General features: G+C 65.5%; 198 protein-coding genes and 4 pseudogenes (2 of these 202 running past the window's edge). 108 read left to right on the top strand and 94 right to left on the bottom strand.

Features of this window, described 5'->3' with window-relative positions:
• Positions 1 to 1,571, top strand: the 3' portion of a protein-coding gene (gene betT, locus ABE464_RS05640) for a choline BCCT transporter BetT (RefSeq protein WP_346471103.1). It extends 433 nt beyond the left edge of the window; the window shows 1,571 of its 2,004 coding nt (coding positions 434-2,004); its start codon lies off the left edge, out of view; it ends in the stop codon at positions 1,569 to 1,571.
• A 72-nt stretch (positions 1,572 to 1,643) separates the two neighbouring features.
• On the opposite strand, the gene nhaA is transcribed toward betT, so the two are convergent.
• Positions 1,644 to 2,816 (bottom strand): Na+/H+ antiporter NhaA, encoded by a 1,173-nt coding sequence (gene nhaA / locus ABE464_RS05635; RefSeq protein ID WP_346471102.1) that lies wholly within the window; start codon positions 2,814 to 2,816, stop codon positions 1,644 to 1,646.
• A gap of 635 nt (positions 2,817 to 3,451) precedes the next feature.
• Here nhaA and ABE464_RS05630 point away from each other — a divergent pair.
• The 10 genes from ABE464_RS05630 (at position 3,452) to ABE464_RS05585 (ending at position 13,639) form a co-directional block, all read left to right on the top strand.
• Complete coding sequence (locus tag ABE464_RS05630) at positions 3,452 to 4,132, top strand: thermostable hemolysin (protein WP_101101541.1); 681 nt, start codon at positions 3,452 to 3,454, stop codon at positions 4,130 to 4,132.
• On the top strand, positions 4,129 to 5,625 hold the full coding sequence (locus ABE464_RS05625) for an AMP-binding protein (protein WP_101101544.1): 1,497 nt from the start codon (positions 4,129 to 4,131) through the stop codon (positions 5,623 to 5,625). Before ABE464_RS05630 ends, ABE464_RS05625 begins: the two co-directional genes overlap by 4 nt.
• Positions 5,622 to 6,296 (top strand): iron-containing redox enzyme family protein, encoded by a 675-nt coding sequence (locus ABE464_RS05620; RefSeq protein WP_101101546.1) that lies wholly within the window; start codon positions 5,622 to 5,624, stop codon positions 6,294 to 6,296. Before ABE464_RS05625 ends, ABE464_RS05620 begins: the two co-directional genes overlap by 4 nt.
• Positions 6,296 to 7,132 (top strand): SDR family oxidoreductase, encoded by an 837-nt coding sequence (locus ABE464_RS05615; protein WP_346471101.1) that lies wholly within the window; start codon positions 6,296 to 6,298, stop codon positions 7,130 to 7,132. Before ABE464_RS05620 ends, ABE464_RS05615 begins: the two co-directional genes overlap by 1 nt.
• Positions 7,133 to 7,166: 34 nt before the next feature.
• Positions 7,167 to 7,781 carry a hypothetical protein gene (locus ABE464_RS05610; RefSeq protein WP_232767893.1) on the top strand — a complete coding sequence of 205 codons (615 nt, stop codon included), beginning with the start codon at positions 7,167 to 7,169 and terminating at the stop codon, positions 7,779 to 7,781.
• Between the two features lie 24 nt (positions 7,782 to 7,805).
• A complete protein-coding gene (locus ABE464_RS05605; RefSeq protein ID WP_101101552.1) occupies positions 7,806 to 8,480 on the top strand; it encodes a response regulator transcription factor in 675 nt (224 codons plus the stop codon).
• Between the two features lie 17 nt (positions 8,481 to 8,497).
• A complete protein-coding gene (locus ABE464_RS05600) occupies positions 8,498 to 9,865 on the top strand; it encodes an ATP-binding protein (protein ID WP_346471139.1) in 1,368 nt (455 codons plus the stop codon).
• A 268-nt stretch (positions 9,866 to 10,133) separates the two neighbouring features.
• On the top strand, positions 10,134 to 10,829 hold the full coding sequence (locus ABE464_RS05595; RefSeq protein ID WP_346471100.1) for a VIT family protein: 696 nt from the start codon (positions 10,134 to 10,136) through the stop codon (positions 10,827 to 10,829).
• A 114-nt stretch (positions 10,830 to 10,943) separates the two neighbouring features.
• Positions 10,944 to 11,663: a response regulator transcription factor gene (locus ABE464_RS05590; RefSeq protein WP_101101555.1), complete on the top strand. Its 720-nt coding sequence runs from the start codon at positions 10,944 to 10,946 to the stop codon at positions 11,661 to 11,663.
• Positions 11,660 to 13,639 carry a PAS domain S-box protein gene (locus ABE464_RS05585; protein WP_346471099.1) on the top strand — a complete coding sequence of 660 codons (1,980 nt, stop codon included), beginning with the start codon at positions 11,660 to 11,662 and terminating at the stop codon, positions 13,637 to 13,639. The genes ABE464_RS05590 and ABE464_RS05585 overlap by 4 nt, the downstream gene beginning before the upstream one ends.
• A 37-nt stretch (positions 13,640 to 13,676) precedes the next feature.
• Here the strand turns inward: ABE464_RS05585 and ABE464_RS05580 are convergent, their stop codons facing one another.
• Positions 13,677 to 14,396 carry a helix-turn-helix domain-containing protein gene (locus ABE464_RS05580; protein WP_101101558.1) on the bottom strand — a complete coding sequence of 240 codons (720 nt, stop codon included), beginning with the start codon at positions 14,394 to 14,396 and terminating at the stop codon, positions 13,677 to 13,679.
• Between the two features lie 200 nt (positions 14,397 to 14,596).
• Here ABE464_RS05580 and ABE464_RS05575 point away from each other — a divergent pair, with 200 nt between their 5' ends.
• Positions 14,597 to 15,370, top strand: a complete 774-nt coding sequence (locus tag ABE464_RS05575; RefSeq protein ID WP_346471098.1) for a glucose 1-dehydrogenase — start codon at positions 14,597 to 14,599, stop codon at positions 15,368 to 15,370.
• 93 nt (positions 15,371 to 15,463) lie between these two features.
• Positions 15,464 to 16,027 carry a GNAT family N-acetyltransferase gene (locus tag ABE464_RS05570; protein WP_346471097.1) on the top strand — a complete coding sequence of 188 codons (564 nt, stop codon included), beginning with the start codon at positions 15,464 to 15,466 and terminating at the stop codon, positions 16,025 to 16,027.
• A 47-nt stretch (positions 16,028 to 16,074) separates the two neighbouring features.
• Here ABE464_RS05570 and ABE464_RS05565 read toward each other — a convergent pair whose 3' ends face one another.
• Together ABE464_RS05565 and ABE464_RS05560 are read right to left on the bottom strand one after the other, a co-directional pair.
• Positions 16,075 to 16,773, bottom strand: coding sequence for a phosphoribosyltransferase family protein (locus ABE464_RS05565; RefSeq protein WP_101115981.1), 699 nt, complete (start codon positions 16,771 to 16,773; stop codon positions 16,075 to 16,077).
• A 193-nt stretch (positions 16,774 to 16,966) separates the two neighbouring features.
• Entirely contained in the window at positions 16,967 to 17,794 is an 828-nt protein-coding gene (locus ABE464_RS05560; protein ID WP_346471096.1) for a universal stress protein, read from the bottom strand.
• Between the two features lie 51 nt (positions 17,795 to 17,845).
• Here ABE464_RS05560 and ABE464_RS05555 point away from each other — a divergent pair, with 51 nt between their 5' ends.
• The 4 genes from ABE464_RS05555 to ABE464_RS05540 all read left to right on the top strand — a co-directional run bounded on the left by ABE464_RS05555 (position 17,846) and on the right by ABE464_RS05540 (position 21,644).
• Positions 17,846 to 19,225, top strand: a complete 1,380-nt coding sequence (locus tag ABE464_RS05555; protein ID WP_346471095.1) for a DUF4010 domain-containing protein — start codon at positions 17,846 to 17,848, stop codon at positions 19,223 to 19,225.
• An 88-nt stretch (positions 19,226 to 19,313) separates the two neighbouring features.
• Entirely contained in the window at positions 19,314 to 20,084 is a 771-nt protein-coding gene (locus ABE464_RS05550; RefSeq protein ID WP_101101568.1) for a universal stress protein, read from the top strand.
• Positions 20,085 to 20,104: 20 nt separating this feature from the next.
• Positions 20,105 to 20,944: a universal stress protein gene (locus tag ABE464_RS05545; protein ID WP_198551349.1), complete on the top strand. Its 840-nt coding sequence runs from the start codon at positions 20,105 to 20,107 to the stop codon at positions 20,942 to 20,944.
• On the top strand, positions 20,934 to 21,644 hold the full coding sequence (locus tag ABE464_RS05540) for a DUF2238 domain-containing protein (RefSeq protein ID WP_101101572.1): 711 nt from the start codon (positions 20,934 to 20,936) through the stop codon (positions 21,642 to 21,644). The genes ABE464_RS05545 and ABE464_RS05540 overlap by 11 nt, the downstream gene beginning before the upstream one ends.
• Here ABE464_RS05540 and ABE464_RS05535 read toward each other — a convergent pair.
• Positions 21,623 to 21,922 (bottom strand): metalloregulator ArsR/SmtB family transcription factor, encoded by a 300-nt coding sequence (locus tag ABE464_RS05535; RefSeq protein ID WP_101101781.1) that lies wholly within the window; start codon positions 21,920 to 21,922, stop codon positions 21,623 to 21,625. The genes ABE464_RS05540 and ABE464_RS05535 overlap by 22 nt on opposite strands.
• 228 nt (positions 21,923 to 22,150) lie before the next feature.
• On the opposite strand from ABE464_RS05535, the gene ABE464_RS05530 reads away from it, so the two are divergent.
• The 5 genes and pseudogenes from ABE464_RS05530 to ABE464_RS05510 form a co-directional block, all read left to right on the top strand.
• Positions 22,151 to 23,041, top strand: coding sequence for an MBL fold metallo-hydrolase (locus ABE464_RS05530; protein ID WP_179459617.1), 891 nt, complete (start codon positions 22,151 to 22,153; stop codon positions 23,039 to 23,041).
• The gene (locus tag ABE464_RS05525) at positions 23,038 to 23,478 is read left to right on the top strand and encodes a YeeE/YedE family protein (protein ID WP_101101574.1); all 441 of its coding nucleotides are present in this window, start codon (positions 23,038 to 23,040) and stop codon (positions 23,476 to 23,478) included. The genes ABE464_RS05530 and ABE464_RS05525 overlap by 4 nt, the downstream gene beginning before the upstream one ends.
• A complete protein-coding gene (locus tag ABE464_RS05520; protein ID WP_101101576.1) occupies positions 23,475 to 23,906 on the top strand; it encodes a YeeE/YedE family protein in 432 nt (143 codons plus the stop codon). The genes ABE464_RS05525 and ABE464_RS05520 overlap by 4 nt, the downstream gene beginning before the upstream one ends.
• Complete coding sequence (locus tag ABE464_RS05515) at positions 23,903 to 24,340, top strand: TIGR01244 family sulfur transferase (RefSeq protein ID WP_101101578.1); 438 nt, start codon at positions 23,903 to 23,905, stop codon at positions 24,338 to 24,340. Before ABE464_RS05520 ends, ABE464_RS05515 begins: the two co-directional genes overlap by 4 nt.
• A 12-nt stretch (positions 24,341 to 24,352) precedes the next feature.
• Positions 24,353 to 24,546, top strand: a pseudogene (locus ABE464_RS05510) (TSUP family transporter); the annotation flags it as partial.
• A 383-nt stretch (positions 24,547 to 24,929) separates the two neighbouring features.
• On the opposite strand, the gene ABE464_RS05505 reads toward ABE464_RS05510, so the two are convergent.
• Entirely contained in the window at positions 24,930 to 25,901 is a 972-nt protein-coding gene (locus tag ABE464_RS05505) for a DNA-binding protein (protein WP_346471094.1), read from the bottom strand.
• Positions 25,902 to 26,009: 108 nt separating this feature from the next.
• On the opposite strand from ABE464_RS05505, the gene ABE464_RS05500 reads away from it, so the two are divergent.
• The gene (locus ABE464_RS05500) at positions 26,010 to 27,089 is read left to right on the top strand and encodes a site-specific integrase (RefSeq protein WP_346471093.1); all 1,080 of its coding nucleotides are present in this window, start codon (positions 26,010 to 26,012) and stop codon (positions 27,087 to 27,089) included.
• Positions 27,090 to 27,096: 7 nt separating this feature from the next.
• Here ABE464_RS05500 and ABE464_RS05495 read toward each other — a convergent pair whose 3' ends face one another.
• Together ABE464_RS05495 and ABE464_RS05490 are read right to left on the bottom strand one after the other, a co-directional pair.
• Entirely contained in the window at positions 27,097 to 27,798 is a 702-nt protein-coding gene (locus ABE464_RS05495) for an adenylate/guanylate cyclase domain-containing protein (RefSeq protein ID WP_346471092.1), read from the bottom strand.
• 2 nt (positions 27,799 to 27,800) lie between these two features.
• The gene (locus ABE464_RS05490) at positions 27,801 to 28,721 is read right to left on the bottom strand and encodes a TIR domain-containing protein (protein WP_346471091.1); all 921 of its coding nucleotides are present in this window, start codon (positions 28,719 to 28,721) and stop codon (positions 27,801 to 27,803) included.
• 136 nt (positions 28,722 to 28,857) lie between these two features.
• Between ABE464_RS05490 and ABE464_RS05485 the strand changes: the two genes are divergently transcribed.
• From ABE464_RS05485 to ABE464_RS05415, 15 genes are all read left to right on the top strand, one after another.
• Entirely contained in the window at positions 28,858 to 30,390 is a 1,533-nt protein-coding gene (locus ABE464_RS05485; protein WP_346471090.1) for an adenylate/guanylate cyclase domain-containing protein, read from the top strand.
• 705 nt (positions 30,391 to 31,095) lie between these two features.
• Positions 31,096 to 31,734 (top strand): Pycsar system effector family protein, encoded by a 639-nt coding sequence (locus ABE464_RS05480; protein WP_146027614.1) that lies wholly within the window; start codon positions 31,096 to 31,098, stop codon positions 31,732 to 31,734.
• 863 nt (positions 31,735 to 32,597) lie between these two features.
• Entirely contained in the window at positions 32,598 to 32,831 is a 234-nt protein-coding gene (locus ABE464_RS05475) for a hypothetical protein (protein ID WP_102789238.1), read from the top strand.
• Between the two features lie 779 nt (positions 32,832 to 33,610).
• The gene (locus tag ABE464_RS05470; protein WP_346471089.1) at positions 33,611 to 34,159 is read left to right on the top strand and encodes a hypothetical protein; all 549 of its coding nucleotides are present in this window, start codon (positions 33,611 to 33,613) and stop codon (positions 34,157 to 34,159) included.
• 5 nt (positions 34,160 to 34,164) lie between these two features.
• On the top strand, positions 34,165 to 36,045 hold the full coding sequence (locus tag ABE464_RS05465; protein ID WP_346471088.1) for a hypothetical protein: 1,881 nt from the start codon (positions 34,165 to 34,167) through the stop codon (positions 36,043 to 36,045).
• Positions 36,042 to 37,007 (top strand): hypothetical protein, encoded by a 966-nt coding sequence (locus ABE464_RS05460; protein WP_102789240.1) that lies wholly within the window; start codon positions 36,042 to 36,044, stop codon positions 37,005 to 37,007. The genes ABE464_RS05465 and ABE464_RS05460 overlap by 4 nt, the downstream gene beginning before the upstream one ends.
• 2,513 nt (positions 37,008 to 39,520) lie before the next feature.
• A complete protein-coding gene (locus ABE464_RS05455; RefSeq protein WP_346471087.1) occupies positions 39,521 to 40,234 on the top strand; it encodes an ABC transporter ATP-binding protein in 714 nt (237 codons plus the stop codon).
• A 23-nt stretch (positions 40,235 to 40,257) separates the two neighbouring features.
• Positions 40,258 to 41,568 carry an ABC transporter permease gene (locus ABE464_RS05450; protein WP_346471138.1) on the top strand — a complete coding sequence of 437 codons (1,311 nt, stop codon included), beginning with the start codon at positions 40,258 to 40,260 and terminating at the stop codon, positions 41,566 to 41,568.
• 8 nt (positions 41,569 to 41,576) lie between these two features.
• Positions 41,577 to 42,806, top strand: coding sequence for an FtsX-like permease family protein (locus ABE464_RS05445; protein WP_346471086.1), 1,230 nt, complete (start codon positions 41,577 to 41,579; stop codon positions 42,804 to 42,806).
• A gap of 161 nt (positions 42,807 to 42,967) precedes the next feature.
• Positions 42,968 to 43,180, top strand: coding sequence for a hypothetical protein (locus ABE464_RS05440; protein ID WP_148045917.1), 213 nt, complete (start codon positions 42,968 to 42,970; stop codon positions 43,178 to 43,180).
• Positions 43,181 to 43,299: 119 nt separating this feature from the next.
• Positions 43,300 to 44,523 carry a radical SAM protein gene (locus ABE464_RS05435; protein WP_346471085.1) on the top strand — a complete coding sequence of 408 codons (1,224 nt, stop codon included), beginning with the start codon at positions 43,300 to 43,302 and terminating at the stop codon, positions 44,521 to 44,523.
• Between the two features lie 17 nt (positions 44,524 to 44,540).
• On the top strand, positions 44,541 to 45,752 hold the full coding sequence (locus ABE464_RS05430) for an HEXXH motif-containing putative peptide modification protein (RefSeq protein WP_346471084.1): 1,212 nt from the start codon (positions 44,541 to 44,543) through the stop codon (positions 45,750 to 45,752).
• Positions 45,753 to 45,776: 24 nt separating this feature from the next.
• Positions 45,777 to 46,256, top strand: coding sequence for a hypothetical protein (locus tag ABE464_RS05425; protein WP_123729283.1), 480 nt, complete (start codon positions 45,777 to 45,779; stop codon positions 46,254 to 46,256).
• A gap of 15 nt (positions 46,257 to 46,271) precedes the next feature.
• Positions 46,272 to 48,401, top strand: a complete 2,130-nt coding sequence (locus tag ABE464_RS05420; protein ID WP_346471083.1) for a peptidase domain-containing ABC transporter — start codon at positions 46,272 to 46,274, stop codon at positions 48,399 to 48,401.
• A 15-nt stretch (positions 48,402 to 48,416) separates the two neighbouring features.
• Positions 48,417 to 49,037, top strand: a complete 621-nt coding sequence (locus ABE464_RS05415; RefSeq protein WP_346471082.1) for a hypothetical protein — start codon at positions 48,417 to 48,419, stop codon at positions 49,035 to 49,037.
• Positions 49,038 to 49,222: 185 nt separating this feature from the next.
• Here the strand turns inward: ABE464_RS05415 and ABE464_RS05410 are convergent, their stop codons facing one another.
• On the bottom strand, positions 49,223 to 50,614 hold the full coding sequence (locus ABE464_RS05410; RefSeq protein WP_346471081.1) for an aldehyde dehydrogenase family protein: 1,392 nt from the start codon (positions 50,612 to 50,614) through the stop codon (positions 49,223 to 49,225).
• Between the two features lie 152 nt (positions 50,615 to 50,766).
• Here ABE464_RS05410 and ABE464_RS05405 point away from each other — a divergent pair, with 152 nt between their 5' ends.
• Positions 50,767 to 52,356 (top strand): PQQ-dependent sugar dehydrogenase, encoded by a 1,590-nt coding sequence (locus ABE464_RS05405; RefSeq protein ID WP_346471080.1) that lies wholly within the window; start codon positions 50,767 to 50,769, stop codon positions 52,354 to 52,356.
• On the opposite strand, the gene ABE464_RS05400 is transcribed toward ABE464_RS05405, so the two are convergent.
• The 6 genes and pseudogenes from ABE464_RS05400 to ABE464_RS05375 form a co-directional block, all read right to left on the bottom strand.
• Positions 52,353 to 53,207 (bottom strand): aldose epimerase, encoded by an 855-nt coding sequence (locus ABE464_RS05400; RefSeq protein ID WP_346471079.1) that lies wholly within the window; start codon positions 53,205 to 53,207, stop codon positions 52,353 to 52,355. The two genes, ABE464_RS05405 and ABE464_RS05400, sit on opposite strands and share 4 nt — an antisense overlap.
• On the bottom strand, positions 53,197 to 54,162 hold the full coding sequence (locus ABE464_RS05395) for a glycoside hydrolase family 43 protein (RefSeq protein WP_346471137.1): 966 nt from the start codon (positions 54,160 to 54,162) through the stop codon (positions 53,197 to 53,199). Before ABE464_RS05395 ends, ABE464_RS05400 begins: the two co-directional genes overlap by 11 nt.
• Positions 54,163 to 54,195: 33 nt before the next feature.
• Positions 54,196 to 55,677: pseudogene (locus ABE464_RS05390) on the bottom strand (MFS transporter); the annotation flags it as partial.
• Positions 55,670 to 58,312 carry a glycoside hydrolase family 3 C-terminal domain-containing protein gene (locus ABE464_RS05385; protein ID WP_346471136.1) on the bottom strand — a complete coding sequence of 881 codons (2,643 nt, stop codon included), beginning with the start codon at positions 58,310 to 58,312 and terminating at the stop codon, positions 55,670 to 55,672. The gene ABE464_RS05385 and the pseudogene ABE464_RS05390, both read right to left, overlap by 8 nt.
• 53 nt (positions 58,313 to 58,365) lie before the next feature.
• On the bottom strand, positions 58,366 to 60,054 hold the full coding sequence (locus ABE464_RS05380) for a glycoside hydrolase family 43 protein (RefSeq protein ID WP_346471078.1): 1,689 nt from the start codon (positions 60,052 to 60,054) through the stop codon (positions 58,366 to 58,368).
• Between the two features lie 56 nt (positions 60,055 to 60,110).
• Positions 60,111 to 62,225: an alpha-glucuronidase family glycosyl hydrolase gene (locus ABE464_RS05375; RefSeq protein WP_346471077.1), complete on the bottom strand. Its 2,115-nt coding sequence runs from the start codon at positions 62,223 to 62,225 to the stop codon at positions 60,111 to 60,113.
• A 111-nt stretch (positions 62,226 to 62,336) separates the two neighbouring features.
• Between ABE464_RS05375 and ABE464_RS05370 the strand changes: the two genes are divergently transcribed.
• Positions 62,337 to 63,392 carry a LacI family DNA-binding transcriptional regulator gene (locus ABE464_RS05370; RefSeq protein ID WP_346471076.1) on the top strand — a complete coding sequence of 352 codons (1,056 nt, stop codon included), beginning with the start codon at positions 62,337 to 62,339 and terminating at the stop codon, positions 63,390 to 63,392.
• 88 nt (positions 63,393 to 63,480) lie between these two features.
• Here ABE464_RS05370 and xylA read toward each other — a convergent pair whose 3' ends face one another.
• The 6 genes from xylA to ABE464_RS05340 form a co-directional block, all read right to left on the bottom strand.
• On the bottom strand, positions 63,481 to 64,815 hold the full coding sequence (gene xylA / locus ABE464_RS05365) for a xylose isomerase (protein WP_346471075.1): 1,335 nt from the start codon (positions 64,813 to 64,815) through the stop codon (positions 63,481 to 63,483).
• A 42-nt stretch (positions 64,816 to 64,857) separates the two neighbouring features.
• Positions 64,858 to 66,351, bottom strand: a complete 1,494-nt coding sequence (xylB, locus tag ABE464_RS05360) for a xylulokinase (RefSeq protein WP_346471074.1) — start codon at positions 66,349 to 66,351, stop codon at positions 64,858 to 64,860.
• A 64-nt stretch (positions 66,352 to 66,415) separates the two neighbouring features.
• Positions 66,416 to 67,945, bottom strand: coding sequence for a tryptophan halogenase family protein (locus ABE464_RS05355; protein ID WP_346471073.1), 1,530 nt, complete (start codon positions 67,943 to 67,945; stop codon positions 66,416 to 66,418).
• A gap of 13 nt (positions 67,946 to 67,958) precedes the next feature.
• On the bottom strand, positions 67,959 to 68,978 hold the full coding sequence (locus tag ABE464_RS05350; RefSeq protein ID WP_346471072.1) for a cupin-like domain-containing protein: 1,020 nt from the start codon (positions 68,976 to 68,978) through the stop codon (positions 67,959 to 67,961).
• Positions 68,979 to 68,981: 3 nt separating this feature from the next.
• Complete coding sequence (locus tag ABE464_RS05345; RefSeq protein ID WP_346471071.1) at positions 68,982 to 69,740, bottom strand: SapC family protein; 759 nt, start codon at positions 69,738 to 69,740, stop codon at positions 68,982 to 68,984.
• Positions 69,741 to 69,808: 68 nt separating this feature from the next.
• Entirely contained in the window at positions 69,809 to 72,940 is a 3,132-nt protein-coding gene (locus ABE464_RS05340; RefSeq protein ID WP_346471070.1) for a TonB-dependent receptor, read from the bottom strand.
• 296 nt (positions 72,941 to 73,236) lie between these two features.
• Here ABE464_RS05340 and ABE464_RS05335 point away from each other — a divergent pair, with 296 nt between their 5' ends.
• On the top strand, positions 73,237 to 74,340 hold the full coding sequence (locus ABE464_RS05335) for a LacI family DNA-binding transcriptional regulator (protein WP_346471135.1): 1,104 nt from the start codon (positions 73,237 to 73,239) through the stop codon (positions 74,338 to 74,340).
• Here the strand turns inward: ABE464_RS05335 and ABE464_RS05330 are convergent.
• The 4 genes from ABE464_RS05330 to ABE464_RS05315 all read right to left on the bottom strand — a co-directional run bounded on the left by ABE464_RS05330 (position 74,320) and on the right by ABE464_RS05315 (position 78,610).
• A complete protein-coding gene (locus ABE464_RS05330; protein WP_346471134.1) occupies positions 74,320 to 75,000 on the bottom strand; it encodes a L,D-transpeptidase in 681 nt (226 codons plus the stop codon). The genes ABE464_RS05335 and ABE464_RS05330 overlap by 21 nt on opposite strands.
• A 150-nt stretch (positions 75,001 to 75,150) precedes the next feature.
• Positions 75,151 to 75,420, bottom strand: coding sequence for a hypothetical protein (locus tag ABE464_RS05325; RefSeq protein ID WP_346471069.1), 270 nt, complete (start codon positions 75,418 to 75,420; stop codon positions 75,151 to 75,153).
• 117 nt (positions 75,421 to 75,537) lie between these two features.
• Positions 75,538 to 76,920: an aldehyde dehydrogenase family protein gene (locus ABE464_RS05320; RefSeq protein ID WP_346471068.1), complete on the bottom strand. Its 1,383-nt coding sequence runs from the start codon at positions 76,918 to 76,920 to the stop codon at positions 75,538 to 75,540.
• 34 nt (positions 76,921 to 76,954) lie between these two features.
• Positions 76,955 to 78,610, bottom strand: a complete 1,656-nt coding sequence (locus ABE464_RS05315; protein ID WP_346471067.1) for an acetolactate synthase large subunit — start codon at positions 78,608 to 78,610, stop codon at positions 76,955 to 76,957.
• Between the two features lie 114 nt (positions 78,611 to 78,724).
• Between ABE464_RS05315 and ABE464_RS05310 the strand changes: the two genes are divergently transcribed.
• Positions 78,725 to 79,924: a DUF6708 domain-containing protein gene (locus tag ABE464_RS05310; RefSeq protein WP_346471066.1), complete on the top strand. Its 1,200-nt coding sequence runs from the start codon at positions 78,725 to 78,727 to the stop codon at positions 79,922 to 79,924.
• Complete coding sequence (locus ABE464_RS05305) at positions 79,921 to 80,325, top strand: hypothetical protein (protein WP_346471065.1); 405 nt, start codon at positions 79,921 to 79,923, stop codon at positions 80,323 to 80,325. Before ABE464_RS05310 ends, ABE464_RS05305 begins: the two co-directional genes overlap by 4 nt.
• A gap of 29 nt (positions 80,326 to 80,354) precedes the next feature.
• Here the strand turns inward: ABE464_RS05305 and ABE464_RS05300 are convergent, their stop codons facing one another.
• Together ABE464_RS05300 and ABE464_RS05295 are read right to left on the bottom strand one after the other, a co-directional pair.
• Positions 80,355 to 80,894 carry a demethoxyubiquinone hydroxylase family protein gene (locus tag ABE464_RS05300; RefSeq protein ID WP_346471064.1) on the bottom strand — a complete coding sequence of 180 codons (540 nt, stop codon included), beginning with the start codon at positions 80,892 to 80,894 and terminating at the stop codon, positions 80,355 to 80,357.
• 95 nt (positions 80,895 to 80,989) lie between these two features.
• A complete protein-coding gene (locus tag ABE464_RS05295; RefSeq protein ID WP_346471063.1) occupies positions 80,990 to 81,898 on the bottom strand; it encodes a hypothetical protein in 909 nt (302 codons plus the stop codon).
• 327 nt (positions 81,899 to 82,225) lie between these two features.
• Between ABE464_RS05295 and ABE464_RS05290 the strand changes: the two genes are divergently transcribed.
• From ABE464_RS05290 to ABE464_RS05280, 3 genes are read left to right on the top strand one after another with little or no spacing between them, the layout of a single operon-like run.
• On the top strand, positions 82,226 to 84,364 hold the full coding sequence (locus tag ABE464_RS05290; protein ID WP_346471062.1) for a TonB-dependent receptor: 2,139 nt from the start codon (positions 82,226 to 82,228) through the stop codon (positions 84,362 to 84,364).
• Positions 84,364 to 85,503 (top strand): PepSY-associated TM helix domain-containing protein, encoded by a 1,140-nt coding sequence (locus ABE464_RS05285; RefSeq protein ID WP_346471061.1) that lies wholly within the window; start codon positions 84,364 to 84,366, stop codon positions 85,501 to 85,503. The genes ABE464_RS05290 and ABE464_RS05285 overlap by 1 nt, the downstream gene beginning before the upstream one ends.
• Positions 85,500 to 85,625, top strand: coding sequence for a hypothetical protein (locus ABE464_RS05280; protein WP_346471060.1), 126 nt, complete (start codon positions 85,500 to 85,502; stop codon positions 85,623 to 85,625). The genes ABE464_RS05285 and ABE464_RS05280 overlap by 4 nt, the downstream gene beginning before the upstream one ends.
• Positions 85,626 to 85,675: 50 nt before the next feature.
• Here ABE464_RS05280 and ABE464_RS05275 read toward each other — a convergent pair whose 3' ends face one another.
• The 5 genes from ABE464_RS05275 to ABE464_RS05255 form a co-directional block, all read right to left on the bottom strand.
• Positions 85,676 to 87,928: a TonB-dependent receptor gene (locus ABE464_RS05275; RefSeq protein ID WP_346471059.1), complete on the bottom strand. Its 2,253-nt coding sequence runs from the start codon at positions 87,926 to 87,928 to the stop codon at positions 85,676 to 85,678.
• Positions 87,929 to 88,155: 227 nt separating this feature from the next.
• The gene (locus tag ABE464_RS05270) at positions 88,156 to 89,148 is read right to left on the bottom strand and encodes a dipeptide epimerase (RefSeq protein WP_346471058.1); all 993 of its coding nucleotides are present in this window, start codon (positions 89,146 to 89,148) and stop codon (positions 88,156 to 88,158) included.
• A gap of 183 nt (positions 89,149 to 89,331) precedes the next feature.
• Positions 89,332 to 90,774, bottom strand: a complete 1,443-nt coding sequence (locus tag ABE464_RS05265; RefSeq protein ID WP_346471057.1) for a serine hydrolase — start codon at positions 90,772 to 90,774, stop codon at positions 89,332 to 89,334.
• 38 nt (positions 90,775 to 90,812) lie between these two features.
• Positions 90,813 to 92,432 (bottom strand): D-aminoacylase, encoded by a 1,620-nt coding sequence (locus ABE464_RS05260; RefSeq protein WP_346471056.1) that lies wholly within the window; start codon positions 92,430 to 92,432, stop codon positions 90,813 to 90,815.
• The gene (locus ABE464_RS05255) at positions 92,432 to 93,451 is read right to left on the bottom strand and encodes an alpha/beta hydrolase (protein WP_346471055.1); all 1,020 of its coding nucleotides are present in this window, start codon (positions 93,449 to 93,451) and stop codon (positions 92,432 to 92,434) included. The genes ABE464_RS05260 and ABE464_RS05255 overlap by 1 nt, the downstream gene beginning before the upstream one ends.
• Positions 93,452 to 93,833: 382 nt before the next feature.
• Here ABE464_RS05255 and ABE464_RS05250 point away from each other — a divergent pair, with 382 nt between their 5' ends.
• The 7 genes from ABE464_RS05250 to ABE464_RS05220 all read left to right on the top strand — a co-directional run bounded on the left by ABE464_RS05250 (position 93,834) and on the right by ABE464_RS05220 (position 102,586).
• Positions 93,834 to 94,232 carry a hypothetical protein gene (locus tag ABE464_RS05250; protein WP_346471133.1) on the top strand — a complete coding sequence of 133 codons (399 nt, stop codon included), beginning with the start codon at positions 93,834 to 93,836 and terminating at the stop codon, positions 94,230 to 94,232.
• 131 nt (positions 94,233 to 94,363) lie between these two features.
• Positions 94,364 to 96,403 carry a TonB-dependent receptor gene (locus tag ABE464_RS05245; protein ID WP_346471054.1) on the top strand — a complete coding sequence of 680 codons (2,040 nt, stop codon included), beginning with the start codon at positions 94,364 to 94,366 and terminating at the stop codon, positions 96,401 to 96,403.
• Position 96,404: 1 nt separating this feature from the next.
• Complete coding sequence (locus tag ABE464_RS05240) at positions 96,405 to 97,814, top strand: PepSY domain-containing protein (RefSeq protein WP_346471053.1); 1,410 nt, start codon at positions 96,405 to 96,407, stop codon at positions 97,812 to 97,814.
• A 126-nt stretch (positions 97,815 to 97,940) separates the two neighbouring features.
• Positions 97,941 to 99,284, top strand: coding sequence for a TolC family protein (locus ABE464_RS05235; RefSeq protein ID WP_346471052.1), 1,344 nt, complete (start codon positions 97,941 to 97,943; stop codon positions 99,282 to 99,284).
• A complete protein-coding gene (locus ABE464_RS05230) occupies positions 99,277 to 100,287 on the top strand; it encodes an efflux RND transporter periplasmic adaptor subunit (RefSeq protein WP_346471051.1) in 1,011 nt (336 codons plus the stop codon). Before ABE464_RS05235 ends, ABE464_RS05230 begins: the two co-directional genes overlap by 8 nt.
• 2 nt (positions 100,288 to 100,289) lie before the next feature.
• Complete coding sequence (locus ABE464_RS05225; protein WP_346471050.1) at positions 100,290 to 101,477, top strand: ABC transporter permease; 1,188 nt, start codon at positions 100,290 to 100,292, stop codon at positions 101,475 to 101,477.
• Entirely contained in the window at positions 101,474 to 102,586 is a 1,113-nt protein-coding gene (locus ABE464_RS05220; protein ID WP_346471049.1) for an ABC transporter permease, read from the top strand. The genes ABE464_RS05225 and ABE464_RS05220 overlap by 4 nt, the downstream gene beginning before the upstream one ends.
• A 27-nt stretch (positions 102,587 to 102,613) precedes the next feature.
• On the opposite strand, the gene ABE464_RS05215 is transcribed toward ABE464_RS05220, so the two are convergent.
• Complete coding sequence (locus tag ABE464_RS05215) at positions 102,614 to 102,970, bottom strand: YkgJ family cysteine cluster protein (protein ID WP_346471048.1); 357 nt, start codon at positions 102,968 to 102,970, stop codon at positions 102,614 to 102,616.
• A 183-nt stretch (positions 102,971 to 103,153) separates the two neighbouring features.
• Between ABE464_RS05215 and ABE464_RS05210 the strand changes: the two genes are divergently transcribed.
• The 3 genes from ABE464_RS05210 (at position 103,154) to ABE464_RS05200 (ending at position 106,316) form a co-directional block, all read left to right on the top strand.
• Positions 103,154 to 103,624, top strand: a complete 471-nt coding sequence (locus ABE464_RS05210; RefSeq protein ID WP_346471047.1) for a hypothetical protein — start codon at positions 103,154 to 103,156, stop codon at positions 103,622 to 103,624.
• Between the two features lie 153 nt (positions 103,625 to 103,777).
• On the top strand, positions 103,778 to 105,037 hold the full coding sequence (locus ABE464_RS05205; protein ID WP_346471046.1) for an MFS transporter: 1,260 nt from the start codon (positions 103,778 to 103,780) through the stop codon (positions 105,035 to 105,037).
• Positions 105,038 to 105,068: 31 nt separating this feature from the next.
• Entirely contained in the window at positions 105,069 to 106,316 is a 1,248-nt protein-coding gene (locus tag ABE464_RS05200; RefSeq protein WP_346471045.1) for an arsenic transporter, read from the top strand.
• Between the two features lie 44 nt (positions 106,317 to 106,360).
• Here ABE464_RS05200 and ABE464_RS05195 read toward each other — a convergent pair whose 3' ends face one another.
• From ABE464_RS05195 to ABE464_RS05175, 5 genes are all read right to left on the bottom strand, one after another.
• Positions 106,361 to 106,606, bottom strand: a complete 246-nt coding sequence (locus tag ABE464_RS05195; RefSeq protein ID WP_346471044.1) for a hypothetical protein — start codon at positions 106,604 to 106,606, stop codon at positions 106,361 to 106,363.
• Between the two features lie 127 nt (positions 106,607 to 106,733).
• Positions 106,734 to 108,005: a carbohydrate porin gene (locus ABE464_RS05190; protein WP_346471043.1), complete on the bottom strand. Its 1,272-nt coding sequence runs from the start codon at positions 108,003 to 108,005 to the stop codon at positions 106,734 to 106,736.
• Positions 108,002 to 109,399, bottom strand: a complete 1,398-nt coding sequence (locus tag ABE464_RS05185; protein ID WP_346471042.1) for a cytochrome c — start codon at positions 109,397 to 109,399, stop codon at positions 108,002 to 108,004. The genes ABE464_RS05190 and ABE464_RS05185 overlap by 4 nt, the downstream gene beginning before the upstream one ends.
• Positions 109,396 to 111,036, bottom strand: a complete 1,641-nt coding sequence (locus ABE464_RS05180) for a GMC family oxidoreductase (RefSeq protein ID WP_346471041.1) — start codon at positions 111,034 to 111,036, stop codon at positions 109,396 to 109,398. Before ABE464_RS05180 ends, ABE464_RS05185 begins: the two co-directional genes overlap by 4 nt.
• Before the next feature lie 47 nt (positions 111,037 to 111,083).
• Positions 111,084 to 111,632 carry a sugar dehydrogenase complex small subunit gene (locus ABE464_RS05175; protein WP_346471040.1) on the bottom strand — a complete coding sequence of 183 codons (549 nt, stop codon included), beginning with the start codon at positions 111,630 to 111,632 and terminating at the stop codon, positions 111,084 to 111,086.
• Positions 111,633 to 111,812: 180 nt separating this feature from the next.
• On the opposite strand from ABE464_RS05175, the gene ABE464_RS05170 reads away from it, so the two are divergent.
• From ABE464_RS05170 to ABE464_RS05155, 4 genes are all read left to right on the top strand, one after another.
• Positions 111,813 to 112,058, top strand: a complete 246-nt coding sequence (locus ABE464_RS05170) for a hypothetical protein (RefSeq protein WP_346471039.1) — start codon at positions 111,813 to 111,815, stop codon at positions 112,056 to 112,058.
• Positions 112,059 to 112,064: 6 nt separating this feature from the next.
• Positions 112,065 to 112,256: a hypothetical protein gene (locus ABE464_RS05165; RefSeq protein WP_346471038.1), complete on the top strand. Its 192-nt coding sequence runs from the start codon at positions 112,065 to 112,067 to the stop codon at positions 112,254 to 112,256.
• A 162-nt stretch (positions 112,257 to 112,418) separates the two neighbouring features.
• Positions 112,419 to 114,005, top strand: coding sequence for an SDR family oxidoreductase (locus ABE464_RS05160; protein ID WP_346471037.1), 1,587 nt, complete (start codon positions 112,419 to 112,421; stop codon positions 114,003 to 114,005).
• A 124-nt stretch (positions 114,006 to 114,129) separates the two neighbouring features.
• A complete protein-coding gene (locus ABE464_RS05155; protein ID WP_346471036.1) occupies positions 114,130 to 115,902 on the top strand; it encodes a sensor domain-containing phosphodiesterase in 1,773 nt (590 codons plus the stop codon).
• 4 nt (positions 115,903 to 115,906) lie between these two features.
• On the opposite strand, the gene ABE464_RS05150 is transcribed toward ABE464_RS05155, so the two are convergent.
• Positions 115,907 to 116,581: a ChrR family anti-sigma-E factor gene (locus ABE464_RS05150; protein ID WP_346471035.1), complete on the bottom strand. Its 675-nt coding sequence runs from the start codon at positions 116,579 to 116,581 to the stop codon at positions 115,907 to 115,909.
• Positions 116,578 to 117,204, bottom strand: coding sequence for a sigma-70 family RNA polymerase sigma factor (locus ABE464_RS05145; protein WP_346471034.1), 627 nt, complete (start codon positions 117,202 to 117,204; stop codon positions 116,578 to 116,580). The genes ABE464_RS05150 and ABE464_RS05145 overlap by 4 nt, the downstream gene beginning before the upstream one ends.
• 275 nt (positions 117,205 to 117,479) lie before the next feature.
• On the opposite strand from ABE464_RS05145, the gene ABE464_RS05140 reads away from it, so the two are divergent.
• From ABE464_RS05140 to ABE464_RS05100, 9 genes are all read left to right on the top strand, one after another.
• A complete protein-coding gene (locus tag ABE464_RS05140) occupies positions 117,480 to 118,061 on the top strand; it encodes a TetR/AcrR family transcriptional regulator (protein WP_346471033.1) in 582 nt (193 codons plus the stop codon).
• A gap of 53 nt (positions 118,062 to 118,114) precedes the next feature.
• A complete protein-coding gene (locus tag ABE464_RS05135; RefSeq protein WP_346471032.1) occupies positions 118,115 to 119,218 on the top strand; it encodes an alkene reductase in 1,104 nt (367 codons plus the stop codon).
• A gap of 49 nt (positions 119,219 to 119,267) precedes the next feature.
• The gene (locus ABE464_RS05130) at positions 119,268 to 119,651 is read left to right on the top strand and encodes a nuclear transport factor 2 family protein (protein ID WP_346471031.1); all 384 of its coding nucleotides are present in this window, start codon (positions 119,268 to 119,270) and stop codon (positions 119,649 to 119,651) included.
• Between the two features lie 129 nt (positions 119,652 to 119,780).
• Positions 119,781 to 120,059 carry a hypothetical protein gene (locus ABE464_RS05125; RefSeq protein WP_346471030.1) on the top strand — a complete coding sequence of 93 codons (279 nt, stop codon included), beginning with the start codon at positions 119,781 to 119,783 and terminating at the stop codon, positions 120,057 to 120,059.
• Between the two features lie 126 nt (positions 120,060 to 120,185).
• Positions 120,186 to 121,325, top strand: a complete 1,140-nt coding sequence (locus tag ABE464_RS05120) for an SPFH domain-containing protein (protein WP_346471029.1) — start codon at positions 120,186 to 120,188, stop codon at positions 121,323 to 121,325.
• 21 nt (positions 121,326 to 121,346) lie between these two features.
• Positions 121,347 to 122,693, top strand: a complete 1,347-nt coding sequence (locus ABE464_RS05115) for a TFIIB-type zinc ribbon-containing protein (RefSeq protein ID WP_346471028.1) — start codon at positions 121,347 to 121,349, stop codon at positions 122,691 to 122,693.
• Positions 122,690 to 122,956, top strand: a complete 267-nt coding sequence (locus ABE464_RS05110; protein ID WP_070474049.1) for a hypothetical protein — start codon at positions 122,690 to 122,692, stop codon at positions 122,954 to 122,956. The genes ABE464_RS05115 and ABE464_RS05110 overlap by 4 nt, the downstream gene beginning before the upstream one ends.
• A gap of 69 nt (positions 122,957 to 123,025) precedes the next feature.
• A complete protein-coding gene (pip, locus tag ABE464_RS05105) occupies positions 123,026 to 123,973 on the top strand; it encodes a prolyl aminopeptidase (RefSeq protein WP_346471027.1) in 948 nt (315 codons plus the stop codon).
• A gap of 9 nt (positions 123,974 to 123,982) precedes the next feature.
• Positions 123,983 to 124,735, top strand: coding sequence for a sulfite exporter TauE/SafE family protein (locus ABE464_RS05100; RefSeq protein ID WP_346471026.1), 753 nt, complete (start codon positions 123,983 to 123,985; stop codon positions 124,733 to 124,735).
• Between the two features lie 169 nt (positions 124,736 to 124,904).
• Here ABE464_RS05100 and ABE464_RS05095 read toward each other — a convergent pair whose 3' ends face one another.
• Positions 124,905 to 128,288, bottom strand: a complete 3,384-nt coding sequence (locus ABE464_RS05095; protein ID WP_346471025.1) for an autotransporter outer membrane beta-barrel domain-containing protein — start codon at positions 128,286 to 128,288, stop codon at positions 124,905 to 124,907.
• Between the two features lie 229 nt (positions 128,289 to 128,517).
• On the opposite strand from ABE464_RS05095, the gene ABE464_RS05090 reads away from it, so the two are divergent.
• Complete coding sequence (locus ABE464_RS05090) at positions 128,518 to 129,741, top strand: MFS transporter (protein WP_346471024.1); 1,224 nt, start codon at positions 128,518 to 128,520, stop codon at positions 129,739 to 129,741.
• Between the two features lie 10 nt (positions 129,742 to 129,751).
• On the opposite strand, the gene ABE464_RS05085 is transcribed toward ABE464_RS05090, so the two are convergent.
• Together ABE464_RS05085 and xth are read right to left on the bottom strand one after the other, a co-directional pair.
• A complete protein-coding gene (locus ABE464_RS05085; RefSeq protein WP_346471023.1) occupies positions 129,752 to 130,549 on the bottom strand; it encodes a helix-turn-helix transcriptional regulator in 798 nt (265 codons plus the stop codon).
• A 104-nt stretch (positions 130,550 to 130,653) separates the two neighbouring features.
• A pseudogene (gene xth, locus ABE464_RS05080) lies at positions 130,654 to 131,430 on the bottom strand (exodeoxyribonuclease III); the annotation flags it as partial.
• A gap of 177 nt (positions 131,431 to 131,607) precedes the next feature.
• Here xth and ABE464_RS05075 point away from each other — a divergent pair.
• The 5 genes from ABE464_RS05075 to ABE464_RS05055 all read left to right on the top strand — a co-directional run bounded on the left by ABE464_RS05075 (position 131,608) and on the right by ABE464_RS05055 (position 137,029).
• A complete protein-coding gene (locus ABE464_RS05075; RefSeq protein WP_346471022.1) occupies positions 131,608 to 132,216 on the top strand; it encodes a DNA-3-methyladenine glycosylase in 609 nt (202 codons plus the stop codon).
• On the top strand, positions 132,150 to 134,615 hold the full coding sequence (locus ABE464_RS05070) for a methyl-accepting chemotaxis protein (RefSeq protein WP_346471021.1): 2,466 nt from the start codon (positions 132,150 to 132,152) through the stop codon (positions 134,613 to 134,615). The genes ABE464_RS05075 and ABE464_RS05070 overlap by 67 nt, the downstream gene beginning before the upstream one ends.
• A gap of 120 nt (positions 134,616 to 134,735) precedes the next feature.
• Positions 134,736 to 135,335 (top strand): M23 family metallopeptidase, encoded by a 600-nt coding sequence (locus ABE464_RS05065; protein ID WP_346471132.1) that lies wholly within the window; start codon positions 134,736 to 134,738, stop codon positions 135,333 to 135,335.
• A gap of 91 nt (positions 135,336 to 135,426) precedes the next feature.
• On the top strand, positions 135,427 to 135,924 hold the full coding sequence (locus ABE464_RS05060) for a ferritin-like domain-containing protein (RefSeq protein ID WP_346471020.1): 498 nt from the start codon (positions 135,427 to 135,429) through the stop codon (positions 135,922 to 135,924).
• A gap of 25 nt (positions 135,925 to 135,949) precedes the next feature.
• On the top strand, positions 135,950 to 137,029 hold the full coding sequence (locus tag ABE464_RS05055) for a catalase family protein (protein WP_346471019.1): 1,080 nt from the start codon (positions 135,950 to 135,952) through the stop codon (positions 137,027 to 137,029).
• A gap of 32 nt (positions 137,030 to 137,061) precedes the next feature.
• Here the strand turns inward: ABE464_RS05055 and ABE464_RS05050 are convergent, their stop codons facing one another.
• The 3 genes from ABE464_RS05050 to ABE464_RS05040 all read right to left on the bottom strand — a co-directional run bounded on the left by ABE464_RS05050 (position 137,062) and on the right by ABE464_RS05040 (position 140,466).
• Positions 137,062 to 137,685: a hypothetical protein gene (locus ABE464_RS05050; RefSeq protein WP_346471018.1), complete on the bottom strand. Its 624-nt coding sequence runs from the start codon at positions 137,683 to 137,685 to the stop codon at positions 137,062 to 137,064.
• Positions 137,686 to 137,688: 3 nt separating this feature from the next.
• Positions 137,689 to 138,030: a type II toxin-antitoxin system prevent-host-death family antitoxin gene (locus tag ABE464_RS05045; protein WP_346471017.1), complete on the bottom strand. Its 342-nt coding sequence runs from the start codon at positions 138,028 to 138,030 to the stop codon at positions 137,689 to 137,691.
• A 93-nt stretch (positions 138,031 to 138,123) separates the two neighbouring features.
• Entirely contained in the window at positions 138,124 to 140,466 is a 2,343-nt protein-coding gene (locus ABE464_RS05040) for a GH92 family glycosyl hydrolase (RefSeq protein ID WP_346471016.1), read from the bottom strand.
• Positions 140,467 to 140,794: 328 nt separating this feature from the next.
• Between ABE464_RS05040 and ABE464_RS05035 the strand changes: the two genes are divergently transcribed.
• The gene (locus ABE464_RS05035) at positions 140,795 to 141,652 is read left to right on the top strand and encodes a kelch repeat-containing protein (protein ID WP_346471015.1); all 858 of its coding nucleotides are present in this window, start codon (positions 140,795 to 140,797) and stop codon (positions 141,650 to 141,652) included.
• A 32-nt stretch (positions 141,653 to 141,684) separates the two neighbouring features.
• Here the strand turns inward: ABE464_RS05035 and proP are convergent, their stop codons facing one another.
• The 5 genes from proP to ABE464_RS05010 all read right to left on the bottom strand — a co-directional run bounded on the left by proP (position 141,685) and on the right by ABE464_RS05010 (position 146,299).
• Complete coding sequence (proP, locus tag ABE464_RS05030; RefSeq protein ID WP_346471014.1) at positions 141,685 to 143,172, bottom strand: glycine betaine/L-proline transporter ProP; 1,488 nt, start codon at positions 143,170 to 143,172, stop codon at positions 141,685 to 141,687.
• Positions 143,173 to 143,452: 280 nt separating this feature from the next.
• Positions 143,453 to 143,782, bottom strand: a complete 330-nt coding sequence (locus ABE464_RS05025) for a thioredoxin family protein (RefSeq protein WP_346471013.1) — start codon at positions 143,780 to 143,782, stop codon at positions 143,453 to 143,455.
• A 9-nt stretch (positions 143,783 to 143,791) separates the two neighbouring features.
• On the bottom strand, positions 143,792 to 144,205 hold the full coding sequence (locus ABE464_RS05020) for a host attachment family protein (RefSeq protein WP_123729359.1): 414 nt from the start codon (positions 144,203 to 144,205) through the stop codon (positions 143,792 to 143,794).
• A gap of 116 nt (positions 144,206 to 144,321) precedes the next feature.
• Positions 144,322 to 145,374 carry an alpha/beta hydrolase fold domain-containing protein gene (locus tag ABE464_RS05015; protein WP_346471131.1) on the bottom strand — a complete coding sequence of 351 codons (1,053 nt, stop codon included), beginning with the start codon at positions 145,372 to 145,374 and terminating at the stop codon, positions 144,322 to 144,324.
• A 205-nt stretch (positions 145,375 to 145,579) separates the two neighbouring features.
• Complete coding sequence (locus tag ABE464_RS05010; RefSeq protein ID WP_346471012.1) at positions 145,580 to 146,299, bottom strand: hypothetical protein; 720 nt, start codon at positions 146,297 to 146,299, stop codon at positions 145,580 to 145,582.
• Between the two features lie 290 nt (positions 146,300 to 146,589).
• Between ABE464_RS05010 and ABE464_RS05005 the strand changes: the two genes are divergently transcribed.
• Positions 146,590 to 147,018: a PAS domain-containing protein gene (locus ABE464_RS05005; protein WP_346471011.1), complete on the top strand. Its 429-nt coding sequence runs from the start codon at positions 146,590 to 146,592 to the stop codon at positions 147,016 to 147,018.
• Between the two features lie 5 nt (positions 147,019 to 147,023).
• Complete coding sequence (locus ABE464_RS05000) at positions 147,024 to 148,544, top strand: sulfite reductase flavoprotein subunit alpha (RefSeq protein ID WP_346471010.1); 1,521 nt, start codon at positions 147,024 to 147,026, stop codon at positions 148,542 to 148,544.
• Positions 148,545 to 148,550: 6 nt separating this feature from the next.
• On the opposite strand, the gene ABE464_RS04995 is transcribed toward ABE464_RS05000, so the two are convergent.
• Entirely contained in the window at positions 148,551 to 149,321 is a 771-nt protein-coding gene (locus ABE464_RS04995; RefSeq protein ID WP_346471009.1) for a cyclic nucleotide-binding domain-containing protein, read from the bottom strand.
• A gap of 125 nt (positions 149,322 to 149,446) precedes the next feature.
• On the opposite strand from ABE464_RS04995, the gene ABE464_RS04990 reads away from it, so the two are divergent.
• The 4 genes from ABE464_RS04990 to ABE464_RS04975 are packed head-to-tail and all read left to right on the top strand — an operon-like array spanning position 149,447 to position 153,779.
• Positions 149,447 to 150,124, top strand: a complete 678-nt coding sequence (locus ABE464_RS04990; protein WP_346471008.1) for a DUF3348 domain-containing protein — start codon at positions 149,447 to 149,449, stop codon at positions 150,122 to 150,124.
• A 10-nt stretch (positions 150,125 to 150,134) separates the two neighbouring features.
• On the top strand, positions 150,135 to 152,540 hold the full coding sequence (locus ABE464_RS04985; RefSeq protein WP_346471007.1) for a DUF802 domain-containing protein: 2,406 nt from the start codon (positions 150,135 to 150,137) through the stop codon (positions 152,538 to 152,540).
• A complete protein-coding gene (locus ABE464_RS04980) occupies positions 152,537 to 153,184 on the top strand; it encodes an OmpA family protein (RefSeq protein WP_346471006.1) in 648 nt (215 codons plus the stop codon). The genes ABE464_RS04985 and ABE464_RS04980 overlap by 4 nt, the downstream gene beginning before the upstream one ends.
• Positions 153,174 to 153,779: a DUF2894 domain-containing protein gene (locus ABE464_RS04975; protein ID WP_346471005.1), complete on the top strand. Its 606-nt coding sequence runs from the start codon at positions 153,174 to 153,176 to the stop codon at positions 153,777 to 153,779. The genes ABE464_RS04980 and ABE464_RS04975 overlap by 11 nt, the downstream gene beginning before the upstream one ends.
• Positions 153,780 to 153,913: 134 nt before the next feature.
• On the opposite strand, the gene ABE464_RS04970 is transcribed toward ABE464_RS04975, so the two are convergent.
• Positions 153,914 to 154,309 carry a hypothetical protein gene (locus tag ABE464_RS04970; protein WP_346471004.1) on the bottom strand — a complete coding sequence of 132 codons (396 nt, stop codon included), beginning with the start codon at positions 154,307 to 154,309 and terminating at the stop codon, positions 153,914 to 153,916.
• 142 nt (positions 154,310 to 154,451) lie between these two features.
• Between ABE464_RS04970 and mdcA the strand changes: the two genes are divergently transcribed.
• The 9 genes from mdcA (at position 154,452) to ABE464_RS04925 (ending at position 162,660) form a co-directional block, all read left to right on the top strand.
• Positions 154,452 to 156,095 (top strand): malonate decarboxylase subunit alpha, encoded by a 1,644-nt coding sequence (gene mdcA, locus ABE464_RS04965; RefSeq protein WP_346471003.1) that lies wholly within the window; start codon positions 154,452 to 154,454, stop codon positions 156,093 to 156,095.
• A gap of 10 nt (positions 156,096 to 156,105) precedes the next feature.
• Entirely contained in the window at positions 156,106 to 156,426 is a 321-nt protein-coding gene (mdcC, locus tag ABE464_RS04960; protein WP_346471002.1) for a malonate decarboxylase acyl carrier protein, read from the top strand.
• The gene (locus tag ABE464_RS04955; protein ID WP_346471001.1) at positions 156,423 to 157,319 is read left to right on the top strand and encodes a biotin-independent malonate decarboxylase subunit beta; all 897 of its coding nucleotides are present in this window, start codon (positions 156,423 to 156,425) and stop codon (positions 157,317 to 157,319) included. Before mdcC ends, ABE464_RS04955 begins: the two co-directional genes overlap by 4 nt.
• On the top strand, positions 157,310 to 158,014 hold the full coding sequence (mdcE, locus tag ABE464_RS04950; protein WP_346471000.1) for a biotin-independent malonate decarboxylase subunit gamma: 705 nt from the start codon (positions 157,310 to 157,312) through the stop codon (positions 158,012 to 158,014). Before ABE464_RS04955 ends, mdcE begins: the two co-directional genes overlap by 10 nt.
• Before the next feature lie 3 nt (positions 158,015 to 158,017).
• Positions 158,018 to 158,656, top strand: a complete 639-nt coding sequence (gene mdcG, locus ABE464_RS04945; RefSeq protein ID WP_346470999.1) for a malonate decarboxylase holo-[acyl-carrier-protein] synthase — start codon at positions 158,018 to 158,020, stop codon at positions 158,654 to 158,656.
• The gene (mdcB, locus tag ABE464_RS04940) at positions 158,653 to 159,519 is read left to right on the top strand and encodes a triphosphoribosyl-dephospho-CoA synthase MdcB (RefSeq protein ID WP_346470998.1); all 867 of its coding nucleotides are present in this window, start codon (positions 158,653 to 158,655) and stop codon (positions 159,517 to 159,519) included. Before mdcG ends, mdcB begins: the two co-directional genes overlap by 4 nt.
• Positions 159,516 to 160,433, top strand: coding sequence for a malonate decarboxylase subunit epsilon (mdcH, locus tag ABE464_RS04935; protein ID WP_346470997.1), 918 nt, complete (start codon positions 159,516 to 159,518; stop codon positions 160,431 to 160,433). The genes mdcB and mdcH overlap by 4 nt, the downstream gene beginning before the upstream one ends.
• Before the next feature lie 88 nt (positions 160,434 to 160,521).
• Entirely contained in the window at positions 160,522 to 161,865 is a 1,344-nt protein-coding gene (locus tag ABE464_RS04930; protein ID WP_123729373.1) for an SLC13 family permease, read from the top strand.
• Positions 161,866 to 161,940: 75 nt separating this feature from the next.
• A complete protein-coding gene (locus tag ABE464_RS04925; protein WP_346470996.1) occupies positions 161,941 to 162,660 on the top strand; it encodes a GntR family transcriptional regulator in 720 nt (239 codons plus the stop codon).
• A gap of 21 nt (positions 162,661 to 162,681) precedes the next feature.
• Here the strand turns inward: ABE464_RS04925 and ABE464_RS04920 are convergent, their stop codons facing one another.
• Positions 162,682 to 162,927: a hypothetical protein gene (locus ABE464_RS04920; RefSeq protein ID WP_346470995.1), complete on the bottom strand. Its 246-nt coding sequence runs from the start codon at positions 162,925 to 162,927 to the stop codon at positions 162,682 to 162,684.
• Between the two features lie 99 nt (positions 162,928 to 163,026).
• A complete protein-coding gene (locus ABE464_RS04915; RefSeq protein ID WP_346470994.1) occupies positions 163,027 to 164,583 on the bottom strand; it encodes an EAL domain-containing protein in 1,557 nt (518 codons plus the stop codon).
• A gap of 545 nt (positions 164,584 to 165,128) precedes the next feature.
• Here ABE464_RS04915 and ABE464_RS04910 point away from each other — a divergent pair.
• Both ABE464_RS04910 and ABE464_RS04905 read left to right on the top strand, forming a co-directional pair.
• Positions 165,129 to 166,709, top strand: a complete 1,581-nt coding sequence (locus ABE464_RS04910; RefSeq protein WP_346470993.1) for a transporter substrate-binding domain-containing protein — start codon at positions 165,129 to 165,131, stop codon at positions 166,707 to 166,709.
• Complete coding sequence (locus tag ABE464_RS04905; RefSeq protein WP_346470992.1) at positions 166,690 to 169,029, top strand: ATP-binding protein; 2,340 nt, start codon at positions 166,690 to 166,692, stop codon at positions 169,027 to 169,029. Before ABE464_RS04910 ends, ABE464_RS04905 begins: the two co-directional genes overlap by 20 nt.
• A 120-nt stretch (positions 169,030 to 169,149) precedes the next feature.
• Here the strand turns inward: ABE464_RS04905 and ABE464_RS04900 are convergent, their stop codons facing one another.
• From ABE464_RS04900 to ABE464_RS04840, 13 genes are all read right to left on the bottom strand, one after another.
• Positions 169,150 to 173,088 (bottom strand): ESPR-type extended signal peptide-containing protein, encoded by a 3,939-nt coding sequence (locus ABE464_RS04900; RefSeq protein ID WP_346470991.1) that lies wholly within the window; start codon positions 173,086 to 173,088, stop codon positions 169,150 to 169,152.
• 58 nt (positions 173,089 to 173,146) lie between these two features.
• Entirely contained in the window at positions 173,147 to 173,851 is a 705-nt protein-coding gene (locus ABE464_RS04895) for a pilus assembly protein (protein ID WP_346470990.1), read from the bottom strand.
• 16 nt (positions 173,852 to 173,867) lie between these two features.
• Entirely contained in the window at positions 173,868 to 174,983 is a 1,116-nt protein-coding gene (locus ABE464_RS04890; RefSeq protein ID WP_346470989.1) for a CfaE/CblD family pilus tip adhesin, read from the bottom strand.
• A complete protein-coding gene (locus ABE464_RS04885; RefSeq protein WP_346470988.1) occupies positions 174,980 to 177,703 on the bottom strand; it encodes a TcfC E-set like domain-containing protein in 2,724 nt (907 codons plus the stop codon). Before ABE464_RS04885 ends, ABE464_RS04890 begins: the two co-directional genes overlap by 4 nt.
• A 50-nt stretch (positions 177,704 to 177,753) precedes the next feature.
• Positions 177,754 to 178,257 (bottom strand): CS1 type fimbrial major subunit, encoded by a 504-nt coding sequence (locus ABE464_RS04880; RefSeq protein WP_346470987.1) that lies wholly within the window; start codon positions 178,255 to 178,257, stop codon positions 177,754 to 177,756.
• Between the two features lie 264 nt (positions 178,258 to 178,521).
• Positions 178,522 to 179,151, bottom strand: coding sequence for a response regulator transcription factor (locus ABE464_RS04875; protein ID WP_070425222.1), 630 nt, complete (start codon positions 179,149 to 179,151; stop codon positions 178,522 to 178,524).
• A gap of 222 nt (positions 179,152 to 179,373) precedes the next feature.
• On the bottom strand, positions 179,374 to 180,144 hold the full coding sequence (locus ABE464_RS04870) for a 2,3-dihydro-2,3-dihydroxybenzoate dehydrogenase (protein ID WP_313212176.1): 771 nt from the start codon (positions 180,142 to 180,144) through the stop codon (positions 179,374 to 179,376).
• The gene (locus ABE464_RS04865) at positions 180,141 to 184,052 is read right to left on the bottom strand and encodes an amino acid adenylation domain-containing protein (protein ID WP_346470986.1); all 3,912 of its coding nucleotides are present in this window, start codon (positions 184,050 to 184,052) and stop codon (positions 180,141 to 180,143) included. The genes ABE464_RS04870 and ABE464_RS04865 overlap by 4 nt, the downstream gene beginning before the upstream one ends.
• Positions 184,049 to 184,300, bottom strand: a complete 252-nt coding sequence (locus ABE464_RS04860; protein ID WP_346470985.1) for a phosphopantetheine-binding protein — start codon at positions 184,298 to 184,300, stop codon at positions 184,049 to 184,051. Before ABE464_RS04860 ends, ABE464_RS04865 begins: the two co-directional genes overlap by 4 nt.
• Positions 184,297 to 184,932, bottom strand: coding sequence for an isochorismatase family protein (locus ABE464_RS04855; protein WP_346470984.1), 636 nt, complete (start codon positions 184,930 to 184,932; stop codon positions 184,297 to 184,299). Before ABE464_RS04855 ends, ABE464_RS04860 begins: the two co-directional genes overlap by 4 nt.
• Positions 184,932 to 186,584 (bottom strand): AMP-binding protein, encoded by a 1,653-nt coding sequence (locus tag ABE464_RS04850; protein ID WP_346470983.1) that lies wholly within the window; start codon positions 186,582 to 186,584, stop codon positions 184,932 to 184,934. The genes ABE464_RS04855 and ABE464_RS04850 overlap by 1 nt, the downstream gene beginning before the upstream one ends.
• A gap of 16 nt (positions 186,585 to 186,600) precedes the next feature.
• A complete protein-coding gene (locus tag ABE464_RS04845) occupies positions 186,601 to 187,779 on the bottom strand; it encodes an isochorismate synthase (RefSeq protein WP_346470982.1) in 1,179 nt (392 codons plus the stop codon).
• Positions 187,776 to 188,975 carry an MFS transporter gene (locus ABE464_RS04840; RefSeq protein WP_346470981.1) on the bottom strand — a complete coding sequence of 400 codons (1,200 nt, stop codon included), beginning with the start codon at positions 188,973 to 188,975 and terminating at the stop codon, positions 187,776 to 187,778. The genes ABE464_RS04845 and ABE464_RS04840 overlap by 4 nt, the downstream gene beginning before the upstream one ends.
• Positions 188,976 to 189,523: 548 nt before the next feature.
• Between ABE464_RS04840 and ABE464_RS04835 the strand changes: the two are divergent.
• The 4 genes and pseudogenes from ABE464_RS04835 to ABE464_RS04820 all read left to right on the top strand — a co-directional run.
• Positions 189,524 to 191,824 (top strand): annotated as a pseudogene (locus ABE464_RS04835) (ribonucleoside-diphosphate reductase subunit alpha); the annotation flags it as partial.
• Positions 191,825 to 191,957: 133 nt separating this feature from the next.
• Complete coding sequence (locus ABE464_RS04830) at positions 191,958 to 192,998, top strand: ribonucleotide-diphosphate reductase subunit beta (RefSeq protein WP_070425230.1); 1,041 nt, start codon at positions 191,958 to 191,960, stop codon at positions 192,996 to 192,998.
• A gap of 12 nt (positions 192,999 to 193,010) precedes the next feature.
• A complete protein-coding gene (locus ABE464_RS04825) occupies positions 193,011 to 193,475 on the top strand; it encodes a flavodoxin (protein ID WP_346470980.1) in 465 nt (154 codons plus the stop codon).
• Positions 193,469 to 193,792, top strand: coding sequence for a thioredoxin family protein (locus tag ABE464_RS04820; protein WP_070473966.1), 324 nt, complete (start codon positions 193,469 to 193,471; stop codon positions 193,790 to 193,792). The genes ABE464_RS04825 and ABE464_RS04820 overlap by 7 nt, the downstream gene beginning before the upstream one ends.
• A 47-nt stretch (positions 193,793 to 193,839) precedes the next feature.
• On the opposite strand, the gene ABE464_RS04815 is transcribed toward ABE464_RS04820, so the two are convergent.
• Positions 193,840 to 194,142: a DUF3817 domain-containing protein gene (locus ABE464_RS04815; RefSeq protein WP_037553548.1), complete on the bottom strand. Its 303-nt coding sequence runs from the start codon at positions 194,140 to 194,142 to the stop codon at positions 193,840 to 193,842.
• 205 nt (positions 194,143 to 194,347) lie between these two features.
• Positions 194,348 to 195,109 (bottom strand): SDR family oxidoreductase, encoded by a 762-nt coding sequence (locus ABE464_RS04810; protein WP_070473963.1) that lies wholly within the window; start codon positions 195,107 to 195,109, stop codon positions 194,348 to 194,350.
• A gap of 104 nt (positions 195,110 to 195,213) precedes the next feature.
• Here ABE464_RS04810 and ABE464_RS04805 point away from each other — a divergent pair, with 104 nt between their 5' ends.
• A complete protein-coding gene (locus ABE464_RS04805; protein WP_319624634.1) occupies positions 195,214 to 196,122 on the top strand; it encodes a LysR family transcriptional regulator in 909 nt (302 codons plus the stop codon).
• A gap of 46 nt (positions 196,123 to 196,168) precedes the next feature.
• On the opposite strand, the gene glgX is transcribed toward ABE464_RS04805, so the two are convergent.
• From glgX to ABE464_RS04765, 8 genes are all read right to left on the bottom strand, one after another.
• The gene (gene glgX / locus ABE464_RS04800) at positions 196,169 to 198,304 is read right to left on the bottom strand and encodes a glycogen debranching protein GlgX (RefSeq protein WP_346470979.1); all 2,136 of its coding nucleotides are present in this window, start codon (positions 198,302 to 198,304) and stop codon (positions 196,169 to 196,171) included.
• Positions 198,301 to 198,465, bottom strand: a complete 165-nt coding sequence (locus ABE464_RS04795; protein WP_019184616.1) for a DUF2934 domain-containing protein — start codon at positions 198,463 to 198,465, stop codon at positions 198,301 to 198,303. The genes glgX and ABE464_RS04795 overlap by 4 nt, the downstream gene beginning before the upstream one ends.
• A 10-nt stretch (positions 198,466 to 198,475) precedes the next feature.
• Positions 198,476 to 201,022, bottom strand: coding sequence for a malto-oligosyltrehalose synthase (gene treY / locus ABE464_RS04790; protein ID WP_346470978.1), 2,547 nt, complete (start codon positions 201,020 to 201,022; stop codon positions 198,476 to 198,478).
• 1 nt (position 201,023) lies between these two features.
• Positions 201,024 to 202,916, bottom strand: coding sequence for a 4-alpha-glucanotransferase (locus ABE464_RS04785; protein ID WP_346470977.1), 1,893 nt, complete (start codon positions 202,914 to 202,916; stop codon positions 201,024 to 201,026).
• Entirely contained in the window at positions 202,913 to 204,649 is a 1,737-nt protein-coding gene (treZ, locus tag ABE464_RS04780) for a malto-oligosyltrehalose trehalohydrolase (protein WP_346470976.1), read from the bottom strand. The genes ABE464_RS04785 and treZ overlap by 4 nt, the downstream gene beginning before the upstream one ends.
• Positions 204,646 to 206,886: a 1,4-alpha-glucan branching protein GlgB gene (glgB, locus tag ABE464_RS04775; RefSeq protein WP_346470975.1), complete on the bottom strand. Its 2,241-nt coding sequence runs from the start codon at positions 206,884 to 206,886 to the stop codon at positions 204,646 to 204,648. Before glgB ends, treZ begins: the two co-directional genes overlap by 4 nt.
• Complete coding sequence (gene glgA, locus ABE464_RS04770) at positions 206,883 to 208,442, bottom strand: glycogen synthase GlgA (protein WP_346470974.1); 1,560 nt, start codon at positions 208,440 to 208,442, stop codon at positions 206,883 to 206,885. The genes glgB and glgA overlap by 4 nt, the downstream gene beginning before the upstream one ends.
• Positions 208,443 to 208,624: 182 nt before the next feature.
• The gene (locus ABE464_RS04765) at positions 208,625 to 208,963 is read right to left on the bottom strand and encodes a hypothetical protein (protein ID WP_346470973.1); all 339 of its coding nucleotides are present in this window, start codon (positions 208,961 to 208,963) and stop codon (positions 208,625 to 208,627) included.
• A gap of 125 nt (positions 208,964 to 209,088) precedes the next feature.
• Between ABE464_RS04765 and ABE464_RS04760 the strand changes: the two genes are divergently transcribed.
• Both ABE464_RS04760 and ABE464_RS04755 read left to right on the top strand, forming a co-directional pair.
• Positions 209,089 to 209,871: a DeoR/GlpR family DNA-binding transcription regulator gene (locus ABE464_RS04760; protein WP_319624641.1), complete on the top strand. Its 783-nt coding sequence runs from the start codon at positions 209,089 to 209,091 to the stop codon at positions 209,869 to 209,871.
• A gap of 25 nt (positions 209,872 to 209,896) precedes the next feature.
• The gene (locus ABE464_RS04755; RefSeq protein ID WP_346470972.1) at positions 209,897 to 211,036 is read left to right on the top strand and encodes an MFS transporter; all 1,140 of its coding nucleotides are present in this window, start codon (positions 209,897 to 209,899) and stop codon (positions 211,034 to 211,036) included.
• Between the two features lie 21 nt (positions 211,037 to 211,057).
• On the opposite strand, the gene ABE464_RS04750 is transcribed toward ABE464_RS04755, so the two are convergent.
• The gene (locus ABE464_RS04750; RefSeq protein ID WP_019184625.1) at positions 211,058 to 211,258 is read right to left on the bottom strand and encodes a hypothetical protein; all 201 of its coding nucleotides are present in this window, start codon (positions 211,256 to 211,258) and stop codon (positions 211,058 to 211,060) included.
• Between the two features lie 123 nt (positions 211,259 to 211,381).
• Between ABE464_RS04750 and ABE464_RS04745 the strand changes: the two genes are divergently transcribed.
• Entirely contained in the window at positions 211,382 to 212,215 is an 834-nt protein-coding gene (locus tag ABE464_RS04745; protein ID WP_346470971.1) for an isocitrate lyase/phosphoenolpyruvate mutase family protein, read from the top strand.
• 6 nt (positions 212,216 to 212,221) lie between these two features.
• Here ABE464_RS04745 and ABE464_RS04740 read toward each other — a convergent pair whose 3' ends face one another.
• Together ABE464_RS04740 and ABE464_RS04735 are read right to left on the bottom strand one after the other, a co-directional pair.
• A complete protein-coding gene (locus ABE464_RS04740; protein WP_346470970.1) occupies positions 212,222 to 212,542 on the bottom strand; it encodes a multidrug efflux SMR transporter in 321 nt (106 codons plus the stop codon).
• The gene (locus ABE464_RS04735; RefSeq protein WP_346470969.1) at positions 212,539 to 212,910 is read right to left on the bottom strand and encodes a multidrug efflux SMR transporter; all 372 of its coding nucleotides are present in this window, start codon (positions 212,908 to 212,910) and stop codon (positions 212,539 to 212,541) included. The genes ABE464_RS04740 and ABE464_RS04735 overlap by 4 nt, the downstream gene beginning before the upstream one ends.
• A gap of 109 nt (positions 212,911 to 213,019) precedes the next feature.
• Between ABE464_RS04735 and ABE464_RS04730 the strand changes: the two genes are divergently transcribed.
• A complete protein-coding gene (locus tag ABE464_RS04730) occupies positions 213,020 to 213,886 on the top strand; it encodes a LysR family transcriptional regulator (RefSeq protein ID WP_346470968.1) in 867 nt (288 codons plus the stop codon).
• On the opposite strand, the gene ABE464_RS04725 is transcribed toward ABE464_RS04730, so the two are convergent.
• From ABE464_RS04725 to ABE464_RS04715, 3 genes are all read right to left on the bottom strand, one after another.
• Positions 213,859 to 214,785, bottom strand: a complete 927-nt coding sequence (locus tag ABE464_RS04725; protein ID WP_346470967.1) for a M14 family metallocarboxypeptidase — start codon at positions 214,783 to 214,785, stop codon at positions 213,859 to 213,861. The two genes, ABE464_RS04730 and ABE464_RS04725, sit on opposite strands and share 28 nt — an antisense overlap.
• A gap of 66 nt (positions 214,786 to 214,851) precedes the next feature.
• Positions 214,852 to 215,499 carry an SDR family oxidoreductase gene (locus ABE464_RS04720; RefSeq protein ID WP_346471130.1) on the bottom strand — a complete coding sequence of 216 codons (648 nt, stop codon included), beginning with the start codon at positions 215,497 to 215,499 and terminating at the stop codon, positions 214,852 to 214,854.
• Between the two features lie 87 nt (positions 215,500 to 215,586).
• The gene (locus ABE464_RS04715; RefSeq protein ID WP_346470966.1) at positions 215,587 to 216,051 is read right to left on the bottom strand and encodes a cupin domain-containing protein; all 465 of its coding nucleotides are present in this window, start codon (positions 216,049 to 216,051) and stop codon (positions 215,587 to 215,589) included.
• 198 nt (positions 216,052 to 216,249) lie between these two features.
• Here ABE464_RS04715 and ABE464_RS04710 point away from each other — a divergent pair, with 198 nt between their 5' ends.
• Positions 216,250 to 217,143 carry a LysR family transcriptional regulator gene (locus ABE464_RS04710; protein ID WP_346470965.1) on the top strand — a complete coding sequence of 298 codons (894 nt, stop codon included), beginning with the start codon at positions 216,250 to 216,252 and terminating at the stop codon, positions 217,141 to 217,143.
• Positions 217,144 to 217,174: 31 nt separating this feature from the next.
• Here the strand turns inward: ABE464_RS04710 and ABE464_RS04705 are convergent, their stop codons facing one another.
• Positions 217,175 to 218,152 (bottom strand): zinc-binding dehydrogenase, encoded by a 978-nt coding sequence (locus ABE464_RS04705; RefSeq protein ID WP_346470964.1) that lies wholly within the window; start codon positions 218,150 to 218,152, stop codon positions 217,175 to 217,177.
• A 50-nt stretch (positions 218,153 to 218,202) separates the two neighbouring features.
• Positions 218,203 to 218,973: a hypothetical protein gene (locus ABE464_RS04700; RefSeq protein ID WP_346470963.1), complete on the bottom strand. Its 771-nt coding sequence runs from the start codon at positions 218,971 to 218,973 to the stop codon at positions 218,203 to 218,205.
• A gap of 116 nt (positions 218,974 to 219,089) precedes the next feature.
• Here ABE464_RS04700 and ABE464_RS04695 point away from each other — a divergent pair, with 116 nt between their 5' ends.
• Both ABE464_RS04695 and ABE464_RS04690 read left to right on the top strand, forming a co-directional pair.
• Positions 219,090 to 220,430 carry an Nramp family divalent metal transporter gene (locus tag ABE464_RS04695; RefSeq protein ID WP_346471129.1) on the top strand — a complete coding sequence of 447 codons (1,341 nt, stop codon included), beginning with the start codon at positions 219,090 to 219,092 and terminating at the stop codon, positions 220,428 to 220,430.
• Between the two features lie 85 nt (positions 220,431 to 220,515).
• Positions 220,516 to 221,355, top strand: a complete 840-nt coding sequence (locus ABE464_RS04690) for a class I SAM-dependent methyltransferase (protein ID WP_346470962.1) — start codon at positions 220,516 to 220,518, stop codon at positions 221,353 to 221,355.
• Between the two features lie 42 nt (positions 221,356 to 221,397).
• Here the strand turns inward: ABE464_RS04690 and ABE464_RS04685 are convergent, their stop codons facing one another.
• The 6 genes from ABE464_RS04685 to cyoA are packed head-to-tail and all read right to left on the bottom strand — an operon-like array spanning position 221,398 to position 226,342.
• Positions 221,398 to 221,928, bottom strand: coding sequence for an SCO family protein (locus ABE464_RS04685; protein ID WP_346470961.1), 531 nt, complete (start codon positions 221,926 to 221,928; stop codon positions 221,398 to 221,400).
• 23 nt (positions 221,929 to 221,951) lie between these two features.
• Complete coding sequence (locus tag ABE464_RS04680; protein ID WP_346470960.1) at positions 221,952 to 222,434, bottom strand: copper chaperone PCu(A)C; 483 nt, start codon at positions 222,432 to 222,434, stop codon at positions 221,952 to 221,954.
• Positions 222,431 to 222,754 (bottom strand): cytochrome o ubiquinol oxidase subunit IV, encoded by a 324-nt coding sequence (cyoD, locus tag ABE464_RS04675; RefSeq protein ID WP_346470959.1) that lies wholly within the window; start codon positions 222,752 to 222,754, stop codon positions 222,431 to 222,433. The genes ABE464_RS04680 and cyoD overlap by 4 nt, the downstream gene beginning before the upstream one ends.
• On the bottom strand, positions 222,751 to 223,389 hold the full coding sequence (gene cyoC, locus ABE464_RS04670; RefSeq protein WP_346470958.1) for a cytochrome o ubiquinol oxidase subunit III: 639 nt from the start codon (positions 223,387 to 223,389) through the stop codon (positions 222,751 to 222,753). Before cyoC ends, cyoD begins: the two co-directional genes overlap by 4 nt.
• Positions 223,386 to 225,365, bottom strand: coding sequence for a cytochrome o ubiquinol oxidase subunit I (gene cyoB / locus ABE464_RS04665; protein WP_346470957.1), 1,980 nt, complete (start codon positions 225,363 to 225,365; stop codon positions 223,386 to 223,388). The genes cyoC and cyoB overlap by 4 nt, the downstream gene beginning before the upstream one ends.
• A gap of 2 nt (positions 225,366 to 225,367) precedes the next feature.
• Positions 225,368 to 226,342, bottom strand: coding sequence for a ubiquinol oxidase subunit II (cyoA, locus tag ABE464_RS04660; protein WP_346470956.1), 975 nt, complete (start codon positions 226,340 to 226,342; stop codon positions 225,368 to 225,370).
• 190 nt (positions 226,343 to 226,532) lie between these two features.
• Here cyoA and ABE464_RS04655 point away from each other — a divergent pair, with 190 nt between their 5' ends.
• Positions 226,533 to 227,900 (top strand): PLP-dependent aminotransferase family protein, encoded by a 1,368-nt coding sequence (locus ABE464_RS04655; RefSeq protein WP_346470955.1) that lies wholly within the window; start codon positions 226,533 to 226,535, stop codon positions 227,898 to 227,900.
• 19 nt (positions 227,901 to 227,919) lie between these two features.
• Here the strand turns inward: ABE464_RS04655 and ABE464_RS04650 are convergent, their stop codons facing one another.
• Entirely contained in the window at positions 227,920 to 228,189 is a 270-nt protein-coding gene (locus ABE464_RS04650; protein ID WP_083298829.1) for a hypothetical protein, read from the bottom strand.
• A 174-nt stretch (positions 228,190 to 228,363) separates the two neighbouring features.
• Between ABE464_RS04650 and ABE464_RS04645 the strand changes: the two genes are divergently transcribed.
• Together ABE464_RS04645 and ABE464_RS04640 are read left to right on the top strand one after the other, a co-directional pair.
• Positions 228,364 to 228,963: a TetR/AcrR family transcriptional regulator gene (locus ABE464_RS04645; protein ID WP_346470954.1), complete on the top strand. Its 600-nt coding sequence runs from the start codon at positions 228,364 to 228,366 to the stop codon at positions 228,961 to 228,963.
• Positions 228,964 to 229,059: 96 nt separating this feature from the next.
• Positions 229,060 to 229,737, top strand: a complete 678-nt coding sequence (locus ABE464_RS04640) for a type 1 glutamine amidotransferase domain-containing protein (protein ID WP_346470953.1) — start codon at positions 229,060 to 229,062, stop codon at positions 229,735 to 229,737.
• Positions 229,738 to 229,787: 50 nt separating this feature from the next.
• On the opposite strand, the gene ABE464_RS04635 is transcribed toward ABE464_RS04640, so the two are convergent.
• Positions 229,788 to 230,686: the 3' portion of a sorbosone dehydrogenase family protein gene (locus tag ABE464_RS04635; protein ID WP_346470952.1), read on the bottom strand. It continues 409 nt past the right edge of the window; the window shows 899 of its 1,308 coding nt (coding positions 410-1,308); its start codon lies beyond the right edge, outside the window — the gene reads right to left on this strand; its stop codon occupies positions 229,788 to 229,790.

Genomic DNA, 230,686 nt, shown 5'->3' with positions numbered 1-230,686 from the left:
CAGCTCGCCAAGCGATGCGTATCACCTTCTTCCATTGGGGTGTGCATGCCTGGGCCATCTACGCTGTTGTTGCGCTGGCACTGGCCTACTTTGCCTATCGCCACAACCTGCCGCTCCGGGTGCGATCGGCTCTCTATCCACTCATTGGAGAACGCATCCACGGCCCCATTGGCCACGCGGTCGATACGTTTGCAGCCCTTGGCACCATCTTTGGCCTGGCCACGTCACTTGGCCTGGGCGTAATGCAGATCAACTCCGGACTGAACTACTTATTTGGCCTGGAAGTGAGCACCCTCGTCCAGGTGTCGTTGATCGGCATCATCATCCTGGTCGCCACGGGGTCGGTCGTCGCGGGACTCGACAGTGGTGTCCGTCGCCTGTCTGAGATCAACATGATCATGGCTGTGGCACTGCTTGCATTCGTGCTTGTCTGCGGCCCCACGGTCCACCTGATGCAGGCATTTGTCCAGAACACTGGCATGTATGCCTCCCAGCTCTTTTCAATGACCTTCAACCTGTATGCCTATGAGCCCAGTGGCTGGCTTGGCGGCTGGACGTTGTTCTACTGGGGTTGGTGGATTGCCTGGTCCCCGTTCGTTGGCATGTTCATCGCCCGTATTTCGCGAGGCCGCACGGTGCGTGAATTCGTGGTTGGCGTCTTGCTGGTGCCACTAGGCTTTACGTTCCTTTGGATGACCATCTACGGCAACTCCGCCTTGTTCATGGTCCGATCCGAAGGTGTTCAAGAGCTCGTCACGGCAGTGTCGGATGACAGTTCCATGGCGTTGTTTGAGTTCCTGCGCCACCTTCCTCTGACGATGATCACCTCCTCGCTTGCCGTTGTCCTCGTCGCACTGTTCTTTGTCACCTCCGCTGACTCCGGCGCGCTGGTCATAGACATGCTGACCTCCAAGGGCGAGGAAGAGTCTCCGGTTTGGCAGCGCATCTTCTGGGCGCTACTGGTTGGTGGCATCGCTGTTGCCCTGCTCATTGCAGGTGGCCTTGAATCACTCCAAGCTGCGACTATTGCCAGCGCCCTCCCCTTTACGATCGTCATGATCTTGATGTGTTGGGGGCTTCTCAAAGCCATGCATCTGGACGCAACCAAGCGCTCGATTTCTCGTGATGCACGATTGCTTCCGGGCACCAGCGATGACTGGCGCGCTAGGCTCAAACTGCTCGCGCATAACCCCGTCAAGATCGAGGTCGTCGGCTTCATCAAGGATCAGGTGCTGCCCGCGCTCCAAGAGGTCGCGGTGGAGCTGCGCAAGCAGGATCTTCCGGTTGAAGTCACCCAAGGGGAGGATGGGCGCGCCTGGCTTCGCGTAGGCCATGGCGAGGAAATGGACTTCTTCTACTCGGTGCGTCCCCAGCCTTACGAGCCGCCCACCTTCGCGTTGCAGGACCCGCGTCGCCCGGTGAGCGAGGGCACCCGCCACTATCGGGCTGAGGTCTACCTGCGCGAAGGCGGGCAAGACTACGACGTTATGGGCTGGCCAAAGGTGCAGTTGATCCACGATGTGCTGGACCAATACGAACGCCACCGCCAGTTCCTGGATCACGTTCGCTGATCAATGCCCCGGCCAACCGGATTCGGTTGGCCGGGACCTGGGCCAAGATGCCTTAGATACAAATCGCCTGTTCTAGCTTCGGGGTGCAAACCTCAAGACGACCGCTCCCAGCAGCGCGGAAAGCAGCGACCCAAGCAAGATGCCGACCTTGGCATCCTCAACGAACGCAGGGTCCAGTGGGAACGCGAGCGAGCTGATGAAGAGGCTCATCGTAAAGCCAATCCCGCAGAGCAAACTCACGCCGTAGATTTGTAGCCACGATGCGCCCGTTGGCTTTTCAGCAAGCCCGGTCTTGACCGCAAGGGCAACGCCGCCGAACACGCCAATTTGCTTGCCGACGAAGAGCCCAGCAGCGATGCCCAATGGCAGCGGCGCCAAAATGGCGCTCATCGACATCCCAGACAGATCCACACCGGCATTGGCAAAGCCAAAGATCGGCACAATTACGAAGCCAACCCAAGGAGCAATGCCGTGCTCCAAGCGAACCAGTGGCGACTTAGCACTGGCGCCGTAGGGGATCAGGAATGCACCGACAACGCCTGCAATCGTGGCGTGGACACCTGAAAGAAGCGTGGCATACCACATGGCCAAGAGCAGAACCAAGTATGGCCAGAGCCGCTCCACACCGTTTCTCTTTAGCGCATACATGGCAAGCCCCGCACCGATTGCAGCCGCCAAAGCTCCGATGTCGAGGGAAGAGGTGTAAAACAAGGCAATGATTGCCACTGCACCCATGTCGTCCATGATGGCCACCGACAACAGCAAGAGCTTCAAGCTGGGAGGCGCGTGCCGCCCCAGAAGGGCCAGCACGCCCACCGCAAAGGCAATGTCTGTAGCCGCAGGAATGGCCCAACCGTTGGACAAGGAGGGCTCGTGCCGAGATGCGGTCAGGAAGATCAGCGCAGGAAGTGCCATGCCGAGCAGCGCAGGCACAGCCGGTAGTCTGCGCTGCTGCCAGGAGGACAACCGCCCACTGATAAGCTCGCGCTTGATCTCCAAGCCCACGAGAAGAAAGAAGATCGCCATCAACCCGTCGTTGATCCAAAGATGCGGCGTCATCGGCCCGAGTTTCTCACTGAGAACCGGGCCGGCATGAGCATGCAGAAGTGCAAAATAGCTGCCCGCTGCCGGACTGTTGGCCAGCAAGATGGCGACCATCGACGCCATCATTAGTGCGACACCCGCAGATGCCTCGTTAGCGAGCATGCGGGCAAAGATGCTGCGCGGTCGGTCTATGGTTGTCATCGTGCTCCCTTAAAGCAAGGAGCGAACAAGCCAGACAGGCACGACCAGACTCGACGCACCTGAATGGTTCGTCAGCTCATGGTTGATCGAGGTATGGAAGATGCCATCCAGCCCAAGCCTGTGAGAGCTGTGAGACATCGAGATGGTCGGAACTTTTGGGGTATCAGCATGCGTAGACTCGGAAAACGACAGGTCGTTCTCCGTAATCGGGACCTACCCCCGGGCGCACGCAGCACACGCCGTAAGTCGATTTTACGGATCACGTCGGCAGGGTCAACTACCTACTGCCCGTTGGGGATGTAGTGTTCAGACGGAAGATGTCGCCATGCTTGGTCGCTGAGAGGCTGTGGATTGCTCGCCGCGCGCACTGCGCCAGCGACAGGCCGATTGTCAGTTCAACTCGAGTCTCGACCTTCGTCCGCTTTCGGCCACAAGCAGACATCCGCCCTACCCTTGATAAACATCCCTAATCCTCCACGCTGCCAGCGATTGATCAGATGGCCATCGCGCACACGCACTTGCTCCTGAGAGCTAGGAGGATGTCAGGCCGACGGGGCCACCTCAACGAAAGTCTTCCCAAAAGCTAATGACTGCTTAACTAACGGCTAATTGGTCCTTAATCCAAGCCGGCCAGCATGCTCGCCATGTCCTGGATCCCCACCTCTCTCGCTGTCACGTTCCCATCGATCCTGCCGCAGTCGCAGGTGGTGGGCCCGCAAGACTCAAGCCGCAGCGAGGTGGAGCAGTTCATCGCCCACGTATATCGCGAACGCTACGGTGCCAACCTGCACGCATTCCTGCCCCATCTGCTCGCTTTCCGGGATGGCCAAGGGCACCTGGTGGCGGCGGTCGGCATGCGCGTGGGCAGCGAAGGCCCATTGTTCGTCGAGCAATATCTCGATGAACCGGTGCAGGCCATCCTCTCGCATCGGGAGATCGCCAATGTGGGCCGCGACCGTATCGCCGAGATCGGCAACTTCGCCGCCACCACGCCCGGCATCGCCCGTGAACTGATTGTCCGGTTGACCGAGATGCTGCATGCCGCACGCGTGCGCTGGGTGCTGTTCGCGGCCACCCAACAGCTGCGGAACACCCTCGACAGACTGCATCTGGTGACGGTGGAACTTGGCGAGGCAAGCCCAGAGCGGCTCACCGGCGATGCCTCCCAGTGGGGCAGCTACTACCAGGCCCGGCCGAAGGTGGTCTGCGGGAATGTCGCCGCCGGACGTGCGTTCTTGCATCAAGCACGAAGACACGATGCGCGCGCCAAGACGGATCCTGATCCATCTCTGCAAGCCATGGTGGGGGCGCAATGAACGCGCTGACCTCTCCCCTGATCGCCGGTCTCGGCGGGCACAAGGCACGCGTGCTCACTTCCAGCGCGGAAATTGGCGATGATCAGATCCGGCAGCGCGCACTGCGATTGGCTAGTCGGCTGGACCTGCAAGGCATCGACCGCGTCTCAAGCCAGCTGGACAACGGCATTCACTGGCTGGTCCTGGATCTTGCCGTGCGCGAGCTCGGCGGCGTGCATGTGCCGTTGCCCACATTCTTCTCTCCCGAACAGATCGCTCATGCCCTGGAGTCCAGCGGTGCCCAATGCGTGGTCACCGCCCGGGGCGCGCCTGCGCCAGCGGGCAGCATGGGCACACTGGGGACTTTGGATGGCGGGACGCTCGCCCAGTGGCGGACCTGTCCGGCGACGTCGGTCGACCTTCCCACTGGCACCGCATGCGTGACCTACACCTCCGGCACAACCGGCCGCCCCAAGGGCGTGTGCCTGTCGGCCGACACGCTGCTTACGGTCGCCAGTTCACTGGTGCAAGGATCGTCTGCGATTGCGCCGCGCCGCCATCTCTGCCTGATGCCGTTGTCCACCTTGCTGGAGAACGTCGCCGGGCTGTACGCAACGCTGCTCTCGCACGCTCAGATCGCGCTGCCGTCGCTGGCGGAGATCGGCTACACCGGCGCCTCGGGCCTGGACGTGCCGACGCTGTTGCGGTGCCTGCACCGCTATCAGCCGGAGAGCTTCATCCTGGTGCCTCAGCTGTTACTGGCGGTGGTGATGGCCGCCGAAAGCGGTGCTGCCCTGCCCGCCTCGCTGCGCTATATCGCCGTCGGCGGTGGGCGCGTAGGGCCGGGGCTGCTTGCACGGGCGCGCGCCCTGGGGCTGCCGGTCTTCGAAGGCTATGGGCTGACCGAATGTGCCTCGGTGGTCTGCCTCAATCAACCCGGCGCGAGCCGGGATGGCAGCGTCGGCAAGGCGCTTCCACACGCTCGTATCGCCATTGTCGACAATGAAATCCAGGTCGATGGGGCACGCGCACTGGGCTACCTCGGTGCCGAACCGCTTCCCGACGGTCCCATCCGCACGGGCGACCTGGGCCACGTCGACGCTGACGGATTCGTCTACGTCACCGGCCGCCGCAAGAATGTCTTCATCACCGCGTTCGGTCGGAATGTCTCACCCGAATGGGTGGAGAGCGAGCTGCTTTCCCACCCGGACCTGGCCCAGGCGGTGGTATGGGGCGAAGCACAGGCCGACAACGTCGCCGTGCTGGTTCCGCGTCGCGCCGACCTGGACGATGCCGCCCTCGCCCGCGCCGTAGCCGAGGTCAACGCCGGCCTGCCCGACTACGCCCGCGTCTCGCGCATCGTGCGCGCACCGGCGCCATTCTCTGCAAGTGCCGGGCTGCTCACCGCCAATGGGCGCCCGCGCCGCGACGCCATCCTGTGCCATTTCCAGTCCGAGGTCGATGCGAGCTATCGCCGTCCCGCCTCCGTTCCTTCCACGGGAGTATCCGCATGAGTTTCCATTCCGAACTGCTCGCCCAGACCCAGCAGGAGCGAGCCACCCTGATCTCCGTGCCGATCATCCAGTCCGCGCTGGGGGGCCAGATCGCCCGCGAAGACTACGTCGCCTTTCTGGGGCAGGCCTACCACCATGTCAGGCACACCGTACCGCTGTTGATGGCCTGCGGTGCGCGTCTGCCGGCCCGGCTTGAATGGTTGCGCACCGCCATCGGCGAATACATCGAGGAAGAAATGGGCCACCAGGAGTGGGTGCTGGACGACTTGGCGGCCTGCGGTGCCGACCGCGCCGAAGCCGCCTCCAGCCTGCCCTCACTGGCCACCGAGCTGATGGTGAGCTACGCCTACGACACCATCCACCGCGGCAACCCGGTCGGCTTCTTCGGCATGGTACTGGTCTTGGAGGGAACCAGCGTGGCGCTGGCCACCCGTGCGGCCAACACCATCCAGACTTCGCTCGACCTGCCGCGCAATGCCTTCAGCTACCTGTTGTCCCACGGCGACTTGGACATCGAGCATGTCGGCTTCTTTGAAGGGCTGATGGACCGCCTGGACGACCCCGCCGACCAGCAGGCCGTCATCCATGCCGCCCGGCGCTTCTACGTGCTGTACGGGGACATCTTCCGCACGCTTCGCCAGGACGGCGTGCGCTGGGCGGAGGCCGCGTGATGAACCTCGCCGGCAGGACCGTCATCGTCACCGGCGCGAGTGGCGGCATCGGCGTGGCGCTGTGCCACGCATTGGTCCAGGCGGGCGCCTCTATCATGGCCGTCGGGCGCAGCCGCAACCGGCTCACCTCACTTGCCGCAGAGCTACCGGCTGGGCGCTTGCAGACCGTGGTCGCTGACCTGTCCACGCCACTGGGCCGCTCGCACCTGATCGCCGCAATCCGACAGGCCAATGTTTCCCCTTCGGTGCTGGTGCTGGGCCACGCCCAGAGCGCGTTCGGTCTGTTCGAAGACCAGCATCCCGACGAGCTGGAACACCTGCTGCAGACCAATCTGGTCGGCTCTGCCCTGCTCATCCATGCCCTGTTGCCAATGCTGCGCCGCCACGAACAGGCCAGCGTGGTCGCCATCGGCTCCACCTTCGGCAGCATCGGCTTTGCCGGCTTTGCCACCTACAGCGCCAGCAAGTTCGGCCTGCGGGGGCTCATGGAAGCGCTGTCCCGAGAACACGACGGCAACGGCCTGAGCTTCCAGTATCTCTCTCCGCGCGCCACGCGCACCGCCTTCAATACGCCTGCCGTCGATGCGCTCAATGCCGAGCTCAAGGTCGGCAGCGATGCGCCGGAGGCTGTCGCCGCTGCGCTTGTCCAGGCCATCGTCCAAGGCGATCGGCGCCGCCAGCTCGGCTGGCCGGAAAAGCTGTTCGCCCGCATCAACGGCATGTTCCCCGCGCTGGTCGACCGCAGCCTGCGTGCCCAGCTTCCCATCATCAGGCGCCACGCCTCTCAAGCGCAGCCCATCCACGAGGACTCCTCCCATGAAGCAACGTCACGGTAAAACCATGTTCATCTTGCTCATCAGCGCGTTGGTCATGTTGGTCGGCATTGCCTGTGCTGCCGAACCGGGAACGCCCATGACAGTCGCCCAGTTGCGCGACCGCTGGGCCCAGATCAACTACCAGACCAGTAAGGCGCAGCGACAGACCGCGTTCGAGGCCTTGGCCAGCCAGGCAGCGAGGACCCGTCAGACCGAGCCAGGTGATGCCGGCGCACTGATCTGGGAGGGTATCGTCCTCTCCAGCCTCGCCGGCGAGAAAGGTGGCATGGGGGCGCTCAGCCTGGTGAAACAGGCACGGGCGGACTTCGAGGCCGCCCTGAAGATAGATCCCAACGCACTGCAGGGTGCGGCCTACACCAGCCTGGGTGCCCTTTACTATCAGGTTCCGGGCTGGCCGTTGGGCTTCGGCAATGACGAAACCGCGGCGACTATGCTGAAGAAGGGTTTGGCCGTGGATCCGAACGGGATCGATGCCAACTACTTCTACGGTGATTTCCTGCGCGACCAGAAGAACTGGCAAGGCGCCCGGGCAGCGCTCGAAAAGGCGATTGCTGCACCTGCCCGCCCCGGCCGGGAAGTCGCCGATGCCGGCCGGCGTGCCGAAGCGACCGCCAAACTCAACGAAGTCCGGGGCCACCTTGCCAAGTGAGCCCGGGACAACGAGACTGCCTGCATGCGCATCCTGCTCGCCGAAGACGACGCATCACTCGGGGAAGGCATCCGGACCGCCCTGCGCCGCGCGGCATACGCCGTGGACTGGGTGCAGGACGGTGCCTCCGCACTGACCGCCATCGGCGACGGCGACATCGACCTGGTTGTGCTGGACCTCGGTCTGCCACGACTGGACGGGATCGACGTCATTCGCAAGGCGCGCGCAGCGGGCGGAAACGTGCCCATTTTGGTCCTAAGCGCCCGCGAGCGGGCGTCTGACCGCACCCTTGGGCTGGACGTGGGCGCCGACGACTATCTGGGCAAGCCGTTCGACACCCCCGAGCTGCTTGCCCGGGTGCGCGCCCTGCTCCGCCGCAGCGTAGGCCGTGCAAAACCGACGTTGGAAGCGGGTGCGCTGAGCCTGGACCCGGCCCGCCTGACCGCTATCTGGAGAGGGCACACGCTCGACCTGACCCGCAGGGAGTTCGCCCTGCTCAGACTGCTCATGGAACAACAAGGCAGGCCGCTTGGGCGCGAGACCATCCAACAGCACCTGTATGGCTGGGATGAGGACGTGGCAAGCAATGCCGTGGATGTGCATGTCCACCAGCTGCGCAGGAAGCTGGATCCCGGCATCATCCGCACCGTGCGGGGGATCGGCTATGCCTTGGGCGACCCCTCGGATGCAACTGCATGACGTCCATCCGTCGCCGCCTGCTGGTCGTGTTGCTGGGGGTGCTCTCCCTGCTCATGCTGCTCGCGGCCGGTCTGAGCTACCGGGCTGGGTTGCAGGAGGCCGGGGAGATGTTCGACGCCCGGCTGGTGCAGTCCTCACGGGTACTGTTGAGCTTGGTGGACGAGCCGCTCAGCGATCTGAGCGCATTTCCCGGCGATCCGATCGTCCTGCGCGGTTGGCACGGTCGCGCTGAGGGCGTGGGCGAGGCATTGGCCTTCAAAGACGGACATGCCTACGAGAACAAGCTGGCCTTTCAGATATGGACACCTGAGGGTCGTCTGCTCCTTCGATCGGACAGTGCGCCCACTGCGCCAATGGCGAGCTTGTCGCCGGGGTACGCGGATGTCGACATAGACGGGGCGCAGTGGCGTACCTTTACACTGCGCTCCCCACAGGGTCGATGGTTTCAGTCCGCCGAGCGCTCGGACATCCGCCAGGAACTGGCCGAGGACATTGCCATCGGCACGCTGCTGCCGCTGCTGTTCGCTCTTCCGGTGATGGCCTTGGTCATCTGGCTGACGGTCGCCTGGGCGACGCGCTCGTTGCGGAAAGTCTCCACCGACATCGGTGAGCGTGACCTCGACCGAATGACACCCTTGGATGACACGAAGCTCCCAGAGGAGGTCCACGGCCTGGTTCGCGCGGTAAACGAGCTGCTGCAGCGGCTTGATCTAGCCTTGGCTCGCGAGCGCCGCTTTATCGCAGATGCAGCACACGAGCTACGCACGCCGATCAGCGCAGTGAAGGTTCATGCAGACAACGCGCGGCTCGCCACGTTTGATGAAGAACGCCAAGAGTCACAGCGGTTACTTGCCCGAGGTGTCGAACGGGTTGAGCGCTTGGTATCACAGCTGCTGTCGCTGAGCCGAACCGAGCGCAGCATCGGCAAGGATGCGTTTCGCAAGCTGAGCTTGGACGCCCTGGTGAGCAACGAGGTTGAGGAGCTCAGGGCCTTGGCAGCTTCCAAGCGTCAGGTCATGAACCTCGTTCTCGACAAAGCGGACGTCTTCGGCGACGAGTTCTCGCTGGGCTTGCTGGTTCGCAACCTCGTCGAGAATGCCATCCGGTATACCCCCGAACATGGGGTCGTGGTGGTGTCTACCGAACAGACGGGCGAGCAATGCGTTCTCACGGTGGAAGACTCTGGACCCGGCATTCCCAAGGACCTGCAGGACCGCGTCTTCGACCGCTTCTACCGTGTGATCGGAAGTGGCGCGGAGGGGAGCGGATTAGGCCTGTCTATCGTCCAGGAGACATTGGACGTGCACGGCGGGAAGATCAGCCTTGGAACGTCGCAATGCCTCAACGGGTTGAAGGTGACTGTGAAACTGTATGCCAACGCGTAGCCTCCTAGGTCGCGTCCTTGGTGGCGCGGATTCAAAGGGCATAGTGAATTCTCCCCCCGGCAATAGCACAGGCGGTCGTCCATCCAAGAACACGAAAATTCTTGAGATGTTCTGCTGAACAAGGTCTATGAGATCTAACCTGACAACTTGCAAGCTGACCATTATTGATCCGCGCAACCCAATGTTGGGGGACCGCCCGAATAGACGCCTAGTGCCTTCAGCGGGCTGGGAGTACCTTCAAAAGCTCGACACACTCCAAGGACATGTCATGAGCCACGGAGAATTTCATCGCAGTCAACGCGGCGGCTGGTTGCGTGCCGGAGTATTGGGTGCAAATGATGGACTTATATCGACCAGCAGCCTGGTCGTCGCCATGGTCGGTGCTGGCGCGGCAACTCAAACGATTCTTGTCGCTGGCCTCTCAGGACTGATCGCCGGTGCACTCTCGATGGCGGCGGGCGAGTACGTTTCAGTCAGCTCGCAGGCAGACGCCGAGAACGCAGACGAAGAGAAGGAGCGCGGGGAGCTGCTGAGCCAGCCGGACGCAGAGTTGCTTGAGCTGACAACGATCTACGAAAAGAGAGGGTTGACGCGACGGCTTGCCGAGGAGGTTGCCCGCGAGCTGACCGCGCATGATGCGCTGTCAGCACATCTGAGGGACGAATTGGGCATTCACGATGTACTGAAGGCAAGGCCATTCCAGGCAGCAGGTGCCTCTGCAATATCATTCGTCGTCGGCGCCCTGCCCCCGGTTCTTTTGGCTGCAACCCTGGCGCATAGCAACCTGGCGGGAGTTGTCGTCGTAACCACGCTATGCGTCCTGGCCGCGCTCGGGGCTGTTGCGGCGCGGCTCGGTGGAGCGTCCCAACTGCGTGGCGCGCTGCGGGTTGTGGTCTGGGGCGCCATCGCAATGGGGGCCACATACGCGATAGGTGCGTGGTTTGGGGTGCTGACCGCGCTCTGATCATGACACTCCGGAAGCCACCGTGGAGCCTTCGCAAAGATGAATCAAGGGCTTGCCGCGTGCATGCCGCAGCTAAGGGTATGATCATCCAACCTATGCCGTAAGGGCGCGTCGATGGCAGTGCTCGAACGACCCCTGATCGCCCGGCCGCGCATCCTCCTGGTCGAAGACGACGAGGCCATCGCCGGGCTCACGGCCCGCTTCCTGCAGAATCACGGCCTTGAGTGCCACATTGCCGCAGGCGTTGCGGCGGCGGAACAATGCCTGTCCCGAGGCATGGTCGACCTGATCCTGCTGGACCTCGGCCTGCCAGACGGGGATGGGCTGACGATGTTGCGGGGTCAGTCCTGTCAGATTCCGGTCATCATCGTGACCGGCCGAGGTGACTCGGTGGATAGAGTCGTGGGCCTTGAGCTCGGTGCCGATGACTATGTCGCCAAGCCGTTTGATTACCGCGAACTGCTGGCCCGCATACATTCGGTGTTACGGCGTGCACAGCGCCCGTCGACCTCAGCCAGAGATGTTTTCCGCTTCGACGGGATACTCCTCAACGCGTCGGAGCGCGTGGTGCTTGACCGTAACGGAAACGCGGTCCGCTTGACCTCGGCCGAGTTCGATCTGCTTCACGCGCTGGTTCAAGGCGCCGGTACGGTGCTGAGCAGGGATCAGCTGATGAATTCGCTACACGGACGCGACGCGGGCCCGTTCGATCGTGCCATCGACGTCCACATCGGCCGACTGAGGCGCAAGCTTGAACGTGATCCGTCGCAGCCTCAGCTGATCCAGGCGACTCGAGGGGTCGGCTATCGCTTGGCTGCCAGCGTGTCGCCGTGAACGCACTGATGCTCCCGCAGCTGTTTGATATCGTTCCTGATGCGCTGCTGCTGGTGGATGCAGAGGGGCGCATCATCCGCGCCAATGGCAACGCAGAGCGTCTTTTCGGTCATGGCAATGACGGGCTCGTTGGCCTTTCCGTGGAGGCCCTGATGCCGGCCGACGCGAGAGAGCGACATCTGCAGCATCGCCTCGGTTACATGTCTTCCCCGCGCATCCGACCGATGGGCCAATCCGATCAGGTGCTGGTCGGTCAGAAGGCGGACGGTCAGCAGTTTCCGGTGGAAATCGCGTTGAGTCCGATCGAGACCGCACACGGACGACACTACCTCGCCTCGGTGCGCGATATTTCCGAGAGTCAACGCGTTCGGCAAGCCTTGGTGCGCGCCAGCTATGATGCCTTCATTGCACGGTTGGGACAGATGGCCCTGGACGCGGGCAGCGAGCAACAGCTTGTTCGCTCATTGCCTGGCATGCTTATCGATGAACTCCAGGCCGACGCAGTCGCGTTGGCCTTTCCTGAGTCGGATGGTCATGCGATAGATGTGCGCGTTGCCGGACAGATCAACGGCGAGGCCCTTCGCCACATACTGTCCTCGCGCTGGGCCCTGCTTGAAGCATCGCTTCCAGTGGACCGCGCCACCATCCTGGATGATCGGCAATTGGAACTGCTGGCCGAAGCTGGTGAGGGGTTTGCGTGTGGTGCAGCAACGCTGCTCCGTGACCGCGACCACCCGACAGGGATTCTGATGGTGCTTTCCACGGATACGCGACCGATCCAGCACGACATCCTTCATCTGATACAGGGCGTCGCAGTCCTGGTTGCGGCGATAATGCAGCGCCGCAGAACGGCGGAGCAACTCGCCCATGCGCAACGCCTGGATGCGCTCGGCCAGTTGACTGGCGGTATCGCGCACGATTTCAACAACTTGTTGACCATCATCTCCGGCAGCCTGCAGCTTCTTGATGACGAGTATGCTCCTCACCAGGGCGCGCGCGATCTTATCGCAGGCGCCCTCCACTCGGTGGCGCGCGGAGCATCCCTTACCTCCAAGTTGCTTGCCTTTGCAAGACGCCAACCCTTGGCTCCGCAATCGGTCAAGCTTCACCAGCTGGTCCACGATCTGGGCACCATGCTGCAACGAATCCTGGGCGAGTCATTCTCATTGACGATCGAATGCCACCGTGGCCTCCCACCTGCGCATGTGGACCCCTGCCAGCTTGAGACTGCGTTGGTCAACGTGGTGTTGAATGCGCGCGACGCCCTTCCGGGAAACGGCGAGATCCTGCTCTCGGTGGGCGAGCAATGGGTCAGACCGCAGGAGATGGAGGAGCTGCAGGCCGGGCACTACATTGTCATCCGGATCACGGACCGCGGCATGGGCATGTCCGCCAGTACCGCTCGGCGTGCAGTCGAACCCTTCTTCACAACCAAATCGATGGGCCAAGGAAGCGGGCTTGGCCTGAGCATGGTGTATGGCTTCACAAGACAGAGCCGAGGCATGTTGCACATTGACACCGTGCACGGCCGAGGCACAACGGTAAGCATGTACCTCCCGGTCGCCACGTCCCTGCCAGAGCGCGTGCTGCCCCCGCGACATCGCGTGGAGGGCGCGCGGCAGACCATTCTGGTGGTGGAAGACGATCCGGGCGTGCGACGGATTGCCGTATCGTTTCTCCAGGCGGCGGGCTATGTCACTTTGGAAGCATGTGACGCGGCCGAGGCACTTGCGATCGCAAAGATTCACCCGGAAACGGCCTTGGTCTTCAGCGACGTCATGCTGGGAGGCGCGATGAACGGCCATGCGCTGGCCTCCGCCTTGCGCGAGCAGCTGCCCGGCTTGGCGGTGCTCCTGACGACTGGCCACGATGACGCGCCCGACGCCACTCCCGACCTCGGGCACTGCGGCACCTTGCTACGCAAACCGTATCGGCGCGAGGATCTGTTGGTCGCGGTCCAGCAACTGATCGCTTGACAGCGGTTTTCGCACCCGACATGGGCGCCTCAAGAGGTCAGTTCAGCGTTGTTGACTGCGCACGCAGGCGCGACAGATCGACGATGCGTATATGGGAACGACTGACCTCGATCAGGCCTTGATCCTGCAATCTGTGCAACGCGCGGACGACTGTCTCGATCTGCATGGCAAGAAAACTGCCAATGTCGGCACGCGTCATACAGAGCAGCATCTGTGTCGCGCTGAAGCCGCGCTCGGCCAAGCGCGTGGAAAAATCAAGCAGGAACGATGTCAACCGCTGCTCGGCATTCAGGCTGCCGAGCGCCAGCATCCATTGCCAATCCCGTCTTATCTCCGAGGCGAGTATCCCGGTCAAGCGCGCCTCGAATCCAGGAAGGCACTGACGCAGAAGGAAGGGCTGCAGCTCCCATATCTCGCCGTCATTCAGCGCGATCACGTCGCATGGATACGCAGCCAAGTCCAGTGCTTCCTGCCCGAGCAGTTCGCCGCGCATCGGGAACGCCGTCACACGTTCTCGGCCGTCTTCACTGATGAGCGCACTTTTGAAGATGCCCGACCGCACCAGGAACAATCCACGAAATGGCTGGCCTGCGCGGATGACGTGCTGCTTCCTGCGAACACGGCGTCGGACCAGGGGCATGCCCTGCAGCAGGTGCTCCCAGTTCCCGCCAACACCGGCGGCGACGCCGCCTTGAAGGCCGAGCAAGGGTTCCACACCCGCCGTTTCGAACGTGACGTGACTGGGAGTTTCCCACATATCCGATCCTCCACCTGACCCATACCCAATCTAGGCACGGGCGGCTGCCTGGCGAATGGCGGTGGAGAACCGTTTTGTAAAGATCTGTAAAGAACCGCATCTCTTGATGCAGGTCAACACGCCCTCTTCCGGTACGCCGCCAAATGAAGACAGGTAAGGGGGGTGCTATGCGCACCTCCGGCCTGAAGAGGACGCTTTAGATGAATCGATTGAAAGGAAAGGTCTGCATCATCACGGGTGCGTCAGTGGGCATTGGCCGCGCCTGCGCAGTTCGCATGGCCGAAGCAGGCGCCGCGGTAGCCCTGTTCGACATACATGACGGAGAGGGCAACGCATTGGTCAATCAGCTGGCTGGCGCTGGCTCTGCCGCGATCTACTGGCACGTCGACGTTCGGGAGGAAGCCAGTGTGCAGAATGCCATCGACGCCGTCGTGGATCGGTTTGGGCGTCTGGATGTCATGGTCAACAATGCCGGAATCGCTGGCGTCAACCGTCCGACCCACGAGCTCAGCGAGGCCGATTGGGACCAGGTGCAGGCAGTAAATGTGAAAGGCGTCTTCTTCTGCACCAAGCATGCCCTGCCCCACATGCGCAGGAACCGTGTCGGCAGCATCATCAATCTTTCTTCCATCTATGGCCTGGTGGGCGCAGCGGACCTTCCCGCTTACCACGCATCCAAGGGTGCGGTCACGCTGATGAGCAAGACCGACGCGTTGACCTATGCGAGCGATGGCATTCGGGTCAATTCGGTGCACCCTGGCTTCATCTGGACGCCGCTTGTCGAGCAGCACCTGCGAGACAGCGGTACCGCTGATCTGGTCGCCGGTAGACACGCGCTGGATCAACTGCACCCGTTGGGTCATGTCGGTACGCCGGACGATATTGCCTGGGGAGTGGTCTACCTTGCATCGGAGGAATCCCGATTCGTCACGGGCTCGTCCCTGGTGATCGACGGCGGCTACACGGCGCGCTGAGCTTGCACGTAACACCACGTACGTTGACCTGGGTCAATTTGCTGGCTGCGGCAGGGTTCTAGCATGCATGCGTCCCCGTTAGCCGTGGCTGCCATGAACACTCCAGACCTCCCCTCTCCCCTGTCCCCCGAGCTCTTTCCACGCTGGATAGAGGTGCTGCGCGACCGTACGAGGGTGTTGATTCGACCCATCACGGCGGCGGACAGGGATATCGAGCGCGCGTTCATTGAGGGCTTGTCGCCACAGGCCCGCCGTTTCCGGTTCCTGGGCCAGATTCGTTCGCCCAGCGAGCAATTGCTGACGCAGTTGACGGTGCTGGACCATACTCACCAGGTCGCCTTTGCCGCGGTCGTTTCCGACGAGTCGGGTGAGCAGTTGATCGGCGTAAGCCGTTACAGCACCACTGCCTCCGGGGATGCTTGCGAGTGTGCGGTGACGGTCGCCGAAGAATGGCAGGGACGTGGACTGGGGGTGATCCTCATGAACCACCTGATCGCGATCGCCAGGTCGCAAGGCATCAAACAGATGTACTCGATTGACGACGCTCAGAACACACAGATGCGGGAGCTAGCCAAGCATCTGGGATTCAGTAGCCGTATCGATGCCGAAGACCATTGCCAGGTCATTCATGAGTTGATCCTCGATCCCAGTACCTGACATCGCGGAGGGCAGCATCGTGTCCAGCTTCTGTGGTGCTCAGGCGATCACGGCTTTCCTGTTCCGAGCGAAAGACAGCCCGCGCACGTCCCGTCACCATCGGCCCATCGCATCGGATTGGGGAACAACGCACGTACCGCCTGTCGGTCAGTGACCACGGGGTACTCCAGAAAGTGCGCGGCTACCGCATTGACCGAGTCTGTCGCGGCCAGATAGATGCACGCATCGGCCAGCCCCGACGATCGTGCCAGGGTTTCCGTCGTGGTGACCGGTGCCGCATACACCAACAGCGCCGGACCATACACGCGTACCATTCGCAAGGCAGCCTCAATGGTGGAGGGTGTCGCCGAGCCGTCATCGAGCACGATGATCGTTCGCTGCGCCAGTCCAGCCGATGAGCAGATTCCACAGCGCCTGCGATGCGCCTGAGCCTGGGCCACGAGCGCTTGCTGCACATCCTCGAGACCGGCTTTGCCGAGCGTTGTGTCTGGACTGCCCAACGGCGGTGACGATTCCGCCCGCTCCCTGCGGCTGGCGATCGCCACATCGAATGAAGCAGTGGCCCGCACGGCGGGCATACCCGCGAGCCTCAGCTGCGCCCCAAGCGCATCGGCGATGAGCCGTGCCATCGGCAACACGGCACATGAAACGGCCAGTATGGATGCCCGGCTTTGCTTGTACGCGCTCAACGCGTCCACGAGCCCGAGAGCTGCTTCAAGACAATCCCGGAAGACAAAGTGCGTCACGACGCTATCCTGTTTGGCAGAAGGTGCTTCTCGCCGCCCATGCCGCAGGGTGGCGACGCTCTATGGCCTCTGCGGGCCATGCCGGACCGTGCTCATCCCGCGTCCAGGTCAGTGTGCTGTAGATGCTCGGGGATGCATGTAGAGCACTACAGCTGCCGTTCAACAGCCAATGGCTACCGCCCTTCCTCTTATCTCAGTGGGCGAACAGTACTGGTATCGGACTGTGCCGGATCAGTGTGCGGGTGACGCCGCCAAACAGGAATTCCGAGGCACGGGATCTGCCGTAGCCACCGGCGACAATGCAATCGGCGCCGCTCTCCTTCACGAAGTTCAGTATGGCCGGTCCTGCCCCGCCCTCCTCATAACCGCGGTGCACAGGCGAGGCTGTTACGCCATGGCGCCGTAGATGAGCGACCAGGCGCAGACTCGCGTCGTCCTCCCTGCTCGGATCGTCCGGATCGGAATCGATATACAACAGGTGCACGCGCTGTGCAGCGATCAACAACGGCAAGGCATCATGCACCGCGCGAATGGCTTCCCGGGTGCTTTTCCACGCAATCACAACATGACGCGGCACCGCGTCGCGGGCGCCCGGCGGGACAAGCAGCAACGGCACCCCCGATTCCACCAGCAACGAGGAGACAAGCGTGTCCTCAGTGCCGGGGTCATCGCGATGCAACCCCAGGATGGTCAGGTCAACGCATCCTGCCTGAGGCATCACCTGATCCACCGGCCCCTCCCACACTCTCTCGTTCGCACACACGAGCCAATCCACACCTGCGCCTGCCAGCCGCTCCTTCAGCGTGGTGGCAAGCACCCTGACCGTTTCCTTGGCCGGCTCGTGAAGAGCGGTGTAGACGGCTGGGTAGTACATCCAACCCGTCGCGACCGGCACAACCACACTGGCCCCAGCCAGTGCTACCAGCCGGCTCCCCTGCTCACGCGAAAGCGCCGTGGCGAGACCCAGCGCCTGCTCATGCAGGCTGCCCAAGACGAAGGGCAACAGAATGTCGCAGTACATGCTCGCTCTCCCCGGGGTGAAAGAGCCGGTAGCTTGACCCCTGCGCGACGAATGAACTTGATCGAAGTCAATCAAAATTCCCCTGGATCGTTGACCTGGGTCAAGTCATCCCGGGATTCGTTCTGGACAAATGCCGGAGCAGAATCGCCTTTGACCGATTCCAGTGGGCAACCAGACATGCTGAGCATCGTCCAGGATCCGGCAGGCACCGCCGCGGGGCTGATTACCGCCGCTGTCGTCGGCGCCGTTGTTGGACTGGTCTGGCAGCGGGCAGGCGGGAGGATGGCGGCGGCCCACACGCGCATTGGCGGCAGTGTTGTGCTTGCGCTGGTCGCGATCTCAGGCGGGTTGGGAGCGCTGCTGGGAGGCGCGGCTCTGGTAGCTGGCGCGGTACTGCTGGGCCTGGTTGTCTGCCCTCGCCGGCGATACTCCCAGGCAGCTGCCGCCCATCTGATTGTGCTGCCTGCCCTGTATCTGGTCGGCGCCCTTGCAGTAAGTACACCGGCAACGGCGATCCTCGCCGGCAGTGCCATCCTGGTGATACTGGTTGGGGGGCCTGCCCTGATACGGAAGGTGAATGCGAATGTTTCCAACCGGGACCTTCGGGACATCGCAACGGTGCTGGCTGCGGGCTTTCTGATCCTTCCCTTGCTTCCAGACCGCACCGTCGACCCTTGGGAAGTCATCAACCCGAGTCGGCTCGGCACCCTCATCGTGGCGCTGATGGCAGTCAGCGTCGGAGCGCACCTGGCGCTGCGCCATCTGGGGCCCAGGTCGGCGTTGGCCTTGACCGGCTTCGCCGGTGGGTTCGTCTCCAGTACCGCCACCATCGCCGCAATGGCGGACGGGGCGCGGTCGTCGCCCCGACTGGCGCCTGCCTTCGCAGGAGCGGCCTTGCTTTCCAACGTGGCCATGATCCTGCAGTTGGGCCTGGTAATGGGCACGCTCGCGCCTGCATTGCTCGCCTACAGCATGGTCCCGCTGGTCTGCTCGGCAATCGTGGCCATGGGGACAGCATTGGCATTCGGATGGCGGTCCTTGCTCAGTACCTCAACAGTGTCCGGGCTGGCCATCGTGCGGCCATTCAAACCGTTGGCGATACTGGTTTTTGTTGGGCTGATCGTCATTCTGCTTCTGGCAGCAAGTCTGCTGCGAGACTGGCTGGGTGACGAGAGCCTGCCCTGGACTCTGGGTATCTCCGGCATTGCCGACGTTCACGCCGCCACCGCCTCTGCCGCCCAGATGGTGGGTGCGGAGCGGATCAGCAACGGTATCGCGATACAGGCGATCACCATCGCACTTGCGACCAACTCATTGCTGAAATGCTTGATTGCCGCGGCAAGAGGCGGATGGCGCTTCTCTGCTCCGTTGTTGATCGGGACCAGCCTGATCGTCGGAACATTCGCTGTGGCCGCCGGGCGTAGCGGGTGATCGTCAACACCTTGACCCACGTCAATATCTCCTCGCAGGACTGGCGGAGAATGCGGGGCAACGCCGGCCTCTGTGTGCAACAGCCAAGATGGATATTCTTGTCCCTTTGACGGATACGCCCGCTGATGCTTCTGCCATGCAGCTGGCAGCAGCGCTTGTCGGCGCCCGTGGCGGGCACGTCACGCTGGTGCAGCCAGTGGAATCTCCGTTGCCCGACGTTGCACGCACCGAAGTCCCGCCCAGAGTCGCCACGCTCTTGCGCCGGGTTGCGCAGTGGAGCGTTCCGCATGACATCCAGATCGAGGACGGGCGCGCGGAACGTCCTGTGGACGCGATTGCCCTGCGCGCACAGGGTTTCGACCAGCTGATAATGGCGTGCGCCGGACATGACGACGCCGAGCGCAGGCTGCAACATGCTCAGTTCTCTTCACTGGTGAGCCGATCCGGACGCCCCATCCTGGCATTGCCAGGGAGAACCCGTTTCGACGGAATCTTCAAGCGGGCCGTCATCGGCTGGAGTGCAACCCCCGAATCCGCTCGCGCGGCACATGATTTCCTGAGATTGGATTTCGCGTGTGCCCTTGTGGTTACCACCGTGGACGGAAGTGACCGGGTCAATGAACATGCTCAGGCGTTCGTCAACAGTCTGGTGCGGCAGGGGCGAGAGGCGACATTTACTCCCGTGTCGTCAGATGGGAGGAGCGTGGCTGAAGCGCTGCTGGGCCACGCATTCGATAGTCAGGCGGATCTACTCGTCTGCGGCGCCTATGGCCATTCGCGCGCGCGCGAATGGCTGCTGGGGGGAACGACGAGGGAGCTCTTCGAGCGCACCCTCACTCCCCTGTTCCTGTCACGTTGACGCACCCGGATGCCAGAGCCATGTTGAAGGATATTCTTGTGCCTTTGTCAGACTCATCAGCAGATGACGCGGCCATCCGCTTCGCCGTCGAGATCGGCAGGTCGCAGGACGCGCGGGTGCGCATCATCGAAACGGTCGACCTGCCTCCGCCGGCGATCGGGACTGCTGATCCGACACCCCGCGCATCGTTCCTGGCTGCCCAGGACGCATGTCGGCGGGAGGCCTCGGAAAGAGCCTCAAGGATCAGGGCCAGAATCGCGGAGCACCCTGGTGTTTCCGTGGAAGTTCACGAAGCGGGCATTGAATCTCCTGCAGAGCTCGCCGCTCGACTGGCCTTCTCTGCGGATCTGGCCATTGTCGGGGGCTGGTCAGGATTCGCCAGCGCCGACCCAGCGGGCGCGGCCCTGTTCAATGCGCTGCTTTTTGACGCGGGAAGGCCCGTCGTGGTGGTGCCGCCGCATTGGCGGGCAAGCGACCACTCGTGTGCGATTGTGGGTTGGAAAGACACCCCAAACGCATGCCGCGCCCTGCACAGCGCGATCCCATTGCTACAGCAGTTGCAGACTGTCCTTCTGGTGGAGATATGCAGCCATTCGGACGAGATGGAGGGTGCTGCTGGCACTGTCACAGCTTCCCTCATTGAACACCTCCGGAGCTGGGGCATCGCCGCATCGACCACCCGGCTGCTTGCCAGACACCGCCGTTCCAGCGAGGTCCTGCTCGATCACGCCCGCGCGACCAAGGCGACGTTGATCGTGGTTGGCGGATACGGACACTCCCGCCTGCGCGAGCGGACCATCGGAGGGATGACGATGGAGCTATTGCAGGGGGCGACCATTCCGGTCCTTTATGCCCATTGAGTACCCCCAACGCCAGGATCGTGCCTCGGCAACGGCGAAAGGCAGATTGGGGAGCACGCAGTCGGGCTCCTGGCGCTTCGCGCTGTTCTCCCTTGGAATCTACATAGGGTGCTGGCTGCTTGCCGCAGTCGAACCCTACCACCGGCGCGACTGGTTGCTGGAGAATCTGCTGGTATTCATCGCCATTCCCTACGTTGTCTTCCAGCAGTGGAAGCGCCCGTTCCGGCCCGCAACCAATGTCTCGCTTCTGCTTTTTCTGTGCCTTCATGCCGTTGGCGCTCATTTTACGTACTCGGAAGTCCCTTACGACGCTTGGGCGCAGAAACTGGCGGGCTACAGGATCACCGACCTGTTCGGCTGGGATCGCAACCATTTCGACAGACTCGTTCACCTCGCCTACGGCGTATTGGTCTTTCCCGCGGCGAGAGAGCTCTACGCAAGGCGTGCTGTGGCCAGCGAGCTGACGCTGACCCTGATTGCCACTCAGTTCATCGTCGCCACGTCCGCTGCCTATGAACTGATCGAATGGGGCGCGGTTCTGGTGGTCGACCAGGACCTTGGAATGGCTTATCTCGGCATCCAGGGCGACGTGTGGGATGCGCACAAGGATGTGCTGTTGGCGTCGGCTGGAGCGATCGTCAGCGCGGTGGGTGCGAGCGTACGGCATGCCACGTCTTCTCACTCCCGGTCGTCGGACTGATCCACGCAGAAGATCCTGTGCATGGCAACCAGCATCGCCTCAACGCGGCTGTCGTTGATGCGATAGAAGACTGAACGGGATTCTCGCCGGGTCGTCACCAAATGCCGCTGACGCAGTTCGGCGAGCTGCTGGGAAAGGGCCGGCTGTCGGATGCCGGTGGCCTCTTCGAGGCCACCCACGGTCGACTCCCCTTGGGACAATTGGCAGAGCAACAGCAGACGCGACGGCGTGGCCATGAAGCGCAGCAACTCGGCCACTTCAGGCGCCCGTTCCTTCATGTCGGCCAGGTTGTTGGCGGTGAGGCGGTTGGTCAAGAGCGGGGCACCAGAGAGGAGAGCTGGAGCGTACCTGTTAATCCGCACGCCAGCTGAATCGGACAAAGGACACGAGAAAGCACTTACATAGTTTATATAAGTATGTATTAATATCCATCATCCAACCACCGGGAGCGAGTCGTGAACAGGCCTGTCGTCGTCGATTCTTCATTGGAGAGAGCTCAAGACATCGTGCGTGAAGCGCGAGGTGGCCGCACGCCTTCGCCTTGCGTGAAGACGTTCTTCGACCCCGCCACCTTTACGGCCAGCCACGTGGTACGCGACCCCCGGTCTTCGGCGTGCGCCATCATCGACAGCGTTCTTGATTTCGATATGCCCTCTGGACGCACCTCGACCGACTCCGCCGCGGCGCTGGTCCAGTACATTCATGACGAAGGGCTGCAGGTTCAGTGGCTGCTGGAAACGCATGCCCACGCCGATCACCTTTCCGCTGCACCGTGGTTGCAGCGGCAGGTCGGCGGAACGCTTGCCATTGGCGAGCACATCACCGGCGTGCAGGACACCTTCGGCAAGGTGTTCAACGCTGGCAAGGAGTTCAAGCGCGACGGGAGCCAATTCGACCATCTGTTTGCCGATGGCGCGGAGTTCACCGTTGGGAATCTCCAGGCAACTGCCTTGCACGTGCCCGGCCACACCCCTGCGTGCATGGCCTACGTCATCGGGGATGCGGTGTTTCCCGGCGACACTCTGTTCATGCCGGACTACGGCACGGCCCGCTGCGACTTCCCCGGTGGCTCGGCCCGCCAGCTCTATCGTTCCATCCAACGTCTACTGGCCCTGCCGGATGACGCCCGGGTGTTCCTCTGCCACGACTACAAGGCCACGGGCCGGGATCGGTTCGCATGGGAAACCACCATAGGGGCGGAACGAACCGCGAATATCCATGTGCATCAAGGCGTGACGGAGGACATGTTCGTGGAGATGCGTGAGAGCCGCGACGCGACGCTCCCCATGCCGCGCCTGATCCTGCCCTCAGTGCAGGTCAACATGCGCGCGGGCCATCTGCCCGACCCGGATGACAATGGGGTGCGCTACCTCAAACTGCCGGTGGACCTGCTATGACCCTACCCTCTTTGGCTTGGTACTGGCCCGTCATCGGCGGCCTGATGATCGGTACGGCAGCGGGTGGGTTTCTGGTGCTGACCGGTCGCATTGCCGGCGTCTCCGGCTTGCTTGCCAACACTCTTGGCCTGTCGCCCGCTGGCGACCGTTCTTTGTCGGCCCTGTTCCTCGCAGGGCTGCTGGTGGCGTCCGGGCTGGCGCTCGCGGTCAAGCCCATTTCGCTGCCGTCGCTTTCAATCTCCGCTACGCCGTTGTTGGTGTTGGCCGGGCTGCTGGTCGGCTTTGGAACGCGCCTCGGATCTGGCTGCACGAGCGGTCACGGCGTTTGCGGCCTGGCCAGGCTGTCACCACGCTCCATGGTTGCCACGGGCGTTTTCATGCTCATGGGCATGGCTACCGTGGCGGTTGTCCGCATGATGATCGGAGGCGGAACATGATCCGGCTGGCGGCAGTTCTGTGTGGCGCCTTGTTTGGCCTGGGCCTGGTCGTCTCGGACATGGCCAATCCCGCGCGCGTACTCGCCTTTCTTGACGTCGCAGGCAGGTGGGATCCATCACTGGCACTTGTCATGGCCGGGGCGCTGATTCCGTCAGCGATCGCCTATCGATGGGTCCGCGCACGCAATGCTCCTGTGCTCGCTGCGGCGCTGCACATTCCCAATCAGCATCAGATCGACCGCAACCTGGTCATTGGCGCGGTAGTGTTTGGCGTTGGGTGGGGGCTGGCAGGCGTATGCCCGGGCCCGGCCATTGCACTGTTGCCAACGGGTCAACCCTTTGCACTCGTTTTCGCGGCCGCCATGGTCGTCGGCATGCTCCTCCACTGGCTCCTTCACCGTCCCCGCTCAACAGAGAATTCGCCATGAATCTGCACTCACTTGCGCCGAGCTTGCATGTGACCGACCAACTGGTTCCCACCGACATACCTGCCTTGAAAGAGGCGGGCATCTCGAGTGTTATCTGTAATAGACCCAACGGCGAGCAGCCGGACCAGCCCGATCACCTTGCACTGCAGGCGGCCTGCTCCAGGGCGGGCCTGGGCTTTGCTTATCTGCCCGTCGTGCCTGGCGGCATCACCGATGGACATGTGCAGCAGTTTGGCGTGCTGCTGGAACAACTGCCTGCACCCATCGTCGCTTACTGCAGGACCGGCACCCGCTCGACGTCGCTATGGGCCCTATCCCAGGTTCGTAGCGGCGGCGCTACGCCCGAACAGGTGCTGTCCATTGCCGGTGAGGCTGGTTACGACCTGTCCTCTCTTGCCTCGCGCCTGCGAGGCGGCACCTCCTCCCCTGCCTGACGGCCGACTGACATGCAAACCCATTTCCCGTTGCAGCTCGCACTGGGTGGACTCTCTGGCATTCTCGTCGGTTTCATACTCGGACTGGTCTTGGAGGCGGCTCCATCTTAGCTGTCCCGCTGATGCTCTACTTGGTGGGTATCAACAACCCTCACGTCGCCATAGGCACGAGCGCATTTGCGGTTGCTGCCAATGCACTCTCAAATCACTCATTTTCCTTACTGCAGCCTACATGAGCCTGCATGTGCTCTAACGCGATCCGAGCGATCGTAAAGCGGCTCCGGCCCAATCTATACAGAGGCGGCGCCATCTCCTAACCCCCGATAACGATCCCTAATCCTAATGTTGGATGGCAGCTCCCCTGCCCTATCCGCTGTGCCAAGGTCCGCTTCCGGCCAGGAGCGGACGTCGTTCAGGTGCCTTCGACGGGCTCTGCGTACGCGGGTCGATGCGAGCGCCTTGCCGATCTGACCCGACCCAACTACCGACGATAGTCAACCAACGAGACCGAGTTGGTGGCGGCCGTCCCGCAGCAGGGCAAAGCGGGCTGCGGCGTCCCCGGCGAGCGGCGGGAGTCGCCGCCCGAATTCTAGCGCTTGCCGGTGACGCTGGTAGAGCGCCTGGTTTTGGGCGCTGGAGTGGCCTGCCCTGCGGTTGGCTTGGTCCGGCGCGCACGTTTGGAGGTGCCTGGCACGGAGCTACCTGCAGCGACTTCCACCGCGCGCTCGAGCGTGACCACCATCGCCCGAAGCGTATCTGCGTGCTGTTGGAGATGGAGGGCGCGTTGGCGCTCCTGATCTGCAACCGTGATGGCCTCATCCCGTTCCCGGGCAGTCACTCCCAGTTGCTGCTCAAGGGCGACGACTGTGCTGCGTGATTGGCCTTCTTGCTGCCGTAGTCGCGAGCCTAGGGCCTGCGCATCTTGCCGCACTCGGTCCAGCTCGGTGTTCAAGCGTTCTTCGGTCGATCGGGTATAGGCCATGAGATCGGCGCGTTCGGTCTGATCGATCTGGTGTTGGCGTGCTTGCGCCTCTTGTTGCGACTGCAATTGACCCTCTAGGCGCTCGGCGCGGGCGTACGCGCCATCGCGCTGCGCTTCCAGTTCCTTGCCACGAGCGACGAGGCTTTCCAGCTTGTCCTGCAATGCTTCGATGGTGCTCTCCGCCGCCACGACCTGGGCATTGGCCTGTTGCAGCAGCCTGGCCTCTTCCGCGCGCAGTTCGTGTTGGTCCGCCAGTAGGGCGCGCTGTTGGTCCAGCGCAGTACGCTCTGCAGCGAGCGCTGCGTGGGCGTGTTCCCGCGCCTCTTCCAGGGCTGCGTTCCAACAGCGCTGGGACAGCGTCACCACCGCGTCGGGCAGGTCGGGTCGGTCCGTCTCGATGGCGCGCTGGCGCAGTCGTGCGCCCACGCTGGACCACCACGTCTCCAGCCATCGGGTCACCGTATTGGGTGAGCCGGTACCCAGGTGGGTGCGGATCCGCTCCACGGTGGGTCGCTCGCCCAGGCTGACGATGTCGTCGGCGGCGTGGTGGACGTCCAGTTCGGTCAGGCCGCGGGCCATGGCATGGTCTCCTCTGTGCGGTAAGGGCGGCGCCCGGCGTCTACTTCCGATAATGTAGAATTATCGGAAGTAGAAACCCGGATGTGTAGTGAGACATACATAGTACATATGAAATCCATCACCTCCGCGACCGTCGGTCGGCTCCCCACCCTGCCCGACCCGGCCCGCCTGTCGGCGCAGGCCGCCACCGCTGCCGACCAGATCCTGGCGGCGGCGCGCAGCGCCAATACCACCCGCAGCTACCGCACCGCCCTGCGCTACTGGGCCGGCTGGTACCAGGGCCGCTACGGCCAGCCGCTGCGCCTGCCGCTGCCGGCGGCAACGGTGGTGCAGTTCATCGTCGACCACGTGGCCCGCGACACCGCCGAGGGCGTGCGCTGGGAGTTGCCGGCCGCGCTGGACCAGGCGCTGGTGGGGGCCAAGTTGAAGAGCCGCCTCGGCCCCTGGCGGTTGGCCACCCTCACCCACCGCGTCTCGGTGCTGAGCAAGGTCCATCAGCTGCAGCAACTGGCCAATCCCAGTGACAGCGTCGAGGTGCGCCAGCTGCTGGCCAGCGCCCGCCGGGCCGCGCACAAGCGCGGCGAGCGCCCGCACAAGAAAGCGGCGATCACCCGAGTCGAGCTGCACGCGCTGCTGGCCACCTGCGGCCCCGACCTGGCCGGGGTGCGCGATCGCGCCCTGCTCTACTTCGGCTTTGCCACTGGCGGTCGACGCCGCAGCGAAGTAGCGGCAGCGACGTTGGCCCATCTGCGTGCACTGCCCGAGGGCGGCTTTGTCTACCACCTGGACCAAGGCAAGACCCTGCAGGACGGCCCCAAGATCGGTGGCAGTCCGGACAAGCCGCTGCTGGGCGCCGCCGCAACCGCGCTGCAGGCCTGGCTGGGCGCCGCCAAGCTCACCGAAGGCGCGCTGTTTCGCCGGGTGTGGGGCGACCGGGTCGGCCCGGCCCTGAGCGATCGCGCCATCGCCCTGATCATCCAGCGCCGCGCCGCGCTGGCGGGGCTAAACGGGGACTTCGGCGGGCACAGCCTGCGCTCAGGCTTCATCACCGAAGGGGCGCGCCAGGGCGTGGCTCTGCCCGCCCTGATGGCGATGACCGATCACCGCTCGGTGGCCAGTGTGATCGGTTACTTCCAGCAAGGCGGCGCTGTGAACAACCCTGCCGCGCGACTATCCGAAGCGCTCTGACGGCTGCCTAGACCTTCCACGTCCAGCTGGAGCCATGAATGCGGCGATTGTCCTGCTGGGTCCAGTTGTAGGGTTTCCACATCAAGGTCGGCGGCGCGCCGCCATACTTTGACTCATCCGCCAGCCGGGTGAACACCTCGCCGGTAATCCACGTGGACGGCTCCAGGTCCAGCTCGGTCAGCTTGGCGGCGTGGTTGGCGGCGCGGCCCACCCATACGATGTCATTACCGCCGCGAACCCCGGTGCGCGCAGCGCGAATGGTGCTGCTGTCGATTCCGACCACCTGCTTCACGGTGCCGGTCCAGTCTGGATACTGCCGCTGCAGTGCCGGTACGACGATGTTCCTGACCGCGTAGTTGATTTTTAATCCTGCTTTGGCCGCCGGCGTGGCTTGCCTGTTACCGACCCAGATGCCCATGACGCGATCACCGTCGTAGGAGGTGATCTTGCCGCCCTCCTTCTTGATGATGGTCGCGGCGCAGTGCAAGAACGCCTTGTAAATCTCCGCGCTCAGCCACCAATGCTCGGCATCGACCATCTTGGTGGAGCCCTTGAGGTCTGCGTACAGAACGGTGGCGCGATCAAACTCGACTGCGTCATTGCCCAGCCGCAGATCCTCAGGGTCGGGCACAACTTGGCCCTGTCGGGTTGACCATCCGTTTTGCGCAATCGCTTCGACTGCGGCCGTCATCTCTTCCAGCACTGTCATGGTCAGTCCCTCGGTCCAGCGGCGAGAATCCGGGCGCGGATCTGCTCGCATGCTGGTGCCAGCAGGGCACGAGCATCGGCACCAGGTTTGTAGCGGTAAGGAACGGTAGTCAGCCCGGCCAGGTCGCTCGGCAGCTTCAGCTTGTCCTCGCGTGGCTCCATCAGGAAGGCGCGCCGACGTCCTAGGAACCCAATGAACATGCCCAGCTCAAAGACGACGTTGTCGCGCATGACCGGCCACTCGTCACCGCGGCTGATCACCATGTCGTCGGCATGCGCCACGGCAATGGCGAAGTCCGCCTGTTCCAGCTGGCCTTCCAGCTCATCCAGCGTGTAATTGGCAGCGCGGAAAACACCGTGGTCCCAGACTACCGTCAGGAAGGGATCGTGCTCGAAATGCTGAACCAGCAGGCGGGTGACCGGCAGCGCCTCCACCGAGGACATCACGAACACCCGAACCTGTTCGCGGGGTGCGGTGATCATCCTGTTGCGCTCCTTCAGCCGGCGCGACAGGGTGGCCGCCAGCCGCCGCCAGATCACCGGGTGCGCATCGGCAACGCGGCTGAAATCGCTTTCAGGCACCTTCAACACCACCGTAGGTTCGCTGGCGGTAATGGTCGCCGCACGCAGCTGGGTCGGCTCGATGGCCGCCATCTCCCCCACGTGGTCGCCCACGCGACGGGTGTTGACCACCTTGCCATTGACGACCACGTTGACCGCGCCGGCCACAATGAAAAACACGTCAGTCTCGGCATCGTCCTGGGTAATAAACGAGCTGCCAGCTGCCACTTCCAGCAGTTCGCCGGCCTCGGCCAGCTGCGTGGCAGCACCCTCCAGCCCCGCCAGAGTGCGGAACTCGGCCAACGCCGCCACCAGTCGCCTGCCGCCGTCGGCAGAAAGTCGCTCAAGAATGCTCGCCGCCATACCTTCCCTCCCTTGAAAGTGTGAACTGGCTCCCAATATACGACAAATGAACCAGCCGAAAACCGGTTGGCTCCCGGCCCGAGAGCGACGCGACCCGCTCTGGCCCGGTCTCTACTTGGCCGCAGGGATCAGGACGATGGGACATAGCTGGAAGGAAGACCGCACCAAGAAGCGCCTCGCCACGCGTTACGAGGAAGTCCGCAAGGTCGATATTCGTGACTACACGCGCGAGACCTCGCTGGACAACATCGCGATCAACCGCGCCTACCGGGTTAACGGCGCGCATGTCTACATCGACATCGTCAATCTGCAGGACATGCTCAACTGCACCAATGTTGAAGGCGAAACGTGCCACAAGCGCGCTCTCCGCTTCCTGAATCAGCATTACCGCGCCGTCCACCGCATCCTGGTAGAGAGCGAGACGGTCCGCGTGGATTTCCACAACCAGCGGCTGCATGCGGTGGTCACCAAGCCCTATGGCGATGCCGATGAGCGTGCACGGATCGAGCGCGCGGTGGCCATTGCCCAGCTGACCATCGACGTGCTGGCCGAAACTGGAGATACGGATGAGCACATCCCCAATGCCCAGGTCCGTGTTGGTATCGACAGCGGGATGGCACTGGCCGTCAACAACGGGCGCCGCGCCAGCCGCGAGCCACTCTTCCTGGGCTCCCCGGCCAATCAGGCTGCCAAGTGTGCCGGCCATGGCGTGGCAGAGGGTATTTACCTCACCCATGGTGCACGGGCGCTGCTCGAGCTGCCGGCGCTGAGTGGCGACAAAGACCGCACCACGCCACTGACCAAGGACCAGGTGGCGGCCTGCGTTGAGGCGGCAGGCTTGGGCGTTTCCAAGACGCGGATCATCGAGCTCTGGAAGGAGGAGCAGGAGGACCTGCCCATTGGCGAATTCGAATTCAGCCGCCCCACCCCGCCGATTTCCGATCTGGACTTCAGCCTGCTTAGCGCTGCCAAGTCCAAGCGCTTCGAGGGTGTGTCGCTGTATGCAGACATCGACGGCTTCACCAACTTCGTAGATAAGCATCTGGATGAGGATCCGCAGCATCTGGTACGCGCTCTCCACGTGCTGCGGTCAGAGCTGGATGCGGTAGTGCACTTGGACTTTGCCGGGCGGCGCATTCGCTTTATCGGCGATTGCCTGCAAGGCGTGCTGCTGGAAGGTACCTCAAAGGAGACCGACACCGAAGCGACGGTGAGTACAGCTGTACAGTGCGCAGGCGCACTTCGCAGCAGCTTCGCCGTGGCCATTGACTACTTGAACTCCGAGGGTTCGATCACCGAGGAGCTGGGTCTGGCCATCGGCTTTGAGCTTGGGCCGCTGGCACTGTCCCGGCTGGGAATGAAGGGCAGTTTGGTGCGCTGCGCAACCGGCAGGGCGGTGCTGGCCTCGGAGGCCGAACAGCGGCAGTGCGATGGCGTGCAGACCGCGATCGGTGAGAAGGCCTACAACGCCGGTACCGACGCAGTTCGTCGAGTGTTCGCATCTGACCGAAAGGTGGCCAACCTCGATTACGCGGCAGCGGTGGAAGAACTGGCCGCGTCGGGTGACCCAGTGGCCAAGGCGGTGTTGGCGGCCCATTACGCAGAGGCGGCCCCCGCGGTGGTTCCCGGCCTTGAACAGCCGATCCGCCCGCACTCAGATATCCACTGATGGCGTTGGCCTTCGAATTGCTGCAAGGCGTGGCATCGGACTACGGTGCCACGCTGCATCGCGCCGCAGGCGGAGGGAGGGCTGAGATCTCGGTCACTCGTCCAGGCGGGGCTGTGCATGTTTTCACCCTGGCGATTTCCATCGCCGGGGAGCACGTGTCTGCTAAGGAAGCCCCAGGACACCACCAACTTCCGCAATTCTGCCCTGACAGACACATCAACCCCAACCAAAGCTTCTGCCTGGGATGGGGTGACGGTAAGCCGGGGCACATTATCGACGAAGCGGCAGCCAGACAGTGGTGGTCGACGGTGTATCGATTCTTGGCCCATCAAATCAGCGCGAATGTACGCAGGGTCTTCCCAGGTGCAGAAAACGGCCGCGCCCATGGCGACGCGGCCAAGCATCAAGCTATCGCGGAGCAGGCGGCCGAATGCCTGGGCCCAGAATTCAAGGCGGCGGCGCAAGCCGGTCTGTTCGAAGTCCGGCAAGATGTGCGGCCGGGAAAGCGTCGACTGGAGCTGTGGCGTGGCGATCAACTGATTGCGCGCGTCTCACTTCGCAGCAATTCCCTGATTTCCGGAAAGCTGGCCTGCCCCTGCGGTTGCCGACCGAAGCGCACGACAGCGGAATGCGCGGACCACGCCGAAGCTCTGGCGACCTATGTCCTGGAGCGGCACCGCTGCGCGCTAGCCGACAGGGCCTTCCTTGATCAATGCGCTGCAGCGGGAATGGCTTGCTGCGGGACCTTGGAGACATGCGGTCTTCGCAACGCCATCCGGCGCAAGCAAGTCGGATGCACGAAGAAAGAGAACCCTCAACATGCAAGAAGTTCGAGATACTGGCGACCGCCAGCCAAATCAAAGCGACCGCGTTAACGCTGCATGGCAGCAGCTTCAACTCGTTCTTGGCTTCTTCTCGCGAGTGGACACGAAGCTATCGGTGGGTCTGGGCATCAACCTGGGCATGCTGGCGATGCTCTCCACCCGAATCCCCAAGCCAGAAGATCTCACCCTGCTTGTTTCAGTCGTTGGCGTGCTGTTCCTGACGCCCCTCACTTTGAGCTTCTGGAACCTGTGGTTGGGCTATTTTCCCGATCTTCGCGGCGGATCAAATTCGCTGATCTTCTTTAGTCGAATCGAAAAAATGACCGAGTCTGAGTTCCTGCGCGCGTGTGAAACCAGAACGCTGGATGGGTTTGAGCGCGACGTGTTGGGCCAATGCTGGAGGAATTCCAAGATCCTGGTCGCTAAGTTCAAGTGCTTGAAGAGGTCTTACCTCGCTACCGCCCTGACCATTGCACCTTGGATGGCGCTCATTACCCTGCTGCCACCGCCTGTAAAGTAGCAGCACGCTATCGATCCGGTAAAGTCGGCACCATGGCACCTTGATTGAGTGAATCCCCCTCGAATCAGGTGGGGGCGTCACCCCTTGGCAGCCATTGCATTTGGCTTTCGGGAAACAAGAGGGCCGACGGTCGCCAGCGTCTTTCCCTCATACAGTCCTCATCCATCGCCATTGCACCCCATCGAGCCACCAGCTCGACAGTACGTCCATGGAACGACTGCCTCACCGGATCGAGGGAAGCGGCGTGCGTGATGTCGCCCTCGCCGGCATACGTCCCAGCGGCGGCAATCCATCTCGCAGATGTCCGACTTCGGCCAGAAGTGGGCATCTACCCTACCCACGATAACGAATCCTAATCATGAAGCTGGATGCCTCCTCCCGCGTTTGGCGGAGGACAACTTCCGGCCCAAAGCACCTCACAACCCGGCGTCCGAGTCTTCTGCTCGACTGCGTCTTCTACGCCGCCCTCTACTCCGCGATTCCCAGTGCATCATGCTTTCTGATTTGATCTTCCGGCTAAACACCGGCTCTGGATGCCCTATCCATGGGGGGGGGCGCTCCTCAAGGGAGATCGCTTTTCGGAACGTTGCAGGAGTCGAACGCTACCGGGGTGTCTCCTAGCTCCTCACAAGCGGTCGCTAATGACACGAGGAACTCAACCGCAAGCTTTCAAGCTTTGAAAGCCCAACCGGCGCAATTTCGCATTCCCAACCATGCGATTTGAAAGTGCTTCCACGCCTAATTGCCCGCAATTAAGTGCATTGCAATCAATATGTTAGCCGTATTGCAGGGGGTTGCGCGCACGAGTAGAGTTGTTGTCAGTGCGCGACCTTGCGCGGCCAGACCACGACTGAGTACGGCAGATGTCCGAAGACTCGCTCGAAACGAAGTACCTGCGCACCTTCGGCGCTGTTCTGTCTGCGGCCCAGACCGCGAGGATCCTTGGCTACAAGAGCACTGCGTCGTTGGCCAAGGCGCGCGCACGCGGGTCGCTGCCCTTCCAAATGTTCCTGCTGCCCAAGCGCCGCGGCTGGTTTGCCGACACTGTCGATGTTGCCGCCTTCGTGGATTCTGCGAAGGCATCGTCCGGCGGCTAGCCGCATTTCCCAACCCACCAGGAAGCCCTGAGCATGAGCTGAAACCGCCCTCTCTGACCCCTGGAAATGACAATGCCCCCGCGTCAACGAGGGCATTAGCCTCTCGAAAGACCGAGAGGTAGGAAGTACTAAACACCAACAGGTTTAGGCTCCTTCATTTCTTCCGCGAAGTCAAGCCGCCAGTGATGGTCGGCCAGACAGGTGTTGCCATTACATGGGCCGGCATATGCCGACCCGAGTGAAGGTTGCGCCCTGGCCCGCCCCGTCCCTCGCGGTGTGGTGCCACCGTGCACCTAATCCGGAGAAAACCATGCTTTCAGGAGCTGCCTGCCCGGTAATGTTCGACACTGCCCGGGTCAATCACCCCAACCTGCGCCCCACCGAAACTTCTTATGCCGCTTGGCCTGTACGCCGAAGCCGGCTAGTCGCCACTCTGCGCGGCATCACCCGCCACTACCCCGTGATGACTGCCGCGAACAGTCACCATGACTGGCTAGCTGGGTACGCGGCTCGCTTCTTTCAGTTTCGGTGCCATGCCCTTGCCGCTCCTCCGGTCACCGCCTCCCCTGCCGGCGACCGGCTAGGGATTCAATGGGAGAGGCGTCATGGCTAGTCTTCCCCACCCTTCAGTCACCTCATCAGACACCCCGCCCGCGTCTAGCAAGGAGGCGTACACCGCTCGCCCACTCACGCCCTCTGAATCCACCAGACTGGACGCCTACTACTACCAGTCACCAAGGAATAACCAACGCCTGGTTGCTGTCGTGGAACCATGCCGCTTGGCCTTGGCGCTGGATCTGGAGTTTGATCCAAGCGTGGCAACCTATGTTGAGCGCCCTCGAACATTACTGGTGCGTGGCCGAGAGGTTGAGCTCTGCTTCTGGATCTCCAGGAAGTGTGGCACCGAAAGCTTCATCGTATTCCGCAGACAGGCCGCCGCCACTGTTCCGGCGCTCCGCGCCGAACAGCAGTTTTGCGCCGAACTGATGGAAGCTTCACAGCTTGCGGGTTTGGACCTTGCAATCCGGAAGGTGCAGTCCATTCTTGCAGCACGGGTGGCCAATGCCACGCGACTTGAGCTGCTTCCTTATGTGCAGGCAGCTAGACGGTCGCGAGGAATCAGTGTCTTCATTGACGCAGTGATGACCCACATGAAAAGGCACCCAGTCAGCTCTTTCCATGCAATCGAAACCAGCCTGCGCCCGACGTTCGATTGGCGGGATATTCGCAGTGCGACCTGTCTTCTGGTACATCGCGGAGACTTGGCGATCAACTTCAATGAGAGGCTTCGGACCTCGTCGTCAGTTACGCTGGGGGCAGACCAATGAGCGGGGTGAGTCGCGAGGAGCTACTGTCCTGGGACCTGCTTAGTCCTCAAGGGCTGACATCAAACCAACTCAAGTCCTACCACGCTCGCGTTGACGCAGTTCATGCCGTCGCCGCAGGCTCCTCGATCGCTGCGGTCGCGAAGCGTCACGGGCTGAACGCCAAGACGCTTGCATTGACGCTGCGAAACGCACAGCAGACGTCCCAAGATGGGCGGCCGTGGGGTTGGCGCGCCTGCCTGCCCTACAGAGTAAGAAATTCCAGCCAACGCCTTGTCGCAGACTTTCCAGCCGCTGCGGGACCGGGAGCATTCAATTCGTTCCTGAGAAAGCTACCGGAGTTTGAAGAAATGCTCATAGGCTACGCCGGCCCACTGCCTTCGAGAAATGAGCGCAGCCCCAAGTTCGATCGATTCTTCAAACTACTGAAGAAGACTGTGCAGAAGTCGGTTCCGGCAGATCGCTACCCAGCTAACGATAAATCATGCGCGAGGAGAAGCGTCCTGCAGTACCTAAAAAGACTGCGTCAAGGTTCTCTGTTTGTAGATGATGGCTTCGAGATAGAGGACGCAACCCTCGCCAGCCAGCTGAATGAGGTGTTTGCACTACAGATGGGGGACTGGGTGCAGTTCGACGGGCACTCTTTCGACACGAAGTTCAACGTTGAAGGCGAGGACGCTGATGGAAACCCGTTCTTTCAAACGATCCCGAAGACCTGGTTGATTGTCGGCTACTTTGCGCTACTGAGGCTCTGCTGCAGCTGGAGGCTATCCTTCTCCACCAATTACAACGGGACCGAGTTCAATGCAGCATGCGCAGATAGCTTACGGGAATGGTTCATTCGTGACCTCGTTGCGCCCTCAATGACCTATGAGCCAGGGGCGTGCATCGGATCCTTGTCCGCAATTGGATTTGTGGCAACAGGGGCAATTACGAGTGTGGACAATGCGATGGCTCACAAGTTACGAGTCAACAGGTTGCGAATGGCGTCGGAGCTGATGGGTGTCATTCACTTTGGGCGCAGCCACGTTCCTGAGACGCGTGGTCACCTCGAGGCTTGGAACAAGCGGATGGAAGAAGCGGTGATTCGAAAGCTACCGGGGGGATTTCGGCCAGCGGGCGAGCTGTCAGATGCGATCAAAACGAATGGCTACAAATTCGAGAACTTCCCGCTACAGCCAATGGCGCTTGAAGATCTCATGGATGTCACCATCTCGGCCTCTAACGTTTCGCCGATCAACACGCTCCAGAACCGTACGCCAGTGCAGGCACTTCAATCTTTTGCAGCGTCTGGCGGCTGGCTGTTCGCCACCAAGGATCACGAGGATCGGGCTCGGTCACTCTCCAAGGACAATTTCACCGTAACCATTCGGGGAGATCGACATGACAACCGTCAGCCCTATGCGCGCTTTGGGCACGCGAAGTATCGCGCCGCATCAATGAAGAACAGATGGGACTTGTTAGGCCAGAAGTTCGCGGCAGAGGTCGACATCCACGATGGAAGGTTCTTGCATCTTTACACCGCGTCAGGAGAGCTGTTCGTAGTACTGAGGGCGCTCCGGCCCTGGGGTCGCTCACCGCATAGCCTTGCGCTTAGGCGGTTAATCCAACACCGAAGCCGAACGGATGGATTCGAGATCAGTGGTGCAGAGGATGCGGTCATCGCGTACAGGGAGCATGTAAGAAGGAACTTCAGCTCAGAGCACGGCGCTGCGCTTGCAGCAACGCGACACCGGCGTGATCTAGATGCGGCATCTGACGCTGCACTGGTGGCTCAGGAAGCGACACTGCCTTTGGCCGAGATCGGCCAACAGCGAGCACCTGCAGAGGATTTGTTCGTACCCATTACCGGTCGGGTCAACTTGGGTAGGAAGGGGCCGAAGCAATGACCACGTTCAACTACAAAGGAGAGCCCATCATCCCGACCCGCGGCATGGAAGATGCTCTGACCAAGATCATCTCCGCACTTGAGGTTGACTACCGCGGTATCGGATTTCATTCGCTGACCCGGTTTGGAAAAAGTACCCTCGCGCAGTTCATCTGCGCCAACACTGAATGGACAGAATGCAAGTACGTGGCCAAGCAGGCAAACCTCCGGGTACTTGGTCCTGGAGAGTCGGCATTCCTGGACTGGTTCATTTCACAGCTCGGCTCACAAGTGATCTCACACCAGGCTGCTGACCGAAAAATCGAGAGGATCGTTAATACCGTTGATCTGATGCTCAGGTCTGCAGGCGGCGGATCGCTATTCTTCATCGCCGATGATGCAAACTTGCTGGAGCAAGCCGCCTTTCAACATTTCATTACAATCGATAACGCGCTGGAGAAGAAGGGCATTTCGCTCTTTGTCATCTTCCTGTTTCAGGACAATCACACTTCCAGCCGGCGCGAAGAGATCAATAGAACCACGGTCACACCTCAGGTCCGTGGGCGCTTCTTGACCCGCTACCATCGCCTGCATGGAATTCGAGGGGCCCTGGACGTTGAGACGTTCTTGGAGCGCTTCGAGGACGAGGTAGAGGCTAGCGCCGGAGCCGGCGTTACCTTGCCCAGGAGCCTTGCGCCAGAGCTCTACGACGGGGAGTTCCGTTTACGGCATTTCAGTGAGCAGATCTGGAATGCCGGTTGCAGCTGTCGCGCCGCAGCCGGGCACTCCAGTCAAGATGAGTGGCCTCTCAAGGCTATGCGCCTCATTGCGTACTACTTGGCGACCAGGGTCATCTGCAAAATTGGCTTCAAGGAGGTCACGTCTAGTGACATTGAAATGTCGGTCGCCTTCTCGGATCTTGCTGCCTTTGATGGCGAATCGGGAGCGCTGACTTTCACAGCAGATGGAGGCATCAATGGATAGCGACAGTGAGGTCAGAACTGTAGCCCACCTACCGCCAGCGTGGAGTGCCGGCATTTCCCCGTTCGGATTCGTTGTTCAGACGCTGAGATTCAATAGCCTTTACTGCAGTGATGGTCATGGTGCGTTCGGCATTCGCCCAAGGTACACCGAGGATTTGTGTCGTCAGCTCTGTCTCTCTGCAAAGGCCAGAACTTCGATTGCGGCAAGAATTCCTGCTGCGTCTATCCTCGCGCCACTGTGGCAGCCAACTGCTTGGCAAGCATTCGGCGGTTCTGCGACGCACTGGCATCCATACCTGTCGGGGTGTACTGAGTGCATGAAAACTGGGTATCACTCGATGTTGTTCCAGATGCCTTGGGTCAACCGGTGTCCGTGGCACTCGCAACCCCTCTCATCTCAGTGCGACCATTGCTCGAGACCGCTATGGCATGGCTTTCGCTCCGATGCCCCTCCCCTACTATGCCCATGCGGGCATGACCCGGTTTCGAGCCGGAATACCCTTGACGAAGAAGGTAGGATCGAGGACCTTCGTGGCAGCTGGATAAAGCGATACCTTCGCTGGGCCGGGGCGAGTCGAGGTCGGCGAACGCTGATCGGGGTGGGAGATGATCTGACGTCCGCCGAGGAGGCGGCAGTCCTGTTTCGCGGCAGGGCTTACCCTTGGTACCGACCGAAGTACGCCTCGTCGGACGTGCTCATCAGGGCGTCTACCGTACGTCATGGGCAATCCGTCGAAGCTCGCTCCCAGAAGGCCGCGTTCTCGCGCCTTGCCCCGTCCATGGGGCCAGGTCGTGACTTCTTTCTTGAGCTTCCTCAGGCGCTTGAAAGACCGATGGCGCGTATCACGGCCTCAGTTGCGGCGAAGTTCCGCGAGTCGACCTTCTCGGCACGTGAGCGAGCCTGCTTAGGCTTGCCTGAGGCCTCGGAAGGTGGGGGGCAGCCATCCTCGCGCGCTTCGGTTGTATTGCTCCCCGCCTACAGAGTCCGCGAGCACCTGTTCCTGGATGGCCGTGTATTGGGTAGGCCCACACAGGCGGTCCTAAGAGAGATCGCGCAGGCAATGTCTCTCCTCCCGTCTGACAACCCTGCGATCGAGGCCCTGGCGCGGGCATACGAACGGGTACTGGGCCGCGGCTTCGCGAGCTCCGCCCTTCACTTGCTCGGCCGACTTGACGGCTCTGCTACCGATGATGAAGCCGCACTGATCCGCCCAGTGGTGTTGATCAGACATAGAAGGAGCTCGTGCCTTCTGACTCTGGCGTGGCTGGGCTGCGCCCGCAAGGAGCGAAGCAGAGCCGGCGGTCAGGTGTAGTGGATGGAGGATCCTTCCCTGCCAAACCTGGACCGCCCCTTACTAGTTCGTTGAGATGCAGAATTGTCTGCATCGGATCTCCGAAGGGCGGAATTGTCGGCATCTGACCTTCCACTGGAAGGAATGTCTGCGACTGGCATCCTAGGCACAGAAAGATCTGCGTTGGATCATGGAGATTGTGGCGTTGCGATAGAATTATGACCCAAGAAATCAGTGACTTAGCTTGCCGTCAAATCTCTGCGACGAACATGGCTGCCGCGGATAAGTTGCCCATTTCACCGTTGCACTAGGGGCATCCGGGGAAAGTGATCATAGACCTCTGCCCAACAAGTAATAAGGGCGTGTGGAACAGCACTCATGCCTGACTCCGCTTCTCGCCTAGCACCTTGCGTCACCGATTGCGCCGAGTTCTATTGGGAATGTCTTTCATCGGACTGTTCTAGCTGGTTTTAGAAGTTGTAGGCCGAGCTATCGCGAGCGATTGCGACACAGACTGGCAACCTAACTTTGGCCTTTGTGCCCTGCTCTGTCGGGCACGTGCAGGTCGTGTCCTTGTCGGTGGTTCCAGATGCCATGCAGTACAGCTCAGGCTGTGACTGGACGGTACAGCCATCAAAAACAGGTGCAGACCACGGCTGAAAATCGATCCCGGGTGGAGGGTCCGCTCCCAAGGGCGCCAGGGCACTTGCCGCAAGCGAAGCACCGGACCCCTGCTCCACTTTCATGTCTTTGGCGGCGCGCGGCTTGGAAACGTAGAGCCAGCCCAGCCACAAGAAGATGATCACCGTTACGCAAACGGAATCGAAGCCGCGGTCCGGTGCCTCTACATGGAGCAAACGCGTGCGTCATCCACGTCAACAGGTTTTCCGCTGGACGGGAACAGCGTGTTGTAACGCTACAGGGTTGACGAACGGGGCATCCAGCCCACGCCAATCACACGCATTGCAAACTTTGTGACACACATCTCGAATGAGCGTTGCAAAGTACTGACTTCATGTTGTATTAATCATAGGCACTCACAGCCGATGGATCGGAAACGTAAATGAGTTCAAGGATGAACGCATTACCCGCTTGCCTCGCTGCAGGCCGCCGCCTCTTCCCCCACTTTTTTGCGCTCCCTACGCGATTTTATTGATCGCGGGGTCGCTGTCCCTTGCCGTTTCTAAGGTCGTGAACGCCAATTGTTGGGGATTTGTCTCGTATGCTCGCTCTTCGCAACGTCAGCAAGATCTATCGGACCGGAAGTGTGGAAACGACGGCGCTACGTTCCCTCGATCTTCATGTGAAGCCGGGTGAGTTTGTCAGCGTCACCGGTCCTTCCGGTTCCGGGAAGTCGACGCTGCTCAATCTACTCGGCCTGCTTGAGGCGCCCAGCGCCGGCGAGTACCTGATCGACGGCGCGCTGTCCCACACGTTGTCCGATTTCGAGCGATCGCGCCTGCGTAACGAGAAGATCGGCTTCGTCTTCCAAGGGTTCAACCTTGTGCGTGATCTCACCATTTTCGACAACTGCGACATACCGTTGCGTTATCGCGGTATGCGTGGAACCGAGCGCCGCACGCGGATTGAATCCGCGCTGGAGCGTGTCGGTCTCGCTTCGCGCGCACGGCACTTTCCAACGCAGCTATCCGGTGGCCAGCAGCAGCGCGTTGCCATGGCGCGCGCACTCGCAGGTTCGCCACGCGTGCTGCTTGCCGATGAGCCCACCGGCAATCTGGATACGCATATGGCAGAAGAGATCATGGCGATGCTGGAGGGGGTCAACCAGGCCGGCACTACCGTGGTGCTGATCACCCATGACACGGCATTGGCGGCCCGGGCGCATCGGCAGATAAGGATGCTGGACGGTATTGCTTCCGAGATCGACACCGTAGTCAGCGATGCCTTGGCACTCAACGTGTCGGCGCTGGCATGAGGTCCCCCATGACCCACACGCTTCTGTTTGGCTACCACCTGCGCATGGCTCTTGCCAGCCTGCGACGCAACCTGCTGCTGACCAGCCTGATGGTGGTTGCCATCGGCGTGGGCATCGGTGCGGCCATGACCACGCTCACCGTGTTCATGGTGCTCACCAATGATCCACTTCCGGACCGCAGCGAGCGTGTTTTCCATCCACGACTGGATGCACAGGACATGTCTGGCTATGCCCCCGGCGGCGAGCCACATGATCTGCTGACCCGGCTCGACGCAGAGCAGCTATTGCGAGAGAAGCGCGGCGTCCGCCAGGCCATGATGTACGCCGGCTTTAGCGTAATCGAGCTTGACCAGGGCGACGACATGCCGTTCCGCCAGCGCATCCGCTACACCTCGTCCGACTTCTTCCCGATGTTCGGCGTGCCTTTGCAGCACGGCCAACCCTGGTCGGCAGCCGACGACGAGGCGCGTGCACGCGTGGTGGTCATTGGCGCCGATCTGAACCAGCGCGTTTTCAACGGCGGCAACAGCGTGGGCAAACTGCTCCGCATCAATGGCGAGCAGTTCCGCGTCATCGGTGTCGCTGCACCGTGGCACCCGCAGCCGACCTTCTACGACCTCAACCGTGAAGGTGGCTTCGCCGAGGCGGACCAGTTGTTCCTTCCCTTCTCCACATCGCGGGCGCTGCGCATGGGCTTTGCGGGAAACCTCGATTGCTGGGGCGAGGTGGACAAGGAAGAAGGTCAGCTTGGGCTGAATTCTTCGTGTGCGTGGGTGCAGTACTGGGTGGAGCTGGCCAGCGCACAGGACGCAGCGGACTTCCGGGCTTACCTGGAAAACCATTCCAGCCAGCAGCGACAGAACGGCCGCTACCAGCGTCCCGTCAATGTGCGTCTGGACAATATTCCACGATGGCTGGATTACAAGCGCGTAGTGCCCAGTGACGTCCGCCTGCAGACCTGGCTGGCGTTCGGATTCCTGTTCATCTGCCTGCTCAACACGACGGGCCTGCTACTGGCGAAGTTCCTGCGACGCGCGCCGGAAATCGGCCTGCGGCGGGCGCTTGGCGCACCGCGCAGCGCTGTGTTCCAGCAATGCCTGGTCGAAGCCGGCCTGATCGGCATCGCGGGCGGCGCCTTCGGCCTGCTACTGGCGTGGTGCGGCCTGTGGCTGGTTCGCCAGCAGGCGGTGGGTTACGCCGCGCTTGCCGGGATGGAGGCGGGCACGCTGTTCGGCACATTCTTGCTTGCCCTGGTTGCCAGCTTGGCGGCGGCGGCGTTCCCTGCCTGGCGAGCCTGCCTGGTGGCTCCCGCCAGCCAACTGAAGAGTCTCTAAGGCCGCTCATGGATATCTCTCTGGTTCTCGCCGCGCTGCGGCGCCACAAGATCATCGCCAGCCTGGTCGTGCTCGAGATCGCATTCACCTGCGCGGTGATCTGCAACGCCGGCTTCCTCATCGCCGAGCGCATCGAACGCGTGCAGCGACCGTCCGGATTGGCCGAAGACAGCCTCCTGCGCCTGCAGCTCAGTGCCGCCAAGCGCGGCGATCAGGACGCGCTCGCACAGACACGTACCGATCTGGCCGCGCTGCGCGCCATCCCCGGCGTGCAGTCTGCAACGGTGGTCAGCCAGATACCTTACGGCGATTCCTCGTCCAACAGTGGCGTCAACCTGCGGCAGGACCAGGACGCCCCTACGCTGGATGCATCGGTGTACCTGGCCAGTCCGGAGGCGCTACCCACGCTGGGACTGAGTCTTGTCGCCGGGCGTGATTTCAGTGCGCAGGACTACATCGACTGGCAACCCGGTACCGCGCCGGGTGAGATCAACATCCCCACCGCCATCATCACCCAGGCGACGGCAGACCGCCTGTTCCCGCAGGGCAACGCGGTCGGCAGGCAGTTCTACAGCTGGGGCAGCCAGCCCACCCAGGTAGTGGGCGTGGTGGAGCGGCTTACGCGGCCAAGCGAGACCGATGATCCCAGCAGCATGGAGTACTCGATGATCTTCCCGGTCAGTGTGCCCTACACCTCCGGTGCCAACTTCCTGGTGCGTACGCAGCCCGGACAGCGCGACAGCGTGCTGGAACAGGCGACCGCCGCACTGCGCGAGAGCGGTCCACCACGAATCTTCGGCCTCAACAATGGGTCCATTGAATCGCTGCGCGACCGCTACTATCGCAACGACAAAGCAATGGCGTGGCTGCTCGCGCTGATCTGCGTGTCGCTGCTGGTCATCACTGTCGCCGGCATCGTCGGCCTGGCCAGCTTCTGGGTGCAGCAGCGCACGCGCGCCATCGGTATCCGCCGCGCACTGGGCGCCACGCGGGTGCAGATCCTGCGCTATTTCCAGACCGAGAACCTCCTGCTGACCCTGGGCGGATCACTGTTGGGCGCACTGCTTGCGGTGGCCCTGAACCTGTTGCTCATGCAGTTCTACGAGGTGCCTCGCCTGCCCGCAGCCTACCTGCTGCTTGGCCTGGCCGTGCTGGTTCCCCTTGGGCAGTTGGCCATCCTCCAGCCCGCCCTGAAGGCGAGCCGCGTGGAACCGGCCACGGCCACGCGCAGTGCCTGATCAACCATTCCGTCCGTTCCGTGCATACGGTTCGCGGCGACAACGCGCACGGAGAAGGCATCTCGCCTTGTCCCTGCAGGAGGCCGGCGGGCTCGTTGCCGGCCACAAAGGAAGCAGAGGGAATTAGAAGTTCCAATCAACGTCAAGACAACGGAGGTTTCATGGATAGCAAGCTCAAAGGGTTGGCCGATCGCCTGAAGTCGAGGATCGAAGGCTCTGCAACTCCCTTGGTTGGTGCCAGCGACATGACTGATCTGGTTGATGCGCACCTGGACCTGGTAAGCGCAGCACATGGCTCGGGCCACACGTCCGGACACAAGTCCGGCCACGCCTCTGCTGGTGGTGGTGAAGTGGAGATCCGGCCAGAGTCCTGATTGGCTGGCCTGACGCTTGGGTACCGGCGCTTTTCGCCGGTACCCTCTCAACCGCAGCGCGCCCATGACAGGCCAGTATGGATGGCCTGTTCCATTGCGCAGTCACAGGAAGTGCGCCGATGACCGAACTCTTCAGGGGCAACCGCCTCGACGTGGTACTCAAGCTGGCCGAGCGCTGCAACCTGGCCTGTCCCTACTGCTATTACTTCGAGCAGGAGAACAACATCTCCGAGCTCAGCCGTGCATTGATTCCGGAGCAGACCGTGATCGACACGGCCCGTTTCCTTCGCCAAGGCGCGCAGGAGATGGGCATCAAGAACATCTTCCTCGGCCTGCACGGCGGCGAACCGACGCTGTTGCCGAAAAAGCGTTTCGACCGCATGTGCACCATCTTCCGCGAAGAGCTGGCTGACTACACCCAGCTGCACATCGGCATGCAGACCAATGGCACGCTGGTGGATGCCGAATGGATCGACTTGTTTGCCAAGCACAACGTAATGGTGGGCGTGAGCATCGACGGCCCCAAGGACGTGCATGATCGCCAGCGCCCGGACCGGCGCGGTCGCGGCAGCTATGACAACAGCGTGCGCGGCCTGAAGCTGCTGCAGCAAGCCGCAAAGGAACGCCGCATCCCGGCCACCGGCGTGTTGTGCGTGGCCAACCCGGACCTGCACGGCGGCGATGTGATCCGCCACTTCGTCGAAGAGCTGGATGTGCATAGCCTCAACCTGCTGTTGCCGCGCGAAGGCCACAACAGCACCTACCTGCAATCGCAGGACAAATGGATCCGGTACTTCAACGAAGTCATCGACTACTGGCTGCAGACCCGTGGCAGCAATCCGGTGCGCATCTACCTGCTCACCGAGATCGTGCTGGCGCTGATGTCCGAAGAATACGCTGAAGGCCTGGATTACCAACGCGCCAACCGCCATGGCATCGTTACCGTGTCAGCCGAGGGATTCCTCGGGCCGGATGACAACATCATGGCCCTGGACAAAGCGTTCTGCCTCACCGACGTCACCGTGCGCAACACCACGCTGGCCCAGTTCTTCGGCAGCCCCATCTGGCAAACGCTGGTCAAGAGCATCGACACGCCGCCCACCAAGTGCGCGAGCTGCGACTGGTATCGCACGTGCCGCTCCGGTGACCTGTTCAATCGCTACGCGCCGGGCACGCACTTTGATCAGGCCTCGGTGTTCTGCGAAACCCTGGATTCCATCCACACCGCGATGGCCAGCATCGTATCCCAGCGCGAAGGGGCGTTGGAAACGATGGCCGGGATCCTGGCTTCGGCTCCCCGCCATGCAGCCCGCGATTTCCTCAACCCTGTGGCCACCGCCTAAGCGTCCGGAGAGAGTCGATGGAAGTATTCCGCACCCTGTCAACGCCGCTTGAAGGGAACTATCGCTGGCTTGCCGCCGAACTGGCCACCCTGCATTACGCGGCCTTCTGTCAGCGCGTGGCCGACCGCGATGGAGGCGGCCACCACCGCGAGCCATTGTCCCAGCTGCTGGAAAAGGTCAGCAGTCGGCCCCCATCGCTGGGCTGCTGGACCCCGGAAGCCAGTATCATCTTTGCAGGCATCAAGCCCCCGGGTGCATCGCCCGGGCACATCGCCAGCGACGACTGGCTGCGCGCCCAGGCCCTGCTCAGCGGCGTCGCGCTGGGCCTGCTGGATGACGTGGAACTGGCGCTGGACGTCGACCAGCCTCTGCTGCTCTGCGGCCGCGCCCTCAGCGGCAGACTGTCCTTGCAGGCCGATGGTCAGCGGATCGTGGTCTGCGAGGCCGATGGTACCCGTACCCACTGGTGCAGGATCGCCGAACGCGATGGCACACCGGTGTGGAACGACGAGCAGGCGCCGGACAGCTTCGTCATGCGCGATGGCCGCCCCGCTATCCGCCTGGTTGGTGAAGGATGGCACGCAAGCCCATGGATCCAGGACACCTTCCGCGTTCAGGCGCCCAGCGCGGACATGGCGCCGCAGATAGAGGCGGCGCTGGATCTGCTGCAGGACATCGCGCCGGATCATGCGGCATGGGTGTGCTGCCTGCTCAAGGAAATCACGCCGCTGCGGCGGCCGGCGGCCAACACCATCGCGAGCAATTCGTCCGCCCTGCGCATGGGCGGCATCGACCTGGCGGTGCCGGCAAATGCGCTGGAAACCGCCGAAATGCTGGTGCACGAGTGCACGCACCAGTACTACCACATGGCCAGTTGGCTCGGTCCGACTGTGGTGCCCGGCGCCGGCTCGTACTATTCGCCGCTCAAGCACTGCAACCGTCCGCTGGACCGCATCCTGCTGGGCTATCACGCCTTCGGCAACGCGATGATGGTCTTCGACCGCATGGCGGCAAGCGGGTTGCAGGAGCAGATACGGATCCGCTGGGAGACCGTTGCCGGCTACCTGCGCGAGCTCTCCGTTCCGCTGCAGGACGGGGCCGAGCTGAGCGAACTGGGACAGGCGTTGTTCCACCCGCTGCGCGCAAGGCTGGCAGCACTGGAATTCCGCGAGCCGGTCGGAATGAACGCGCCCGCCGACACCGGCGTTGCGGTGCTGGAACGCGCATGAGCGCCCCCCTCCGGAGAGCGTTCCATGCGCCCTGACCCGTTGCCGACCCGACCATTTTTCCGGCCCGAGGCGGAACAGTTCCGGCGCTTCCGGCACCTGGGTTCGATTGCCCTGTTCCGGCCCCTGCCGCTGCGACTGCTGGCGCTTGTACCGCTCGTGGCTATTGCGCTGGCAGGCGCGGGTGCAGCGACGCTGCAGATTGCGCCGCATGCAGACCTGCAAGCCACGGCGGTGGTCAGCGGCAACGCCTTGCAGCTGCTGCTTGCGCCCGGCAACGAACGCTACTTCCGTCCCGGAGACCACATCCAGCTGATGCAGGGCACCGCGCTGCAAGGCACGGCGCACATCGAAGACACCGCACCGACGGAATGCCCGCCGCGTCTCGACGCCATCTCGAAGGCATCGTGCCTGCGCATCCTCGCGCGTTGGAACCCGCACGGCGCGCAAGCGGCAACGCCACCGACCAGTGTGCGCGGCGCGCCGCGTCGCTTCCTACTGCCCTGATCCAGGCCTATCGTCATGAAGTTGCGCAAGCGCTCCGTTCCGATGATCTACCAGGCCGAAAGCAGCGAGTGCGCCTTGGCCTGCCTGGCCATGGTCGGCGCACGTCACGGCATGGACATCCCGCTGCTGGAACTACGCGAGCGCTTCCCCATTTCGTTGAAGGGCTCCACCCTGCGCGATGTGGTGGAGCTTGCCGACAAGATGGAGCTCGACGCACGCTCAGTGCGCTGCGAAATGAGCGACCTGCCACGCCTGCAGCTGCCCGCCCTGCTGCACTGGGACTTCGAGCACTTCGTCGTGCTGGTGGCGGCGCGCGGCGATATCGCGACCATCCATGACCCAGCGCACGGCGTACTGCGGCTGCGGCTGGCCGATGTGTCGCACCATTTCACCGGTATCGCGGTGGAGCTGGCGCCACGGCCCGCGTTCAAGGTGCAGCGGGTGGATAAGCGCTTCACCCTGGCCGCTCTGCTGCGGCACAGCCGCGGCGTATTCGGCTACGCTGGCCAGGTCCTGTGGATCACCCTGTTCCTTGAACTGTTCGCCCTGCTCAGCCCGCTGCTGCTGAAGACCGTCATCGACACCGGTCTTGCCCGCCAGGACATGGGCTTCATCGCTGCGATCACTGCCGGCTTTGCCGGCGTAGCGCTGCTGCACGGCGCCGTTGCGCTGGCCCGTGACTACGTGCTGCTGCACTTTGGCTCCAGCTTCAACGCGCAGTTCATGGGAATGCTCATCCAGCGGATGATGCGTCTGCCGCTCGGCTTCTACGCGAAACGATCCATCGGCGACCTGGTGGATCGCTACCAATCCACCAACGCCGTCCGCCAGATCCTCACGGGTGCTCTGCCGCGGGTGCTGTTGGACGGCCTGATCGCGCTGGTGGCGCTGGGCATCATCTTTGCCATGTCGCCGGCGCTTGCAGGCATCGCCCTGGGGACGTTCGTCCTGTACTTGGCGGTCCGCCTTTGCTTGTTCAAGCGCATGCGACAGCTCACCGAAGAAGCCGTGAAGGCTCGCTCGGAAGAGAACTCACATGTCATCGAAACCCTGCGCGGCATGCAGCCGATCAAGATCTTCGCCAAGGAACACGAGCGGCTCGGCGCATGGAGCAACCATTACAGCAGGCTGGTAAACGCCGACATCCGCGCGGGCCTGATGGCCTCGTTGCAAGGCGCCAGCAAGGTCACGCTGCTCGGGCTGGACATGGCGGCCAGCGTCTACGTGGGTGCCACCCAGGTCGCGGCGGGCAGCATCAGCCTTGGCCTGTTGTTCGCGCTATTCGTCTACAAGGCGCACTTTGCCACCAAAGCGATGGCGCTGGCGGAACAAACGATGGAACTGCGGCTGGTCGGCCTGCACATGGACCGCCTTTCGGAAATCGCCGTTTCACCGATAGAACAGGATCCTGCTGAGAGCCGCGGCGTACCGGAGCGGATGAAGCAGGATTTCACCATCGAACTGGTTGATATCAGCGCACGCTTCGCGCCACAGGAAAAGCCGGTGCTGCGGAATGTTTCGCTGAAGGTCCAGCAGGGCGACTTCATCGCACTGACGGGACCGTCCGGCAGCGGAAAGACCACCCTGTTCAAGGCGCTGCTGGGCCTGCTGGAGTTGGAATCCGGGCAGATTCGCATCAATGGCGAGGATATCCAGGGTTATGACCTGCAGCAGTACCGTCGCCTGTTCGGTGTGGTGATGCAGGAAGACATGCTGCTGTCCGGCAGCATCCTGGATAACATCGCCTTCTTCGCCTCCAGTCCTGATGAAACACGCGCGCGCCACTGTGCGGACGCTGCGCTGATCCTGGATGACATCGAAGCGATGCCGATGAAGTTCAATAGTCGCATCGGCGATCTCGGCTCCACCCTTTCCGGCGGACAGAAACAGCGGATCCTGCTGGCGCGTGCGCTGTACCACGAGCCACGTATCCTGCTCCTGGACGAGGGCACCGCCAACCTGGACGAAGCGCTGGAGCGCCGGTTGCTGGACAACCTGGCCGGCCTCGGCATCACCTGCGTATCCATTGCCCACCGGCCAGAGACCATTCGCCGTGCCAACCGCGTCTATCACGTGGAAGCCGGCACCGTACGCCTGCGCCCCCAGTCTGCAGCGCCGTCCCCTTTTACCTGCGCCATCCCTTAGACAAGGAGCTGTTCCATGGGTCTACGCCGCATCCCACCCCGCGCGCACAACCGGTCCGATCAGGTCGAGCTGTTCATGCGCCTGTGGGACCTGCCACTGGACGATGCACAGATGCAGTACATCGGCCAGCGCGCACCGATTTCACAAAAGCGCTCTGTCTTCGGCAACATGAACAATGATGGCGCACCTTACCCAGCCAGCAGCTGCCTGGCATCACGGTTCCATCCGGACTTCCTTGCCGTGGTGGAACCGGGCGTGCGCGATTTCCTGGTAGCGATCGCAGTGGACCACAACCTGGTGACCTACACCAGCTGCGAAGGGCACGACTACCGCCCGGATGGCCGGCTGCCGGACGAAAGGCATGTGGGCGTTATTCCACGCAATCGCGAAGAGGGCGAGCGCGCCATTGCGGTGTTCGAGGAAGTAGGACGGTCCATCAACGCGGCGCCCGCTTCCCCGGCAGTGGAGGTGGCCCTGATGCTGAACCGCGTGCATGACGGCGAGGCGGTCTACCCGACCATCGACCTGTATCTGAGCAAGCAACCCAACGCAGGCTGGGACGACTACTTCGCCGATATCGAGCTGATGACGGCCCAGCTGGTGCAGGCACTGGAACGGCATCCACCCATCGCCTGACCCCTGCATCGGCAGGGGCAGGCTCGTCCCTCAGCAGCACGGCTGCCTGCTGTGGCAATTGGCCAATCTACTGCGCGTGCTCCATCGATTCATTCACCGGCGTCTGCACGGCGACGGCGGTGTTCATGCTGGCATGCTCTCACCGCCGGACAGCCTTGCCAGGTGGCCAAGCATCGGTGCTCAGATCAACCCGACGTTTCCGCCGCAATCTTGATCGACTTGACGTTCACAAACTCCTTCAGACCTTCCGGGCCGTGCTCACGCCCATAACCAGACGCCTTCACCCCACCAAACGGAAGCGCTGGCGATGCCACGTCGAAGGTGTTGATGAAGACCATGCCGGTGTCGAAGTACTTGCTGGCCAGCTCCCGCGCACGCTGTACGTCACGGCTGAAGATGCCGCCGCCCAGGCCATAGCGGCTGTCGTTGGCGATGCGCAGCGCATCCTCATCGTCCTCGGCGCGGATGATGGCCGCTGCAGGACCGAACAGCTCATCCTCGTAGGCCACCTGCCCCGGCGCCACATCCGCCAGCACCGTGGCCGGATAGAACCAGCCGGTGCGGTCCGGCACTTTGCCGCCCACCAGCAGACGCGCCCCCTGCGAGACACTCTTGGTCACCTGTTCGTGCAGCTTGTCGCGCTGCGCCTTGGAGACCATGGGGCCGAGCTGGGTGTCGTCGGCGTTCGGATCGCCCATCCGGATCGCTTCGAACGCCTTTGCATAGCCGCTGACGAAGGCGTCATAGTTCTTCTTTGTCACGATGAAACGCTTGGCGTTGACGCAGGTCTGCCCGTTGTTGAACAGGCGGCCCTTGACGCAGGTCGCTACGGCCAGGTCCAGGTCGGCGTCGTCCAGCACCAGATAGGCGTCGTTGGAGCCCAGCTCAAGCACGGTCTTCTTGAGGGCCGCGCCGGCCTTGGCTGCCACGGTGCGCCCGGCTGCCTCGCTGCCGGTCAGTGTCACCGCGCGCACCAGGTCGTTTTCCACGATGTCATTGGATTGCTCGTGGCTGATCAACAGCACCCCGAACAGCCCCTTGGGCAGACCAGCACTTTCGTAGATATCACGCAGCAGCAGCCCGCTGCCGGTGCAGCTCTCGGCATGCTTCAGCAGCACGCCATTGCCTGCCATCAGGCTGGCGATGGAATAGCGGATCGCCTGGTAAGCCGGGAAGTTCCACGGCTGAATGCCGTAGACCACGCCGATGGGCGCATGGGTCACGATGCCTGTGGCACCTTCCACGTCGCGCTCATCATCGGCCAGAGCGACCGGACCCTGCTTGGCGGTGTAGTCACAGATAGCAGCGCACAGCTCGACTTCGGTGCGGCTGTCTTCAATGAGCTTGCCGACCTCGTCGGTCATCAGTTGTGCGAATTCTTCCTTGCGCTCGCGAAGCGCCTTGGCGATGTTCGCGATCACGTTTGCCCGCTCGTCCAGACTGCGCAGACGCCATTGCGTAAACGCTTCATGGCTTGCCTTCACGACCGCGGCGGCTTCGGCGTCGGACATGTAGGAATAGGTAGCGAGCACTTCTTCGGTCAGCGGATTGATCGTGGTGAGCTGCTTGTTGGACATGGAGAGAGACTCTTCACTTAAAAAGGAGGTGTATAGAGGGTCGCCGCCGTGCAGTTCCTCCGCTGTGAATTCTTCAGCGGAGGGAATCACTGGAGGTTCACTGCACCCCATTGCTACAGTGGGCTTTCGGCTTGCCCTGACGAACTCCCCACATGCGCTCCTGGTTGCGAACAGTCTCCATCACTCTGGCGGCAGCGCTGGCTATCGCCGGTGTTGCCAGTCTGCTGCAGACCCAGATCAATCTGCATGCGCTTAGTCAACTTGGCCTCGAGGTCAGCTGGCAGGCTCGGGCTGCCGTTACGTTGGAGGATCTGGCTCGGTTCGGGCCTGTGATGTTCGGCTTTTCGCTGGCAGGCGGCGTTCTCGCGCTTGGTCTGCAAGCAGGGCTGCGGCGCCTGGGGTTGAGCGCCCTGCCCTGCGCGCTGATCGCCAGTGTGGCTGGGTTGGCCATCGTGCTGGCGCTGCTGCGCAGTGTGATCCCGATGCCGGCAGTCGCTGCGATCCGGGAGGTTCCAGGCGTCGCCCTGCTCAGCCTGTGTGGGCTGGTGGGAGGGTATGTGAGCCACGTGCTGGCAGGACGTGTCATGCACGGAGCACGCCGGCACAACCGGGCGGCTTACCTGGTGCCTGCTTGCCTCGTGTTGCTGCCGCTTGCGTCGTTCCTGTTGATGCGCCCGATGCCGGAACGGTCAAAGCCCCCTGCGGCGGCGGGATATCAAACCACCATCGTCGCCAACGGCCTGCATTGGCCGTGGTCGCTGGCCGAACTGCCGGACGGAAGACTGCTCGTCACCGAAATGGCGGGCCGCCTGAAGGTGATTGACCGCGCCGGCGAACGTGTGGACGTCAACCTTTCCAGGTTACCCGAGGGGTATCAGCGGGAGCGCGTGATCGGTCTGATGGACATCACCCTATCCCCCGACTATGAGAACGACCATCGTATCTATCTGACGCAGGGCTACCGCGACCCGCGCGGCGTGGGCGTCCGGTTGATGCGTGGCGCGCTCAACTTCGCCCGCGGTGAGTGGTCGATAGATCAGGTGGAGGTTCTATTTGAATCCACGCCAAAACCCAGCGACGGCAACAACGGCGGGCGTCTGGCTTTTCTCGACCCGCACACCCTGCTGATGACGGTGGGCGATGGGAGTGCACGGCGGGAGGAAGCCCAGAACCAGAGCAACTCGCTGGGCAAAGTGATGCGCATTTCGCTCGCCCCGGGTGCCAGCGGCGCTGCCGTGTACACCTCAGGGCACCGCAACCCGCAAGGCATCGTGCGTGACCCTGTCACCGGCGCCATTTACGTGAGCGAACACGGGCCGCGCGGCGGCGATGAGCTCAACCGGCTTCGACCGGGTGGCAATTACGGCTGGCCTCTTGTCAGTCACGGCATCGACTACCCGTTTGCCCGGGTCAGTCCGTTTACGCGACACGAGGGGTTCGAGGACCCGGAGGTGATCTGGTCCCCGTCGATCGCGCCCTCTGGCCTGGCCGTCTATCAAGGCACCCTTTTCAAGGGATGGCAGGGAGATTTCCTGGTACCTGCATTGCGTGAGCGGAGCGTCCGCCGCCTCGTGCGTGATGGTGACCGCGTGGTGCGCCAAGAGCTGTTGCTCGGTGAACGCGGTGAACGCATTCGTGACGTCAAGGTGGCTGGAGATGGCTCCATCTACTCGCTCACCGACGGGGTGGACGGGAAACTGCTGCGGCTGGTGCCCGAGACACCCGCGTCAGCAAGGTTCTAACGCTGCGCGGCCCCATCCCCCTCCCACCTCATTGTGAACGTCAGCTCTAGGGTCTGCCCCGACTCCAGCCGCTTCGGCATCAACGTAAAACCATCCGGCGGACCCGTCTGCGGCTCCACACACGTCGCGTGCGCAGCACCGTCATACACCACCCAGTGATCGGTATCGGCCCGCAACTCCAGCCGCTGCGCTCCGGATACCAGCACCACCTCAGCCTCGTTGATGAAACAGTCATCCCAAGGCCCAGTCGTGTGAGCAATACAGGGCAATGTAGCGATGCCCTCCCCGTCCCGTGGATACATCGCACTGGGCGAGAACAGCAACTGATCTGGCTTCAGAAACCACGGGTGCCAGCCAAGTACCGCCGGCATCGCCTTGTCGCCTGCTTGCACTGCAAGGCGCAGTTCCAGTTGGTTTGGCATCACATGGATTTCCTGCGTCGCCCGGCCCCCGAACGGCCAATAGCCGTCCTCCGGAAGTTCCAGCGACAACATGGCGCTGTTCGCGTCGAGACTGTCGACACGCCACGACCGTGAAAAACCCACCCCGTGGATCGCGTGCGCGCCCAAGTTCGTCGGCAGCGCATATCGCTTGTCATCAAAGCTGAAGCGCCCCTGCCGAATCCGGCCCGCCCAAGGCACCATCGGATAGCAGCCCCATCCAATGGCGGCGGCTCTACCCTCGTCCTCACCCACCAGCCAGTCCATCCCGTCGTACCGCATCTGGGCAATGCGCCCACCGGCTTCAGGCGCCAATGCCACCTCCAACGCGCCGGCCCGCAACCAGTACAGGTGCCCCCCAGGCAGCGGCGCCTGCGCATCATCCTCGGGTGACGCCGTTTCAAGCGCCATACGGATCGATCGTCCGGATGCTGCCGTCCGGCTCCATGTGCAGCGGTGTGCACTTGACCGAGCGAAGATGGGTTACGCCGCCGGATAGCAGGGCGTCGTGATAGAAGAGATACCACCGCCCCCCGAACGCGCAGATGGAGTGATGCGTGGTCCAGCCCACCACGGGCTTCAGGATCACGCCACCATAGGTGAACGGTCCGTACGGGCTGTCACCGATGGCGTAGCACAGCAGGTGCGTATCGCCGGTCGAGTACGAAAGGTAGTACCGCCCCTGGTACCTGTGCAGCCACGGTCCCTCGAAGAACCGGCGCGCATGGTCATCGGCCCGCAGCGGCTGTCCGTGCTCGTCCAGGATGACGATCTCCCGCGTGGGCTCCGCCAGACGTGTCATGCGCGCGTCCAATCGGCCGACACGCGGGCCGAGTGCCGGCGCGTCGCCGGTGGGCTCCTCGTGTGCCGCGTCAAAGCGGTTGTCACGGTACTTCTGCAGCTGGCCGCCCCAGATGCCGCCGAAGTAGAGGTAATGCGTGCCGTCGTCGTCCTCGTACACAGCCGGGTCGATCGAGTACGTGCCCTCCATCGCCTCGGGCTCGGCAGTGAACGGGCCCTCGGGGTGATCGGCTACCGCCACGCCGATCCGGAACATGCCCTGCCCGTCCTTGGCCGGGAAGTAGAGGTAATAACGGCCATCGCGGTGGGCCGCATCCGGCGCCCACATCTGCTGCGCGGCCCAGGGCACGTCGCGCACATGCAGCGCCACGCCGCAGTCGATAGCATCAGCTTCGGGCGATTCCATCCGCAGCACGTGGTAATCCTCCATGCGGAAGTGCCCGCCCTCATCGTCGAAGGGCGCACCGCCGTCGATATCGTGCGATGGATAGATGTACAGGCGCCCCTCGAATACATGGGCAGAAGGATCGGCCGTGTAGAGGTGGGTCACCAGCGGCGGGGAGATGGCATGCGCCGCGAGGTGGTCAAGGCTGTTTCCCTGCCGACGCAGATGCAGGTCATGCTCGATGCGCGTCTCCATGCGCTTGTCGATCTTGTAGAAGAAGAGCAGCGCGACCGCGATCAGGAACGGCAGGGAGCAGTAGACGCTCACGGTCAGGCGGATGCCGTCCACCACCGCCTGGGGCTGTTGCTCCGCGCCGGCCTGATAGCCGTGGTGCGCGAGAATCCCGGCGACCAGCGCACCGCCGATGCTGAGCCCGATCTTCAGTCCGCACAGCATCGCCGAGAAGATGATCGCGGTGGCGCGCCGGTGGTTTTTCCATTCGGAGTAATCGGCCACGTCGGCGATCATCGCCCACAGCAGCGGGATGGTGATGCCGTAGCAGAACCCGTGCAGCATGAAGGCACCAAAGGCCACCGAGACCGCAGTCGGGGGAAACAGGTAGAACGCCAGCAGGAACAAGGTGGACACCAGCAGTGCGCCACCGAACACGTCACGTTTGCCGAAGCGGTCGGCCAGGCGCCGAGAGACCCCGATGCCAAGGATCATGCACAGGATGCCGCAAGCGTTGAACAGGCTGAACGCCGAGGTCGCCGGATCCTCCGGCCAGGTGAAGCCGGACAAGTCCCATCCGTTGAGGGTGGCGTTCAATCCGCCGATGAAGCGGTTGAAGCCGGAAGCATCTAGGAATCCCGCAAGGGCGGCCTCGCTCATGTAGTACTGGAAGTAGTAGATGTAGGTGCCGCCCTTCAGGGCCAGGTTGATGAAGACCAGCACCGTCAGGGCCAGCATCACCTTCCACGGCCGGTTGTGCAGCAGGTCGGTCAGGTCCTGCATCACGCCGCCGGTCTGCTCCTTGGCCGGCACGATGCGCTCACGGGTGGTGGCGAAGGTGACCAGGAAGAACACGGTGCCCACCACCGCGAACACGGTCATGACCCGCTCGAAGCCCTGCACCCGATCCCCGTCGCCCAGGATCAGCACCAGCGGCAACAGCAGGACCTGGATGATGAACTGCGCGATCATCACCGCCACGAAGCGGTAGGCCGAGAGGCTGTTGCGCTGGGCCATGCTGCCGGTCAGCACGCCACTGAGTGCGGAGTACGGCAGGTTGTTGGCTGCGTACACGAACATCAGCAGGCCATAGGTCACCAGTGCGTAGAGGACCTTGCCCCGCGCGCCCAGGTCCGGCGTGGTGAAGGCAAGCAGCGACAGCACGCCGAACGGGATCGCCGTCCACAGGATCCAGGGCCGGAACTTTCCCCAGCGGCTGACGGTGCGGTCGGCGGCAATGCCGATCAGCGGGGTGAACACGAAGGCGCCCAGCAGGCCGATCACGAAGATGATCGTGGCCGCCGTGGCGGGCGGCAACCGGTACACATCGGTATAGAAGAACGCCAGGTAGGTGATCAGCGTCTGGAAGATCAGGTTGGCCGCGAGGTCGCCCAGGCTGTAGCCAAGCTTCTCCCGAACGGAAAGCGTGTGCTCGGGGGTATCCCTGTGGCGGGCATCAGTCACGATTAGCCTCCACGGTGAAGCGGCTTCGCACGCGGGCATCGGCACTTGAGCCGCCTATACGTACTTCGTATGCCCCGGGCCGCACGACATAGGCGCCTCGCGCGTCGTCATACTCGCGCAGGGCGTGCTGCGCGTCCAGATCGAAGGTCACGGTGCGCCGCTCGCCCGCAGCCAAGTGAACGCGTTGGAAGCCGCGCAACGCCTGCTGCGCATCGCCTGCTCCAGCCGCCAGCCGCCGCGCATACAGCTGCACCACTTCATCGCCCGCCCGCTTGCCGGTGTTGGTTACCTCCACCTGCACCTTGAGCGTGCCGTTGTCGGCGATGCGGGGCACATCGAGGCGCAGCTTGCTGTAGCCGAACCGGGTGTACGACAGCCCGTAGCCGAACGGGTACAGCGGGGTGCCGCGGAAGTAGCGGTAGGTGCGGCCTTCCATCGTGTAATCGTCGAACGCGGGCATTGTTTGGTCTGCCCTATAGAACGTCACCGGCAGCCGGCCGGCAGGATTGACGTCGCCGAACAGCGCGTCGCCCACGGCGGTGCCGCCGCGTTGCCCGGGATACCAGCTCATCAGGATCGCGGACAGGTTTGCCTGCGCCCACTCCACCGCCAGTGCAGAACCCCCAGTGAGCACCATCACCACCGGTTTTCCCGTCGCATGCAGCGCTTCCAGCAGGGCGCGCTGGGTGGCCGGGAGTCGAAGATCGGTGCGGTCGCCGCCGGCGAAGCCTGGGTAGTTCACCTTCATCTCTTCGCCCTCGACATCGCCGGTCAAGCCGCCGACGAAGACCACCACGTCTGCACTGCGGGCGGCATCGAGCGCTTCCTCGAACGGCGCCTTCGCCCCGGGCATGCGCCAGCCCAGCCGCACGCCGGCGTCGCGCTCGGCATCGAAGTACTCCAGCGTCAGCTCATAGGCACGCCCCGCCTGCAGCTCCAGGTCGACCCCATCGCTGCGCAGGCGATCACTGTTGGCCCAGTGATCCAGCACCCGCTTGCCATCCACGTAGAGGCGGAAGCCGTCGTCGGCCGCCGCTTCTATCCGGTAGCGGCCCGATACCGGCGGCAGCAGCTGGCCACGCCAGCGGATGCTGAAACCATCGTTCGGGATGCCCTGCCCCGGTGCCGCTTCACCCCGTGCCAGCAGGTTGTCGGTCGGCGAACCGCGGTCCCAGCGGAAGCCGATCTGGGCATCGGTGCGGACCAGTGCTGGCGCGCCTGACAGATCCGGCGTACGGAAGTACTCACCGCGCAGGCCCCGTTCCGGAGAGTCGGCGGAGGGGCGCAGGTACGCCGCCTCGATCAGCGGCGTCGCGCTGGGATCGTCGCGCCCTTCGACCAGGTCAACACCACGGGCATAGCGCACCTCGATACCCTTCGCCGCGTCGCGGATGCCCTGCAGGATGGTCACCGGTGCCGCCGGGGTGCCGAAGTAATTGCCGAGCAGCGCCATCGTGTCATCGGCCGTGGGGCCGACCACGGCAATGCGTTTGAGCGTGCGTGGCAGCGGCAGCACGCCATCGTTCTTCAGCAGCACCAGCGATGCCTGTGCGGCCTTCAGGGCCAGCGCATCGTGCGCCGGGGCCTGGTTCACCGAGGCCGGAATCTGCGCCCAGCGCACGCGCTCGGGCGGATCGAACATGCCCAGCCGCATCCGCGCGGTGAACAGCCGCGTCACCGCATCGTCGATCTCCGCTTCGCTGATCAGGCCCTGGCGTACGGCGGCCGGGAGCGTGGCGTACTCCTGGCCGCACTCCAGCTCGGTGCCGTTCTTGACCGCCAGTGCCGCCGCGGCCTCGCGGGTGGGGACGATTTTGTGATGCTTCCAGATATCCACGATGGCCCAGCAGTCCGACACCACGTAGCCCTTGAACCCCCAATCGCGGCGCAGCACGTCACGCAGCAGGAACGTGCTGGCACTGGCGGATTCGCCGTACACCCGGTTGTAGGCGCCCATCACCGCATCCACCTGGCCCTCCTTCACCAGCGCCTCGAACGCCGGGAGGTAGGTGTCGTAGAGGTCGCGTTTGCTGGGGCGTGCATCGAAGTGGTGGCGGTCGGCCTCGGGGCCGCTGTGCACGGCCAGATGCTTGGCCGTGGCGTCCAGCTTGCGGTACACCGGGTCGTCGCCCTGCAGGCCCTGCACGAAGGCGACCCCCATGCGCGCGGTAAGGTACGGGTCCTCACCGTAGGTCTCCTGGCCGCGCCCCCAGCGTGGGTCGCGAAAGATGTTGATGTTCGGCGACCAGTAGGTCAGCCCCTGATAGCGGCCATGCGACCCGTCACGGACAAACTGGTGATGCTTGGCCCGCGCCTCGTCGCTGATGGTGGTGGCCACCTGCCCCATCAGAGGCACATCGAACGTGGCCGCCAGCCCGATGGCCTGCGGGAACACCGTGGCCTGCCCTGCCCGTGCCACGCCGTGCAGGCCTTCGTTCCACCAGTCGTAGGCCGGAACGCCCAGGCGCTCGATGGCGGGCGCGGCGTTCTGCATCTGGGCGGCCTTTTCCTCCAGGGTCATCTGCCCCACCAGCGCGGCGGCGCGGGTTTCGAAGCTGGCCGATGTGTCCAGCCACGGCTGGGCGTCGGCGGCGTGAACGGCGGTCGCCAACGTGATGGCAGCGCACAGCGACAGCGTGCGGAGAATGGGGCCGCGAAGGCCGCTGCGGAGGGAAGACGTACGCGTCATCAGTTGCTCCTCAAGGCGCGCTCATCACGCGCGAATGGTCCCAGCAGCGCGCCGACAAAGCCGCCCGCGCGATCCGTACTCAATACCGTTCCATCCACGTCGCCCGCGAGGGTCTGCCAGCCACGCCCGTCGGCCGCATCGAACGCGAACGCGTAGCGGCCCTCGTCACCGGTGATCTTCAAGCGCACTGACGAGGATGCGGTCACGTCGCGCGTGGCCAACGTGCGGGTCATCCCACTCCCGTCGCGCCCTTCCAGGAAGATCGCCACGCGATCGCCTTCGAGGCTGCGCACGCCCAGGAAGTACCAGTACTCCTCGCTCTGGAACGCTGCCACGCCTGCCGCCACACCCGCCGACGGTCGCGTCAGCTCCGTGCTGGCTTCAAAGCGCAGGTGCTGCTGGCGACGCCCGAGGAAGGCGGGATTGCGCAGCGTGTCCAGGTTCTCCGGCAGCGGATGCACGGCCAGGGCGCCTGGACGCAGGCGCAGGTCAGCCCAGGCTTGCTTGGGGACGCGCACCTGCAACCATCCGCTGCCGAGCGTCGGCGCATCGAAGTCATCGCGATCGACGAAGTTGCCGGTCGAGGGTGCCTGTGAGGCATCGCCCTGCATCCAGGAGGGCGCCTTGACCACGTACGGTATGGTCTGCTCGGCCGGCAGGATCACCGGCCAGCCGTCTCGCCATTGCACGGGCAGCAGGTATGTCTCACGCCCTGTGTTGTAGTGCCGCGTCTGATAGTTGCGGCTGGCCAGGAACACCGCCCACCAGGTGCCGTCCTGACCTTCCACCAGATCCGCATGGCCGGCATTGGTGATCGGCAGTGGCCGGTCATCGGGCAGGTCGCGCTGGGTGAGAATCGGGTTGCCCGCATACGGCAGGTAAGGCCCCCACACCTCGCGGCTGCGCAGGACCACCTGGGAGTGCTGCGGCCCGGTGCCACCCTCGGCATCGGACAGGTAGTACCAGCCGTCGCGCTTGTAGAGGTGCGGCCCCTCGATCCAGATCGGGTTCTTCGCCGGCTCCACCCCACCGTCGATCAGCACCTTGCGCGGCCCGACCGGTGTGAACGCGGCCAGATCGATCTGCTGCATCCAGATCGCGCGGTGACCCTCATAGCGTGGCGGACCGGGCGGAACATCATTGTTCACCAGGTACACGGCACCGTCGTCGTCGAAGAACAGCGACGGGTCGATGCCGTCGATGCTGAGCAGCCAGTGCGGATCCGACCAAGGGCCGGCCGGATTGCGCGCGGTGGCGATGAAGTTGCCGCCGCTGTCGACCGCGGTGGTGACCACATAGAACGTGCCGTCGTGGTACTCGATGGCCGGCGCGAAGATGCCGCGGGAGACGCTAAGGCCATCGAAGTCCAACTGCGTGGGACGGTCGATCACGTTGCCGATCTGCTTCCAGTGGACCAGATCGACGCTCTCGAACACCGGAATGCCCGGGAAGTAGGTGAAGCTGGAATTGACCAGGTAAAACCGGTCGTTCGCGCGCACGATGCTGGGATCGGCATGGAAACCGGCCAGGATCGGGTTGCGGTAGTGACCGGCTGGCAGCGGCGATTCGAAGGCTGCGTCGTGACCGGCGTAGTCGAACCAGTCGAAGTAGACCGGCGGCGCGGGCGTGGCGGCCAGCGACGGTGCTGCGGACAGCAGCAGAAGTGCCGCCGTGATCAGCAGTCGCAACGCGGATCCTCGTCGATGGCGGTCGTGAGCACGCCTGTCACTCCACGGTGTTCGGGTCATCGTCCATCTCCCGGTGCGGAAGGAAACGCCAGGGCCTGGTACCAGGCCAGCGGATGCGGCGGTGCGGTTTCCCCGGCAGGCAACGGCCTGCCACTCACCGACTGGAAGTACGCCACACTGGCATCGCGCCACCACTGCGCTTCGCGCCGCTGGATGCTGAGAAACGCAGCGACCTGCGCGTGCCGGTGCGCATCCACCCTGCCCTGCAGGCCTGCCCAGGTGGTCTGCATGCCCTGTACTTGGCGTACGCCCTGCGTGTAGTGCCCGACCAGTTCATCCCACAACGGCCGTCCGGAGGCCATGCGGTGATCCCACGGCACGTGGTGGAACCACAGCAGCAGCGGCTCCGGCACCTGTGTCACGTCGCCATACAAGGCAGCGACGTCGGGGGCGTACTGACCCACCGCATTGCTGCCACGCGCGGTGCGATCGAAGCCGATGCCATGGCGATCGGCGCGGTGGTAGTAGACGGAGGTCCAGTCCGCCCGTGGGCCGCCGTCCACCCACGGGCCCGGTCCGTAGTGGTGACCGCGCGCCATCAGGTGGTGCAGGCCCAGCGGGGTCATGTAGCTCACCGCGGCCTCGCGCGAGGCCATCATCATGCCGACGATCGGCTCGACGACCTCGGGATCCGGCGCGAAGGTCATGGCGGACCACTCCGCTGCGATGTCACGGCTGGGGTGCTGCGGATTCCACGCGAGCCGACCAAAGGCGTACCAGTTGGCCTGATCGAAGTGCGAGCCCGTCCAGGTCCGGTCATTGCCGATGTTGGCCACGCCGGCGATGCCGGTCAGGAACTGCGCCACGGTGGCCCGCTCACCGCGGGCGCGGGTGTCGGCTTGCAGCACTTCCTCGTACAACGGCCCCAGGTACACCAGATGCGTGGCGAAGCCGAGATACTCCTTGGTGATCTGCACCTCCATCATCAGCGGCGTATGCGGCATGGCGCCGAACAGCGGATGGAAGGGCTCCCGCGGCTGGAAATCGAGAGGGCCGTTCTTCACCTGCACGATCACATTCGGCAGAAACGCACCGTCCAGCCCGGCAAACTCGGTGTACGCCTGCGTGGCGCGGTCCGCCGGTACGTCGTGTGCGTAGACGAAGGCCCGCCACATCACCACGCCGCCGTGCGGTGCCAGCGCCTTGGCCAGCAGGTTGGCACCGTCCGCATGCGAACGACCATAGTCCTGCGGGCCGGGTTGCCCTTCCGAATTGGCCTTCACCAGAAAGCCGCCGAAATCCGGGATGTGCGCGTAGATCTCGTCGGCCTTGTCGCGCCACCAGCGCTGCACGTCCGGCTCGAGCGGATCGGCGGTGGCCAGCCCGCCCAGCTCGATGGGGGCGCTGAAACGCGCGCTCAGGTACACGCGGATGCCATAGGGCCGGAAGATATCCGCCAGCGCGGCCGCCTTGGCAAGATAGTCCGGCGCCAGGCTCTGCGCGCTGGCATTGACGTTGTTCAGTACGGTGCCATTGATGCCCAGCGAGGCGTTAGCGCGCGCGTAATCGGTGTAGCGAGGGTCGTGCCATTCCGGCAAGGTCTGCCAGTCCCATAGCGAGCGACCCGCGTAGCCGCGCTCGACATGGCCGTCCAGGTTGTCCCAGTGGTTGAGGACACGCAGTTGCAGCCGGGGGGATTCACGCACCTCAATGGTGTCCAATGACGTGCCCATCTGCAGCAGGCGCAGCAGATGGAACACGCCGTACAGCACGCCGATATCCCGGGGCGCGGCCACCAGCAGCACCTCGCGCCCGTCGATGTGGGCACGCCTGAGCAGGTAGCCCTCCTGGCCAAGCGATGCCATCTCGTCGCGCAGCGTCGCGATCAACGTCGACGACTGCGGCGTACCCAGCACCACGGCGTGGTCAGTGACGGCGGATGTGTTCAGCCGGGGCGCGCGATCCAGCAGACCGGTGAGGCCACGCATCAGCTCCTCGCGCGCGGCCCGCTGCGTCGGCGTCTGATCGGGGGCGACGACCTCGCCCAGAGATATCCGGTAATGGGCAGCGAGCGCAGGTTCCAGCGGTGCATAGCGCATCCACAGCGCGTAGCCGTCCTCCGCGCGAAGGCTGCCCGTGAACGCCATCAACGCCATGAAAGCAGCCAGCATCCAGTGACACCGCTCGACATTCCAGCGGCGCAGCCCTGTTGAGAGCAAACCTTGTAAGCTCCGGACGTACCCGCCTCGCGGCAGCGTCACGAAGAAGAAAGGCAACACGTATTGGACAAGCCGAAGAAATCGGTCCGCCGCAAAACCAGCGGCGTGACGATCGACGAGGTGGCGGCCCTGGCCGGGGTATCGCCGATGACCGTGTCGCGCGCGATCAATCACGGAAAAGTGCGGGATGTCACGCGTGAGCGCGTGATGCGGGCGGTGCGCGAACTGGGCTACACGCCCAACCTGGCCGCCAGTTCGCTGGCCGCCGCGCAGCACACCCGTATCGCGCTGATCTATACCAATCCCAGCGGTGCCTACCTGCGCGAACTGCTGGTCGGTCTGCTGCGGGTCGCGGCCAACGCGTCCATTCAACTGGTCATCCACTACTGGGACAATTTCAGTCCCGAAGCCGAGCGCAACGCTGCCCGTGCCTTGGCCGGCCGGGTGGACGGCGTCATTCTGCCGCCCCCGCTGTGCGAGTCGCAGGCGGCGGTGACCGAGCTGGTGACGGCCGGCATTCCGGTGGTCGCCATTGCGTCGGGGCATCTGAGGGACGGTATCTCCTGCGTCCGCATCGACGATTTCCATGCGGGCAAGGAGATGGCCGAACATCTGATCCAGCACGGTCACCGCCGGATCGGCTTCATCCGTGGCCGCACCGACCTCAGCGCGAGCGCGCTCCGTTACGAGGGCTTCGTCACCGCCCTGCAGGATGCCGGGCTGGACATCGAACCCGGCCTGGTCCAGCAGGGCGATTACACCTACCGCTCGGGGCTCGCCGCCGCCGAAACGCTGTTGTCCCAGCGCCGGCCACCGACCGCGATTTTCGCCAGCAACGACGACATGGGCGCCGCGGCGATCTCCGTCGCCCACCGGCGCGGCCTGGAGGTGCCCCGCGATCTGTCGGTGGTGGGCTTCGATGACACCTCGGCTGCCACGACGGTCTGGCCGGAGCTCACGACCCTTCATCAGCCGATTGCCTCGATGGCCGATGCCGCCATCGATATCCTGCTGCGCACCATCCGCCGCAGGTCCGACGACGCGCGCGTGCTGACGGACCATGTCGTGCCCCACCGGCTGGTGATGCGCGATTCGGTCGCGAGCCCCTCCAAGCGCTGAACGCGCGAGGCCCATGCTTGCCGCATCGGACGCCGCGCTCGGAACGTGACGGGGTGGTGGGTCATGGCGCTCCTCCTTGGCGCCGCGCTCAGCGCAGCAGGTACTGGTTGATCAGGTTCTCGTAGCGTTCCTGCCTGCCGCTGATCTGCCGGGGCTCGCCGCCCTTGGCACCCAGTGCGGCCAGATCGGCAAGGCTCAGCGCGCCGCGGGCAAACTCCTTGCCGGCACCGCTGTCGAAGCTGGCATAGCGCTCGGCGCGCCACTGCTCCCACGGGGAATCGTTGAGCAGTGCATGGGCCACCTCCAGCCCGCGGGCGAAGGCATCCATGCCACCGATATGGGCCATGAACAGATCCTCCAGATCGGTCGATTCACGGCGCACCTTGGCATCGAAGTTCAGGCCGCCTTCCAGCCCGCCCTGGCGCAGCACCACCAGCATCGCGCCCACGGCGTCGTAGAGATCGGTCGGGAACTGGTCGGTATCCCAGCCGTTCTGCGCATTGCCGCGGTTGGCGTCGATGCTGCCCAGCAGGCCGTGGTCCGAAGCGACCTGCAGGTCGTGTTCGAAGGTGTGGCCGGACAGGGTTGCGTGGTTCGCCTCGATGTTGAGCTTGAAGTCCTTGTCCAGGCCATGCTCCTTCAGGAAACCTGCCACCGTCGCGCTGTCGAAATCGTACTGGTGCTTCATCGGCTCCATCGGCTTGGGCTCGATCAGGAAGTTGCCCTTCAGGCCGATGCTGCGGCCGTAGTCGCGCGCCATCGTCAGGAACCGCGCGAAGTGGTCGACTTCGCGCTTCATCTGGGTGTTCACCAGCGAGGCATAGCCTTCGCGGCCACCCCAGAACACGTAATGCTCGCCGCCCAGTTCAACGGTCGCTTCCAGCGCCGCTTTCACCTGTACCGCCGCGCGCGCCACCACGGCGAAATCGGGATTGGTCGATGCGCCGTTCATGTAGCGCGGATGCGAGAACAGATTGGCCGTCCCCCACAGCAGCTTCATGCCGGTGGCGTCCTGGCGTGCCTTGGCCAGGCCCACCATGTGCTTGAGGTTCTTTTCGTACTGGCTGACATCCTCCGCGTCCGGCGCCAGGTCGATATCGTGGAAGCACCAGTACGGCACGCCGAGTTTGGTGAAGAACTCGAACGCCGCGTCCACCTTGGCTTCGGCGCTTGCCAGCGGCGAGCCGATCTCCCAAGGGAAGTGGCGCGTGCCCGGACCAAACGGATCATGCCCGGCGTTGCAGAAGGTGTGCCAGTAGCAGACCGCGAAGCGCAGATGCTCCTGCATGGTCTTGCCGCCGATGATCTTGCTCGCGTCATAGACTTTGAAGGCGAGCGGATTGTCCGAGCCCCGACCTTCGAAGGGGATGCGGCCGATGCCGGGGAAGTATTCCTTGGCGCCGATGAAGGGCTGCGTGCTCATGGTGCGTCGTCCTGTCGTTGTGCGAGGTGTCGCGAGAAGGGATCAGCCGCGATACAGCGGCGTGAGTGCGTCGAGATGGCGCATGAAACGTGCATAGGCCGTGGCGTAGGCCCGGGTGCGCGCGGGTTCCGGGCGCGTCGACCGCTCGGGCTCGAGCGCGACATGCCGGTCAGCGATCTCGGCGATCGAGGCGCTATCACCGTGTGCCTTGCCCAGCGCCCACAACGCCTGCAATGCGGCACCGAACGCCGCACCTTCCGATTGCGCGGGAACGTCCACCGGCAGGCCAAAGACATCGGCCACCAGTTGCCGCCACTCGGCACTGTTGCTGCCGCCGCCGGTCAGGACGATGCGCTCGAACGTCATGCCGGCGCGCACGAACGCGTCAAATCCGTATTTCAGGCTGTAGGTCGCGCCTTCCATGGCAGCGCGGTAGACGTGCGCCGGGGTCATGTTGGTGGTGTCCAGTCCCGCCAGCACGCCCTTGCCCAGCGGCAGATCCGGCGTGCGCTCGCCATTGAGGAACGGCAGCATCACCAGGCCGTCGGCGCCGGGCGAAGTCGCCCGCAGGTGGTCATCGCCTTCGCGGGTACTGAAGCCGAAGGCGGCGGCGACCTGTTCGGTCACCACGGTGCAGTTCATCGTGCAGATCAGCGGCAGCCAGCCGCCGGTGGAGGAGCAGAATGCGGCCCATGCGCCGTCCGGGTCCACCACCGGCGTATCGGCATACGCAAACAGCGTGCCCGAGGTGCCCAGGCTCATCGCCAGGCGACCGGGTACGACGCAGCCGGTGCCGATGGCCGCCATCATGTTGTCGCCACCCCCGACGGCGACCTTGGCGGTGGCGGGCAGCCCCAGCGTGGACGCGGCGGCAGGGTTGATGTCGAACAGCTCGTGGGGCGCGGCGATGCGTGGCAGGCAGGCGGTCAAGTCGCGTTCCGGATCGGTCGCGCGCAGCAGCTCGGTCGACCAGGTGCGGGTGCGTACATCCAGCCAGCCGGTGCCGGAGGCATCCCCGTATTCGCAGAAGCGCTGGCCGGTTAGGACGAAGTTGAGGTAATCGTGCGGCAGCAGGATCGTGGCCAGCCGTGCGTAGGTGTCGGGTCGGTGTGTCTTCGTCCATGGCAGCTTGGAGGCCGTGTAACCGGTCAGGACAGGATTGCCGGCCAGTGCGATGGTGCGCGCCGTCCCGCCAACGGCGTCCATGATCTGCGCGCACTCGGCCGAGGTGCTGGTATCGCACCACAGCTTGGCCGGTGCGAGTACCTCTCCGGCCGAATCAAGGGGCACGAAACCGTGCTGCTGGCCGGAGACGGCCAACGCGGCGATGCGCGATCGCAGCGAGGGATCAATGGCGTGGAAGCACGCCTGCAGTGCCGCGACCCAATCGGCCGGCTGCTGTTCGCGGCTGCCATCGGCGGCGGATGTCAGACTCAGGGGCGCGCTGGTGCTGGCCACCATAGATCGCCCGGCCGGGTCGTAAATCACGACCTTGAGGCTCTGCGTACCTGCATCGATTCCCGCCACCAGATCCATGCTCTGCACCCCGTTCGTCTCAAAAGGTAGCGCTACCATTTCCATGCGACAGCGTGTTGCGTTGTTACGCCACGACTGGAGCCCGTGGCCACACGTCCTGCGGCGCTTTGCAGTAGCGCTCAATGAACGCCGCCTGCGACGGCATGGTCGCAACCGCCTGCTCGATCGGCTGCCGTATCCGCGTCAACAGCGTGCGCAGGTCCGCATCACTGATGGCCGCTGCGAGCGGGTGCGGCGCACCCGGCGCGATCCCCTGCCCCATCAACACGCTGGTCCAGGAGTCCACGCGGAACAACTCACCGGGGTCCTGCCACGCATGTGCACGCTCGCGCCAGGCGCGCAGCCGGATCGCGAGCGACTCGGGCAGCGCCATCTCGCGACAGGCCTTCCACATCGGTTCGTCGCGCTGATTGGCGTGGTAGTGCAGGATGATGAAGTCACGCACGTGCTCCATTTCCTGACGGCTGACGTCGTTGTACAGGTCCACCAGCGTCGGGCTGATGCCGTCGGTCGGGAACAGCTGGATCAGGCGCACCACCGCGCTGATGGTCAGGTGGATGCTGGTCGATTCCAATGGCTCGATGAAGCCGCTGGCAAGCCCGAGCGCCACCACATTCCTGTTCCACGCCTTCAACCGGCGCCCGCTGCGGAACGGCACCAGCCAGGGGTCGCGTAGTGGCGGGCCGTCCACATCGCGCAGCAGTTTGGCGTGTGCCTCGTCATCGGACATGTGGCGGCTGGAGAACACCAGCCCGCAGCCGACCCGATGCTGGAGCGCAATATGCCAGCGCCAGCCCGCCTCGTGCGCGATCGCACGGGTATACGGAACCGGCGACGCGACCGCCTCGGTCTGCACCGCCACGGCGCGATCACTGGGCAGCCATTCGTTCCAGTCTTCGTAGCCGGTCTGCAGGGTCTGCTCGGTCAACAGGCCGCGGAACCCGGTGCAGTCGATGAACAGATCGCCCTCGATGACCTGGCCGTCTTCCAGCATCAGTGACGCAACCGAGCCGTCGTGCGCATGTTGCCGGACCTCGCGGATCTTGCCTTCCACCCTGCGCAGCCCGTGGGCTTCGGCCTTGTGCCGCAGGAATTTCGCATAGAGCCCGGCGTCGAAGTGATAGGCGTAATTGACCTGTGGCTGGGGCTGCAGCGAGAAGCGATCGCCACGCGAGGCCGCGCTTTCCAGGCAGAAGTCGCCCAGGTCCGAGGGCATGCCGCGGCGCAGGCTGTCCAGCCAGAAATGATGGAACGGCGTGGCCCAGGTGCCCTGCCCGATCGTGCCGAACGGATGGATGAAACGATCGCCGGGGCGGCGCCAGTTCTCGAAGGAGATCGAGAGCTTGAACGTGCCGGCGACGGCGCGCAGGAACTCCTGCTCGTCGATCTGCAGGAAGCGGTGGAATGCGCGGATGGGGGGCACGGTGGATTCGCCGACACCCACGGTGCCGATCTGCTCGGACTCCACCAGGGTGATGTCCAGTTGGTCGCGGAACTGATGGGACAGCGCACAGCCGGCCAGCCAGCCTGCGGTGCCGCCCCCGGCGATGACGACCTTGCGGATCCGTCCTTGTGTTGTATTCGCCACGTTCAATGCGATGCTCCCATCAGCGGTTGAGTCGAGCCAGCAGTTGGGCACGCGTACGCCGCGCCTGCGTCTCGTCGAACGGTGCCAGTTCACCCCGGGCAGCGTCGGGAAGGTGTTGCCCGGCGCGCTCGCCCGGACCGAACACGTAGTAATCGAAGATCGCTGCCCACGCCTGCTTCTCGCGAGCAGGCAGATCGCGCAGCGCCCACATCGCATGCTGGAGCGCCGGCAGCGGTGAGGGAAGGAAGTTCGGCGAACTGCGCCACCAGTAGTTCACCAGCACGTTGAACGGCTCAAGGCTGCGCACGTGGTGCCACCACATGCTGGGGATGAAGATGGCATCGCCGGGCTCAAGCACGGCGGTCCGGGCGCTGGCGAGCGCTTCACGGAACCGGGGGTGGCGGGCGAAATCGGGACGATCGATATCCACCACACTGACCACCTGTCCCCCCGGCGTGGGTTCCAGCGGCCCCGGATACAGATTGTCGATCTGCTCCGGCGGAAACAGAGTGAACCGGCGCCGGCCGACGGCGCAGCACGCCAGGTTGTCGGGCGTGTCGAAGTGGCAGGACGCGGTCACGCGGTTGCCGATCCAGATGCTCGCCGTGGCGTCGATCCCGTGCCCGGCCAAGCCGGCATCGTTGTGCTGCGCGAATCCGGGCAGTGCCCGATCGATCAGCAGCGAAGCGACATAGTAGGTGGGCGGTCGCGGCGCATCGAGGGTGTCGGCAATCTCGTCCAGCACCTGCGTCAGCAGGCCGCGCCGGACCTCGACATTCAATTGGGTGAACTCCGCGTTGTAGAACGGTCGCCCGTCGATTTCCGGCCCGCCGAAGGAATACGGAACCGGCACGCCGCCATCAAAGCTGCGCAGGTAGGCCATTGCCTCCTGCGTGGAGTGCAATCCGGCCTGTACCAGCGCCCAGTCGCGCACGATGCCGCGCAGCACCACCGGCTCACCAGCGGCCACCAGCGCATCCAGTGGCAGTGCCGTGGGCTGCAGGCCTTCCAGTGTCCGCATGGCGATGCCGTCGGGCACCGGTCAGTTCCTGCCAGCCGTAACGGCGCTGTCGGACATGCGCAGGCGGCGTTGTTTCTCGGCGATCAGGCGCCGCATGTTGTGCAGCGATGCGAGCATCAGGTAAGCCCCTTCCAGGAAGCCGGCGCGATTGAGTTCACCCAGCGCGGGACCGTCCAGCAAGGCCAGGCGGTCACGGTCGATCGCGTGCAGACCGTTGACCCCGACCCGATGCTCCGGATCGATCTGGACATCGAGCGTGACCGGTTGAATCAGATCATGTGCCTCAAGCGCGGCAAACATCTGCGCGCCAAACGCATGGCCATCGTGAATCCCGCGCAGCACGCCTGCGATGTGGTCCAGGTAGGGTGTGTTGCCGCCCTGCGGCAGGAACACCGGCTCACCCTGCATCGCGTTGACCCGCGGATGGTCCATGTCTACGTGCAGCACGGCTTCCTGGGTAAGCGCGCCGTCGATCCGGTGTTCCTGGAAACCGATGAGGAACGGTCCCTTCGCCGCCGCCCCGGGCAGGTAGGTCGCATTCCAGCGCCCGTCCTGCAGGAATAGATTCTCGTGCTGTTCGAACCCGAGCAGGACCACCGACTGCCACTGCCCTGTTGCCGGGTCCTTGCGAAGGAAAATGGGATATTCCCGCTGCAGTTCGGCGAACTCGCTCGGGTAGGCCGGCACCATGCCGACCGCGTCACCAAACTCGGGCCCGAAGTCGGTGACCACCCGCAGATCGCGGTGGGTGATGTTGTTGAGCATTTCGTAACGCGGCATGGTGTTCTTCCCACCCCATCAGGACCCTTGAACGGGTGCCGCTGCCAGGGCAACGGCACCCCCACACGTCAGAACCTGTAACGAACGCCGAGCATGTAGCGCGGGCTCTGGTCAGCCAGCTTCACGATCATCTGCGAGGTGCGCGAACGCCAACGGACGTCCTCGCCGGTCAGGTTGATCGCCTCAAGACCGAACGACCAGTGATCATCCAGCGTGTAGTTCACGCTCAGATCCCACTGCTCGTACGCCTCCACGTAGTACGGATTACGGCTGGCGCCCTGGTTGGCGAGGATCAGGTACTGGTCACGCCAGTTCCACGCCAAACGTACCGACCAACCGTATTTTTCGTACATTAGCACGGCGTTTGCGGTGTCACTGAGGCCGGTCAGCGAGAACTGGTCGATGCCCGGGTCGCCTCCGTTGTTGTAACCGACATCGCCATCCACGAGGGTGTAATTGGCGAGGACGCCAAAGCCGGTATCCCCGAAGAAGTACTGGCCACCGAGTTCCCAGCCATGCAGTTTGGCCTGGTTCTGGTTGATTGGACGGTTGACGTTGAACTGGTACAGCGGGTCATCGCCCTCCCCGTACAGATCGTAGGCCGCCTCGGTCGCCAGCACCTGCGCGTCGGTGCCGTTGTAGGCGCCCAGTCCGGCCGGATTGTTGCGCAGCAGCGCCAGCGCGGTGAACAGCGCCGTATCGTTGGCCGAGCAGGCCGCTGCATTGGCCGCACCGACCTGGGTGATGCAGGCGCCGCTGTTGAGGAAGGCCAGCGCGGCCTGAGCATCCGGCCCGGCGGTGGGATCCCTCAACCCATACAGATTCTCCTGCACGATGGTGTTGCCGATGAAGTTGTTGACGGACTTGTTCCAATACGTCAACGACACATAGCTCGCATCGGCGAAGTACCACTCCAGCGCCAGGTCGAGATTGTCCGACTCCAGCGGCTTCAGCTGCGGGTTCTGTGCGGTGCCGCTGGCCCGCGAAGACGGGTCGATCAGCACCGAGCCGAACGGTTGCTGCGCGGTCGGGCCTGCGTAGAGGTTGCCGATCGGCGCGCGCGCGATGCTCTTGCCGAACGAGACGCGCGCCTTCAGGTCGTCCATGAGGTCGATGCTGAAGTCGAGGTTGGGCAGGATGTAGCTGTAGCTGTTCTTTTCGGTGAACGGCTGCTGCTCGTCGGACAACACCACGCGGAAGTCGTTGTTGGACTGCCACTCGATGGCTTCCGGGATGGCGATGACGGACGTCGACACCACATCGGTGGTTTCATAGCGCACGCCCAGACGGGTATTGGTGCGCAGCCCGCCCAGCTCGCCGTCCAGCTCGACCTGGAAATAGGCCGACTTGGTCTTCTCCTCCACCAGGTTGTCGGCGGCGCGTTGCGGACTGACGCCGAGACTGGCGCCATAGTTGTCCGCTGCCCACTGAGCAAGGCGGCCCGCATCGCCGCGCCAGGCGGTGAAGCTGTTGGCATTGAAGTCGTTGAACAAGCCGACGATGTTGACCGGCTGCAGCAGGTCCATCAGCCCGTTGGCCACATCCCCGTCCACGTTGGCCACGCCCCAGTCGCCCAGGGTGTTGTAGTTCTCCGCTGCCTGGATGCGGTGGGTGGTCTGCTTGCTCGAGTCCACGCCGAACTGGAAGCGACCCTTGTCGAAGCTCCACTCACCGTCAACGCGACCCTGCTTGATCTCGCTGACTTGGGTCTGCGAGTTGATGCGCAGCACCTGCGAACCAATCTCACCCGGTACGAAGCCGGGGTTGACCACGCCGTTGGTCTTGGCGATGGCATCGGCCGTGCTCGGGTACCAGACCTGGGTGCCGACCGGCAAGCCGTTGTTGAAGTTCATTTCCTGCACCCACGACCCACCGCAATGCGGGCCAGTGGTGCAGTTGTTGGTGCCGGCGATGCTGCTGAAGATGGAGCCGCCGCCGGTGAGCGGATCATTCGGAAGACTTTCGTTCTTTGAATTGTGCGCGTCAAAGGTCAGCTTGAACCGGTCGGTGACGTTCCACAGCGCATTGAAGCCGAGCGATCCCAGCTTGTACTTCTGCATGCTGCGCTGCTGTTCAAGCCCGAAATCCTTGGTGCCCGCGATCTCGCGGATATAGACCGGCGTCGCGACCGCACCGCTGGTGTCGAACGTGACGTCGGTGTAGTTGCTGTTCTGCAGCCACATGCCCTGTTCGCCACGGTTCTCGGTGATCTCGTTCGTCGAATAGGTGTAGTCCAGAGTCAGCGTCACCGCGTCGGTGGGTGCGAACTGCAGCACCGCCTGACCATTGATGCGCTCACGCTCGAACTCGGAGAACGCATAGCGAAGGTCGTTCGGGCGACCGTACAGTTCACCCACCGCCGGTGCATTGACCACGGTCGGGTTGCCGGGCATCGTGCCGGTCCACGGCTGGATGTTCCAGTAGTTGTTGGTGGCCTGCACCGAGCCGCCCTTTCTCTTCTGGTAGCTCGCACTCACCCCGACACCGAAGGTCTTGTCCGGGTTGCTGTAGCTGAAGATGCCGGACAGTTCGGGCGTCAGGTCGTTGTCGAACGGCTGGCTCTGGTCGGAGACGACCTTGGCACCGGCACTGGCGACGGTCCCGTCATGATCGAACGGGCGTCCGGTCAGGATGTTGATCGTGGCGCCGATGCCGCCGCTGGGGACATTGGCCTGGCTGGTTTTGTAGACCTCGATGCCATTGATGGCTTCGGCGGCCAACTGGGCGAAGTTGAAGGCACGCGTACCGCCGTCCACACCACCGATGGCGACCTGCCCCGAGGCACCGAATGCATCGGCGCCCGGCATCTGGCGCCCGTTGAGGGTCACCATGTTGAACTGGGGGCCGAAGCCACGCGCGGTGACCTGTGCGCCTTCACCATCACGGCGCTCGATCGAGATGCCGGTGATGCGTTGCAGTGATTCGGCCAGGTTGGTGTCCGGGAACTTGCCGATGTCCTCGGCGCTGATGGCATCCACCACGCCAGGCGCGTCGCGCTTGATGTCCATGGCCTGGCTGAGGCTGTTGCGGATGCCGGTGACCTGGACGGTGTCCAGCTGTGTCGGGCTGGCCTGGGCCTGCGGCTGGGTGGCGGGGGCCGGCGTTGCCGGATCCTGTGCGAATGCGGGATTGATGACCAGAACGCCACCGACAAACGTAAACATGGCCCTGGAGGTGAACTTCGCCAACGTGCGGCTCATGAACGAGCCCTCCGGTCTGGCGTACGACGGATAGTAAACGCGCTCATGACTCTCCCCTCTGACATACGATCGAATGGATGTACCGCCCCTCCTGGGGGCACGTACGGGCGATGCCCGTCTTCCACACCGAACATCGCAGCGCGCTGTGCGCTCACTGCGACTCAAACTCGCTTTCAGGCTTGCCAGAACAGCCGCGTGGTATAGGGGGGGTACCCGCTGGCCTTACCCCGGCACAGTGGTAGCGCTACCATCACGTCACGGGCGCAGACTAATCACCCGTGGTCGCGCTTGTCATCATGCAGCGCAACAAAGGAGGCCAGGCCTTGAAGAACAGCCACAAAGTGGTCCGGCGAAAGGCGAGCGCCATCACCATCGATGACGTCGCAACGCATGCAGGCGTCTCCGCGATGACGGTGTCGCGCGTGATCAACGGCCATGCCGGCGTTCGCGATGGCAACCGTGAGCGTGTGATGCGCAGCGTGCGTGAACTGGATTACCGGCCCAACCTCGCCGCAAGCGCCCTGGCTGCGGCGCAACACACCTGCATCGCGTTGATCTACACCAACCCCAGCTCAAGCTACCTGCGCGAACTACTGGTCGGCGCGCTGCGGGGATCTACCCGGGCAGCGGCGCAGCTGGTGATTTCGACCTGGGATGAACTGGACGCCGAGGCACGTCGCGAGGCGGCGCGGCAACTCGCCACCCGTGTGGCGGGCGTCATTCTTCCACCGCCGCTGTGCGAGTCGGAGGACATCGTCGACGCGTTCGTGACCGCGGGCATTCCCGTGGTCGCCATCGCCTCCAGCCACTTCAGCGACAGGCTGTCCTGCGTTCGCATCGATGATCGTCGCGCGAGCCACGAGATGGTGTCGCATCTGATCTGCAATGGACATGCCCGCATCGGCTACATCACTGGCGATCCGAACCAGACCGCCAGTGCAGACCGCTGGCAGGGTTACCGGGATGCGCTGGCTGACGCCGGCATCGGCTACGACGATGCACTCGTCCAGCGCGGTTACTTCACGTACCGCTCGGGGTTGGAGGCGGCCGAACGGCTGTTGACCCTGCCCATGCCACCCAGTGCGATCTTCGCCAGCAACGATGACATGGCATCGGCCGTTGTCTCAGTGGCGCATCGTCGCGGCCTGGACGTGCCGGATGATCTGTCCGTGGTGGGCTTCGACGACACCTCCGCGTCGACGATGGTGTGGCCGGAACTGACCACGATCCATCAGCCGGTGGCGGACATGGCCGACACCGCCATCGACATCCTGCTGCGGGAGATTCGCCGCTCACCGTCCTCGCCGCGCACCACCGTCAACCATCTGCTTGCGCACGCGTTGATTCAGCGCGCTTCGGTAGCGGGACCTTCGCGCGTGTCACTTCCGCGCAGCGCGTGAGGCCTTTCCTTCGCCCTCTTGCGTCGCTGCACGGCTTTGCGCGAATTCCGGGAAGGTCTCCGCTATCGACGCGTTGTCGGGCAGGATGTAGAACACGCCGCCGCGCTCGAAGGTGGAGCGAACGACCTGCTCGTAGAATCCGTTGGAGACGTTGATGCAGCCGTGAGTGACCCGATTGTCATCCGGGGATGGCGATGCAAGGCGCTGTTCCCGCTTTTCGGCCGGAACGCCGGTAGCGGTCGGGTGCAGGGCGACCCCCGAATCGTAGTCCACCCACAGCACGCGTCCTGCGTCGATGGAGGGGCCATAGCCGCCAATGAAGCGGCCTGCGGGGGTCGTCCTGTCCCGCCCCGGGATCTCGCGAAGCGCCAGGCCCGCTACGCCGGGAGCGGTATGGTCGCCGGTCGCCGAGCCGAACAGACCCGGAGCCGCGCCCCGGAGACGGCCGTCGCCATCGAAGACCAGGACCTGTGCAGCGGCCTTGTCCATGATGGCGAACGGATACCCTTGGCTGTCTTTGCTTGCAACAACCCAGCCCGCCAGCTCAATGACGGTTTCTGAGACTTCCTGGCCCTGCGGAAGCTCATCTACGGCGGCGACCGGCTGCGCGGTGGCGTCTTTCGCGCTGGCCACGCCGACGCTGGTGAACGCCAGCGCCAGCGCAGCGCCCAAGGCGCGGACTACAACATAAGAGTGCGTACGGATGGGGAAATTCCTTGGAATGAAGATTGTGCGAGCGAAGGAAGCCAATGGCCCGCAAAGGCCACTGGTTCCTGATTCAGACGCTCCTCATCGAGTGTGCAGGTGCGATCAGCCGCGCGGCTTGCGGCGAGGCGCCTGCTCGAGCTGCTGCACACGGCCTTCAATCTGGTCCAGGCGCTGGTTGGCCTGCTGTGCGGACTGATTGGCCGATTCGGCGCTCTGGGCGGCACCCTGCACCTTCACGTCGAGCTGGTCGAGGCGTGAATCGATCCTTGCAAAATCATCTTTATAGGTGGCGCAGGCACTGAGGCTGATGCCTGCGATGAGTGCCACGCCAAGCGTACGTGCGGTCGTCAGATGTTGTTTGGTAGGGAACATTTCACTGTCTCCGTCGTTTGGGGAGTTCGGACTATAGCGGCGTTTAGGCCAGCGCCATGACCGGCGTTCAGTTGATGCCGGGGGAGGTAGAGACAGCGTGAAGGCCAGCCCGCCCGCTCAGCTTCTATGCATCAGGATCATCTTTTCCTGCGACATGTCGCGCATCGTGTACGGAATGCCGCCGGTGCCGTAGCCCGATTCGCGCCGGCCGGCGAAGGGCATCCAGTCGGTGCGGAACGCGGTCGCGTCGTTGATCATCACCGCCGAGGCATCCAGACGATTGGCGGCGCGCAGGGCGATGTCGATGTCCTGGGCGAAGACGCTGGCCTGGAACGCGGTCGGCAAGGCATTGGCGCGCGCGATGGCCTCGTCGAGGTCGGTATGGCGATACACCGCCACCACCGGGCCGAACACTTCCTGCGTGGTGATGCGTGCATCACCGGGCGGATCGAGCAGCACAGTGGGCTGCAGGGTGGTTTCAGACAGGCGCTTGCCGCCGGCAGCCAGCTGCGCACCGCCGCTCACCGCTTCGTCGATCCACTCGGCGACGCGGTCGACCTCGCGCGGCTGGATCAACGGGCCAACCTCGGTGTCCTTCACGGTCGGGTCACCGGTTCGCAGCCGCTCGACGCGGGCGATGAGGGCCTGGGTGAAATCGTCGGCAATATCGTTGTGGACGAAGATGCGCTGTGTGGACACGCACACCTGGCCTGCGTGGTAGTAGCCGCCCTTCACGATCGGCTCGATGATCCTGGACAGGTCGGCGCTGCGGTCGACAATGGCCGGCGCAACACCGCCGTGCTCCAGTGCCGAGCGCGCGCCGTGCGCCAGCTTGGCATGCAGTGACCACCCTACCCTCGCCGAGCCGATGAAGCTCAGGAAGGCAATGCGTTTGTCGGTGGCCAGCGCTTCGGCCAGATCATTGCCCTCCGGGAGGAAACTCTGGCACCACGGCTCGGGCAGCCCGGCCTCATGCACCATCGCCACGAACTCCAGGCAGGACAAAGGCGTTGCCGAGGCGGGCTTGATGATGACCGGGCAACCGACGGCGATGGCAGGCGCCACCTGGTGGATGATCAGATTCAGCGGGTGATTGAACGCCGAGATCGCCGCCACGATGCCGATGGGCTCGCGGGTGGTGAACGCCCAGCGCCCTTCCGCCGCGGCGGAGAGCCCCATGGGAATCTCGCGGCCGGCAGCGTTGCGCAGTTCATCGGCGGCGTTGTGTACGCCATCGATGGCGCGCGTGGTCTCAACGATGGCATCCGCCAGCGGCTTGCCGCCCTCGCGCGCGATCTGCAGGGCCAGATGGTCGCGCCTGGCGTCCATCAGCGCGGCGATCCTGCGCAGGATCGCGATGCGCTGGTGCGGGGCGAGCCAGCCATCGCGGTCCTTGAAAGCCCGCTCGGCAGCGTTGAGCTTGCGCTCCAGCGCGGTGGCCGAGTCAAACCCGATGTCCGTGATGGGGGCGCGGTCGAAGGCCTGTACGACGGTCAGCATGTCGGTTTCCTCGGGTGAAGTTCTGGGATGGGGATCAAGCGCAGCCCACATCCGGCGTGCGATTGCGCAGTTCATCCACCAATACACGGGTGTTTTCGGCATAGTCGATCGGCACGTCCAGCACGTGTACGCCGCCGCCAGCGAATGCGGCCTCGATCATCGGCACAAGGTCGCCGACCGCGGTCACCCGGGTCCCCTTGGCGCCGTACGCCTCTGCATATTTCACGAAATCCGGGTTGCCAAAGCGCATCCCGAAATCCTCGAAGCCGTCCACCGCCTGCTTCCAGCGGATCATGCCGTAGGCGCTGTCGTTGAGGATCACCACGACCAGGTTGAGCCCGAGCCGAACGGCGGTCTCCATCTCCTGCGAGTTCATCATGAAGCCGCCGTCGCCGCACACGGCCATGACACGGCGCTTCGGGTACAGCATCGCTGCCATCATGGCTGACGGCAGCCCAGCGCCCATGGTGGCGAGCGCGTTGTCGAGCAGCAATGTGTTGGCGACATGCGTGCGGTAATTACGGGCAAACCAGATCTTGTACATGCCGTTGTCCAGGCAGACGATGCCGTCCTCCGGCATCGCCTGGCGCACGTCATGCACGACCCGTTGCGGCGTGATCGGGAAGCGGTCCTCTTCGGCGCGGTCGTTGAGACGGGCAAGGATCTTCTGGCGCAGCTCGATCATGCCTTCGTCAGCTGCCAGGCGGCCTTCCAGCCGATTGGCCAACGCGTCGACCGAGGCGCCGATGTCGCCCAGCACTTCGATATCCGGGTGGTAGACCTGCTCGACGGTGGCGGACTGGAAACTGAGGTGGATGACCTTGGGGCCACCACTGCTCTTCATCAGGAACGGCGGCTTTTCGACGGTGTCATGGCCGATGGCGATGATCAGGTCCGCGCGGGCAACCGCCTCGTGCACATAGTCGCCCTCGGAGAGCGCGGCCGTGCCCATGTAAAGGTTGGAGCCGCCGGTGACGGCCCCCTTGCCCATCTGCGTGTTGAAAAACGGCAGGCGCGTGCGCGCCACGAAGGCGGAAAGCGCTTCGGTGAGCCACGGGCGGCTTCCGGCCGCGCCGATCATCACCAGCGGCCGCTTCGCCGCCAGGATCGCCGCTTCTGCGCGGTCGAGCGCGGCAGAGGATGCGATCGGTCGCTCCAGCGGGTGGACCGGGATGACGGGGATGTCCTCCACCTCTTCGCCGGCGACATCCTCCGGCAGTTCCAGATGCACCGGCCCGGGGCGCTCCTCCATGGCCACGCGGAACGCATCGCGCACCGTGGCCGGAATCGCGGCCGGGCTGACGATCTGGCGTGTCATTTTGGTGAGCGGTTTCATCGACGCCACGATATCCACGATCTGGAAGCGCGCCTGCTTGGCGCTCATTACGGGCTTTTGCCCGGTGATGAGAATCATCGGCCAAGCACCCAGGTGTGCATACGCAGCGCCCGTGGAGAAATTCAGGGCGCCGGGGCCGAGGGTGGCCAAGCACACGCCCGGCCTGCCCGTGAGCCGGCCGTGGGTGGCGGCCATGAAGGCGGCGGCCTGTTCGTGACGGGTGAGCACGAGCTCGATGCGCGAGGTCCGCAGCGACTCCAGGAAATCCAGGTTCTCCTCGCCCGGCACGCCAAAGATGCGGTCTACGCCTTCATTCTCCAGCGCCTTGACCAGTAGATCCGAGCCCTTCTGCATAGCATCGATCCTTTTGGTGAGGATGGATCACTATACCCGGGGCGATTTCAGGGTTTGGTGACAGCCAATTACCCCTTGTGAAATCATGCAACGTTGGCAGTGCGGCGAGCGGGCGTGTTCAAGCGATTCTTCAAGAAAAACAGCACGACGGCGTCGGCGACCCCTGCGCTCGACGTGCGCAGTCAACGCCCTGCAGCAGGAGAGATCCGGGTGGAAGGCGCGACCGAGACGCTGTTCCTGTCTCCCTTGCCGGTGTACACCGGTCAGGTCCAGGGCTCCCGTCGACAGTTCTCGGACATCAATGAGGTGTTCCTGGATCTGGGCGGAAGCAACTGGGGAACGGTAGAGGGCATCAAGCTGCTGGCCGGTGGCATCGTCGGCCTGCTGGTGCTGGCGTTCATCGTGCCCGCGCTCATCATGCTCTACCTGGTGCTCGCCTACCCGGAGAACTTCCCGGCGCCGCTGGAGGATTTGAAGATGTGCATCCAGGTCTTCTCGGCGGGCGCGCTGCTCGGCCTCCTTCCGTTGGGAGCATTCGCTTACGGAATGTTCGGCGACGAGTTCAACGGCGCAAAGCCTTACCCGGTGCGCTTCAACCGTCAGCGTCGCGAGGTGTGCTACATCGACCGCGAGAGCGGGCGCGTCCTGATCGTGCCCTGGGAGAGCGTCGTGGCCTGGGTGTCCAATGCGCAGGGCGCCACCCCGTATGGCGCGACGCGCCAGTACACCTTCGGCATGGGCCTGGAAGATGAGGCGCGCGACACGGTGCAGTTTGTGCTTCTGCCACAGCCCAGTGATTCGCACTCGCTGGGCCTGTGGGCGTCGATCCGGAACTACATGGAGGACGGGCAGTTGTTCAATGCCCCCAATCCCTGGTTCCAGGCATTGGGCCTGGTCCCCACAGAGCATCGGCTGAAGCCCTATGAGGGCATGCACACGTTCGAGATCGAGCGTGAGGATGCGCGTGCCATGGGCTCTCTGGATGATGGCGGTGATGACCTGTCACCTGAGCAACGGGAGAAGTACGGCTACGGCCAGCGGTCCTGGTGGCCCCTTCGGCGCTGGTACCTGTGGCGTGTGCTGACGTTCTGGAAGCTGCCCTACCTTCTTGCGGAATGGACCCATCGCAGGGGCCGGCCTGTGATCCCGGCCGAGGTGAGCGCGTGGTCGGCGCCACTGCCCGAGGCACAATGGGCAGCACCCAGCCCCTCGCTGGTGAAAGCCAATCAGGTGGTAAGAACGCTGATGGACAAAAAGGGTGCCACCTTTGTTGACGCGTGCAAGGCAGCCGGCCTTTCCGGAGGGATCCCATGAACAGCCCAAGAGTGCCTTCTACCCAGTCAGACACCGCAATTCCGGTTGCCTCGTCAGACGTGTTCGTCGCATTGCGAGGCCTGTTGTTCGCCTACAAGGCCGATCTTGCGGTCGTCCATGACAAGGACGACCATTTTTACGCCAACTGCAAGAACACTGACGCCAAGGGCAAGGCGCAGTTCTTCGGGGCAGTGAAAGTATCCGGCCGCCGGCATACATTCCACTTCATGCCCATCTACGACTTTCCCGACCTGTTGGATGCCATCAGCCCCACGCTGAAGAAGCGCGTGCAGGGCAAGTCGTGTTTCAACATTGATTCCCTGGATCCGGCGCTGATCCAGGCGCTGGAGCACCTGGTTGAACAGGGGGTGTCACGTTACCGGGACGCGGGCAAGCTCTGACGCAGCTCGTACCATGACGCGAGTTCAGCTTACAGCCGCATCCCCAGCCAGATGACAGCTTGCGTCGAAGCCGACACGATGGGGCTGAGTACCTTGGGCCAGAATGCGTCTGCCCGGGTATGGGCCAGGGATTGATCATGATGCTGCTGCTCATCCGCAATGATCGATGAAATGGCCAGCAATGCTGCAGGGTCACGACCTTCAAGCACGACAATCTGGTGCTCAAGGTGGCGCAGCACGACACTCTCGACGGCCGTCGTGGTCGCGGAAATGGCCCCGCGTCCCAGCAGACCGGTGATGGCGCCGAGGATGAAGCCACCCAGGCCGCAGAACCAGTAGCTCCGGCATCGCGGGCGGCCGCGTCGCACCAGCTCCGCGCCGAAAATGGCCCGATGGTGCTGCTCGTGCGAGCGGAACTCACGAAGCTCACCCACCAGTGCGGGCGCGGTGAACCTCGCAAGCAGAATCTGGCCGGTATAGATCGCGATGGCACCATGCTCGCCGGCGTGGTTGACCTTGATGATGCGGTCGCCCAGATCAGCGGCGACACCGTGTGCGACGACATCCATGTGAGTCCTGACTGGCTGGTGGGCACCCCCGGGTGCTGACGATATCAGGGACACGCGCGTCGATGCAGACGGCAGCGTTCTTTCAAGGCCAGACGTTACTCGGCAGGATGCTGCTGCGCGGCCTCTGCTTCCATCAGCCCCTTGTTCTGGGCCTCGTGCCACGCCTGCCCCTTTGCACGGGCGCGGGCATCGAGTTCCTTGTTCTCCCGGTCAATCGCCTCATATTCTGCCCAGACCTCTGGCGTGATCGTTGCAAGCCGGTTGTCCGGCCGCAACTGGAGGGAGGGCGTTGGCCCCGTGGATACAGTGAAGTTATCGAACAACCATTGCCTGCGCGCGTCTGGCGAGGCATACAGCAGGTCAGGCTCCGCATACCGCTGCATGGGCAGCACCTGCTCGGCGAGCGTGGTGTCGGAGGATATCCGGGCAAGCTTGAGGACAAGTCGTGCCTGGTCACGGTCCTTCTGGTACAGCGCCGCGACGTCTCCCTCGATCCAAAGCACGTACCAGTACCCCGCCATCGGATGAATCTGGAAGGGTTTCTCGCGGATCAGGATCAGATTTCCCGGGTCGTCATACAGTGCGCTCCAGCCGGCAGGCGCGGGGCGGATGGAGCAGTCAGCCGTACCGGTCATGAGCTCTTCCACCCTTGGTGTTCCGCCGCTGACGGACAGGCGTGTCGTCCAGCAGCGCAGGCTGTCCCGGTTATGTGATGCCAGTAGCACCGCATGGTCGTCCAGGACGACCGCATCGGTATGCACGAAGCGATCATCAGCGGCGCCCGGATCTTTCAGGAGTCGAGCGAAGTCCCTGTCGGAGACCTTTCCGCCATCGACATACAGCTCGAACGTCGTGTAATGCTGGTACTTGCTGACGTTGATATCCAGCCTGCTTTCCGTGACCGCCACGACTTTCAGCGTATCCGAGGAGAGCACCGTCTCACGCTTGGTTCGCGTGCAGCCACTGGCAAGCAATGCTGCCGACAGCAGCATTGCAGAACGCATTGCGGTGTTTCCTTTCACGTTCATCGCGATGCGGCCTGCAGTGCTTGTACGAGTGGAGGGTTGAATCCGTACAAGCATAGCGGTTGAAAAGGAGTGCCGTTACAGCGCCGGATGCCGGGCGGCAAGAGCTCGGACGGCCAGCCCAACTGCTCCGGGAGTCGCACCGAAGTACTGTCACCCGTCGCTGGCACCCGGGCAAGCCAATCCGCCCCAAAGACTTCCCGGCGGTGCCGGGGGCGGTGCAACTCGGCAGGTCGGATGGCACGTATCAAAGTGCATCAAATGGTAATATGTCGCATTCCCATTTATAACTTCCCCACCTCTCCGATGCCTGCCCTCCCCCGCCACGCCCTTTGCCTGGCCATCGCGCTGTCCGTCTGTCCGGCCCTCCACGCGGCCGACGCCGATCCCGCTTCCGCTGTGAAGGAGCTGGACAAGGTGCAGGTGCTGGGCCGCGCGCAGACCCTGTACCGCGTGAACGACGCGGCGGTAGGCACCCGCACCGATACCCCGCTGGAGCTGGTGCCGCAGTCCATCCAGGTGCTGCCCCGCGAGCTGATCGACGATCAGGCCGCACGCCAGGTCACCGATCTGTACCGCAGCATCAGTGGGATCAGTTTCTTCAGCTACGCGGGCGTGACCCTGCGCGGCTTCCGCCAGGAAAACGTGCTGTATGACGGGCTCCGCGGCGATCCCTACGCAGGCTTCTCGGTGCCGCAGCTGTTCAACATCGAGCGCGTCGAAGTGCTCAAGGGTCCGGCCGGCGCGCTGTACGGCGGCGGTGATGCCGGCGGTGTCATCAACTATGTGACCCGCAAGCCGTCCGCCAAGGTCGAGCGCCGGGTGGAGGTGCAGCTCGGCAACAACGATTTCCGCGCCGCTTCGGTCGAAGCCACCGGTGCGCTCAACACCACCGGCAGTGTGCGCTACCGCGCTGGCCTGTACAGCGACACCGAAGACGGCGTGCGCTGGAACACCGACAGTGAAAGCGTGATCGGCGATGCCTCGATTGCGTTCGACGTGGGCGAGACCGGCGAGATGGTCCTGCAGTACACCGACATCACGCAGAAACTCGGCGGCAATCGCCTGCGCGGCGTGCCGGTGAACGACGCCGGCACCTTCCTGACCGACCGCCGCTGGAACCACAACGAGGCCACCGACTTCCTCGACATGGATGCCAAGGTAGTGCTGGCCCAGTACCGCTTTTCGCCCACCTCCAGCCTCGACCTGGACTTCGCGGCGCGGTGGTTCGAGAACAACGAACACCAGATGTACCACGAGCCGATGGGCCTGATCGACCGCGATCGTGACGGTACCGCCGAGTGGATGACGCGCCAGCTGCGCAACCAGATCCGTGCCAACGATGCCTTCGCCGCCAACGGCAATGCGGTGTGGCGACTGAGCACGGGACGCGTGGAGCACAAGGTGCTGTTCGGGGCCGATGTGTACCAGATGGACGCGGACTTCAACGCGCAGACTGCCAACAGCGCGGATCTCGCCCGCGGCGCCGGTCCTGTCCCGGGTATCGACCTGTTCAACCCGGTGTATGGCGTGACCTCCTATCACGACTACAACCTGGCCGCCCTGCCCTGGCGTGCGACCAGCACCCGCAGCAAGCGCTACGGCGGCTACCTGCAGGACGAGATCACCCTGACCCCGCGCTGGCACGTGCTGGCCGGCCTGCGCTGGGATGGATTCAAGGATGACGACCGCATCGCCGGCAGCAGCGTGGATGGCGATGACATCAGCTGGCGCCTGGGCAGCACCTTCGTGGTCCGCGATGGCGTGAACGTGTATGCCAACGTGGCCAGCGGCTTCGTTCCGCAATCGGCGGCCAACCAGAATGCCGCCGCCGGTGGTCCGTTCGATCCCGAACGCAGCCGGCAGTGGGAAGTGGGCATGAAGAGCCTGCTGGCCGAGCGCATTACCTTGAACCTGGCCGCGTACCGCATCGAGCGCAGCAACATCGTGCAGGCCACCGGCGCGGTGGTCGATGGCGTGAACCAGCTGGCGACGTTGGGGCTGGTGCGCAGCAAGGGCATGGAACTGGACCTGCTGGCCGATGTGACCGACCGCTGGGTGGTCAACCTCACCTACGCCTATAACGATGCCGTGGTGAAGGATGCCGGCACCGGTGGCATCACCAATGCGTCGGGCGATCGCTTCGCCAATGCGCCGCGCAACAAGCTGGGCCTGTGGACCCGCTATGACTTCCCGGCCATCCAGTCTGCCGTGGGCTTCGGTGCCGACCATGTGGACGAGCGCATCAGCCTGGATGGGCAGACGGTGAAGCCGTACACCACGTTCGATGTCAGCTGGAAAACGCAGTGGCAGCAGTGGCAGTTCCAGGCCAACATCAAGAACGTGTTCGACAAGGTCTACGCGGCCAGTGGCTTCACTGAGCGCACGGGGCACTTCCCGGGCGAGCCGCGTCGTGTGTATCTCCAGGCGGCATACACCTTCTGATGCAACCCACGCGCCCGCCTTCGCCAGCGCCCCTGCCCGCCCCGCCCCCAACCGGTGGCGGGCGTCGGCGCTGGTTCGAGCTGCACAGTTGGATCGGGCTGAAGCTGTGCCTGTTCATGGGCTTCATCTGCATGACGGGAACACTGGCGGTGTTCTCGCAGGAGATCGACTGGCTGCTGCACAAGCCGATGCGAGTGGCCGACGGCGGTGACACCGCCAGTTGGGGGCGCATGATCTCCGCCGTGCAGACCGCCCGGCCGGACTGGGAACTGGAGGGCATCAGTGCCGGGCACACACGATTATTCGCGGCCCGCGCGCAGATGCGCCTGCCCGATGGCCGCAGGCGTTTCGTGTGGATCAACCCCTACACCGCGCAGGTCACCGGCGACACCGGCTGGTTCAATGTGCAACGCCTGCTGCGCAACACCCATCGCCATCTGATGCTGCCGGTCATCTATGGGGTGCCGTTGGTGACGGCACTCTCGGTGCCGTTGCTGCTGTCCTGGCTGGGCAGCCTGTACATCTACAAGAAGTGGTGGCGTGGCTTCTTCAAGCGGCCGGATACCGCGCGCCCACGCAGGCTGTGGGGCGATCTGCATCGCTTGGCGGGGGTGTGGTCGATGTGGTTCCTGCTGCTGATCGGTATCACCGGCGCGTGGTATCTGATCGAGTCACTGGGTGGCGATGCGCCAGCCGCCCCGGTCACGCGGCTGGTGGATGGCGACGCGCCAGCGCGCCCGGTGGACCCCGCGGCGGTCGATGCCGCCGTGCGTCACGTGAGTGAGCAATGGCCCGGGTTCACGCCCACCGGAGCACTCGTGAGTGGCGATGGTCGCGGTTTGGTGCTGATGGGTGAGGCCGATGCCTGGCTGGTGCGCGAGCGGGCCAACAACATCGCGCTGGATCTGCAGGACGGCGCCGTGCTGGGCCGCCATGACGGCGGCGATCTGAGTGTGCATCAACGCATCGCGGAAATGGCAGACCCGCTCCATTTCGGCAGTTTCGGCGGCTGGCCGATCCGGCTGCTGTGGTTCCTGGCGGGTGCCCTGCTCACCTCGTTGTGTTTCACCGGCGTGTACATCTACGGCCTGCGCACCGCCGATGCCTTGCGCGCGCGTGCGCGAAAGGCGGCCGTATGAGCACGCAGAAGACGCCCGGCCCCTGGCGTGCCGCGTGGCGTGGCATGGGCGGTTGGCGATGGCTGTGGCTGGCGTTGCTGCTGCTGTGGCTGGGCTTCCTGCCGGCGGAGTTCTCCAAGTAACCCGCCCTGCGCGGCACCCGAAGGTGCCGCGCAGCTTGATCAGACGCTGATCAGAAGCTGTAATCCACCGATACACCCACCGTGCGCGGCTGCATCATCACCGCATTCCAGCGGCGGTAGCTCTGGGCCGTGCCTGCGGGAATGGTCCGGCCGGCGGCGACGTAGATGTCGCGGTTGGTGAGGTTGGTGACGAAGAACCGCACGGTCGTGTTCTGGCTGCTCACTTCTGCGGTCAGATCGACCGTGGTGTAGCTGGGCAGCTCGAAGGACTGTGCAGACGCCACCGAAGCCTCGCGCTCGCCGTAGTAGCGCAGCGCCCCGCCGACACTCCAGCCCCAGTCACCACTGGTGGGGAACTGATAGTCGGCCTGCAGGCTGCCTGCCCACTCCGGTACCTGTGGCAGCTGGGCGCCGGACTCGGCCTGATTGGCACCGCCCGGGCGCGCCGGCGGAATCGGCGAGGTCAGCTGGGCATCGGTGTAGGCCAGGCTGGCGCTCAGACGCAGGCCATCGACGGGCATCAACGCGCCGGTGAACTCCACGCCCTGGCTGCGGGCGCTGCCGCCGTTGACGCCATAGGAGATGCCCTGCGGGGTGAGCAGGTTGAGGCGGATGTCATCCCAGTCGATCCGGAATGCGGCCACTTCGATCAGCGCACGGCGATCCCAGAAGTGGCTTTTCACGCCGGCTTCGTAGTTGATCAACGTATCCGACTTCACCTGCGAAGGCACATCGGGCGCCGCCGGCAGGATGGGGTTCGGGCTGCCCGCACGATAGCCGGTGGCCACACGCAGGTAGGCCATGGTGTCCTCGCCCAGGAACAGGCGCGGGCTGGCACTCCAGGTGGTCACGCTTTCCGACGATTCAGTGACGCGCTGCACGCCGTCGCCGCCCAGCGGGCCACCGAGCGTCTGGCGGAAGACCTGATCGTTGCGCGCATGGCGAACGCCCAGGGCCAGATCGAAGCGATCGGTGAACTTCCAGGTGGTGTTGCCGAACAGTGCCTTCTCTTTATAGCTGGTCAGCACGGAGGCCTTGAACAGATTGAGCACCGGGGCGAACGCCGGGCTCAATGCGCTGCCGTCTTCGATGTAGGCCGCGTCCTCATCGGTGTAAAACGCGCCCACCTGCCACTGCAGGCGGCTGTCGCCCTTGGAGGTCAGGCGCAGCTCCTGGGTCCACTTCTTGAGTTCGATGTCGGTATCCAGCGCGGCGTAGGCCATCACCGGGCCCACGCCGGGACGCTGGCCCAGCAGCGGAATGTACTCGACGGACTGGTCCTGCAGGCGCCACGAGTTGGATTTCATCCAACTGCTGGCAGAGGTGAAATCGGCCCAGCCCAGATCCCAATCCACCGTCAGGCCGTAGACGTCGTACTTGATCGTGCTCGGCTGCAGGAACAGATATTCGTTGGCGTAACCCGGCAGCTTCGGTTTAAAGGTGACCGGATCCAGGGCGACCGTCGCGAAATTGTCGCCCTTGTTTTCCTGGCGCATCGCGGTCAGCAGCACGTCCACGGTGTCCGAGGCTTTCCACAGCAGCGACACGCGGCCGGCGTTCTGGTGCACATCGTTGGTGTCGCGGCGATGCAGGACGGTGTTGTCGATCCAACCCGGGCTGGTCTGCTCGGCGTAGCTGGCGCGCAGGGCCAACTGACCCTTCACCAACGGCACGTTGATCGCCGCCCGCTCGGAATGGCCGACCCGGCCGCCATCGTCGACGACCCGCATCGTCGCGCCGGCACGGCCGGCGAAGTACTCCAGGTCCGGCCGCTTGGTCACGTACTTCACCACGCCGCCCAGCGCGCTCGCGCCGTACAACGTGCCCTGCGGGCCGCGCAGCACTTCCACGTTCTGCACGTCGTACGGCAGCAGATCGAACATGCCGGAGGTGGCGCCGGACAGCGAGCCATTGGCGGTCAGCGGCACGTCGTCCACATAGATCGACGTCGCGGCGGTATTGCCCATCGGGGTGATGCCGCGGATCGAGATCGTCGAGCGGCCCGGCGCGCCCAGGCTGGTGACCTGCAGGCCCGGCACCAGTCCTGCCAGGTCATTCATGTTGTTGACCTGCAGCCGGTCCAACTGTTCTTCACTGATCACGCTGATCGACATCGGGATATCGGTGACCACTTCCACGCGTTTCTGCGCAGTGGCGGTGACCGTGCCCAGCGTATGCACGTCGTCACGGTCGGTTTTCTCAGCGGCTACCTGCGCCATGACCGGGGCGCTGCAGCCCAGGGCGAGGATGCCTGCAGCGCAGGCCAGCGACAACGCGTTGATTCGGGGCGAACAGTGACTCATGTGATGAGACCTCGGTAGCGAGCAGGAAGCCCACGGCAATGGGCACGAAGTGCGGCAGTCAGGGCGCCCCGGGTTTCAGGGGCATGCCGGCCTGGCAGTGACGCTCCTGGGAAATGATGGATGCTTATAAGCCCATGTAGGACACAATAGTCCTGTTCAGAGAACTGTCAATCCCGCGTCGCAACATCGACATGAAACTGTGCCCAGGCAGGACCCCTCTCCCGCTGTCAGCGGCCCCAGACCGCCTCGTCGCACCAGATCGCGCCGTCGCGATAGACGACTCCGGGCGTACGGTCCTGTTTGAGGAAGGTCGGGCCATCCAGGTCGACCAAGTCGCACAACTGCCCGACCACGAAGCCCGGCGCGGCACCCAGGCTGCTGCAGACCATGCAGCCGACCATGACACCCAGCTTGGCCTCCCGCGCCGCCGCCGCGATGAGCAGGGCTTCGGTGAGGCCGCCACATTTGTCCAGCTTGATGTTGAACACGCTGAATCGCCCTTTCAGCCCCTCGACATCCGCCAGCGTCAGCGCGCTTTCGTCTGCCGCCAGCGGAATCGGCGAGGTAAAGCCGTCCAGATCGGCTTCGCGCCCGCGGGCAAGGGGCTGTTCGATGAGTGACACGTCGGCGGCGAGCATGGCGGTCACCAGCCGGTCCAGATCGTCAATCTGGTAGCCCTGATTGGCATCCACGCCAAGCCACACGTCCGGGCGCGCCGCGCGGATCGCCTCGACGCGCGCAACGTCCAGATCCAGATCGCCGGTCAATTTGACCTTGATCGAGCGCGCCTGCCGATATGCCACGGCAGCGACCGCCATCGCGGACGGCTCGTCGGCGCCCACGGTGAAGGTCGTCGGCAAAGGACGCGGCGCTTCGAGCTCTGCAAGCGCCCAGACGGGCCTGCCCGACTGCTTCGATTCCAGCTCCCACAAGGCAGCATCGACCGCATTGCGTGCACCGCCTGCCGGCAGGATCGACCGCAGTTCTTCGCGCGTTGGATGTGCCTGGATGGCATCGCGCGCCGCTTCGATCTGGGCGCGCATGCTGTCCAGGTCCTCGCCGAGGTAGTACACCCCGGTGGCCTCGCCTCGACCGATATGCGTGCCGTCATCCAAGGTGACGAGGATGGCCAGCCGGCTGTCGAAGACGTGGCTGGCAATGCGGAAAGGAGCGGCCAGGCGAAGCGCGTCCACCGCGACCCCGAGTTTCAGGCGGGCCATCAGACGTTCGCCCCGGTTGCAGCGGTGTCACGACTCAATGGGGGCGTTGCCAACAGCGTGATCGAGCACATCTGGTTTCCCTGCCTCAAGGTGAGCATTTCTCACATTGAGACAGTAGTTCTCCGTGAAGAGAACTGTCAATGGGCGGCGGGGTGGGCGCCCTCGCCGCGCCTCCGTGCGGCATCACTTGGATGGGGTGGCGGCCGGAGCAAGCGCAGCGGCGATCCGGGAGACGTGCGCGTTCCAGTCGAACTTCTGCCCTTCCGGCGTCCAACCCAGGCGCACGATCACTGCGTCCTGCGACGGGATCACCGCCACGATCTGATGGTTGTGCCCCATCGCCATGAATGCATCGGGCGGCACGTCCTGCAGCACTTTGCGGCCACCCTCTTCTGCCGCCGCGCGGTTCAACCACAGCTGCGCGCCGTAAGAGGGACGCGGCGATGCGGGCGTGGGGGTCAGCGCGAAGGTCAGCCATTCCCTGGAAAGCAGCTGCTTGCCCCCGGCCCGGCCTTGGTTGAGATGCAGCAGCCCGTAGCGCGCCCAATCGCGGGCCGTCGCGTAGCCATAGGAGCTCCCGACCAGCACACCCGATTCGTCCGGCTCGATCAGTGCGCTGCGCATGCCGGCCGGTTCGAACAGCCGGGTCTGTGCAAACCGGGTCATGCCTTCCAGCGTGCCGCCGGTGGCCTCGAAGACGATGCGCGAGAGGATGTTGGTGGTGCCCGACGAATAGCTCCAGTGCGTGCCTGGTGCGTGCTCCAGCGGCATCGCGGCGGCCAGCGCGGCCATGTCACCCGCCTCGAACAACATCTTGATCGACTCGTTGCCTGGCTTGTAACTCTCCACGAAGGTGAGTCCGCTGGACATCGTCAGCAACTGGCGCAGCGTGATGGCGCCCCGCGGGTCTTCCTTGCCCTGCCACTCGGGAACCGGTGCCGGGTCATCCAGCTTAAGCACGCCGTCATCGACCAGCAGGCCGACCAGCGTGCCCATGATGCTCTTCGTCGCCGACCAGCCGAGCATGCGGGTGTCCTGATTGAATCCGGGCGCGTAACGCTCGGCGACGATCGCGCCGCCCTGCACCACCACGATCGCCCGGGTGTCCGGGTAGCCGCCCACGTTCTGCTCTTCGAACGCCGCACTCACGGCCGCATCCAGTGCGGCGCGGTCGAGCTTCGTCTCAGCGGCCGCCTGCAGCGCCGGGGCCGGCAGGTCGCCCTGTGGCCACGGGCGTGCCGACGGCTGCGGCAGCGGTGAGAGCCGCGCGGCCTGGGCATCGAGCGCCTTCAATGGCACGTCGCCCGTGGTCAACGTACAGCCTACCGCCGGCCGATGCAGCGCGGTGCGGGTGGCTGCACCCGGTGCGGAGGCGGTGACCGTGCCGGCCTTGCGGTCCACCGACAGCGCCACTGCCTTGGTGAACGGGGCCAGTGCGTGGATGTCATCGCGCAGCACGTCCGCCTCGGCACGGTTGGCCACGAAGATGCCGGCGCACGCGATCTGCGCGGAGACCGCTGTACCGAGATCTTCGGCGCTGGCAATGGGCGGCGCGGCAGCCAGTGCTGGCGCGGAGGCAGCGAGTGCCAACGCAAGAAGGCTCCCGCCGGTGGAGTATCGGATCATGAGATGTGTCCTGTGGTTGTTGGGCGTGCGCATGGGGATCAGCGCGTGCGGCATTCGTGACGCAGCGCTGCACCTGCTCTGGCGCCGGTAGGCGTGCCACCCTCAAGGGTGACCACACCATTGACGATGACGGTCTCGATGCCCGTCGGCGATCCCGCAGGCGCATCCCAGCTCGCCACATCGTCCAGTGCGTCCAGATCGAAGACCACGATGTCCGCGCGCATTCCATCGCGGATCAGCCCACGATCGCTCAACCCCATCCGCTGTGCGGGCCAGCTGGTCATCTTGCGGACCGCATCTTCCAAGGTGAGCACCTGGCGTCGCTTCACATACTCGGCGAGGATGCGCGGGAAGGTGCCGTATGCACGCGGGTGCGGGAGGCCGATGGCGCCCTCGGTGCCGTAGTTCACCGCCGCGGCGGCATCACTGCCGATGCTGACCCAGGGTTGCCGCAGCGCGAGCTGCACATCCGCTTCGCTGATCATGAAATACAGCGCCACCGCACGATTGGGCAACCCTTCCAGCGCGATATCCCAGGCCGCATCGGCCGGATCCAGATTCAGTTCGGCACCGATCTCGGCCAGCGTCCTGCCGTGGAAGCGCCGGTATTTGTCACTGAAGCTGTTGGCCAGGCGCACGTTCTGGAAGCCGCCCGAGGCGTGCACCAGGTTCGACCAGCCCGGCATCGAACCTGCCGCAACCTCTTTCTTCATCCGCTCGCGTACCTTGGGATCACGCACACGCTCGATGCCCTTCTCCACGCCATCGGCCCAGACCCAGCTCGGCGCGATGATTTCCAGCCCGGTGCCGCCGGCGGTGTACGGATACAGATCGGCGGCTACATCGACCCCGCGGTCGCGCGCGGCATTGATCGTCGCCAGCGCCTTCGGCATCAGCTTGCCCCACTCCGGTGCATAGGCTGCCTTGAGGTGGAAGATCTCGACCTTGACGCCGCCCTTCTCGCCGATCTCGATGGCCTCCTCGATGGCCTTGACCACCCCGTCGCTCTCGTCACGCATGTGCGTTGCGTAGAAACCGTCGCACTGCGCGGCCACCTTGGCCAGCGAGATCAGATCCGAGGTGCTCTGGAAGCTGCTGGGTGCATAGATCAAGGCGCTGGAGATACCGAACGCGCCGGCCTCCATCGCCATCTTCACCTGCTTGCCCATGGCATCCAGCTGCTTGCGCGTCGGCGCACCGGCGGCATCGCCCATGACATGCACGCGCGCCTGGGTGGAGGAGTAGTACGTGCCGAAGTTGACCGCGATGCCCTGGGTTTCCAGCTGCTTGAAGTAGCCCGGCATCCCCGCTGCAGGCACCGGCGGGCCGCCCTCGCCGCCGATCAGCGTGGTCACGCCCATCCGCAACTTGTTCTCGGCCGCGCCGTCCTTGAGCAGCGCCGCGCCGGACTGATCCATCATGTCGATGAAGCCCGGTGCGACATAGCGGCCCCGCGCATTGATCTCGCGGGCGCCCTGCCCCGGGATCTGGCCGACCAGGACCACCCGCCCATCCTTGACCGCCACATCGGCCCGGACCCAGGGGTTGCCAGCACCGTCGAGCACGCGACCCTCGCGGATCACCAGGTCGTAGTCCGCTGCGGCGGCAGGGGTGGCCAACAGGACCGACAGGCCTGCCCAGAGAAGGGTGCGCTTCATCATTGCTGCTCCTTGCCGGGGCCCTGACCGGCACGCACGTCGTCCACGACCTCGCGGACGGCGTTGATGACGCGATCAGGCTGGTCGATCTGGATGTAGTGGCCGGAATCGCTCACGATCTGTTGCTGCCCCCGAGTGGACATCGCAGCCTGCTCGGCGTGCAGGCTGCGCCACTCCTGCTTGAACCGGGCGCCCTCCTCTGCCGTCAGGCCCATCTTTTTCAGTTCGTCCGGCTGGAACGGCTTCAATGCGGTCAGCACGATCACCGGGCGGTCGCCAAACGAGGTGACCGCGCGGGCATCGTCCATGGTGCTGTCGAAACCGTCGAGCTCGGCGGTCGCACCCGTAACCGAGGCACTGGAGAAGGCGGTGATCTCCGCGGCCTCATCCTTCGGGCGTGGACCATGATCGGCGCGAGAGAACAGGAAGCGCACCAGGCCGGTCCGTGACAGTGCCGTGGCGGTATGCATCAACAGCGACACCTTCTTCGGGTGGACATCGATGCTCACCACGCTGCCGAGCCGGGCGATCTGGTCGGGGTGTGAGGGGTCCACCATCACCAGCCCGGCGACCTGTTCGCCATAACGCCCGACGTAGGTCCGGGTGTACGGCCCGCCGATGGAATGGCCGACCAGCACCAGCGGATCGGTGATGCCCGCGCCCTTCAGCAAGGCGTGCAGATCATCGGCCACGGCCGACGCCCGCTGCGGGGTGTCCTTCGCATCGCTGCGCATGATGCCGGCGCGGTCGTAAGCACAGGCACGGGTGAAGCGGGCGATCCGGTCGTGTACCCGGGTCCAATCCATCGTGCCGCCCGTGCCGAGACCGGACTCGAAGATCACGGTGGGCGAGCCACTGCCGCGACACTCGATATGCATCTGGCGTCCGCCGACATCAACCATCTGCCCACGCAGTGGATGATCGGTCGCCGCGCTCCGGCGCGCCAAGGCCTCGTAGACCACCCCGATGAGGGTGAGCAGGATCACGACCGCCAGCAGACCGAGCACGATCCACTTCACCCACCGACGAAACCGCCGCCAACCCTTCACTGCTGTCATGTCGTGCTCTCTTCAATGGCGTGCTGAAGCCTGCGAGGGGGCGCAGGCGGTTGAGAATCCTGGGACCTGCCTGCCCGGCCAACGCAAACGAACGGGGATGGATTCAGGCCCATACAGGATATAAGCGTCCTATTTGGAGAATTGTCAATGTGCAGTGCGGCCACGGGGCCAGCCCTTGAGCCGCTCCGGAGTGCACGTCGCCCAGCGCCAGACTGCGACAAACCGTCGCAATCGAGCACAAAACGGGCATTTTCGCCGGGAATCCCGACAACCATGCCTTACCATCGGGCCGGTGCATGCGTCCCTCCTCCACCGCTGGCTTCATGCTTGGGCCTTCCTGGCGATTGCGCTGGTAATCGTCGCGCCCATGGTCAGCCGGGCATTGGCGCCGGTGACCCCGCCTGTCATTGAGGCCTCGCCTGCACCCCATCCCCATGCGGCGCATCACGCCATGCCGGATGCCGGCGCGCATGCGGGTCATGACATGCATCACGATATCGGTCATGGCCAGGCCCGCCCCGCGGCCCAAGCGCCTGCCGACCCGCATGCCAATCATGAGATGGGCGTGGACTGCGAGTACTGCCTGATCGCGGCCCGTCTCATCAGCCTGCTCGTGGCGCTGCTCCTGCTGCTGACGCAGTGGCCGGCCGTGTTTCGATCGCTGTCGGGTCTGGTCGAGCGTCGTCGCGCTCCCGCTCACGGCACCCTCGGCGCCCGCGGCCCACCGGCTCTGGTCTGCTGATCCGGCACAGATGCGGTGCAGCCCTGCTGCGCCCTGCCGGCTCATGCCCAACGCCCTGCGCTTTCCGGCCCATCGGCCGGACCTTGTCCCTGCCCCGGTCACGCTGACCGCGGCACCGAATGCTGTGGACCATGACAACTTCTTTTTCGTATCGACCTTTGGCCAAGGCCATCACGGCCGTGCTTGCCGCTGCCCTTCTTCTTCCCGCCACCGTCGCCGCCCAGAACGGTACCGTGCTGACCCTTGGCACCGTACAGGCGCGTTCGGCCGCCGAGCGCGAGCTCTCGGCCCGTTCGGTCTTCACCTCGGTGGATCTCATCGGCGGCGACGTCCTTCAACCGCAGAAGGTCGACCATAGCTGGGAGCTGCTGATGAACGCCCCGGGCGTGCAGGTCACCCAGTTCAAGATGGGCACCGACGCCGGCCGTTTTTCCTTCCGGGGTTTCAACGGCGAGGGCCGCATCAATGCGGTCAAGCTGCTGATCGACGGTATTCCGAGCAATGACAATTCCGGCGGCATGCCCTACCTGGACGCGGTGTTTCCACTGGACATCGCCGCGATCGAGATCGTGCGCGGCACCAACGATGCCAGTTACGGGCTGCATGCGATTGCCGGTGACGTGAATGTGTTGACCCGCCAGGGCGGCAACGACGGCCAGCTGAGCATCACCGCCGGCAGCTTTGGCACGCAGGATGTCCAGTTGGCCAAAGGGTTCGAGAACGGCGCCTGGTCGCAGAACTATTTCGTCGGCTGGCGCACGTCCGACGGCGAACGCGACCACGCCGATGGCACGCAACGCAGCTTCGCCGGCAAGTGGTTCTACACCGACCCCGACGGTCGATGGCGCGCAGGGCTGACCAGCCGTTACTACAAGAATGTCGCACTGGAAGCAGGCTACCTCAGCTATCCAGAGGTGCAGGCCAATCCGACGCAGTCGCCGGCGTACGCACGCGATGATCGCAGCGAGCGCGAGACCGTCCAGACCGCCGTGCACATCGATGGCGCGCTGGGCAGCGACTGGAGCTGGAACGCCAAGGCCTACCAGAACGACTATCGCAACCAGCGCTGGGTGACGTTCACCGCGGGAGGTGCTCAACAGGAACGTTTCAATGACGAGACCCATCGCGGCCTGATCTTGAACACCACCTGGCGCCCGGACTCGCGGCTGGCCGAGTTCGTCCTGGATGCCGGCGTGGACGGGCAGTGGCAGAACAACACGGCCCGCCGCTACAGGACTGTCGCGCGGGAGCGCCAGGCGACCCTGCGCGATTGGGACTACACACTCGATACCCGGGGTGCCTACATGCAGGCAGTGATCCGGCCGATGGACGCCCTGAAGATCGTGCCCGCCTACCGGGTGGATCGCGTGTATGGCGACTTCCACAATGTGGCGACCGGCCTGCATGCACCGGTCTACGACTATGGCCTGATCAAGCAGCCAAAGCTGAGTGTGTCCTACGATCTCAGCCCGACCACGGTCGCATACGCCAACTGGGGGCGCACGTTCCAGATCGGCAGTGGCAATGGCGCGTATCGCACGCAGTTGAACAATCTTGCCCCCTCCATCAACGAGGGGTGGGAAGGCGGGCTCACGTGGGCGCCCGTGCAAGGGCTGCAGACCCGCATCGCGTACTGGGAGCAGCGGGCCACTGACGAGGTCGCCACCGTCCTGGGCGTCAATGGCGTGGTCGGTGCCAACGAGGTCGGCAACGTCGGTGAAACCCTGCGCCGTGGCTGGGATGCCCAGCTGACGTGGCAGGCCAGCGCACAGTGGCGCACCTGGGTCGCGTACTCGCGGCAGAAGGCGGTGATCGAGGTGCCCGACCCCAGTGCGCCGCAGACCCGCGGTCGGCAGATCGAGAACGTGCCGAACTGGCTGGCCAGCGCAGGGGTTGAATACGCGCCGTCGGCCGACTGGATCTTCAGCGCCTGGGCCAACGGCCAGGGCGACTACTTCGTGGAGCGGACCAACACGCTGGGCCGCTACGGCGGCTATGCCCTGTTGAACCTGAGCGCCACGTACCGGCTGGACGCGCGCAACACACTGGCCGTGCAGATGAAGAATGCGACAGATCGTTTCTATGTCTATGCCTGGTACGACAGCGGTTCCTCGGGTTACTCACCCGGTGACGGCCGGGCGTTGTACTTGAGCTGGACCCGGGAGCTCTGACATGCCATCCCCCGCTACCCCGCGTGGATCGGATCGCTGGCGTTTCTACCGCGCGGTGTGGCGGTGGCACTTCTATGCCGGTCTGTTCGTGCTGCCCTTCATCGCCTGGCTGGCGTTGACCGGGGCGGTGTACGTCTACCAGAAACCGATCGACCGATGGATCCACCAGGACCTGAAGGTCGTAGAGAACGCAGCCGTGCCACCCTCGCCTGCCAGCGCCCAGCTGGAGGCGGTCAACGCCGTCAGTCACGGGGCTATCTTCCGTTACACCACGCCGGAGTACGCCGACGGTAGCATCGAGATCGGCGTCCAAGAGGTCGACGGTCGACGGCAGATCTACTACGTCGACCCGGGCACTGCGCAGGTGCTCGGGCACCTGCCGGACAAGGGAACGTTCTCGGGTGTGGTCCGGCAGCTGCACAGCCTCGATCTGCTCGGTGACTACGCCAGTGCCCTGATCGAAATCGCGGCCGGCTGGGCCATCCTGCTGGTGGCGACCGGCGTGTATCTGTGGTGGCCGCGCGGACAGAAGGGAGGGATCACCACGGTTCGCGGGCAGCCGCGACAGCGGCTGTTCTGGCGCGACCTGCATGCGGTGACCGGCGTCTGGGTGGGCGGCGTGCTGGTGTTCCTGGCCGTGACCGGCATGCCGTGGTCAGTGGTCTGGGGCAACCAGGTCAATGCCTGGGCGAACGGTCACGATTATGGCTACCCCGCCGGCGTGAGGGTGGATGTGCCGATGTCCGCGCATCGGCTTGCCGACACAACCAGGCCTGCGTGGTCGATGGAGCAGGCGCAACTCCCGGTGTCAGCGGTGCCGCATGCCCAGCACGCAGCCGCCGATGACGGACATGCCGCACATGGTGGCGGCGCCCTCGGGGACCTGACGCCGCAGCCCGGCGCGCTCGGCATCGACGCGGCCATGCGCCGGTTCAACGTACTCGGCCTTGCGCCGGGTTACAGCATCGCGCTGCCGCGTGGACCCATGGGGGTCTACACCGCATCGGTCTATCCGGAGGATCTGTCGCGTCAGCGGGTGGTGCACCTGGACCAGTACACCGGCCGGGTTCTGCTGGACATGGGCTACGCCGATTACGGCGCGCTCGGGCGAGGACTGGAATGGGGCATCAACGTCCACCTCGGCAACGAGTACGGCACGGTCAACCGCGTCGTGCTGATCGTCGCGTGCGCCGCGATCCTCCTGCTCTGCCTCAGCGGTGCGGTGATGTGGTGGAAGCGGCGGCCCATCGGCGGGATCGGCGTTCCGCCATTGCCCAGACACGGGCGAAGCGTGGCGGGTGTCTTCGTGCTGCTGTGCATCGGTGGCGTGGTGTTCCCGCTGGTCGGCCTGTCGCTGCTGGTCGTGGGTGCGCTGGATTACCTCGTCACCCGTGGCTGGCGACTGACGTGAAGACCCGCACTTCACGCGGCGCACACTACCCTCTTGCCGTCTTACCCATGGAGCTGCCCCCTCGTGAGCCGGCATTGGCCGCCAACGCGCGCGTTAAAAGGACTTACCTGTCTCTCCCTGCTTTGCATGAGTGGCGTTGCCATCGCCCAGCCTGTAGCGGACGGCGCCTCGGTCCCCGCCTTGGATTGGCAGCAGTCCCAGCAGCGGCTGGAGCAGGTCTCCGATGCGCTGGCCGCGGCGGATGCCTCGGTGCGCAACAAGCAGGACCTGCAGGACGCCACCCGCCTGCTGCGCCTGCCGGAGATCACCGCTGAAGTGCGCCGCCTGCAGTTCCAGAAGACCCTCACTCTGCCCCTGGGATCCTTGGCGCCGGTCGCTGAGGCCTTCGGCATCGACTCGCCGTTGCAGTTCACCGAGCGCGACTGGCGCACCCGCCCGGTGGTCACTGCGGTACTGCCGCTGTACACCGGCGGCTTGATCCCGGCCGCCCAACAGGCCGCAGCCGGCGCGACCGACCAGGCCAGCGCCGAGCGCGAATCGCAGCGCCAGTCGCTGAGCGTGCAGCTGGTCCAAGCCTATTTCGGCCAGCGTCTCGCCGAGCAGGCGGTGGACGTGCGCCGCGAGGTGCGCGACGGGCTGCAGCGTCACCTCGACGATGCCCTGAAGCTGGAGCGCGAAGGCTTTGCCACCCGCGCCCAGCGCCTGCAGGCCAACGTGGCCCGCGACAAGGCCGAGCGCGAGTACCAGAAATCGCTGAATGACCTGCAGACGCTGAAGGCAGCATTGGCCACCCTGCTGCGCAGCGGTGGCGACGTTCGCCCGCTGTCGCCCTTGTTCGTGCATCGCGCGCCGATCGGTGCGCTGCCTGCCTTCGAACGTGATGCACAGGCCCGGCAACCGCAGATCGCCCGGCTGCGCGCCCTGGTGGCCCAGGCCGAGCAAGGTGTGCGCGTGCAGCAGGCCAAACTCAAACCCACCGTGTTCCTGTTCGGGCAGTACGATTTCCGCCGTCGCGACGAAATGTTGACCGACCCGGACTGGGCGTTCGGCATCGGCCTGAAGTACACCTTCCTGTCGCCCACCTCGCGTCCTGCCCAGATCAGCGCTGCCCGCGCCCAACAGGATCAGGCCGAGGCCGGCCTGCGCGAAGCCGAGAACCAGGTGACGCTGGGCGTGCGCAAGGCCTGGTACGAACTGGATACCGCCCGCCAACAGTTTCTGCTGCTGGACAGCAGCATCGAACAGAACCGCGAGAACCTGCGGCTGCAGGAGCTGGCCTTCCGGGAGGGCCAGGCCACCTCGCTGGATGTGATCGATGCGCGCCTGGGGCTGGGCGGCGCACAGGTGGAACGCGCGCAGGCCGCGTATCAGTACGACGTGGCGCTGGCACAGCTGCTGGAGATCAGTGGACAGATGGACCGATATGAAGAATTCCGCCGCCGGGGCGACGAGGTGATCGCGCATGAATGACACATTGCAGGCGCCGGCCGACGCGCCGCCGCCGAAGAAACGCAAGGCCGGCATCCTCATCGCGCTGGTACTGGCGATCGTCGTCGTGGTCGGCCTGTGGCTGGCCTGGCGCACGCCGGCCGAACAGCTGCAGGGCATGGCCGATGCCGACACCATCAATGTGGCCGCGAAGATCACCGCGCGGCTGGCCGAGCTGAAGGTGCGCGAGGGTGACCGGGTCAAGGCCGGCCAAGTGCTGTTCGTGCTGGACAGCCCCGAAGTGGCGGCCAAGGAGCAGCAGGCCCAGGGCGCGTTGGAGGCGGCGCGTGCGGTGGCCGACAAGGCCGACGAAGGGGCACGCAGCGAGGACATCCGTGCCGCACAGGCCAACTGGAAACGCGCCGAGGCTGGCGCCACCCTGGCCGATGCGACCTATCAGCGCGTGCAGAACCTGTTCAACGAAGGCGTGATGACGCGGCAGAAACGTGACGAGGCATTGGCCCAGGCGCGCAGTTCGCGCGAGCTCTCCAATGCCGCACGGGCGCAGTACGACCAGGCGCTGGCCGGCGCACGCGACCAGGACAAGCGCGCCGCGCAGGGTCAGGTCCGCCAGGCGCAGGGCGCGGTCGCCGAAGTGGATGCGGCCCGCGACGAGATCAACGGCCGCGCGCCCATGGCCGGCGAGATCAACAAGCGCATGTCGGATATCGGCGAGCTGGTGCCGGCCGGCTACCCGGTCTTTACCCTGGTCGACATCGACCGCATGTGGGTCTCGGTCAACCTGCGCGAATCGCAGATGCGGGGCTTGAAGGTCGGTACCCGCCTGCACGGCAATGTGCCCGCGCTGGATCGTGATGCCGAGTTCGAGGTGTATTTCATCAATCCTGCCGGTGACTACGCCACGTGGCGTGCCACCCGGCAATCGTCCGGCTATGACGTGCGCAGCTTCGAGATCCGGCTGCGCCCGGTCACCCCGGTGGAAGGCTTCCGGCCCGGCATGAGCGTGCTGTTCGGGTGGCCGTAGGGATGAGCCGGTCGGTGTGGGCGAGTGCCAGAGCCTCGTTCCAACGCGAGCTTGGCCACCTGCGCCGCGATCGTGCCGATCTGCTGCTGGTCACGCTGCTGCCCGCCGTGATGCTGGGGCTGATGGCGTGGCTGTTCGCCGCCTCGGTGATGCGCGACATCCCCATCGCGATTGTCGATCTGGACCGCAGCGCCGAGAGCCGCCAACTGGCGCGCATGCTTGATGCCAGCCCCGGCGTGAGCGTGGCCAGCCAGCCGTCCACCCTGGCCGAAGCGCAATCGCAGCTGCGCCGGCTGGAGGTGTTCGCGGTGGTGCTGGTGCCGCGCGATGCCACCCGGCAGGCGCTGCGTGGTGAACAGGGCACGGTGTTCGCGTACTACAACGCCACCTACCTCACCACCGGCCAATCCGCCGTGCGCGATATCGTCGAAGCGGTCAGTGCCTGGAATGCGCGACTACTGGGCGAGCGCATCGGCAAGCAGGTCGGTCCGGCCAAGCTGCGCGCGCCACCGATCGCCGTGCAGTCGGACATCCTGCACAACCCGGCGCGCAGCTATGAGCTGTTCCTGCTGCCACTGCTGTTCCCGGCGATCCTGTCGCTGGGGTTGGCCCTGGCAGTCGCGGCCAGCCTGGGCCGTGAGGTCCGTGATGGGCACCTGCGCGACTGGCTGGGCGACACCCCGTGGTCGGCGATTGCCGGCAAGGTCGTGCCCTACGTCCTGCTGTTTTCGATCTACGGTGCGCTTGGGGTGCTTTACCTTGCCCTGCTCCGTGGCGATGGCGTTGCCGGCAGCATGCTGCTGCTGATGCTGGGGCAACCGCTGTTCTATCTGGCCTGTGCGGCGGTGGCCCTGCTGTTTGTCGGGCTCACCCGGGACATGGGCACGTCACTGTCGGCGATCGGCCTGAGCATCGGCACCGCGCTGGCATTTTCCGGCGCCACCTTCCCCGTGATGGATGCGCCGTTGTTCACCCGGATCTGGAATCTCCTGCTGCCGCTGACCGCCTACGTGAAGCTGCAGACCCAGCAGCAGTTCGTCGGCGCGCCGTGGAGTGTCTCGCTGTCGCCACTGGGGACGTTGCTGCTGATGGTGGCGGTGGCCGGCGGGATCGGTGGCTGGCGGTTGATCGCCGCCGCGCGCAGCGCTGAACCGGCCGCAGCGTCGCCCACGAGCGGGATCGGCGCATGAGCCGTTTCGTCGACAGCCTCCGCCTGACCCTGCGCACGGTGCTCACCGACCGCTATGCCGTTGTGCTGATGGTCGGGGCGGTGGTGCTGTACTCGTTCTTCTACCCTGCCGCATACCGCCATCAGGTGGCCAGCAACCTGCCCATCGTGGTGGTGGACCACGACCAGAGCGCGACCAGCCGTGAACTGCTGCGGCGGGTGGATGCGCTGCACACAGTCCACATCGTCGATCAGCCGGACAGCATCAACCAGGCCCGCCAGGTGATGGAGGCCGGCAAGGCCGAGGGCATCCTGCTGATTCCGGCCAACCTCGAACGCGACATCCTGCGCGGCAGCAACGGCTACCTGGTGCTGATGGGCAATGGCGCCTACCTGGGCCGCGCCAGTTGGGTGCTCGGCGGCGTGGCCGACGCCCTGACCGCGTTCGCTCGCGAGGCCGCCGTGTCCCAGGCGGCCTTCATGGGGGCACCGCAGGCACCGCCGATCACACTGGTGCAGCGCCCGCTGTTCAACACCCAGGAAGGTTATGGAAGCGCCATCGTGCCCGGCGTGGCCGAGCTGATCGTGCATCAGACGCTGCTCATGGGCATTGGTGTGTTGCTCGGCGCGCGTCGGCTTGCCCTGGGTCGCCGCCTGCGATTCGATCTGCCAACGCTGGCCGGCATGGCCGTGGGCTTCGGCGCCATGGGTCTGCTCGGGCTGTTTTACTACGCGGGGTTCACCGCCTGGGTGCAGGACTACCCGCGTGGTGGCAACCCCCTCGGCCAGCTGCTGGGTGGCAGCTTGTTCATCGCCACCACGGTGGCGTTCGGGTTGTTCATTGGCAGCTTCTTCGCGACCCGTGAACGTGCCTTCCAGGTGGTTGTCGCCTGCTCGATCCCGCTGTTCTTCCTGGCCAATCTGTCCTGGCCGGCGGTCACTTCGCCGCCAGCACTGGTGGCCTTGGCCCACCTGCTGCCCACCACGCCCGGGATCAATCTGATGGTGCGGCTCAATCAGATGGATGCCAGCCTGGGTGAGGTCAGCCACGAGCTCTGGACGCTGGTCGCGTTGCTGGCGCTGTACGGTGGTCTTGCGATATGGCGACTGGGTGCCCGCAGGTCGAACTGAGTCACGCTGTTGCGGCCACGCCGCCCGCTAGAGAAGCACCTGCCGCGTGCTGCGAAGAAACTGATGGATTTCCTTCTCCACCGACTCATCCAGCATGTAGACCGGCCTCTGGCCGTTGGGGCAGCGCAGGCTGGGGGTCGTCCCGAACATCCGGCAGATCAAGGGGCGTTCTTCGTAGACCTCACAGCCCTGCTTGCCCAGATACGGACAGCTCAGATCCGCCAGGGCGGCGGCATGCTCGGCATCGCTCTTGACCGGCAGCCGCGCCACCTCCTCGCTGGAGGCGGTGACCGGGCCACAGCAGTCCGTGCATCCCACAATGCAGCGGAAGGTCGGGATCTGGTCGCGCAGACGCTCGATCGCGTCGCGGGTGGCGTAAGGCATTGCGATGACCCTTGGAGCGGCGTCGGCGGTGGGTCATTTTACCGCGTTGGCACAGCCTTCACGCCGCAGTGATCGGTGGTCGGCTTGCGGCAGCCTGAACGCTGCGGCGGCGGAGGTTGAATCGATGAGGGACAACCGCATTGAACAAGGGCGCCCGCGGTTGGGCGCTCTCAGGAGAAATGCATGCCGCACCATGAAAAGGTCGCCCTCGCTGGCGTCATCGAGCACGTGTTTGCACACCGCTTCACCTTGGTCAGCAACGATCAGGCATATCTGGCCGACCTCGGCCCCAAGGGAGCAGAGGCGTTTCCCCTCAAGGAAGGTGCTGCCATCCGGCTGGAAGGAGAACGACGCCCGTCGGAAATCAAAGTGGCCCGTATCGCCAGGAAGGGCGGCAGCTTTGTGGAGGTGGAGCACAAGAAGCCGCATCACGGCCCCAAGCATCATCATCCAGAGGGTCCGGCGGATCCTCGCGTCGCATTGGCCGCAGTGGAGAAGGACGGCTGGACGCCACGCGGCGAACCCGAGCGCAAGCCCAAACACTTCGAAGTACTGGCACGCCGTAAGGGTGGCGAGTGGACCGAGCTGCATGTGGACTTCGCGGGTGTAATCTACAAAGAGAAGCACGCAGACCCGGAGAAGTGGGCGCTGTAATACCTGCCCACTCTGCAGCACGTAGTACCCAGAGCCCTGGAGATTCCGGGGCTCTTCCATGTGTGACGCAACACAACCATCACAGGCGGACGCGCATAACATGCGCGCCCCACCGGCATCGGGGCTGACCCAGCGAGCATCGAGCCAACGCACGTGAGCCCACCTTCCCCTGCCCCCTTGTCCGTGCGCTCGGCGGATCGCGCGCTCGATGGCGTGAACTTCTTCCTGGCCGATGTGCGGGATGGGTTGGGGCCTTATCTTGCGATCTACCTGTTGGCCGTACACAAATGGGAGCCGGCCAGCATCGGCCTGGTGATGACGGTCGCGGGGCTGGCTGCGCTGCTGGCGCAGACGCCGGCGGGCGCGCTGATGGATCGGGTCAACGCCAAGCGGGCTACCGTCGTCATCGCCGCCCTTCTGGTCACGGGCAGCTGCCTCGTGCTGCCGTGGACCACCTCCTTTTCGCTCGTCGCCGTCACCCAGGCCGTCAGCGCCGTCGCCGGCACCGTCTTTGCCCCGGCGATCGCGGCCATCTCGCTGGGCATCGGTGGGCCTCCGGCGTTCGCCCAGCGCATGGGTCGCAACGAGACCTTCAATCACGCAGGGAACGCCGTTGCGGCGCTGCTGGCTGGTGGTCTGGCCTACATCGGGGGCCCGGTCGTCGTGTTCTATCTGATGGCCGCACTGACCCTGGCCAGCGTGGCCGCGGTGCTGATGATCCCGGCCAAGGCCATCGACCACGAGCGGGCGCGCGGCTTGCCCGCCGGCCAGGAGCGCCAACCGGGGCCGTCGTCTGCAGGCCTGCTGCTGCGCGACCGCACCCTGCTGACGCTGGCTGCGTGCTGCGCGCTGTTCCATCTGGCCAACGCGGCGATGCTTCCGCTGGTCGGCCAGAAGCTCTCCCACACCAGCCCGGCGCTGGCCACCACCTTGACGGCGGCGTGCATCGTCGCGGCGCAACTGGTCATGGTGCCGGCCGCGATGCTGGTGGGCAGGCGCGCCGACGACTGGGGACGCAGGCCCTTGCTGTTGGCCGGCTTCCTGATCCTGCCCATCCGTGGCCTGCTCTATCCACTGTCCGATGCACCGGCCTGGCTGCTTGGCGTGCAGCTGCTGGATGGCATCGGGGCCGGCATTTTCGGGGCGCTGCTCCCGGTCATGGTCAGTGATCTGACCCAAGGCACCGGCCGGTTCAATGTGACCCTCGGGGCGGTCTCGACGGTCTTCGGCTTGGGCGCTGCACTCAGCCCGGGGCTGGCCGGGGTGATCGTGCAGTTCGCTGGGTATGATGTCGCGTTCCTGACCCTGGCAGCGATTGCAGCGGTGGCCTTCGTGCTGGCAATGACCCTGCCGGAGACCCGACCTCACACGGGCCGCGTTTCGACGGTGGCTGCACCGACGGACGCGACCTGACGCCAGCCCCTGCGTTTTTCCTGAGCCATCAATGCACGTTCCCACAACCTCCCTGATCATCTGGATGGTGACCGCCGTTGCCACCAGCGGTGTCATCTTCCGTCCCTGGCGCATCCCCGAATATGTCTGGGCGCTGGGCGCGGCCGTGCTGCTGGTGGCGACCGGCCTGGTTCCCGTGCCGACGGCCCTTGGGGCAGTGGCGGAAGGCGGCGACGTCTACCTGTTCCTGATCGGCATGATCGTGCTGGCCGAGCTGGCGCGTCACGAGGGGCTGTTCGACTGGCTGGCCATGTATGCCGTCCAGCATGCCAAAGGTTCTGGACGGCGGCTGTTCGACCTGGTCTTCCTGGTCGGCACGCTGGTGACCATTTTCCTGTCCAACGACGCCACCGCCGTGGTGCTCACACCGGCGGTTTACGCCGCCTGCAAAGCGGCCCGGGCCAATCCCCTGCCGTACCTGTTCGTCTGCGCGTTCATTGCCAACGCGGCCAGCTTCGTGCTGCCGATCTCCAACCCCGCCAATCTGGTCGTGTTCGGCAGCCACATGCCCTCGCTGCCGGAGTGGCTGCGGCAGTTCAGCCTGCCGTCGCTGGCCGCGATCACGATGACGTATCTGGTACTGCGTCTGGCTCAGCGCCGTGAGATCGCGCATCCGCTGGCGGAGCGGATCGAGCACCGCGCCCTGTCCGAGGGCGGTCGCCTGTGCGCCATCGGTGTCGGGCTCACCGGCGTCGTACTGCTGGTGACCTCGGCGATGAACGGCCCGCTCGGTTTGACGACCTTCTGCGCCGGTGCGCTCACGTTGGCGGCGGTTCGCCTGCGCCAGCGTCGCAGCCCGCTGCCAATACTGCGTCATGTCGCCTGGGGGGTGCTGCCCCTGGTGGCTGGCCTGTTCGTGCTGGTGGAAGCCGTTGCCCAGACCGGGGTGATCCGCACGGCGGCGCACGCATTGGACGCACTCGCGCGGAGCTCGCCCTCCGAGGCCAGCTGGGTCGCGGGGATCGCGGCGGCGGTGGCCAGCAATCTGGCAAACAACCTGCCCATTGGGCTGGTGGCTGGCTCGCTGGGGCAGATGGCAGAGCTGCCGGCGCACACCCGCGCGGCGCTGCTCATTGGCGTGGACCTGGGGCCGAACCTGTCGGTGACCGGATCGCTGGCGACGATGCTGTGGCTGGTCGCGTTGCGTCGGGAGGGCGAGAACGTCAGCGCCCTGCAGTTCTTTAAACTGGGCATGCTGGTGATGCCGCCGGCACTGATCGCGGCGCTATTGTTGCTCTGACGATCGCGTGTCACCCCTGCGATGCGGTGACGCATGCCCTCTTTTCAGGCGGCCTTCGGCGTCCACTGGCGCAGCGTGGCGGCTTTCAGCGACTGCTGCCCGCAACCGGTCGGGCAACGCAGTACCCGCGCGGCCGAGGTGCTGACAAAGCCCGCCCCTTCCTGCGCCTTGAAGATCACCTCACAGGACAGGCATCGCGCCACCATCGAATACAGGTGGACGATGCGGCCGCTGCAGGGGTCCTGAAGCGCGTTTACATCCAGCAGGTCGAACTGGCAGCTGTCGGGCATCGCGCGACGGGGAAACGGAAGGGAAACGGTCGTCTGGAGGTTCACGCGTGCCAGCCTCGATGAAGTGGCACCCACTTTATTGATCCCGATGTGGAGCGTGCGTGCACTGGACGACCGTGTCGCGTGATCACAGCGTGGCTTGCGCCTGCAGCGTGAACACCCAGCTATCCGGTCGGCTCTCGTATGCCCCGGGGCGCGCGACATACTGCACCGCAGGCCTCAGGATAAGCCACGGAGTGACCTGCACCCCGTAGTTGAGTTCCACGAACTGCTCGTTGCTCTGCACGTCCTTGCCGGTGATGCGCTGGTATTGGGCAAGACGATCAGAGATGTCCAGCCGGGTCCACGCCAGGCTGAGCACATCATCCTCGCGTGAGGCCACCACGCCGCGCCAACTCAGGCCGGCCTCCCACGAGTAACGCATGAGACCGGTCTTGGCATCCGCACGCGTGGCCACGCCGAATACCGACAGACCGCGCACGGTGTCGCCTTCGGGTTTCAGCACGCGCTGCGCCAGCTGGATATACGAACCGCTGCGATGCGACGCCCGCGGTGCGGCCGGATTGCCGATGTCGTCCGCGTTGGACGTGTCCAGGTAATAGCCGACCTTGTAGGTGCCACCGTAATGCTGCCCGGTGTTGCCGTGGCTGTAGCCCACTTCCACGGGCAGGAACAGGCCGGTCTTGCCACGGTCGGACACGCGGAAGCCACTGCCCTCCTGCTTGCGCATCGGCACGACATCGTAAATACCGGTCTGCGCGTACCAGCCGGAAGGATCGGCCCACTTCACCCGCAGGCCCCACTGGCCGGTCGGGTTGTCCAGCCAGCCGGAGCTGTAGATCGGGCCCAGCGGATGGCCGCACTGGCCGTTGTTGTTGAAGTTGCAGGTATAGGGCAGCCCGCCGAAATCATTGCCCATCGAATAGAAACCGCCCTTGAGGCTCAGCCGCTTGTCCAGCAGCCAGCGCTCATAGGAGAGTTCGTTGAAGCGCAGGTTCTGGCCCTGCCCATAGAACGCCTGATTCTGCACGTACGAGCCGGTCGAGCGGTCATTGACCGCATTGCCGAAGCGGTCGGAGAACACCACCCGCATCGTGCCGTCGAAGCCGAAGGCCTTGCCGGTATCGATCATGGCGCCGAAATCGACGTGCTCGGCGGTGGACCAGCCGGTGCCCTTGTAGCCGTCGCTGTTGACGCCGGTGGCAACCACGATACGCGCGCTCGGCGTGATACCCCGATCCTGCAGCCAGATCCGGGCCGCCCAGTCGGCGCTGAGCGGTGTCTGGGCAATGGTGTCCACCGGCGCGGGTTTGGAGGGGCCTGATTCAGCCGCCCTTGCCGGCGCGTTCGCTGCGGAGGCCACCAGCGCCAGGCCAATCAGGAGAGCGTTACGCGTCATGCCGACGCCCTCCGCTGCCTGCGTTTTTTCCAGACACGTCGCACCAGCAGGATCACCCCCACGAAGGCGGCAAGCCCGAGGATCAACAACGGCAGCCACAGGCGCGCGATCTTGGCCAGCAGTGGCTTCTCACCACCCTCCCGGATCAACGCGACCTGCGCTTCGGTGACCTGGTCGCCGGGACCGAAGGTGGTCCGCACGTACGTGGCGACCGCCGCGACGTCCGCGTCACTCAGCGCCTGTACGTACGAGCCCTCGGAGAAATGCGGCATCAGTACATGTTCGCCATCCACGTCGCGGTCGATGCCGCCGAGGATGGTGGCGACCAGATTCTGTGGCTGGACCATCCCCACGGTGCTGTTGTGCACCAGCGACGGGTAGTAGCCATCTTTGCCGCCCTCGCCTCGCGAGCCATGGCAGCTGGCGCAGAGGCCGGAATACAGCACGGCACCCGAGGCGATGGGCGCGTCCGTGCCGCGAATCGCAGGCTCGCCCGGCGCGGCGGTGGCATCGCCCCAGGCAAAGGCCGCGCGGGTGGCGTCCTTGTCGGCCACCGCCGGCACCGTCCGCAGGTAAGTCACGATCGCGCTGATGTCCTCATCGCGAAGCTTGGAAAGGCTGTTGCTCACCGCCTCGGCCATGCCGCCGCCGGCCTGGCCCTTGCCCGCCACGCGGCCGGTCTTCAGGTACTGAGCCAGTTCGTCATCGGTCCAGCCGCCGATCCCGCTGATCGGATGGGAGGTGATGTTGGGGGCATACCAGTCGCCCAGCGAACCACCGGCGAAGGCTTTGCCGCCCACCTCCTGCATCATCAGCCCGCGCGGGCTGTGGCAGCTGGAGCAGTGGGCCAGCCCCTCGACCAAGTAGGCACCGCGATTCCACTGCGCGCTTTTCGCTGGATCGGGTTTGAACGGCGTCTTGTCCAGGAACAGCAGGTTCCAGACGGACATGGAGGAGCGCACGCTGAAGGGGAACGGCAGCTCGGTCGTATGCGCCTCCTCGTCAACCGGTGCTACGCCCTGCATGAAGTAGACATACAACGCGTGGACGTCCTCGTCGGTCAGCTTGGCGTAGGAGGTGTACGGCATGGCTGGATACAGGTGGGCGCCGTCCTTGCGCACGCCCTCGCGAACCGCCTTGGCGAAATCGGCTTCACTATAGGTGCCGATGCCATGAGTCTTGGACGGGGTGATGTTGCTCGCCCAGATCTCGCCCAGCGGCGAGGCGATCGCGTAGCCGCCGGCGTAGGGCTTGCCCTGTTTCGGATTGGTATGGCACGCCACGCAGTCCGCCGCGACCGAGAGATAGCGCCCGCGTTCGAGCATATCGTCGGCGCGCGCGGTCTGCATGGCGCCAACCAGCAGGCCGACTGCGATGAGCACAAGCGTCTTCATGCCGAACGCTCGATGGCATCGGCCGCGCGCAGGGCCAGTGCTGCCATGGTCAGGGTGCTGTTGACGACGCTGGCCGAGACCATCGCGCTGCCACCCGGGAGCCACAGGTTCGGGTGGTCATGCGCGCGACAATCGCCATCGACCACGGAATCGCGCGGATCGGCGCCCATGATGGTCGAGCCCATGATGTGGTTGTTGGCATTGAGCGCGGTGGTGATCACGAATTCTTCGGCGTTGAACAGTTTGCCGATGTGCCGCAGCTGCTCGCAGGATTTGTCGTAGCCCTTGCGCGCGTAATCGCCCAGCGAGTAATGGATGTCCGGGCAGGCAAGACCGTGGCCATCGACCCGGGTCTTGGACAGCGTCAGGCGGTTGGTCGGATCGGGCAGCGGCTCCAGGCTGATCGACAGGTCCACGCCGTAGATCGCGCGGCGTCGGATTTCCGCGTCCAGTGCCTCACCGGCCAGCCCCATTTTCAACGCCTGGTCGGTGGCGATCGCCACCCGGCTGATGTTGTTGAGGATGATCTTGGTGGCCGAATACTCCGACCGGAACGCGCCATCGCGTGGCCCGACCATGCAGCTGGACTGCGCGGGGCCACGCCCCAGCCAGATCGGCCGGTCCGCAATGAAGGAGCAATGGAAGCCGGAGTGGTCCAGCATGTTGCGCCCGACCTGATCGGACGAATTGGCGATGCCGTTCGGATTCTGTTCGTTGGCGGCGAGCAACAGCAGGCGCGGCGTTTCCAGTGCGTTGCAGGCGATCACGAAACTGCGCCCGGTGGCCTTGTGGCTGACCTTGTCGCTGTCATACCAGTGGATGGCGGTCACCCGGTTCTGCGCGTCGGTGTCGATCTTGTAGGCCACCGATTCGGCCAGCAGCTTGGCACCCAGCGCCTCGGCGGCCTGCACGGTATGGACGCCGTTGTACATCGCACCGATCGGGCAGATCGGCTGGCAGTTGTTGTTGCCACAGCAGGCCGGACGATCATTCCAGGGCTTGATCATGCGGCCCTGCGGAATCGGCACCAGGTTGTAGCCGTGCGGATTGACGACGTCGGCGAATACCTTGTCACCGTTGCCCCATGGAATCATGTCGGCCAAGTACGGCTTGGACCGTTCTGATGGGCTCTGCTGCGCCGGGTCGTTCGGCCCGGAGACACCCATGGCCTCCTCGGCGCGACAGTAGTAAGGCTCGATGTCCTCGTAGCTGATCGGCCAATCGCGTCCCACCCCGTAGGCGGACTGCATTTTGAAGTCGACCGGCAGATGGCGCCAGCAGGAGGCCGCCCAGTGCCAGGTCGTGCCACCGACCGCCTTGATGAAGCCCTGGTGGAAGCTGCTGGCATCGGGGCCGGTCAGGCCGACGTAATCGTTGGCCGGGAAGTACAGCGGCGCGGTAGCGAACTTCGATTGCGGGTACGGCCCCTGAAAGTCGCTGCCGATGCGCCGCTCGAAGCTGACGTTGCGCCAGTTTTCAACAACGTCGGAGCGATTCAGGCGCGGCCCGGCTTCGAGCACCAGCACGGATTTTCCAGCACGCACCAACTGGTGGGCGATCAACGCACCGACCACGCCAGAACCGACGATCACGACGTCGGCATCGGCATCGCCATCACGGAAAACCGGAGCTTTCATGAGAGGAGTCCAGATCTAGAACAACAGAGAGAGAAGGCCGCGCGGACTTAGGCGCGTGCTCGAATAGGGGCCGGAGGCGCCGCCGTCCACCAGGCAGGACCACCTTGGGCATACGTCGGTGGGGAAAGGCCGTCGTCCACGCAGCGCTGCATCAGCGCATCGCGGTAGGAGACGGTCACGGCATGCACGCCTTTGCCCACGGTGCCCGTGTACCACGCGGTGATGATCGCCAAGGCGGCCGGTTTTGCATCGCCCGCCGCCGCGATCAGTGCCTGCGCGCCAGTCACCTGCCCTGCCAGTGTGACCAAGGTGGGGAACTGTGCATGCAGATCGGGCTGAAGATGGGCGAACGCCCGCTCGATGCGCTCGGCCGTGGCCGGGTCCAGATCGTTCTTGCCGGTGAGGGCGTGAGAGAGGCCAAGGAACGCGGTATCGGCCTTGGCCGCGGGCGCTGCGGCAGCAGCAGGGGTGGCCGCGGCGGGCGCTTTGTCACGGCACGCCGCGAGCAACGAAACCGAACCGACCGCAAGAAGAAAACCTCTTCGTGTGAGGCCTTGCCGCTGCCGATTCTCTTCCACTCCCTCGGGAATACTCATGATCTCAACTCTGCTCCGTAACACGCCGGCTCCCCGCCCGCAGACCACGGAACGGCTAAGCATCGACGGCGGCAAGGGTACTCCCCCGTTGTGTCGTCACAGAGTGATAAATGAAGACTCACGTACCGCGAACGGCATCAGCGCTACAACGCTGGCTTGTCTCAGTTCCGGAGAATCGCCATGCGAACCGTGTTGTTCAGTGCCGTCGCGGCGTTGGCGTTGTCAGCCTGCAATCAGGCCGAGCCTACCGATCAGGGCAAGCACGCCGATACCATCGAGCAGCCTGCACCTGCACCGGCGGGCGACGCGTCCTCGCGGAACGTGCCCGGCGGTGGCAGTGGAACGGCGGCCTCCGAGGCGCAGGATTCCGGGCATGGCGCAGAAACCCCCGCAGAGCCGACGCGTGACTCGCCGCCGAAGCGGTAGGCCGTCATGACGCCACTCGATAAACCCCTTCGCCGGGAAGTCCAGATCGGAGACGAGCGCTACACTCTCACCCTCGATCCGGAAGGCCTGAGGCTGGTCCCGAAGGGCAAGCGGAACGGGGTGACCCTGAAATGGGCGGAGCTGGTAAACGGTGACGCGGCGCTGGCGACAGCGCTTCAGGCGTCACTCGGGCACTGAGTGGCGGGGCTCCATTCAGGTTGGTGGCAACGGGAAAGCAGGCAGACGCAGGATCAGGGACAATAGCGGCCCACCGTAAGCCCCGGGCTGCTGGCGGATGCCCCTGTCGGGGCCATCGCGCGGCGCCCCATGCCCGTTTTCCTGCTGCCTCCCGGATCCGAATTGAATACCACCGCCCTGCCCCTTGCCGATGACGACCAGCCCCTGACCGACCGCCTGCGCACCGCGCTGGACCTGCTGGAGGCCATCGAAGCCGACCGCAGCGTGCTCGATACGCTGCCCGAGGCCGATCGCGTCCGCCTGCATCAGGTCGTCGCCAAGGTCTACCACCCCGAGCCCAAGGCCCGCCGGGCGAAGCTGAAGCAGCAGGCCAAGGCCCGCCATCAGGAAAAAGTGGCCAAGGCCGAGGCGCTGCTGGAGCAGACTGGTATCCGTGCGCTGCGCCGCAAGCCGGTGTTCAGCACCCCGAACTACTTCCCCCCGCACGCCGCCGGCCTGCATGACGCGTCCAACGGAGAGAACGCGGAGGCCAGCCCGGCGCCAGTGCATTCCCCCGAGCTGCGCCACTGCTACGTGTGCAAGCAGAAGTTCACCCAGCTGCATCACTTCTATGACCAGATGTGCCCGGCCTGTGCCGAACTGAACTTCTTCAAGCGCACCGAGACGGCCGACCTCACCGGCCGCGTCGCACTGCTCACCGGCGGCCGGGTCAAGATCGGCTACCAGGCGGGCCTGAAGCTGCTGCGCGCCGGTGCCGAGCTGATCGTGACCACGCGCTTCCCGCGTGACTCCGCGGCGCGCTACGCCGAAGAGCCCGATTTCGCGCAGTGGGGTCACCGCCTGCAGGTGTACGGTCTGGACCTGCGCCATACCCCCAGCGTGGAAGCGTTCTGCAACGAGCTGCTGGCCACGCGCTCGCGGCTGGATTTCATCATCAACAACGCCTGCCAGACGGTCCGCCGCCCGCCGCAGTTCTATGCGCACATGATGGCCGGCGAAACCGCGCCGCTGCATGAGGTGCCCGATGCGCTGCGCCAGCTGATCGGCGACTACGAGGGGCTGCGCAGTGCAGAGCTGCTCGGCACGACGGCCTCGGCCGCGCTGCCGATGGTCCAGGGGAGAGACTTCAACGCCGCCAACGGCCTGACCCGCGCCGCCGAGCTGTCACAGGTACCGCTGCTGGATGACGAACTGGTGGCCCAGCAGCATCTGTTCCCGGACGGCCGGCTGGACCAGGACCTGCAGCAGGTGGATCTGCGCGGTCGCAATTCCTGGCGCATGTTGATGGCTGAGGTGCCTTCGGTGGAACTGCTGGAAACCCAGCTGGTCAACGCCATCGCGCCGTTCATCATCAATGCGCGCCTGAAGCCGCTGATGCTGCGCACGCCCGGGCGTGACAAGCACATTGTGAACGTCTCGGCGATGGAGGGGCAGTTCTATCGCAACTTCAAGACCACCCGCCACCCGCACACCAACATGGCCAAGGCCGCGCTGAACATGATGACGCGCACCTCGGCGGCCGATTACCAGAACGACGGCATCCACATGAACAGCGTGGACACTGGCTGGGTGACCGACGAGGATCCGGCGGATATCGCGGCCAAGAAGGTCAAGGAAGAGCGCTTCCATCCGCCGCTGGATATCGTTGATGGCGCCGCGCGCATCGTCGATCCGATCATCCACGGCATCAACAGTGGCGAGCACGTGTGGGGCCAGTTCCTGAAGGACTACGCGCCCACCGACTGGTAAGCGCATCCACGGGCGCATTTCGTTCGTATAGCGTGCATGGAACGCCACCGGTTCGCGTGGCAAGGGACAGGAGGCCCACCTTTCCGGCTTCGGCCATGGCCTCCGTCCTTCCAGTCGAACCACGATGAGTCCCCCCACCTCACAACGCGACGAACGCAACGCGATACTCAGCGCCATGCAGATCGATGGCGTCCAGTCGCTGCCCGCGCTGGACCGGATCACCGCGCTGGCCAGCTACACCTTTGGCGCATCTGTGGCATTCGTCTCCATCCTTGGGGATGTGCAGCAGCGCTTTGTTTCCCGGATCGGCCTGCCCATGGCGCAGACCGACATCCGCGCTTCGATCTGCGCCCACGCCGTCACCGCCGAGGGGGTGCTGGTGGTGCCCGATCTCCAGCAGGACCCCCGCTTCCGGGACAACCCGCTGGTCACGGGCCGCCCGCATCTGCGCTTCTATGCGGGCGCCCCCTTGGTGGCCAGAAACGGCGTACCCATCGGCGCTCTGTGCATCATGGACACTCGTCCGCGCACGTTCGAGCCGGGCGATCAGGCGCAACTGGCCACACTGGCGGAGCTGGTGATCGCGCAACTGGAACTCCGCGCGATGTCCGGCCGGCTGGACCCGGTCAGCGGCCTGCCCAGCCGGCATCAGTTCCATGCGGATCTGCCCGGTATCCTTGCGCGCTGCGCCGAAGGAACGGCGTATGCCGTTGCGGTGGACATCCTCGACATTCCGCGGGCCAACCAGGTGGGCCAGGTGCTGGGCCTGCGCCCGCTGGAAGCCCTGATCCGGCGTGCCGGCGTCCGGCTGCGCACCGCGCTGGAGGACGTCGCGACCGTGTACCACGTCGGGGTGACCCGGTTCGCCTTCGTGGTCGACATGCCGGCCGCGGCACAGGTCGAGGCGCTGATCCTGGAGTTGAGGACGCGCATGTTGCGTCCGCTGATGGCCGCCGCGGTCCCGATGTCCCCCCGTTTCCATGCCGGCATCTGTGCGGTCTATCCGGATGAAGAAGACAGCCACGACCTGCTGCGGCGGCTGCTGGTGAGCATGCACGGCGCGTTCGACGCGCGGCAGCCATTCTGCTGGTACTCCGAACAGCGCGACGACACGATGCACCGCGCCTACCGCCTGGCCTCGGATGCCGAACGCGGGCTGCAGGCCGGTGACTTCCACCTGGAGTACCAGCCCCGCTTCACCCTGGACGGTCGGCGCCCGGTCTCGGCCGAAGCGTTGATCCGGTGGAGCCACCCCACCCTGGGGCCGATCAGCCCGGGCGAGTTCATTCCGGTTTTCGAGCGGACGGCGCTGATGGACGAGGTGACCAACTGGGTCCTGGAGACCGCGCTGGATCAGGTCCAGGCGTGGCGGGCTCAAGGGCAGGACATCCCCGTCTCGATCAATCTGTCCAGCAGCTATCTGTCCAACCCCTCGGCCTGGCATGACATCCGCAGCAAGCTCGAGCACCGGTCGCTGCCGTTTTCGATGATCGAGCTGGAGATCACCGAGGGCGAATGGCTGCGCCCGGGATCGCCGGCCATCGGCCACATCGCGGCGATGGCGCAGGCCGGCATCACGGTGGCGATCGATGACTTCGGCAGTGGGTACAGCAATTTCAGCTACCTGTCCGACCTGCCCATCCACACCGTGAAGCTGGACAAGTCGCTGATCGATGGCGTCGCCAGCAGCGGGCGCGCACGTGCCAAGGTCTCGGCCATCCATCACCTTGCCCACGAGCTCGGCTACCTCACCGTTGCCGAGGGGGTCGAACAGCAGGCGCAATTGGAGGCACTGGCAGAAATGGGCATCGACGAGGTGCAGGGCTACCTGCTTGCCCGCCCCATGCCCCCGGCAGCGGTGATGCAGGTGTTCAAACAGGCCACGATCACGCCGTAGCCCGTCAGAGTTTGAACACCTGCTGCAGTTTCCGGGCAAACCAGCCACTGAAGACCAGCGGCGCATCCAGTGCCGACACGCAGATGCACGCCACGCCCGGGGTCGTCACCGGCTGATGCTCGACGTCGCTGTCCAGATCGGCCACATCACCGGGGGCGAAATGCCCCAGCGAATCGTCATAGGCGCCCCTGAGGATCTGGGTCAGTTCGCTGTTGCCATGGCTGTGCATGGGCAGGCACTTGCCGGGGGCGATCTTGAGCATGATCAACGACGGGTGCGCGGGTGCACGGATGCAGTGAACGCCCGGCGCCATCCACCGCCACTTCAGCGAACGGTAGGACGTCCCGAAATGCGGTGCCAGCGCGGCCGGCAGTTGATCCGGATCGTGACCGGCGGCGCTGCGCGCCACCGTGTGGTCATGCACGCCACCCGCAGGCGCGACAGTATCCAGACGCTCCAGCATGGTCTGCCGCAGCGCGGCCTGCCGATCCTCTGCGGAAGGCGGCGACAACTGCTGCTCCAGCAGCAGCCCGCCCACCCGCTCGGCCGAGCGCAGGTGCTGCCGGCAGTGGGCGCAGGCTTCCAGATGCGCGGCGGCGACCACGGACATTTCCGCGGCCAAGGTCCCGGTAGCAAAGCCCAGGACGGTGGTCGGATCCAGATGGTGACGAGGGTTCACTGCCGCTCTCCCATCAAGGACTGCAGCTGAAGAAACGCACGTCGGATATGGGACTTCACGGTGCCCAATGGCATATGCAGCTCGTTGGCGATCTCGGCGTGGGTTTTTGCTTCGAAGTAGGACATCCGGATCAATCGGGCCTGCGTTGCGGAGAGTTCGTCCAGCCGCTGCTTGAGCCTGACGTGCTCGGTATGCCGTTCGGCCAGCGAGCCGCCGCCGTCCTCTTCCTCCGCCGCCTGCTCGACCACCTCATGGGCATGCACCCAGATATGTTCGCGACGTACCCGGTCGATATGCAGATTGCGCGCCACCCGATAAAGCCACGTGCCCAGGCTGCTGCGCGCCGGATCATAGAGCTCGGCCCGGTTCCACAGTTTCAGCAGCACTTCCTGGGCCAGATCCTCGGCCACGCCATCGGGCGCCCCCAACCCACTCAGATAGCGGCACAGGCGCGGCATGAAGTGATCGTAGATGCGCATGAAGCACTCTCGATCGCGCGACGTGGCGACGCCGGCCATGTCGGCCGCCCAGGTTTTCAGCTCCGGGTTGGGTTGAGCGGGAACGGCAATCATCCGGGCAGCCTCGAACGGCGTCATCCTGGCGGTGGACGGGTCAGTGTCCATCGTAGGCGAGTTCCGGCAGATCGGGGACATGGGGTTCATGGCCGTGTTTACGGACGGCCGCGCGGTTTGGATGCACTCCCCCCTGCGCGTCGTGCGGGCGCCAGGTGTGGGCGCTGTGGCTTCACGCGATCTCAAGGGCGTCTGGACAAGACTCGCTGCCAATCATCATCGCGGACCTCCCGGATTCATGCGCGGCTGGGCGGGGCTGAATGCTTGCCCGCCCGCATCAGCGACGATACTAGACGACCGGTCAGATGGAGCGTATCGTGAGGGCCATGAAGAAGCCCGCCCACGAAACGCGCCAGCACATTCTCGACGTCACCCGCGCGCTGATGACTCGCAAGGGGTATACGGCCGTGGGCCTGGCCGAGGTCGTCGCGGCTGCCGGGGTGCCGAAGGGCTCGTTCTACTATTACTTCAAATCCAAGGAGGAGTTCGGCCTGGCCCTGCTGGACGAATACTTCTCCGCATACTTGGCCACGGTCGATCGGTTGTTGACCGCAGAGGGCTCCGGCGCAGAGCGCTTGGTGGCGTACTTCCAGTACTGGAAAGATACGCAGGGCTCGGATTTCCCCGACGACAAGTGTCTGGTAGTCAAACTCGGCCCCGAGATGTGCGATCTGTCCGAGGATATGCGCACGGTACTCAGAAAGGGCACCGACGCGATCATCCAACGCATCACCCGTTGTGCCGCACGCGGTCAGGCCGACGGCTCGATCTCCCCGGCCATCCCCGCCCCGGAGCTGGCCGAATCGCTGTATCAACTCTGGCTGGGCGCCTCGCTGCTGGCCAAGCTCAACGACTCCACTGCCCCGTTCGACACCGCACTGGCCGCGTCACGCACCCTGCTGTCGTGACCTGGTTTTACCCGGCTACTAGACGACCGGTCACATATAAAGGCTCCTTTTCGATGATGGACACTGCGTCCCGTACCGACCTCTTCGCACCCACCCATATGGGTGCACTCCAGCTGGCCAACCGTATCGTCATGGCGCCGATCACCCGCAGCCGCTACGGCGAAGACGGTGTTCCCAATGCGCTCCACGCCACGTATTACGCCCAGCGCGCCACTGCCGGGTTGATCGTCGCCGAGGCGACCAACATTTCGGCCCAAGGGCGTGGGTATGCGGCCACACCCGGCATCTGGACTGATGCACAGGTGGCTGGCTGGACACAGGTCACCGATGCGGTCCATGCCGCCGGCGGAAAGATCGTCAGCCAGCTCTGGCACGTCGGGCGGTTTTCCAGCGTGGCCCTTCAGCCCGATGGCCAGGCACCGGTCGCGCCGTCGGCGATCAAGGCCGACGGCGACACCTACACCGCCGATGGCTTCGTGCCGGTTTCGATGCCGCGCGCCTTGGAGACCGATGAGATCCCCGGGATCGTTGCCCAGTTCGAGCAGGCTGCCCGCAATGCACAGCGCGCCGGCTTTGATGGTGTGGAAGTCCATGCGGCCAACAGCTATCTGCTGGACCAGTTCCTGCGTGATTCCACCAACCATCGCACCGATGGCTACGGTGGCTCGATCAAGAACCGCGCCAGGCTGACGCTGGAGGTCACCGAAGCCGTCGTGAACATCTGGGGCGGCGATCGTGTTGGCATCCGTCTCTCACCGGTCACGCCAGATGCGGGCAACACCCCGCCGGACAGCACGGTCATGGCGACCTACGGCTACGTCATCGAGCAATTGAACCGCTTCAACCTGGCCTATCTGCATTTTGTAGAGGGCGCGACCGCAACCTCGCGCAGCGTTCCCGAGGGCGTCGACCTGGATGCCTTGAGTGCCACGTTCAACGGCGCCTTCATCGGCAACAACAACTACGACCTGGAGATGGCCATCTCGCGTCGTGCCGAGGGCCGCATCGATGCGGTCGCGTTCGGTCGGCTGTTCATCTCGAACCCGGACCTCGTCGAACGCCTTCGTCGCGGTACGCAGCTGACCATCGCACCGCGCGATTCCTATTACGGCGGTGGCGCCAAGGGCTACACCGACTGGCCCACTGCAAGCGAATGATGCTGCGCCCCCTCCCCCACGCCACATCCCAACCCCCAGAGGACTCACCATGAGCAACCCGACCTACGTGCAGGACTACAACGCCATCGTCGACGTACTGAACCAGTACAACGAAGGTGGCAAACAGGCAAAGAGCAGCATCATGAAGCCCGCCTTCAGCGAGCACGCCACGATCTTCGGTGTTGATGCAGACAATGCACTCGTCGGCGGCCCCATCCAGGGTCTGTTCGACACCATCGACACGGCATTTCGTCCATCGCCTGAGGCGCGTGCCGCGATCGCGCGCATCGACATCGTCGGCACGGCGGCCAATGCCAGGGTCGATACCGACGACATCTCCGGCTTCCGCTTCACGGATTTCTTCAATCTGCTGAAAGTGGACGGTCGCTGGACGGTCGTCAGCAAGATCTACCACACACATACCAGCGCCTGAATCTGGCAGCGACACGGTGCAGGCCTCCGCGAGGGCCTGCACACCCAGCACGCGACACGGTCTTAACCGACGCTCCTTATGCTGACGATCCCGGCCGGTCACAGGCCGCGATCACTGAAAGGAGTTGTGATGAAGAAGCTGTGTGCCGCGATGTTCGCAGGCTGCCTGCTCGCCGCCAGCCCGGTGGCGTTCGCCGACGTTGCCAATCTGACCAACAGCGCCGACGGCGCCAATCGCGATGCCGGGATTGCGGCGGTGAAGAAGAAACTGCAGGAGGCGTGTACCGACCGCAAAGGCACGCCGGATATGGACTCGTTCGAAGTAGTTTTCGAGAGGACCAGCGAGAACCCGAATGTGCCCAAGCCGTACTACGTCGACGGCAAGCTGAAGTGCGACCTGCCCGGCTGATCTGCCCCGGGCGTCCGCACACGCGCCAGTCCCCTGCCCTGGGCCGCTACCGGTGCGCTGGCTGCTGATATAGTGCGGCAAGCACGATGGGCACGGTGCCCGTCCACGAATCGCAGGGAGTGTGTCATGGGTCTTCGTCAGGCAGTGGCAGGGGCAGTCGGTGGTGTTCTGGCCGACCAGTGGAAGGATTTCTACACCGTGCCGACGGGCCTGCCCTCCACGGCAGCGCTGTTTGCGGCGGTGCCGCGCGGCACCAATGCCGGTCGTGGCTCCAACACCAGCGCCTCCTCCAACATCATCACCAACGGCTCGAAGATCGTCGTGCCCGAAGGCTACGGCCTGCTGCTGTTCCAGGACGGCGCCATCACCGGCTTCGTGGCCGAACCGGGCGGCTATGAATGGCGCTCGGACGATACCAATTCGCAGTCGATCTTCGCCGGCGACGGTTTCGTCAGCCCGTTGATCAAGCAGAGCTGGGAACGCTTCAAGTTCGGCGGCCAGCCAGGTTCGCAGCAGGCGGCATTCTTCGTCTCGCTGAAGGAACTGCCGGACAACCGTTTCGGCACGCAGTCTGAAATCTACTGGGACGATGGCTTCCTCAATACGCAGGTCGGCGCGGTCACGCGCGGCTCGTATACGTTGAAGATCGTCGATCCGATCCTGTTCGTGAAAAATTTCGTACCCGCCAGCTACCTGCAGCCCGGCCAGGTGTTCGACTTCACCGATCTGGACAACGCGGCCGCCAGCCAGCTGTTCAATGAAGTGGTGGGCTCGCTCGCGCCGGCCTTCAGCCTGTATACGAACGACCCGGGCAAGGGCAACCGCATCACCAAGCTGCAGCAGGATTCGCTCGGCTTTGCGCAGAGCCTGTCCGCTGCCGTCGAGCAGGGCTACCAGTGGAAGTCCGACCGTGGCCTGGCCATCGTCAAGACCGCCATCGTCTCGATCGAGTACGACGCCAATACCCGTGAACTGCTCAAGACCGTCCAGCGCGCCGATGCCCTGGCCGGCTCGCGTGGCAACTCCAACCTGCAGGCCAGCGTGGCCCAGGGCATCCAGTCGGCCGGCGAGAACGGCGGTGCGGCGGGCCTGGTCGGTGTAGGCATGGCCTCGGGCATGCTCGGGGTCGGCGGCATGCAGCAGCCGGTCGCGCCGGCGGCGGAAGATCCGGTCGCCAAGCTGAAGAAGGCCAAGGAAATGCTGGACCTCGGCCTGATCACCCAGGACGACTACGACAAGCTCAAGGCCAAGGCGCTGGGGCTGTAAGACACCGAGCGCACCGACACCATGTCCGACCCCAAGATTCCACCGCCGATTCCGGCGGTTCCGCCGCCGTTGCCGCCATCTCCCGCGGCGCCGGTCACTGGCCCGGGCTCGCCCCGGGATGTGCCGCCACTGCCGGGCAGCTTCCCGCTGGATCCAGCCACCCTGCCCCAACCCATCCGCGATGAGCTGCAGGCGCCGGACCCGGTGGCGTTGGATACCTCGGCGGCCGAACTCAAGGACGGCCTGAACCGCTGCCCGAAGTGCGGTTCCAGCGATATCCGGCTCAAGCTCGGCAGCGATGTGCTGGTCTGCCAGTTCTGCCGTCACGAATGGCATGGCGAACGTGTCGAAGAGGCCTTCGGGTTTGGCGAAGGCATCGATCAGCTGCGCGGCACCGTCATCGCCTCGGGCGCGCGTGACATCGCCGCCGATACCGCCAGCCTGATGAGCTTCAAGTGCACCGGTTGCGGCGCCGAAGTCACGATCAATACCGAAAGCACGATGACCGCCCGCTGCCACTGGTGCCGCCATGTGTTCGGGGTCAACGAACAGATCTCCAATGGCGCGGTGCCCGATGCGGTTCTGCCGTTCCATATCAGCAAGGACGATGCCGTTGCGCGGATCCGTCAGTTCGTGGACAAGCGCCGTCTGTTTGCGCTCAAAGCGTTCAAGGACCAGTTCACGCCGGAGAACGTCACCGGCGTCTATCTGCCCTACATGATCGTGGACAGCAATGTCAGCGCCAGCGTGTCGGGCAAGGGCGAGATCCAGACGCGGCAGTACACGCGCGGCACGGAAAAGAACAAGAAAACGTACTACGACGCTGACATCTACCAGGTGGACCGCCAGGTGGATTTCACCGTGGACGATCTGACGATGGAATCCTCGGCCGAGCGCGGCAACCTGGACACGCAGACCAATACCAACAACATCATCAACGCGATCCTGCCCTTCGACACCAAGAACGCCCTGAAGTGGAACGCCTCCTATCTGGCCGGCTTCACCTCGGAAAAGCGCAACGTGGATGTCGAGACACTGCGCCCGCGCCTGGAAGACCAGCTGCTGTCGATCGCGCGTGCGCAGGTAGAAGGCTCGGTACGCCGCTACGACCGCGGTGTGCGCTGGGAACGCGAACGGGTGGATGTGCATGGCACCCGCTGGGTCTCCATGTACCTGCCCGTGTGGCTGTACTCGTATCACCAGCCGGGCCGCAATGGCGGCATGCTGCACTACATCGCGGTCAATGGCCGTACCGGTGAAACCATGGGCAGCGTGCCGGTGCAGCAGTGGAAGCTGCTGCTGGCCGCGCTCACCACCGGCACGATCATTGAAGCCCTTGTTCTCTTCTTCCTGGTAGCTGCCTCATGAGCGATGACAGTGGACTCTGGCTGCTTGCCGCCGGCCCGGCCGGTGCGACGGCGTTGTATTGGGCGTTGTACCGTTACTACCGCAACACCGATAAGTCGCATGCGTTCGAGCATGAAACGACCATCGACGCCAAGCCGGTGACCGGCGCGGACCGCAAGGTGGATACGATTACCGGCACCCAGGAACGCCGCATCCGCGGTGATAACGTCCGCGCGTACCGGACCCGCGTTCAGCGGGACAGGGACAGCCCGCCGCCCCTGTGACGCATCTCGGGCGTGGCCGGACGAATGCGGGCGTTATCATGTGGGGTCAGTTTTCCGTAGGCCCCCATCATGCGCACGCTCTATCCGCCGATCACGCCCTTCCGCACCCATCAGGTGGCGGTCGATGACCTGCACACCCTGTTCGTTGAGGAATGCGGCAATCCAGAGGGCATCCCGGTGGTGTTCCTGCATGGTGGTCCGGGCGCCGGCGTATCGCCAACCCACCGGCGCTTCTTCGATCCGTCACGTTATCGCATCGTCCTGATCGACCAGCGTGGCAGCGGCCGTTCCCTGCCGTTCGGCGAACTGCGCGACAACACCACGCAGCACCTCGTCGCGGATGTCGAGACGATCCGCACCCTGCTCGGCATCGAGCGCTGGCTGGTGTTCGGTGGCTCCTGGGGCTCGACCCTGGCATTGGCTTACGCACAGGCGCATCCGGACCGTGCGACCGGCATCATCGTGCGTGGCGTTTATCTCGGCCGCGCTGAAGAAAACCGCTGGTTCGCCGAGGCCGATGGTGGTGCGCGCTGGGTGTTTCCCGAGCGCTGGGCGCGCTACGAGGCCTACATCCCGCGAGAAGAACGCGACGACATGATCGAGGCGTACTGGCGGCGTCTGGACAGCCCGGACGACGCGACCCGCATCGCCGCGGCGCAGGCGTGGCTGGGGTGGGAAGATCATGCCGCCACGCTGGTCCACGACGTCGATGCCATCTCCAGTGATGATCCGCTGCACACCCTGGCCAAGGCGCGCATCGAAGCGCACTACTTCCGCAACCATGCCTTCCTCGATCATGGGCAGCTGCTGCGTGATATCGACCGCATCCGACATCTGCCGGGCGTGATCGTGCAGGGCCGCTACGACATCATCTGCCCGGCGCGCAGCGCGTGGGACCTGGCCTGCGCTTGGCCCGAGGCCTCCTTGCAGATGGTGGTGTCCGGTCACAGCGCAACCGAACCGACAACCGTGGATGCACTGGTGCGCGCAACGGATGCGTTCGCGGACGCACAGTAAGGGGACATCGTGGATTCGATCTACCTGGTGGTGGCGCTGGGTGCCATCGTGGCGGGATTTGTGCAGGGACTCTCCGGCTTCGCTTTCGGGCTGGTGGCGCTGTCCTTCTGGGCCTGGGTGCTCGACCCCAAGCTGGCCGCGACGCTGTCGGTGTTCGGTGCACTGACCGGCCAGCTGCTGGCGGCGTTCACCGTGCGCCGCGGTTTCAATCTGAAGACCCTGCTGCCTTTCGTGCTCGGCGGACTGGCCGGGATCCCGGTGGGCGTCTATCTGCTGCCCATGCTCGACACGAACTGGCTCAAGGCAATCCTGGGAACCTTGCTGGTGCTGTGGTGCCCGGCGATGCTGCTGTCACCTCAGCTGCCGCGTGTTACCGCGGGCGGGCGTGCAGCGGATGGCGTGGTGGGTTTCGCGGGCGGCATCATGGGGGGGCTGGGTGGCTTTACCGGCACCCTGCCGACGCTGTGGTGCACGCTGCGCGGTTACGAGCGCGATGTGCAGCGCTCGGTGGTCCAGAATTTCAACCTGTCCATGCTGCTGGTGACCATGGGCACCTATGTAGGCACCGGCATCGTCACCCGCGAGATGCTGCCGATGTTCGCCATCGTTGCGCCGGCCATGCTGATTCCCACGCTGCTGGGGACGCGGTTGTATATCGGCATCAGCGACCTGCGCTTCCGGCAGATCGTGCTCAGTGTGCTGACGGTGTCGGGAATCGCGCTGCTGGCTTCGTCGTTGCCGGCGTTGCTGGGCTGGCGGTGAGCGGGCTCGGCTATCGGTCGACCCTATCTCCCTCATCCGCGCTGCATGCGCATCCAACGGGCAATCAACGCTCCGAACGCCGCCGCAACGAGCATCCACCCGCCCAGCAGGGCAGCCAGTCCGATCCAGATGCTGCTCATGATCCCTTTCCTTGGCGTACTGCCGTTGCTTACCAGCTCGCTTTGAGCCCCAGCTGTGCGCTCGCACTGCGGTAGCCGCCGTCACCACGCTGCAGGCCAAGATCGCCCCATGCCGACCAGCGCGTCCCAAGCTGCAGCATCGCGCCGCCACGCACTTCGTAACGGTTCTTCGCCACCGCGCCCTCGATCAGCGCATCGTCCATCCAGACGCGGTTGCCACCGCTTTCGTGCAGCCAATGCGCAGCAATGAACGGCTGCACGCGGCGATCCTCGCGGCGTACGTCGCCGCTCAGGCGTATGCCCATCCGCGAGGAAAGCCCACCTGCGGCGGCGGTGGTCACCTGGGTGCCGTTGAGCTCGGTAAGACGGTCGGCGCGGTAGTCGGTATGGATGACCTGCAGTTGCGGCTGCACCATCAGTTGGGCCCCGCTGCGCGTGCGCAACGCCCACGTGTAGCCCGTCTCAAGCGAGGCGGCCTGCGTCTGGGCATCCTGGTGCTCCTTCGCCAGCCCGATCCCCTGCACGGTGTTGCGGTAGCGGCCATGCTGGATCCAGCCATCGGCATAGGCCCCCGTTCCTTCGTCCGGACGCTGCAGCCACGTAGCGTAGATCCCCAGCGCGGCGCCCTTTACCGTGCCCGTCGCGGTGTAGCCACTCAGCTGCGACTGCACATCGCTCGAGGACTGCCCGGCGGCCAGCAATACACCGGCGCGGCCCTGGCTGGCTCCGCCCCAGTGCAATACATCCATACCCCCCATCAGCACCGACGCACGCCCCGTCAGCGCAAGCTGACCGGCGACATCCTGCCGCGTGTGGCTGCTGCTGACACGCAGCCAACCGTCACCGCGTGCGCCGGCCATGGTGTCAGCGCCGTCGCGATCCTGCAGCTGATGCTGGAACAGGGACACAGCGGCCGCCTGGTTGGCCAGGTAGGCACCCGCTTCAGGTCGCACGATCTGCGGCGGTCGTGGGCGGTTGCAGTCGGCGTCGCCTTCCCCGGCCTCACAAGGATCGGGTGGAATGATGCCGCAGCCCGGGCCCGCGGGATCGTTCTCGCAGGGCTCTGGTGACGGTCCGATGCAGCCAGGGCCGGCCGGGTCGAGGGCACACGGCGCCGGCGGCGGCGGCTCGGCACAGCCGGGGCCATTGGGGTCGAGATCGCACGGGTCCGGCGGGGTCGGCGACAGCGCAGAACGCAGGTACCAACCGCCATCGCCGGGCGTGGTGACACCGCCCTTGTGCAGGAAATAATCGTAGCTGCCCGCCACAGCGCGCCCACTCAGGGTGTAGACCGCATCGGACTGGCCATCGACCTGGATCAACTGGATGCCGTTGGTCGTCTGCGCGCCCAGCCCGTGCACATTGTTGACCTGGATGCCGGCGCTGCCTCGGGTATCGCCGCGCACGTGCAGGAAGTCGACCCGTGAGGTGTCATCGCCCAGCGCCCCATTGAAGATCAGCAGCGCGTTGCTTGCTTCAACGTCGCCGGCGATGGTGAGTCGGTTGAAGGTGGTGCTGCCCGCTGCCGACAAGGCCAGGGTGCTGTCGTGCAGGCTCAGCTGGCCTACGCTGGCGTCACCGGTCAGGGTCCAGCGGCTGTCGTCGGAGAGTGCCACCTGGTTGACTACCGAACTGGCACCCACCCAGTGCGAGCGGCCATTGAGGCGCACGCGGATGTCGGCCACGACGGGGATGCCGGCGGCGATGTCCTCCGGGGTGATCACGATATCACCCTGCGCATGGGCATCCTGATCCAGGCGGAGCTCGAAGGGGCTGGCAAACGCCGCATCCACCGCCATCAGCGTGCCATTGCCGCCGATCAGCCGGGCGCCGTTGCGTACCGTCACCTCGCGTGCGGTGCGCACCCACAACGCGGCATGCCGCTCACTGATCAGCGAGCCGCCATCGATGTCGAGCCGGCCGTTGGCATTGACCACGCCTGCATAGGCATCCAGACCCTGTGTGCGCACGTGGGTGTTGTGAAGTGTCAACTCTCCCGGGCCACCACTGAGCACGCCGTACCCCTTGGTGCCGGTGGTCAAGATCCTGCTGTCGCGCAAGTGCACGGCACCACCAAGGCGTGCAATCGCGCCGATGCTGCCTGCGCCGGTGGTGGTGACGTCGACGCGATCGGCTTCGAAGACCGGCCGCCGACCGCCCGTGTCCTGGGAGGCATACAAGCCATGCGCCGACGCGCCTCCTGTACGCATCGTCAGCCCATCCAGCGTCGCAAGGCCTTCGCGATTGTCGATACCCACGCCGGCATCGCTGCCGGTGGTGATGCTGCCGCCGTGCATGGTCAACGTGGATTCACTGGGCAGCCAGATGCCGGTGCCGATGAAGCCGTCCGTGGTGATGTCCACGTCGCTCAGCCGCACATCGCTGCCATCGCCGTTGATGTTGATGCCGTAGTGGCCGGAGGTGATCGTCGTCCCGAGGATGTCCACCTGGTTGTTGGCCCAGAGGAACACACCATCGCCGCGCTCGTGGTCCGAGCGCAGTGCACTGTTCTCGATGCGCAGCGTCCCGCCGCTCAATTCAACTGCAACAGATTGGCCGCCGGAGACGTGGATGTCGGCATCGATCAACGTGACGGTACCGCCGCCGGTAACGCCCTTGGCGCCATCTCCCTGGGTGCGGATGCGGCTGTTGGTGAGCGTCAGCGTCGAGCCGACGTACGCCCGGGCCCCGGCACTGCCGTATCCGGCCGTACTCACATCCAGATTGTCGCCCTCGATGTGCCCACCGTTAAGCGCAAACAGGCCGTCAGAGCTGCTGCCGCTCGTCTGGATCTGCGCATCGCGCAGCGTCACCACGCCGTTGTCTGCCATCACCGCGTGAGACTGGTTGCCACCGGTCTGGATGCGGCCACCAACGCTATCCACCTGTGCATTGCCCTTGGCCGCCAGCCCGTGCGAGCCATCACCGGAGGTCTCCAGCGTCGCATTGCGCATCACCAGGGTGCCCGCATCGATCTGGGCTGCGGTGCTGCGCAGGCCGCGGGTAGTGACCGTCGTGCCCTGCCCGGCGGCGTCGGCCTGCAGCTCGATGCGGCCGCCCGTGGCGACAGAAAGCCCAACCGCACTGGCCCCCGAGGTGGTGATGTCACCCGCAGCGAAGACGAGCGTGCCAGCACTTTCGGCGCGGGCCGCGGCCGTATTGGCACCGATGGCGTTGAGCGATACGGGCCCGCCGGAGCCGATGCTGCCCCCGTTGAGGGCGTGGAAGACATGCCCGGCGGCGCCGTCATCGGTGGACGCATAGCTGCCGGAGACGACATCCAGCTGGTGACCATCGGCGACCACCGGCCCCAGACTCTGGGCCAGGACGGGCGCACTGCACGTACAGGCCACCGCGATGGCGAGCGAAAGGGGGCGCAGACGGTTCAGCGAGCGGGGAGCGCGAGAGGTCATGTAGGGATAGCCGGTCTCTATGCAGGCCGCGACTTTAGGAGCGCTGCCTTTCTGCGGATATGCAATTAGTTGTAAATCCACAGCCGCATCGATGTCCTGAACGCGACGACGGATGCCCAATTCGCGAGAGACGGGACCCGGACTCGGGCCTACGCTACGCATCCTGCCTCCCTTCGCAGCTGCAGCGTAGCCAGCGCGCCTGCGTTCCACTGTTCCCGATCGTGCCCTCATGCCCCCTGAAACCGTTGCCCCGCCCCTGATTCCCGCCGAACCGCCCAGCCCCGCCCCGAACCAGGGCTTCGCGGTGCGCATCGTCGGCGCGGCAGCCTTCGCCCACCTGCTCAACGACATGATCCAGGCGGTTCTGCCGGCGGTCTATCCGATGTTCAAGAGCCAGTTCTCGCTCACCTTCGGGCAGATCGGCATCATCGGACTGGTCTACCAGGTCACTGCCTCGCTGCTGCAGCCTTGGGTGGGCATGTACACAGACAAGCGGCCGCTGCCTTATCTGCTGCCGTCCGGGATGGTCGCTACCTTTGTCGGCATTGCGCTGATGGCGATGGCGACCCGTTACGAAACGCTGCTCATCGCCGCGGCCATCGTTGGCATCGGGTCGGCCACCTTCCACCCGGAAGCCTCGCGCGTGGCACGGATGGCCTCGGGCGGTCGCTTCGGCACGGCGCAGTCCACCTTCCAGGTCGGCGGCAATACCGGCTCGGCGATCGGCCCGCTGCTGGCCGCGGCCATCGTCATCCCACACGGGCAACGCGCGATCGCATGGTTCATGCTGGCTGCGGCGCTGGCGATCTGGGTGTTGTTCCGCCTTACCGGTTGGACCATCCAGCACGGCCAGGCCAAGATGAAACGGTTGGCCACGGGCCACGGTGTCGGGCTGAGTCGCGGCAAGGTGATCCAGGCCATCGCCGTCATCGCGGTGCTGATGTTCGCCAAGTTCGTCTACATCGCCTCGTTCACCAACTACTTCACGTTCTACCTGATCGAGCGCTTCGGCCTGACCGTGCAGCAGAGCCAGATGTATCTCTTCATCTTCCTGGCCTCGGTCGCGCTGGGCACCTTCATCGGCGGACCGGTCGGCGACCGGATCGGGCGCAAGGCGGTGATCTGGATCTCGTTCCTGGGCGTGGCGCCGTTCGCGCTCGCCCTGCCCTACGCCAACCTGATGGGCACGGCGGTGCTGGCGGTGGTGATCGGACTGGTGATGTCCTCGGCATTCGCGGCGCTGGTGGTCTACGCGCAGGAGGCGGTGCCCGGCCGTGTGGGCATGGTGTCGGGGCTGATGTTTGGCCTGATGTTCGGCATCGGTGGTCTCGGCGCGGCCGGGCTGGGCAACCTGGCCGACGTGCACGGGATCGTGTGGGTCTACCACTTCACCTCGTATCTGCCGCTGCTCGGCCTGGCGACGGCGTTCCTGCCGAAGACGAACATGCACTGAGGCGTCTGCCTCAGTGGAAGAACCGACTCGGCAGCTGCCCGAAGCGCTTTTTGAACATCGCGGTGAAGGCACTCGGACTGGCATAACCCAGCGCGAGCGCCACGTCGATCACCTTTTCGCCGTGTGCCAACTGTTCCAGTGCACGCAGCAGACGCGCCTGTTGGCGCCATTGCCCGAAGGTCATGCCCAGCTCGCGTGCACACAGCCGCTGGATGGTTTTGACGTCCACGCCCAGACGCCGGGCCCAGTCCTGAAGCGTGGATGGGTCGTCAGGCGTGGATTCCAGCCGCTGACCGATGAGCTGCAGGCGTGGGTCGGTCGGCTGCGGCAGGTGCAGTGGCAGTACCGGCAGCAGCTGCAGCTCATCCAGGACCAATTGCATCAGCCTGCCATCGCGCGAATCGGCCTGGTACGGTGCGACGACGTCCATCGCCGCGTGGATCAGGGCAGCCAGCAAAGGCGTGACCGATACCGTCGACGCACTGGCCGGCGGCTGGGCAATCGCCTGCGGCAGGATGTACAGGCTGCGCATACCGACCGCGCCGATACAGCTGACCTTGTGCCCCATGCCGGCCGGAATCCAGATCGCACGGGTACCGGGGACCACCCAGCGCCCTGCCCCGGCCTGCACCACCAGCACGCCGGTTTCGGCGTAGACCAGTTGATGGCGGTCTGGATGATGATGCAGCGCGATGATCGTACCGGCGGGATACTCGCGCGCCCGGCAGAACACGGGCGTCTCCGGACCGGCAGGCAGGCGCTTGCCTTCGCCGACGCCCGGGGCGATGTCCCTTATCCGATATGGCATGCCAATACCCTCGCAAACCACCTGCGAGGAGACTCTAGCGTGTCCGGCGTGTTTTCGATATCGGGCCAGTGCGGTCATCGGGGTCTGGAAGGCGCCAGCACCTCGATCCACGTGGGCGCGTGGTCGCTGGGCTTCTCCAACGCGCGCACCCACCTGTCCACGCCTGCATCCTTCAGGCCGGTGGCAAGCACGGGGTTGAGCAGCAGATGGTCGATCCGCAGTCCACGGTCGCGGGCGAAGTGCTCGCGGAAATAATCCCAGAAAGTGAAGATCTGCGCGTCACCGTGGACCGCGCGCAGGCTGTCCGTCCAGCCCTGCCCCAGCAGAGCCTGGTACGCCTCGCGCACTTCTGGCTGCAGCAGCGCGTCCTTCCGCCAGGACTTGGGATCGTAGATGTCCGCATCGGTCGGCACGACGTTGAAATCGCCAATCAGCGCGACGGGATGTGGCAGCGCAACCAAGCCCTTGGCGTGCTTGTGCAGGCGCTGCATCCATTTCAGCTTGTAATCGAACTTCGGACCGGGCTGAGGATTGCCATTGGGCAGGTACAAACCGCCTATGATGACGCCGTGCGCGGCGGCTTCCAGATAGCGGCTCTGGTCGTCTTTCGGATCGCCGGGCAAGCCACGTCGGCTCTCGATCGGATCCTGGCCGCGTGCCAGCAGTGCGACCCCGTTCCAGGCGCGCTGGCCGTGCCAGATGCACCCATACCCCACGTCGCGGATCGCCGACTCCGGGAAGGCCTCCTGAGTGGCCTTGAGCTCCTGCAGCGCCACGATGTCTGGTTGCTCGCGCGCCAGCCACTCGATCAGATGCGGCAGCCGCCTCAGCACGCCGTTGACGTTGTAGGTCGCGATTTTCAGGTGCTTTCTGGCAGGCATGGGGCGTGGTTCATCGCGGTGGCAGGTCTCGAGGATTGTCCTGCGCCCATCTACCTGCCGCGAATGCAGCGCGAGCATGGCGTGACGGCGCGGCGCGTTGATCGCGCATTGACCGTCACGGCGTCACACTAAGCCCGTGTTTCGATCTGGCAAGGTGCCTGCATTGCGTGTACTGACATGAAAACATGGACGGTGCTGCCGAGGCGCTTCTATCAACGCCACCCCGCCGAGGTGGCGCCGGAGCTGTTGAACAAGCTGCTGGTGCGCGATGACGGTCGCGCAGGCCGCATCGTGGAGGTGGAAGCCTACGCAGGCGACCAGGATCCGGCCGCGCATTCGTATCGCGGCAGGACCGCACGCACCGCGACGATGTTCGGTGAGGCCGGTCATCTTTATGTCTATTTCAGCTACGGCATGCATTGGGGCTCGAACGCGGTCTGCGGCGAGATTGGCCAAGGCTGGGGCGTTCTGCTGCGGGCACTTGAGCCCGTCGCCGGACTGGAGCTGATCGGCCAAGCGCGACCGGCGATCACGCGTGAGCGCGATCTGGCCAGCGGGCCGGGACGGTTGTCCCAGGCGATGGGCATCAACAAGGCATTGGATGGCGCGGATCTGGTGCGCAACGATCGTGGCATCCGCATCGTCTGCGATGGCGTGCTGCCGCCTGCCGATCCGCTGGTGGGGCCACGGATAGGCATCAGCAAAGCCATTGATTTTCCATGGCGATGGTCCGTGCGCGATCACCTGCATGTTTCGAAACGGGCGACCATGTCCAGCGCCAGATAGCGACGCGACCGCGCGCAGGAGACAGTGACGCACTATGCGCAATCCCGGGTGACCGCCACGCGATGTGCGCCGCACCTGATATGCACGATATATCGCTAACTCACGTTCACAACAGCGCATTCCATGTGCGCAACACCCGAACTGTGACGCAGCTGTTTTTCGTCGGCATGACGTATTTCCCTGCGTCAAAATGCCACTGCGCAATAAGCGTCAACACCCATCAAGCGAACGTGTGCATCGCCGATATCCTCGCGACTACCCCTGCACGACGCACGGGCAGTGCCTCCTTCATCGCATGCGAGATACTGATGCAACACGTCTTACTGAAATTCCGCGTCAATCAACGACTGTCCGCCGCGTTTGCTGCACTCATTCTGATCACCCTGATCATCGCCGGATCCGGCGTCTGGGCCTTGGTTGCGACCAAGCAGAAGCTGGATGTGATAGTCGAAGAGAACATGGTGAAGATTCGACTTTCCACCGACATGCTGGATGCCAACGCCCAGGTAGTGGCTGCGGTGCAGGGTCTGTTACTGGAGGACGATGTCGCCAGCTACGACGGCTACCTGCAGCGCGTGCGTAGGTTCCGCGAGACATACGACAGGTCACGCGATGCGCTTTACGCGATGCCTGCCACGGCCGAAGGCGAGCAGATACTGCAGCAGATCAAGGAGTCACGCAGCGCGGCGCGGGCGTTGATCCAGACTGTGATTGACAGCAATGCCGCCGGCGACATGACCGCTGCCCGGACCCACTTCGAAGATGCCGAGGCCGCCATCGACCAATGGCAATCCTCCATCCGCAACAACATTGCCTTCCAGCAGACCGACAGTGACCGCGCGTATGCGGATGCGGAGCTGCAGACCCGCCGCGGGAAAGCGCTGCTGATCGTGGGTGCAACGGTGGCCATGCTGATCAGCGCGCTGCTGGCGCTCCTGATCACGCGCAGCCTGACGGTACCCCTGCGCGAGGCCATCGCCTGTGCCGACCGGATTGCCGGCGGCGACCTCACCGCGAAGATCACCCCCATCGGTAACGATGAAGCGGCGGATCTGCTGCGCAGCATGGCCAACATGCAGCAGCGCCTGTCTGCCCTGATCAACGCGCAGCGCGAGCTTTCGGCGCGGCAGACCAGCGGGCAGAGCAGCTATCGCATCGATGCGGCCGGCTTCCCCGGTGCGTATGGCGAACTGGTCCGTGAGACCAACGAGCTTGCCAACAGCAATGCCACGCTGATCGCGCAGATCGTCGCGACGGCCACCAGCTACTCCATCGGCGACCTGAGCGTGCAGATGCGCAAGTTGCCGGACGAGCAGGCGGTGATCACCACCGCGATGGAGACGATGCGCAACAACCTGCTGGCGATCAGCTCGGATATCCAGCGGCTGGCCACTGCAGCGGCCCAGGGTGATTTCACCCAGCGCGGGGAACCGGAGCAGTTCCAGCACGCGTTCAAGGGCATCGTTCTGGATCTGAACCGCCTGATCGATGTCACGGATGTGAGCATCGCCGAGATCGCCAAGGTGCTGCTGGCCATTGCCGATGGCGACCTCACCGTGGATGCCAGGGGCGAATTCTCAGGCGTGTTTGCCGATATCCTCGCCTCCGCCGGCGCCACGGCGCGAAACCTGCGCGGCATCATCGGCGGTATCCAGGCCAGCACCGCAGTGATCTCCACCTCAGCGGCAGAGATTGCGATGGGCAACAGCGACCTGTCGCAGCGCACCGAGCAGCAGGCGGCCAATCTGGAAGAGACCGCCGCCTCGATGGAGGAACTCACCTCCACTGTCCGGCAGAACGCCGAGCACGCGCGCCAGGCGGCGCAACTGGCGGCGCTGGCCGAACAGAATGCCGCTGCCGGTGGCACAGCGGCGGCCGATGTGATGGAGACCATGCGCGAGATCCAGATCGGCTCCGGCCGGGTTGCGGAAATCATCTCGGTCATCGACGGCATCGCCTTCCAGACCAACATCCTGGCCTTGAACGCCGCCGTTGAAGCGGCGCGCGCGGGCGAACAGGGCCGTGGCTTTGCGGTGGTGGCCAGTGAGGTCAGAACGCTGGCGCAGCGAAGCGCCAACGCCGCCAAGGACGTCAAGGCCCTGATCGACGGCTCTTCCGAACAGGTCAAGAAGGGCGTGGTGCTGGTCGACGACGCCAGCGCCTCCATGCGTGAGATCGTCAGCTCGATCCAGCAGGTCCGCCATGCCGTGGGGGAGATCGCGGCCGCGTCGCAGGAGCAGACCGCGGGTATCGAACAGGTCAACCAGGCGGTGGTACACATGGACGAGGTGACCCAGCAGAATGCCGCGCTGGTGGAGGAGGCATCGGCGGCCTCCAGATCGCTTGAGGATCAGGCCATCGTGCTCAATCGCGCGGTGACGGTGTTCAAGGTGAGTTGATCAACTGCGCTGCGCCCCACGGCTTGTCGATCGCAAGCCGTGCGGCGCTTCGCCCACACACCCTTGATACGCACGAAGGCACACTGGCGCTCCCGCCTCTTCATTTCAAGGAGCCTTTGCCTGCGCCCTGATACCCCCTCATCGCGATCGCCGCGATCAGCGCCGTCCGCAGCGCGTCGCATTCGAGGCTGGTTGGTGCGGCTGTTCGTGCTTGCCGTCATCCTCGTGGCGGTGGGCGTTGTCTGGAACAGTCCGATCGCGCAGTCGCCGCGCGCACTCTGGCGCCTGTCCCAGATGCCGGCACCCACCGCCCTGCCCGTTCCCGTGGCCGGGGTAACCGCACGCCAGGTCGCCGGTACCTTCGGTGCGCCCCGTGGCAGCGACCGCACGCATGCCGGCGTGGACATCTTCGCCAAACGTGGCACCGAGGTGCGCAGCGCGACACCGGGCATCGTCACGGATATCCGCGAGAGTGGCCTGGGTGGGCGTCAGGTGTGGGTGATGGGCCCGGCGCGCGAGCGCTACTACTACGCCCACCTTGACGACTGGCCTGAAGGACTTGAGTGTGGCCAAGTGATCGAGCAAGGCACCCTGCTGGGCTATGTCGGCGACACCGGTAACGCCAAGGGCACCCCCCCGCATCTGCACTGGGGCATCTACGGTGCAGACGGCGCCTACGATCCGCTGCCGCTGCTGAAGGCATGGCGGGACCCGCCCTGAGCGGCGTGCAGGCCACCTTCACAACAAAGCGCACCGGACTAACACCCACACGCCTAGCGTCGGTGGCTCAACACCCACCGGCAGTACCTCCATGGCGATCAAGACCGCAGAAGACCTCTTCCTTCACGAGCTGTCGGATATCTACAGCGCGGAAAAACAGCTGACCAAGGCGCTGCCAAAGATGGCGCGTGCGGCCTCCAATCCAGACCTGGCCGCCGCATTCACCCTGCACCTGGAAGAAACACAGGGCCAGATCGAGCGCATCGATCAGGTGGTGGAGCTGCTGGGTATCCGACTCAAACGCATCAAATGTGCTGCGATGGAGGGCCTGGTCGAGGAAGGCAAGGAGGCGATCGACAGCATCGAAGAAGGCCCGGTACGTGATGCCGCGCTGATCGGTGGCGCGCAGAAGGTGGAGCATTACGAAATCGCTTCCTACGGCACCATTGCCGCAATGGCCAAGCAACTTGGCTACAAGGCGGCCGTGCCGCTGCTGCTGGCAACGCTGAAAGAAGAGAAGGACACGGACGAGAAGCTCACCCTGCTGGCATTGGCCGGTGGCGGTAATGCCAAGGCCGCTGCGGCCTGAGTTCGACCACCACACAGGAGCCTGCATGTCGCTGCGCCCACCCGTTATCTATCACGCCTCGCTCGAGCATGCCGACGCGGAGGAAGCTGCCCACATCCATGAGCTGACCGAGGTCTTCGCGCGCATGGCGCTGACCGTAGCCGAGCAGGAAGGCCATGCGCACCGCGCCGTGCATGCCAAAGGCCAAGGCTTGTTGACGGGGCGGTTGCGCGTGCTGGATGGGTTGCCAGCAGAGCTCCGCCACGGTCTTTTCGCTCGGCCCGGTAGCTATGACGCAAGGGTGCGATTGTCTTCGCCGCCGGCCGAGCAGCTGCCCGATTCCGTCTCCACACCGCGCGCGATGGCACTCAAAGTGATCGGCGTGGAGGGACCGCGCGCGGAAGGTGCCGAGGAGCAGCACACGCAGGATTTCCTCATGGTCAACGGCCCGGCATTCAACACGCCCGGCGTGGCCGGCTTCCTGCGCGCGGCCAAACTGCTGGCCGCCACCACCGAGCGGATGCCTCGTACCAAGCGGATGATTTCGGCAACCCTGCGCGGTGCGGAGGCGGCGCTTGAAGCTGTCGGCGGGCAAAGTGCCACGCTGAAGGGCATGGGCGGCGAGCCGCAGCATCATCCGCTGGGCGAGACCTTCTTCAGCCAGGTGCCCTTCCTCTACGGCCCGTATATGGCGAAGTTCTCGCTCGCACCGGTTTCACCTGCCCTGCTCGCCCTGACCGGCGACAGGATCGGCTCGGACGAGGACGCCCAGCGCGAGGCGGTCGTCGCCTTCTTCACCGATCTGCCCAATCCAGTGGACTGGGAACTGCGGGTGCAGTTGTGCCGTGACGTGGAGCGGATGCCGATCGAGGACGCGTCGGTTGTCTGGCCTGAAGCGGACAGCCCGTTTCTCCCGGTCGCACGCCTGAGCGTGGCGCAGCAGGAAGCCTGGCAGCCCGGCACCTCTCCCGGCATCGAGGATGCGCTGGCCTTTGCGCCGTGGCATGCGCTGGCCGAGCACCGGCCGCTCGGCGGCTTGAACCGTGCGCGCCGCGTGGTCATGGCCGCCTCGCGTCAGTTCCGCTCGCGGTTCAACGGGTGTCCGATCCACGAGCCGGTGGGCTGAGGCCGCTGTCAGGCGCAGCCATGCGCTGTGCCCTACCGGATGCCGTGCAGTTCCATCGCCCGCATCACGATGGGCTTGGCCCAGTCCGGCGTCTGCAGCAGCTCGATCGCCGAGGCCGGATAGTGCAGCCCGTTGCGGTCCAGCTGCAGCACCGGCAGCGGTTCGGCGCCATCGGCATCGGCCGGGGCACTGTTGTCGTAGACGTGCAGTTCCGCCAGATGCGGTAACAGGGCCAGCAGGTTCTCCCGGGAGGAATCGTAGCGGGCGCGGATCTTGTCGGCGGGAATATCGTGCCCGCCGCGGCTGACCCGCGCGGCCACGCGTTCCATGTGCAGCTCCACGCTCTGCAGGCCGCAGAACCAGATCGCCACATCGTGGCGGTCGCAGGCTTCGCGAAGCAGGCGTGGGATGGTGTTGCCGCCCAGCGTGGTTTCGAACGCGAAGTCGGTACCCTCGTCGATCGCCTGCCCCAGCCGGCGCGCGCCTTCATTCCAGGCCGCTGCGTTGGCCTCGCCGAGCGACCAGCCGGTCTCCACCAGGCGGCGGGTGAACGTATCCGGGTTGAACCAGGTCAGGCCTTCTTCTTCCAGCCACATACCCAGCAGCGAACTTTTGCCGGCGCCGTTGACGCCGGCCAGCACCAGAATGCGCCCCATCGGTCAGAGCGGATTGCCGAGAGCGACCTTGCGGCCGCGGCGGATCGGCTGACCCAGCACCTTGCCCAGCCCGCCATCCCGGCCAAGACTGGCCAGCGTGGTATCGAAGGCCGCCCGCAGGCGGTCCAGCTCGCCCAGGCGCTGGTCGGTATCTCCCCCGGCGGCCTTGGCCAGGAGTTCCTGGTAGGTCTTGATGTCCACGATCACCGCTTCGGGGTGATTGTGGTTGGTGATCACCAGCGCCTGCTTCTCGCGCACGGTGCGCATCAGGCTGGGCCAGCCGCGGGTTTTCACCGACGAGGCAGTCGCCTTCTCAAGGCCAGGCAGATCCAGTGGCAGGGTCATGGCACGCTCCAGCAGGGGATGTGCTCACTATACCCCTTCTGGCCAAATTGGACATAAATCCCATTTTGGCCAGAAGGAGGGTCCGGTAACCGGTCAGCGGGACATCGAGTACGGCTGCTCGGCCCCCTGCCCCGGCCAGGCCTTGTTGGGCTCGGTCTGCAGGGTGAAGCGCAGTTCGCCGCCCGCCAGGATCTCGTCGTGCCGCAGGAAGGTGCGCTGCAGCGGCTGGCCATTGAGGGTCACCGAGCCGACGTAATCGTGCCCCTTGCCCAGCCCATCAGCGACGATGGTGAAGGTCTTGCCATTGGGCAGGTGCAGCGCCGCCTTGGGCAGGAACGGACGGCCGATGATGTACTCGCCACTGCCGGGTGCGACCGGGTAGAAGCCCAGCGCGGTGAACACGTACCAGGCCGACATCTGGCCGAGGTCGTCATTGCCGGCCAGGCCATCGGGGCGGTCTGCGTACTGGGTGTCCATGATCTGCTTCAGGCGCGCCTGGGTGCGCCACGGCTGGCCGGCATGGGCATACAGGTAGGCCACGTGGTGGCTGGGCTCATTGCCGTGCGCGTACCAGCCGATCAGCCCGGTGATGTCTTCCATGTGTTCAAAGATGGAGGGGTCGACCTTGGCCTCGAACACCTCGTCCAGCCGGGCCAGCAGCGTGTCGCTGCCCCCGTGCGCGGCGGCCAGACCGGCCACATCGTGCGGCACATACCAGGAGTACTGCCAGGCGTTGCCTTCGGTGTAGTCGGTGCCGTAACCGCTCGCGCTTGGATCGAACGGCGTGCGGAAGCTGCCATCGCGCTTGCGCGCCCGCATGAAGCCGGTGTCCTTATCGAAGGCATTGTGCCAGTTCGTGGCGCGCTTCTCGAACTCGCTGGCGACCTCGGTGTTGCCCATGGCCCTGGCCATGCGCGCGATGGTCCAGTCGTCGAACGCGTACTCCAGCGTTTTGCTGGCCGCTTCGCCTTCTTCATCGATCGGCACCCAGCCCAGCTCGCGGTACTGCGCGATGCCGTCATACGGGCCGTAACTGGCGGTGGCCACCATGGCGGCCAATGCCTTGTTCTCATCGAAACCGCGGATGCCCTTGAGGTAGGCATCGGCAATCACCGGCACGGCGTGGTACCCGATCATGCACCACGTTTCCTGCCCGTGGAACGCCCACACCGGCAGCATCCCGTAAGCGCTGTTGTGCTGGTGCGCGAGCAGCGAATTGATGAAGTCGCTGTTGCGTTTCTCCGGCTGTACAAGGGTCAGCAGCGGATGCAGGGCGCGGTAGGTATCCCACAGCGAGAACGTTGAATAGTTGGTATAGCCCTCGGCGCGATGCACGGCATTGTCCGAGCCGCGGTACTGGCCATCGCTGTCCATGAACACGGTCGGCCCGAGCAGGCTGTGGTACAGCGCGGTGTAGGCGCTGCGGCGATCATGCTCCGGCGCGTCGATATCCAGCACCGACAGCGCCTGCGTCCACTGCGCTTTCGCGTCTGCCCGGACACGGTCGAAATCGAAGCCCGGCACTTCGCTCTCCAGGTTGGCGATCGCACCGGCCTCGCTCACCGAGGAGATCGCAACAGTCACCACCAAGGGTTGATCGAGCTTGCCGAAATCAAACGTGCCGACCAGCTGGCGTCCTTCGATCTGCGCACGCTGGGCCGGGCTCTGGTGCCCCGGCGGCGGGAAGCCTTTGTAGGCGATGTCGGTCTCTGTGTTGTGGAACGCGTGACCGGTCAGCGGGCGCGAGAAGCGCATCGCGAAATACAGTTGCCGGCCCGGTGCCCAGCCACGGGTCTCGCGGAAGCCGGTAATGGTGCCGTCTTCACGGGCGCGCAGGCGCGACCACAGGATCTTGCCCGGATAATCGTAGAGGCTGGTGCGCAGGTCCAGCAGCACACGCGCCGGCTGATTGGCCGGATAGGTGTAACGGTGGACGCCCACGCGGGTGCTGGTGGTGAGTTCCGCGCGTACCTTGGGGTCATCCAGAGTGACCGCGTAGTAGCCCGGCTCGGCGCGCTCGTCATCGTGGCGGAAGCGCGAGGTGTAGCCGCTGCCGGGTTTGTCCGGGTCGCCACGCTCCAGGCTGGCATCGGTGCGCACCGGCATCAGCAGCACATCGCCCAGATCGGAGTGGCCGCTGCCGGAAAAATGCGTGTGCGAGAAGCCGACGATGCTGGTGTCGTCATGCCGGTAGCCTGCTGCCCAGCCATACGCCTTCTCGCGCGGCTGGATGCGGGTGTCCGGGCTCAGCTGGACCATGCCGAAGGGAACCGTGGCCCCCGGGTAGGTGTGACCCTCGCCTGCGGTGCCGATGAACGGATCGACCGCCGCATAGGCGCGCTCGCCGACCTTCACCGGCGCCGCGGTCGCTGTGCCGGCCACCAACATCGCCCCAACCGCGAGCCCCAACCAGCGCACCGTCCCCGTTTTTGTCATGGTGTTGAATTTAGATCGATTCAGGTGAGGTTGATCCTAGCACCGGCCGATTCGGCTTACATGTTGCGGTGCGGCTGTCGATCCACAGGCCACTGCTTGCTAGGCTGGCGGCAGATTCGAGTTGAGGACGACCTGCATGCTGTCACGCCCTACCTGCCTGCTGGGGACATCCGTCATCGCCGTTGCACTCCTTGCCGCCTGCGCGGGACACACCCCTCCCCCCGGCGCCGGCGCTGCACCGGCCGTCCCCCACCAATCCGCAGTGGCGTCGCTGACGTGGAAAAGGCAAGAGAGCACACATCCACCGACCGCACGCCACGAAAGTGCCATGGTTGCCCTGGACGGCAAGCTCTACCTGCTCGGTGGGCGCGGCGACCGGCCCATGGAGATCTTCGATCCTGCAAGCGGACGCTGGACCCTCGGGGCAGCGCCGCCACTGGACCAGCTTCACCACGCGCAGGCCGTAGCCTACGACGGCCGGATATGGGTGCTGGGGGCGCTGACCGGCGACTTCCCGGCCGAACCCTCGGTTCCAACACTCTGGGTCTATGACCCGGCAACAGACGCCTGGAAACCGGGAGCCGCTCTGCCAGCAGGCCGCGCACGCGGCGCCAGCGGTGTCGCACTGCACGACGGCCGGCTCTATCTGCTCGGCGGGGTGACGCGCGGGCATACCGGTGGCGTGGTGCCCTGGCTGGATGTCTTCGATCCCGCCACGGGACAGTGGGCCGCCCTACCGGATGCACCGCGCGCGCGCGATCACTTCCACGCGGCCGTCCTCGATGGCCAGCTGTATGCCGCCGGCGGCCGGGTAAGCGCGCACGGGAGCGGCACATCGAGCATGCAGTCGGTCGCGCCGGTGGACGTGTTCGACATCGCCACCGGCCGCTGGTCCACCCTGCCCTCGCCCCTGCCTACGCCGCGCTCAGGCACTGCCACCGTCACATGGAATGACAGGCTGCTGGTGATCGGCGGCGAAAGCGACGCACACACCTTCGCGCACGCCGAGGTCGAGGCCTGGAACCCAGCGACACAACGATGGGAAGCGCTGCCGCCGCTGCCGGTGGGGCGGCACGGCATGCAAGCGGCCGTCCTGGACGGGACGCTGCATGTGGTCGCCGGCAGCGGCAATCGCGGCGGCGGTCCGGAACTGGACGACCATTACCGGCTGGTCGTCCGTCCGTAGCGCAGTGCAGCGGCCGCGTCCTGCGAAGGGACTCAGGCGGGACGCGCCGAATCCGGCAGTGACGGTTCCGGCAAGGCCGGCGGCGCCGCATCCACGGTGACCGGCTCATCGCTGCGCATCAGTGCACGTGCTTCGGCCTCACTGGCCACGGCCGGCGGCGAACCGCGCAGCGGCATGCCCGCGGTCTCGCGCACGAACAGCATGGTGATCCCGCCGATCACCGCCGCCCCCATCAGGTAGTACGCCGGCACCAGCGGATCGCCGGTACGCTCCACCAGCCAAGCGGTGACCAGCGGTGTGGTACCACCGAACAGCGAGACCGATACGTTGAAAGCGATCGACAGCGCGCTGTAGCGCACCGGCGTATAGAACAGCGCTGGCAACGTGGACGGCATCGAGCTGGTGAAGCACACCAGCGCCAGGCCGAGCAGCATCAACCCGAGGAAGATCAGCCAGTCATTGCCGCTGCCCACCAGCTTCAGGCATGGGATGGCCAGCAGGAACAGCGCGATGCAGGCGCCGATGATCATCGGGCGGCGACCCAGGCGATCACTGAACAGGCCGCCCACCACATTGAGCGGCATCATCACCAGCATCACGATGATGATCAGCAGCAGGCCTTTGCTTTCGGCATACCCCATGGTCACGCTGAGGTAGCTGGGCATGTAGGTGAGCAGCATGTAATCAGTGACGTTGAACACGAGCACCAGGCCGACGCAGACCAGCAGCTGTGCCCAGTGCACCCGGAACAGCGCCCCGAGGCCGGGGCGTTCGTGGTCGCGCTTCTCGGCCTCTTCGGCATACGCGCGGAAGGCCGGCGTCTCTTCCAGTTTCATGCGCATGTACAGACCAAGCAGGCCCAACGGACCAGCCACCAGGAACGGAATGCGCCAGCCCCAGTCCAGCATCTGCGTACTGCTCAAGGCCATGTGCAGTGCGGTGACCGTACCGGCACCGGCGATATAGCCGCCCAGTGTGCCGAACTCCAGCCAGCTGCCCATCAACCCGCGATTGCGATCGGTCGAATACTCGGCGATGAACGTCGCCGCGCCCCCATACTCACCGCCGGTCGAGAAGCCCTGCACGATGCGGGCAAGCAGCAACAGCGCCGGCGCCCAGATCCCGATGCGGTCGTACGAGGGAATCAGGCCAATGCTGAAGGTGCCGGCAGCCATCAGGATCATGGTGGCCGCCAGCACCTTCTGTCGCCCGTACTTGTCGCCCAGCGGCCCGAACACCAGCCCGCCCAGGGGGCGCACCAGGAAGGCGACGGTAAACGTGGCAAAGGTGGCGATCAGCTGCGCGGTCGGGCTGCTGTCGGGGAAGAACACGTGGCCAAGGGTCACGGCCAGGTAGCCGTAGACGCCGAAATCGAACCACTCCATCGCGTTGCCGAGTGCGGCAGCGCCAACCGCCTTCTTCAACATCGGACGATCAACGACGGTGACTTCGTCGACATGCATCTGGCGGCGGCGTTTGAACCAGCCGAAATGAGCGTGTGCGGCAGGCAGGTCCTGCATCTGCGTTCTCCTGGAAGCAGGCCATCGCGGCGCCCGAGGTCCCGCGCACGGCACAGGAAATACCGCCTCTGATGACACAGCGCGATGCGCGAAGAGGGGTTGCAACAGACGATCCCGGACGGCCGCGTGGACTCAGCGACGCTGCGGGATGGATGACCAGAAAGCGGGCAATGGCCCGGGGGTGATCAAGCGGCCTATATTACTACAACTGGCCAGCAAGCACCCCGCGCTGCTCTGTTGGGGAGCATGGAACAGCGTGTTTCAAGCAGCGGACTGAGCGTCACTGCCCTCGTTCGAGGGCATCGATCAGCGGCGCAAGATCGTCGCGCTCGCGCGGTCGCACCGCGCGCGCGATTTCCTGGCCATCACGCAACAGGATCACGGTCGGCCACAGCTTTACGGCAAAGGAGCGGCCCAATGGCCGCCCCTTTCCGTCTTCGACCTTCAGGTGCGTCGCGTCGTAGCCGCCGAGAAACTTCTGCAACAGCGGCTGGGCGGCACTGCAATGGCCGCACCACCCGGTGCCGAACTCCAGCAGCACCCATCCGCTGCCCGCATCGATGTCGGCGCGGGTGATATCAGAGGGGCTGTACTCACGAATGAAGGGCATGCGCGTTACTCAGGAAAGCGCGCGCTGGATATCCTCCAGCGGTGCATTGGTGTAGTCCTTCGCCAGGTCCTTGATCAGCCGCTCCTGGGTTTCCTTGTGCAGCAGCGGGCGGATGCGGCCCAGCGTCTGCGGATCCGCAATCAGGATCAAGTGCGCATAGCGGTTCTTCAACGCATCTTCGTTCAACTGCGCTGCAACCTGCTTGGCGAATGTGGCTTCGTTGAGCTGGGAGATCGTCATGTCCTGTGGCACCGAGCCGGAGGGGCCCTGCCCCGAGGCGCCGGTCTCACTGACGGCCTGCAGCTGAAGTTCCCCCTCCTGCTTAAGCTGAAGCTTGTGTGCGGTGCCGACGTTGGTGAACACGCGGGCCGAACCGCCGTCGGCGACAACGACGAGGGTACCTTCGGGAATCTGCTGGCTCATCATCTACTCCTTATGGGGAAAACCGAGCGCGGGTGCACTCGGGTTCCACCGTAGGCAACCCCATGTAAGCACCGTGCATACGGATGTATGCATTCCGTATGCAGCGCCTGTGCGCCTTACTCCGCCGGCGCTGCCGGTAGTGGCATGTCCAGGTGGCGAGTGAAGAAGCGGGCCATCACCCGGTAGGCCTGCTGGCTCTCAGGCAGCCCGGCATCCAGATGAAACGCGTGGCCCAGGCCGTCCCAGACGTGCAGGTCCGACTCACGGCCCAGGTCCACCAGCCGGGAATGGGTGTAGGAGACGTTGCTGAGCTCTGCCGCACGGGTGGCGGTGATGAACAGGGTTGGTGGGAACTGCGCGAGGACCGCATCGGAGAACACCGGGGACACCAGCGGATCACGGAAATCCACCTTCCCGTAGTACAGGTCCTCCATGATCGGCAGCGTGCCGTCAGCATGCGGCAGCAATGCATCGGTGACGGCCGCGGCCATATAACGGGAGTCGCCGCCGTAGCGTGCATCGCCGCCCGCACAGAACAACCCCGCCGCCGCCGGCATCGGCAGCTTTTCCTGGGCAAACCACGCCAGCGACTCGCCCGTCAGCACGCCGCCGGCCGAGCAGCCGAACAGACCGATGTGCCGTGCCGGCATCTTCTCCAGCGCCGCCCGGTAGACCGCCGCCACATCCTCACTCGCGGCCGGGAACTGATGCTCCGGGCCTTGGCGGTACTCCACCGCCACGACCGTGGCCCCGGTCATGGCCGCGACCGGAATCGCCTCCAGCAGGCCGAGGCTGTCAGCGCGGCCGAACACGAACGCGCCGCCGTGCAGTTCGATCAACAGGCGGCGCTGCGCGGGATCGACTGGCGCACTGCGCGGCTCGACACGGACCACCGGCACGCCATTCCAGGTTTCGTGGAGCAGCTCCACCGGATAGCGCTGGCGCAGCGACTTGATCTCGCCGTAGGCCCAGTCGTCGGCGCCCTTGCGGATGGTCGCCAGTTCCTTGAGCACGGTGGCGTTGTCCATCTTCGCGACGGGATCGCCGTTGACGACGGCGCTGCGCATCGCGGCCTGTGCTTCCGAACTCAGATACGGGGACAGCGGCAAGGCGAACTCCGGCACGTTCCGGACGCCTTGCGCTGGTGAAGGGGTGGGCGTGGTCGCCATGACGGCCCCGCTGACGGCCAACAACAGCGCCATCGGCGCAAATATTCGGGTCCCATCCATCTTCTGCACTCCCCATGCGAAATCGGGTCCCAGAATAGCCGTTATCTCGCTCGACTCCGGCGGGATTCTGGAGCGCGCTCCGCGAGCAGGGACGGTTCCCCGGTTGCCCCGCTACCAATTCACTGAATGCGTCAGAGGGCTGCGCTTACTTACGCTCTCCCCACGCCTGCAACCATCGCCATGCCAGCACAGCAATGACCACCAGCAGCACAAGCACAGCCAATGGATTCCAAGACGTTCCGGAGAGCGCCAGAAGCTGCTCTGGAGACTGATCAGCGATCATCATCATGCCAAAGCCGCCGACACACAGCGATCCGACTCCGAGAGCGATGTCCCGCTGGCCAACCCTGTCTCCATGCGGCGCGACCTCTTTCAGTTCACGGATCCCTTCAATACGCCCTTGCACGCGGTGGCCCTTGTAACCCGCTACAACGACACCGACAGAGATCATGTCGTCCGGATTGAGCAAGCACGGTGAGATGTGGACGCGGTCGTCCACTACGCTGACAGCGACCTCATTGCGCAGCGACTCAGGGCTGACCTTCTCAAGATGACAGCTGATGATTTCCTGGGCATCAGGAAAACGGATCCCGAGCGGCGTGCTGATTTCGGCCGCCCGGATGGCCGAGTTGCCCACATTCTTGACTGTCAACCACAGCATGGCCACATCGGGCACTTTCTTGCCGTGGAAGAATACCTCCACCGCGGCGGAGGCGTTCTCGTTGATCGAAACCAAGTGATTTACGGGACTGACCTCGTAACGAATCGCCGGCCTGCGGCGATTGAGAACCTGATAAACCTGCACCAAGCCCAACGTAAGTGCGATATACACAGCGATCCAGCCTGAATCCAAGTACGTATCCACCGGCCCTCCTTGAACGCGCCTGATTGAGCGGAATCGTAGCCGATATCTGCCCAAACGCAGATGGATCACCTTCCATTGCGTGCGCGCGCTTCCACACTTCCTGCGACGCCATGTCGCACCGCCATGCAAAGCGCAATTGACCAATGTCAACGCCAGCCCGCAGCGACTGCCGTATTTCTAGCCAGGACACGACGTCACCGGCCTCCGCCTGCCGGCCAACGCCGCCGGCAGCACCGGCACGCGAGGGTCATCGGGGGGCCGCCTATCCGCCATCCGTTGAAGGAACTGTCATGAGCTACGCCCCCGAATCCACCCAGCTGCTCGCCGCGCTCGAGAATGTCATGGTGATCTCCACCACCGACCTGCAGGGCAACATCACCTATGCCAATGATCTGTTCTGCACGCTGACCGGGTTCCAGCGTGAGGAGCTGGTCGGCCAGCCGCACAGCATCGTGCGGCACCCGGATGTGCCCAAGGCCGTCTACAAGGACATGTGGGACACCATCAAGGCCGGCAAGACCTGGACTGGCATCGTGCCGAACCTCGGCAAGGGCGGCGTGCTGTATGTGGTGGACACCACCGTGCAGCCGCTGTTCGACGCCGACGGCACCATCACCTCCTACATCAGCATCCGCCGCGTGGTGAACGATCTGATGTCCAACTTCGATGCGGTGGAGTTCAGCAAGGAAAAGTTCGACGATTTCTACGCCGCTGCGTGATCGCCATGGCCCCCATCGAACGACTGTGGGTCGGGTTTGGCTCTGAATCCGGCACGGCACGCGCGCTCGCCCACCGCCTGGGCGCGCACCCTGGCCTGCAGGCCCATCCGCATCACGTGCTGCCCCTCAACGACATCGATGTGGGCCGGTTGGGCGCAGGCGACGTGTTGTTGGCGGTCTCCAGCTCGTTCGGTGATGGCGAACCGCCGGCCAATGGCGAGCACTTCGCCGAGGCGGTTCGCCAGGCCCCGGCGCTGCCGGGCCTGCGCTATGCCGTGTTCGGGCTGGGCGACACCGCCTATCCGCAGTTCTGCGGCTTTACCAAGGCGCTGGATGCCCTGCTGCATGCACGCCAGGCGCAGCCCATCATGAACCGGGTGGACGCCGATGCCAGCTTCGAGGACTTCTTTCAGCGCTGGGCACCGACCTTGGGCGAGGTGCTCGCGGGCCGCCCAGACGCCGGCCGTGATCTGCACCTGCAGGTGACCGCTTACAGCGAGGACAACGCGTTCGATGCGCCGATCGTGGCACGGCGGCGCTTGAACACGAGCGATCCGGCGGCCTGGCACCTGTCGCTCGATCTGCGCGGCAGCGGCATGGTCCACCGCGCAGGCGATACGCTGCACGTGGTACCGGAGAACGATCCGGCGCTGCTGGATGCGCTGGCACGCTGGTATGGGCAGAACGAGGCAATCGAGCAGCTCCGCCACAAGGAACTGCGTCAGCTTGGCAAGTCCGTGCTGCGCGAGCTGGCACGGATGGGCGGCAGCGAGGCGCTCAAGGGCCTGTTGAAAGTGAGCCAGCGCACCGCGCTGGAGGTCTACCTGCACGGCACGGATCTGCTGGACATCCTGCAGGATCATGCCACCCCGGACAGTGTGCCGCTGGCGCGTCTGGTCGAGCTGCTCTCTCCCTGTCTGCCACGCGCCTATTCGATTGCCTCGCATGGCCAGGCGGAGACGGTGGACCTGTGCCTACGCGAGGTGCGCTACCAACAGCGCGGGCGCGAACGGCGTGGTGCTGCGACCGGCTGGTTGCTGGGCGATGCCGGTCATGCGCGCGTCTACTGCCGCTCAAACCCCAACTTCCACCTGCCGGAAGACCTTGATAGTCCGCTGGTGATGGTCGGCACCGGCACCGGCATCGCCCCGTTGATGGGCTTGATGCAGGAGGTGCACGCCACCGGCACGCCGCGTGAGGTGTGCCTGGTGTTCGGCGAGAAACAACGCGAGCACGACTTCCTGTATCGCGAGGTGCTGCAGCAGTGGCAGGCCGAGGGTCGCCTGTCCACACTCCTGACCGCGTTCTCCCGTGATACTGCGGAGAAGTTCTACGTCCAGCATGCCTTGGCCGCCAACAGCCCCCGCGTCACCGATCTGCTCCAACGCGGTGCGCATCTGTATGTATGCGGTAACAAGCGGCACCTGGATGGTGCAGTACAGGAGGCCATCGATCCGATGTTGCCGCCAGCCGCCGGCTGGACCGCCCTGCAGGCACAGGGGCGAGTGCATTGCGAGTTGTACTGAGACGCCTCAGTCCGCTGCGTCAGGTGACGCCAGCGCAGACAGTCGCGCGGGTTGGAGCAGCGCCACATCGCGCTGCTCGATCGCAATCAGGCCCTCATCGTGGAAACGGCGGAGCACCCGGGTGGCCGTCTCCGGCGCCATCCGCAGGTAGTTAGCGATGTCGGTACGGGCCATCACCAGCCGGAACCGCGTTGCCGAAAAGCCGCGACGCGCATAGCGCTGGGAGAGGTCTAGCAGAAACGCCGCCATGCGCGCATCGGTGCGATGGTTGGCGGCCAGCAGGGCGACCTTGCCGATCTCCGCGCTGAGCAGGCTGAACAACCGCGACTGCAGCCCGGGCATCCGCGAAGCGAGCAGGCTCATCTTCGGGAACGAGAAGCGGCACAGGTGCACGGTATCGAGCGCCACAGCATGGCACGGGTAACGCCCATCGTGGATCGCATTGAGGCCGATCACCTCGCCGGGCAGGCTGAAACCGAGCACCTGTTCGTTGCCCTGGGTGTCGGTGATGAAGGTCTTGACCATGCCGGCGCGGACCGCCGCGATGGCGTCGAACGGATCGCCTGCATGGAAGATGATCTCGCCCGGCTGGAACGGACCCACGTGGTCGACCAGGACGTGCAGCTCCGACAAGGCCGTTTTGTCGTACCCCTGCGAGGTGCAGGCATCCGAGAACGCGCAGGTGGTGCAGAAGCGCAGGGCATCGCCATCATCTGCAGCGGCCGGGTTCGGAGTGACCGGGCCGATCGGTGGGTGCAGCGACGAGGGGAGCGACATGGTTCGATGCAGGAAAGAGCGCTTGGCGATGATACGCGATGCCCCACCGCAGCCGGCCCGTATGAACGCCCGCGCCAGCAGCGCGAGCCGCTTCAGGTGTAAAATTCGCCGTTTTAACCGGAACAATGGCCAAAACCGCGCAACGGACGCCTGTCCCGGGCCCGGCCTTCATCCGGCTGCTGGCCCGCCTTGCTGAGAGCAACCTGTCCTCGGGGGGGCCTGCCCTGTCCGACCGACTCAGCGAGTGGGTGGACTGGACGCGGGCGGTGACCCTGTCCAAGGCGCTCGATGGCCGTCTCCCCCCTGCCGTGGAGGGCCCGGACTTCGATGCCGACGAGGATGCCGAGTGCCAGCGGATCCGCGCTGCTTTGGAGGCGACCATTGTTCAGGAACCTGAGGGCGCCAAACACCCTCGCCAGGGGCTGGCAGGCGACAGGGCCGACGGCACTGTTGAATACACCGTGTTCCGCGAGCGCTATTTGGCGCTGCAGCGGGCCATGCTCCGGGACACCAGCCGTCTACGCGGACGCTTGCGCGACATGTTGACCCGCATCTCGCCCGGGATGGCCAGGCTCGCCGAAGTCGATGCGCTGATGGAGCAGACCCTGAGCGCGCGCGAGCACAGCCTGCTCGCGAAGGTGCCTGTCCTGCTCGGCGTGCATTTCGAGCGCCTGCGCGAGGCCGGCAGTGATGATGCCTGGCTCGAGGTGTTCCGCCGTGACATGCAGAGCCTGCTGCTGGCCGAGCTGGATGTTCGTTTTCAACCGATAGAAGGGCTGCTTGCAGCGCTTCGCACCCACTAACCGGGACGTCATGTTCAGAACCAGTCTTCACTACGTTGTTTTCCTGCTTGGCCTTGTTGCGGTGTGCTGGATCGGGGCGGGCTATGCCACCACCAATCCGGTCGGTTTCGCTGTCGCCCTGCTGATCGCCGTCTGCTACCTTGCCGGTGGCCTCGAGCTGTATCGCTACCGACAGGCCACCGCTTCGCTTGCCTCCGCCAGCGCCAGTGCCGGCACCGCCAGCGCCGGGCTCGCCACCTGGCTGGGGCAGCTGCATCCCAGCCTGCGCAATGCCGTTCGGCTGCGCGTGGAAGGTGAGCGCGTCGCCCTGCCCGGCCCGGTGTTGACCCCGTATCTGGTCGGCCTGCTGGTGCTGCTGGGCATGCTCGGCACCCTGCTCGGCATGATGGCGACGCTGCGCGGTACCGGCCTCGCGCTGGAAAGCGCGACCGACCTGCAGGCGATCCGCGGTTCGCTGGGTGCGCCGGTGGAAGGCCTTGCGGTCGCGTTTGGTACCTCGATCGCAGGTGTCGCCACCTCGGCCATGCTCGGCCTTCTTTCGGCCCTGTGCCGGCGCGAGCGGCTGGAAGCGGTGCAGCGGCTGGACGTGGAGATCGCGACCACCCTGCACACGCATTCGCAGTCCTGGCAGCGCAATGAGGCCTTCCGGTTGCTGCAGCAGCAGGCCGAACTGATGCCGGCGCTGGTGGAACGGCTGCAGGCCATGACCACCGCGATCGAGCAGCAGAGCAACGTCTCGGGCGAGCGGTTGCTGGCGAACCAGCAGAGTTTCCATGCCAAGGCCGACGAGGAATATGCCCGCCTGACCGCCGCCATCGAGCAGGCGCTCAAGGACAGCGTCACCGAAAGCGCACGCGCCGTAGGTGCTGCCTTGCAGCCGGTGATGGACACCACGCTGGCCGGCATTACACGTGCCAACGCCGCGATGCACGAGACTGTGACCGCGGCGGTACAGCGCCAGCTGACCGGCTTGACCGAGGGTTTCGACGCCAGCCGCACCGCCACCGCCGCGTCCTGGCAGGCCGCGCTGGACGGCCAGCAGCAGACCAACACCGCACTGACCACCGACCTGCGGGCCGCGCTGGACGGATTCGCCGCGCAGCACGATCAACGCGCGCTTGGCCTGCTCGACGCGGTCTCCGCGAAGCTGGTCAGCACTGCTGACGGTTGGCAGGCTGCCCAGTCCGCACAGCAGCAAACCAATGCAGCCATGGCGGCCGAGCTGCGCAGCGCGCTGGCGCAGTTCGCCGAGCAGCATGGCGAGCGCTCCAGCGCGTTGCTTGAAGCAGTCTCGACCGAGCTCAACGCGACCGCGCAGCGCTGGCAGGAGGCTCAGGCTGCGCAGCAGCAGACCCATGCGGCGCTCACCGGCGACCTGCGCACGGCGCTGTCCAGCTTTACCGAAACGCATGACGCCCGGGCCACCGGTCTGATCGACGCGGTCGGCAGCCGCATGGACGCCACCACCGCCCAGATCGCCGAGGCATGGCAGCAGGCCCTGGCCCGCCAGGATGCGGCCGCAACCGCACTGAGCGAGCGTCACCAACAGGCGCTGGATGCCGCCGCCGCAACGCTGCAGGCGCAGGCGGTGTCGCTGGGCGATGCGATGCAGCAGTCGCATGCACAGCTGCAGGATGCGCTGGAAGCACGCGATCAGCAGCGCCTGAGCGTGTGGACCGACGCCTTCACCGGCATGAGCGCCAGCCTCGGCGAGCGTTGGGAGCAGACCGGCGCCAGCGTGGCCAGCCGCCAGCAGGAAATCTGCGACACCCTTGCCCGCACCGCCAACGAAATCACCCAGCAGGCCCAGGCGCACGCCAGCGAGACGATCAGCGAGATTTCGCGCCTGGTCCAGGCGGCCTCGGAAGCGCCCAAAGCCGCGGCCGATGTCGTGGCCGAGCTGCGCAGCAAACTCTCCGACAGCCTGGTCCGCGACACCGCCACGCTGGAAGAACGCAGCCGCCTGCTGGCGACCGTGGAGACTCTGCTGGATGCGGTCAACCACGCCGCCAACGAACAGCGCGTCGCCGTCGATGCACTGGTATCGACCTCGGCCGAGCTGCTGGACCGGGTCGGCACCCGCTTCACCGATCACATTGAAGCCGAGACCGGCAAGCTGGGCAGCGTGGCCGCGCAGGTCACCGGCAGTGCGGTGGAAGTGGCGAGCCTGGCCGACGCGCTCGGCAGCGCCGTGCAGTCCTTCGGCACCGCCAGCGATGGCCTCAATGAGCGCCTGGCCCAGATCGCCGCCTCGCTGGATGGCTCGCTGGCTCGCAGTGACGAGCAGCTGGCCTATTACGTGGCCCAGGCACGCGAGGTCATCGACCTCAGTGTGCTCTCGCAGAAGCAGATCATCGATGAGCTGCAGCAGCTGGCCGGCCGCCGCAGCAGCAAGGCCGGAGCCGCCTCGGCATGAGCGACGAGATCGAAGTCGAGGCCGACGGAGGCGCCCCGATCTGGGCCGCCTTCGGCGACCTGATGTCGGTGCTGCTCGGCGCGTTCGTGCTGATCCTGGTCGGCGTGGTTGCGCTGCAACTGGAGTTGACCAACCGGCTGGATGAAGAGGTCAAGCAGCGCCAGGCCGAAGTACAGCGTCGACAGACGCTGGAGCAGGCACTGGCCGGCCCGCTCGCGGCCGGGCGCGTGACGCTGGTGGATGGCCGCATCGGCATCCGCGGCAATGTGCTGTTCGCCTTGAACTCGGACACGCTGCAGCCCGAGGGCGTCGACGTCCTCAAGAGCCTGGCCGGGCCGCTGAAGGGCTACCTGGCCTCGCGCGAGGAAATCCTCATGGTCAGCGGCTTCACCGACGACCAGCAGGTGCGCGATGGCAACTGGCGCTTCGCCGACAACTGGGAACTCTCTGCCGAGCGTGCGTTGACCGTGACCCGCACCCTGATCGCCGAGGGCGTGCCGTCGGATGCGGTGTTTGCCGCGGCGTTTGGCTCCGAGCAGCCGGTGAGTTCCAACGCAGACGAAGAAGGCCGCGCGAAGAATCGCCGTGTTGAGATTGCGCCGATTCCCAAGCCCAAGGCGAGCAAGGCTGCGGATGTCCCGTAATCCTGCCGCAACCGATGGGATCCTCGAAAACTGGCGAGCGGACAAGCTCGACCAGATAGACCGCACGCGCTTTGCCGTCATCGAGGCGTTGCATGCCCGCGCGCAGGCACATGAGGGCGAGGTGCGGGCGCTGCTGCAGGCGAAGCTGGATGCGTTGGTGGCAGATTACGTTCAGCGGATTGCCGGGGCAGCGGCATCGGTTCCCTCCGAACCGGGCCTGTCATGCGGCCGTACTGGCCTGCAGGCGCTGGTCACGGAATTGACCGGGCAGCACAATGCTGCGTATCCGGAATTGCCGGTGCTGGGCGAGGTCCGTGCGACGTGGGCCAAGCTGCGCAATGCGAGCCAGCTCAAGGAATCTCTGGCCCAGATGCCCACCAATGGCGGGCCGTTGAATTCCGGCGTGCTGGTCCATCGCGCGCTGACGCTGATGAAAGAGACCTCGTCCGGCTACCTGACGCATTTCATGGCGTACCTGGATGCGCTGTCCGGCATGGAGCACCTGCATCAGTGGGGCGTGCTTGTGGCGACACCGAAGGTCGTGCCGCGGGGGGCGAAGCCGCGGCGGCCACGTGCGGGCAAGGCAGCAAACTGAGGTTTCTCATTAACCTGTGAGCGCAGAATCCAGGGATGAGGTATCAAAACCAGCGCCGATCAAGTGCAGGCACAGGACTGCTTGGGTTCATGATCGCGGAGCAGGCTTAGGAGCGGGCACTGCCTCGTCAAATGTCATGGTTCAGAATGGACCTCCGCTTCGGCGCGCCGTGGCCCGCTTCGAACAAACACGCCAACGCATGCGCCCGCCATGCCACTCAGGACGGACACCACGACGTTCGGTGCATTGATGCGGAAGATTGGCAGGAAGCCTGCCTGGGTTCCCGCGTTGACGAAGTAAGCCGCCATTCCCCAGAGACAGACGTACAGCACGCCGACGATGATCGCGAACCGGTACTGCCTTGCGATAAGCCCGCCAAACAGCGCGAACCACATGCCGGCAGCCGAGGACAGCACGTCGCTTGTGTCGAATTCAAAATTACTTCGAGCCACTACTGAGATGCCCAGGAAGTACGCGGCCCCGAATACCAATGCCAACACCAGAAGCAACGCCCCAAGTTGTCGCCACATGGATTGAAACTCCCGTCACCCCGTTCTCCGACCACTCTACCTGAATGCGCTTGCCCCAGCCTTGATCTTCACGCCCCCTCTTGTCCCCGCCAAATCGCGGTGGTAGCTTTGTAATTACAGCGTAATTATGAAGAGGCGCCACATGGCTCGAGACTGGAACACGCTTGCGGATCGCCGCCAGGCAAGGCTGCAGCGGGCCACCGACGCCGGATTTGGGCGCCTGGTGCCGCATGCCGATGTCAGCCAGCTCCTGCACACCGTGCTCGAGCCGGGCGACCGGGTCTGCCTGGAAGGCAACAACCAGAAGCAGGCCGATTTCCTCGCTGAGTGCCTGGCCCAGCTCGATCCCGCGCAGGTCCACGGCCTGCATATGGTCCAGTCCGTGCTGTCCCTGCCCTCGCACCTGGATGTCTTCGAGCGCGGCATCGCCCAGCGCCTGGACTTCTCCTTCTCCGGCCCGCAAAGCGGCCGGCTGGCCAATCTGGTCGCCGAGGGCCGTATCGAGATCGGGGCGATCCACACGTATCTGGAACTGTTCGGCCGCTACTTCATTGATCTGACTCCACAGGTCGCGCTGATCGCGGCGCAGGCCGCTGACCGCCACGGCAATCTCTACACCGGCCCCAACACCGAAGACACCCCCGTGATCGTCGAAGCCACTGCGTTCCGTGGCGGCATCGTGATCGCGCAGGTCAACGAAATCGTCGACACCCTCCCCCGCGTCGATATCCCGGCCGATTGGGTCAACTTCGTCACCGAGGCGCCGCGCCCGAACTACATCGAGCCGCTGTTCACCCGCGACCCGGCGCAGATCTCCGAGATCCAGGTGCTGATGGCGATGATGGCCATCAAGGGCATCTACGCCGAGTACGGCGTGCAGCGCCTCAACCACGGCATCGGTTTCGATACCGCGGCGATCGAGCTGCTGCTGCCCACGTATGCCGAATCGCTGGGCTTGAAGGGCAAGATCGGCACGCATTGGGCGCTCAATCCGCATCCGGCGCTGATCCCGGCGATCGAATCGGGCTTCGTGCAATCCGTGCATTCGTTCGGCTCGGAGCTGGGCATGGAGCGCTACATCGAGGCGCGCTCCGATGTCTTCTTCACCGGCAGCGACGGCAGCATGCGCTCCAACCGCGCGTTCTCGCAGACCGCCGGCCTGTATGCGTGCGACATGTTCATCGGCTCCACGCTGCAGATCGATCTGCAGGGCAACAGTTCCACCGCCACCCGCGACCGCATCGCCGGCTTCGGCGGCGCGCCCAACATGGGCTCGGATGCACGCGGCCGCCGCCACGCCAGCCCGGCCTGGCTCAAGGCCGGCCAGGAGGCTGCACTGCCGGGGCAGATGCCGCGCGGGCGCAAGCTGGTCGTGCAGATGGTGGAAACCTTCCGCGAGCACATGGCACCGGCCTTCGTGGATCGCCTGGATGCCTGGGATCTGGCCGAGCGCGCGAAGATGCCGCTGCCGCCGGTGATGATCTACGGCGACGACGTCACCCACGTGCTGACCGAAGAAGGCATCGCGAATCTGCTGCTGTGCCGCAGCCCGGAGGAACGCGAACAGGCGATCCGTGGCGTGGCTGGCTACACCGCGGTCGGCCTGGGCCGCGACCGCGCGATGGTGGAGAACCTGCGCGATCGCGGCATCATCCGCCGCCCGGAAGACCTCGGCATTTGCACCCGCGATGCCAGCCGCGACCTGCTTGCCGCGCGCTCGGTCAAGGATCTCGTGCGTTGGTCCGGTGGGTTGTACAACCCGCCCAAACGCTTCCGCAACTGGTAAGGGGCACGCCATGGAAACCCTGCGTTATCGCTTCCCCGGGCAGCACGACCTCACCGATCGCGGCCATCACGCGCTGGTCGGCGTGGTCGCCTCGGGCAATCTGGAAGTGCTGATCGAACCCACCCCGCTGGACGGTGCGATGGAGATCGAGGTGATCACCTCGGCCACCGGCTTCGACACCATCTGGCAGGCGGTGCTGGCCGACTTCGCCGCACGCCACCCGCTGCGCAACGTGCGGTTGTCGATCAACGATGCCGGCGCGACACCGGCGGTGGTCAGCCTGCGCCTGCAGCAGGCGCTGGAAACCCTGCAGGAAGGAGGCGCCCCGTGAGCAGTCACAGTTTCTACGAGGCCGATGCCCGCGAGCGTATCCACGGCCTGCTCGATGCGGGCAGCTTCACGGAATTTGTGGGTCCGGCCCGCCGCATCATCAGCCCACATCTGGCCCAGCTGGATCAGCCGGGTGCGTTCGATGACGGCATCGTGGTCGGTGCGGGCAGCTTGAACGGCCGCAGTGTCCTGATCGCCGCGCAGCAGGGCCAGTTCATGGGCGGCGGCGTGGGCGAAGTGCACGGCGCCAAGCTCACCGGCCTGCTGGAACGCGCCGTTGCGGTGCCCCCTGATGCGGTGCTGCTGCTGCTCGACAGTGGTGGCGTGCGCCTGCATGAAGCCAACGCCGGCCTGATCGCCATCTCCGAAATCATGCGTGCGGTGCTCGTCACGCGCGCCGCCGGGATTCCCGTGTTCGCGCTGATTGGCAGCGGCAACGGTGCGTTCGGCGGCATGGGCATCGTCGCCCGCTGCTGCACGGCGGTGGTGATGTCCGAAGAGGGTCGTCTCTCGCTGTCCGGCCCGGAAGTAATCGAAACCGTCCGTGGCGTGGAGGAGTTCGACTCGCGTGACCGTGCCCTGGTGTGGCGCGTGACCGGCGGCAAACACCGCTATCTCATCGGCGATGCCGTGCAGCTGGTGCCCGACAGCATCGAGGCATTCGGGGATGCCGCAACGGCGCTGATAGCCGCACATGCCGAGCCGCAGGATCCGCTGGACGCGATTGATCAGGCGCACGCCCGGCTTGCTGCGCGAATCACCGCTTACGGCGGCTGCCGTGATGGGCTGGAGGTCTGGCGCCTGCAGGGCATTGCCGATGCCGAGCAGTTGTCGCTGCTGGAAACCGCTGACTTCCTTGATGCCGTCAAGGACCGGAGCCTGCCATGGAACTGACGCCACTGCTCGATGCCCTGTTCCCGCTCGGCCACGCGGTCACCCGCGAAGGCGATGTACTGGGCGGCACCGCAACTACCGCCATTGGCGATGTCACCATCATCGGCACCGCCAACAAGCTGGAGGTCGGGGTCGATCACGCACTGGCGCTCGCCGACACCGTGCTCGCCAGCACCCGCGCACATCCGCAACGGCCAATCGTGATGCTGGTCGATACCGCCGGCCAGCGTCTGGCACGGCGCGATGAAATGCTCGGCATCAACAGCTACTTCGCGCATCTGGCAGGTACGCTGGATCTGGCCCGCCGCCGCGGCGCGCCGTTGGTCAGTCTGGTGTATGGCGAGTCCGTGAGCGGCGGCTTCCTGTCGTTCGGGTTGATGGCCGACCGCATCTTCGCCCTGCCCGAAGCGCAGGTGCGCGTGATGGACCTGCGCGCGATGGCCCGCGTCACCAAACAACCGCTGGAGAAGCTGCAGGCACTGAGTCAAAGCTCGCCGGTGTTCGCGCCGGGCGTGGAGAACTACGCCAGCATGGGCGCCGTGGAGGCCGTCTGGGAGGGCGACCTCGCGCAGGCGTTGGTGGATGCGCTCACCGCACCCATCACCGGCGATCAACGCCGCGACCGTGGCGCCGAGCGTGGTGGCCGCCTGTTGGCGCGCGATGTCGCCGCTGCCGTGGCCGCGGGCGAGGCCTGAACCATGCGCCGCCACGACCTGGTCTGGCTCGATCACCAAGCGCCGTGGCAGGTGCTGACCACGGGCGCGGAGGCGCGCCTGCGGGCGTGGGCCGAGGCGCGCCTGCCGTTCGTGGTGGCGCGACGCGATCCGGCCAGTGATGGCGATCAGCTGCGGCTGGGCGTGCCGTTGCCGTTGGCAGAGCAACGCCAACGGCTGTCGCTGCGCATCGAAGCATGCCATGTGCTGCGCACCACACCGCCACCGGCCTTGGCCGACGTAATCGAAGGCCTTGCCGCACCGTGGCGTGACGAGGTGCGCCTGCTGTTGGCCGACACCAGCGCGCTGGACATGCCGCCACGCGTGTTCGGCAGCTTTGCCTGGCAGAGCCTGACGGGCCTGCCCTATCTGCAGGCCACCTCGGACCTGGATCTGCTCTGGGAGGTGGCTGATCACGTTCAGGCGGATCGGCTGGCCACCCGCATGCAGCGCTGGGAACGCGACCACCGGCTGCGCATCGATGGCGAACTGCGTTTTCCGGGCGAGCGTGCCGTGAGCTGGCGTGAGTACGCCAGCGGCGCCACCCGGGTGATGGTCAAAACCAGTGACGCCTGCTGGCTGTCACCGCGCGACGCGCTGCTTTCGCTACAGGCCGTCGCATGAGCGCTGTTCTGCACTCCGTTCCGGCAGTCCCGCCTTTCCCCACGGCGGCGGCGCATCGTTTGGGTCGGCTGGCGATCACCAGCCTGCATGCAGAATTGGCCTGCGCGCCCAAGCCGGGCCTGGTGACGCCCTGGAGCCAGGGCAGCCACCAGGACATGGACGCGGGCACCTTCCTGCGCAGCCTGTTCGCCCTGCGCGGCTACTTCGTGGCCGTCGCTGCCGCTGGCGCGCATGGCACGCCCTTTGAAGACCTGCGCGCGTATGGCATCGACGCCGAAGCGGCCATGGTGCGCGCCACCGGCGGCGTCAATACCCACCGCGGTGCCATTTTCAGTCTGGGGCTGCTGGTCGCGGCATCCGCGCGGCTTCGGCACGCCGCCGGAACGCGCCCCCAGGGCATCGAGGTATGCCAGGCCGTACGCGATTACTGGGCACCCGCGCTGCTCACCGCACCGTTGAACAGCGACAGCCCCGGCCAGCGTGCCCGCCAGCGCCATGGCGTTGCCGGTGTCCGCGAGCAGGCCGCGCAGGGCTTCCCGCTGTTGCGCGACGTCGCCCTGCCCACCTTGCAGGCCGCGTTGCGTGCCACGCAGGACCGCCAGGCGGCGATGGTGCAGACGCTGATGTCGCTCATCGCGGTCACCACCGATCTCAACCTGCTGCATCGCGGTGGCGAGCGTGGGTTGGCCTTCGCGCAGCAGCAGGCACGTCGCTTCCTCGCCGAGGGCGGCGCCCTGCAGCCCGGCTGGCGGGCACGGCTCGGGCCGGTATGCGACGCCTTCGAGGCCAAGCGCCTGAGCCCGGGTGGCAGCGCCGATCTGCTCGCCTGCGCCTGGTTCCTGCACCAGCAGGAGGGTGCATGAGCCTGGTCCTGCTCTGCCCCGGCCAAGGCGGCCAGCACCCGGCCATGTTCGAACGGGTGCGCGGCAATCCGCTGGCCCAGCCAGTGCTGGATCTGGCTGGTGAATTGCTCGGCACGCCCGTCGAACAGATCGCTGCCGACACGACGCGTTTCCGCAATGCATTGGCACAACCGCTGGTCTGCACCGCCGCGCTCGCGCACTGGGCGGCGCTGCGCAACGCCCTGCCCGCCATCACCGCCGTAGCGGGCTACAGCGCGGGCGAACTGGCTGCTCATGCGGTGGCCGGCAGTGTCAATACGGCCACCTGCCTGCGGCTGGCACGCAAGCGTGCGCGCCTGATGGACGCAGCAACCCCGGACGATGCCGGGCTGCTGGCCGTGATAGGGCTGGACGATGTCCGCATCGCACGCCTGTGCGCGGCGCACGGCATTTTCCTGGCCATCGTCAACGGCCCGGACCATGTGGTCCTGGGCGGTGGACGAAGCGCACTCGAGGCCGCCTCGGCCGAGGCCGCGGCAAGCGGTGCGCGGGTGGTGTCGCTGCCGGTCTGCGTGCCGGCGCATACACCGCTGCTGACCGTCGCCGCGCAGGGTTTCGAGGACCTGCTGCACTCCGTCGCGCTGCGCGCACCCCAGCTGCGGCTGCTGGCCGGTATCGATGGCCGCCTGGTCGGCGATGTCGAGCGCGTCGTGGCCACGTTGTCGGCCCAGATCGCGCAACCGCTGCAGTGGCAGACGGTGCTGCAGCAGGCGGTCGAGCGTGGTGGCCGGGTATTTCTGGAACTGGGGCCGGGCGCGGCGTTGAGTCGTCGCGCACGGGAGCTGCATCCGCAGCTCGAGGCCCGTTCCGTGGAGGATTTCCAGACGCTTGAGGGCGTACTGGAGTGGGTGGACCGCGCATGCGCACGCGCATGAGGGATCGCCGGTAAGGGTTGCATCACGTAAACCCCAGGTGGCGGGTCGCCATCATGCTGCACGCGTATCAAGTGTCTCGGGAGGGCGCATGAGTCCGCAAATCGCAACGATCATCGGCTTGGTGATCATGTTCATCGTGGCCACTGCGCTGCCCATCAACATGGGTGCAGTCGCCTTCGCGCTGGCCTTCATCATCGGCGGCCTGTTCGTCGGGATGGAGGGCAAGGAGGTGTTGGCCGGGTTCCCGGGCGACCTGTTCCTGACCCTGGTCGGCATCACGTATCTGTTCGCCATCGCGCAGAAAAACGGCACCATCGACCTGCTCGTCCATTGGGCGGTCAAAGCGGTGCGCGGCCACATCGTGGCCATCCCGTGGGTGATGTTCGTGGTGACCGCGGTGCTGACCGCGTTCGGTGCGCTGGGCCCGGCAGCCGTGGCCATCATCGGCCCGGTCGCGCTTCGCTTTGCCAAGCAGTACAAGATCAACCCGCTGATGATGGGCCTGCTGGTGATCCATGGCGCGCAGGCCGGTGGTTTCTCGCCGATCAGCGTCTATGGCGGCATCACCAACCAGGTGGTGCAGAAGGCGGGTCTGGAAGTCACAGAAATGGCGGTGTTCCTGACCAGCCTGGGCTTCAACCTGCTGATGGGCATCATCTGCTTCTTCGCCTTCGGCGGGCTGGCTCTGATGCGTCGTGCACCGACCGCGACCGAACCGCTGATCGCCGGCAGCCAGGCCTCCTCACGCCAGTTTGCAATCGAAGGTCACGGCGCGCTGGTCTCGGCCGGGGGCGGCACGCTCTCCAATGATCCGGACGCGCTGGATGACGTGCGCATCAATCGCGAGCGCGTGTTCACCCTGATCGGCCTGCTCGGCCTGGGGATCGCCGCGCTGGTCTACAACCTCAACGTCGGCCTGGTCTCGATTACCGTCGCGGTGGTGCTGGCCCTGCTTTCGCCTAACTCGCAGAAGGGTGCGGTGGATGGCATCAGCTGGTCGACCGTGCTGCTGATCAGCGGCGTGGTCACCTACGTGGCCGTGCTGCAGCAGGCCGGTGCGGTGGACTACATCGGGCACGGCGTGGGTGCGATCGGCATTCCGCTGCTGGGTGCGCTGCTGGTCTGCTATGTCGGTGGCATCGTGTCGGCGTTCGCTTCCTCGGCCGCCGTGCTGGGCGCCACGATTCCGCTGGCAGTGCCGTTCCTGATGCAGGGGCACCTGAGCGCTGCCGGTGTGATCTGCGCCCTGGCGATCTCCTCCACCGTGGTGGACGTGAGTCCGTTCTCGACCAACGGTGCGCTGGTCGTGGCCTCGGCGGCGAAGGAAGAGCGCGAAGCCCTGTTCCGCCGCTTCCTGGTCTACAGCGGTCTGGTGGTTGCCTTTGGTCCATTGCTGGCATGGCTGCTGTTCGTGGTGCCTGGCTGGATGTGAACCCACGGCTGGCCTGCTCCGGCAGGCCCGCCGTGACCCGTTAGAATGTTGCACACCTGCACATGAAGCCCTGCCATGCCCTTGGCCCCTGGTCCCCGCCTGTCGAAGAAACGCGTGCCGCTGTATGAAGAAGTGGCCGAACGCCTGCGCCAGAAGATCTATGACTACGAGCTGCCGCCGGGTGAGTGGATCGATGAGCCGATGCTCGCCGAAGAACTCGGCATCAGCCGGACCCCACTGCGCGAGAGCCTGAAGCTGCTGGCGGCCGAAGGTCTGGTGCAGCTGGATGCCGGGCGTGGCAGCCGCGTCACCCGGCTCACGCTGGAAGATCTGAACCAGCTGTTCCCGGTGATGGCCATGCTGGAAGGCCGCTGCGTGCATGAAGCGGTCAAGCGCGTCGACGATGAAGGCGTGGAGCAGCTGCAGGCCCTGCATGATGCGATGGAGGCAGCTGCGGCGGCCGGCGATCTGGCCGAGTATTACCGCAACAATTATCTGATCCACGAAAGCCTGCAGACGCATGCCGGTAATCCGTGGTTGATCCGGGTCACGCATGATCTGCATCGCATCCTGAAGATGCACCGCGGGCGTCAGCTGCTGACCCCCGGGCGCATGGCGCAGTCACTGGCCGAGCATCGGGCGTTGATGGACTGCATCCGCAACCGGGATGCCGAAGCCGCCGAGCAGATGATGAATCGTCACCTGCTCAGCCAGGGTGAGGCGTTGGCTGCCTATGTCGCCGCCGGTGGGCAACTGAACGTACCCGCTCCATTGCCCAGGCAGGGCGGCGTCTAAGCGCGCAGCAGGACGCTGCGGCTAGACCAACTCCACCGTCAGGCGGGTCAGTGACTGGCCCAGCAGGTGCAGGCGAAGCTGGTCCAGGCTGGTGAAGTAGCAGATGGTCTCCGTACCGGCCAGGCGGTAGATGCCGCGCTTGCCGCCAAGCAGGACAAACTTGTCCTGATCCACCAGATACTGAGCGACCGGTGGCACGCCCTGTGCCTTCAGCCCATCGATATCGATAGGTTCAAGCGCGTCGAGATCATGCAGTGCAGTAGTCATGGTCGCGGGAACATCGTGTTGGGGAGGCTCAAGCTTAGGTTCTTCCCGGGCAGCGCTGCGTGGAATCATCGTGACGACGGTGAGAGAAGACCTGATTGTTCACTCCACAGGCAGCGCGTCGACCTCCACCGGGCGGCCAAGCAACCAGCCCTGCGCGATCGCCGACGGCATCAGTTCGAACATCACCTGCGCCTGCTCTTCGGTCTCCACCCCTTCCACCACCAGCCCGATCTCCAGCGTGCGCGTCATCGTGCAGATCGCCTCGATGATCTGGCTGATGGCAGAGCCGGTACCGATCGCACGGGTGAAGCGCTGATCCATCTTGATCGCATCCAGTGGCAGTTCGGCCAGGTACGCAAAATTGGAATAGCCGGTGCCGAAGTCATCGATGTAGAACGGGTACCCATCCTTCCGAAGACGCGCCATGCCATCGGCCAGATCGCTATGGCGTGTGGTGGAGCGTTCGGTGATCTCCAGCACCACCTGCTCCCGCGCCACGCCGCTCTGCGCGGTGGCGCTGTTCAAGTACGCACGAAACTCCGCATCGATCACGTCCGTCGCCGAAACGTTGAAGCTGACGTAGAACGCGGGGTCCGCGCGGAGCCGGTCGCCCAGCTCGGCCAGCGCCTTGCGCACCACCTGTCGCGCCAGTGCGCCGCCCAGCCGCTGGTGTTCGGCCATCGGCACGAATGTATCCGGTGGCACCTGTTCGCCCTGCTCATTGCGCCAGCGCGACAGCGTTTCCACGCCGACCAGCCGCCGGTCGGCCAATGCCCGCAGCGGCTGATACACCAGCGTCAGGCCATCGCCGAGAATCGCACGTTCCAACTGCTTCGGCAGCGAGCCGCGGTTACGCTGGTACGCGCTGATCAGCAGCCCCAGGCCACTGCCGGCGAATCCGCCCAGCAGGCACAGGCCGATCAGAATCCACGGCGACTCGGAGAACAGGCTCGACTGTTGCGCCCGCGCCGCCACGCAGATATCGAACGTGCTGCTGCAGCGCCGGGAATGCCGCGTGCTGCCGAGATCTACCCAGGATTCCTCGCGGAACGGATCCAGCGAGGTCACGTCGCCGAAGCGCTGGAAGACATGCCGCGCATCGCGGGTCAGCACCAGGGCGCCCATGCCCCGCTCCACCTGGTCCACCCGATCAAAGGCGCTGGGTGAGGTGGTCACGATCACATCGCCCTTGGCCGACATGTCGGCGGCAACCCGCGCATCGACAATCCCCGACACGCCGCCCCACAGCCGGTAACCGCGCACGCGACGGTCCGGTTCGGGCATCGGTGCGGGATTGGCGAGGATGCCCCACGCGGCCGAGCAGATCAGCCGATCCTCATGCAACCGGCCGACATCGCGCACATAGCGCGACTTGAACGCCAGCAACCGCAGTTCAGCCAGATCCTCGCGTGTGCAGGGCGCGGTCGTCAGCGCGTCCGCGTGCTCCAACGTCAGCGAAGAGGCGGCCGCCACGGATTCGGCCTGGAGCAGCAGGCGGTCGGCATAGGCATCCAGCACCGCGCGGTCGCGCTGCACCAACATCGCCTGTGCAGTCAGCAGGGTAACGCCCAGCACCGCTATCGCCGTGAGCGTGACGAAGGGCGCCCGCCCTTCCAGCGCGATGCGGTAGCGGTGGGCAATCGAAGGTCGTGGCAACGTCGAGCTCCAGCAGGAACGGTGTCAGTAAGGGCGGCGGCGGCGATTCAGGCGTGTGCAGCGACCGGCAGATCGACAGCATTCGACCTACCGGTGTCATCCCGATGAAAAACTACAGACCTCACGATGGCTCTCTGCGGCATCTTCCCTGTCCAGCGGATGGAGACATTCATTCGTTGCCGATAGGCCCTCCCTATTGTATAGGCGAGTTTTGCAGCGCGCTGCACCTGTGTGCACAGTCTCGCCGCGTCTCTGCCGCCGCCGGGACGGAAGCTGCGCCATGCCTCAGTTTCAGACGGTCATCGGCGCTTTCGTACTTGTTGCATACCGCCGCCGCGTCGCCGCGTGTATCTCTGTCGAGCATGTTTTCCGCAATGGCCTACCGCCTCTGAGGCGTCGTCCGATCGTGCACCCGCTCCCGACGGAGCGTGGCGTTCCAGCTTCCAGGAGTCCTCGGCGATGTATCGCGCGCCCGGCGCCGTACCTGCACCCCTTTGTTCCTGCACCGCCACGGACCATCACGGGACCACTCGAGAGATCTCCATGTGAACACCGCTGCATCCTCCCGCACCAACGTCGGCAGAGTCCTGCTGATTGTCGGCATCGTTGTCCTGGCGGTCTGCCTGGTGTTGCTGATCCTGGCCACACCGCCGCAGCGCCACGCGACCTTCCGCCTTGCCATCGGGCCGCAGATGGCCATTTCCCAAGGCCTGGGCGGCTCGGCCGCACAGGGTGGGCCGCGTGCGTACATGGAAGCGCTGGAGGCCATCGCCGGTGTGCGGCTGGAGTTGCGCCGCGCTCCCTCCATCGAAAGCGCCGTGGCACAGCTCCGTGCCGGCCAGGTAGACGGCGTCGCGTTCTCGCTCCCCTCCACGCGCAGCCTGCTGCCGTCCTCGGCCGTGATCTCCGCACCGTTCTATACGGGCACCTCGGTGCTGGTCACGCGCCGCACCTCCGTGCACACCTCGCTGGCAGCGCTCGCCGGGCGGCGGGTGGCCGTGATCGACAATGGCGAGTACCGCGCCTATCTGGCCAGCGCGTTTCCGGACATCGAGGTCCTGCCGCTGGCCTCGCCCGCCGACATGCTGGCCGCGCTGGACAGCGGCGCGGCCGATGCGGCGCTCGGCGCCGATGGCATCCTGGTTCCGCTTACCCGGCGCGATCATGGCGCCATCCTGCAGGTGCATGCCGCGCCCGATGGTCCGCCGGTGGAACTGCGCATTGCCTCGGTGCCGAACCGCGCGGTGGAGGTCAGCATGGCGCACCAGGCATTGCTCGCGCTGCCGTCGGACATCCATCAGGACATCCTCGAGCGCACGCTCAATGCGGTCCATCGCGCCCCGCCGACCCTGCGCGCGGTGGCCACTTACTACCGCACCCCCATCATCCTGTTCTGCCTGGTGATGCTGGCCATTCTGCTCAGCATCTCCCGTGCGTACCGCAAGGCACGCCGTACCGCTGCCCGACAGGCGGCGGCCGCACGCGTACTCACCCTGGTCAACCACGAGGTCCGCAACAGTGCCGCGGCGGTGATATCGGCCATCGACCTGGCCGAGGGCGAGCCGACGCCTTCCCAGCGCGAGCAGCATTTCACTTCCGCCCGCTCGGCCGCCGATGCACTTCGCCATACCCTGACCAACGCGCTGGAGTTCATGTTTCATGAGGCCTCGCAACGCAGCTGCGAGCGCTCCAGCCACAGCGCGCAGGCCGTGCTGGAGGAGTGCATCTCCGGGATGCGGCCGCTCGCACTGTCCAAAGGGGTGGGCCTCAGCCTCGCCCTGGATGGACCGGACGCCGCGGTCACGCAGTGTGACGCGCGCGCCCTCCATCACATCGCCAGCAACCTGATCTCCAACGCCATCAAGTTCTCTGACGCGGGTGCCGTCGGCATCCGGCTCGGCTTCCTGCGGGGCGTCGGCGAGCTCGGGCGGGTGGCAGACCCAGCGCCTCGTGCCGGATACGACACCCCATCGTCGGAAACGCACATTGAGCGCCTCCTGGTGTCGTGCAAGGCTGGATTCGTGGCTGCGCGCACCAGCTTCCACAGCACCGTCGGCGCCTTGCCGGTGCCGTTCTTGTGCGTGGATCGGGTGCGAGCGTACTTACATGAAAAACATCGCGGGTAAACGTCGGGTCGCGTTGCAGGCCAGCCTGCTGGCGACCATCCTCCTCGCTGCCGGGGCGCTGCTGCTCACGCTGTTCCCCGCTCATTCGGATCGGCAGCCGCCCTTCGTGCTGGCCGCCGGTCCGCAGTTGGGCGGCCCGTACGGGCTGGGCGGGCCTTCCTCGCTGGGCGGTGCACGTGCCTACGTGGAGGCGGTGGAGGCGCTCTCGGGCATCAAGATCCAGGTGGCCGGGGCCACCACCTTCAGCGACGCACTCGGCCTGCTTGCGCAGCAGGAGGTGGACGGGCTGGCGTTCGCGCTGCCGGGCACTACGGCACTGTTGCCCACGGCCACGGTGATTTCACCGGTCTTCTATGCCGGCGACTCGGTCCTGCTCACCCGCAGCAGCTCCCCCGTGCGGGCCCTGTCCGCCCTGGAGGGCAAGCGTGTCACCGTGATCGGCAACGGGGAGTACCACGGCTATCTGGCTGCTCACCACGCCGCGATCGAGGTGTTTCCACTGCCTGCCGCGGCAGACATGGTGGCCGCGGTGGACAGCGGCACCGTGGACGCGGCGCTGGGCATGGACGCCATCCTGATTCCACTCGCACGCCGGGGCAACAGCACCACGCTGGCGGTGCATCCGGCCAGCGATGGCCCCTCCGTGCGAATCCGGGTCGCCTCCCATCCTGCGCGCGCCGCCGAGATGGAACGGGCCCATCAGGCGTTCCGCTCGTTGCCGCTGGACACCCAGCAGGATCTGGTCGGCCGGTGGATGGATGCCCTGTATCGCTCGCCTCCCACTCTCCGTGCCGTCCTCTCTTTCTATCGCACACCGATCATCGTGCTGGTGCTGTCCATCCTTGGTGCGGCCTTCGTGATCATCCAGGCCTACCGCAATGCGCGGGCGACCGCGGCGCTGCAGGCCAGCACGGCGCGCATGTTGACCCTGGTCAATCACGAAGTGCGCAATGGCGTGGCCTCGGTCATTTCCGCCATCGACCTGATTGAATCCACCGTCCCCACCCCGGCCGCCGCGCCCGTGATCGCATCCGCCCGCGCGGCCACCTCTTCCCTGCACCACACCCTGGCCAATGCGCTGGAATTCATGTTCCTGGATCGCCACAGCCATGCACCCGTGGAGTGGCAGCCCGGCGCGGCCACCGTACTGGCCGGCTGCCTGAGCGCATCCCGGCCGGTGGCCGCGGCCAAGGGCACCGCCCTGCTGTTCGATCTCGACCAGCCGGTGCTGGAGCACGCGAGCTGCGACACCCGCGCCCTGCGCCACATCGCCAGCAATCTGATTTCCAACGCCGTGAAGTTCTGCGATGCCGGCACCGTGTCGGTGCGCCTGAGATTCGAGGCAGGCGTGGGCGAGCGCGGCCGGATGGTGCTGCGTGTGAGTGATACCGGCGAAGGCATCAGCGCCGAAGATCTGAACGACATCTTCGGCGCCTTCAGTACCACCCGTGACGGCCGGCAGCGCGGCGGGACCGGGCTGGGGCTGTCCCTGTGTCGCCGCATCGCCACGGCGCAGGGCGGGCAGATCACCGTGCGCAGCCAACCAGGCGTGGGGTCCACCTTCACCGCCTCCCTGCCCGCGCAGCGGCGCACGGAGCCGGCGCCGGCCCTGCCCGGCCACCTGTCCGACCACAACGACCGGCCCGCGCGCGCCCTGGTCATCGAAGACCAGCCACTGATCGCCGACGTCATCAGCCACCGGCTGCGCGAGCGCGGGTTCGAGGTGCGCTGCGCCACCAGTCGCCATGAGGCACTGCAGCAACTGGCGCAGGCCGGCCCCTTCGACCTGATCACCCTGGACGATGCACTGCCGGATGCCAGCGGCCTGGAAACAATCGAGGCGATCCGCGCCCTGGAGCGGACGCGCGCGTGGCTGGGCGCCCGAGTGGTCTCGATCTCGGCATCACCCGACGTCACCCGTCCACCCCGCTACCGGGCCGCGGGCATCGCAGCGACGTTGTGCAAGCCCATCGACTGGCCTGCGTTCGATGTGGCCACGCACTGCACGGCCATGAATCCGGCCAGGGCCCTGCGGCCGGCGGCGGCGACGCCGTTGGATGTGCTGGCGGTGTATCGCACGCAGATCCCCCGGGATATTGCCGCACTGCGCGAGGCCATCGTGGCCCACGAATGGCGGCGGGCGCTGGCGATGAGCCACCGCATCCGCGGGGCGGCCTCGATGGTCGGGGATGCGGCCACGCTGGTCACGCTGGACCAGATCGACGGCTGCCTGAAGCACCATGCCATCAACGGCGACCCGGGCGCAGCGGACCTGGACGAGATGGACCGCCTGCTGGCGCAGATGGACCCCGGCACCTGAGCCCACGGCGGCGTGGCACCTGCCCGCCCGGGGCCGCAAGGCACGACACAAAAAGAAACTCCCCGGTCCGCAATGACGGACCGGGGAGTGCCGGTGTTTCGCTGCAATGCGAGGGGACGATTACCAGCCGATGCCTACACCCAGGCCCACGCTCTGCTCACCGCTGTTGGTGAACGCCCCGTTGAGGCTGAAGGTGGCCGAGCCACGATCGTTGAGCACCCGCTGATAGCCGACCGCCAGTGCCGACTCGCCATCGCTGTAGCCCACGCCGGCACCGAGGCGGTTGTAGGTGGCCAGGCCGGCGGTGTTCATGGCCATCGCGCTCTGCGCGCTGTTCATCGCCGCCAGCCGGTTGAAGCGCTTGTCCATCTTGTCCAGGCGCTGTTCGACCCCTTTGATCGCGTCATCGGTGTACTCGTTGGCACGGGCCAGCATCTTTTCCAGCTCGGCGGTATCGACCTGCGGGGTGGGCGATTCGGCCTTGGGGCTGTTGGCCTGCGGGGCCACCGGCGGTGCAGCGCCGGTGTCTGCCACGGGGGGCGTGACCGACTCATCGGCTACCGGCGAGTGTGCTGGCGTAGCCGACGGCGCTTCCACCGAGGCCACACTGAGTGCGCGCGACTGTGGCTGGCCGTCGATGCGTTGCTCCAGCCCATCCACGCGGCCGTTGAGCTGCTGTTGCAGGGAATGCAGCTGACCGCCATTGACCGCGTCGCGGCTGCCGGCGGCGATCGCACCGTTGGCGACGTTGGAGAGCACCATGCCGTTGGCGCCCGTGAAGGTGAGCTGGTTCAGGCCGTCGGAACGGAGGGCGGGGCTTTCCTGGAAGACCGAGCGGAGTTGTGATTCAACCTGCGCTACGCGGGTACCGCCAGTGATGACGGCGCTGTCCAAGGCCGCTAGTGCATCCCCGACATTGCTCTGCATAGCACCTTGAATGGAGTAGGTTGGCGCTACGACATTACCGTTGGTGTCCATTCGAGCACCACCGCCAAGAGTGGCGAGAGAGTCGTTGAGCTGACCCACTGTGGCAACGTCGCTCTCGCTCTTGCCACGCTCAGCATTAACAACCCGGCGTTTCAAAGACATACTGCCGACGGATACTGTGTTGGCCTCGTCAGCGTACGAGGCGTAGCCCAATGCAACACCGTTTGTGGCAGAGGCCTTCACTTGCGATTGTGCACCGAGCGCCACGCCGCCGGAGACTTCCACACCAGAGCTAGCACCAAGAGCAAAGCCCTCAGTCGCACCTTCATTCACCATCGCGGCCCGGCCCAGCGCTACAGAGTTCGTGCCTAGGGCTTTGGAGAAACTCCCTACAGCTGTGCCGCCCTCACTCGAGGTGGAGGCACTAGCTGACTCACCTATCGCAACTCCCAACAGTCCAGCGGACGCATCTTCGCTTTCACTGTCAGTGCCAATCTTGAAGAATCGGCCACCGTGCTCCATCGACGCAATACGCTCATTCGTCGCAAACAACTGGCCACCATTCACAGCCTCGGTACTCGCCGCCGAGCTGATATCCCCTGCCGCAACGCCGCGAACCTTTCCGCCATTCAAGTCGATTGCACCATCGACCTCAAACCTAACCACGCCTTCCAGATCCGGATCGAAGTCGTCGAACTCACTGCGCAGCGCATCCAGATCACTCCGGTTACCGGCAATCAGGCCCGATTGATCCGACAGCGCCAACGAATGCGCGGCCAGCGTCTGGCGCTGGGTCTCCACGTTCGTGTTGGTCGTGTGCAGCTGCTGTCCGGTCACCGCATCAGTACTGCCCGCGCTGAGCACACCATTGGCAATGTTGTAGATGCGGCGCTTGCCGCCGGACTTGTTGGCTACGTCCAGAATGGTGCCGGTGTTGTCGGCACCCAGCCTCAGGTTGCCATTTGTCGAGACCTGGCCCACCAGACCACTCAGAACGGTGGCCCTGCCCAGCGCATCATCCGCAGTGGTCTTTGCCCCGACGGCCGTGTTCTGCGCGGTGGTGACCAGCGTATTGGTTGCATGCAGCTGGCGACCTGTCACTGCCTCGGTGCTGGCGGCGCTCAACGCGGCGTCGGCTACGCCACTGATGGTGCGATTGGCGTTGGCTTTGTTGCGTACGTCCAGCACATTGCCAGTGTTCTCTGCGCCCAGCCGCACGCTGCCGTTGGCGGCTGTCTGGCGAACCAGGCCATCTAGCGCGGTTGTCTTGGCCAGCGCATTGTCAGCCACGGTTCTGGCACCGGTGGCTGCGGTCTGCGCGGCGGTGGCGGTGTTCTGCGCAGTGGTCACCTGGGTATTGGTCGCATGCAACTGGCGGCCCGTCACCGCCTCGGTGCTGGTGGTGGTCAAGCCGGCATCCGCTACGCCGCTGATGGTGCGGTTGGCGTTGGCCTTGTTGCGAACGTCCAATGCCGTGCCCGTGTTCTCGGCGCCGAGCCTGACGCTGCCGTTTACGGCTGCCTGCCCCACCAGACCACCCAGCTGATTTGCCTTGGCCAGCGCGGTATCTGCGCTGCTCTTGGCTGCCGCTGCGGACGTCTGCGCCGCGGTGGCCGTGCTTTGGGCTGCGGCTACGTTCTGATTGGTGGCAAACAGCTGGCTGCCCGTCACCGCGTCGGTGCTTCCGGCGCTGAGGCCACCATCGGCAACATACTGGATCTTGCGTTTGGTCGTGGCGTTGCCCACCGACACCGAGTTGTTGGAATACGTGACCGAACCGGCACCCAATGCAATGCTGTTGGTGTGCGTCGCTTTCGCACCACTCCCCATGGCACTGCTATGGGCACCGCTGGCCACACTGTTCACGCCCCCGGCAAAGGCACGCTCGCCGCTGGCATTGCTGTTGTGCCCGGTAGCGGTGGCGTACTGTCCCGCTGCGCTGGCGCCGGAGCCCACGGCCAGCGTCGTTGCGCTGAGGCGTGTGCTGATGGCGTCGGCAGTTGACTGCGCTTTGGTGACACCCAGGTTGGTGGCATGCAGCTGCTGTCCCGTCACAGCATCGGTGCTACCGGCGCTCAGCACGCCATTGTCGATGTTCTGGATACGGCGCTTGGCGCCGCTCTTGTTGCTTACATCGATGACCGTACCGGTGTTGTTCGCGCCCAATCGCACCTGGCCATTTGCAGCCGTCTGACTGATCAGGTCGGTGGCTTGGTTCGCCTTGGCCAGCGCACTGTCGGCGGTGGTTTTAGCGGTGTTGGCCGTGGTACGTGCTGTGTTGGCAGTGTTGGTTGCAGTGGCGACATTCTGGTTGGTCGCATGCAACTGTTTACCCGTCACCGCATCGGTGCTGGTGGTGCTCAGACGCGCATCAGCGACATTGACGATACGTCGCTTGGAACTTGCGTTGCCCACGGAGACCGTATTGGCCTCGCTTGCCAAAGCGCCACGGCCAAGCGCCACCGAGCCGGCGGCAGTCGTCGTGGCCTCGAAGCCAATCGAAATGCTGTCATGACTTGCGATCGCGCCACCACCCAGTGCGATCGCGCCCGTGTAACCAGTGGTGCCTGCGAAGGCATTGCCACCTATCGCAATGCGGGCAAGCCCCGAGCCCGACGCCGTCCGTGCACCGCTACCCAAAGCCATCGCATTTTCACCCTCAGCGAGAGCGTAGTGGCCAACAGCCACGGCCCCAATGCCGTTCGTGCGGGAGAAAGCGCCAAACGTAGCGCTGTAGCCCTGCGACGATTCAGCACCGTAACCAAACACGGCGTTCTTATCCCCCCGGGTGATTCCACGGTGGCCGAACAGTGTGGAGTACTGGCCGTTGACCTCGGTACCGTTACCTGTGATCAGGACGTACGCGGTGTTTGCGCCTACTTTGGTATACACCCGTTCGCTGTCATGAGCGTACGATGGGGTGCATTGATAGTAGCCGGCAATGAGCGGGTCACAGCTCTCGTTGAATGTGGCTGCGCTCGCATTGGTAGCGACCAAGGCCAACAGCGACGCTGGTACCCGCAGACACAGCGCGCTCGATGCCATCAGACGGCCACGCGAACTTGTGAGTTCGCTGGCAACCACCCAGCACTGCCGGGCTCGATTCCATAGACGTCGGTAGATTCTGTTCATGCATTTCAATCCTTAACTTTGGGAATGGCGGAAGCCCCGGTTTTCACAGGGCGATGGATCAGATGTCGGACGGCGTGACCGTCTGTACGTGTTCGCGATAGCCATCGCTGGTGAGGCGGTAGCGCAGCTGCACGGTGTGGCCGGGGGATGCGGTGAACGGCAGCTGCAGCGAACTGCCGGGATACAGGCTTCGGGAGACGTCATGCGCAGTGCAGCGATTGCCTACGCAATCGGCGATGCTGGTGATACCCAACCGCAGCGTGCCGTCATTGCGCAGGGTGCTGCCATGCACCGCGGGTAGCACCGTTCCATCGCGCGGCAGCACGTTTACCAGCGCGCCCCAGACCAGGTTCACGCCAATGTTGGCTTGGGCGCCCTCGCCCTCAGGTGCGGACGTCTCTTCAGGACCACGTACGCCTTCGAAGTACACGCGATAGGCGGTTTCCTGCAGCACCGGCTGGAGCGGGATGACACGGATCAGGCGATTGCCACCGCCTGCGAGGGCGAACTTGCCCGGGGTGACAGCAATGGCCGCCTCGCTCGGCTCCATCTCCACCTCGCTCTCTTCCGCACCCGCAGGATCGACAATCCGCCGCAGCGTTGCCTGGATGTACTGCGGCTGGGTGGACTGGGAATAGATGCGGATCTGGGTGGCACGCTTGCCATCCACCGCGGCGCGCATCGGATGGACGGTGAGGTTGGCGTGCGCAGGCACCGCCAGCAGCAGCGCTATGGGAATCAGGTAAACGGCGGTGATCTTCATGGAGGCTCCCGGGGGGTCAGGGCGTTGCGGTGGGCACACGGAGCTCGACCTTGAGGTCGCCCCAGTAGATGCCCGAGCGTTTTGTGGAAACGGGGACACGGGGTATATCCAGCGTCATCGGCGTAGGCACGCAGAACACCGGTTGGCTCATGCCGGGCAGCATCACCAGCCGCAGCTGTGCGGTATCGATGCCGTGCAGCTGCTCTTCCACGCCGTTGGTCAGCGGCACGGTGGTGCCGTTGTGGTCAAGCGTGACGGTGTAGTCCAGATGCTGGCTGTCGTCGTTGCCGGCGGTGTCATGCCACAGGGAAAACCCGCTCGGCCCCGGAGGCCGCGTGCCGGTATCGCGTACGGTTACACCGAGGTACTGCGCTTGTGAGCCCAGACCGTCGTAGAGACACATGTCCAATACGGTGCGGCCGCCGATGGTCCGGCTGATCGGGTCATACCCGGCGTTGAGCGCTACGAGGGGAGAGACGTTGGGGAACGCGGGAAAATAGATGGAGACCGCGTTGTGATCGGTGATGGTGAGTTCAAAATTGAAGCTATATGTCGCAATACTTCGCCTAGTTGGTGTCTGCAAGTGGAGCTCCAGTTTTGCGGACCAGACCCCCGCCACCAGCTTCGCCAGCTCATCCCTGCTCACGCCGAGCTGCACGCCAGTTCCCGATGGAACATCCGATGCACAGTTGGCGCCATAGCTTGACCATGGCGCATAGATCGCGCTTTGCCAGAAATCTACCAGACAGGATCTCCCCGACATCGCTCTCTGTACTGCACCTTTGAGTGCTATTTCAGTGCGGAGGTTCGAGCGCCGCTCTACGAAGGTGAGCTGGATGCTGTGAAGACCGATCAGCAGCGCAGGATTTCCATCGGTGGGGCAGCGCCCATTGGTTGCATCTGAATCCGATGCGCACACCAAGTGCAGTGCGCCGTAGTTCGAACCAGGGTTGATGTAGTCATAGCCCAAGAGCGTCCTAGGTGCCCATAGTTCTATTTCCGTCGGGATGGAGGATCGATCCCAGGACATGACAATGTTCTGGCTGCTGCTCACCGGGTGCGTCTCAGGCGGCCTTTGCGCCCACGCACTCGGCATCACCACCATCAACACCCACATCCAACGCCAGCTCATGGCGTCCCCCCCACCGCAGCGGTCTGCGGCGTGGCAGCGATCAGCGCCTGCTCCTGCAACAACCGACTCACACGCGCCTGCTGGCGGATGTCAGGCGGCAGCTGCGCGACGGCCAGCGGTTCGCACTGCACCTGGCCTACCAGCATCACCACGCTGCGGCGCTCGCGCACCTGCAAGGGGCAGTGCAGCAGCTGGTTCTGCTGCAGCAGGTAAAGCACGCGTTCGCGTCGCGGGAAATCGGCAACGAAGCCCCCATTGCTGCCGGTGCCCGGCACCGGCGCGTTGAGAATCCGCGCGCCGCTGAGGGGCACGCCGGCAATATCGCGGGCGCTGCCGATGAAGGTGTACGTCACCTCGATCGGTACCGACATCTGCACCAGCCGGCCCGGCGCCAGGAACAACGGTCGGGCACCACCCACGCCAGTTACGCGGATGGCGGCATCGCTGTTCAACGCACTGGCGTCCTGCACTTCGGCACGGTGCGATTGATAGGCCGACAGCGGCAGCAGGCGACGTTCGCCCAACGCCAGGCGCTGCCGGCGCAGGCCACCCACCTGCAGCTCGGCGGCCACGCCGGTGAGCTCCAGATCATCGGTATCGGCCACCTGTACTGCCAGCCCGGCTTCGGCGCCCGGCCCGCCGCCCCAGTACAGGCCACGGCGGCCCAAGGCCAGCCCCGAGCTGTGCGTGGCGCTATAGGCCATTTCGTTGTTGCCACGCTGCTGGTAGCGCGCCACGGTCACGCCGGTGTGGCCGATGCTGTTCTGGACCTGCCCACTGAGCGAGGCACTGTAGCGGTCGCTGTTGTTGCCGCGCAGGTCCAGCGTGGCCTCGCGGTACTGCGCGTCCACGTCCTGGCGCAGGGTCTGCCCGGCGCTGTAACTGACATCCGGCCGGGAATGCTGCGGTTGGCGGATGTCCAAGCTGTAACGGCGCTGGGAGCTGCCACGCTCGCCGCGCTGCAGGCGGGTCAGCGACAGGTTGAGGTAGATGCCGCGGTCGCGGCCGTCATTCAGGCTGCTGCGGGTGTCCTGCTGCCACACGCCCACGCGGGTGGACACGCTGAATTCCTGCCAGCGCTGCACGCGGCTGTAGCTGGCCTGCCAGGTGCGGGTGAGCTGCGGCTCGCGATTGAAGCGCGGCTCCCACGGCGGCAACAAAGGATCCAGCCCCGCCATGGGATCGTCCAGTTCGCCCGGCAGCAGCGTGCCGCGCCGCCAGGTCTGCCGCCGTGTATAGGCCACATACGCGCTGCCGCCCGCCATCGGTAGTGCCATGGAGGCGCTGAGTGAATCGGCACAGCCCAGGCGGTCGCGGGCGTCGTCTTCGAACTGGCAGGCGTTGCCGCGCAGGCGCTGGTGATACATGTTCCATGACGCGCGGCGGCGGTAGGACAGCTGGTTCTGCTGGCCACTGCTGCCGTCGCTGCCGCGCAGGCCGCTGAAGGAGGCGCGGATTTCCTGGGTGGCAAACAGGCGGCGGAAATCGACGCGCAGTTCGCCATAGCTGAAACCACCGAGATCAGCGACGCCGGCTGTCATCGCAAGGTCGCGCCCGAACGGCAGGCGAATGCCGGTCATGGCCGCCATCTCGCCGTCGAAGCGGTCACTGCGGCGCTCGTTGCGGCGCCCGCCCTGCATGAACCACTGCACGCTGCTGTTGGTCCAGTCGCCGCCCTTGTCGAAGGGCGCGTCTTCGCTGCGCACCAGCACGCCGTCTTCGTAGATGCGCAGCGACACGGTGTAGGTGCCGAACGGGAAACGGCGGGTGTCCAGGTCGTTGATGCCGGCCTGCAGGTAGAAGGTCTGCAGCAGCCGCTCACCATCGAAGGCGTCCACGCGCGCGTCGCGGGCCAGCAACACGGTGAGCGGCGTGGCCTGTACGGCCGAATCGGTGTCCACGTAGGCCTGGGTGGTGCCCACGCGCAGGCCGGCGAAGCGATCCATCGGCAGCATGCTGAAACTGAAGGTGCCGCCCTGCGGGCTGCTCAGGTTGCGGCGGTCCATGCGCCCGGCCTGCAGGTAGTGCTGCTGGCCCAGGTCATGCCGGTAGTAGGCGTTGTCGAACTGGAACTGCTGCCGGCGCGGGCCACGCCGGTACTGTTGGCTGCTGAAGTTCCAGTCCACGGCCAGGTGGCCGCGCTGGAACAGGCCCAGCGCACCGGCACCCTGGGCGGTGAGCGCCTGGTAGCCGCGCCCGCCACTGAGGTTGACGGTCTGCTGGTGCAGGAACGCGTTCTCGGCGTTGCTGCTGATCTGGTGGAAGCGGTCGGTCGCCGGCTCGGCGTTGATCCACTGGCGGGCGACGAACAGGCGCACTGCGCCCTCGCCTTCGTCATACAGGGCGCGCACGGTGTTGGGGTCCTCGGGCGGATCGAGATAGCCGCAGCCTGCGCTGGCACCGCCATAACGGCAGGCCAGGTGGCTGTTGCGCGGCAGCGGTTGCGACAGCGCAGGCAGCAATGCCGCCTGGGCCTCGGCGGAAAGCTCCAGCGCCTGCAGCACCTGCGCCGGATCCTCCAGCTGCACGTGCTCCAGGGTCACGCGAACGGGCGATAGTCCAGCTGAAAGGCCGAACAGGCGCACATCAAGTTGTTCGATCTGACCTTCGGCCAGTTCCTCGAAACCGACCGGTACGCCGCGCGCCGCGACCAGCGGTGTGGCCAACGACAGGGCGAGCGCGAGCGCCAGCTGGGTCAGGGCGGGTGCGTGAGCTTTCATGGGGAGTGCTGCCTGAGACGGCCGGCCCGGTATCCGGGCCGGCGTGGGTATTACGGCGAAGCGGTCTTCTGCACCATGGCAATGCTGACAATGCCCTCGTATTCGCCTGCCACGGTGATCGGCGCACGGGTGGCCTGGCCGATCTGCAGATCCATCACCACCGAGGCCCCCGGCAGCGCGCCGTCGTAGATGTCCGAGGCGAGGAAGTCCTGTGCGGCAACCGTCAGGCGCTTCTTGTTGAGGCTGACTGCCAGCGGGATGGCCGTGCCGCCGCCGCTTCGCAGGACGAGCGACGGATCCGCGGTCAGGCGGACTTCGATGTCCTTGTCTTCATCGTTGGTGTGAATGCGCACACGTTCGGTGTGGGCATTCAAGCCCTGTCCCGGAATGTGGGCAAGGGTGATCATGTCCGGCAAGGCGCTGCCGTCGGCCTTCATCAGCGCCAGCGTGGTGTCCACATTGGTGTAGACCTTGATGTAGGATACGGCGGCGTTGGCCGACAGCGAGACGGTGGCCAGCGCGGCGGCCAGGGACAGCTTCCTGAGCAGAGTCATTGCGATCTTTCCTTGCGTAATGAGTAGAGAAACTGACCGCAGGCAGGAGAAGCCGAACGTCGGCGCCTGCGGACAGGACGCAACGATAGAGATGCAAGCTGCGTTGCACCATGCAACAACTTGACAAAAATGAAATGCGTGCAGCATTGGACGATCGGCTGGAAAAATGGGTGCAATCGCATGCGCCGATCGCCCGCAGATCGACGGTGACGCCGCATCTCATCAGCGGCATTCCGGATGCACAGCTGCTCCAACAACGGCCGCTCAGTGCCCGCCGGGAGACAATCCAATGGATTTTGCGTAGTCGAGCAGCTCATAGTCCGAGCGCAGGCCCAGCCGACGCATCGCCGCGCCTTTCTGGCGGCTGATGGTGCTGATCGTTCGCCGGTGCACATCGGCGATTTCCTTGACACTCAGGCCGTGCGCGAGCAGCCGGATGACTTCGCTCTCGCGCGAGCTGAGTCCGGTGCGGTTGCGGCCGGAGCGCAAGCGCTGGGCAAGATCACCGGAGAAATAGGTACGGCCGCCGAGAACGCAGTCCACTGCGGCCAGCAGGTCGGACAGGCCGCCGGTTTTCTCCAGGATGCCCTCCACGCCCAGCCGCACCACCGCTCGAAGCACCTGCAGGTTGGTGAAGGAGGTGACGACGATCAATCGCACATGGCCGTGATCACGGCGGATGCTTTCCAGCATGCGCACGCCATCGGGGCGACCGCCCCACGGCATGGACAGGTCGGTGATGACCAGGTCGCACGTCTTTTCTGCCAGCAGGGCTTCGAGTTGCTCGGGATCCGCTGCTTCGCCGATGACCCGTACCCCGGGGTGCCGGGCAAGCAGGCACTGGAGGCCCACGCGGACCACTGGATGATCGTCCGCAATCAGTATGTTTTTCATGCAAGAGCCCGTGAATTGAAGTTACACGCGCACGGCGCATGGCCTCGCCACACTGGGCGATGACGAATGCGTTCTGAAACTCTCTCTCAACGGCCTGCCGGCAGGAACGCGGCAGGCCGTTGTGATTGTTTCGGGTGAACCTTAGGCGAAGCGCTGCACCCCAAACTATGAATCAACTTGCATAAACGTGAATCTGCGGCGTAGTTCCGTTCTGGCCGCCGTTCAACCGCGCAGCGTTGCGCCACCGTCGACGTAGAGATCGCTCATCGCGATATGACCGGCCTGGTCGGAGAGAAGAAACATGACCCCGTACACGATGTCATTCGGGCGAGCGATTTTCTGCAGGGGAATGCCTACCTTGTATGTTTCCAAACTCCCTTCAATCACGCGCTGCTCGCCCTCGGGTCCGGCCCACATCCCGGTCTGCATCGGGGTCAGGGTTGAGCCGGGCGCCACGATGTTGCAGCGGATGCCGAGCGGTGCCAGTTCCAGGCCGAGGCAACGGGTAAACATGGTCGCGGCCGCTTTGGATGCGGCATAGGCGGCCATGCCGTGCCGGGGTACGCCCGCGGCATTGGAGCTGACCGTGACGATGGCGCCTTTCCGCCGCGGCGACATCACCCGTGCGACGGCACGCGAGACGTGGAACACGCCATCGGTATTGACCGCGAAGACGCGGCGCCATTGCGCGTCATCCGTCTCCACGACCGTACCGGTCTGCAGGACACCGGCCACATTGATGGCAAAGCCGATCGCACCGATCCTGGCTTCGATCCAGGTAACCAGTGCCTCCACCGCAACTGGATCACTCACGTCGAGCGCGCAGGCGTGGATGCGCGGCTGCCCTGCCCGCGCGGCGAACACGGGGGCCTCAAGATCCGTCGCGATCACGGTGCAGCCGCTGTCGTGAAGGTGCTCGGCCAGTGCCGCGCCAATGCCGCCGCCCGCGCCAGTGACCAAGGCGATGGTGCCGTCGAATCCGGTGAGTTTCATGCGGGTGTCCTGATCGTTTCAGAGCGCTGAAGCTGCGCATCGAGCCATGGCGCGATCTGCGCCACGGCATCGCGGCCGGTGAGTTCAGCGTGCAGGAAAGGAAGTTCAATCGCTTCGACGCTGGCGGCATGCGCCTGCCACAGGGCCGATTGCAGCTGCGGGCGGTCGAGATGGTCGCGGCCGGCACGGACGTGCAGCAGCGGACCGTCGTAACGTGTGTGGTGATGGGCGCGGATCAGCCGGTTGGTGCCGGTGACCGCACGCACCACGCCATCGAGGACCACATCGGGGAGGTTGCCCAGCGCGCTGTCGCCCCGGCGCAGGAACGCCAGGATCCGCTCACGGCTGTCCAGCTCGGGATGCGCCTCCGGGTCATGGCCGGCGATGGCCAGCAGGGCGCGCAGCGCGGCGATCGGGTCCGGCTCGGGTTCGGCACGCCAGCACTCGCTGGGATAGGCATCCAGCAGCGCCAGTACCCCGACCTCGTGGCCGAGCGCGCGCAGGTGCACCGCCATCGCCTGGGCAAGGATGCCGCCGACCGACCAGCCAAGCAGATGCACCGGGCCGGGCCGGCCCAGCGCGAGGATGCGCTCGGCATAGCTGGCCGCCAGTGCCTCGATGCTGGCCGGCAGTGGCTGGGCAGGATCAAGCACGGGCGACTGCAGGCCCTGGACCTCGCGGGCCGGGGCGAGCGCCCGGGCCAGGTCACGATAATTCCAGGCGATACCACCGGCCGGGTGGATCACGAACAGCGGCGCCAGCGCCGGGTCACCCGCGGCCAGCTGGATCATCGGCGCCAGCCCGTGATCGGTAGCCGCTGGCGGTGCGTCGATACGGGCGGCCAGCGCCACAACCGTGGGGGCAGCGAACACCGCGCCGAGGCCGAGATCGCAGCGCCAGCGCTGCTGGATCGCCAGCAGCAGGTGCACGGCGCTGAGCGAGTCACCGCCCAGGGCGAAAAAGTCGGCGTCGGCACCGACCGCCCTGCCCAGCCCCAGGGTCTCGGCGAACAGCTGCGCCAGCGCCTGTTCGGTGCCGGTGCGCGGCGCCACACCCTCGGATACACGCTGCGCCGGGGCGGGCAGCGCGGCACGATCCAGCTTGCCGTTGGCGGTGACCGGCCAGTGCTCCAGTACAACGAATGCGCTGGGCACCATGTAATCCGGCAGGCGGGTGGCCAGGTGGGTGCGCAGCTCATCCGCCTGCGGGCTGCCCGCATTGAGGTAGGCCACCAGCCGCGGCTCGCCGGGGCGATCTTCGCGCAGCAGGACGTCGGCCCGGCTGATGCCGGGTGCCGTGCGCAGGGCGGCGTCGATCTCGCCAAGTTCGATGCGCAGGCCGCGCAGCTTGATCTGATGATCGTCGCGACCGAGGTATTCCACCGCCCCATCCTCACGCCAGCGCGCCACATCGCCGGTGCGATACAGGCGGTTGCCGGGCACGAAGGGATCGGCCAGGAAGCGCTCGGCGGTGAGGTCGTCGCGGCCGAGGTAGCCGCGCGCCAGCTGCACCCCGCCCAGGTACAGATCCCCTGCGACACCGGGTGGCAGCGGCTGCATCCGCGCATCAAGCACGTATAGCTGCGTATTCCAGACCGGGAAACCGATCGGCACGGGCTGGGAGGCGTCGTCGCGGTTGGCCGGCCACCAGCTCACATCCACGGCGGCTTCGGTCGGCCCATACAGATTGTGCAGCTCGGCCTGGACGGTGGCATGGAAGCGGTCGCGCAAGGCGGCATCCAGCGCTTCGCCACTGGTGAAGACCCGGCGGAGTTGCAACCCACGGGCCGCTGGCGCGGCCAGGAACGCGGCCAGCATCGACGGCACGAAATGCAGCGTGGTGATCGAGTGCTCGCGGATCAACGCCGCTAGGGCGAGCGGATCGCGGTGCGCCTTGGGCGGTGCGACCACCAGGGTGGCGCCGCTGATCAAGGGCAGGAAGAACTCCCAGACCGAGACATCGAAGGTGGCCGGGGTTTTCTGCAGGATACGATCGTCGGGCTGCACACCGTAATGCGTGCGCATCCATTCCAGGCGATTGACGATGGCGCGGTGCTCGATCAGCACGCCCTTGGGCTCGCCCGTGGAGCCGGAGGTGTAGATGACGTAGGCGGCATCGTCCGGCTGCGGCACGGTGCCGAGCGCGCCGTCGCTGGCGTGCGGCCACTGCGCCGGCGGGAGCACGGTCATCCCGGGGAACCGGTGGCGGTCCTGCTCCAGCGCCAGTACGCAGACCGGCCCGGCCGAGCGCAGGATCCGCGCCAGGCGCTCATCCGGGTGGGCCAGGTCCACCGGCAGGTAAACCCCGCCCGCGCGCAGCACGGCGACCAGCGCGATGACCAGCTCAAGCGAGCGCGGCAGTGCCACGACCACCCTCGCCTCGCGGCCGGTGCCCTGCGCCTGCAGGTGCAGCGCCAGCGCCCGGCTGCGTTGCTCCAGCTCGGCGAAGGTCAGCTGCTGCGCGCCGTAGACCACGGCCACGGCGTCGGGCGTGCGCGCCATGCGAGCGGTGATCAGCGCGGCGAGGCTGACCTCGGGCACCGGATGTGCGGTGGCGTTGACCTCGTAGAGATAGTGCTGGGCCTCCTCCGGCGTGCACAACGGCACCGACGCGAGGGGGCCACCGGCAGCCTGCACGTCCAGTGTGGCCGACACGAAATGCAGCAGGCGTGCGGCATGGGCCCGCACCTGCGCGCGGGTATACAGCGCCGGGTTGGCCTCGATCTCCAGATCGAGCACGGCGGCGCCGTCGCCCCGAAAGCCCAGCGTCACGTCGTCAACCGGGCCGGTGGACAGAATCTCCAGCGTCGCGTGCACGCCGTCCAGCTGCAGCGGCCGATAGAACGGCTGCACATTGACCAGCGGGCCATGCAGGCGACGCTGGCCACCGATCAAGCCGAGATCGCGACGCAGTTGTTCACCGCGGTAGCGTCCGTGGCGACGGCCGCGCATCAGCCGCAGGGCGACGTCGCGCACGAAGGTGTCCACGCTGCCCTCGCCGGCCTTGAGCCGCAGGGGCAGCACATTCATCACCATCGCCGGGACGCGGGCCGAGACGCTGCCCAGGCGGCCCATGAACGGGACGCCGATCACCGCTTCGGTTTCACCACTGATGCGGCGGCAGTACTCGGCGCCAAGCGCGGTGAGCAGATCCGGCCAGGGCTGGCCGATGGCGGCGGCTGCGGTGTGCAGGCGCGCCCGCAGTGTGGGATCGATGGGCTCCACGTGGCGCAGTGCGTCCGCCGCCGCGGCCCCGAGGCCAGCCTGCAGGCCCGCGGCCGCCGGTGCATCCGACATGAGCTCACGCCAGTACGCGGCGTCGCGCGTGCGGCGCTCGCTGTCACGATACTGCGCGTCTTCATCGAGCACCGGCGCTAGCGGCGCCAGCGCGCCCTGTGCGGCGTTGCCTGCGTACAGCGCGCAGACCCGCTCGGTGAGCAGGCCCATGCCGTAGCCATCGGTCGCCAGGTGATGCACGCGCAGGTACCAGACGCTGCGGCCCGTGCCGAGCAGGAACAGGCGCTGCTGGCTGAGCCGGTCGCGGGCGGGATCGACCGGGCTGAGCCGGTCGCGCTGCATCGCCTCGCGGGCGGCGGCGGCCGGGTCCGGGTGGCCGGACAGATCCACCACCTGCAGCGCGGGCGTGTGCTGCCGGTCCACCCACTGTTCGGGCAGGCCCTGTGCGTTTTCGACGATACGCAATGCCAGCGCGTCGGATTCATGCGCGGCCTGATCCGCAGCGCGCACGAATGCAGCCACGTCCAGTCCGCCCTCGATCCACACCGCATGGGCGGTATTGAAGGCGGGATTGTCCGGCGCCAGGCGCTGGGCGTACCACAACCCGGCCTGGGCCTCGCTCAGCCCGCGAACGAGGCGCGCGTCCGCACCCGGCACCGCACGGGCATTCATGCGCTGGCCGCAGCCTGTGCCTGCAGGCGTTGTACCACCGTCCACCAGCCGCCCAGCGTGGCGTGTTCGGCCAGGTGGCTGAACTCCAGTGCGATGCCGGTGTTGCCCCACGCCAACACCAGTCCCAGCACCCGCATCGAATCCAGCCCGAGGTCCATCAGGTTCTCATCGGTGCTGATGTCCTCGGGCGCTTCGCCGATCATCTCGGCGACATCGGCGCGCATGCGCTCCAGGGTAAGTACGGTCATGCCAGTGTCTCCAGCAGGTGATCGGTGGTCATCGGAACGCCGCAGGTACGGGCGATCCAGTGCAGGGCCAGGTCATGATCGGCACGCGAGAAGTCGGCGACGGCATCGGCGGCGATGAAGCTCTCGATGTCGCGCTGGAAGCCCTCGGCCACGGTGGCGGTGCAGCCGATGTGCGCATAGACACCGGTGACCAGCAACTGGTCGCGGCCACGGGCGCGCATCATCGTTTCCAGGTTGCTGCGCTGGAAGGCGCTGTAGCGGTGTTTGACCAGCACATGGTCGCCCGGCTGCGGTGCCACGGCTTCGATGATGGCTTCGTGCTCGTCGGTTGCGGACATGCCCGGGCCCCACAGATCCGCCTGCAGGCCGCGATCGCGGCGGTCCTGGTGGCCGCGCTGGGCGGTATAGAACACCGGGATGCCACGCGCATGGCAATGCGCGAGCAGGCGCGCGATGTTGGCCACGGCCGGCGCCAGCGGTGCGGCATCCGGCGCGAACGCGGCCAGGAAGTACCGCTGCATGTCATGTACCAGCAGCGCCAGGCGCTCGCTCTGCGGCTGCCAGGCGCCGCGCGGGGTGGGCAGCTCGGCCTGGGTCGGCAGGGGGTACGGTTGGATCGTTGGCAGCGCCATCAGCGCGTTTCTCCTGTCTGTTGCATGAAACGTTCGCGCAGCTGGGCACGCAGCTCGCGGCGGCTGATCTTGCCGACCGCCGTGGTGCCGAAGGCATCGACGAACACGATCTGGTCCGGCACCTTGAACGCGGCCAGGCCGCGGCTGCGCACCCAGGCTTTGAGGCTGGCGGCCTTGGTCGGTTCACCCTGGGCAATGATGAAGGCGCAGCTGCGCTCGCCCAGGTAGGCGTCGGGAATCGAGACCACGGCCGCATCGAACACGCTGGGGTGCGCGAGCAGATGGTCTTCGATTTCTTCGGCGGAAATCTTCTCGCCGGCCCGGTTGATGTGATCGCTGGCCCTGCCCTGCACGACCAGATAACCGCCGGGCAGGCGCTGCACCATGTCGCCGGTACGGTAGAAACCGTCCTCGGTGAAGGCGCGCGCATTGGCCGCCGGGTCGTTGTGGTAGCAGCGGATGGTGTACGGGCCGCGGGTGAGCAGATGCCCGGTCTCACCTTCTGCGACGGGATGACCGTGGTCGTCGACCACCAGCACTTCATCGTCCTCGCTGATCGGGCGGCCCTGCGTGGAGACGATGATCTCTTCGCTGTCGTGCAGACGGGTGTAGTTGACCAGCCCCTCGGCCATGCCGAACACCTGCTGCAGCGTGCAGCCCAGCCCGGCGATCACGCGGCGTGCCGCTTCCGGCACCAGCTTGGCGCCGCCAACCTGCACGACCTGCAGGCTGGAGAGATCGTGGGTGGTCGTGGCAGCGGCCTGCGCCCACAGCAGCGCCAGCGGCGGAACCAGGCCAACACAGGTGACCCGCTCGCGCGCGATCAAGCCGAACGCGGTCTCCGGGCCCGCACCCGGGCTGAGCACTACCTTGCCACCGGCGTAGAGGGTGCCGAAGAACCCCGGCGAGCTCATTGGGAAGTTGTGCGCGGCGGGTAATGCGACCAGGTACACACTGTCCCGGGTGATGCCACAGATCGGGTTGCTGGCGCGGAACGAATACAGATAGTCATCGTGCGTGCGCGGGATCAGCTTGGACAGGCCGGTGCTGCCCCCGGAGATCTGCAGGAACGCGACCGCCTGCGGATCCGGATCGGGCGGCAGCTGTTCAACATCCCCGGCCAGCGACGCCAGCGTAGTGAACGCCGCGGCGTCACCGGCGATGATGATGTGCTGCACGTCAGGCACCTGCGCCTGCAGTTCGCGGGCCAGGGTGCGGTAATCGAACCCATCGTAGCTGGAAGCCGTGACATAGGCACTGGCCTCGGCCTTGCGGGCAAAGTGTGCGACCTCGGTGATGCGGTGCGCGGGCAAGGCATAGACGGGGATAAGGCCGGCACGGAACAGCCCGCAGACCACGGTCACGAATTCGGGCACGTTGCCGAGTTGGACCACGACCCGGTCGCCCGGGGTCAGGCCCTGCGCGAGCAGTCCGGCTGCGATGCGACCCGCCTCCTGCCACAGCTGGGCATAGGTGAGGCGCGTATCACCCCCCACCACCGCGATTTCACCGGCGAAGCGTTCGGCGCGTTCGCGCAGGAAGCCCGGGAAGGTCTCGCCGCGCCAATGGCCGGCAGCGCGATAGCGCGCAACCAGGGCCGGCGGCCAAACCTGGCGCAGCGGCACCCGGGAGGAAGAGAAGGATGCGTTCATGGGCAGCTCCCGCACATCAGAAAGGACGAACGTCATGGACGCCGAGCGCGGTCAGCAGGGCCATGAACTTGGCAGCCGTTTCGGCCACCTCGAGATCGGGCTGGGACTCGGCGACGATGCCGGCACCGGCATACAGGCGCACTTCGGTGCCCTGCACGCGAGCGCAGCGGATCGCCACGTACCAGTCGCCATCACCTTGGGCATCGGTCCAGCCGACAGCGCCGGCATAAAAGCCCCGCGCGACCGGCTCGGCCTGGCGGATCAGCTCCAGCGCGGGCTGGCGCGGCGTGCCGCAGACCGCCGGGGTGGGATGCAGCAGCGCGACCAAGGCAGCCGAGGACACCGCAGCATCCTTCAGCGTGCCGTGGATGCGGGTACCGAGATGCCACATGGTGGCAGTGGCGTGCAGCGTCGGCCGTGGTTGTGCCTCGACCTGATGGCAGAGCGGCGCGAGCGCGGCCACGATGGCCTCGACCACATGGCGGTGCTCGTCATGGTCCTTGGCCGAGGCCAGCAGCGTTTCCGCGGCACGTGCATCCTCGGCAGGGTCGGCCGAACGACGGGCCGAGCCGGCCAGCGGATGCGACAGCACGCGGTCACCGCGCTTGGAGACAAGCAGCTCCGGGGTGGCGCCGACCAGCCAGGCCGGGGCGTTGCCGCGTCCCGCGGGCACTGGTACCACGTACGTCGCCACGCTCGGGTCTTTGCCCAGGCGCGCGGCAAGTACGCGCGGATGCAGCGGCTGCGCGGTGGTGACCCGCAGGCTGCGTGCCAGGACGACTTTTTCCAACGGGCTGTCGCTGCGCTGCAGCTCCGTGACAGCAGTTGCTACTGCCTGCGCGTACGCCTCCGCAGACGGTTCGGCGAGCACATCACCGACGAGCGTCGGCGTTTCCACACGGACCACTGTGGGCTGGCCGGAGACCTGATCCGGCTGATACAGCGCATCGCCCTGCTCCGGATCAAACGGCACCGCGCCCACCAGCAGGCGCGGGCCGGAGCGCGGTGCGGCAAAGAACGTGGCCACGCGATCGGCCAGCGTGGCGGTGGCGCCGGACGGCAGCCGCGCACGCACACCCTGCGCTTCCATCGCCTGCTGCGGGCTGCGCAGCAGGAAATACGGCGCGTCAGCCGTGTCGAGCGTGGCGGTGTCAGCCATCTCATCAGGCACGCCGGTGGCGAGCATTTCGTTCATGCCGCACCCCGCGTGCGATGCAGGGCCGCAGCGGCCGCCAGGATCAACAGTACCGCGCCGACCAGCAGATACGGCGCGCTGGGCGACCACCGGTACAGCAGTGTGCCGATCATCGGCCCGACCACCATGCCCATGCCCTGCACCGAGGCCACGGTGCCGGCGGCGGCGCCCTGCTCGTGCGCCTCCACCGAATCGGCGGCCAGCGCCTGGAAGTTGGGGAACACGAAGCCCATCCCGAACGCCGCGACCGCATAGCTGGCCAGCAGCTGCCACGGCACGCTGACCAGCGCGACCGACGCAAAGCCGAGACCGGAGATCAGCGCGCCGACCACGATCCAGCGCGTGGGGCGGATGTCCTTGAGCTTCATCACCAGGCCCTGGGCGAAGATCAGGCCGACGCCGACCGCGGTCAGTGCCAGCCCGGCCATGCGTGCGCCATCTGCCGGCGACAATTGAAGGCGGTCGATGGCGAAGAAGCCGACCGTGACCTGGGCGATGGTCACCGAGATCATCGCGGCGAACACGGCCAGCAACGGCAGCCGCAGGCGTGCATCGCCCAGCCCCAGCGTTGGCTTGGGGCCGCTGTGCGTCGGCGCGACCGGCGGGGTGTTCGGCAGGCGCCACCAGATCATCAACAACGACAGCAGCGGCAACAGCGCGGCCACATACAGCGTGAGGGAGAGGTTCTTATAGGCGATCCAGCCGGCGGCGGCAGGACCCATCACCATGCCCAGCGCGTTGGCGGTGCCGAGCTTGGCCATTACGCTGCCGCGCTGCCCCGGGGCGGCCTGGTCAGCAATGATGGCCGCGGCGGTCGGCGGCACGGCGGCGTAGAACAGCCCGACCAGGGCGCGCGTGCCGACCAGGACCAGCACGGAGATCCAGATCGCCGGCGGTGAGGTCAGCGCGACATCGACGAACACCGCCAACGCCACGTAGATCGCGGCGTAGGCCGCCAGTGCGATCAGCAGCACGCGCTTGCGGCCAATGCGATCGCTGAGCGCGCCCCAGCGGCGGGCCGACAGCATCCACAACACGCCCGCCGCGGTGACCGACAGGCCGGCGTGCCATTCGGCCAGGCCCAACACCCGCACCACCGGCCCGATCACGGACACGAACGCCATCATCGCCATGGTGCCGAGCAACGCGGCGGAAACGAGGGCGGGCAAACCGGAGACGACAGGACGTGAAGACATGGACACCACAGCCAATAAGAAGTTGAACCACGCGGTGCGCCAACGCGCGCGCGGCTCTGCCATCCGGTTGCGAACGCATCACCGCCCTGTGATCTATCAAATGATAACGGCTCGCATTTGCGTTTGATAGTGCAGGCTGTACGGAATGTTCATGTACTTGCTGCCCTCCCCCTGCGACAAAAAAGCACTACATCTTCGGTTGACGCGCCAGCCGCACCCCACTATGTTGTGCGCATCGGCTCCCCGCTTCCGCCAGGCCCGGTGCACCGTCGCCACGCCGCGTTGGTCTTCAACGCCCCGTTGCGCCCACCCGACCGGCGCCTGGAAGCACGGCCCGTCGCCACCGATGTGAGCCAGCGGCGACGTATTCCTGCACACGCAGGGCCTGCCCACCAATCACGCCTTCTGTCCGGCTGCCGCACGGCTCTGCCGCGCTGCCTGCTGGTCTCTGCGCCCTGCATGGAGAACGCATGAACACCGACGACACCGTCGCTTCGACCCTCACCCCGCCCATCGACACCGCCTTTGAGGCCGCCACCGGCACTGAAACGCTCTGGATCACCAAGGAAGGCGGCAATCGACGCATGCCCTTCGACCAGACGCGGCTAGAGCGCACGGTGCACAGCGTGCATGCCGAGTTCCCGCAGTTGGACGTGGCGGACTACCTGCGCAGCGTGCTGGCGCAGATCGCCAGGCGGCAGCAGCTCAGCGCTGATGAGATGGTGGACCTGCTGATCCGCGAAGCGGAATCGCGTATCGATCTGATCGCGCCGGACTGGGAGCATTTCGCCGCCCGCCTTTACCTGAGGCGCCTGTACAAGCGCGCCAGCAAGAACCGGTTCTACGATGCCACGCTGAAGTACGGCTCCTATGTGGGCCTGCAGGAGAGCCTGGCGGACCGCAACGTGTATTCAATCGACATCCTCAAGGCCTATTCCAAGGACGAACTTGAGGAAGCCGGGCAGATGATCGAGCCCGAGCGCGACACCTTGTTCGCCTACAACGGGCTGTACCTGCTGGCCACCCGCTACCTCGCTACCGATCAGTCGCGTGCGGTGTACGAACTGCCGCAGGAGCGCTGGCTGACGATCGCGCTGTACCTGATGCAGCACGAACACGAGCACGGCGAGCGCTCGCGACGCCGTCGCATGCTGCTGGTACGTGAGGCGTACTGGGCGCTGTCCAACCTGTACATGACGGTGGCGACGCCGACACTTGCCAATGCCGGCAAGGTCGGCGGCCAGCTGTCCTCGTGCTTCATCGACACGGTCGACGACAGCCTGCAGGGCATCTACGACTCCAACACCGACGTGGCGCGGGTCTCCAAGCACGGCGGCGGCGTGGGCGCCTATCTGGGCTATGTCCGCTCGGCCGGTTCTTCGATCCGCGGCGTAGCCAATTCCTCCGGCGGCGTGGTGCCGTGGATCAAGCAGCTCAACAACACGGCCGTCAGCGTAGATCAGCTGGGCCAGCGCAAGGGTGCGATCGCGGTGTATCTGGATGTCTGGCACCGCGACATCGAGGCCTTCCTCGACCTGCGCCTGAACAACGGTGACCAGCGCCTGCGCGCGCACGATGTGTTCACCTCGGTGTGCCTGCCGGACCTGTTCATGGAAGCGGTGGAACGGCGCGGCGACTGGTATCTGTTCGACCCGTATGAGGTGAAGCGGATCAAGGGCTGGTACCTGCAGGACTTCCACGATGAGCAGCGTGGACAGGGCAGCTTCCGCGAGAAGTATCAGGAGGTCGTGGCCGACGAGCGGATCAGCCGGCGCACGATCAAGGCCATCGACCTGTTCAAGCGGATCATGGTGAGCCAGCTGGAGACCGGCAATCCTTTCATGTTCTACCGGGACGAAGTAAACCGGATGAACCCGAACAAGCATGCCGGCAGCATCTACTCCAGCAACCTGTGCACGGAGATCCTGCAGAACATGAGCCCCACCCGCATGATCCAGGAGATGATCAGCGGCGACCAGATCGTGACGACCAAACAGGCCGGCGATTTCGTGGTCTGCAATCTGTCCTCGATCAACCTGGGGCGCGCTGTAACGGCCGCCCCGGACCTGCTGACCAGCGACGTGCTGGAGCGGCTGGTGCCGATCCAGGTGCGGATGCTGGACAACGTGATCGACCTCAACCAGCTGCCGGTGCCGCAGGCGACCATCACCAACCGCAAGTACCGCGCGATCGGGCTGGGCACGTTTGGCTGGCATCACCTGCTGGCCCTGCAGCAGATCGAGTGGAATTCCACCCAGGCCGAGGACTACGCGGACAGTCTGTACGAACGCATCAACTACCTGACCATCCAGGCCAGCATGACCCTGGCCAAGGAAAAGGGGCGCTATAGCGCCTTTGTCGGCAGCGACTGGCAGAACGGCGAGTACTTCCGCGCCCGTAGCTATGACAGCCCGGCATGGCGGGAACTGGCCGCTCAGGTGGGTGTCAACGGCCTGCGCAATGGGTGGCTGATGGCGGTCGCCCCGAACATGAGCACCGCCCAGATCGCCGGCTCCACCGCCTCGATCGACCCGGTCTACGGCGCGTTCTATTACGAAGAGAAGAAGGACTTCCGCCGCCCGGTCGCCGCACCGGGGCTCTCGCTGGAGACCTACCCGTACTACGTGAAAGGCGCCTACCGGGTGGACCAGTTCGCCAGCATCCGCCAGAACGCCCGCCGCCAGCGCCACGTGGACCAGTCGATCAGCTTCAACCTGTACGTGCCCAGCACCATCCGCGCCAGCACTCTGCTCGCGCTGCACATGAGTGCGTGGCGCGAGGGACTGAAGACGACCTACTACGTGCGCTCAAACGATATCGACATCGCCGAATGCGAATGGTGCGGGTAGGCGCATCGCATTCGCGCTGACGCTCCCATGGTTCGCTGTGCAAACCATGGGCCCCGCATTACAACCACCCAGACCCCCGCCGCTTCGCGGCCGCCCCCTGACTCAGGGGGGCTCTGCTCCAGGACACACCCCCATGGCCATCCCCCTCGAACGCATCAAGATCCTCGAACCGCGCCACCCCAACCGCTCCACCGGCATCATCAATGGCCGCACCAGCGGCATCCTCAACTGGAACGACATCCCCTACCCGTCCTTCTACCGGGCGTACAAGGAGCTCTCGACCAACTTCTGGATTCCCGACGAAGTCGACATGAAGGGCGACGCGCGCCAGTACGGCGAGCTCAATGCGCGCGAGAAGAACGCGTACGACTCGATCATTGGCCTGCTCGCCACGCTGGATTCCCCGCAGACGCGCTTCATCTACAACGTCGCCGAGTACATCACCGACCCCGCCGCGCACGCCAATGCGGCGATCATCGGCCAGCAGGAAGTGATCCACAACGAAAGCTACAGCTACGTACTCGCCTCCATCGCCGGGCTGGCCGACCAGAACCGGGTGTTCGAGATCGCCCGCACGCACCCGACCATCCTCGCCCGCAACGCACCGATCATGCAGTCCTACGATGACTTCATGCGCGAGAAGACCGCCGAGACGCTGATCCGCGCGCTGATCCAGTCCTCGATCCTGGAAGGCATCAACTTCTACTCCGGCTTCGCGTTCTTCTACAACCTGGTCCGCCAGAACCGCATGACCGGCACCGGCAAGATCATCAGCTTCATCAACCGCGACGAGCTGGCCCACACCAAGTTCATCAGTGAGCTGATCCGGGCCATCATCGGCGAGAACCCTGCCCTGCAGGGCGAGCAGCTGACCGCCTACGTACACGAGGCCTTCGAGCACGCCATCCAGCTGGAGACGCGTTGGACCGGGGAAGTGCTCGACGGCATCGACGGCATCGATGTGGACGAGATGATCCGCTACGTGAAGTACCGCGCCAACAAGATGGCCGGCATGCTCGGGATCGAGAAGCTGTACAGCGAGACCAACGTCAACGTGATGCCGTGGATCAAGGCCTACGCCGACAACTTCACCGAAACCAAGACCGACTTCTTCGAGATGCGCAACGCCAGCTACAAGAAGACCAATTCGGACAACGGTTTCGACGATCTGTAAGGACGCATGCCGATGCATATCCTGCTGGCGTTCGTCTCGCTGAGCGGCAACACCCGCGAGGTCGCCATGCTGGTCCGGGCCCGCTGCGAAGCGCTGGGCCACCGCGTGGACTGGCTCGACGTCGATACCGGCGACATCGCCCTGGCCTTGCCCGCCAATCCCCCCGCCCTGTGCCTGCTTGGCTCATGGACCGACAACGCCGGGCGCACCCCGGCGGAAATGAAGGACTGCGTGGCCGCGCTGCGGGATCGTTTCGGGTTGCCCCTGCCCTTCCCGGCCGCGGTGTTCGGCACCGGCGAGACCCAATGGGGCGAAGAGTACTACTGCGGCGCCGCGCACCGCCTGGCGCGCTTCTTCCACTCCCCGTACCCCGTGCTGGAGATCGAGCAGATGCCGCACGGCGCCGCCGACACCCACGCCATCCACCACTGGACCGACGCCGTGTTGGCCACTACCGAGACATTCACGACATGCTGACCCTGCACGCCCGGACCGCTGAGGATTACCACGCCGCCCTGCGCGAACACCCTGCGCTGCTGGTGGACTTCCACAAGGACGATTGCCCCGGGTGCCGGATGCTGGAGATGTCGTTGGCCAGTGTCTCCGGCGCCATCGCAGACGCAGGGATGACGGTGTTGAAGGTGAAGCTGGAAACTGTGGGTGAGGGCTTGTTCCGCGAGCTGGGGTTGCGCCAGACACCGACGCTGCTGGTGGTGCGCGACGGTCACGAAACCGCCCGACTGGCGGGGTTCCAGACGCCGAAGCAGATCCTGGCGGTGTTGGGCGATGGGTGACGCCCTGGAGGGCAGGCCCGCGGTTGCGCGGGCTTACCGTGGAAGCTTCAACGCAGCGGCGCGGACAACAGCCCCCGGCGCTTGAACCACCATTCCAGTGGCAGCGTGACCAATGGCGGCACCGCCGCGGCCAGTGCCAGCAGTGCGGCCCACCACGGCCAACGCAAGCGGATTGCAGCCAGGACCGACACCACGACGTAGACCATGAAGGCGACGCCGTGCACCGGTCCAAACACCTTGACGCCGACCGGCGTTGGATCCGCTGCGTGGTACTTGAAGTACATGCCGATCAACAGGCCGGCCCACGTCAGGGCTTCGACGAAGGCCACCGTGGCGAAGACGCGGCCCATCGGGCTGAGTGGCGAAGCAGTCTTCAAGGCAGGCTCGAGCGTGGCGGAAGGACCCGCATCATAGCCATTGACGGCGCTTGATGCGAACCATTCTCACTCGATCAGCCGAGCGCGTCACGACCCACGGTCGTGACCGGCCCTCGATCCGCTGCCAGCAATGAGAACCGCGCGTGCCACACGATGGCCGCTTTGACCGCCCGCGATCTCAGACGAACATGCCGCCCGACGCCTCCACCCGCTGCGCGTTGATCCACGCCGTCTGCGGCGACAGCAGCGCCACCGCCACCGGACCGATGTCGTCCGGCTTGCCCGGGCGGCCCATCGCGGTGACCGAGGACACCATCGCATTGACCTGCGCGTCGTCGCGCACGCGGCCGCCACCGAAGTCGGTTTCGATCGCGCCGGGGGCGAGCGTGTTGGCACTGATGCCGCGGGCGCCCAGTTCCTTGGCCAGGTAACGGGTAAACACTTCGATGCCACCCTTCATCATCGCGTAGGCCGAGCTGCCCGGCAGCGAGAAGCGTGCCAGCCCGCTGGAGACGTTGAGGATGCGGCCGCCATCGGCAAGCAGCGGCAACACCGCCTGGGTCAGGAAGTACGGTCCCTTCAGATGGACCGCGACCAGGGCGTCGAACTGATCGACCGTGGTGTCGGCGATCATCGCGTGCAGGCCTTCGCCGGCATTGTTGAGCAGGCCCTGCAGATGGGTCTCGCCCCAGCCATCAAGCACGCTGCGGACCTGGCTGGCGAAGTCAGCAAAACCGGTGCTGTCGGCCATGTCCAAGGGAAGCACGGCCGCGCGACGGCCGAGTGCTTCGATCTGCGCGACCACTTCCTGGGCGGCGCCGGCCTGGCTGCGATAGGTGAGCACGATATCGGCGCCGTCGGCGGCCAGTGCGAGGGCGGCATTGCGGCCCAGGCCACGGCTGCCGCCGGTGATCAGGACGACTCGGGTTGCGTTGCGCATGTCAGTACACCTGCGTTGTGGGAATGGTTGTCAGCCTATTGGTGTTGCGTGCGCGGATAAATCGGCGGATGCTGATTTGACTATCCAATAATCACGAACAATCCATGGATCGCCTCGATCACCTGCGCTGCTTCCTCCGGGTGGCCGAACTCGGCTCCTTCACCGGCGCCGCCGACAGCCTGGGCCTACCCAAGGCCAGCGTGTCGCTGGCCGTGCAGCGACTGGAAGCGGATGTGGGTGTGCAACTGCTGCATCGGACCACCCGCCGGGTGCAGCTGACCGCTGACGGTGCCCAGTTCCAGGCGCGGGCACACGATCTGCTGCATGACATGGACGACCTGCAGGGCATGTTCCGGGTCGATACGGCGCAGCTGAAGGGGCGGCTGCGGGTGGATATGTCCAGCGGGCTGGCCCGGCAACTGGTGATACCGCAGCTGCCTGCCTTCCTGGCCCAGCACCCTGGCGTGGAGATGGAAGTGAGCGGTACCGACCGCCGGGTCGATCTGATCCGCGAAGGGTTCGACTGCGTGCTCCGGGTCGGTCCACTGGACGACAACACGCTGGTGGCCCGCCCGCTGGGCCAGCTGCCGATCATCAACTGCGCCAGCCCGGCCTACCTCGCCGCCCGGGGCACGCCGACCACGCTGGCCGACCTGGCCGGCCACGCGCTGGTGCATTACGTGAGCACCCTCGGTCAGCGTTCGCCCGGATTCGAGTATTACGACGGGCAGACCTATCAGAGCCTGCCCATGGGCGGTGCGGTGACGGTCAACAGTGGCGAGGGCTATACCGCGACAGCCCTGGCCGGGCTGGGGATCATCCAAGTCCCGCTGCTCGGCGTGCGCCAGGCACTGGCCTCGGGCACCCTGGTGGAGATCCTCGCGGACGTGAAAGCAGAGCCGATGCCGGTGACCCTGCTCTACGCGCAACGCCGTCATCTACCGCGACGGGTGGCGGCGTTCATGGACTGGGTCGCCGGCGTGGTCCGGCGCGAGCTGGACCAGGAGCGCTGACCTGGGACCTCCCGGCACGGCATCGTGCCGGGAGGGCAGCGTCAGCTCAGCCTTCCATGTCGGAATGGCGGTTGCGGCGACTGCTGAGCACCACGATCGCGCGGTCCGGCAGAGGCCAGTGGCCTTCCGCATCCGCCTGCAGCGGCGCACCGTCGATGGTGCTGATCAGCACGCGCCAGTGTTCATCGTCGATCAAGGGCGGCACGAACGCCTGCGGCGCGTGCGAGGCATTGAACATCAACAGCAGGTGCGCATGCTCGGGACCGCGCGGCGTGTCTTCCTGACGGGCGGCCCCCAGGTGCAGCGCCAGGCTGCGGGCCTCGCCATCATGCCAGTCGCCATCTTCCATGGGCTGGCCATCCGGGCGCAGCCAGCGCACGTCATAGCCTTCTCCCTGCTCGTCGCGGGCGTCCAGGAAGCGGCCGCGGCGCAGCTGCGGGTAGCGGCGGCGCAACGACAGCAGCCGGCGTACGAACAGCGACTGCTGGCGGCCTGCCGGGCTGGCGGCCTGCTGCCAGTCGATCCACGTGAGCGGGTTGTCCTGGCAGTAGGCGTTGTTGTTGCCGCCCTGGCTGCGCGCGAACTCGTCCCCGGCCAGCAGCATCGGCGTGCCCTGGGCGAGCAGCAGGCTGGCCAGCATGTTGCGCATCTGCCGCGCCCGGATCGTGTTGATGCCCTCGTCTTCGGTAGGGCCTTCGGCGCCGTGGTTGACGGAGATGTTGTTGTCGCTGCCGTCGCGCCCGTCTTCGCCGTTGGCCTCGTTGTGCTTGTCGTTGTAGCTGACCAGGTCATTGAGGGTGAAGCCATCGTGGGCGGTGACGAAATTCACCGACGCGGCCGGCCGCCGTCCCTTGTGGTTGAACAGATCGGCAGAGCCCATCAGGCGGGTGGCGAACTCGGCCAGCTGGCCGCCATCGCCGCGCCACAGTGCCCGCACGTTGTCACGGAAACGGTCGTTCCATTCGGCCCAGCCCGGTGCGAACTGCCCCAGCTGGTAGCCGCCCGGCCCGATGTCCCACGGCTCGGCGATCAGCTTGACCTGGCTCAGCACCGGGTCCTGGCGCACGGCATCCATGAAGCTGCCCGATGGATCGAAGCCGGCGCGTTCGCGGCCCAGGATGGTGGCCAGGTCGAAGCGAAAGCCATCCACGTGCATGTCCTGCACCCAGTAGCGCAGCGAGTCCATCACCATCCGCAGCGCACCGGCGTTGGTCAGGTCGAAGGTGTTGCCGGTGCCGGTATCGTTGATGTAGTAGCGCGGGTCATCGGCAAGCCGGTAGTAGCTGGCATTGTCGATGCCCTTGAACGACAGCGTCGGGCCGAGCTCGTTGCCTTCGGCGGTGTGGTTGTAGACCACGTCCAGGATCACTTCCAGCCCGGCGTCATGCACGCAGGCCACCATCTGCTTGAACTCGGCGATGGTGGAGGTGGACATGAAGCGCGGTTCGGGCGCGAAGAAGGCCAGCGTGTTGTAGCCCCAGTAGTTGCGCAGGCCGCGCTCGAGCAGATGCTGGTCGTCCACGTGGGCATGGATCGGCAGCAGTTCCAGCGCAGTCACGCCGAGCTGGCGGAGGTGATCCAGCAGCGCGTCCTGCTTCAGCGCGGAGAAGGAGCCACGTGCCTGCTCAGGCACCTGTGGGTGCAGCATCGACAGGCCGCGCAGGTGGGCTTCGTAGATGACCGTGTCCTCCCACGGCGTGGCCGGTGCGGTGTCGCGGCCCCAGGTGAAGGCCGGATCGACCACGGCGCATCGCGGCATGTACGGCGCGCTGTCGCGTTTGTCGAAGCTCAGGTCCTTGTCCTTGTGCCCGATCGTGTAGCCGAACAGCGCCGGCGCCCACTTGAGCTGGCCGACGATCTGCTTGGCATACGGATCCAGCAGCAGTTTGTTGGGGTTGAACCGGTGGCCGGCTTCCGGTGCGTAGGGACCATGCACCCGGTAGCCGTAGCGCTGGCCGGGCCGTGCGTCTGGCAGATAGCCGTGCCAGATTTCATCGGTGTACTCGGGCAGCACGATGCGCTCGACCTCACGGCCACGCTCGTTGAACAGGCACAGCTCGACCTTGGTCGCATGCCGGCTGTACAGCGCGAAGTTGACGCCCAGGCCATCCCAGGTGGCCCCCAACGGGAAGGGGCGTCCGCCCCGCAGGCGCGAGGACTGGGCAAACTGGCGGGCACTCATCGGCGCGTCTCGACGGTGTGGCCCGCGGCCTGCAGCTCGGCATCGAACAGCCGTTCGGCCATCAACCAATGCCGTTGGTCCTGCCCGTCCGGACGGCCTTCGGCTTCCCAGATCTGGCGGGCCAGGGCCCCGATGCGTTCACGTCGTTCGTTTTCGTCCATTGCGCTTGCTTCACTCGTTGATCAGCAGGGTCACGGGGCTGCCATCGGACAGCGCCCGCAGGGAAATATCGGGGTCGGTGATTTCTACCGACGTGCCGGTGAGCAGATTGCGATAGCGCCCCTGCGGAATCGTCACGCGGCCCGTGCCCCAGAACCGCGCAGGCAACGCCGCAGTGACTTCCTGCGCGGGACGCACGGTGGTGGCGATCGCGGCGACCACGATCAGCCGCTGCGCGCCGTGTTCGCGCGCGAAGGCCAGCACGCGTTCGGGCAGCGTGGTCGGCAATGGCACATAGCCGCCCAGCGCGAACAGCTCCGGGGCGCTGCTCCGGGCCTGCAGCAGGGTCTGCACCAGGCGCGCCTTGGCCACGCCATCGCGCCACCCCTGCAGCAGTACCGGCCACGCACGCTCATCCCGGCGCCAGTGGCCACGCAGCGCATAGTCCACCGGCCGCCGGTTGTCCGGGTCCACCAATGACAGATCCCAGCCTTCGGTGCCCTGGTACAGATCCGGCACGCCCGGCACGCTCAGCCGCAGCGCGGTCTGGCTCAGGCTGAAACGCGCCCCGGCCGGCGCGATGCGCGCCACGACGTCCTGCACGGCCGCGCGGAACGCCTGCCCGGCCTCGCTGTCGATCAGTGCTTCCACCACGGCCGCCGCGCACGACTCGTAAGCCTCATCCGGATGGCCCCAACTGCTGCGCTGGCCACCCTCGCGCAGCGCCTTGGCCTGCCACTGCACCACGCGCGCAGCGAGATCAGCGCCTGATCCGCCCTCGGCCGGCCAGACCGAGACCAGTGTCTGCCACAGCATCTCGCGGTCCGCCGCGTGCAGTGCACCGGCACCGAGGGACGCTGCGAGCCGTTCGAAGCGACGCACCTGGCGCAGCCACCATTCGGGCCACGCTGACACCACCGCCAATCGCATCCGGGCGTCTTCGCCGCGTTTATGGTCATGCGTGGCCGTGGCAAGCAGGCTGCGCGGGTGCTGGTCGTGGCGGGCGCGCATGAATCCATGGAAACGCGGTGCCGACACACTCGGCACCGTTGGATGGCTGCCGACCTCGTTGCGGGACAACAGCGGCGCATGCCGATAGAAGCTGCTGTCCTCCACTGCCTTGGCGTTGAGCGGCGCGCTGAGCAGCTGGGCCCGCTGCCGCAGCGCCAGGCAGCGGCGATGCAGCGCCGGGTCATCCTCCTGCGATGGCGGCGCCAGCACCCACGCGGCGATCTGCTCGACCGCAGCCACCTGGTCCGGCGCGCTGCCGGCGATGGCCGCCTCGATGGCCTGCTGCCACAGCCGACGATCCTCAGCGCCCGGAGCCGCGTGGGTGAGATAGCTGCGGTACACCGGGAAGTGACTCAACAAGGACAACGCCGCGCGCGCCAGCAGGGGCCTGCCGAAATCAGCGGCGATGCCGCCGGTGAGGCGCGAAAGGCGGACGAGGCGGGCGACGAAGGCATCGAACTCGGCACGCAGGCCGTGCTCCAGCACGTCGCGCCTGGCCTCTAGTTCCACCTCGCGGAAGCTGCGGGGGTCACCGGTGACCTGCTGCCAGTGCCGTGTCAGCGGGTTGCCGCCGGCACCGCTGTGCAGCAATGCACCGACCTGGTCCATGAAGTCGTAGCCGGTGGTGCCATCGCACGGCCAGTCCACCCGCAATGCTTCATCCGGCGCCAGGATCTTCTCCACCCACAGGCCCAGCGCGCCAGGCGACAGCCCACGGAAGGCGCCGGCAGCGTCCAGCGCTGCGCGCAGCCGGTGCAGGTAACCGGCCGGATCGCGGAGTCCATCCACGTGGTCCACGCGCAGGCCATCCACCCGTCCCTCCGCCACCAGGCGCAGCGGAAGTGCGTGCACGGTCTCGAAGACATCGCGGCGGTGCATCTGCAGCGCGACCAGCGAGGCGATGGTGAAGAAGCGACGGTAGTTGATCCGGTCATCGCCACTGCGCCACCACGCCAGCCGGTACGGCTGCGCCGCCAGAACGCCGGCCAGGGCCGGTGCCGTCAGCTCCGACCCGCCTGCGGCCCAGGTAGAGGGCGCCAGCGGATACACGGTGCCGTGGTGCGCGACGCCCGCCGATCCGTCGGCGGCGCGCTGCACGGTGAGCACGCCGTCGGCGATCGCGCTGGACAGCGGCCGATCCAGCACCGGCAGCCACAGCTTGCCGTCACGCCCCGGTGCGCGCCAGGCGATGTCGAACCAGCCGGCATGCGCGCTGGCCTTGCCGTGGGCCAGCACATCGGCCCAGTACGGATTGAGCGGATGCGCCGCCATGTGGTTCGGCACGATATCCAGGATCAGACCCATCCCGCGTGCGCGCACGGCGTCGGAAAGACGCTGCAACCCGGCCTCCCCGCCCAGCTCCGGATTGACCGTGGTGGGATCGATGGCGTCGTAGCCATGCGTGGAACCGGGCACCGCGCTGGCGATCGGCGACAGGTACAGGTGACTGATGCCCAATGAAGCGTAGTAATCCACCTGCGCGCGGGCCGCATCGAAATCGAAGCCGGCGTGCAGCTGCAGGCGGGCGGTGGCGCGGAATGGAACCATCTCAATGCTCCTGGCGGCGGCGGGCCGCGGCGAACTGCTGCAGCGAACGGTCCAGCGTCCGCAACGGCAACGGGGATGGCAGGCGCTGGCGCCAGTTCGGGTGGACGGCGACCGTGCCCGGGAGATTGACCTGGCCACGCAGGCCCAGCGCGTCTTCCACCGGCAACAGCGCCAACGGCGCCGGGCTGGCGGCGACCTGCCGCAGCGCGGCCAGCCGGAGGGCATCCGGCGCAGCGCCATCGGTGCCGACCGCGCGGGCCAGCCGCGCCACGTCCTCGCGCCGCGCGGCCATGGCCTGCGCGGTATCGGCGGCCGGCGCTGCGCTCAAGCGCGCCCGCCAGCGCAGGTCAACGCCGTGTTGCCAGCCTTCCAGCGTCGGCAGATCGTGGGTGCCGGTCAGTGCGACGGCGTCGCGCCGCCACTGCGCCGGCGGCAGGAAGTCGCCGTCCGGCGCGCGGGTGAAGGCGAGCACATCCATGCCGAGCACGCCGCGCGCGGCCAACGTGTCACGAATCCCGGGCGGCACGACTCCGAGATCTTCGCCGATGACAATGCAGCGGTTGCGCCAGGATTCCAGCGCCAGCAGATTGAGCAGATCGGCCAGCGGATAGCGCAGGTACACCCCCTGCCCCGAACCCGCGCCGTGCGGCACCACCCATAGCCGCTGCAGGCCGAGAATGTGGTCGATACGCACCCCGCCCCGGTCACGCATCACGGCGCGCAGCAGGGTGATGAACGGCGCAAAGCCGCTGCGGCGCAATCCATCCGGCGAGTAGCTGCTGATGCCCCAGACTTGTCCGTCAGGGGCGAAGGCGTCCGGCGGTGCACCCAGTACCAGCCCACGCAGGGCGGTGTCGGTAGCCGCGGCCGCCTCGGCGCCGTCGGCGGTGAAGCCGACCGCCAGGTCGGCGATCAGGCCCAGTGCCATGCCGGCCTCATGCGCGCGGCGTTGCGCCTGCTGCCAGCTGCGCGCAGCGCGCCATTGCGCATGCACCTGCAACGCTGGATCGCGCTGGCCCATCGCGGCGGCGTTGCATCGTGCGAACGCAGCCAGTGTGGCGCCGCCCTCCTGCTCGAAGTCACGCAGATCACGCTGCAGTGCCTCTGGTGCCTGGGTGAACCGCTGGTACGACTGCTGCAGGCGATGCCACTTGCGTGCCGCCGCGCCGGCCCAGTCGATCAGGCCATCCGCCGGCGTCGGGTCCGGCGCATCGTCCTCGGCCATGTCCCACTCCTCCAGCGTGCCGGCATACACCGGCTCGAGAAAGCGACGGTCACTCGGCGAATAGGGACTGAAGGACGCATCGATCCGGCCCGCGGCGTGCAGCGGGCTCAGCGCCACCGCATCGCCACCGGCGGCGGCAATGCGCTCACACCACTGCTGCGCAGCACTGCTGTCGCCGATGCCGTCATCTCCGGCACGGCGCGCGGCGTATACTTGGAGCACCGCGCCCCAGCTGCGCGGCTCGGCGAGACCGGTGGCATCGGCCACGCTGAAGCAGCGCGTCGGCGCGACTGCCACGGCATGCTCATCCTGCCCGACGCGCAGGCGCCAGTAACCGGGCTGCTCCGGCACCACCCAGACACCGGGTCGTGCCCGCGTCGCCGGCATGGTGTGACCGCGTTCATCGCACCACTCACCTGCGCCTTCCACGTCCAGCAGCAGGGGCTCACCGAGCTGCACGGTGCGCAGCGACGGGACGGCGCGCTCGTGCAGGCAATGCTGCAGGCTCTGCTGGCACTGCGCCGGTGTTCCCGCGCGCCAGCCCAATGCGTCCAGCACGCTCTGCAGTGTGTCCTGTTCGACGATGCGCGGCGTGCCGTGCACGTCCTCCCAGCGGATCAGCAGCCCGGCGGCCTCGGCCAGGCTGGCCAGCGCGGGCATGGCGTTCATGCCGCCACGCGCCGCACCAGCAGCGCGGCCGGTGCCAGCAGCTGGCCGTGCCCGACCTCGCCCAGCTGCAGCACGGTTTCGCCATAAGGCAGATCGGCGAGCACGGCGGTCTGGCCAAGGTTGAAGGCCAGCCACCATTGGGCATCGCCCAGTTGCCAGCCTGCGCGTACCGCGCCGTTGCCGAGCACGCTCGCGCCTAGGCTGCGTGCGTGCCGCAATTGCGGCACCAGATACTGCCAGCGCAGGGTCAGCACGCTGCGGAAGGCCGCCAGCCACGGGTTCTGCTGACGTGCTTCGGCCGACGGCAGCGGCGCCTGCGACGCCTGGAAGGTCGCCAGGGCATTTGGGTCGGGGATCGAGGCCTGCGCCTGCGGATCGGCAAAGGCACTGAAGTGGCTGAACTCGGCGCGGCGGCCATCGCGTACCGCCTGGTCGAGCGGCGCATCGAAATCGGTGAAGAACAGGAAAGGCTCGCGCGCGCCCCACGGCTCACCCATGAAGAACAAGGGAATCATCGGTGTCAGGGCGGTCAGCGCCAGCGCCACCTGCAGCCGCTCGGGCGACACCAGTGTCTGCAGGCGGTCGCCGAAGGCGCGATTGCCGATCTGGTCATGGTTCTGCGCGAAGATCACGAAGTGCGCCGGCGACAGCCCCGCACTGGGTTCGCCCCGCCGGTGCCCCAGGCGGTTGACTTCCCCCTGCCAGGCAAATCCCTCGGCCAGCACCCGCGCCAGCTGTGCGGTCGGGTTGGCCGCGAAATCAGCGTAGTAGCCCTCGGTTTCGCCTGTCAGCAACACGTGCAGCGCGTTGTGGAAGTCGTCATTCCACTGCGCGGTGTAACCATCGGCCAGCAGCGAGGCGGTGTTGTGCTCGTTCTCCAGGATCAGGTGCACCTGGTGCGACGGCCCGTGCGTCTGGATCGCCTCGCGCAGCTGGGCGAGGAACGACGGCGGCTGGATCGCGTGCACGGCGTCAAGGCGCAGGCCATCGAACCGGTACTCGCGCAGCCACATCAGCGCGTTGTCGATGAAAAAGCGCTGCACGTGCGGTTCCCGGAAGTCGATCGCCGCACCCCACGGGGTGGTGACGTCGTCACGGAAAAACGCGGGCGCATACTGCGGCAGATGATTGCCCTCCGGGCCGAAGTGGTTGTAGACCACGTCCAGCAGCACCATCAGACCCAGCGCATGCGCGTGGTCGATCAGCGCCTTGAGCTCGTCCGGGCTGCCATAGGCGGCGGCCGGCGCGTAAGGCAATGCGCCGTCGTAGCCCCAGTTGCGCGTACCCGGAAAGGTGGCCAGGGGCATCAGTTCAAGGGCGGTGATGCCCATCGCTGCCAGTGCCGGGAGTTGCGCCTGCAGCGCGGCGTAGCCGCCCACAGCACCCACGTGCACTTCATAGAGGACGGCTTCCTCCCACGGCCTGCCCGCCCAATCGGCGTGTTGCCATGCATGGCCATCTTCGTCCAGCACGGCACTGGGGCCGTTGAGCCCTTCGGGTTGCCAGCGCGAGGCCGGATCGGGAACGCTGAGCGTCCCGTCGATGCGATAGCGGTAGCGCGCCCCCGCTGCACACACCAGCCGGATCCAGTAGCTGCCGTCGTCGGCTGCCTGCATCGGCAGCGCCTCGCCGTCGAGCAGCAGCTCCACGGACTGCGCGGCCGGCGCCCAGAGACGGAAGACATGGTCACCTCCAGGCTGCCGCCAAGCGCCGAATCGCTCTCCCGCCGTCACCCCTCCACCTGCAGGAACACGGTGGACAGCGGCGGCAGGGTCAAGGCCAGTGACTGCGCGTGCCCGTGCATCGCGATCGGCAGGGTATCGACCTGCCCATGGTTGCCGATGTCACTGCCACCGTAGAAACGGCTGTCGCTGTTGAACACTTCCTGCCAGCGCCCGGCGTGCGGCACCCCTACGCGATAGCCGTGGCGCGCCATCGGGGTGAAATTGCTGACCGCCAGCAGCGGGCCGGCGCTCCCACGCGGATCGTGGCGGATGAAGGCGAGCACGCTGTTGACGTGATCGTCGCCCACGCTCCACTCGAATCCCTGCTCGGTCCGGTTGCCGTGCTGCAGCGCCGGCAGCTCGCGCAGCAGCCGGTTGAGGTCGCCGACCATCCGCGCCACGCCCGCGTGGGCCGGCTCGGACGCCTGTGCCCAGTCCAGCTGGGCATCGTGGTTCCATTCCGTGCATTGCGCGAATTCGCCGCCCATGAACAGCAGTTTGCTGCCCGGGTGGGCCCACATGAAACCGAGGTAGGCCCTGAGGTTGGCCAGCTGCTGCCAGCGGTCGCCGGGCATCTTGCCCAGCAGCGATCCCTTTCCGTGCACCACTTCATCGTGGGAGAGCGGCAGGACGAACTGCTCGGAGAAGGCGTACATCGCGCTGAAGGTCATCTGGCTGTGATGGTGCGAGCGATGGATCGGGTCGCGGCCCAGGTAGCTCAGCGTGTCGTGCATCCACCCCATGTTCCACTTGTGGGTGAAGCCCAACCCACCCTCGCCGCTGGGGGCAGTCACGCCCGGCCACGCGGTGGACTCCTCGGCGATCACCAGCACGCCGCGTGCCTGCCGGGCGATGGCATCGTTGAGGTCGCGCAGGAAGGCGATCGCTTCCAGGTTCTCGCGGCCACCGTGCGCGTTGGGGATCCACTGCCCGTCCTCGCGGCTGTAGTCCCGATACAGCATCGAGGCGACGGCATCCACGCGCAGGCCATCGATATGGAACCGCTCGATCCACTCCAGTGCGCTGCCGATCAGGAAGCCGGTCACTTCGCTGCGGCCGAAGTTGTAGATCAGCGTGTCCCAGTCCGGGTGCAGGCCCTGGCGCGGGTCATCGTGCTCATACAGCGCAGTGCCATCGAAACGTTGCATGCCATGCGCATCGGATGGGAAATGCGCGCCGACCCAGTCCACGATCACGCCGAGTCCAGCCTGGTGGCAGCGATCGACGAAGCGTGCGAAACGGTCCGGCCCGCCGTGCCGCGCGGTCGGAGCGTACAGGCCGAGCGGCTGATAGCCCCACGAACCGCCGAACGGATGCTCGCTGACCGGCAGCAGTTCGATATGGGTGAAGCCCAGGCCCGTCACGTAGGGAATGAGCTGGTCGCCGAGCTGGTCCCAGTCGAGCACGTCGCCGTTCTCACCGCGCCGCCAGGAACCGGCGTGCACTTCATAGATGGAGATCGCGCGGTCATCCATCGATGCGCGCGCCTGCATCCAGGCGTCGTCCTGCCATGCACGCTGCGCCCCATCGGCCACCACCGAGGCCGTGCCCGGCAGCAGCTCGGACTGGCGGGCCATCGGGTCGGCCTTGTGGGTCAGCCGGGTCCCGTCGGCCGCGGTGATCTCGAACTTGTAGCGCGCGCCGGCCTCCACGCGCGGCAGGAAGATCTCCCACACGCCAGCGCCATGGCGCAGCCGCATCGGGTGACGCCGCCCGTCCCAGCCATTGAAGTCGCCCACCACCGAAACACGGCGCGCGTTCGGGGCCCAGACGGCGAAACGCACGCCATCGATGCCCTGCTGCTGTGCCTGGTGTGCACCCAGCGCCACGCGGATGCTGTTCGGGTCGCCGGCGGCGATGCCGGCCAGCGCGTCCTCGTCCAGCACGGGGCCGAAGGCGTAAACGTCTTCGATCTCCTGTTGCACGCCACCCCAATCGACCCGCAACAGGCTCACCACGGGCCCCTCGATGGGGGCCTCGAAGATGCCCTCGCCCATGGCGGCCATCGGCCGCCAGTGGCCGGCCGCGTCACGGCGCAGGACCGCGAGTGCGGCCGGGAACAGCACGTGCAGGCGCCAGGCGCCGGTGGCATCACGGTGGGGGCCCAGCAGCGCGAAGGCATCGCCAAGCGCGCCGGCGGCAATCGACGCCCGCGCCGGCGACAACGCCGCCTCGGCCAATGGTGCTGCGGACACGCTCTCACCGCCGGGCTCGATCCCGGCATCCAGTTCCCATTGCGTGCTCATGCGCGTGCTTCCGTGGTGCGTTGATAAAGATCCAGGTAATGCGTGCCGGCGATATCCCAGCCGCTCGGGCGCAGCATCGCCGCGCGGCGCATGGCCGCCATCAGCCCGGACTGACGGAAGGTACGGAACGCACGCTGCACGCAGCGGCGCAGCGCATCGGCTTCGGCGCCGTTGAACAGGAAGCCGGTGACGCCATCGTCCACGGTATCGATCAGGCCGCCGGTGGCGTGCGCGATCGGCAGGCAGCCGAAGCGTTGGGCGTACATCTGGCTCAGGCCGCACGGCTCGAACCGCGATGGCATCAGCAGGAAGTCGGCGCCGGCGAACATGCGGCGCGCAAGCGTTTCATCGAAACCGATGTAGGCCGAGACGCTACCCGGATAGCGGCGCGCGAGTTCACGCACCTGCGCTTCGATCTGTGGCTCGCCACCGCCGATGATGACCAACTGGCCACCGGCGGCCACGATCTGCGGGGCGACGTCGCAGGTGAGGTCCAGGCCCTTCTGGTGGACCAGCCGCGAGACCACCGCGAACAGCGGGCCCCGGCTTTCGGGCAGGCCGAACGCACGCCGCACATGGCGCGCGTTGTGGTCGCGCCCTTCGCAGGACTGCACGCTGAAGTGCACCGGCAGGTGATGGTCGGTGCGCGGGTCCCAGCTGCTGTCGATGCCGTTGACGATGCCGCTCAGGTGCCCCAGCGCTGCACGGCGCGAGAGCAGCCGGTCCAGACCACAGCCCTCCGCCGGCGCGGTGATCTGCGCGGCATAGCTGATGCTGACCGTATTGACCTGGTCGGCATGCACGATGCCGCCGCGCAGGAAGGACAGCTGCCCGTGGAAATCCAGCGCTTCGCGCTGCGCCTCGGCGATGCCCAGGTCCGCGGCCAGGCTGGCCGGGAACAGGCCCTGGTAGGCCAGGTTGTGGATGGTGAGCAGGCACGAGGCCTTGCTGCCCGACCAGCGCGCGTAGGCTGCGGCCAGCGCGCACGGCCAGTCATTGAGGTGCAGCAGGCCCGGCGTCCAGTCCATGCCGGCCTCACCTGCGGCGATCACCGCCGCCGCGCGCGACAGCGTGGCAAAGCGCACCGCGTTGTCGGCCCACGGCTCCCCGGCCGCGTCGACGTACGGCGAGCCGTCGCGTTCATAGAGCTCCGGGCAGATCAGCACGTAGACCGGCAATCCGTCGTCCAGCACGGTGTGTGCGATCACGCAGGCTGGCAACGCCGCGTGCGCCGGGGTCTGCCCGATCACCTGGATCGGCCCGGTGCGCTCGAGCACCTCGCGATAGCCGGGAATCAATACACGCATGTCCGCGCGGTCGCGCAGCGCACGCGGCAGCGAGGCGGCGACATCACCCAGGCCGCCGGCCTTGATGTAGTCGGCCATCTCCGAGACGACAAACAGCACGCGATGGTCGCGGCCACTGGCACGTTCGATGTGGTCGCCAGGCACGACGGTCTGCGTGATGCGGCGCCGGCGCGCACGCAGGGCATCGGTTTTGACCAGGGCCTCGGCCTTGGCGGCGGAGACCTCACGGGTGCGATTGCGAGCGGACATTGGGGGAAGACTCAACGGGGGAGGCATGGCGCAGCCACTCGCCGCCCCGCGCGTGATACGCACAGGACGAAGCGTGATCTGCCTGGAAAAAGAATCGGTCGGAGACACAACCTCGACCTGTGGATCGAATCTACACTCCCGCTGAATCAATGGACTGTGAACCCTCGGCGACGATTTGTTGACTACGCGGGACGTCGCTGCCGAAAGCGGTCCACAACGCCTTGCACGCCGCGCGCATTGCGCTCGATGAATCTTTCAGATTCGATGAAAACCGTGTGCGCACCTACCGTTGGCGAGTGCGGTGCGCAATGCATATCGACATGCCTTCTGGTTCTGGACCAAACCAATGTCGTGACCCAGAACATCCTCCAGCCCTCCGTGCCGTTGATGGCAGTGATGGCAGTGATGGCAGTGATGGCAGTGATGGCTGCGATGGCTGCGATGGCGGCGACGCCGACGATGGCGGCGACACCAGAGTCGACATAGAGGCCAGCGACGCCAGCGACGCCAGCGACGGCCATGTTCGACCGGCGGGCTTACCCGCGAGCAAGGCGGTTGAATGCGGCCGCTCCGGACATTTGCACGTTCATGCGCATTTAAATAGAATGCGCATCAACACGCAGACTCAGCACAGGCCGCTTTCGCCATGACACCCGCCCCGGACACGCTCCCCAGCGAACGCCAGCAGACAATCCTCGGCCTGCTCCAGCAACACGGCCGGGTTCTTTCGGCCCAGCTGGCAGTGGACCTTCAGGTCTCCGAGGACTCGATCCGCCGCGATCTGCGCGATCTCGCGCAGCAGGGCCTGTGCCGGAAGGTGTATGGCGGCGCACTGCCCGCCACCCCGGACTTTCCCCCGCTGAGTGCCCGCCAAACCGTGCAGAAAACGCAGAAACAGGCACTGGCACGCGAGGCCGCCGCTCAGATCCGGGCCGGCGACACCGTTCTGCTCGATGCCGGTTCCACCAACAGCGCCATCGCCGCCTGCCTGCCAGCGCTGGAAGGCCTGCATATTCTGACCAATGCACCGGATATCGCGCTCACCCTGATGGCGCGCGGCGGCATCGAGGTCACGCTGATCGGCGGCCGCCTTGACCCTCGCATCGGCGCCACCGTGGGCGCGCAGGCACTGGAGGCCATGGGCGGACTACGCGTGGATCTGTTCTTCATCGGCACCTGCGCAGTGGATGCGCAGCAGGGGCTGTGGGCAGTCGATGGCGAAGAAGCCGCCCTCAAGCGGGCGATGCTGGCCGCCAGCAGCCGCTGCGTGGTGGTGGCCACCAACGACAAGCTCGGCGCCCAGGCGCGCCATCGCATCGGCACCGTCGATGACATCGATGTGCTGGTGCTCGAAGCCGATGCGCCTGCGCCGCAGATCGACGCATTCGTCCGTCGCGGCGTGGATATCCAGCTCGCCTCGCGCCGTTGACACTTTCCCAGGAATCTCCAGACCAATGACCCCGCTCTCTTCCGTTGCCGCCCGCGGGCAGCAGCACGCCACCCGCGCTGCCTTTTTCCTGCCCGGCTTCGCCACCGCTGCCTGGGCGCCGCTGGTCCCGTTCGCCAAGCACCGCACCGGGCTGGATGAAGGTTCGCTGGGCCTGGTGCTGCTGTGCCTGGGCGCCGGCTCGCTGCTGGCGATGCCGATCGCCGGCATGCTCGCCGCACGCCATGGCTGCCGCGCGGTCATGATCGCCACGCTGGTGATGGTGATCGCCACCCTTCCCCTGCTCGCCGTCGCGCACTCGCCGCTGACCCTGGGCCTGGTGCTGTTCGTGTTCGGTGCCGGCGTGGGCGCCTGCGATTGCGTGATGAACATGCAGGCGATCATGGTCGAGCGCGACAGCGGCCGGCCGATGATGTCCGGCTTCCACGCGTTCTACAGCATCGGCGGTGCCGTCGGTGCCGGCGCGATGACCGCCCTGCTCGCGTTCCACCTGCCGCCGTGGCTGGTCTGCCTGCTGGCGTCGGCGGTGATGGCCGCGCTGTTGGCGCTTTCGCTGCCGCACTGGCGGACCGACAAGGCCCCCAGTGATGCGCCGATGTTTGCGGTGCCGCACGGCGTGGTGCTCGCGATCGGGGTGCTGTGTTTCGTGGCGTTCCTGGCCGAAGGCTCGGTGCTGGACTGGAGCGCGGTGTTCCTGCATGAAGTGCAGCAGGTCGATCCCTCGCGCGCCGGCCTGGGCTACCTGGCCTTTGCCATCGCGATGACCGTGACCCGTCTCGTCGGCGATGGCGTGGTGGCCAGGCTCGGCCGCCATCGTTCGATCCTGATCGGCAGCCTGGTCGCGGCGTCCGGTTTCGCGCTGGCAACGTTCGCTGCCTGGATGCCCCTGGCCCTGTGCGGTTATGCCCTGGTCGGCCTGGGCTGCGCCAACATCGTGCCGGCCCTGTTCTCGATGGCCGGCAACCAGAAGGTCATGCCGGAAAGCCTGGCCATCCCGGCGATCACCACGCTCGGCTATGCCGGTGTGCTGGCCGGCCCGGCACTGATCGGTTTCGTGGCGCAGGCCAGCAGCCTGGTGTTCGCCTTCAGCGCGGTGGCGGTGACGCTGGTGCTGGTGGGGCTGTGCGCGCGGTGGGTGCGCGCCTGAGACTGCCCTGACTGTTCCTCGCTAACGCCCGTAGCGCGCGAGGATCACCAGCGCCAACAGTGCGATCGCGGCCAGTACGAGCAGCATCAGGAAGATCATGCGATAGCGCCCGGCCTTGCCCTGTTCGCGGTGGATGCGCTGGCGGTAGGCCGGATCGCGCAGATACCGCACCGGGCTGATCCTGAACAGCGGGGCCAACAGCAGATCGATAACCTCGAGCATGCGCGCCTCCTTGGCTGCGCCGGCGGCCCGGCGCAGCACCAGACTTGCACGCAAAAGGCACCCGGGCAAGCGCAGCATGGGCGTGGCAGCGGCGGGCGTTACCATCAGGCCACTGTTTACCGGATGCGCACGATGACGGACCTGTCCTTCGACCCCCGCCCGCGCCGCGCGGCCTTCCGCGCGTTGCACGATGACGGCTGCTTCGTGCTGCCCAACCCGTGGGACGCCAGTAGCGCACGCTATCTGCACAGCCTCGGTTTCCAGGCACTGGCCTCCACCAGTTCCGGCTATGCGTGGAGCCAGGCCCAGGCCGATGGCACGTTGACGCTGGAGGAAACGCTCGCCCATCTCCACTCCCTCGCCGCCGCGACCCCGCTGCCGTTGAACGCCGATTTCGGCGATGGCTTCGGCACGCTGGAGGAGGTCGGCCGCAACGTCGCCCTTGCCATCGCCACGGGCGTGGCTGGCATCTCCATCGAAGACGCCAGCCCGGACCCGGACCATCCGCTGCACACGCTGGACGATGCCGTGGCCCGGGTGCGCGCGGCGCGCCGTGCGATCGACGAGGCCGGAGAGGACGTGTTGCTGATCGGCCGTGCCGAAAACTTCTTCGTCGGCCGCCCGGACCTGGAGGATGCGATCACGCGGTTGCGCGCCTATGCCGAGGCGGGTGCGGACTGCCTCTACGCACCGGGCATCAGCACCCGCGAGCAGATCGAGGCGGTGGTGGCCGCAGTGGCACCGCGACCGGTCAACCTGCTGGTGGGCAGCGCGTTGCCGTTCACCCTCCAGGACATTGCCGCCATGGGCGTGCGCCGGGTGAGCGTTGGCGGTGCGATGGCGCGCACTGCCTGGGGCGGGATGATGCGCGCCGCGCAGTTGCTCAAGGACGAAGGCCGCTTCGACGGGTTCGCGGACGCGGCCTCCGGCACGGTGCTGAACCAGTTGTTCCGCTGAGCAGGATCAGTGGCTGGACAGCACCACCACCGCGGCGGTGACCAGCGCGATGCCCACCCAGCCGATCGGGCGCAGACGATTGCCGAACAGCACGCGCCCGCAGAGCGCGGTGCCGATCACACCGATCGCACCCCACATCGCGTAAGCGGTGGCCCGGTCCAGGGTCTTGACCGCCTGGCCGAGCATCGCGAACGCGATCCAGACCAGCACGATCGCGGCGAAACCCCACACCGGCTTACGAAAGCCATCGGATTTGGCCACCATCATGTTGGCGGCGATGTCGATCAGTGCCGAGCACAGCACGAACAGGAAGGCGGTGAGGTTCATGACGTGTGCGCCTCGCCGAGCGTGACGCAGACGATGCCGACCGCCGCCATCACCAGGCCGATGATCTGCTGCACCGACAGGCTGTCCTTGAACACGAAAATACCGACCAGGGTCAGCAGGGTCAGGCCGAGGCCTTCCCATACCGCGTAGGCGACACCGACCGCGATGCCGCGCACCGACAGCGCAAGGAAGTAATACGAAATGGCCAGGGCCACGGCCATCACGGCATAGCCCACATAGCCGCCATGACGGGCGGCATCGACCATGAACGAGGTACCGACCACTTCGGCGACGATCGCCACGGTCAGGCAGGCCCAGGCGATCAGGCCGCCGCGGGCACGGGGTTGCGAATGCACCTGTGTGTGCATGGAAAGCTCCTTGATTGCGGCCGGTGCATGACACCCAGGCGACGCGCCCATTATCATCGCCTTTTCCATCAGGCCAAAGATGGAATCCATCGATAAAGGCGATACATCCATGCGCTACGGTCCCGAATCCCTGCACGCCTTCGTGGAAGCGGCCGCGCTTGGCTCGTTCTCCGCTGCCGCTCGCCGCCTGAAAAAGACGCAATCGACCATCAGCACGGCCGTCGCCACGCTGGAGGCGGACCTTGGCCTGACCCTGTTCGACCGCAGTGGCCGGTATCCGGTCCTGACCGAAGACGGCCGCAAGGTGCTCGGCCATGCACAGGAAATCCTGGCGGCCGCCGACCGTCTGGAGCAGCTCAGCATCCGCCTCGCCGACGAGGTGGAGCCGCGCCTGAGCCTGGTGTTCTCGGACATCTACCAGCTCAATCCGGACCAGCATCTGCTGCGGCGGTTCGAGCAGCGTTTTCCGGATATCGAACTGGAGTGGCTGGATGCCGAAGGTAGCGATGTACTGGACGTTGTGCAGCGTGGGCGCGCCCATCTCGGGCTGATTCCACACCAGCCGGCCTACCCGTCCGAACTGGCGGTGCGCGCCCTGCCCCTGCGCGCGGAGATGGCGGTGTTCGTTGCCGCCAGTCACCCGCTGGCCGCGCTGCAGGCACCGGAGGAATCACACCTGGCCAGCCATCGCCAGATCTGCCTGAGTGGCGATGCGGCGCGCGAGGGCCATGCGCGCGGACGCACCTGGTCGGCCTCGGATTATCTGATGGTGCTTGAGATGGCCGAGGATGGCTTCGGCTGGGCCGAACTGCCGCGCGCCCTGGTGGCTCGGTACGGCAGGGACATGCTGGTGGAATTGCCTCTGCCCGGCTGGCCACGGTTGGTCTCTACGGACGCGGTGTGGCGCAGGGACGCGCCGCTGGGGCCAGCGGCGCTGTGGTTGCTGGATCAGTTCCTGGGTGCGGCCAGCGCGTAATCGATCGCCGCGCAGATCGCGGCCACCTGGGCATCGTTGCACTGCTGCGAGGTCGCGCGCGGGCTGTCCGGATACACCTCGGTGGTAGTGGTGTACCTGGCACCACTGACGCTGGCGCACAGGCCCAGTTTTTCCAGCGGGTACTCGATCACCCCCGGGGCGACCACCGGGGAACCGATGATCTCGCCCTTCTCGTCCGCCGGGGCGATGTGGGTAACCTGCTCGACCGCTGCGTTCACTGCGGTCTGGAAGGCCGGCTGCGGGTTTTCGGTGTCATCGACCAGGTAGAAGCCATCCGGAATCAGGCCCGGCTCGAACGGTTTGCCGTCGCGCGCGGCCAAGGCCGGCCGGAACTCGGTTTCATCGGTATCGGTGGTTTCGTGCAGGTCGATATGCATCACGATACTGCCGCGCAGGGGCGCGACCAGCGCGATCAGCGCGGCCGATTCAGCCGCCGGGCTGTTGGCGATGAACGAGCGGTTCGGATCGATCGCATCGGCGTTCCAGCGCTGGATGCGCTCATAGCCCCACGGGCTGACGCAGGGCACGACCAGCAGGTTGGCACGCCCGGCGTAGTCCGCTGCACGGGTCTGCAGGAACTGCAGCGCACCCTGCACGCCGCTGGTTTCGTAACCGTGGATACCGCCGGTGACCAGCATCGTCGGCAACGCCGGGTTCCAGTCGCGGCTGCGCACGGCAAACAGCGGGTACTGGTCCGGGGCGTAATCGAGCGTGCCGTACTGGGTCACCTCGAACGCATCCCGCAGCGCGTCCACCGCCGGCAGCACATCGTCGGCATAGCGGCGCTGCGGCACCTGGCGAGCGCGCCACTGCGCCTTCTCCGCTGCGCCCCAAGGCTGGCCGGGGGTGCCGATGGGATAGAAGGAGGCGTTGGTCATGGCGTGTTCGGGTTGTGTTGCGAGGTGGAATCGAGATTTTACCATTGCCGCACAAGGCAGCCCCGCCTACGCGCGGGCAAGCTGCGCGATCGCCTCATCCACAGGCAGGTCGCCTTCGGTCAGCTCGATGATGGTGCGCCGCAGTTCTGGATGTTCGACCAATGCCACCAGCGTGGCGGCCACATCGGCGCGCGGCACATCGCCGTACGCGATCGCCGGGCCGGCCGTGACGCGGCCGGTGCCCGGCGCATCGCTCAAGGTGCCCGGGCGCAGGATCACCCAGTCCAGATCCGTCGCGGCCAGGTACACATCGGCGCGTTTCTTGACCGTCATGTAATTCTCGAAGCCCTCGCCCATATCCTTGTTGCGGCCCGCTTCGGGGAATGCCGAGACCAGCAGGAAGCGGCGCACGCCCGCCTGCCGGGCAGCATCGACAGCAAGCGCGAGGCCGCGGCCATCGATGGCGTTGGTGACTTCGATACCCGCACCGCCTGCGCCGGCGGTAAAGACGACGACGTTGCAGCCGGTCATCTTGCCGGCCAGTGTCTCCACGTCGATCGCGGTGAGATCACCGCTGACCGGCGTTGCGCCGAGGTCGCTCAACGCAGCGCCCTGCTCGGCGCGGCGATGCAGCGCATGCACGCGGTGCTGCTTGTCGGCCAACTGCGTGACCAGGTGGCGGCCGACCTTGCCGGCCGCGCCGATGATGAACACATTGCTCAAGACGGTTCTCCTGTTTCGATCCGCCTGCAAGGGTACGCAGGCGGATGTGACATGGCCGTCCCCGTCACGGCGTGTGGTTCAGTTACCGCTGTACTGCGCGTCGCTGACCTGCTCCATCCACGTTACCGGCGAGCCATCGACCGCTTCGGCGATCGCGATGTGCGTCATCGCGGTGGCGGCCTTCGCGCCATGCCAGTGCTTGACGCCCGGCGGGATCCAGACGATGTCGCCCGGGCGGATCTCACGGGCGGGCTTGCCCCATTCCTGCACGCTGCCCACGCCCGCGGTGACGATCAGGGTCTGACCCAGCGGATGGGTATGCCACGCGGTGCGTGCGCCGGGCTCGAAGGTGACCGTGGCGCCGCCGACACGCGCAGGCGCATCGGTCTGGAAGGGTGCATCGATGCGGACACGACCGGTGAAGTAGTCCGCCGGGCCGGCGGCGGAGGCGGCGGTGCCCGCGCTGGTGATGCGGATCGGCGCGGTTTCGGTGGGCACGGTGGCCGCCATCGAAAGCGACAGTGCGGCAGTGAACAGGTCCATGAGACTTCTCCTGAAGCAACGGCGGCGCCCGCCGGGGATACCCACTGTAGGCCTGCCCCCGCATGGGCACTAGCCGCCGCAATCGGCATGCAGCCATAACTACAGCTCATCAATGGAGAAACAACGCCGCTTGAGTTCATCAGTCAGCCGCGCTCATCATGGGCAGGCATGACTGCCATGCGCCCTTGGCCCTGCCCCATGGCCCGCGAGAATTTCAACGATCTGCAGGTGTTCGTCACCGTCGCGCGCGAGCGCAGCTTCACCCGCGCGGCAGCGCAGCTGGGCGTCTCGCAGTCCGCGCTCAGCCACACCGTGCGCGGGCTGGAAGAGCGCCTCGGCGTGCGCCTGCTGACCCGCACCACGCGCAGTGTCTCGATGACCGAGGCGGGCGAGCGGCTGTACGACACCGTCGCCCCGCGCATGCAGGAGATCGAGGCCGAGGTCGCCGCGATCAGCGAGTACCGCGACCGCCCGGCCGGGACGATCCGCATCACCACGGCCGAGCATGCGGCCAACGCCTTCGTGTGGCCGCGGCTGTCGGCAGTGCTGCCTGCCTACCCGGATCTGCATGTGGAACTGACCATCGACTATGGCCTGGCCGACATCGTCGCCCAGCGCTACGACATCGGCATCCGCCTGGGCGGCCGCGTGGCCAAGGACATGATCGCGGTCCCGATCAGCCCACCGCTGCGCATGGCGATCGTGGCCAGCCCAGCCTATTTCACGACGAATACCGCGCCACAGGTGCCAGCCGACCTGGCCGCGCACAACTGCATCGGGCTGCGCCTGCCCACCCACGGCGGGCTGATGGTGTGGGACCTGGAGAAAGACGGCGAGGAGGTGAACGTGCGCGTTGACGGCCAATGGACCTTCAACGGCAGCAGCGCGATCCGTCGCGCCGCGCTGGCCGGTGCCGGCCTGGCCTATCTGCCCGAGGACATGGTGCTCGAAGACATCGCCGCCGGCGCACTGCGGCGTGTCATGGAAGACTGGTGCGATCCGTTCGACGGGTACTACGCCTACTACCCCAGCCGCCGGCAATCCTCGAGCGCCATGAAGGTCGTGATCGAGGCGCTACGCGCAGGCCGTTAGAGCCGACCAACGGTCGGCTCTAACGTGCACATCAGGGGCGCAGCAGCACTTTGCCGTTGCGGCCGGGCTCCAGGCTGGCCTTGGCGGCAGCGGCCACCTCATCCAGCCCGAACACACCGTCCACCGGCAGGCTCAGTCCACCGCGCGCGGCCAGCTGCAGCAGCTCGCCGACGAGGCGACGCTTGTCATCCGGCGCCATGGCCTGGCTGACCTTGCTGCCCCAGAAACCCTTCACCGTGGCCTGTTTGAAGATGACATCGCCCGAGCTGAGCTGCATCGGCTCGCCGGTCATCGAGCCGAACGAGACCAGCGTGCCGCCATCGCCAAGCAGCGTCATCAACTCGCTGCTGGCGCGCCCGCCGACCGAATCCACGGCCGCTGCGATTGACGCCTTGCCTACCTTGGCCTGCACCTGCGCCATCCAGTCGGACTGCGCCGTGGAGATCGTGTGGTCGATGCCCAGCTCAGCCATTTCTGCCACGCCGGCATCGCGCCGAACCAGGTTGATGCAATGCACGCCACGCGCCTTGGCCAACATCGCCAGGGCCTTGCCGACCGCGCCATTGGCGGCATTCTGGACGATCCACTGGCCTTGCTTCACCTGCAGGAATTCCAGCAGCATCAGGGCACTGAGCGGCATGGCGATCAGCTGTGCAGCGGTGTCGTCATCAATGCTGTCCGGCATGGGGATGACCATGCGGGCCGGGGCGATGAAGTACTCGGCCCAGGTGCCATGCACCGAGGCGGCGCTGACCCGCTGGCCAACCTTCAGCCCCTCGACGCCCTCGCCCAGCGCCTCGATCACGCCGGTACCTTCGCTGCCGCCGATGGCGGGCAGCTCGGGCTTGTAACCGTACTGGCCACGCACGGTCCACAGGTCGTGGTTGTGGATGGGCGTCAGCACGGTACGGATGCGCACCTCACCGGCCGCGGGGGCCGGCTGCGGCACATCGCCGCCGTGCAGGACCTGGGTGGGATCGCCAAAGGCGGTATGGATGGCAGCGCGCATCAGCCGCGCTCCTTCATCAACATGTTCATGGGGGTCTCCTGCAGAAAGAATCAACGGCGATGGCGGTGGGCGGCGGCGATCGCGCGCGGTTGGCGGTAAGCGCGTACGCGCAGCCACACGGTCTGGATCACCACGATGATGATCAGCACCAGCGCCAAGGTGGCGATGTTGGCCGCGCCCGGCAGGTCCCAGCCGGACTGCTTGACGTACATGCCGGCCAGCGCCCAGATGACGGCGGCCGGATAAGCGAAGTGGCCGCGCAGCAGTTGGTTGACCACCAGTACCAGCAGCGTGGCCGCAGCCAGCAGCACGAGGCTCCAGCCCAGCATGTTGTCGCTCGGCAGCCAGCCGTACGCGACGATCACCTGGGCGGTATTGAGGAACGCGGCCAGTGACAGCCAGCCTGCGTGCAGGCCGAGTGGGTAGGCGGCCCAGGCGCGCTGGCCGCCCGGCGCAGTGATCGGCGAGGCGCGGTACGCCGCCACGATCAGGCAGAGCAAGGCGGCCCAGATGATCGCCAGTGCCGGCAGAAACCACTGGTTGGAGAAGACCGGCATCCAGGCAGCGGTCAACGCGAAGCCGGCTGCGGCCCACGGGCGAACCCCGGTGATGTCCGGCTTGCGCAGGCGCAGCTGCCAGAACCCGAACAGCACGTCCCACAGGAAGATCACGCCCCAGATTGCGAAGGCGTACCCGGCCGCGACCAGCAAGGTCGGGTACTGGTCGGAGACTGCACCGTTGGTCGGGCCGAACATGCCGGTCTGTGAGAACCACGCCACCACGGGCATGGCCAATGCGGCCAACAACACGATCCAACGCATGCATCCACTCCAGCTGAAAAGAGCGGTGACGATACGCGGTTCAGGGTTAAGGCGTTGGGATGCCCCAAATTGCAAAGCCTTACTAACATAGCCTCTGCTATATTGCGGCCGTGGACATCCCGCGCCGCCCCGAACCTCCCCCCGCCTGGCCCTCCTCTGCCGGGCATACGCCCAGCCTGGGCGAGATGAACGCCAGCGTCGCGGTGCCGAGCGGCGGCCATTGGTGGTTCCGCCTGCTGGCCTTCCTCGGCCCGGGCTACATGATCTCGGTCGGCTACATGGACCCGGGCAACTGGGCCACCGACATCGCCGGTGGCGCGCAGTTCGGCTACCTGCTGCTCTCGGTGATCCTGCTCTCCAACCTGATGGCGATCGTGCTGCAGGGGCTGTCGGCACGCCTGGGCATCGCGACCGGCCGTGATCTGGCCCAGGCCTGCCGCGACCACTACTCACGGCCGGTGAACCTGGGGCTGTGGCTGCTCTGCGAAATCGCGATCATCGCCTGCGACCTGGCCGAGGTGATCGGCACCGCGATCGCCTTGAAGCTGTTGTTCGGCATCCCGCTGCTGGCCGGCGCGATCATCACCGCGGTGGACGTGGTGCTGGTGCTGCTGCTGATGAACCGCGGCTTCCGCGCCCTGGAGGCGTTCGTGATCGCGTTGCTGCTGGTGATCTTTGGCTGCTTTGCGATCCAGATGGTCATCGCGGCGCCGCCGCTGCAGGCAGTGCTGGCTGGGTTCATTCCGCATGCGCAGGTGGTGACCGATCCCAAGGCGCTGTACCTGGCGATCGGCATCATCGGTGCCACCGTGATGCCGCACAACCTGTATCTCCACTCTTCCATCGTGCAGACCCGCGCTTACCGGCGCACCGATGCCGGGCGCCGCAGTGCACTGCGCTGGGCGGTGACGGACAGTACCATCGCCTTGATGCTCGCACTGTTCATCAACGCCTCGATCCTGATCCTGGCTGCCGCGGTGTTCCATGCGCAGGGCCGTACCGACGTGCAGGAGATCGAGCAGGCGTATGAGCTGCTGGCGCCGATGCTCGGTGTCGGGCTGGCCTCGACCCTGTTCGCGGTCGCCCTGCTCGCCTCGGGCATCAACTCTACCGTGACGGCGACGCTGGCCGGCCAGATCGTGATGGAGGGTTTCCTGCGCCTGCGGATCGCGCCCTGGGCGCGCCGGCTGATCACCCGCGGCATCGCGATCGTGCCGGTGGTGGTGGTGACCGCGATCTATGGCGAGCAAGGCACCGCGCGCTTGCTGGTGCTGAGCCAGGTGCTGCTGTCGATGCAGCTGCCGTTCGCGGTGGTGCCGCTGGTGCGGTTCGTCTCGGACAAGGCCAAGATGGGGGCGCTGGTGGCGCCACGCTGGCTGATCGTGCTGTCGTGGCTGATCGGCGGCCTGATCATCGTCTTGAACGTGAAACTTCTCGTGGATGTGTGGCGGGGCTGAGGCCTGGCCACTTGACCTCAACGTTGGTTGAGGTGGCAAAGTGCAGCCTCCTCATCCTACTGGCAATGCCAGATCGAGCCCTGCAATGACCGACACCTCGCAACACGCGCTATGGAATGGCCCCGCCGGTGAGGCCTGGGTGGAGGCACAGCGCATCCTCGATCAGATGTTCGCACCGCTCGCCAGCCACCTGCTGGAGGCGATTCCGCCGGGCGAGGATCTGCACGTACTCGATGTCGGCTGTGGGACCGGCGCGGTGGCGCTGGCCATTGCCGGGCAGCTGGGGCCGCAGGGGCACGTCACCGGGGTCGACATCTCGGCGCCGATGATCACGCTGGCGCGAGCCCGCGCGCAGCAGGCCGGGCTGGCGATGGACGTGGACTTCATCGTCGCCGACGCGCAGCAACATGCCTTCTTACCGGGCAAGCTTGACCGCATCGTGTCTCGCTTCGGCGTGATGTTCTTCGATGACCCGGTGCAGGCCTTCGGTCAGTTGCAGCGCGCCGCCAGACGCGGCGGCGTGCTGCAGGCGCTGGCCTGGCGGGGGCCGGACGAGAACGCGTTCATGACCACCGCCGAGCGCGCCGCGGCACCCTGGCTGCAGTTGCCGCCCCGCCAGCCCGGCGCGCCAGGACAGTTTGCGTTCGCCGACCGCGCCCGGATCGAGGTGATACTCAGCGACAGCGGCTGGGAGGACATCGAGGTGCTGCCGCTGGACGTGGTGTGCCATATCGACCGTGCCGACCTGGCTACGTATGTGGCGTTGCTCGGGCCGGTCGGGAGCGCGCTGAGGGGGCCGGATATGGGGGACGCCACCCGCATGCAGGTGCTGGAGGTGGTCATGGCCGCGTTCGCCCCTTTCATCGACGGCGATGCGGTGACCTTTACCGCGGCCTGTTGGGAGGTGCGTGCGCGGGCGTGGTGAGCCGTTCCCGGCGGCACCGGCCCATCGCCGGCGTCCCGCGCGTCATGGCAGCCGCATGCGCAGCTTCTCCACGATCGCCTGCTCGCTCATCGCGTAGCCGTACACGTCCTGGAGTTGCCCGTCGGCGCCAAGCAGGAACCACGATGCCGTGTGTTCGAAGGTGGCCATGTCGCCTTCGCCGACCCGGCGATAGCTGACCCCCAGGCTTTCGGCGATGGCGCGCGTGCCCGCCTCGTCGCCCGCAAGGCCCAGGAAGGTGGTATCGAAGGCAGACAGGTAGTCGCGCAGATGCGCCGGCGTATCGCGCTGCGGATCCACCGTGACGAAGGCGACCTGCAGGTCGTCGGCGGCCGGCCCCAGCAACCGTTTGATCTGCACCGCCTTGACCAGGCTCAGCGGGCACACTTCGGGACAATGGGTAAAGCCGAAGAACAGCAGCGTCGGCCTCCCTTTCAGATCACGGATCGTGAGCGTGCGCCCGTCGCTGCTCTCCAGCTTGACCGCGCCGAGGGCGGCCTGGCCCATCACCGGTGCCTGGCCGTCGGCGCAGCCTGCAAGCAGCGCCAGCGTCACGATACCTGCCGCCAACCAGCGCTTCACTTGGCCACCCCGTGGGCGACTAGGCCATCGCGCACGGCGAACTCCACCACCTGCGCTGCGCTGCGTGCGAACTGCAGCCTGATCCGTACCGTCTGCCCTACCGACAGCGGCCGCTTCGGGGTCAGCAGCATCAGGTGGTAACCGCCGGGCTGCAGCACCGTGGTCCGGCCTTCGGGCAGGGCCAGGCCATCAAGCAGCGCTTCCATGCGCATCACTTCCCCGTCCATGCGCATGGCATGGATCTGCACCTCGGCAAACGCCGAGGACGAGGCCGACAGCAGCCGGTCGGACCCGCTGCCGTTATGCAGCTGCACATAGCCGGCCGCCACGTTGGCCGCCGGCGGTGGCAGGCGGACCCACGGATCGCTGACCGACACCGTTGCCGCGGTGTGGGCGCTCGGGGCCGCAGCCACCACCGGCATCACGGGGGAGCACAGCAGCAACCCGGCCAGCATGACAGCGCAGGATGACCGGCTCATGGCGTCGCCGACATCTGCATCGGCATCATGTTGAGGTTGGCGTTGTGCATCACCCACAGCGAGCCGGCCACCACGATGGCGATCAGGAACGCGGTGCACAGGAAGATGCCGGTGTTCTCGCGCTGGCTGCGCCCTGCCCCGATATGCAGGAACAGCACCAGCTGGGCGACCAGCTGGACCACGCACAGCACCACGATGGCGGTCAGCCGCAGCGGCTGCGGGACCAGATCGGTCATGACCACGCCGAACGAGGCGCCGGTCAGGACCAGGCACAGCAGCAGGCCGAGGATGTAGCCCTTCAGGGTGGCGTGGCCGCTCATACAAACTCCCTCAGGTAGACGAAGGTGAACACACAGATCCAGATCAGATCCAGGAAGTGCCAGAACAGGCTCAGGCAGGCCAGGCGGCGGCGCACGATGCCGTCCAGGCCGAACTTGAGCACCTGTTGGATCATGATCGCCAGCCACAGCAGGCCGAAGGTGACGTGCAGGCCGTGGGTGGCCACCAGCGTGAAATACGCCGAGAGGTAGGCACTCACATCCGGCGTTGCGCCTTCGTGGATCAGCTCGGCGAACTCATACAGCTCCATGCCGATGAAGACCGCACCGAGCACGCCGGTCACGGCCAGCCAGCCCACCACCTGGTTGCGCTTGCCCGCCTGCGTGCCAAGCATCGCCAAGCCGAAGGTGAAGCTGCTGAGCAGCAGCACCACCGTCTCGGAGAGCACGAAGCCCAGCTTGAACAGTTCCTTGCCGCTGGGGCCATCGGCCGTCCCGTTGAGCAGCACGCCGAAGGTGGCGAACAGCACCGCGAAGATCAGGCAGTCGCCCATCAGGTACATCCAGAACCCGACGACGGTCTTGTTGCCGTCGTCGTGGTGCTCATGGGCGTGGTCGTGATGACCGGCTGCCAGCTGCCCGTGCTGCGTGGCAGCGGTGAGGGTATCGCCGCTCATGCCTTGGCTCCTTCCATCTGCGCGAAGTGCGCCTCTTCGATGCGCTTCACCTCGGCGGCGGGCACGTAATAGTCCACATCACGGTCATACGAGCGCAGCACGAAGGTCGCGATCACGCCGATCAGGCCGATGCCGGCCAGCACCCACATATGCCAGACCAGGGCGAAGCACAGCACCAGGCTGAACACCGAAATCACCACGCCCGATGCGGTGTTGCGTGGCATGTGGATGTCCTCGTAGCGGTCCTGGCGCTGCCAGGCACGGCCGTGCTGCTTGTCGTCCCAATGCTGCTCCAGCGAGGTGATCACCGGCAGCTTGGCGAAGTTGTAGAACGGCGGCGGCGAAGACGTGGCCCACTCCAGGCTGCGCGCATTCCACGGATCGCCGGTGAGATCCATGTTGGCCTTGCGGTCACGCACGCTGACATAGAACTGGATGAACATCGCGGCGATACCGGCGGCGATCACCAGCGCACCGATGGCGGCCACGATCAGCCAGGGCTGGTAGCCCTCCACCCCGTAGTGGTTCATGCGGCGGGTCATGCCCTTGAAGCCCAGCACATACAGCGGCATGAAGGCCAGATAGAAGCCGACCAGCCAGCACCAGAACGAAATCTTGCCCCAGCGCTCGTTGAGGGTGAAACCAAATGCCTTCGGGAACCAGAAACTGATGCCGGCCAGGCAGCCGAACACGACGCCGCCGATGATCACGTTATGGAAGTGCGCGATCAGGAACAGGCTGTTGTGCAGCACGAAATCCGCGCCCGGGATCGCCAGCATCACACCGGTCATGCCGCCCAGGGCGAAGGTGACCATGAAGCCGATCGTCCACAAGGTCGAGGAGTGGTAGCGGATCCGGCCGCGGTACATGGTGAACAGCCAGTTGAACAGCTTCACCCCGGTGGGGATCGAGATGATCGAGGTCATGATGCCGAAGAAGGCATTCACGTTCGCGCCCGAGCCCATGGTGAAGAAGTGGTGCAGCCACACGAAGAACGACAGGATGCCGATCGACGAGGTCGCATAGACCATCGAGCGGTAGCCGAACAACGGCTTGCCCGAGAAGGTGGCAATGATCTCCGAGAACGCGCCGAAGCACGGCAGGATCAGCACGTAGACTTCCGGGTGGCCCCAGATCCAGATCAGGTTGACGTACATCATGGCGTTGCCGCCAGCATCATTGGTGAAGAAATGCATCCCGAAGTAGCGGTCCATGGTCAGCAGCGCCAGGGTCGCGGTCAGTACCGGGAAAATCGCCACGATCAGGATGTTGGTGATCAGCGCGGTCCAGGTGAACACCGGCATCTTCATCAGGTCCATGCCCGGCGCACGCATCTTGAGGATGGTGACGATGAAGTTCAGACCGGTCAGCGTCGTGCCGATGCCGGACACCTGCAGTGACCAGATGTAGTAGTCCACGCCCACCGTGGGGCTGTACTCGATCCCGGACAGCGGCGGATACGCCACCCAGCCGGTCGCGGCGAAATCGCCGACGAACATCGACAGCATCACCAGCACCGCGCCCACCGCCGACAGCCAGAAACTGAGCGAGTTGACGAACGGGAAGGCGACGTCGCGCGCGCCGATCTGCAGCGGCACTACGATGTTCATCAGGCCCACGATCAGCGGCGTTGCCACGAAGAAGATCATGATCACGCCATGCGCGGTGAAGATCTGGTCGTAGTGTTCCGGCGGAAGGTAGCCGGCGCTGTCATTGGCGGCGATGGCCTGCTGGGCACGCATCATCAGCGCATCGGCGAAGCCGCGCACCAGCATGACCAGGGCGAGGATGATGTACATCACGCCGATTTTCTTGTGGTCCACCGAGGTGATCCACTCGGTCCAGATATAGCCCCACTTCTTGTAGTACGTGATGGCCGCGATGATCGCCGCCCCAAGCAGCAGCGAACCCGCCAGCGCCGACATGATGATCGGATCGTGGTAGGGAATCGCCTCGAGGTTCAACTTTCCAAGCACAATCAGTTCTCCGCGGTACGGCTGGCAGGTGCGGCCAGGCTCACGAGTTGGGTTTTCGCGCCGGGCTCTTCACCGGGCAGGCAGATTTCGTCGTCGGGCATGCCGCCATACCGGCGCAGGATGCTGTCGAACAGACCGGTGTCCACGCTGGCGAAACGCTGCATCGGCGCGCCATGGGTGGGCTTTTCAAGTTCGGCCAGACGAGCCTGGCCCAGGTGCTCGGCGGTGCCGCGCGACTGCGCCAGCCATTGCTCGAAGTCCGCTTCGGTCATGACCCGCGCATCGAACTTCATGTCCGAGAAGCCCGCGCCGCTGTAGGCCGACGACATGCCGGCATAGGTACCGGGCGTGTGCCCGATCAGGTGCAGGCGGCTCTGCATGGCCGGCATGGTGTAGACCATGCTGCCCAGCTGCGGCACGAAAAAGGCGTTCATCATCGACTCGGAGGTCAGCTTGAACGCGACCGGCGTATCGACCGGCATCACCAGCTCGTTGACCGTGGCCACGTTGTGATCCGGATAGATGAACAACCACTTCCAGTTGAGCGAGACCACTTCCACGCGCAGCGGCGCCTTGTCCGATTCAATCGGGCGGTACGGGTCCAATGCGTGGGTGCTCTTCCAGATCAACACGCCGAGGACGACCACGATCAGGCACGGAATCGTCCACACCACCACTTCGATCGCGGTGGAATGCGACCAGGTCGGCGCGTAGGTGGCCTCTTTGTTCGACTCGCGGTAGTGCCACGCGAAGTACAGCGTGAGGATGATCACCGGGATCACCACCAGCAGCATCAGGCCGGTGCAGACCAGGATCAGCTGCATCTCCTGCTCGGCGATGCTGCCCATGGGGTTGAACAGCTCCAGATTTTTGCACCCGGTGAGCAGTGGCAGCAGTGCTGCCAGGCCGAACCAGCGTCCGGCGCGGGCTCGACCGGCCAGTTTGGCGCGGCGAGCGGGATGTGTAGCGGGGTTCATGCGTGACGGCCCTTCCAACGCAGTGCCGGGCCGGGGGGCCCGGATCATGAAAAGTGGCGGACGCCCCCCTGCATGACCGATATGCATGGGGGGTGCCCGCCGCAGCCGCGTACGTTAGGCAACGACATGATCCATACATGATGCGACACACTGTCGCAGCCGCTCTCCCCGGCGCGCGTACCATGCGCGCATGGAATGGAGCCCCCTCATCGCCGATGGCCACGGGCCGGTCTACCTGCGCATCGTGCAGGCGCTGGAACGTGCGGTCTGGTCCGGTGCGCTGCGCCCCGGGCAACGCCTGCCTGCACAGCGCGCGCTCGCCACCGAACTGGGCGTGGACCTCACTACGGTCACCCGCGCGTTCAACGAGGCACGCACGCGCGGATTGATCGACGCACGCGGCCCGTTGGGGTCGTTCGTCGCGCCCCCAAAGGTGGAACTGGCGCAGCTGGTCGACCTGAGCATGAACCTGCCGCCGAGTCCCGGCGGCGGCCAGGTGGCGGACATGCTGCGGCGTGGCCTGTCCACGGTGCTGACCCGCAGCGATGCGGGCAATCTGATGACGTATCACGTTGGTGGTGGCAGCCGCGCCGATCAGCTGGCGGCGCAGCAGTGGCTCAAGCCGATCCTCGGCAAAGTGGATGCCGAGGCACTGGTGGTCACCGAAGGCGCACAGGCTGCCCTGTCCGCGCTGGTGCTGGCGCTGACCGATGCCGGTGACACGATTCTGTGCGAGCCATTGGTCTACCCCGGCCTGCTGCATGCTGCGCGCGTACTGCAGCGGCGCCTGCAGGTGGTGGAGTGCGACGCGCAGGGCATGCGCCCGGATGCGCTGGCGCGCGCGGCGAAGAAGCACAGCGCGCGGGTGGTCTATCTCAACCCGACCGCACAGAACCCCACCGGCCACACGTTGCCGCCGGCACGACGCGAAGCGCTGGCCGACGTGGTGCGCACGCAAAACCTGCGGCTGATCGAAGACGACCCTTACTGGCTGCTGGAGAACGAGGCCCCTGCCCCGCTCGCGCTGCTGGCGCCACAGCACACCTGCTACATCTCCACGCTCTCCAAATGCCTGAGCCCGGGCCTGCACACCGGCTTTGTGCGGCTGCCCGACGGCGTCTCGCGCCAAGGGGTCCTGGATGCGCTGCGCGCCGTCAACCTGATGGCGCCACCGCTGATGAACGCACTGGTGACGCAGCTGATCCTGGATGGCTCCGCACAGGCGATGCTGAAACTGGTGCAGGAAGAGGCGGCCGAGCGCCGCTATCTGGCGCAGTCCGCGCTGTCGCCACGGTTCCTGCAGCACTGCGCCGGCGTGCATGCCTGGTGCCGTCTGCCGGCGCACTGGACCGCTGCCAGCCTGACCCACGCCGCACGCCTGCAGGGCCTGGGGATCGCACCGTCATCGGCGTTCACCCCGGAGGGCGTGGCGATCAACGATGCGGTGCGGATTTCATTGGGCGCCGCCGCCAACCGGCAGGAACTGCACCGGGCGCTGCGCCAGCTGGATCAGCTGATGCATGTGGCGGTGGCGGAACGCACAGGCTGGACGGTCTGAGTCCAGCGCGCGCTCACGCTCAGCCGGAAACGGCTTTGGCCTGCTTCCACACGGCTTCAAACTGACTGGCGGTGATGGCGTCATCCGAATCCAGATCCAGCCAGGACAGCGGCTGATCGGACAACGGGAAGCGCTCATCGGCCTGCCCGGATTTGTCGGCCCAGACCAGCACGCTGCGGTAACTCTCCACCTGCCGCACGATCACATCGCCCTGTGCCTCGAGATAGATCGTGCCGTTGCCGATCTCGGATTCGGCGGGATGTTTGTAGTGTTTCCGGGGCGTGCTCATGGCGGGGCGATATCTGACAATGAAAATGGGGCCGGGGAATATACCGTGATCCGCCACCCCCGGTCGGCACTATCTGCCCGGACGGGCGGTAGTGCCGGCCGCTGGCCGGCTCCCGGTAGACCGTAGACAACAAAGGACTAGACGACCGGTCTAATCGGGCGTACAGTACGCCTCATGAACTCGACCACCGCCAGCTCCCCCGCCCGCGACACAATCCTGGCCACTGGCCAGCGGATCATGAGCGCCAAGGGCTTTTCCGCGGTCGGCCTCAACGAGGTCCTCGCCGCGGCCGGCGTGCCCAAGGGCTCGTTCTACCATTACTTTGCCTCGAAGGAAGCCTTCGGCGAGACGATGCTGGAGGACTACTTCACCGCCTATCTGGCCGATATGGACCGTATCTTCCGCCAGCCCGTCCAGACCAAGGCCGAGCAGCTTGAGGCCTACTTCCGCGCCTGGCAGGACAGCCAGTCTTTCGAGGACTGCCAGGGCAAGTGCCTGGCTGTGAAGCTCGGCGCCGAAGTAGCGGACCTGTCCGAACCCATGCGCGCCGTCCTTCATCGCGGCACCACCGGGATCACCGATCGGCTGGCGCGCGCGGTGGCAGCGGGCGTCGCCGACGGCTCAGTGACGATCCAGGACCCGCCCGACGCGGTCGCCCGAAGCCTGTATCAGCTGTGGTTGGGCACCAGCATCATGGTCAAGATCGCCCGCACGCCCCGCCCTTTCGACGACGCGGTGGCGTTGACCACCCGTATTCTGCACAGCACCCCCTGACACGGGGAGGTTTTCATACACGTTCTCACCGACGTGTTTTTCTCGGCCCCATCACTAGACGACCAGTCTAATCAAGCACCCACAGGAGCATGACCCATGAAAGTCCTCATCGTTCTGACCTCGCACGACGAACTTGGCACCACCGGCAAGAAAACCGGTTTCTGGCTGGAAGAACTGGCCGCTCCCTACTACACCTTCAAGGATGCGGGCGCAGAGATCGTGCTGGCCTCGCCCAAGGGTGGGCAGCCGCCGCTGGATCCCAAGAGCAACGAGCCGGACTTCAAGACCGACGCGACCCGTCGCTTTGAAGCCGACGTCGATGCCAACGCACAGCTGGCCAACACCGTCCGCCTGGACAGCATCTCGCAAGCCGACTTCGATACCGTGTTCTATCCCGGCGGCCATGGCCCGCTGTGGGACCTGGCCGAAGACGCCCATTCCATCGCCCTGATCGAGGCGTTCATCGCCGCCGGCAAGCCGGTCGCGCTGGTCTGCCATGCCCCGGGCGTGCTGCGTGACGTCAAGACTGCCGACGGTGCGCCGCTGGTCCAGGGCAAGAACGTCACTGGCTTCACCAACACCGAAGAAGAAGGCGTGGGCCTGACCGACGTGGTGCCCTTCCTGGTCGAAGACATGCTCAAAGCCGCGGGCGGTATTTACACCAAGGGCCCGGACTGGGGCTCCTACGTGGTCACCGATGGCCTGCTGATCACCGGCCAGAATCCCGCCTCGTCGGAAGAAGCGGCCCAGGTCCTGCTCAAGCAGCTGGCCTGAAATAACAGGGACGGAGGTAGTTATTAACCACCTCCGTCCCCGTTAAGAGGTTACTGAGCGCCGTCGCGGGTGACCCGCCAGATGGTGTTGGAGAGGTCATCGGCGACGATCAGCGCGCCGCGCGGATCCACCGTGACGCCTACCGGGCGGCCGCGGGTTTTGCCGTCTTCGCCGAAGAAACCGCTCACGAAATCGATCGGCTCGCCGGCCGGACGGCCATTGCTGAAGGGCACGAACACCACTTTGTAGCCGACCGGCGGATTGCGGTTCCAGCTGCCGTGCTCGCCGACAAACACGCCGTCGGCAAACTGCGTCCCCATCACCTCGGACGAGAAGGCCACACCCAGTGCGGCCACATGCGAGCCCAGTGCGTAATCCGGCGCGATCGCCGAGGCGACCTTCTCCGGGTTCTGCGGCATCACGCGGCGATCCACGTTCTTGCCCCAGTAGCTGTACGGCCAGCCGTAGAAGCCGCCCTCCTTCACCGAGGTGAGGTAATCCGGCACCAGGTTCGGGCCGATCTCATCGCGTTCGTTCACCACCGCCCACAGCGTGCCGCTACCCGGCTGGATCGCCAGCGCGGTGGGATTGCGGATGCCGGTCGCATAGTCCTTGTGCGCGCCGGTGGCCACGTCGATCTGCCAGATCCGCGCGCGATCGATCTCCACCGCCATGCCGCGCTCGGTGATGTTGCTGTTTGAACCGATACCCACGTACAAATAGCGGCCATCGGCACTGGCGGTCATCGCCTTGGTCCAGTGATGGTTGATGGCCGACGGCAGCTCGGTCAGCTTGACCGGCGCCGCGCTCGCCTTGGTCTGCCCTTCCTGATAATCGAAGCGCACCACCGCGTCCTGGTTGGCCACGTAGATCGCATTGCCGATCAGCGCCAGACCATAGGGCGCGTTGAGCTTGTCGGCGAAAACCGTCTTCAACTCGTAGACGCCAT

The organism is Stenotrophomonas sp. TWI587 (assembly GCF_039674145.1).
Lineage (GTDB): Bacteria > Pseudomonadota > Gammaproteobacteria > Xanthomonadales > Xanthomonadaceae > Stenotrophomonas > Stenotrophomonas maltophilia_AY.
Note: the sequence above shows the minus strand (reverse complement) of the source record. Positions and strands in the feature narration are given on the sequence as shown.

Excerpts from the sequence above, each read along its gene's own strand:
- nhaA (WP_346471102.1), bottom strand. The coding sequence starts at position 2,816 with ATGACAACCATAGACCGACCGCGCAGCATCTTTGCCCGCATGCTCGCT.
- ABE464_RS05630 (WP_101101541.1), top strand. The coding sequence starts at position 3,452 with ATGCTCGCCATGTCCTGGATCCCCACCTCTCTCGCTGTCACGTTCCCA.
- ABE464_RS05625 (WP_101101544.1), top strand. The coding sequence starts at position 4,129 with ATGAACGCGCTGACCTCTCCCCTGATCGCCGGTCTCGGCGGGCACAAG.
- ABE464_RS05620 (WP_101101546.1), top strand. The coding sequence starts at position 5,622 with ATGAGTTTCCATTCCGAACTGCTCGCCCAGACCCAGCAGGAGCGAGCC.
- ABE464_RS05615 (WP_346471101.1), top strand. The coding sequence starts at position 6,296 with ATGAACCTCGCCGGCAGGACCGTCATCGTCACCGGCGCGAGTGGCGGC.
- ABE464_RS05610 (WP_232767893.1), top strand. The coding sequence starts at position 7,167 with ATGTTGGTCGGCATTGCCTGTGCTGCCGAACCGGGAACGCCCATGACA.
- ABE464_RS05605 (WP_101101552.1), top strand. The coding sequence starts at position 7,806 with ATGCGCATCCTGCTCGCCGAAGACGACGCATCACTCGGGGAAGGCATC.
- ABE464_RS05595 (WP_346471100.1), top strand. The coding sequence starts at position 10,134 with ATGAGCCACGGAGAATTTCATCGCAGTCAACGCGGCGGCTGGTTGCGT.
- ABE464_RS05590 (WP_101101555.1), top strand. The coding sequence starts at position 10,944 with ATGGCAGTGCTCGAACGACCCCTGATCGCCCGGCCGCGCATCCTCCTG.
- ABE464_RS05580 (WP_101101558.1), bottom strand. The coding sequence starts at position 14,396 with ATGTGGGAAACTCCCAGTCACGTCACGTTCGAAACGGCGGGTGTGGAA.
- ABE464_RS05575 (WP_346471098.1), top strand. The coding sequence starts at position 14,597 with ATGAATCGATTGAAAGGAAAGGTCTGCATCATCACGGGTGCGTCAGTG.
- ABE464_RS05570 (WP_346471097.1), top strand. The coding sequence starts at position 15,464 with ATGAACACTCCAGACCTCCCCTCTCCCCTGTCCCCCGAGCTCTTTCCA.
- ABE464_RS05560 (WP_346471096.1), bottom strand. The coding sequence starts at position 17,794 with ATGTACTGCGACATTCTGTTGCCCTTCGTCTTGGGCAGCCTGCATGAG.
- ABE464_RS05555 (WP_346471095.1), top strand. The coding sequence starts at position 17,846 with ATGAACTTGATCGAAGTCAATCAAAATTCCCCTGGATCGTTGACCTGG.
- ABE464_RS05550 (WP_101101568.1), top strand. The coding sequence starts at position 19,314 with ATGGATATTCTTGTCCCTTTGACGGATACGCCCGCTGATGCTTCTGCC.
- ABE464_RS05545 (WP_198551349.1), top strand. The coding sequence starts at position 20,105 with ATGTTGAAGGATATTCTTGTGCCTTTGTCAGACTCATCAGCAGATGAC.
- ABE464_RS05540 (WP_101101572.1), top strand. The coding sequence starts at position 20,934 with ATGCCCATTGAGTACCCCCAACGCCAGGATCGTGCCTCGGCAACGGCG.
- ABE464_RS05535 (WP_101101781.1), bottom strand. The coding sequence starts at position 21,922 with ATGAAGGAACGGGCGCCTGAAGTGGCCGAGTTGCTGCGCTTCATGGCC.
- ABE464_RS05525 (WP_101101574.1), top strand. The coding sequence starts at position 23,038 with ATGACCCTACCCTCTTTGGCTTGGTACTGGCCCGTCATCGGCGGCCTG.
- ABE464_RS05520 (WP_101101576.1), top strand. The coding sequence starts at position 23,475 with ATGATCCGGCTGGCGGCAGTTCTGTGTGGCGCCTTGTTTGGCCTGGGC.
- ABE464_RS05515 (WP_101101578.1), top strand. The coding sequence starts at position 23,903 with ATGAATCTGCACTCACTTGCGCCGAGCTTGCATGTGACCGACCAACTG.
- ABE464_RS05505 (WP_346471094.1), bottom strand. The coding sequence starts at position 25,901 with ATGGCCCGCGGCCTGACCGAACTGGACGTCCACCACGCCGCCGACGAC.
- ABE464_RS05500 (WP_346471093.1), top strand. The coding sequence starts at position 26,010 with ATGAAATCCATCACCTCCGCGACCGTCGGTCGGCTCCCCACCCTGCCC.
- ABE464_RS05495 (WP_346471092.1), bottom strand. The coding sequence starts at position 27,798 with ATGACAGTGCTGGAAGAGATGACGGCCGCAGTCGAAGCGATTGCGCAA.
- ABE464_RS05490 (WP_346471091.1), bottom strand. The coding sequence starts at position 28,721 with ATGGCGGCGAGCATTCTTGAGCGACTTTCTGCCGACGGCGGCAGGCGA.
- ABE464_RS05485 (WP_346471090.1), top strand. The coding sequence starts at position 28,858 with ATGGGACATAGCTGGAAGGAAGACCGCACCAAGAAGCGCCTCGCCACG.
- ABE464_RS05475 (WP_102789238.1), top strand. The coding sequence starts at position 32,598 with ATGTCCGAAGACTCGCTCGAAACGAAGTACCTGCGCACCTTCGGCGCT.
- ABE464_RS05460 (WP_102789240.1), top strand. The coding sequence starts at position 36,042 with ATGACCACGTTCAACTACAAAGGAGAGCCCATCATCCCGACCCGCGGC.
- ABE464_RS05455 (WP_346471087.1), top strand. The coding sequence starts at position 39,521 with ATGCTCGCTCTTCGCAACGTCAGCAAGATCTATCGGACCGGAAGTGTG.
- ABE464_RS05445 (WP_346471086.1), top strand. The coding sequence starts at position 41,577 with ATGGATATCTCTCTGGTTCTCGCCGCGCTGCGGCGCCACAAGATCATC.
- ABE464_RS05440 (WP_148045917.1), top strand. The coding sequence starts at position 42,968 with ATGGATAGCAAGCTCAAAGGGTTGGCCGATCGCCTGAAGTCGAGGATC.
- ABE464_RS05435 (WP_346471085.1), top strand. The coding sequence starts at position 43,300 with ATGACCGAACTCTTCAGGGGCAACCGCCTCGACGTGGTACTCAAGCTG.
- ABE464_RS05430 (WP_346471084.1), top strand. The coding sequence starts at position 44,541 with ATGGAAGTATTCCGCACCCTGTCAACGCCGCTTGAAGGGAACTATCGC.
- ABE464_RS05425 (WP_123729283.1), top strand. The coding sequence starts at position 45,777 with ATGCGCCCTGACCCGTTGCCGACCCGACCATTTTTCCGGCCCGAGGCG.
- ABE464_RS05420 (WP_346471083.1), top strand. The coding sequence starts at position 46,272 with ATGAAGTTGCGCAAGCGCTCCGTTCCGATGATCTACCAGGCCGAAAGC.
- ABE464_RS05415 (WP_346471082.1), top strand. The coding sequence starts at position 48,417 with ATGGGTCTACGCCGCATCCCACCCCGCGCGCACAACCGGTCCGATCAG.
- ABE464_RS05410 (WP_346471081.1), bottom strand. The coding sequence starts at position 50,614 with ATGTCCAACAAGCAGCTCACCACGATCAATCCGCTGACCGAAGAAGTG.
- ABE464_RS05405 (WP_346471080.1), top strand. The coding sequence starts at position 50,767 with ATGCGCTCCTGGTTGCGAACAGTCTCCATCACTCTGGCGGCAGCGCTG.
- ABE464_RS05400 (WP_346471079.1), bottom strand. The coding sequence starts at position 53,207 with ATGGCGCTTGAAACGGCGTCACCCGAGGATGATGCGCAGGCGCCGCTG.
- ABE464_RS05375 (WP_346471077.1), bottom strand. The coding sequence starts at position 62,225 with ATGCTGGCTGCTTTCATGGCGTTGATGGCGTTCACGGGCAGCCTTCGC.
- xylA (WP_346471075.1), bottom strand. The coding sequence starts at position 64,815 with ATGAGCACGCAGCCCTTCATCGGCGCCAAGGAATACTTCCCCGGCATC.
- xylB (WP_346471074.1), bottom strand. The coding sequence starts at position 66,351 with ATGGATCTGGTGGCGGGAATCGATGCAGGTACGCAGAGCCTCAAGGTC.
- ABE464_RS05345 (WP_346471071.1), bottom strand. The coding sequence starts at position 69,740 with ATGCCGCGTTACGAAATGCTCAACAACATCACCCACCGCGATCTGCGG.
- ABE464_RS05340 (WP_346471070.1), bottom strand. The coding sequence starts at position 72,940 with ATGAGCCGCACGTTGGCGAAGTTCACCTCCAGGGCCATGTTTACGTTT.
- ABE464_RS05335 (WP_346471135.1), top strand. The coding sequence starts at position 73,237 with ATGCAGCGCAACAAAGGAGGCCAGGCCTTGAAGAACAGCCACAAAGTG.
- ABE464_RS05325 (WP_346471069.1), bottom strand. The coding sequence starts at position 75,420 with ATGTTCCCTACCAAACAACATCTGACGACCGCACGTACGCTTGGCGTG.
- ABE464_RS05320 (WP_346471068.1), bottom strand. The coding sequence starts at position 76,920 with ATGCTGACCGTCGTACAGGCCTTCGACCGCGCCCCCATCACGGACATC.
- ABE464_RS05315 (WP_346471067.1), bottom strand. The coding sequence starts at position 78,610 with ATGCAGAAGGGCTCGGATCTACTGGTCAAGGCGCTGGAGAATGAAGGC.
- ABE464_RS05305 (WP_346471065.1), top strand. The coding sequence starts at position 79,921 with ATGAACAGCCCAAGAGTGCCTTCTACCCAGTCAGACACCGCAATTCCG.
- ABE464_RS05300 (WP_346471064.1), bottom strand. The coding sequence starts at position 80,894 with ATGGATGTCGTCGCACACGGTGTCGCCGCTGATCTGGGCGACCGCATC.
- ABE464_RS05295 (WP_346471063.1), bottom strand. The coding sequence starts at position 81,898 with ATGCGTTCTGCAATGCTGCTGTCGGCAGCATTGCTTGCCAGTGGCTGC.
- ABE464_RS05290 (WP_346471062.1), top strand. The coding sequence starts at position 82,226 with ATGCCTGCCCTCCCCCGCCACGCCCTTTGCCTGGCCATCGCGCTGTCC.
- ABE464_RS05285 (WP_346471061.1), top strand. The coding sequence starts at position 84,364 with ATGCAACCCACGCGCCCGCCTTCGCCAGCGCCCCTGCCCGCCCCGCCC.
- ABE464_RS05280 (WP_346471060.1), top strand. The coding sequence starts at position 85,500 with ATGAGCACGCAGAAGACGCCCGGCCCCTGGCGTGCCGCGTGGCGTGGC.
- ABE464_RS05275 (WP_346471059.1), bottom strand. The coding sequence starts at position 87,928 with ATGAGTCACTGTTCGCCCCGAATCAACGCGTTGTCGCTGGCCTGCGCT.
- ABE464_RS05270 (WP_346471058.1), bottom strand. The coding sequence starts at position 89,148 with ATGGCCCGCCTGAAACTCGGGGTCGCGGTGGACGCGCTTCGCCTGGCC.
- ABE464_RS05265 (WP_346471057.1), bottom strand. The coding sequence starts at position 90,774 with ATGATCCGATACTCCACCGGCGGGAGCCTTCTTGCGTTGGCACTCGCT.
- ABE464_RS05260 (WP_346471056.1), bottom strand. The coding sequence starts at position 92,432 with ATGAAGCGCACCCTTCTCTGGGCAGGCCTGTCGGTCCTGTTGGCCACC.
- ABE464_RS05245 (WP_346471054.1), top strand. The coding sequence starts at position 94,364 with ATGACAACTTCTTTTTCGTATCGACCTTTGGCCAAGGCCATCACGGCC.
- ABE464_RS05240 (WP_346471053.1), top strand. The coding sequence starts at position 96,405 with ATGCCATCCCCCGCTACCCCGCGTGGATCGGATCGCTGGCGTTTCTAC.
- ABE464_RS05235 (WP_346471052.1), top strand. The coding sequence starts at position 97,941 with ATGAGTGGCGTTGCCATCGCCCAGCCTGTAGCGGACGGCGCCTCGGTC.
- ABE464_RS05230 (WP_346471051.1), top strand. The coding sequence starts at position 99,277 with ATGAATGACACATTGCAGGCGCCGGCCGACGCGCCGCCGCCGAAGAAA.
- ABE464_RS05225 (WP_346471050.1), top strand. The coding sequence starts at position 100,290 with ATGAGCCGGTCGGTGTGGGCGAGTGCCAGAGCCTCGTTCCAACGCGAG.
- ABE464_RS05220 (WP_346471049.1), top strand. The coding sequence starts at position 101,474 with ATGAGCCGTTTCGTCGACAGCCTCCGCCTGACCCTGCGCACGGTGCTC.
- ABE464_RS05215 (WP_346471048.1), bottom strand. The coding sequence starts at position 102,970 with ATGCCTTACGCCACCCGCGACGCGATCGAGCGTCTGCGCGACCAGATC.
- ABE464_RS05210 (WP_346471047.1), top strand. The coding sequence starts at position 103,154 with ATGCCGCACCATGAAAAGGTCGCCCTCGCTGGCGTCATCGAGCACGTG.
- ABE464_RS05200 (WP_346471045.1), top strand. The coding sequence starts at position 105,069 with ATGCACGTTCCCACAACCTCCCTGATCATCTGGATGGTGACCGCCGTT.
- ABE464_RS05195 (WP_346471044.1), bottom strand. The coding sequence starts at position 106,606 with ATGCCCGACAGCTGCCAGTTCGACCTGCTGGATGTAAACGCGCTTCAG.
- ABE464_RS05190 (WP_346471043.1), bottom strand. The coding sequence starts at position 108,005 with ATGACGCGTAACGCTCTCCTGATTGGCCTGGCGCTGGTGGCCTCCGCA.
- ABE464_RS05185 (WP_346471042.1), bottom strand. The coding sequence starts at position 109,399 with ATGAAGACGCTTGTGCTCATCGCAGTCGGCCTGCTGGTTGGCGCCATG.
- ABE464_RS05180 (WP_346471041.1), bottom strand. The coding sequence starts at position 111,036 with ATGAAAGCTCCGGTTTTCCGTGATGGCGATGCCGATGCCGACGTCGTG.
- ABE464_RS05175 (WP_346471040.1), bottom strand. The coding sequence starts at position 111,632 with ATGAGTATTCCCGAGGGAGTGGAAGAGAATCGGCAGCGGCAAGGCCTC.
- ABE464_RS05170 (WP_346471039.1), top strand. The coding sequence starts at position 111,813 with ATGCGAACCGTGTTGTTCAGTGCCGTCGCGGCGTTGGCGTTGTCAGCC.
- ABE464_RS05165 (WP_346471038.1), top strand. The coding sequence starts at position 112,065 with ATGACGCCACTCGATAAACCCCTTCGCCGGGAAGTCCAGATCGGAGAC.
- ABE464_RS05155 (WP_346471036.1), top strand. The coding sequence starts at position 114,130 with ATGAGTCCCCCCACCTCACAACGCGACGAACGCAACGCGATACTCAGC.
- ABE464_RS05145 (WP_346471034.1), bottom strand. The coding sequence starts at position 117,204 with ATGGACACTGACCCGTCCACCGCCAGGATGACGCCGTTCGAGGCTGCC.
- ABE464_RS05140 (WP_346471033.1), top strand. The coding sequence starts at position 117,480 with ATGAAGAAGCCCGCCCACGAAACGCGCCAGCACATTCTCGACGTCACC.
- ABE464_RS05135 (WP_346471032.1), top strand. The coding sequence starts at position 118,115 with ATGATGGACACTGCGTCCCGTACCGACCTCTTCGCACCCACCCATATG.
- ABE464_RS05130 (WP_346471031.1), top strand. The coding sequence starts at position 119,268 with ATGAGCAACCCGACCTACGTGCAGGACTACAACGCCATCGTCGACGTA.
- ABE464_RS05125 (WP_346471030.1), top strand. The coding sequence starts at position 119,781 with ATGAAGAAGCTGTGTGCCGCGATGTTCGCAGGCTGCCTGCTCGCCGCC.
- ABE464_RS05120 (WP_346471029.1), top strand. The coding sequence starts at position 120,186 with ATGGGTCTTCGTCAGGCAGTGGCAGGGGCAGTCGGTGGTGTTCTGGCC.
- ABE464_RS05115 (WP_346471028.1), top strand. The coding sequence starts at position 121,347 with ATGTCCGACCCCAAGATTCCACCGCCGATTCCGGCGGTTCCGCCGCCG.
- ABE464_RS05110 (WP_070474049.1), top strand. The coding sequence starts at position 122,690 with ATGAGCGATGACAGTGGACTCTGGCTGCTTGCCGCCGGCCCGGCCGGT.
- pip (WP_346471027.1), top strand. The coding sequence starts at position 123,026 with ATGCGCACGCTCTATCCGCCGATCACGCCCTTCCGCACCCATCAGGTG.
- ABE464_RS05095 (WP_346471025.1), bottom strand. The coding sequence starts at position 128,288 with ATGACCTCTCGCGCTCCCCGCTCGCTGAACCGTCTGCGCCCCCTTTCG.
- ABE464_RS05090 (WP_346471024.1), top strand. The coding sequence starts at position 128,518 with ATGCCCCCTGAAACCGTTGCCCCGCCCCTGATTCCCGCCGAACCGCCC.
- ABE464_RS05085 (WP_346471023.1), bottom strand. The coding sequence starts at position 130,549 with ATGCCATATCGGATAAGGGACATCGCCCCGGGCGTCGGCGAAGGCAAG.
- ABE464_RS05075 (WP_346471022.1), top strand. The coding sequence starts at position 131,608 with ATGAAAACATGGACGGTGCTGCCGAGGCGCTTCTATCAACGCCACCCC.
- ABE464_RS05070 (WP_346471021.1), top strand. The coding sequence starts at position 132,150 with ATGGCGATGGTCCGTGCGCGATCACCTGCATGTTTCGAAACGGGCGAC.
- ABE464_RS05060 (WP_346471020.1), top strand. The coding sequence starts at position 135,427 with ATGGCGATCAAGACCGCAGAAGACCTCTTCCTTCACGAGCTGTCGGAT.
- ABE464_RS05055 (WP_346471019.1), top strand. The coding sequence starts at position 135,950 with ATGTCGCTGCGCCCACCCGTTATCTATCACGCCTCGCTCGAGCATGCC.
- ABE464_RS05050 (WP_346471018.1), bottom strand. The coding sequence starts at position 137,685 with ATGGGGCGCATTCTGGTGCTGGCCGGCGTCAACGGCGCCGGCAAAAGT.
- ABE464_RS05045 (WP_346471017.1), bottom strand. The coding sequence starts at position 138,030 with ATGACCCTGCCACTGGATCTGCCTGGCCTTGAGAAGGCGACTGCCTCG.
- ABE464_RS05040 (WP_346471016.1), bottom strand. The coding sequence starts at position 140,466 with ATGACAAAAACGGGGACGGTGCGCTGGTTGGGGCTCGCGGTTGGGGCG.
- ABE464_RS05035 (WP_346471015.1), top strand. The coding sequence starts at position 140,795 with ATGGTTGCCCTGGACGGCAAGCTCTACCTGCTCGGTGGGCGCGGCGAC.
- proP (WP_346471014.1), bottom strand. The coding sequence starts at position 143,172 with ATGCAGGACCTGCCTGCCGCACACGCTCATTTCGGCTGGTTCAAACGC.
- ABE464_RS05025 (WP_346471013.1), bottom strand. The coding sequence starts at position 143,782 with ATGCCCTTCATTCGTGAGTACAGCCCCTCTGATATCACCCGCGCCGAC.
- ABE464_RS05020 (WP_123729359.1), bottom strand. The coding sequence starts at position 144,205 with ATGAGCCAGCAGATTCCCGAAGGTACCCTCGTCGTTGTCGCCGACGGC.
- ABE464_RS05015 (WP_346471131.1), bottom strand. The coding sequence starts at position 145,374 with ATGGCGACCACGCCCACCCCTTCACCAGCGCAAGGCGTCCGGAACGTG.
- ABE464_RS05005 (WP_346471011.1), top strand. The coding sequence starts at position 146,590 with ATGAGCTACGCCCCCGAATCCACCCAGCTGCTCGCCGCGCTCGAGAAT.
- ABE464_RS05000 (WP_346471010.1), top strand. The coding sequence starts at position 147,024 with ATGGCCCCCATCGAACGACTGTGGGTCGGGTTTGGCTCTGAATCCGGC.
- ABE464_RS04995 (WP_346471009.1), bottom strand. The coding sequence starts at position 149,321 with ATGTCGCTCCCCTCGTCGCTGCACCCACCGATCGGCCCGGTCACTCCG.
- ABE464_RS04990 (WP_346471008.1), top strand. The coding sequence starts at position 149,447 with ATGGCCAAAACCGCGCAACGGACGCCTGTCCCGGGCCCGGCCTTCATC.
- ABE464_RS04985 (WP_346471007.1), top strand. The coding sequence starts at position 150,135 with ATGTTCAGAACCAGTCTTCACTACGTTGTTTTCCTGCTTGGCCTTGTT.
- ABE464_RS04980 (WP_346471006.1), top strand. The coding sequence starts at position 152,537 with ATGAGCGACGAGATCGAAGTCGAGGCCGACGGAGGCGCCCCGATCTGG.
- ABE464_RS04975 (WP_346471005.1), top strand. The coding sequence starts at position 153,174 with ATGTCCCGTAATCCTGCCGCAACCGATGGGATCCTCGAAAACTGGCGA.
- ABE464_RS04970 (WP_346471004.1), bottom strand. The coding sequence starts at position 154,309 with ATGTGGCGACAACTTGGGGCGTTGCTTCTGGTGTTGGCATTGGTATTC.
- mdcA (WP_346471003.1), top strand. The coding sequence starts at position 154,452 with ATGGCTCGAGACTGGAACACGCTTGCGGATCGCCGCCAGGCAAGGCTG.
- mdcC (WP_346471002.1), top strand. The coding sequence starts at position 156,106 with ATGGAAACCCTGCGTTATCGCTTCCCCGGGCAGCACGACCTCACCGAT.
- mdcE (WP_346471000.1), top strand. The coding sequence starts at position 157,310 with ATGGAACTGACGCCACTGCTCGATGCCCTGTTCCCGCTCGGCCACGCG.
- mdcG (WP_346470999.1), top strand. The coding sequence starts at position 158,018 with ATGCGCCGCCACGACCTGGTCTGGCTCGATCACCAAGCGCCGTGGCAG.
- mdcB (WP_346470998.1), top strand. The coding sequence starts at position 158,653 with ATGAGCGCTGTTCTGCACTCCGTTCCGGCAGTCCCGCCTTTCCCCACG.
- mdcH (WP_346470997.1), top strand. The coding sequence starts at position 159,516 with ATGAGCCTGGTCCTGCTCTGCCCCGGCCAAGGCGGCCAGCACCCGGCC.
- ABE464_RS04930 (WP_123729373.1), top strand. The coding sequence starts at position 160,522 with ATGAGTCCGCAAATCGCAACGATCATCGGCTTGGTGATCATGTTCATC.
- ABE464_RS04925 (WP_346470996.1), top strand. The coding sequence starts at position 161,941 with ATGCCCTTGGCCCCTGGTCCCCGCCTGTCGAAGAAACGCGTGCCGCTG.
- ABE464_RS04920 (WP_346470995.1), bottom strand. The coding sequence starts at position 162,927 with ATGACTACTGCACTGCATGATCTCGACGCGCTTGAACCTATCGATATC.
- ABE464_RS04905 (WP_346470992.1), top strand. The coding sequence starts at position 166,690 with ATGAAAAACATCGCGGGTAAACGTCGGGTCGCGTTGCAGGCCAGCCTG.
- ABE464_RS04900 (WP_346470991.1), bottom strand. The coding sequence starts at position 173,088 with ATGAACAGAATCTACCGACGTCTATGGAATCGAGCCCGGCAGTGCTGG.
- ABE464_RS04895 (WP_346470990.1), bottom strand. The coding sequence starts at position 173,851 with ATGAAGATCACCGCCGTTTACCTGATTCCCATAGCGCTGCTGCTGGCG.
- ABE464_RS04890 (WP_346470989.1), bottom strand. The coding sequence starts at position 174,983 with ATGAGCTGGCGTTGGATGTGGGTGTTGATGGTGGTGATGCCGAGTGCG.
- ABE464_RS04885 (WP_346470988.1), bottom strand. The coding sequence starts at position 177,703 with ATGAAAGCTCACGCACCCGCCCTGACCCAGCTGGCGCTCGCGCTCGCC.
- ABE464_RS04880 (WP_346470987.1), bottom strand. The coding sequence starts at position 178,257 with ATGACTCTGCTCAGGAAGCTGTCCCTGGCCGCCGCGCTGGCCACCGTC.
- ABE464_RS04875 (WP_070425222.1), bottom strand. The coding sequence starts at position 179,151 with ATGAAAAACATACTGATTGCGGACGATCATCCAGTGGTCCGCGTGGGC.
- ABE464_RS04870 (WP_313212176.1), bottom strand. The coding sequence starts at position 180,144 with ATGAAACTCACCGGATTCGACGGCACCATCGCCTTGGTCACTGGCGCG.
- ABE464_RS04865 (WP_346470986.1), bottom strand. The coding sequence starts at position 184,052 with ATGAATGCCCGTGCGGTGCCGGGTGCGGACGCGCGCCTCGTTCGCGGG.
- ABE464_RS04860 (WP_346470985.1), bottom strand. The coding sequence starts at position 184,300 with ATGACCGTACTTACCCTGGAGCGCATGCGCGCCGATGTCGCCGAGATG.
- ABE464_RS04855 (WP_346470984.1), bottom strand. The coding sequence starts at position 184,932 with ATGGCGCTGCCAACGATCCAACCGTACCCCCTGCCGACCCAGGCCGAG.
- ABE464_RS04850 (WP_346470983.1), bottom strand. The coding sequence starts at position 186,584 with ATGAACGCATCCTTCTCTTCCTCCCGGGTGCCGCTGCGCCAGGTTTGG.
- ABE464_RS04845 (WP_346470982.1), bottom strand. The coding sequence starts at position 187,779 with ATGAACGAAATGCTCGCCACCGGCGTGCCTGATGAGATGGCTGACACC.
- ABE464_RS04840 (WP_346470981.1), bottom strand. The coding sequence starts at position 188,975 with ATGTCTTCACGTCCTGTCGTCTCCGGTTTGCCCGCCCTCGTTTCCGCC.
- ABE464_RS04830 (WP_070425230.1), top strand. The coding sequence starts at position 191,958 with ATGGCCATCCCCCTCGAACGCATCAAGATCCTCGAACCGCGCCACCCC.
- ABE464_RS04825 (WP_346470980.1), top strand. The coding sequence starts at position 193,011 with ATGCATATCCTGCTGGCGTTCGTCTCGCTGAGCGGCAACACCCGCGAG.
- ABE464_RS04820 (WP_070473966.1), top strand. The coding sequence starts at position 193,469 with ATGCTGACCCTGCACGCCCGGACCGCTGAGGATTACCACGCCGCCCTG.
- ABE464_RS04815 (WP_037553548.1), bottom strand. The coding sequence starts at position 194,142 with ATGGGCCGCGTCTTCGCCACGGTGGCCTTCGTCGAAGCCCTGACGTGG.
- ABE464_RS04810 (WP_070473963.1), bottom strand. The coding sequence starts at position 195,109 with ATGCGCAACGCAACCCGAGTCGTCCTGATCACCGGCGGCAGCCGTGGC.
- ABE464_RS04805 (WP_319624634.1), top strand. The coding sequence starts at position 195,214 with ATGGATCGCCTCGATCACCTGCGCTGCTTCCTCCGGGTGGCCGAACTC.
- glgX (WP_346470979.1), bottom strand. The coding sequence starts at position 198,304 with ATGAGTGCCCGCCAGTTTGCCCAGTCCTCGCGCCTGCGGGGCGGACGC.
- ABE464_RS04795 (WP_019184616.1), bottom strand. The coding sequence starts at position 198,465 with ATGGACGAAAACGAACGACGTGAACGCATCGGGGCCCTGGCCCGCCAG.
- treY (WP_346470978.1), bottom strand. The coding sequence starts at position 201,022 with ATGGTTCCATTCCGCGCCACCGCCCGCCTGCAGCTGCACGCCGGCTTC.
- ABE464_RS04785 (WP_346470977.1), bottom strand. The coding sequence starts at position 202,916 with ATGAACGCCATGCCCGCGCTGGCCAGCCTGGCCGAGGCCGCCGGGCTG.
- glgB (WP_346470975.1), bottom strand. The coding sequence starts at position 206,886 with ATGAGCACGCAATGGGAACTGGATGCCGGGATCGAGCCCGGCGGTGAG.
- glgA (WP_346470974.1), bottom strand. The coding sequence starts at position 208,442 with ATGTCCGCTCGCAATCGCACCCGTGAGGTCTCCGCCGCCAAGGCCGAG.
- ABE464_RS04765 (WP_346470973.1), bottom strand. The coding sequence starts at position 208,963 with ATGGCCGTCGCTGGCGTCGCTGGCGTCGCTGGCCTCTATGTCGACTCT.
- ABE464_RS04760 (WP_319624641.1), top strand. The coding sequence starts at position 209,089 with ATGACACCCGCCCCGGACACGCTCCCCAGCGAACGCCAGCAGACAATC.
- ABE464_RS04755 (WP_346470972.1), top strand. The coding sequence starts at position 209,897 with ATGACCCCGCTCTCTTCCGTTGCCGCCCGCGGGCAGCAGCACGCCACC.
- ABE464_RS04750 (WP_019184625.1), bottom strand. The coding sequence starts at position 211,258 with ATGCTCGAGGTTATCGATCTGCTGTTGGCCCCGCTGTTCAGGATCAGC.
- ABE464_RS04745 (WP_346470971.1), top strand. The coding sequence starts at position 211,382 with ATGCGCACGATGACGGACCTGTCCTTCGACCCCCGCCCGCGCCGCGCG.
- ABE464_RS04740 (WP_346470970.1), bottom strand. The coding sequence starts at position 212,542 with ATGAACCTCACCGCCTTCCTGTTCGTGCTGTGCTCGGCACTGATCGAC.
- ABE464_RS04735 (WP_346470969.1), bottom strand. The coding sequence starts at position 212,910 with ATGCACACACAGGTGCATTCGCAACCCCGTGCCCGCGGCGGCCTGATC.
- ABE464_RS04730 (WP_346470968.1), top strand. The coding sequence starts at position 213,020 with ATGCGCTACGGTCCCGAATCCCTGCACGCCTTCGTGGAAGCGGCCGCG.
- ABE464_RS04725 (WP_346470967.1), bottom strand. The coding sequence starts at position 214,785 with ATGACCAACGCCTCCTTCTATCCCATCGGCACCCCCGGCCAGCCTTGG.
- ABE464_RS04715 (WP_346470966.1), bottom strand. The coding sequence starts at position 216,051 with ATGGACCTGTTCACTGCCGCACTGTCGCTTTCGATGGCGGCCACCGTG.
- ABE464_RS04710 (WP_346470965.1), top strand. The coding sequence starts at position 216,250 with ATGGCCCGCGAGAATTTCAACGATCTGCAGGTGTTCGTCACCGTCGCG.
- ABE464_RS04705 (WP_346470964.1), bottom strand. The coding sequence starts at position 218,152 with ATGCGCGCTGCCATCCATACCGCCTTTGGCGATCCCACCCAGGTCCTG.
- ABE464_RS04700 (WP_346470963.1), bottom strand. The coding sequence starts at position 218,973 with ATGCGTTGGATCGTGTTGTTGGCCGCATTGGCCATGCCCGTGGTGGCG.
- ABE464_RS04690 (WP_346470962.1), top strand. The coding sequence starts at position 220,516 with ATGACCGACACCTCGCAACACGCGCTATGGAATGGCCCCGCCGGTGAG.
- ABE464_RS04680 (WP_346470960.1), bottom strand. The coding sequence starts at position 222,434 with ATGAGCCGGTCATCCTGCGCTGTCATGCTGGCCGGGTTGCTGCTGTGC.
- cyoD (WP_346470959.1), bottom strand. The coding sequence starts at position 222,754 with ATGAGCGGCCACGCCACCCTGAAGGGCTACATCCTCGGCCTGCTGCTG.
- cyoC (WP_346470958.1), bottom strand. The coding sequence starts at position 223,389 with ATGAGCGGCGATACCCTCACCGCTGCCACGCAGCACGGGCAGCTGGCA.
- cyoA (WP_346470956.1), bottom strand. The coding sequence starts at position 226,342 with ATGAACCCCGCTACACATCCCGCTCGCCGCGCCAAACTGGCCGGTCGA.
- ABE464_RS04655 (WP_346470955.1), top strand. The coding sequence starts at position 226,533 with ATGGAATGGAGCCCCCTCATCGCCGATGGCCACGGGCCGGTCTACCTG.
- ABE464_RS04650 (WP_083298829.1), bottom strand. The coding sequence starts at position 228,189 with ATGAGCACGCCCCGGAAACACTACAAACATCCCGCCGAATCCGAGATC.
- ABE464_RS04645 (WP_346470954.1), top strand. The coding sequence starts at position 228,364 with ATGAACTCGACCACCGCCAGCTCCCCCGCCCGCGACACAATCCTGGCC.
- ABE464_RS04640 (WP_346470953.1), top strand. The coding sequence starts at position 229,060 with ATGAAAGTCCTCATCGTTCTGACCTCGCACGACGAACTTGGCACCACC.